This is a genomic window from Streptosporangium roseum DSM 43021 (assembly GCF_000024865.1).
GTDB lineage: Bacteria > Actinomycetota > Actinomycetes > Streptosporangiales > Streptosporangiaceae > Streptosporangium > Streptosporangium roseum.
In genome coordinates this window covers 1,991,614-2,222,299 of record NC_013595.1, presented here as the reverse complement: position 1 = coordinate 2,222,299, position 230,686 = coordinate 1,991,614, and the positions used below count along the sequence as shown (strand labels likewise).

Sequence of the window (230,686 nt, the reverse complement as noted above, 5' to 3'; positions counted from 1 at the left end):
GTCCTCGACACCCCATCGGTCACCGTGACCGCCTACGACGCGATGGGCCAGGTCGTCGAGCAGGAGAAGGACATCACCTTCGCCTGGAGGGGCCCCGCCCACCGGGCCACTCCCACGAGCTGACCACCACCGCGGCGGGTCACCACCGGCGGGTCGAAACGTGACCCGAGTGCGTCAAGCACAGTTGTGCCCTGCGGAGACAGGGGCCCGCGGGGCACAACTGTCCACCAAGGGAGCGGCAGGAAGGGGCCGCACCGGCGCTGGCGTACCGGAGGACATGAGCTGAGCGCACGTCTCTCACCGAAGGCCACTCCTGCGGTCCGGCCGGTGACTACGCCCCGTAGACCGGCTCCGGCTCGGCCGCCTCGCTCAGGAGTTTCGCGACCGCCGCGCCGATCTCGGTGGGCTCCCAGCGGGCGCCCCTGTCCACGCGGGGGCCGTGCCGCCAGCCGTCGGCCAGCGAGACGGCGCCTCCCTCGACCTCGAACACCCGCCCAGTGACGTGGGCGGAGGCGGCCGAGCCGAGCCAGGCCACCAGTGGCGCCACGTTGGCCGGGTCCATGGCGTCGAACCCGCCTTCGGGCCTGGCCATCGTCGCGGCGAAGACCTCCTCGGTCATCCGGGTCCGCGCGGCCGGGGCGATCGCGTTCACCGTGACGCCGTAGCGGCCGAGCTCGGCGGCGGCCACCTGGGTGAGGGCCGCGATGCCCGCCTTGGCCGCGGCGTAGTTGCCCTGTCCGACGCTGCCGAGCAATCCGGCCCCGGAGGAGGTGTTGATCACGCGGGCGTCCACGGGCCCGTCCGCCTTCGCCCGCTCCCGCCAGTGCGCCCCGGCGTGCCGCAGCGGCAGGAAGTGGCCCTTGAGGTGGACCCGGATCACCTCGTCCCACTCCTGCTCGGTCATCGAGACGAGCATCCGGTCACGGACGAACCCGGCGTTGTTCACCAGCACGTCCAGCCGCCCGTAGGCGCTCAGCGCCACCTTGACCAGCCGCTCCGCGCCCTCCCAGTCGGCGACGTCGTCGCTGTTGGCCACCGCCCGGCCTCCCAGGTCGCGGATCTCCTCGACCACCTCCAGCGCGGGCCCGCCGGACCGGCCGTCCCCCCCGGGCCCGGTGCCGAGGTCGTTGACCACGACCTTCGCCCCCTGTTTGGCGAACTCCAGGGCGTGTTCCCGCCCGATGCCGCGCCCGGCCCCGGTCACGATCACCACACGTCCGTCGCAGATACCGCTCATCAAATCTCCTTGGGTGTGGAGACCCCGGGCTTCAGCCCCGGGGAGGGAGTCAAGCAGGTCCCTTTCGCCGTGATCATGCAGAGTTTTCCGGGAGTTCACCCGCCGTGTCCAGACGCGATCTCCCTCCAGGCGGGGATCTCGCCGCCGCCATGCAGGAGGATCTCGGCCCCGGTCACGTAGCCGGGGGCGGCCAGCCACAGGCACGCCCCGGCCACGTCCCCGGGCAGGGCCATCCGGCCCGCGGGGATGGTGGCGCCCATCCGCCTGACACCTTCGGGCCCGCCGTAGTGGCCGGCCGCGCTCTCGGTCTCGGCGAGCCCGACGACCACCGTGTTGACGCGGACGCGCGGCGCCCACTCGGCGGCCAGGCAGGCGGCCAGATGGTGCAGGCCGGCCTTGGCGGCGCCGTAGGCGGAGGTGCCGGGCGAGGGGCGCGTGCCGCTCGAACTGCCGATCATGACGACCGACCCGCCGGCCGCGTCCAGGAGCGGGTGGGCGCGCTGGGCGACCAGCAGCGGGGCGGTCAGGTTGAGTTCGACGATCCGGGCGTGCAGCCGCGGCGAGGTCCCGGCCAGCGGCGCGTACGGCGAGCCGCCCGCGTTGTTGACCACCGTGTCGAGCCGCCCGTGCCGCTCCTCGATCTCCCCGATCATCCGGTCCACCTCCGCCGGGTCCCGCACGTCGGCGGCGACGAACCCGACACCCGCGGGCAGCGCCGACGGCTCCTTGCGCGCGCACACGACCACCTGGGCCCCGGCCGCCAGGAAGGCCCCGGCGATGCCCGCGCCCAGCCCCTTGGTCCCGCCGGTCACCAGCACGACCGACCCGGCGTAGTCGTAGGAGATCCGCATGACGCCTCACCATCTTCCGCCCGGCCCGTCGCGTGCTACCGTACCAAGCAAGCGTTAGGTGCCAACAGTGAGGCGCGATGGGAATCACTCTGCATGGCGGCGGACCGGTCGCCGAGGTGGTCGTGGAGGTGCCCCCGGTCAACGCGTTGACCGTCTCGGGCTGGTTCGAGCTGGCGCGGGCCGTGCGGGAGGCCGGGCACGACCCCGGCACCCGCGCCGTGGTGCTGCGCGCGGAGGGGCGGGGATTCAACGCCGGGGTGGACGTCAAGGAGATGCAGGCCACCCCCGGGCACGCCGCGCTGGTCGGGGCCAACCGGGGGTGCTTCGCGGCGTTCGCGGCGGTGTACGAGTGCGAGGTCCCCGTGATCGCCGCCGTGCACGGGTTCTGCCTGGGGGGCGGCGTCGGGCTGGCGGGCAACGCCGACATCGTCGTGGCCAGCGAGGACGCCTACTTCGGCCTGCCGGAGGTGGACCGCGGCGCGCTGGGCGCGGCCACCCATCTGGCCCGGCTGGTCCCCCAGCACCTGATGCGCGCCATGGTCTACACCTGCCGCAACGTCACCGCCGCCGAGCTGCACGCCTTCGGCTCGGTGCTGGAGGTCGTCCCCCGCGACAAGCTGCGCGACGCCGCCTTCGAGGTCGCCTCCGTGATCGCCGGCAAGGACCCCTACGTCATCCGCCGGGCCAAGGAGTCGCTGAACGGCATCGACCCGATCGACGTCAGGCGCAGCTACCGGTTCGAGCAGGGCTTCACCTTCGAGCTCAACCTGATGGGCGCCGGCGACAGGCACCGCGAGGCGTTCGTCTCCGGGACGGACGGGACACCGGGCGAGGAGGCGCGATGACCGGCAAGGTGATGACGGTCGAGGAGGTCGTCGGATCACTGCGGAGCGGCATGACGGTCGGGATCGGCGGCTGGGGCTCGCGGCGCAAGCCGATGGCCCTGGTCCGGGCGATCTGCCGCTCCGCGCTCGAAGACCTGACGATCGTCTCCTACGGCGGCGCGGACGTCGGGCTGCTGTGCGCCCACGGCAAGGTCCGCAGGGTGATCGCGCCGTTCGTCACGCTCGACTCGATCCCTCTCGAACCGCACTTCCGGATCGCCCGGCAGAGCGCCGCCGTGGACTTCACCGAGTACGACGAGGGCATGTTCATGTTCGGCCTGCTCGCGGCCGCGCACCGGCTGCCGTTCCTGCCGACCCGCGCCGGCCTCGGCTCGGACGTGACGCGGGTCAACCCCGGCCTGCGGACCGTCCGCTCGCCCTACCCCGACGGCGAGGAGCTGATCGCGGTCCCCGCGCTGACCATGGATGTCGCCCTCGTCCACCTGAACCGGGCCGACCGCCGCGGCAACGCCCAGTATCTCGGCCCCGACCCCTACTTCGACGACCTCTACGCCAAGGCGGCCGAGCGCTGCTACGTCTCCTGCGAGCGCCTGGTGGACACCGCCGACCTGCTCAAGGAGGGGCCGGTCCAGTCGCTGCTGATCAGCAGGTCCATGGTGACCGGCGTGGTGGAGACGCCCGGCGGCGCCCACTTCTCCAGCTGCGAGCCCGACTACGACCGCGACGAGACCTTCCAGCGGGCCTACGTGGCCGCGGCCTCCGATCCGGAGGCCTGGAAGGCGTTCCGGAAGCGCTACCTGTCCGGCGACGAGGCCGCCTACCAGGAGGCCGTACGGCGGTCGCGGGAGGACGGGTGAGCGCCGGGCCGCGGCCGCCGCGGCGCCCCGGCGCCACGCCCGCCGCCATGTCCGGCACCGCCGGCACGACATCGGACCCCGGGAGGGACCTGTGACGACGATCACCGCCACGCGCGCCGAGGTGTGCGTCGTCGCATGCGCGGAGGCGTTCCGGGGGGACGGGGAGATCCTCGCCGCGGGCATCGGCGGCGCGATCACCGTGCTGGCCGCCCGGCTGGCCCGGCTCACGTTCGAGCCCGGCCTGATCACCCACGACGGGACGTGCCTGCTGACCGGGGACGTGCCGCCGCTGGGCGAGACGCCCGAGGTGGTCGAGGGCTGGCTGCCGTTCCGGGACCATCTGTGGCTGGTGCTCAACGGCAGGCGGCACGTCATGCTGGGGGCCAGCCAGATCGACCGGTACGGCAACAGCAACATCTCCTGCATCGGCGACTGGGCCCGGCCCCGCTCCCAGCTCCTCGGCGTGCGGGGCGCCCCGGGCAACACCGTGTGCGACCCGACCAGCTACTGGATCCCCCGGCACTCGCCCCGGGTGTTCGTCCCGAAGGTGGACATGGTCAGCGGTGTCGGCCACGACCGCGCGGCCGAGGCGGGGCCGAGCGCCTACCGCCACCACGACCTGCGCCGGGTGGTCACCGACCTGGCGGTCCTGGACTTCGACAGCCCCGACCACTCGATGCGCCTGGCCTCGGTCCACCCGGGAGTCACCGTGGCGGAGGTCGTGGAGAGGACCGGCTTCCCGCTCGCGGTGCCGGACGCGGTGCCCCAGACCCGTCTGCCGACCGCCGAGGAGCTCCACGTCCTGCGCGAGGTCCTCGACCCCGGCTCCCTGCGCGAGCGCGAGGTCCCCGACCCCGGCTCACTCGCCCCTGGTCCCCCCGGCCCCTCGCCGGACCGCCGGGCCCCCGGCTCCGGCGCCGGTACCCGGCACGGCCGTGAGGCCCCGGCATGACCTCCGGCCCACCGGCCGCCTCCTCCGGCGCGGCCGGCGCCTCGGACCCGTCCGGCATCGCACCGCCCACCCTGGCCACCCGGCTCACCGAGCTGGTCGGCTGCAGGTATCCCGTCGTGCAGACCGGGATGGGATACGTGGCCGGGGCGCGGCTGGCCGCGGCCACCTCCGGCGCGGGCGGCCTGGGGATCATCGCGGCGGCCACGATGACGGTCGAGCAGATGACGGGCGCGATCCGCGCGGTCAAGGAGCGGACGGACGCCCCCTTCGGAGTGAACATCCGCTCCGACGCCGACGACGCCCGCGAGCGGATCGACGTCATGATCCGTGAGGGGGTCCGGGTCGCGTCGTTCGCACTGGCCCCCAAGCAGGAGCTCATCGCCCGGCTGAAGGACGCCGGGGTGGTGACGGTCCCTTCGGTCGGCGCGCGCAGGCACGCCGAGAAGGTCGCCGCCTGGGGGGTGGACGCGGTGATCGTGCAGGGCGGCGAGGGCGGCGGGCACACCGGGGCGGTCCCGACCACGGTGCTGCTCCCCCAGGTCGTGGACGCGGTGGACATCCCGGTGATCGCGGCGGGCGGCTTCTTCGACGGGCGCGGACTGGTCGCCGCCCTGTCGTACGGCGCCTGCGGGATCGCGATGGGCACCCGTTTCCTGCTGACCTCGGACTCCACGGTCGGCGACCAGGTGAAGGAGGTCTACCTCGGCATGTCCGAGACCGTGGTCACCACCCGGGTGGACGGCGTCCCGCACCGCGTCCTGCGCACCCCCTTCGTCGACTCCCTCGAACGCTCCCGCATGCGCCTGCTCCGCGCGGTCGCCAACGGAGCCCGGTTCAGGCGGCTGTCGGGCATGTCCTGGGCCGGGATGATACGCGAGGGCCGCCGGATGAGACACGGCCGCGACCTGACCTGGGCCCAGGTCCTGCAGGCCGCCAACACCCCGATGCTGCTCCGTGCCGCCATGGTGGACGGGCGCGCGGATCTCGGCGTCATGGCCTCGGGGCAGGTCGTCGGGCTGATCGACGACCTGCCGAGCTGCGCGGAGCTGATCGGCCGGATCATGTCCGAGGCGCACGCCGTACTGGACCGCCTGCCGCGTCCGTGACCGGGCCGGGTAGCGCCTTTACGAAGTATGTCCGTTTTTGATACGGCGTGCTGGGGTGCGCTCGCGCTGCCGGTGCGGCGCTGTCCGGCGGGCAGGCTCTCGGGCACCGCCTTGCCGGGATCGGCGCCGCGCAGGCCGGCGCCGGGGTCTCCCGCGCGGCCGGTCGGCGCGGGCCGCACGGACGTCAGAGCCGGAGGTCCCCGGCGAGGATCTCGGCGGCGGCCTGGCCGCAGACCTTGGCCGACCCGTGGGTGGCGATGTGGACGGCGCCGAGGTCGGAGCGGCCGGGCAGGCCCATCTCGACCACGACGGTGTCCGGCCGGGCGGCCAGGAGGTGGTTCAGGGCGTCCGTCTGCCAGGGGTGGCGGTGGGCGTCGCGGACGACGAGGACCAGGGGGCGGTCCACCGCGGAGGCGAGCGCGGACTCGATCGCGCCCCCGGTGGCGGTCGAGGCGCTCAGGCGGGTCACCGTGGTGCCGGGGAGGAGCTTGCCGAGCGGCTCTCCGACGCCCCAGGGGGTGTCCTTCTCGATGGCGAGGTTCATCTCCGGGGCGAGCTCGACCACGTGGGGCGGAGCGGGCAGCGGGAGGACCGCCGACGCGGAGCGGCGGGTGATCCGCAGGGCGCGCCGGGCGGCGACCAGGCCGATCGGGACGTCACCGGGGCGGGCGGGCGCGGAGCGGCGGACGTGCCCCGTGGACGCCCCCCACAGGGCCAGCTCACAGACCCGGCGGGCCGCGTCGGCCAGCCGCTCCTCGGGGAGCCACCCCTCGATCACGGCGTCCACGATGGCGTCGCGGACCGCGATGGCGGTGTGCTCGTCGGCGTGCTCGCCGCCCACGCAGATCGCGTCGGCGCCCCCGGCGATGGCCCGCGCCGAGGCGCCGCCGATGCCGTAGGTGCCGGAGACGGCCGCCATCTCGATGCCGTCGGTGACGATGACGCCGTCGAAGCCCAGCTCGACCCGGAGCAGGTCGTGCAGCACCCGGCCGCTGAGCGTGGCGGGCATCGCGGCGTCGAAGGCGGGGACCAGCAGGTGACCGGTCATGACCGTGCGCACGCCCTCGGCGATGGCCGCGCGGAAGGGCCGCAGCGCCACCTCGTGGAGCTCCTCGGCGGTGGCCGCGACCAGCGGGACGCCGTGGTGGGAGTCGACGGAGGTGTCACCGTGGCCGGGGAAGTGCTTGGCGCAGGCGGCGACGCCGGAGGACTGCATGCCCCGGACCCAGGCGGCGGTGTGCCGGGAGACCAGGTCGGGGTCGGCGCCGAAGGAACGCAGGCCGATGACCGGATTGTCCGGGTTGGAGTTGACGTCCGCCGAGGGGGCGAAGTCGAGGTTGACGCCCGCCGCGGCGAGGTCGCGGCCGAGGTCCCTGGCGATCTCCTCGGTGAGGTCGAGGTCGTCGACGACGCCGAGAGCGAAGCTGCCGGGCCGGGTGCTCCCGGCCGCCGCCTCCAGGCGCGTGACCTCCCCCGACTCCTCGTCGATGCCGACGAGGACCTGCGGGTTCTCCGCGCGGAGCGCGGCCGTCAGGTCGGCGACCTGGGACGGGGTCGCGATGTTCCGGGAGAAGAGCACCACCCCGGTCAGACCGCCGGCGAGACGCCGACGGAGCCAGTCGGGCGGGGTCTTGCCCTCGAACCCCGGAAGGATCACCGTGTCCGCCAGACGAAGCAGCTCTGGGCCGCGCTTCATGCACCCTCCTCGCCTGACGGCCGGCCGGCTTCTCCGGCCGAAGACACGCAGACAAACTGTTGTTCCGGCGCCCCCGTGAAAGCGCTCTCAGAGGCTTGGGCGCCAATCTAATAGGAAACTTTCCTAATTGCTAGTGGGCTGACCATGGGGGTTTGACTCCAGGTTTACACATCAGAGTCGTTCATGGAACAGGCGAATCCCGACGAGGCCGGAACCCCGGCCGGGCGCGGCCACCACCCCGCGTGGCGGAACCGGCCGTCATCGCCGGGGTGGGAGCCGCCCGGGACCATGACGCGGACAGGGAGACCTGGGCCGCATTCGCCGCATCACCGATCCGCGTCCGTCCGGGCGTCAGCCGTCGCCTCCGGTCCGCTTCCCGTCGACCGGCCGGGGGGAGGCCCTCGTCACGATGCCGGGACGGCGTCGCTCCGCAGTGCCTTCATCGCGCCGGCCCAGGGGATGAGCTGGTCGAGCATGGCGGTGAGCCTGCCCGCCTGGTGGGAGGCCGGGCGGGCGACGCTGAAGTGCTCGAAGTCGGCGGCCAGCGTCAACGCGACCTGGCTGCTCACGACGGCGATCTGGAGCTCGCCCAGCACCAGGCGCAGGTGCTCGACCGCCCGGGTGCCGCCGACGGAGCCGTAGCCGACGAAACCGGCCGCTTTGTTGGCCCATTCGGCGTGCAGGAAGTCGATGGCGTTCTTGAGCGCGCCGGAGATCGAGCGGTTGTACTCGGGGGTCACGAACACGTAGGCGTCGAAGGAGGCGATCTTCTCGGCCCAGGCCATCGTGTGCGGATGCTCGTACTGTCCCATCGCGGGCGGCATCGGCTCATCCAGGTGCGGCAGGTCGTAGTCCCTGAGGTCCACGATCTCGAATGCGGCGTCGTCGCGCCGGGCGGCGAGGTCGTGGACCCAGCGGGCCACGCCTTCGCCGTTGCGGCCCGGGCGGGTGCTGCCGATGACGATGGCTACTTTGATCATGATTTGACTCTTCTTTCCCGGGAGGGGAGGAACACGGTCCCGGCCAGGCCGAGTGCGGTGAGGACGAGCATCCAGGTCAGGGCGTCGCCGAAGCCGCTCGCCTGGAGGATGGCGGCCATCAGCGCCGTGCCGGTGGCGGCTCCGACGCGCTGAACGACATTGGAGGCGCTGGTGGCGCCGGGGATGGCCGCGGGACTCAGCGTCCGGTAGAGGGCCACGCTGATGGGCAGGCTGGCGACGCCGAACCCGATGCCCCGGACGAACAGCGCCGCGCCCAGCAGCGGCGGATCGACGGTCAGCAGGAACGGGATCGTGCCCACGACGGCGACGGCCAGCCCGGCGACCGCGAGCGGGCGGGGCGGCATGCGGTCGGCGTAGCGGCCGACCAGCAGGGCTGCCAGGCCGAGGCCGATGCTCTGCGGGACGAGCGCGAGCCCGGCGTCGAACGCCGACAACCCGCGGGACTGCTGGAAGTACAGCGGCAGAAGGAACATCGGACCCCAGGTGGTGACGCCGATGACGAACATCATCACCGTCCCGCCCCGGAAGGAGCGGTCGGCGAACAGCCGCAGGTCCAGCAGGCTCGCTCCGGCGCGGCGGAGCGAGCGCACGACGAACACGGCCAGCAGCGCCACCCCCGCCACCGCGATCACCGGCGCCCCGCCTTCGGTCAGGGCGTACAGCAGGGCGACCAGTCCGGCCGGCAGCAGGACCAGCCCGCCGAGGTCGAGTCGCCGGTCGGCGCGTTCCTCTTCGCGGGGGAACCACCTCCAGGTCATGACCATGGAGACCACGACGATCGGCACGTTGACGAAGAAGATCCACCGCCAGCCCCAGCCGTCGATCAGCAGACCGCCCAGGATCGGCCCGGAGATCGGCGCGAGCTGGCCGATGAGCCCGACGACGCCCATCACCCGGCCCAACCGGTCCGGTCCCGCGGCGCGGGCCAGGGTGAGCTGCGTCAACGGCAGGATCATGCCGCCACCCAGTCCCTGCAGCACCCGGAAGCCGACCAGGGAGCCCGCCGACCAGGCGAGGCCGGACAGCACCGACCCGAGCAGGAACAGCCCCAGCGCGGCCAGCCACATCGCGCGGGCACCGAACCGGCCGACCGACCAGCCCACCAGCGGGATCACCGCGGTCATCGCCAGCACGTACGAGGTGGTGACCCACTGGATCGTCGAAATCGGCGCGGCCAGCTCCCGTCCCAGCTCGTCGAGGGCCACCGCGACGATCGTGGTGTCGAGCAGCGCCGCGATCGCGCCGATCAGCAGCGTCGCGGCCAGCGGGACGATGCTTCCCGCCGGCGCCCTCGTCACGGCCGGCGCGCTCATGGGATCAGCAGGGTCTTGCCGGTGGTGGCCCGCGCCTCGATCGCGCGGTGTGCCTCGGCGGCCTCGTGCAGGGGGTAGGTCTGACCGATGGTCGGGCGGAGCCGGCCGGCCGCCGCGAGGGCGAGCGCCTCCTCGGTGAGCGCGCGGACCTCGGCGGCGCTCGGCACCCCGCCGTCGGGGACGGCCCGCACGTGGCCGGCGGGCTCGGTCCAGGAGCCGGAGGCCATGCCGTACACGCTCGCCCTGCCGCCTGGCCGTACGGCCAGCATGCCCTGCGCGCCGACCTCGCCGCCCACGCCGTCGAAGACCAGGTCGACGCCCCCGTTCAACTCGGTGACCTCGCGCTCCCAGCCGGGCCGCGAATAGTCGACGTAGGCGACCGCGCCCAGGGAGAGGACGAGCCCGCCCTTGCCCGCGCCACGCGCGGCGCCGATCACCCTGGCGCCCGAGGCCGCGGCGAGTTGCACCAGCAGGCTGCCCACGCCGCCCCCGGCCGCCTCCACCAGCACCCACTCGCCCGCCTTCACCTCGGCCCGCCGGTGCAGCAGCACGGCAGTACGGCCGTCGGCGAGCAGCGCCACCGCGTCGCGCAACTCCACGCCCGCCGGGACGGGGACGGCGTCCTCGACCCAGGCCACGGCGAGTTCGGCGTAACCGCCGGTGCCGCCGGTCGTCGCCACCACGACCGTGCCCACCAGTGCCGGGTCGACGCCGGGGCCGACGGCGACGACCCGGCCGCCGACGCCGTTGCCCGGGACCCGCGGCAGCAGTGGACGCTGCTTGGCCGCGGGACCGCGCCCGGCCCGCACCTGCGTCTCCACGAAGGTGATCCCGGCGTACTCGACCGCCACCAGCACCTGGCCGGCCTCCGGCACCGGGTCCGCCACCTGCCGGACCTGGAGAACTTCGGGCCCGCCGAACCGGTCCATCGTCACAGCACGCATGTCCGCACCTTCTCTCAAAAGGGAGCGAATTGCTCCGCAATGAAAGCTATACCGGAGCGCTTTGCTCCGCAACTGGTAGGATGCGGGCATGAGTGACGGCAAGTACCGCGGCAAGAGGCAGGCCGAGGCCGAACGCAACGACCACGCGCTGCTCCGGGCCGCCCGGGAGGTGCTCGCCGCCGACGGCGCCCACACCTCGGTGGCGGCGATCGCCGCCCGGGCCGGGGTCGGGATCGGCAGCCTCTACCGCCGCTACCGCACCAAGGAGGAGCTCTTCCAGCGCCTGTCGGAGCTGTCCCTCGACCAGTGGAACGAGGCCGCGGAGGCGGGGCTCGCCCACGAGGACCCATGGGCCGGGCTGGCCGGCTTCGTCACCGCCTGCGTCGAGTTCGGCCAGGGATCCCTGGCCCCGGTCGCGGGGACCATCGACGTCACCCCGGAGATGTGGGCCAAGAGCGCGCGCGGCGACGAGATCCTGGCCGCGATCATCGCCCGAGCCTGCGAAGCGGGGGTCCTGCGGCCGGAGATCACCCCTACGGACGTCTCCCTCCTGATCGAGCAGCTCGGCTCCTCACCGATGCTCGACCAGATCCGCAAGCAGGGCCGCGAGGATCTCGTCGAGGCCGCCGTGGCCGCCCGGCGGCGCCTCATCGCCATCACCCTGGACGGCCTGCGCGCCGTCCACCGCGGACCGCTGCCCGGCCCGCCGCCCGGCGAGCACCTCTTCACCGAACGCTGGAGGCGCGACTCCCCCGCCTGAACGGCATCCGGCGGCGGCCAGGATGCCCCGGAGACTCGGGGACTCGGGGACTCGGGGACTCGGGGACTCGGGGACTCGGGGACCGGAGCGTCGGCGGCCGGTCCGAGCTCACCGCCGCCCGCCCGCGCCGGGCGCCCTCTCAGAGCCGTTCGATGATCGTCACGTTGGCCTGGCCGCCGCCCTCGCACATCGTCTGCAGGCCGTACCTGCCGCCGGTCCGCTCCAGCTCGTGCAGGAGAGAGGTCATCAGCCGGGCGCCGGTCGCGCCGAGCGGGTGGCCGAGGGCGATGGCGCCGCCGTTGGGGTTGACCCTGGCGGGGTCGGCGCCGGTCTCCTTCAGCCAGGCGAGCACGACGGAGGCGAACGCCTCGTTGATCTCGACGGTGTCGATGTCGCCGATCGACATGCCCGTCCTGCGCAGCGCGTGCGCGGTGGCGGGGATGGGGGCGGAGAGCATCATGATCGGGTCGCCCCCGCGGACGGACAGGTGGTGGACGCGGGCGCGCGGGGTCAGGCCGTGGGTCCGGACCGCCTCCTCGGAGGCGATGAGCAGGGCGGCGGCGCCGTCGGAGATCTGGGAGGAGACCGCGGCGGTGAGGCGCCCGCCGTCGACCAGGGTCCTGAGCGCGGCCATCTTCTCCGGCGTGGTGTCGCGGCGGGGGCCCTCATCGGTGGTGACGCCCTCGTAGGGGGCGATCTCGGCGGCGAAACGGCCCTCGTCGATGGCGCGCAGCGCCCGCCGATGGGACTCGTAGGCGAACTCCTCCATGTCGGCCCGCGATATGTCCCACCTGGCGGCGATCATCTCGGCGCCGCGGAACTGCGACACCTCCTGCCCGCCGTACCGGGCCTGCCAGCCCTTGGACCCCGAGAACGGGCCGTCGAAGCCGAGTGCCTGCCCGGCGGTCATGGCGTAGGCGATCGGGATCCTGCTCATGTTCTGCACGCCGCCGGCCACGACCAGGTCGGACGTGCCCGACAGCACGGCCTGGGCGGCGAAGTGGACCGCCTGCTGGGAGGAGCCGCACTGGCGGTCGACCGTGACGCCGGGCACCTCCTGCGGCAGCCCGGCGGCCAGCCAGCAGGTGCGGGCGATGTCGCCGGCCTGCGGGCCGACGGTGTCCACGCAGCCGAACACGACGTCGTCCACGGCCGAGGGGTCCACGCCGGTGCGCCGGACGAGCTCCCCGATGGCGTGGGCGCCCAGGTCCGCCGGATGGGCGTCGGCGAGACCGCCGTTCCTGCGGCCCACGGGGGTCCGGACGGCGCCGACGATGTATGCCTCAGCCATTGCATGTCCCTTCGATATGAGCCCGTCTCAAATGTAGCAAGCGCTTGGTTACATTCAAAGGCGGGGATGAGCTGGCGTGTTCATGTGAACAAGCGATTGCGCAAGGGCTCATAATGAGGGTGTGAACACGCGAAAGAACTCCGGCGGCGCGACCAGCACCCCGGTCAAGCGCCAGGGGACGACGAAGCGCGCGGCCTCATCCGGCCCCGCCTCCGAGCGCCGCGACCACCTCGTCAAGCTCGCCGCCGAGCTTTTCGCCCGCAAGGGCTTTCAGGCCACCACCGTCCGCGAGATCGCGGAGGAGGCGGGCATCCTGTCCGGGAGTCTCTACCACCACTTCGACTCCAAGGAGACGATCGTCGACGAGGTGCTGACCACCTTCCTCGACGATCTCGTCGGCCGATACCGCGCCGCGCTGGAGCAGGAGGGCGAGCCCCGCGCAATCCTTTCAGAGATGGTGCGCATCGGGTTCAGCACCCTCGAACCGCACCGCGCGGCGATCACCGTCATGCAGAACGACTGGAACTACCTGCGTTCCCTGCCCGGCGACCGTTTCGACTACCTGGTCAAGGCCGAGGACGAGGTCGAGCGCATGTGGGTCGAGCAGATCAAGCTCGGCCAGGCCGCCGGCCAGTTCCGCGCCGACGTGGACCCCAAGCTCACCTACCGCATGATCCGTGACACCATCTGGGTCGCGGTCCGCTGGTTCCGTCCGGGCGGCCGCCTCAACACCACCGGCCTCGCCGAGCACTACATCACCGTCCTGTTCGACGGCCTGGCGACCGGTGAGCGGAGCAGCCACAGCGCTTGACGCGCACGGGTGAGCGATGGGCACCGCGAGCACACCCGACGCGGTGAGCGCGGCGGCCGGCGGGAAACGAGGCGTCCGCGGGGCGGACGAGGAGTGGTGAGCGAGCAATGGACACACTGCACGAGGCCGTGCGACGCGCGCTCACCGAGGTGGCCGACGCCGCCAAGGCGCCGGCGATGCGGGCCTACATGAAGTCGGAGATGCCCTTCCTCGGCGTCCAGGCCGGGCCTCGCCGTACGGCGCTGCGGAAGGTCTTCGCCGAGCACCCGATCGACGGCGCGCCCGAGTGGCGCAGGACGGTGCTGTCGCTGTGGCGGGACGCCGAATACCGCGAGGAGCGCTACGCGGCGATCGAGCTGACCGGGCACCGGCTCTACCGGGGTTTCCAGACCCTGTACGCGCTCCCCATGTATGAGGAGATGATCGTCTCCGGGGCCTGGTGGGACTACGTCGACGAGCTCGCCGTCCACCGCGTCGGCGGCCTGCTGTCGGCCTTCCCCGACACCATGCGCCCGCTCATGCTGGAGTGGGCACGGGGCGACGACCTGTGGAAGCGCCGTACGGCCATCCTCTGTCAGAACCGCTTCAGGGCCGCCACCGACACCGGACTGCTCTACGCCTGCATCGAGCCGAGCCTGTCCGACATCGACTTCTTCGCCCGCAAGGCGATCGGCTGGGCCCTGCGCGAGTACGCCAAGACCAATCCCCGGGAGGTCGTCCGCTATGTCGACCACGTGGGCATCACCGGGCTGAGCCGCCGTGAGGCCCTGAGGAACGTGCCGGCCGGATAGCTCCGGACATCGGGCGGCCGCGCGCCCCCCGGGACGGGACTCGCCGGCCTCCCCGGTCGCCGAAGGTCATCGAGGGGCCGCGGAGGCCGGCGGACGGGTGGGGCCGCGCCCGCCCGCCGGGATCCCGCTAGCCGATCGTGTAGGGGTCGCCGTAGACCTTCCAGGACAGCGGGGTGTTCAGGTCGAGGTTGCCCTTGTTGAGGAAGACCCGCTGCGCGGTGTCGACCCGGCTGGTGTCCTCGTGGGCCTCCTCGGCCTTCATCGCAACCTTGCGGGCATCGAGGAAGGCGTGCAGGTACTTCACCTCGTCGCCGCCCTGCGCGGGCGGTTTGGCCTTCTTGAGGGCGTTCCTGCGGATCGAGCTGAAGCTCTCCGGGTCGCCCCCGTCGCCGTGCATGACGATGGCGTCGTAGTAGGCGAACTGCCCCAGGGCGCGCAGGCCGTCCTTCTTGGCCTGCTGGACCGCCGGGTTGAAGTAGACCCGGTCGCGCTCGTCGTTCTGCGCCTGCTGGAAGACCTTGTCCTTGGCCGCGGTGGCCCAGTCCTTGGTGTAGTTCGGGTCCAGGCCCTTGTGGGAGTCGGTGCCGTCGACCTTGCGCAGGGCGGGCAGATACTTGGCGAGCACGTTTCCGGGCTTGCGCTCGGCGTAGAGCTCGACGAGCTCCAGCATGTCCCCTGTGCCCGAGCAGAAGCCGATGATCCCGGCGGTGTAGCCGCGCCCGTCGTCGATGTCCTCGATGTACTTGTACTGCGCCTTCCAGTTCAGGGAGGAGTTCTCCGCGCTGGAGACGAGCTGCATCGCGATGTCCTTCTTGCGCGGGTCGGTGAGGTCGGCGGCGGCGGCCGTCACCGACCCCTGCGAGGGCGCGGAGAGGTGCGGCGCCGGCACGGCCGCGTGTCCGGGGCCCGCGAAGAGGACCAGGGCCGGTGCGGCGGCGACGACCGGGGCGAGGAGGAGCCGCAGGGCCCGGCGGCCGGGGCGCGGATCTGACGAGATGGGCACGTGTCTCTCCAGAGGGGGGACCGGAGGCGAGAAAACCTCGCCCGCTCGTTAGGAAACTTTCCTAACGAACCTAACCGCTGATATGCCCCGCCCGTCAACCCGTTCCCCTCGATCGGGGGCGTTCCCCCGAAGGCGGCCCGAGCCCCGGGCGGCGCGCCGGCAGCCGGGGCACGGCTCCACGTCGCCGGCGCGCACGTCCCCCACAGCGCGGCGAGCACGACTGCGGATCCACGCGGACTTCTCAGATGCCCAGTTCGGCGGCGATGCCGTCGAGGACGTAGGTGAGGCCGCTTTCGAACTGCCACTGCGTGTCGTCCTTGCGGGTGGCGGTACGCAGATAGCGCTGGAAGGTGGGGTAGCGGCCGGTCCGCATGTGCCAGATCATCTGTGGCGCCAGTTCGGAGCGCAGCTCGCCGCCGTCAGACCATCCATGCTCGCGCAGGAGGTTGAGCACGGCGCTTTCGTAGTTCAAGGCGCCGGCGACGTAGGCGTCCACGGCACGGAAGACGCTCATCATCGCGTCGGCGTCCAGGCCGAGGCCGTCCAGGGCCGACAGGGCCTGTTCGGCCACGGCCATCCTGTTGGGCGTGAGCGAGAGCCTGGCCTGCGGGGAGAGCTGAGCCAGCCACAGGTGCCGCAGCATCAGGTCGCGGGTGCCCAGCGCCAGGGCGCGCATGGTCTCGCGCCACCCGAGACCGTCCGGGAGGCGCAGATCGGCATAGACGTGGTCGACCATCAGCTCCAGGACATCGTCCTTGCCGGCCACATAGCGGTAGGGCGCCATGGGGGCGACGCCCAGTTCGGAGGCCAGGCGGCGCATGGTGATGGCCTCCAGGCCCTCGGCGTCGGCGACCGCGGCCGCGGCCGCGGCGATGCGCTGCGGGGAGAGGGTCTGGCGCGGGGTGGGGCTTGGACGCTCCAGGCGCTCCCACAGGGATTCGCGTGGCTTGTCTTCCTCGGTGGCCATGCTGTTCGCTCCTCCGGCTTGCCGTGTGTACAACGTATCAACAGTAGACAGCGTACACATCAATGTGTACGTTGTATCTCGCCAGATACGTTGTACACAAAAGAAGGAACGCGCCCCTCATGAACGACAACCACCTGAAGATCGCGGTCCTCCTGGGCAGCACCCGCGACGGCCGCTTCGGCCTCGCCGTGGCGAACTGGGTCATGGACCACCTCGCCCAGCGCGACGACATGGAAGCCGACCTGATCGACCTGATCGAAACCCCGCTGCCGACGGTCTTCCCCGTCCTCGGTCAGCCGCCCGCCTCCCAGGAGGCCAGAGACCTGCTGGCCGCGGTCTCACCCCGCATGGCGGCGGCCGACGCCTTCGTCATCGTGACCCCCGAGTACAACCACAGCTTCCCCGCCGCGCTGAAGAACGCCATCGACTGGCACGGCACCGAATGGCATGCCAAGCCTGTCGCCTTCGTCTCCTACGGCGCCTTCTCGGCCGGGCTGCGCGCGGTCGAGCACCTGCGTCTGGTGCTGGCCGAACTGCACGCCGTCACCATCCGCGACAGCGTCGGCCTGCAGCACCCATGGGCCCAGTTCGACGGTGACGGCAAGGCCGTGGACCCGGCCGCCGACGCCGCGGCCAAGGTCATGCTGGACAGGCTCGCCTGGTGGGCGCACTCGCTGCGCGAGGCCAGGATCACCCGTCCCTACGCCGCCTGAACCCGCCATGACCCACCACGGACCAGACGGCCGCCGCCTGCCGTACCTCGCGGTGTTCGGCCTGCTGCTCGGCATGTTCCTGGCCATGCTGGACGGCCTGATCGTGGGCACCGCGCTGCCCACGATCGTGGGCGACCTCGGCGGCCTGGACCGCCTGCCATGGGTGGTGACCGCCTACATGCTCGCCGGCGCGGCCACCACCCCCATCTGGGGCAAACTCGGCGACCTGTACGGCCGCAAGGCCACCTTCATCACCGCGATCGCGCTCTTCCAGGTCGGCTCGCTCCTGGCAGGCGTGTCCCAGGACATGAGCCAGCTCATCGCCTTCCGCGCGGTGCAGGGCCTCGGCGCGGGCGGGCTGATGGTCGGCGCGCTGGCCATCATCGGCGTGCTCGTACCGCCACGCCACAGCGGCCGCCTGCAGTCGATGATCGGCGTCATCATGCCGATCGCCTACATCGGCGGCCCTCTCGTGGGCGGCCTGCTCACCGACCACCTGAGCTGGCGCTGGACCTTCTACGTCAACCTGCCCCTCGGCGCCGTCGCCCTCCTGATCATCGCCACCCGCATCCATCTGCCGCCCGCCGAACGTGTCAGAGCCCGCATCGACTACGGCGGGGCGGCCCTGCTCACCACGGCCATCGTGACCCTGACCCTGCTGGCCGGCTGGGGCGGGAGCACCTACTCCTGGGCCTCACCCCAGATCCTCACCCTGACCGCCGTCGGCGTCTTCAGCCTGGCCGGATTCGTGGCCGTCGAACGGCGGACCGCCGAACCGATCATCCCGCCCCGCCTGTTCCACGACCGCAACTTCACCCTCGCCCAGATCCTCAGCTTCCTGGTCGGCGCGGTCATGCTCAGCGTGACCAACTACCTGCCGCAGTACATGCAGTTCGTCCAAGGAGCCTCACCGGCCGCCAGCGGCATGCTGCTGCTGCCCCTGATGTTCGGCATGCTCGGCGCGCAACTGCTCACCGGCCATCTCATCAGCGGCAACGGCCGCTACCGCGTCTACCCGATTCTCGGCGGCGCACTCATGATCGCGGGCGCTCTCGCCCTGCTGCTGCTCGACGTCGACACCGCGCCGGTGACGGCCTCGGCACTCAGCCTGGTCATCGGGGCCGGCATGGGCCTGGTGATGCAGAGCACGACACTGATCACGATGAACAGCGCCGACCCCCGCGACATGGGCGCCGCCAGCGGGACGGTCACCCTGCTGCGCACCATCGGCGGATCCCTGGGCATCGCGCTGCTGGGCAGCTTGTACGCGGTCCGCATGCGGGACGGCCTCAGCGCGCACCTCGGCCCGGCGGCGGCCGACCAGCTGACAGTGGGGGGCGACCTCACACCCGGGCTACTGCCGGGCCTGCCCGCTCAGGCAGGCGCCGCCGTCCGGGAGGCCGTCACCGGCGGCCTGCATGGCGTCCTCATCGGTGCCGCCGTCCTCGCGGTGATCGCCTTCGCGGCCTCCTGGCTCATCCGCGAGGTCCCGCTCCGCGACGGCCCCCCGGTACAGGCCGGCCCCGAGCCCGACACCCACGCCGCCGCGACCAGGTGAACGCCCCGGGCGAGCCGGTGAACGCCCCGCTCGGGGCCCTGGCGGGCTACTTGAGCGCCCCCGCCGTCAGCCCCTTCTGGATCTGGCTCTGGAAGAGCGTGTAGACGATCAGCATCGGGAGGATGGCCATGCTGAGCGCGGCGAACAGGGCCGACCAGTCCGCGTCGTAGCCCGCCGCGGTGGAGATGTCGGCGATGCCCTGCGTGAGCACCCATTTCTCCTTGTCGGAGGTGAGCAGGACCAGCGGGAGCTGGTACTGGTTCCACTGGCCGAGCACGTTGAAGATGGTCACGCTGATGATGCCCGGCTTGGCCATCGGGAGCATGATCTGGAAGAACACCCGGGTGTGCGAGGCGCCGTCCACGAAGGCCGCCTCGGCCACCGCCCCCGGCAGCGTCCTGAAGAAGGCCGCGAGGAAGAACACGGTGAACGGCAGCGAGTAGGCGATGTAGACCAGGATCAGCCCGCCGTGGGTGTTGAGGCCGATGAACGGGCCGATCACCGGGATCGCGCCCATGTTCTGCACGACGAAGAACAGGGGGGTCAGCGCCAGGTAGACCGGGAACGCCAGGCCGGAGACGAACAGCAGGTAGACGGCCCGGTTGCCGCGGAACCGGTAGCGGGCGAGCACGTAGGCGGCCATCGAGCCGAACAGCATCGTGCCGAACGTGCCGCCCGCCACGACGAGGATGCTGTTGATCATGTACTGGCCCACGTGCGCCTGCTCCCAGGCCCGCGCCCAGTTGTCGAAGCGGAGGGAGGCCGGCAGCGACCAGGCGTCGCCGAAGATCTCGTCCTCGCTCTTCACCGACGCCAGGAACGTCCACACGATCGGCACCGCGACCAGGATCGTCCACACCACCAGCGTGACGTGCGTCAGGACCGACAGGGGTCCCAGCCGCCTCCTGCGCTCCTCACGGGCGTAGGCCCGGCTCCGGGGAATCACCGCGTCTGCCACTAGAACTCGATTCGCTCACGCCGCGACAGGCGCAGGGCCAGCGCCGCGAACCCGATGGTGAAGAAGAACAGCACCACGCCCATCGCGGAGGCGTAGCCGAACTTGAAGTACTGGAAGGCGTTGCGGTAGATCTCCGCCGCCATCACGGTCGTGGAGTGGTCGGGCCCGCCGTGCTCGGCCGTCATGACCCACACGATGGCGAAGACGTCGAGCGCGGCGATGCCGAGATAGACCCAGCCGACCTGGATGGTGTCCCAGAGCAGGGGCAGCGTGACCCGCAGGAAGAGCTGCACCCCTCCGGCGCCGTCGATCGCGGCCGCCTCGAACATGTCGCGCGGGATGGAGGAGATGCCCGCCGAGAAGAGCACCACGTAGAAGCCGACCGCCTGCCAGACCAGCACGCCGAGGATCGCCCAGAGCGCGATGCCGGTGTCGGACAGGAAGCCCACCGGCTCGAAGCCGAGGGCGATCAGCGGCGCGTTGAGCATGCCGCTCCGGTCGGGCCGGAAGACCTGCTGGAACAGGACGGCGACCACGGCGACGGCCAGCACCTGGGGGAAGAAGAACACCACCCGGTAGAACCTCGACCCCCAGACGCCCCCTGTGCCGCCCCGCCCGCCCGCGTTGAGCAGGAAGGCGAAGAAGAGCGCGATGCCGATGGTCAGCAGCGGCATCAGGATCAGCAGGATGAGGTTGTGCCCCACCGCCTTCCAGAAGACGTTGTCGTCGAAAAGCCTCTGGAAGTTCTCCAGGCCCACGAGCCGCGGAGTCGCGTTCACCCCGCGCCAGTCGGTGAACGCGATGTAGAAGGCCTGCGCGTAGGGGGCGATCACGTAGATCGCATAGAGCGCCACCGGGATCGCGAGGAACCCGGTGACGAACCGCATCCTGCCGTAGTTCACCGTCGCTACCTCTTGAACTTCTTCACCGAGGAGTCGTTCTTGATCGAGTCAGCCTTCTTCTGCGCCCGTTCGATCCACTGGTCGACGGTCAGCTTGCCGTTCATGAACTGCCCGGTCGCCGCGGCCACCTCGTCGTGCATCTCCACGTACCACTTGCGGAACAGGAACCAGACGGCGTTGTCGCCCGCCGCGGTCAGGGCGGCCGAGGCGCTCTTCAGTCCCGGCTTGAGCGTGCGCCCCTCACCCGCGCCCTTGACGACGGTCAGCGTGGAGACCAGCTCCATGAACTTGCCGGCGCCCTCCTTGGAGAGCATCGCCCGCATGTACTCCAGGCCCGCCTGAGGGTTGGCCGACCTGGCCGGGACGATGTACTCCTCCCCCGGCCGGGCGTGCAGCGTGCCGTACGGCAGGGCGTCGGAGGAGCCGAAGTCCGGCAGCGCGAACATCGCGTAGCCGAAGTCGGCCGGGGTGGAGTCCTTCTGCTCGTTCTCCAGCCAGGAGCCGCAGGGCAGCATGGCGACCTGGCCCTTGTTGTGGGCGGTCTGGGTCTGGACGTGGTCCAGGCCGGCGGTGCCCTGGAGGAGGTATTTGGCCCCGAGCTCGGCGAAGGCGGTCGCGGCCTGCTTGACCGGCTCGGCCTGCCAGGCGCCGTCCTCCAGGTTGTCGATGTTCTTCAGCACGTCCTTGCCGCCGATCTTCGCGGCGAGGGTGAGGATGGTCTCGTAGATGTAGAAGGGGTGCTTGCCCGCGTAGGTGAACGGCGCCATCTTCCCGGACTTCTTGATGGCCTCGCAGAGCTGCAGGAACTCCGCCCACGTCTTGGGCGGCTGCCAGCCCTCGGCCTCGAAGAGCTTCTGGGAGTACCAGATGCCCCAGACGGTGTTGGCGTAGTTGAGGACGTACGGCTTGCCGTCGTAGCTGCCCAGCTCGATCGCGGCCGGGTCGATCGTCTCGCGCACCTTGACGGCGGGGTCGTCCCAGCTCGGCGCGTCGTACAGGGGGGTGAGGTCGGCGAGCTGGCCGTCCTGGACCAGTGCCCCGAAGTCCATCGCGTTGGCGCCGGAGTTGTTGATGAACTCCGGCGGGTTGCCGCCGGCGAAGCGCGGCTGGAGGGTCTTGGCGATCTCCTTGGTCGTGTTGTGCTTGATCTCCAGCTTGGGGAACTTGCCCTTGACCAGCGGCTCGTGGACGTCCTTGGCGTAGGCGTCGCCGAACCCGCCGTCGAAGATCCAGACTTCCAGGGGCTTGCTCTCGGCGAGGCCGAGCGGGTTGGCCGCGCTGGTGGCCCCGGCGGCCGGCGCCGCCGGGGAGGCGCCGCCTCCGCCCGCGGGACTGGCGCACGCGGACAGGACCGGCAGGGCGAGCCCCGCCAGGGCCGCGCTGCGCAGAAGCTCGCGCCGGGACAGATGGGTCATGCTTCCTCCTGCAGGGGGGTGGTCAGGCACCTCGCCGGATCCTTCCGGCGTAGCGGTTCTCAAGAGCCCTGTTGTGCTCGTCGCCGCCGGTGACGTTGACGGAGCGGTAGACCGGCGGGGTCCGGCCGGCCTCGATCAGGCCCCGCACCACCTCGGCCATCATCATCTGGGCCAGCAGTGCCGAGGTGATCGTGGAGACCGCGCCGAACGAGCCGCCGTCCGGGAGCGGCAGGATCGCGTCGCCGTACGGGGCGCCGTTGTCGAGCACCACGTCGGCGAGGTCGAGCAGCTTGCGGCCCGAGGGGTGGCGGGAGGGCATCGCGGTGCTGTGCTGGACGGAGGTCAGGGCGATCAGGCCGTGCCCCCTGGCCTTGACGACGGAGGCCAGCTCCACCACCGAGCCGTTCACCCCGGAGCTGGAGATCAGCACGAACACGTCCTGCGGCTGGACGGGGGCCAGGTCGTAGATCCGCTGAGCGATGCCCGGATCGCGCTCCAGCTCGCCGGGGGCGCCGAGGAGCACCTCCACCGGGGTCCCGCCGTACAGGACGACGTCGCGCAGCGCGAGCCGGTTGGTGGGGACCAGCCCGCCCGCGCGGCCGGCGATCTCCATCGCGATCGCCTCGGAGTGGCCCGAGCCGAAGGCCTGGACCACCCCGTCGTCGAGCAGCGAACCGACCATCAGGCCGGCGGCCTGCCTGACCGCGACCCCCTGCGTCTGGAAGACCCCGTCCACCAGGGCCTTCACCTCATGGACGTAGTCGGCGGCGCCGATATCCACGGTCAACTCCTCTCCACGCGGTGGCTTTCGAGCGCTCGGATCGTCCGCTCGAACGCCTCGTTGGTCTGCTCGTAGGTGCGCTGCGCGACCGCGACGTAGACGGCGTCGAGAACGAAGAGCTGGGAGTGGACGGCCGCCAGGCCGCCCAGCCTGAAGGTGGTCTCCCGGCTCGCGGTGGTCAGCACCAGGTCGGCCAGTTCGGCCAGCGGGGACCGGGCGAAGGAGGTGACGGCGACGGTCAGCGCGCCCCGGTCGCCGGCCTCGGCGAGCGACTCCAGCACCTCGCGGGTCCGTCCCTGGTGGGAGATCCCGATCGCGACGTCGCCCTCGGCCAGCAGCGCCGCGTCGGCGAGCGCCTCGTGGGCGTCGGCGTGGCTCCAGCAGGGCACCCGGATCCTGCGGAGCCGTCCGCCGATCATGCCGGCCGCACCGCCGCTGATGGAGACCCCGAAGATCAGCACCCGCCGGGCCGCGACGATCGCGTCGGCGATCCTGGCGACGGTGGCCACGTCGAGCTGGGCCGCGGTCTCCTGGATGAGGCGGGAGTCGGCGGCGGCCATCACGCCGATCGCCGCGTCGAGCGGGTCGGTCGGGCCGATCTCGTGGCCCACGTTGGCGTCCCAGTTGGCCTGCGTCGCACGGCCGGTCTCGGTGGCCAGCGCGACCCGCAGCCCGGCGTATCCGGCGAAGCCGAACACCCGGCAGAACCGCGTGACGGTGGCGGGCGAGCTGCCGCTCCGCTCGGCGAGCGCGATGATCGTGGATCGGGCCGCTCCGGCCGGGTCGGCCAAGATGGCCTCGCCGACCCGGCGCAGCGCCTCGGGCAGCACGGGTGTCTCGGTCTGAATGCGTCCGAGTGCCCCTACTGCCACAGGCATTCCTTTCACCCGCCCAACGGTTGGGTGAAAATTATTCTTAAGTACGGTCCCAGTCAACCCCCCGGAGACCCGGCATCGCCGCGATCGGACCCGCCCGGCCGTTCCGGACCGCTCAGTCGGGCCGGGCCGTGCCGGGCAGCCGTACCGTGCCGGACAGCCGTACCGGCCACTCGGCCGTACCGGACCGGGCTCGGCCGGGTCGGACCGCTCGGTCGGGCCGGGCCGCTCAGTCCGGCCGGACCAGGAGCGCGGCGCTGCCGTAGCTGCCGCCGAACCCGGTCACCAGCGCCGTCCCGCGGCCCGCCCGGAGCTCCCGTACGGCCTGCGCCACGTTGTTGAGCCCGTGCACGTAGCCCTCGGACAGCAGGCCGCCGTGCGGGTTGACCGTGGCGTGGCGGCGCCGGAGCAGGAACTCCCCCAGCTCGGCCCGCCCGGCCAGGCCGAAGTCCTCCAGCTGCCGGGGCACCAGCCAGGAGTAGGCGTCGTAGAGCAGCGCGACGTCCACGTCCGCCGCCCGCATGCCCGACGCCTCCCACAGCATCGGGGCGACATGGGCGGAGAAGATCGCGCTGACGTCGGGCGAACGGTCCATGGACGAGCAGCCGGGACCGCCTCCCCTGACCACCGCGTGGATGCGGGGGGCCCGCGGCGCGAGCCGCGCGTCACGGACCACCAGCGCGCAGGCGCCGTCGGTCTCCTGGCAGCAGTCCACGGTCCGCAGCGGCGAGCAGACGTACGGCCTGGCGAGGTAGTCCTCCAGGGACAGCGGATCGCGCCGGAGGGCGCGCGGGTTGGCCGCGGCGTTGTCGCGGGACTGGGCGACGACCGCGTGCAGGTGCTCCTCGGTCAGGCCGGTCTCGTGCAGGTAGCGCTGGGCGGCCAGGGCGAACATCGGGATCGGCCCGGCCATGCCGTAGGGGACGGTGAAGCGTTCCTGCGGGCCGGTGGAGACCGTGTTCATGCGCGTGCCGGAGCGGCCGTTCAGCGCCCGGTAGACCAGCACGTTGCGCGCGACGCCCGCGGCGATCAGCATCGCCGCGTCCCCCAGGACGGAGGCCGCCTGGGTGCCGCCGCCGGTGATGTCGTTGTGCCAGCCCAGCCGCTCGATCCGCAGCGCCCTGGCGACCTGGACCACCGGGACGGAGTCGTTCATGTGGTAGCTGAGGACGGCGTCGATCTGCCCGGCCTCCACGCGGGCGTCGGCCAGCGCGGCCCGGGACGCCTCGACCGCGAGCTCCAGCTCGGTCCTGCCGGATCTCCGCGTCAGAGCCGTCATCCCGATGCCGGCGACGGCCGCCCTGCCCCGCATACGACTCCTGAGGAGGTCGGGTCGCTCGCCGGGGCGGGGCGCGATCCGCTCCGGCGAGCGACGTCCGTGGGCCGCGGGACGCCGTGGAGGCGAGCGGCGCTCCCCGCGAGGTTCTCTCCTGCTCACCCCTGGGGGCGTCGTGCGGCGGCCCGGTCGCGTGGACGCGGCGGCGGGCCGGGACGGTCCTCCCCGCCCGATCGCCTTCCGGATCGCGGCCGTCGCCCGTCACGCTAGCCCGCGCCCGCCACTTAGGCAAGCGCTTGCTCGGTATGGGGCGCGGTAGGCTTGACGAAGATCCGCAGTCACGCGTTAGGCGATCATGCTCGATCAACGACTCCGCCCCACCATGCCGTACGCCGCCCTCGTCTTCGACTGCGACGGCACCCTCGTCGACACCGCCTCGGCCAACGAGACCGCGTGGCGGACGGCCCTGGCGGACTGGCAGGTGGAGCTCGACCCGGCGTGGTACCGGGCCCGCACCGGCCTGTCCGCCGACCGCCTGCTGGCCGAGCTGGAGACCGAGACCGGCGCGGAGCTGGACTACCCGGCGGTGCGGGCGGCGGCGCTCGACGCCTACCAGTGGCTGATCCACACCGTCGTCCCGCACCCGCAGGTCGCCGCCGTCGCCGAGGCGCACCAGGACCGGGTGCCGATGGCGGTCGCCTCCGGAGGAACGCGCCAGGCGGTGGAGGAGACCCTGCGCGTCACCGGCCTGCGCCCGCTGTTCGACGCCGTGGTCACCAGGGACGACGTCCGGTACGGCAAGCCGGCCCCCGACGTCTACCTGCTGGCGGCACGGCTCCTGAACGCCGCCCCCCACACCTGCGTCGCCTACGAGGACACCGATGAGGGAGTGGCCGCCGCGCTCGCCGCGGGGATGACGGTCATCGACGTCCGCCCCTCGCTCCGGAGAGAAACACAAGTCGGCGGCGGCACCGGCCGGTGATCGTCTAGCATCTCCGGTAATCGGGGCAGACCGGGGCAGAGGAGAATGCGATGGCGGGGGAACGGGTACCCCAGGAGGTCGATCCCACGACCCCGAGCGTGGCACGCATGTATGACTACTACCTCGGCGGCAAGGACAACTTCATCGCCGACCGCGAGGCCGCCGAGCGGGTGATCGCGATCGTCCCGGCCATCCGCGAGTTCACCCGGGACAACCGCGACTTCCTCATCCGCGTGGTCACCCACCTGGCGGAACAGGGGATCAAGCAGTTCCTCGACATCGGAGCGGGACTGCCGACCCAGCGGAACGTCCACGAGGTGGCCCTGGAGGTCGCGCCCGACGCGCGCATCGTCTACGTCGACAACGACCCCGTCGTCCTCGCCCACGCACGCGCCCTGCTCGCCGACAACCCCGGAACCATCGTGGTCCAGGCGGACCTGCGCGACCCCGGGAGCATCCTCGACCACCCCGAGGTCCGGGCCCACCTCGACTACACCCGGCCCTTCGCGATCCTGCTGCTGGCCATCCTGCATTTCCTCCCGGACGACGAGGAGGCCGCGGAGGTGGTGGGCCGGCTCCGGCGGGCCCTGCCGCCGGGCGGCTACCTCGCCGTCTCCCACGCCGTCGCGGGCACGAGCTCCTCCGAGGCGGTCCGGGAGGCGAAGGCCGGGCAGGTGCGAGCCGCCGACAAGGTCTACTCCGCGACCCCCTCCGGCGGGTTCACCACCCGCCCCCTCCCCCGGATCGCCGCGTACCTCGACGGGCTGGACGTGCTGGAGCCCGGCCTCGTCCCGGTGGACGCCTGGCGCCCCGAGGATCCCGGCACGGAACCCGACTTCACCAAGCCGGGCCTGGCCGGCGTGGTCGCCCGGGTGCCCTGAGGGACCGGCGGGCCGGACGGCCCCGGTGCCGGGACGCGCACCCGGGGACAATTGGCTAGCTGTACTATCCAATAATGCGGATATCCCAGCTCAGCGCCGCTTCGGGCGTCCCCATCCCCACCATCAAGTACTACCTGCGCGAAGGCCTGCTCCCTCCGGGCGAGCAGACCTCCGCCACCCGGGCGGAGTACGGCGCCGGCCATGTCCGCCGGCTGCGGCTGATCCGCGCGCTGCTGGAGGTCGGGCGGCTACCCATCGCGTCCATCCGCAAGGTGATCGCCTCCGTCGACGACGAGAGCCTGGGCATGCACGATGTGCTCGGCACCGCCCACTACGCCCTGGCCCCCGCCGTCGAGGCCCATGACGACGACGAGGAGTGGCGGCGCGCCCGCGCCGAGGGCGACCGCCTGATCACCGACCTCGGCTGGCGGATACATCCCGCCGCCCCCACCCGCGACGAGCTCGCCCAGGCCATCCTCACCCTCGACCGGCTCGGCATGCCCGCCACCGGCGAGGCCCTGCGCCCCTACGCCGCGGCCGCCATCGACCTCGTCGTCGAACACGAGATCGGCACCATCCCCCTCGACGGCCCCCGCGAGGCCGCGGTCGAGGCCCTGGTGGTCGGCACCGTCGTGCACGGCAGGGTCCTCGACATCCTGCGCCGCCTCGCCCAGGAATCCGTCTCGGCCCGCTTCTTCGGCGTCCCCGAGAGCTGACGTCCCGGCGGCGCGGAGGGCGGACGTCCCGGCGGCGCGGAGGGCGGACGGGCAGCTCACAGCCCCGAAAGAGGCATGTGCAAACTTTTCTCGCGGCCCCTGCCTGGAGAAACGGGCTTGAGTAACATCCTGTTCACATTCGGGCAACAGATGCGAAATCGCGACTTGCAACTCTTTGAGAGCAGCAAACCACTCCCTCCTCAAGGACTCCGCCGATGACCTTCAAGGCTGAATACATCTGGATCGACGGCACCGAGCCGACCGCCAAGCTCCGTTCGAAGACCAGGATCCTGGCCGACGGCGCCGAGCTCCCGGTCTGGGGCTTCGACGGGTCCAGCACCAACCAGGCTGACGGCGGCTCCTCCGACCGCGTGCTCAAGCCGGCGTTCACCTGTCCGGACCCGATCCGCGGCGGCAGCAACGTGCTGGTGCTCTGCGAGGTCCTCGACACCGACATGACCCCGCACGCCAGCAACACCCGCGCCGCGCTCGTCGAGGTCGCCGAGAAGTACGCCGACCAGGAGTCGTGGTTCGGCATCGAGCAGGAGTACACCTTCTTCAAGGAGGGCCGCCCGCTCGGCTTCCCGCTCGGCGGCTTCCCCGCCCCGCAGGGCGGCTACTACTGCGGCGTCGGCGCCGACGAGGTCTTCGGCCGCGACGTCGTCGAGAAGCACCTCGACCTCTGCCTTGAGGCCGGCCTGGCGATCTCCGGCATCAACGCCGAGGTCATGCCCGGCCAGTGGGAGTTCCAGGTTGGCCCGGCGGGTCCCGTGGAGGTCTCCGACCACATGTGGATCGCCCGGTGGCTGCTCTACCGCATCGCCGAGGACTTCGACATCGCCGCCACGCTCGACGCCAAGCCGGTGAAGGGCGACTGGAACGGCGCGGGCGCGCACACCAACTTCTCCACCAAGGCGATGCGTGAGGGCTACGACCCGATCATCACCGCCTGCGAGGCTCTGGCCGAGAACGCCGCGGAGCACGTCAAGCACTACGGCGCCGGCATCGAGGAGCGCCTGACCGGTCACCACGAGACCGCTCCGTGGAACAAGTTCAGCTACGGCGTCTCCGACCGCGGCGCCTCGGTCCGCATCCCGTGGCAGGTCGAGGTGGAGAAGAAGGGCTACATCGAGGACCGTCGCCCCAACGCCAACGTCGACCCCTACCTGGTGACCCGCCTCATCGTGGACACCTGCTGCACCGCCCTGGAGAAGGCCGGCCAGGTCTGATCGGACGCGCACCGAGGCCGCGACCACCCTGCCGGGGGTGGCCGCGGCCTCCGGCGTTCTCCCGCAATTGAACAAGCCGATACGTTTCGGCTCGTCTCGCGCGGGTGTGAGGGAAGGCCCCTGGCACGTCCCGCCGCGGCGGGCGGTCGCGCGAGGCGGAGAGCCCGTACGGAAGGTCCGGGGCCCGCCGGCGCCTCGGAGACTCGCACGGGGCGCATGGTCCCGCATGACTCGCCACGGGGCGCGCGGTCCCACATAATGAATCCGATTCGGCTTCTGCGGAAACCCTCAGGAAGGGCATTCATCCCCAGGCCGGCGGGTCCATGGCGGCCATTTCACCGGCGAGCACTCCAGAATGATAAATACAAAGCCGAATCAGGTGCTTTAGGACAACGCAAAACTGCCGCCGCGCGCCGTAGCATGACTGCGATGCGGGACGTAGTAGAGCAGTTGCAGCGCCTGGGCATGTCGGGCTACGAGGCCAAGGCCTATGTCACGCTGGTCGGCTCCGGGCAGCCGCTCAACGGCTACGAGGTGGCCAAGCGTTCCGGCGTGCCGCGCAGCACGGTCTACGAGACGCTGGGCAAGCTGGTGGCCAAGGGCGCGGCCTACGAGGTGCGCGGCGCCGAGGACGCCACCGACTACCTGCCGCTGCCGCCCCGGTCGCTGCTGGAGCGCATGCGCCGGGAGTTCGACGACTCGATCGAGTCGCTGCAGGCCTCGCTGCCCACGATCGTGGCGCCGCCCGAGGCCCACCTGATCCACAACCTCAAGGACGCCGGAGCCCTGCTGGCCCGCGCCGAGGACGTGGTGGCCGCCTCGCACACCGACCTGTTCCTGTCGATCTGGCCGGAGGAGATGAAGCGGCTGTCCCCGCTGGTCCGGCGGGCGGTCGGGCGAGGGGTCGACGCCTCGGTGATGCACTTCGGCCCCGCCGAGGAGGTGGTCGGGCACCTGTACGAGCACCGGTTCTCCACCCCGGATGTGATCATGGAGAACCTGGGCTGCCGCCTCCTGGTCGTCGCGGCCGATCGCCGGGAGGCCCTGATAGGCGGGTTCCTGGGCGGCTCGGCCTGGGGCGTCTACACCGAGGACCCGGCCGTGGTCCTGATGGCGGTGGAATACATCAGGCACGACATCGCCCTGCAGATCATCGCCGACCGGGTCGGGCACGAGTCGCTGCGCGAGTTCTGGACCAGCGATCCGGAGTTCACCCGGCTGCGCGCCGGCCGCGGCCGGCCGGCCGCCCTGCTCCGCGCGGCCGGATGCCCCGCCCCCGAGCTTCCGGCAGGCTGAGCCCTATCGGGGGATGTGACATCCTTCGATAGAGGTTGTCTTATTTCGGGGGAAGGCAGGTCATGGATAAGCCGGTCATCATGACGGTCGACGACGATCCGGGCGTCTCACGTTCCGTGGCGCGCGATCTACGGCGCCGTTACGGCCATTCCTACCGCATCGTCCGGGCCGACACCGCGATCGCGGGAATGGAGAGCGTCCGCCAGCTCCGGCTGCGCGGCGACGACGTCGCGGCGATTCTCGCCGACTACCGGATGCCCCAGATGAACGGCGTGGAGTTCCTGGAGCAGGCGATGGACCTGTATCCCTACGCCCGCCGCGTGCTGCTCACCGCCTACGCCGACACCGACGCGGCGATCCAGGCGATCAACGTGGTGGATCTCGACCACTACATGCTCAAGCCGTGGGACCCGCCGGAGGAGAAGTTCTACCCGGTCCTGGACGCCCTGCTCGACGCCTGGCACCGGGCCGACCGGCGCGAGTCCGACGAGCTGAGGGTGGTGGGAGCCCGCTGGTCGGCCAGGTCCTACAAGATCCGCGACTTCCTGTCCCGCAACCAGGTGCCCTACCACTGGATGCTGGCCGACGACCCCGAGGGTGCGCAGCTCCTGGCCGCCGCCGGCGAGGAGTGCGAGATCAGCCCGGCCAAGCTGCCGCTGGTCATCACCGCAGACGGCACGAAGCTCATCGCCCCGACCACCGCCGAGCTGGCCGCGGCGGTCGGCCTGTCCACCGCCCCGGCCACCGACTTCTACGACCTGATCGTCATCGGCGGCGGCCCCGGCGGGCTCGGCGCGGCGGTCTACGGGGCCTCCGAGGGCCTGCGCACCGTGATGGTCGAGCAGCACGCCTCCGGCGGGCAGGCCGGGCAGAGCTCCCGCATCGAGAACTACCTGGGCTTCCCCGACGGCGTCTCCGGCGCCCAGCTCGCCGACCGGGCCCGCCGCCAGGCGCTGAAGTTCGGCGCCGAGCTGCTCACCGCCCGCACGGTCACCAGCCTGGAGGTCAAGGGCCAGGCCCGGGTGGTCGGCTTCGCCGACGGCAGCAGCATCGCCGCGCACACCGTGATCCTGGCCACCGGGGTCTCCTACCGGCGGCTGGCCGCCCCCGGCCTGGACGACTTCGTGGGCCGGGGCACCTACTACGGCGCGGCCGTGACCGAGGCGCCCGAGTGCAGGGACCACGAGGTCTACATCGTCGGCGCGGCCAACTCCGCGGGGCAGGGCGCGGTCTTCCTGTCCGGCTACGCCAGCAGGGTCCACCTGATCGTCCGGAGCGACGGGCTGGAGAGGTCCATGTCGCACTACCTGATCGAGCAGATCTCCAACATCCCGAACATCGAGGTGCACACCGGGACCGAGGTGGTCGGCGCGGAGGGCGACGACCACCTGGAGCGGCTCACACTCAAGGGCCCGGACGGCGAGCGGACGGTCGACAGCGAGTGGCTGTTCGTCTTCATCGGCGCCGAGCCGTTCACCGACTGGCTCGGCGACACGATCGAGCGCGACGCCAAGGGCTTCGTCCTCACCGGGCCCGACCTGACCTCCGCCGAGAGCCGCCCCCGCAACTGGCCGCTCCGGCGCGAGCCGTACCACCTGGAGACCAACGTGCCCGGAGTCTTCGCCGCCGGGGACGTCCGCGCCGACTCGATCAAACGGGTCGCCTCCGCGGTCGGCGAGGGCGCGATGGCCGTGGCACTCGTCCACCGCTACCTGGAGAAGGCGTGACCGGACGGAGCGAGGGCCCCGGCCCGCGCGGCGCCTGGGCCACGGGCGACGAAGGAGCTCTCATGACCAGCACGGATGTCCTGCGCGGGCTGTTCCTCTTCGAGAAACTCGACGACGAGAAGCTGGAGTGGCTGGCCTCCCACGGCGAGGAGCGGGAGTTCGGCGCCGGCGAGCTGATCGTGCGGCAGGGCGACCCGGCCGAGTGTTTCCTCGTGCTCATCGACGGCGAGATCGTCATGTCCACCGAGACCCCCGCCGGGGTGGTCACCATGACCCCCACCTCCCAGCGCGGGGTCTACGCCGGAGCGACCTCCGCCTACCTGGGCGACCGGGCTCCGGACACCTACTCCCACTCGCTGCGCGCGACCAAGCCCTCGCGGCTCTTCGTGCTCCCGGCCAAGAAGTACGGCCTGATGATCGGCGAGTGGTTCCCGATGGCGGTCCACCTGCTCGACGGGGTGCGTCTCGGCGGGCTCGCCCAGCGGGAGATCATCGACCGGCGGCAGCGGCTGACCGCCCTCGGCACGATCACTGCGGGGCTCACCCACGAGCTCAACAACCCTGCGGCGGCGGCCGTACGGGCCGTGGGCGAGATGCGGGAGAAGGTCCGGTCGGCGCGGCGGCAGCTCGCCTCGCTGGCCGAGGCGGGCATCTCGGCCGGACGGCTGCGCGCGCTGATCGACCTGCAGGAGGGCTGCACGGACAAGGCCGCGAGCCTGCCCGCGCGGTCCCCGCTGGACATCTCCGACGCCGAGGACGAGCTGGGCGACGAGCTGGAGGCGGCCGGGGTGTCGGACGGCTGGGAGCTCGCGCCGGCGCTGGTCGCCGCCGGGTTCAAGGCCGGCGGAGTGGAGAGGGTCCGCGACGCGGTCGGGGAGGAGCACCTGTCCGGGGCGATGCACTGGCTCGCCGAGGCCATCGAGATCAACCAGATGCTGAACGAGGTGACCGACGCGACCGAGCGCATCTCCTCGCTGCTCGCCTCCGCCAAGCAGTACTCCCAGATGGACCGCGCGCCGTACCAGACCATAGACGTCCGGGAGCTGCTGGACAGCACGCTCACCATGTTCCGGGGCAAGATCCCGCCCGGGATCAGCCTGGCCACCGACTACGACCCGGAGCTGCCGCCGATCCCCGGCTACGCCGGAGAGCTCAACCAGGTGTGGACCAACCTGATCCACAACGCGCTGGACGCGATGGCCGGCACCGGCACGCTGACCGTCCGCACCCGCCTGGAACACGACACCACCGCCCTGATCGAGATCTGCGACACCGGCCCCGGCGTCCCCGAGCACCTGCGCGAGCGGATCTTCGAGCCGTTCTTCACCACCAAGTCCGTCGGCGAGGGCACCGGCCTGGGCCTGGACATCTCCTTCCGCATCGTCGCCGGCCGGCACGGCGGCGACCTGCGCGTGGAGTCGGTGCCGGGCGACACCCGCTTCCAGGTACGGCTGCCGCTGGCCGAGCTCCCCAGCCCCTGAGGCTCCCCGCCCCCTGGTGAGCGGGGGACAATCGTCCCCATGCGATTCGGGATCCTGGGCACCACGCGGGTGTGGCGTGACGACGGGAGCGAGGTGGCCACCGGCGGACCGGCCCGGCGGGCGCTGCTGACCCTGCTGCTCGCCCGCCCCGGCGAGGTGGTGACGGCCGACCGCCTCGTCGACGACCTCTACGGCGGGCGTCCGCCGGCCGGGGCGGCGCACGCCCTGCAGTCCCAGGTATCCCGGCTCCGCGGAGACCTGGGGCGGGAGGCCGCGATCGAGCTCCTCCCCGCGGGCTACCGGCTCGCGGTGGATCCGGACGACGTCGACGCCCACCGCTTCGAGCGGCTCTCCGTGGAGGGGCGGCGGTCCCTGGAGGCCGGGGACCCCGGGCAGGCGTCCGCGCTCCTGCGCGCGGCCCTCGGCCTGTGGCGGGGCCCCGCGCTCGCCGACGCCGCGGACGCCGGCTCCGTCCAGGCCCAGGCCCTGCGGCTGGAGGAGCGGAGGGCCGGCGCCCTGGAGGACCGGATCGAGGCGGACCTGCGGCGGGGCGGGCATCGGGCCGTCATACCCGAGCTGCGGGAGCTGGTCGGCCGGCACCCCCTGCGGGAGAGGCTGCACGGCCTCCTCATGCGGGCACTGCGGGCCGACGGCAGGCAGGCCGAGGCCCTCGTCGCCTTCGAGGAGGCACGGCGGCTCCTGGCCGAGGAGCTCGGCGCGGACCCCTCGGCCGAACTCGCCGCGCTCCACCGGACCCTGCTCCGGGGCGAGCCGCCGCCCGCGGCTTCCGCCCCCCATCGGGCCCCGTCACGGGGCGGGCGGCCGTTCGAGACCCCCGCGCCCCACCGGGCCGCGCCCCGGGGCGGGCGGGCGTTCGAGACCCCCGCGCTCCCCGCGCAGCTGACGAGCTTCGTCGGCCGCGCGGAGGACGTGGCCAAGGTCACCGAGCTGCTCGGCACGGCGCGCCTGGTCACCCTGATCGGTCCCGGCGGCGCGGGCAAGACCCGGCTGTCGATCGAGGTCGCCGCCCGCCGGCCCGACGTGTGCCTCGTCGAGCTCGCGCCGCTGCGCGACGGGCCGGAGCCGGCGCCGGCCGTGCTCGGCGCGCTCGGCCTGCGCGAGAGCGGGCTCCTGGCCATGCCGGCCGGGACGACGCCCATCTCCCGGCTGATCGCCGCGCTGGCCGACCGGCCGCCGCTGCTCGTCCTCGACAACTGCGAGCACATCGTGGAGGCGGTCGCGGCGCTGGCCGGACGGTTGCTCGCGGGCTGCCCGGAGCTGCGCATCCTGGCGACGAGCCGGGAACCGCTCGCCATCACCGGCGAGCACCTGTGGCCGGTCCGCCCGCTCGCCCCCGCCCCGGCCGCGCGCCTCTTCGCCGACCGGGCGGCCGCCGTACGGTCGGGCTTCGTCGTGGACGGCGCCGACGCCGAGGTCGTACGGCGGATCTGCCGGGCGCTCGACGGCCTGCCGCTGGCGATCGAGCTCGCGGCGGCGAGAATGCGCACGCACGACCTCGCCGAGCTCGCCTCCCGCCTGGACGACCGGTTCCGCCTGCTGTCGCGGGGCAGCCGTACGGCCGAGGCCAGGCACCAGACGTTGCGCGCGGTCGTGGCGTGGAGCTGGGATCTGCTGTCGGAGGCCGAGCAGACGATGGCCAGGCGCCTGACGGTCTTCTCCGGCGGCGCGACCGCCGAGGCGGCGGCGCGGGTCTGCGGGGGACCCGACGCCGGGGACGTGCTGGACTGGCTCGCCGACAAGTCGCTGCTGGAGGTCGGCGACGGCCGCTACCGCATGCTCGACACGATCCACGCCTTCTGCGCCGAGCGGCTGGACGCGGCCGGGGAGTCCGGCGCGCTGCGGCGCGCGCACGCGGAGCACTTCCTGGCACTGGCCCAGGCCGCGGATCCCCGCCTGCGGCGTTCCGGGCAGCTGGAGTGGCTGGGGATCCTGAGCGCGGACCACGAGAACCTCCTGGCCGCGCTGCGCTGGGCCGTGGAGGCGGGAGAGGTCGAGCTCGCGCTCAGACTGCTCGCCTCGTTGTCGTCATATTTCTGGATGCGCGGCATGCGCACCTCGGCGACGGCGCAGGCGGTCGCGCTCCTGGACATGATCGGTGACAACCCTCCTCCGGACCTCGGCGACGAGTACGTGCTCTGCGCGTTGACGGCGGCGGCCAGCGACGCCGGCCGGGAGGCGTGGGAGCGCCACCGGGCCACGGCCGAGTCGATCGTCGTCGACCCGGACCGGCCACGCCGTCACCCGGTCATCACCCTCCTCTGGCCGATGATCAACGCCGGTGCAGGAGACCCGCGCGCCGCGCTCTCGGTGATCGCTCGCGGGCGGGTCGGGTCCGACCCGTGGGAGAGGGCCGTGGTGCATCTGCTGTGGGGATACCCGCAGCTCGCCGCCGGGGACCTGGCGCAGGCCGAGCACGAGTTCGCCTCGGCCGCCGACGCGTTCCGCTCGCTCGGCGACCGGTGGGGGACGTCGCTGGCTCTGGACGCGCTGGCCGGTCTGGCGGGCCTGTACGGCGACCCCTCGAAGGCGATCGTCCTGATCGACGAGGCCCTCACCCTCACCGAGCAGCTCGGCGCGGTCGAGGACCTCCCCGACCTGCTCTGCAACCGGGGCGACCACCGCGTCCGCATCGCACTGGCCGGGCGGGCCGCGCCGGATGGGCGGGACGGGCCGGACGGGCCGGACGCGGCGGGCACCGGTCTCGCGGAGGCGCGCGCCGACTACGAGCGGGCGGCCGAGATCGCGCGCCACGCGGGCAGCCCCACCTACCTGGCCGGGGCGCTGCGCGGCCTCGGCGACATCGCGCGGTTGGAGGGCGACCCTGCCGGGGCGCGCCGGCTGTACGAGCAGGCGATGGAACGGTTCGAGACGCACTGGGTGAAGAGCGCGGGCAACCGGACGGCCACCCTCTTCGGCCTCGGCAAGGTCGCCGAGGCCGCCGGCGACCTGGACGGGGCCCGTTCCCTGCACCGGCAGGCCGTCGAGGTTGCGACGGCGGCGGGATCGATCGTCGAGAGCGCCCGCGCCGTCGAGGCCCTGGCGGGGCTCGCGCTGCTGGAGGGCGACGCGCCGGCCGCGGCCCTGCTGCTCGGCGCGGCCGCCGGCCTGCGGGGGATCCTCACCGAGGACGATCCCGAGGTCTCCCGGACGGCCGCCGCCACGAGGGCGGCCCTGGGCGCGGGGACGTACGAGGCCGCCCACCGCCGGGCCGCGCGGCTGCCCCAGGAGGACGCGCTCCGCCTGGCCGGTGTGCCCGAGGCCGTCATCCAGGCGTCGCCGATCAACGCCGTCGCCGGCTACCAGGCCCGGAACTCGGGTCCGTGCGACCAGCCGCAAAGTAGCTGTGGGTAACGTCTCCGGTGCGGCACGTACCGGTCACAAGTAGGCGATACCAGGCAGTAATGGCGTGCTCACAAATCATGGTGCTTCCGGATCATCGGTGCGGATCGGGAAGTTGGGGCGTGGGCCGTGCGTCGTGAGTGGGAGCTGGACGAGCTCATCGAGTGCTGGACGCTGGATGAGGACGAACTGGGGCTGCTGAGCAACAAGTCCGGGGCGACGCGGCTGGGGTTTGCGCTGCTGTTGAAGTTCTTCGAGCTGGAGGGGCGGTTCCCTCGGCGCGAGGATGTGCCCAAGGCCGCGGTGGAGTACATGGCCGGGCAGGTGGGGGTGGAGGCGGCGCTGTTGTTCGCCGACTACCAGTGGAGCGGCAGGACGATCGAGTACCACCGCAGCCAGGTCCGCAAGCACCATGGGTTCCGGCAGCCGACAGTGGCCGATGAGGACAAGCAGATCTTCTGGCTGGCGGGTGAGCTGTGTCCGGAGGAGTTGTCGCGGGATCGGCTGCGCGCGGCGCTGCTGACGCGGTTCCGGGCGGAGAAGATCGAGCCGCCGACTCCGGTCCAGGTGGACCGGCTGCTGGGCGCGGCCGTGGCGATGTTCGAGCGGGACTTCACCACCCGCACCGCTCAGCGGCTGGGATCGGCGGCCGGCGCGCGGCTGGACGATTTGATCGCGGCTCCCGAGGTCGAGGCCGACCCTGTCGAGGTGCCGGTGGCCGCGCCGGGACGCAGCTTCTTGCAGGAGCTGAAGGAGGATCCGGGGCCGATCCAGTTGGACACGCTGCTGGCCGAGATCGTCAAGCTGGAACGGGTGCGCGCGATCGGCCTGGGCGAGGGCCTGTTCGAGGGGGTGTCGGAGAAGATCGTGGAGTCCTGGCGGGCGCGGGCGATGCGGATGTACCCCTCCGACTTCGCCGCGGCGGCCGAGCCGGTGCGGTGGACCTTGCTGGCGGCGCTGTGCTGGGTGCGCAAGACCGAGCTGACCGACGGCCTGGTGGAGCTACTGATCCAGCTCGTGCACAAGATCAGCGTGCGGGCCGAACGCAAGGTCGAAAGCGAGATCAGCGCCGAGTTCCGGCGGGTGCACGGCAAGAACGGCATTCTGGTTCGGCTCGCCCAGGCCGCCCTGGACCTGCCCGAGGAGGTCGTGCGCGAGGCGATCTACCCGGTGGTGGGGGCGCGGACGCTGGCAGACATCGTCGCCGAGGCCAAGGCGAACGAGAAGGTGTTCAACTCGCGGGTGCGCACCAAGCTGCGCGGCTCCTACTCGCGCCACTACCGGCGCGGGCTACCTAAGCTGCTGCGCGCGCTGGAGTTCGGCTGCTCCAACACCGCCTTCCGGCCGGTGATGGACGCCCTGGCGCTGCTGGACCGGTACGCCGACTCCGAGGCGGTGCACTACGACCGCAGCGAGACCGTCCCGCTGGAGCACGTGGTGCCCGACGATTGGAAGGACGCGGTCGTCGACCCCGACACCGGCCGCGTGGAGCGCATCCCGTACGAGCTGTGCGTGCTGGTCGCCCTGCACAAGGCGATCCGCCGCCGGGAGATCTGGATCACAGGTGCCAAGACGTGGCGCAACCCCGACGACGACCTGCCCGCCGACTATGAGAACAACCGGGACGTGCACTACGAGGCGTTGTCCAAGCCCCGTGACCCGGCGGCGTTCATCGCCGACCTGCAACGCCGGCACCTGGCCGCCCTGGACCGGCTCAACACCGCGATGGGCTCCGACACCACCGGCGGAGTGAAGCTGACGCGACGCAAAGGCGAGCCGTGGATCTCGGTCCCGCCCCTGAACCGCCGTCCCGAGCCGACGGGCCTGGTGGCGCTGAAGGAGGAGATCTCGCGGCGCTGGGGCGTGATCGATCTGCTGGACGTGCTCAAGGACGTCGACCACGTCACCGGGTTCACCAAGGAGTTCACCTCGGTGGCCTCCCGCACCATCACCCATCCTGACGTGCTGCAACGCCGGCTGCTGCTGTGCCTGTACGGGCTGGGCACCAACGTGGGCATCAAGCGGGTGGCCGACGGCGCGGTCGCGGCCGGGCTGGAGGACAGCGAGGCGGTGCTGCGCCGGATCCGGCGGCTGTTGATCCGCGGATGACGGGCCAGCCATTGGCGGACCCGTCAGCTGAAATGGCTGGACAGATTGTCAGTGATGACGACGATCGGGCCACGCCGGTTGGCGGTGGCGATCCGCATCAGCAGCTGGATCCAGCCGTCGCTGTTGCGCGAGGGCGCGCAGAAGGTGAGCTCGGTGCCGTCGCGGATGCGCAGCGCGCCGTAGACCCAGGTCTTGTCGGTGCCGCGTGAATACTCCAGCCGGTCCTTGATCCGATGCCCGCCGACCGACCAGCCGGGTGCGGGCGGGAAGGTGCGCGGGGTCACCGGTCCCAGCTCGTCGGCGCAGATCACCGTGGTGCCGGGCGGCGGGTGGGTGTAGAGGCCGATGATTTCGGCCCTTTTGGGGTGAACTGCGGATCGGTCGATTCGCTCCAGGAGCGGGTGTGCCGCCAGCGGACCTTCTCTGTGAGTAGGATCCGGCGGACCTGGCTGCGGGCGATGACGATGCCCTGCGCGCGGGCGGCGGCGGTCAGGCTGTCCAGAGTCCACTGCGCGGGACCGCTCTCGTCGTCGGCGACCAGGTCGCCAGCCCCTTCGCGAACCGGTCGTCCGGGCGGGGCCGAGCGCGCCAGGGCGATGACACACCCGCGTTCGATCTCGGTGAGCCGGGGTTTACGGCCCGCCCCGGGCCGATCGCCGAGCCCGGCCAGGCCTTCGGCGTTGAAGCGCTCGATCCGCTCGCGCACGGTCGGCATGTGACAGCCCAGCCTGGCCGCGATGGCGCTGGTGCGCTGCCCCTGCCAGCTGAAGGCGATCATCTGCGCCCGCGTGATCCAGTCGGCCGGGGCATGGCGGGCCCCGGCCAGTTTGCGGATCTGCCGCTCTTCTTCGGCGTCCGCCGGCGGACGCGCGTACAGCAGTTTCGGCATGACAATACCCCTGAGACCATCATCTCCCCAGGTCGGCGGGCAGGGATGTACGGCCGCATTCAGGAACGTCGCATTAGTGGTGGTTCCTGGGAGTTCGGGTGGCGTCGATCGATCGGACGGCGTACCCGAGGTTCACCCGGGCGGTGTCGGTGCGGGAACTGGCGGAGGTGTTCACCCCGTTCCCCTTACTCTCCGGAACGCACGCCGTGGGATGAGGGGGGCTCACTACGTTCCCAGGGGATTGACACCCAGGCCCTCCGCCGACACCGGCAATAAACCGAATGCGCGGAACCGACCGGGTGGTGTTGCATACAGACGTGACCGGCGGACCCTCGCACTTCTCCAGGAGCAGTCGACCGCCCGCGGGTGCTGACGCAACGCCGGCCGCCCACCGGACGAACCCGCGACCGCGTCGCCACCGACGACGCCCGCCGCTTCGACCCCTTCCCGCTGCTGCGCGCCCTCCCGAGCAGGCCGACGCGCTCACGTCCACCCTCGCCGCGGCCGGCTGCCGGCTCAGCGGCGACGGCTGCAGCACGGTGCTGCTTCGGGGTGATCCGGACATGAGCGCTCTCCTTGACCGGCCCCTGACGGCACGGGACGACGACGGCCTCGGGGTCCGCTATGTCCGGCCGCACTGACCTGGTCACGACGCATCAGACGCTCGGCCGGGCCAAGGGCCTGCGCCGCACACATCAACTCCAGCAGGGAGAGGCACTGAACACGTGAAGGACACCGAGATCCTGCGGGCGGTGGCCGCGGCCGTCGACACGGCCGCCGAGTACGGTCTGGGCGCCGACGACGCCGCTGTGCTGCACAACTCGAACCGGATCGCCGTCCGGCTGCGGCCCAGCGGCATGCTCGCCCGGGTCGCGCCCCTCGCGCACCGCCTCGACTTCGAGGTCGAGATCGCCCGGCGCCTCGCCGGGACCGGCAGCTCGGTGGCGGGTCTCGATCCGAGGGCCGAGCCCCGCGTCCATGTCCGCGATGGCTTCGCCGTCACCCTCTGGACCTACTACGAGCCCACCGCCGTACCCGAGAACCACCCACCCGCCGCCTACGCCGACGCCCTGGCCCGGCTGCACGCCGGCCTGCGCCGCATCAACCTCGCCGCACCGCACTTCACCGACCGCGTCGCCGACGCCCTCCGGGTGGTCGAGGACCCCGCCGTCAGCCCGGACCTCGGCGCCGCGGAACGCGCCCTGCTGACCGACACCCTTCATGGAATCAGCCGCGCGATCCTGGACCGCGGCACGAGGCAACAGCTCCTGCACGGCGAACCGCACCCCGGCAACCTGCTCGCCACCGCGGACGGACCGCTCTTCATCGATCTGGAGACCGCCTGCCGCGGACCCGTCGAGTTCGACCTCGCGCATGCTCCGAAGGACGTCGCCGCGCACTACCCGGGCGCCGACTCCGGGCTGCTCGCCGACTGCCGGATCCTCAGCCTCGCCCTCGCGGTCTCCTGGCGTTGGGACCGCGACGACCAACTCCCCGACGGGCGCAGAAGGGGCCGGGAGTGGCTCGCCCAGCTGCAGGCCGACCTCGACCGCCGGGAGCACGCCGCCGGTGACGGCCACTGAGCGGCGCCCCCGCCGAACTGGCCACACTGCGCCGTCTGGTCGACGACGGCGTCTCGGTCACCGAGGCCGCCCGCACCCTCAAGATCGGCCGCTCTACTGCCTACGAGGCGCTGGCCCAGCGCTGAGCAGCGGCTCTGCTGTCCCGCGGCCCGTTTCTGCCGTATTCCGGTGGTGCCCGGAGAATGTGCGCCGCTACTTCCATCCTTCGCCGGAGGCGATCGCCGAGCTCACCAGCCTGCTGGGGCCCGGCGACCGGTTCCGGTGAGCTGCCGGTCAAGACCGGTGAGAACCGTGATCCGCGTGCGGCGTCAGGGTTCATGCACTGTCCGGACATGCTGCGGGTGGTGGCTCCCTGGCCACCGATCAGGTAAGGGCCTACGAGCCGCTGCGGATGTTGGCCTCCGGGGAGGATCGGACCGGATTTTGGCGCTAGAGAGACGATCTTGAGATTGGCTGGTGCTCCTTGTGTGGTCGGCGGGACGCTCGATTCTTTCGGCAACCGCCCGGGAGGGCCTGGGCGTCGTGGGCCGGGACCGGCCGAAGAGCCGCAGCCCGGCCCACGAGCGCCAGCGGCCCGCCAGGAGCGGGCCGCCTTGAAACGGGGTGTCGGGTTGGGTTTGGATTCGAGCCAACTCGAATCGATTGTCCGAACCTCTGTACTGGTGTTCGCTGTCCTTGAGCGGGTCACATCGGACCTGAATCTGGAACCGGCGACAGCGCGGCGCCAGGGACGGAACGTGGCCGGCCATGTCATGCAGAACCTCCGTAACGAGGGAGAAAGCAATGAGACGACATCAATTCCTGACCGGCGTGGCGATCGCAGCCGGTATAGCCACCAGCATCGTCGGCGTACCGTCGAGTGCGGCGGCGAGCGCGCTCGACGGATCGGCGGCGACCGCCGCGGCCGCCGACGCGTCAGCGAAAACCAGTGGACGGCTCACCGCCGTGCGCTGTGGCTTCTACGAGGACAGATACACGGCCTGGTACAACCACTGCACATCCGACGGTTCACGGATCAAGATCCGAGTGGTGCGTAACTACTGGCCCGATAACACCATCTGCGTCGGACCGGGCCACACAGACCTCGGCAGCCCCGGCGTGGTCGTGAACGCCTGGTACACCGGCAAGCTCTGCTGATCCTTCAGAAGAAGCCAGGGCCGCGCTGAAATGTCCGGTCATCACTTCGGCGGCCGCATGGTGGCTCTCCACTCGGGTCCGTGTCGGGGTGCCGGTAAGGCTCGAACCACCAGCCGCCACCTGTGATCGGAAGTGCCGAGTTGCTGGATGGTGACGGCACTTCGGCCCTGTTCGCCGCGTTCCACTCCGTGTACGAGGCAGCCGACGGCTCGAAAGTGCCGCCTCCACGCGATGTCGGCACTTCGGGTGGGCCGCCTGCCCAGTGGGAAGGCAGGGTGCTCACCTGGGCAGACACGGTTGTTTACGGCTGGTGGATCGAGCCTTACCGACACCCCGTGTCACCAGACGCAAAGTAGCTGTGAGTAACCGGGGTGTCGGTAAGGCTTGTGTCATCAGGTACACGGGTTCGTGTTGTACCTGGTCAGAGGCCAGCCATCCGGGGGCGCAGAACCTACAGAGTGGTAGCCCTGTCTGGTCTCCCGAATCACATCCACCCAGTTCAGCGACCCAGGACGCCCGAACGCCATGATTCGGCCACTGCCCCGCCCCGGTTGTCCACAGCCGTAACCACTCCGGCGGCCATCCGCCGTCCGGGCCCTCTGAACAGCGCGGACGCTCTACTTTGCCCCTGGTGACACCGACCCGAGCACCGGGCCCACAAGGCGGCGGATGCAAGAGGCGACGCCACCGATCACGCCAGCGCGCCGTTTTCGGCTGTCTGGTGTCACGCGTCCGGTTCGGAGGCGGTCTCGCGTTCGAATGTGCGGCTGGTGAATCCGTGTCGACGTGCGCCGATGACGATAGCGAGCGCCGGGAGCAGGAGCGCGAGTGTGATCCAGCTCAAGGAGGGGGGTCCCAGCACGTTGAGGGTGATACCGCCGATGATCCCGCCTGCGGCGATCGCGATGTTCCAGCATGTGGTGAGGAGTGCTTGTGCGACGTCGCCCGCTGCGCCTGCGGCGTCAGCGATCGCGGTTTGCAGCAGGGTTGAGGCGCCGCCGAACGCGAGTCCCCACAGGGCTGCACTGGCGTACACGAGGGCGGGGTTGCCAGAGAAGACGCTCAGGATGAGAGCGGCTGTGGCCAGGAGCGCGCAGGCCAGGATCATGAGCATGCGCAGGTGCCGGTCGATGAGTACGCCGGTGAGCCAGATGCTCACGAGCGAGACCAGGCCGAAGGTGAGCAGCACCGAATCGACCTGACCCGCCATGCCGAGCGGGGCCAGGAACGGGGCGATGTAGGTGAAGAGGATGTTGTGTGCGAACACGAACGTCAACGTCACGACGAGGATCGGGGCGACTCCGGGCAGACGGAACGTGTGGGCCAGCGGCAGTCGTGCGCCCTTGGATTGGCCGGGGAAGTTCGGAACGGAGGCGATCACCCATACGATCAGTGCGAGAGTGACCAGCGTGATGATCCCGAACGCGAATCGCCATTCGACGGCCTTGGCGAGGAACGCGGCTGCGGGGACCCCGACGGACAGTGCAACGGTCCCGCCCGCCATCGCGATGGCCATGGCCTTGCCGCGCTGGTGCGCGGGAACCATCCTCCGGGCGTAACCGGCAAGGAGCGCCCAGAGCATGCCGCCGACGATCCCGCCGAGGAACCGCGCGGCCAGGGTGAGCGCGAAACTGTCGGAAAAGGCCGTGACCGTGTTGGCGACCGCGAACCCGGAGATCGCGAACAGCAGCAGGTGCTTGCGTCGCCAGCCGATCGTGGCTCTCGTGAGAGGGACCGCCGCGAGAATCGCCCCGATCGCGAAGACCGTGACGCTCTGCCCCGCAGCCGCCTCGCTCACTCCCAGGTCGCGGCTCATCTGCGACAGCATCCCAGCGGGCATCGTCTCCGTCAGGAGCGTGATGAACCCCGTGGCAGCCAGAGCCAGCAGACCCGCGAGCGGGAACCGTGCGTCAGCGGCGGAAGGGGATGGTGATGTATCCGTTCGTGTCATATCCTTATCATCAATGTGTGACATTGGTGTGAGGGTCAAGTCCGGCTGCATCGCAGCCCAGACACGCAGGGTGTGGGGATGAAGATCGGTGAGCTCTCCCAGCGCACGGACACGCCGGTGCGGATGCTCCGCTACTACGAGGAACAGGGGCTGATCCACTCCGAACGGCTCCCCAACGGGTACCGGAGCTACGAGGACTACGTTGTCGACCGGGTGCGGCAAGTGCGGGGCCTCCTCGAAGTCGGCCTGCCCACCCGGATCATCAAGCAGATCCTTCCCTGCCTGGACAGCTCAAGGGCGATATACCTGCCGTACGTCACCCCAGACATGATTGCGACACTCGAACACGAACGCGACCGCATGGCAGAGAAGATCGAATGCCTCACGAAAAACCACCGAGCCATCAACGACTACCTCGACGCCGTGAGCCACGAAATCCGAGCTTCCTGATGAGACGCCCCAGTACGTCCTGAGCCGCCCCAGTACGTCCTGAGCCGCCCCGGGTTCGTTGGAGACTCGATCGAGAGGATGATCGAGTCATGGCACGGAAGTCCCCCTACTCTCCTGAGTTGCGACAGCGTGCGATCCGTATGGTCCGTGAGGTGCGTCCGCAGTACGACAACGAGATGGCCGCGATCAAGTCGGTGGCCGACAAGCTGGGCATCGGGTCCGCGGCGGCCGTGCTGTACAGCAGAGGAGTACAGCAACAGCCCCTCACGCAGGCTCACGGGATCACACGACCCCACACGCCGCCACCTGGGCGAGAGCACCAAGGCCCAGGATTGCCGGTAGTCCCAGGTGAGCGTCCGCCTTGATCGGTAGCGTTCGGTGTCGTGGGGAAACAGAATAGGCCGTCGAGCACGGCCGAGATGATGATCGAGGAAATGAAGCGCTGGCCCTGGTTGGTGATCGCTCACGTGGGTGAGGACGGCCGCCAGCTCATTTACCCGGCGCGCTCGGAGGACCATGCGCAGCGGATGATCGCCTCGGATCACTTCAAGTTCGACGCCCGGTGCCGCACGCTCTTTGAGATCGTGCCGTCCCGGTGGGCAGCAGCAGATCTCTGACGCGCCCATCAGCGTCCCGCCGTACGGCTAGGCCTAGCCTCCACCGCACCAGACCCCAGAATCAAGACAAGAACCCGCAGGGCAAGACGCGCCCCCTCGCGCCAAGACCCGGAACTCCGCCCGATCCCGGCCAGCGCGGTCGGCCGGTCGGTCATTGCCCACGCGTCGGCGAGCCTCATCGGCCCTGGCCACGGCGAAGAGGGAGGCTGGAGGCCGCGGGGATGCCCGGCCGCAGCGGGCAACGGGATGCAACGGGGGAACTCCAGTGGGAAAGGCCAGCCGTAACCGAAGCAGGCGACAGAACGCCGCGACAAGCAGCCGCCGTCCTGGCGGGCAAGCGCGCCGCCGCGTGGTGGTGGACCTGATGGAGATCGGGCAGCACTCCGGGCTGCTCACCATGCGGATGGGGCAGGCTGAGGAAGACCCGCTGACCCTGATGCTCCCCGCGTCTTACGCGATCGAATTCCTCCCGATGCTGCGAGAAGCCCAACTGGACGCCGAAGAGGAGTACTGGAAGCAGATCATCCCCTGGATCCAGGCCAAACAGTGCGCCGGCACAGGACCCGAGGGCGGTCATGGCCGAACTGCGAGACCGGCTCCTGGCCGAAGACTGGGATGCCGTGATCGCCGCCACCCCCGACGGCGGAAGTGGCCTCTTCCTGCTCTCCTACGCCGGTCACGTCGGGCTGGGCGCCGAGCCCCTCCACACCACCGTTCCAGCCCTGCCATCATCGACCCCGTCCAACTGCACCGGGTCGCGGGCAAACCTGCAAACCGCGCTCGCCCAGGCCATTGATGAGGAACGCCTCCTCAAGCAGCCCGCCAGCCAGCGCCTGGCCCAGGCCCGCCGCTTCCTGGACTCGCGCCCCTGGCCCAGCCCGCCACCCGGGTACGCCGACCCGACCCGCGCCGAAGCCGATGCAGAGATGACACGCCGCTACCGAGACTTCCTCGCCCGCCCTCCGTACCAGCGCCACGGCGACCACGAAATCGTCATCGACAGCCGCACCCGGCAGAACACCTGACTGACGAACTCTCCATGGGCCAATCGGCCCACGAAGACGCCTCCTCCGAGAGATCACTCATCGTGATCTCCGGTCAAGCGGAAATCACGCAGAGCTACTTTGCGCCTGGTCGTACGGACCCGAGTCCCGGGCCTACCAGATGGTCCAGCGCCCCTGAGCGGCCCGTGGAATCCCACGCCCCCTCCCCGTGGCGAGCCCCCGGCTCCCGCGGTGAGGTCTCGGAGGAGGCGCCGGCTCCCCGCGGTGAACACCGGCTCCCGCGGTGAGTGCCGGTGAGCGCCGGTGAGCCGGTGGTGAGGGCCCTCGAACATGCTCGCCGGCATGACCACCACACCGCGGCTCACCGAGCCGAAGAACAAGGACATCCTGATCTCCGGGGCCAGTGTCGCCGGTCCGGCGCTGGCCTACTGGCTGCGCCGCCACGGCTTCAACCCCACGGTGGTGGAGCGGGCGCCCGCGCTGCGCGACGGCGGTTACGCGGTCGACTTCCGCGGCGAGGCGCACCTCACCGTGCTGGAGCGGATGGGCATCCTGGCCGACGTCCGGAGCGCGCGGACGCGCATGGGCGCGATGTCCTACGTCAACAGCGCCGGCAGGAAGCTGGCGAGCCTGCCCGCCGACCTCTTCGCCGGTGACGTCGAGATCCTCCGCGGCGACCTGGCCCGCATCCTCCACGAGGCGACCAGGGAGCACACCGAGTACGTCTTCGACGACTCCATCGCCTCCATGACCGAGGACGCCGACGGCGTGACCGTCACCTTCGAGCGCGGGGCGCCGCGCAGGTTCGACCTGGTGGTGGGGGCCGACGGGCTGCACTCCAACGTGCGCTCGCTCGCGTTCGGGCCGGAGTCGCGGTACGTGAAGGAGCTGGGCCTGTACTGCGCGATCTTCACCACCGCCAACCACCTCGGGCTGGAGTACACCGGGCACGCCTACAGCACCCCCGGCAAGCTCACCTCCGTGTACAGCGCCCGGCACAACACCGAGGCGAAGGCCATGTTCTACTTCGGCTCGCCCCCGCTGAGCTACGACCGCCGCGACGGCGAGCAGCAGAAGAAGATCCTCGCCGAGGCGTTCGCCGGGATCGGCTGGGAGACGCCCCGGCTGCTGAAGAGCATGTGGGACGCGCCGGACTTCTACTTCGACTCGGTCAGCCAGGTCCACCTGGACCGCTGGTCCCGGGGCCGGGCCGTCCTGCTCGGAGACGCCGCCTGCTGCCCCTCGCCCCTGTCGGGCATGGGCACCGGCCTGGCCGTGGTCGGGGCCTACGTGCTGGCCGGGGAACTGGCGGCCGCCGGGGGTGACCACCGCGCGGGCTTCGCCCGCTACGAGGAGGCCATGCGTGACTACGCCACGGGATGCCAGAAGTCGGGCGAGGGCGTGAGCAGGTGGATGGTCCCCGAGAACCGGTTCATGGCCTGGTTCCTCAACCAGAACTACAGGCTGCTGCCGTACCTGCCGTGGAAGGGGCTGATGGCCAAGAGCGTCCGGAAGACGGCGAGCGCCATCGCCCTGAAGTCCTACGGGCTCTGACCCGCCCGCCTCCGGGACCCGGCGGGCACCGGCCTCCCCGCCCCCGCGATCCCGGCGGGCGCAGACCCGGACGTCCTCGCCGTCATGGCGGCGGGGACGTCCGATGGGGCGGGGCGTGCTCTCAGGAGCCGTGGACGCCGTTGACCGTGTCCATCAGGCGGGCCAGCACCCGCCCGCCGGAGACGCGGACGCCGTCGTGCTCCCACTCGTTGGTCACCCAGGTCCGAACGTTGCCGACCGTGCGGGCGGTCCGCATGGACAGGTCCTCGTCGACGTACATGTCGTCGTAGTAGACGGCGGCGGCCACCGGGACCCGGTTGGCCGCCAGCCGTACCGGGTCGTAGAGAGCGGGCCAGTCGGAGGCGGCGGCGAGGATCTCGGCGGCGCCCCTGAACGGGCGCAGGGCGGCGATCTCGTCGAACATCCAGGGGTAGATCATCTCTCCGGTGGGCAGCAGCGGCTCGGCCTCCTCGGCGAACTCCTCGGGCAGCAGCCGGTGCGCCGACCAGGCGGTGGCGCCCCCCTGGGCGTAGATCGACTCGTGCAGGACCGCGTAGAGGGGGTTGCCGACGAAGCCGGTGGCCATCATGACCTCGTACAGGAACAGGTCGGAGAGCCGCTCGCCGTTCCAGGCCTCCTCCAGCACCCAGTGCAGGTATTCCGCGCCGTCGCTCATCCCCAGGCACAGGCCCATGCTCTGCAGGCGGCGCACGGTCAGCACGTCGCCGTCCGGCAGCTCGACCTTCTCGCGGCGCAGGTGGGCGGCGATCGCGTCCAGGCGGGCGGAGTCGTCGGGGTAGCGGGCGAAGTAGCGGTCCGTCTTCTCGCGGACCCTGGGGTAGGTGCGGGAGTAGACGTCGTCGGCGGTGGCGTCGAGCCCGGCCAGGCCTCCGGTCACGTAACAGGCCTTGAGGCCCTCGGGTGCCTGGGAGAGGTAGGTCAGCGTGACGAAGCCGCCGTAGCTCTGGCCGAGGGTCTCCCACGGCCGGTCACCGCAGAGCTCGCGCCGGATCAGCTCGGCGTCGGCCACGATCGCGTCGGCGCGGAAGTGCCGGAGACGGGCGGCGAGCTCGGTGTCGGTCCCGGTCACCGTCCTGGCGGTGAGCGGGGTGCTGCGGCCGGTCCCCCGCTGGTCGAGCAGGAGCACCCGGTGGGTCTTCAGCGCGTGCCCCAGCCAGCCGTCCGCCGCGACCGGTCTCGGCGCCTTGCCGCCGGGACCGCCCTGCAGGAAGAGCAGCCACGGCAGGTCCTGGTCCTGCCTGGCCGGGTCCACCGCCTCGCGGGCGAAGACCTCGATCGCCGGGCCGCCGGGGTCGGCGTGGTCGAGGGGGACGTTGAAGACGTGGTCGGTGAGCGCGACACCGGGCAGAAGGACAGTCACCCGGGGAACGTTACCCGCTGCGCCGCTCCCGGCACCCGGCCGACCCCGGGCAGCGCCACCGGCTCCGCCACCCCGGCATCGAGGCGTTCCTCGATGCCGCCACTCCCGGTATCGGGGGCCTTGCCCGGCTCCGCCGCTCCCGGCATCGAGGCGTTGCCCGGCGGCGTCACCGGCTCCGCCACTCCCGGTACCGGGGGCGTTCCCGGGCGTGGTCGGCGAACACCCGCGCCGCCAGATCCCGTACGGCGGGCACGTGGGCGGCCAGCCCGCCCTGCGGATGCCACACCCGCAGGTGCCGCATCACCAGCGGGTCGCCGCGCAGCGGGCGGATGACCAGACCGGCGCTCTCGGCGAAGGTGGCCCGGCAGGGGGCGATGGCCCGGCCCGAGATGACGATCTCCCTGATGGTCCAGGCGTCCGCGGCCTGGTGCGGCGCGCGCGGGACGAATCCGGCCCGGTGACACGCCGTGCGGAAGCACTCGGGCCAGCCGCCCCCGTCGGACGGCGACAGCACCCATGCCTCCCCGGCCAGGTCCGCCAGGTCGAGCTCGGAACGGCCCGCGAGGGGATGGCCGGCGGCGAGCGCCACGAACACGGGCTCGGCGGCGACCTGCTCCTGGCGGAGCGGCGGGACCGGGCGCAGCTCGTGGCCCACGTAGTCGACGACCACGGCGGCGTCCAGGCGCCGGGCCGCGACCAGGTCGCACAGCAACCGCGGCGCGGCGTCGGCGTAGGAGGTGATCTCCCGGCCGCCGAGCAGGTCGCCGAGCCGGTCGACCAGGCCGACCAGGATCGGCCCGTCGACTCCGCCGAGCCGTACCGGGCCGCCGGCGGGGCGGGCGGCGGCTCCGAGCAGCAGCTCGTCCATTCCGCTCAGCACGGTGCGGGCCCGGGCGAGCACGAAGTCGCCGAGCGGGGTGGGGCGGGCGCCGTGGCGGTCGCGCTCGAAGAGCCTGCCGCCGATGATCCGCTCGATCCGCTGGAGCTGCGCCGAGAGGGCGGGCTGGGTGGTGCCCAGGAGGGTCGCGGCCCGGGTCAGGCTCCCCGTGTCCGATATGGCACACAGGACACGCAGGTGCCGTAGTTCCAGGCTCATCGGACGAGCCTATGCCCCCATCCCGCTTTCCATCACTCGGAGATGATGGATGCCCGCTGAGCTGCTCACACTCCCCCTCCTGCGGTTCCGGCGGGCTGTCTTGTCACCTCCACGTGATCGGGGTGTTACCGCCAGGCATCGAAGATCAGCGCATCTCACGACATTTCCGGAAAGGAAATTCTGTGCGCCGATTCCCCCTGCTGGCCGCGGCGGCCGTGGCCACCGCCTGCGCGACCGCCCTCGCCGCCGCGCCCGCGCTGGCCGCCCCCTCCCCCTCCCCTGCCTCCACGCAGACCGCCACCACGCGGGCCACTCCGGCAGGTCCGACCAGGCCGGTCGAGGTCTTCGCCGAGGACGGCACCATCGCCCGCGCCGAGGTGCCCGCCTCCGCCGGGCCGAGGGCCCGCTCCCTCGCCACCGCCGCCGCGAGGCTCACCCCCGTCGAGGTCAACGGGCCGAGCGCGGACCGGATCGACCTGGTCTTCGTCGGCGACGGCTACACCGAGGCAGAACTCGGCCTCTACGCCGACCAGGTCGCCGCCAAGTGGGCGCTGCTGGCCAACCGGGAGCCCTTCAAGAGCTACCGCGGGCTGTTCAACGTCTGGCGGGTCGACATCCCCTCGCCCGTGTCCGGCGTGAGCGGCGACCCCGCGCGCGACGTGGTCAGGGACACCCCGCTCGGGATGACCTTCTGGTGCGACGGCCTGGAGCGGCTGCTCTGCGTGGACGAGGACCGCGCGAAGGCCTACGCGGCGCTGGCGCCCGGCGTGGACCAGATCGCGGCGATGGCCAACTCCGCCAAGTACGGCGGCGCGGGCTACACCGACGAGGAGATGGCGACCTTCTCCGGCGGCAACGAACGCGCCGGAGAGGTGCTGCCGCACGAGCTCGGCCACTCCCTGGGCGACCTGGCCGACGAGTACGACTACTACGCCTACCCGGGTGACGGCAGCCGCTACGACGGCCCCGAGTTCTCGGAGGTCAACGTCAGCGTCCGCGACGCCGGGCGGATGCGGGCCGAGCGGGCCAAGTGGTGGTACTGGCTCGGCGCGCCCAGCCCCGACGGCGACGTCGTCGGCGCCTACGAGGGCGGGTACTACACCCAGTACGGCGTCTACCGGCCCACCCCCAACTCGCTGATGAAGTCGCTCGGCCGCGAGTTCAACTCGGTCGGCAGGGAGAAGATGATCCAGTCGTTCTACGCGATCGCCCGCCCGATCGACTCCCACACGCCCAACGAGCGGCCGGTGGCGCGCAGGTCGACGCTCTCGGTGACCCTCGCCCCGGTCCCGACGCTGTCGGTCCGCTGGTACCGCGACGGCAGGGAGCACCGGCCCTGGCGGGGCCGTACCTCGGTGGACGTCATCGGCATGGGCAACGGCGGCACCGTCACCGCGGTCGTCACCGACGAGACCGCCGACGTCCGCGACCCCGGCTACCGGGAAGAGTTCCTGACACAGTCCGTCACCTGGACCGTCCGCGGCAACCACTGATACGCTCACCCAAGCGAGCGCTTGGTTTCGTACGGCCAGCCGTACCCGAAGCGCGGAACGGGACAACACGGAGACGACCGCCAGGGGACAGCCGATGAAGTTCTCGACCTTCCACCTCTTCCACCGGTTCGACGGCCAGAGCTTCAAGGACGTCTACGACTACCACCTTGAGCTGGTCGAGCTCGCCGAGGAACTGGGGTTTCACGGGGTGCGGCTGGCCGAGCACCACTTCCGCGACTACGGCGTGGTGCCGAACCTGTTCACGATGCTGTCCCACATGGCCGCGCGCACCGAGAGACTGCGGCTGGGGACCGGCATCGTGGTCCTCCCCCTGCACAACCCGGTCCACGTCGCCGAGGAGGCGGCCATGGTGGACATGCTCTCGGGTGGACGGCTGGAGCTGGGGATCGGCCGCGGCTACCAGAGCTTCGAGTTCGAGGGCTTCGGCATCGACCTGGCCGAGGCCCGCGACCGGTTCAACGAGGCCCTGGAGGTCGTGCTCGGCCTCTGGGGCAACCCGTCCTTCCGGCACGAGGGCAAGTTCTACCGGACCGGCACCGAGGTGGAGCTCGTCCCCCGGCCGGTCCAGGACCCGTTCCCGCCGATCCACGTGGCGGCCGTGTCCCCCGAGACGGTGACCATGTACGCCGAGCGCGGCCTGCCGATCCTGGCCGACCCGGCGGCGCCCTTCCGCAAGGTGGTCAAGGCCGCCGAGACCTGGCGGGAGACCGCGGAGCGGGCCGGGCACGACGTGGCCGCCTCGGAGCTGGTGGTCGCCCGCAGCGTCTACGTCGCCGCGACGGTCGAGCGGGCCCGCGAGGACCAGGCCAGGTTCGAGACGATGTTCGACCGGTCCCGGATCTTCAACGAGAAGAGCTCGCCGATCGACCCCCGGACCGGCAAGGCCGCCCAGGGCTTCGAGTACTACCAGGACCGCTACCTCAAGGGTGGCGCGGTCTCCAACGATTTCCGCTGGGAGCAGCTGGAGGTCATCGGCGACCCCGAGCGGGTGATCGGCCAGATCCGGCTGCTCGAGGACGCCGGCTTCGCCAACCTGCTCTGCGACTTCGGCAGCACGAGGCCGATGCCGCTGGAGGAGATGAAGAAGGTCATGCGGTTCTTCGCCGCCGAGGTCATGCCCGCTTTCAAGTGATCCGTCCCGTACGGCTCGGGCCGGCCGCACGCGGAAGGGCGCGAGCCGTACGCCCCCCAGCAGGAGGCGCGATGATCCACCGGTTGACCCTGTCCGACGTCCTCGCCGAGCACGCCCGCAGCCGCCCCCGGGTGACGGCGGTGGTGGACGGCGAGGTGCGGCTCACCTATCCCGAACTCGACGAGCGGGTCACCCGCCTGGCGGACGCGCTGGCCGCGCGGGGCGTCACGGCCGGCGACCGGGTGTTGTGGCTCGGCCGCAACGGCCATCCGGTGCTGGAGCTGCTGCTCGCCTCCTCCCGGCTCGGCGCGATCTTCTGCCCGGCCAACTGGCGGCAGTCCACCGACGAGCTGTCCTTCGTCGTGGACGACCTCACCCCGAAAGTCGTCGTCTGGGAGCGGTCCGAGGCCGCCGCCCCCCTGAGCGACGACGGCTGGATCCTCGCGGGCGACGGCTACGAGGCCTTCCTGTCGAGCGGCTCCCCCGCCGCCCACCGGGATGACGCCGCGGACGCCCTCCCGGGCGACCCCGCCGGCGCCCGCGCGGAGGTGCCCGGAGGACCCCTCACGGGCGGGCCCCTCACGGGCGGGCCCCTCACGGGTGGGCCCGCGCATCCGGCGGAGCCCGGCGACGACACGCTCCCGGTGCTCGCGCTCTACACCGCCGCCTTCGACGGCCGGCCGAACGCGGCCCTGCTCAGCAGCGCCGCGCTGGTCGCGCACAGCACCGCGCTGCTGGTGGTCCGCCAGATGGAGGACGGCTTCACCTTCCTGAACAACGGCCCGCTGTTCCACGTGGGCACGATGATGTTCTGCCTGGCCACCCTGCAGATCGGCGGGACGAACGTGTTCACCCCGGCGTTCGACGCCGAGGAGGTCTGCCGCCTGATCGACGCGGAGAAGGTCACCCAGGCGTTCCTGTTCGGCCAGATGATCGACGCGGTGACGGACGCGAACAAGGACGGCAAATACGACCTGACATCGCTCCGCTTCGTCTCCCACTCGGCCGAGTGGGACGCGATGACGACGGTGGACGACTCCCCCTGGTGCCGGTCCAAGATGGGCGGCTACGGCCAGACCGAGGTGGGCGGCATGCTGACCTTCCTCGGCCTGGCCCCGGGCGCCGCCGGATTCGCCGGACGGCCGTCGCCACTGGTGCAGGTACGGCTGCTCTCCGCCGACGGGAGCGAGGTGCCGTCCGGGGAGGTGGGCGAGATCTGCGCCCGCGGCAAGTCGCTTTTCTCCGGATATTTCAACAGACCTGAGCTCAATGCGGAGAAGACACGCGGCGGCTGGCACCACACCGGCGATCTCGGCCGCCGCGAGCCCGACGGCACGATCACCTTCATCGGCCCCAGGCTCCGCATGATCAAGTCCGGCAACGAGAACGTCTACCCGGCCGAGGTCGAGCGGGTGCTGAAGACCCACCCCGCGGTCGCCGACGCCGCCGTCATCGGCGTCCCCGACGACCGGTGGCACCAGGCCGTGAAGGCCGTCGTGGTCCTCAAGGGCGAGGCCACGGCCGAGGACGTCGTCGAACACGTCCGCACCCGGCTCGCCTCGTACAAGAAGCCCAGGCACGTCGACTTCGTCGAGGCCATCCCCAGGAAGGGCTTCGCCCCCGACTACGACGCCCTCGACGCCGCCCACGGCGGCGGCGGCTACCCCGGCTCCTGAACCGGCGGCAGCCGTCCCCGGCTCCCGAACCGGGGACGGCTGCTCCGGCCCCTGAACCCGGCGCGGCCGCCCCCGGGCCGCCCCTCCGTACGCCCCCCGGGCCGCCCCTCCCCCTCCGTACGCCCCCCCGGAATCGGCCACCCGCGACCAGCCGCGCTCACCGGCCGGAAACCGCGGCCGTCCCCCGCATACCCCGGCCCCCGGAACGGCCACCGGCGATCAGCCGCGGCCCCGCAGGACCCACCCCGCGCCAAAGACGAACCCGTCGAGGCAGCCTTCGGCGGGACGCGGCTGGGCGGGCGGAAACGATCGAGGGCCGGGATCCAGCCGGATCCGGAGGGCTACGCCTGCCTGCCCATCAGACCAATGGGGCATGCGACTCCGGTGCCTGCCAACGTGATGTGGCCGGTGACGTAGGGAAGTCAGCCGGGTACCAGCGTGAAGGCGGCGACATGCGCGGGCCGGACCACGGAGAAGTCCCTGGCATCCAAGGTGAACACCTCGGTGATGCGAAGACGCTCGGCGACGGCGGCTACCGAGGCGTCAGCCGATCCCAGCGGAAGATCTGAATAACGCTCTACCAGGTCGGCGATGCGGTCGAGATCATCGTCCCTGAGATCAACCAGGTGAAAGACTCCAGACCTCAGCGAGCGCAGGAAGCCGGCCTCCACCTTGGCTCCGCCGATCTTGCCCAGCATGTAGGAGGCCTCGCCGGCCACAAAAGTCGGAACAAGAAGCTCACGTCGTTCTCTACGGAACTGGTTGAACACCTCAACACAGACATCGTGCTTACGGTCATTCCGGATGGCAGCGGCAACAATGGGGCCGGTGTCAACGACGATCACACTTCGCGACCATACCCCTGGTGCAAGATCTCCTCAGCGCGTTCCGCGATATCGTCCTGCTCGGTGGTCACCGACCCGAACCAGGCAGGCGGCCACTCCTGGCCCGACTCTCCCTCACCGGAGTGGACGAGACGCAGGGTATGCGCGCGCACCTCATGAAGCTGGTCCGGCGTCAGCCGGTCAACCAGCCGATGCATGTCCTCGTACTCTTCGGGAGCAGCGGTCATAGCCGAAGTCTACGCCAGCCGACCTGGAAAGCACCGATCTACCAGCACACTTGCGTCGGAACGGCGCGTTCGAAGCCGGTTACCCGAAGAGGGCCGGCCTCGCGGCCTACCTGGACCGCCGGAAGGGCGATGACGAAGTTGTACAGACGGATACCGCTCACGCCCAGAAGCCGGGCACGAGCCGTATCGGTGAAGTCGGCGTCACTTCTCTGTCGACGCCAGGCCCGTCTGGCAGGCGGCCCACTCGGACGGGCCACCTGGCTTGACGTCGGTGCCACCCATACCGCGGTAACCACTACGTGCACATGACACGAGACGCGTCCTCGATCTCGTGTTCAGAGCCGTTCGGGCAAGAGAGTGAACGCGTCCACATGCCGGGGGCGCACGACGGTGAAATGACGGCGATCGAGCGTGGCAACCTCGGTCAGGCCAAGCCGCTCAGCCACCGCGATCACGGAGGCGTCGACAACACCCAGCGGAAGGTCGGCGTATACCTCCACAAGCTCGCTCATCCGGTCAAGATCCTCGGCGGTGACGTCGGCCAGAACCAGCCCAGCACGAAAGGAGCTGAGAAACGCCGCCTCCGCCTTGCTCCCCTGCCGTCTCTCTATGAGCTGGCAGACTTCCGTAACGACCGTCGTGGGAACGAGAAGCGGACCGGGATGGCTCCGCAGAAGCCTGGCACAGGATTCGTGATACCGGTCCCGGATGTTGACCGCTGCAACCAAAGGCCCCGAATCGATGACGATCACAAAGAGTGATTGTCCTCCGAGCGCAAGATCTCTTCAGAGCGTTCCGCGAAATCCGGCTCGGCCTCAAGCGTCCCGATGAACGGCAGGTCACGGACGACGGGCCGCTCGTCGAACTGGTCACGCACAAGGCGAAGCAGAGGGGCCACCTTCTCCTCGGGCAGGCAGTCCACCAGGTGGTGCAGTTCCTCGCGCATCACGCTCATGCATCGAGTGTAACCAGGCGGTGCTCAGCACACGGGGTCTCACCGCGATGCGGGCCGAGCGATGGAACGACACGCATGCGAGGACCGGCGGTGCCGGAGAGCTACTCCTCGGCCGGGACCAGGCCCGCCCGGCAGGTGCCCCACTCGGACGGGTCACGGTGCCTACCGACGTGATGTGGCCGGTCAGCGGAGTTCGTACGCGATCTGCTCACGGATCTCGTCCGGCAGTCCCTTGTACGTGGCCAGTCGTGTCAGAGCCGCACGACTCCCGGGCACGGCCCCGGTGCAGCGGAGTGCCCACACGGCCTTCTCCGCGGCCATCCCCCGCTGCACGTACAGCTCCGCGAGCTCCACGAGCCAGGGCGTGAGCGCCTTTTCGTCATCGACCATGAGGCCGCACCAGTGCAGGGTCTGCTCGGCGATCCAGGCGACGATGCGCCGGGTCCAGATCTCCTCGAAGTCCGCGGTGTCGATGCCCTGGCGGCCGCACTCGGCCTTGGCATCGGCCATGCGCTCGGCGGTGACGTGCCGGGCGTAGGGCATGCGTTCGCGCAGAACGGCCCGGATCCCGGTCCACCCGGGATACTCGTCGTCCTCGCAATCCCAGACGATCGGCTCCTCCGGGGGTTCGGGTGAGGCGAGCATGGCCCGGGGCAGGCATGCTTCGAGCACGGCCTGCGCGTAGGTCAGATTCTTCTCGCTCTCCTCTGTTTCCGGTGGCCAGACGAAGCCTGAGCCCCAGGAGAACGGGTAGGCCCGGACAACGTCCGGCAGCAGCGGTGTTCCGTCCGAACATGCCAAGCTCACCGCTTCCGCCCCATATAAGGCCTCCAGATATAAGGGCGCCAGGGCGCCGAGGCGGAGGCCCCAACACCATCGAACCATTTCCCCATCGAGGAAATGCCTTATCAGCGGGCACACTAGACGACCATGACGCAGACCTTGCCGATCAGTTGGTGGGACAGGGCCTGGCACATCGCCGCGTATGCCGCCCTGATCGCGGCGACTGGTAGCGCGGCCGTCCTGCTTGTCACCGGCAATCTCGATGCGGGGCGGAGCCTGTGGCCTGACCCGAACGACTTCCAGCTGGTCGGGGTGTGGCGCATGGCGGCCGTCCTGGCCCATACCGCCGGTAGCAGTGTGGGGCACGTGTGCGCGATGTTGGCCGGTCTGCTGGCCGCGCACTGGACCAGGCTCGAGGCAGGGCGGACCGGTGTTGTCACGGCACTCGGCGCCGGTGCCGGACTGGGCCTGGTGAACCTGGTGTCGGCGTCGTGGACGGCGGCTCCTCTCCTGCGCGAGCTGGCTTCCTCCCCGGGCCTGATGAACTCCGACGGCATGGTGGTCATCGAGCCGGACCTCCAGCACCATGGCTCAGTCCTTGCCGGAATGGTCGTGGTTTTCGTGGCGATCATGATTGCTGCGGGCCTTGGATTCACGGTGGCTCACGTGAGGCCGCTCAGCAAACTCGTGCTGATCCTGGTATCTCTCGCCCTCATACCCATCGTCCATTTCCTCCTACCTGTCGTACTGGTTTCGCCGCCCCTGTGACCGGGACCGCACCAACCGGTCGAGGCCAAGAGGGGGCGCCGCCGGGACCGCGGTAATCATCGAGGTGCTCAACACCTGCGGCCGGCCGGTCTCATGGACCTCGCCACCTGGCTGGAGCAGGAAGGCAGGAGCGGGTCCGAAGCCCTGACCGTCGGCGGGGCACACGCGGAGGCTACGCAACCGGGCGTCTTCGATGGCGTGCGGACACGGCACCGCCCGCGACCACACTCACTTCCCTCTCCAGCCGGAAAGGTCCAGCCCGTTCCGCGGCGGGAACGTGTCACTGGCTGGTGAAGCGGGTGGGCCGCACGACGAGAACCACCCTGCGCCCGGCGTCGCCGACCGGCGCTTCGTAGTCCAGCCCGTAGCGCTTGGCCAGCACGTCGAAGAAGGCTCCCTCGGGGTCGGGGTCGACCCGCTCGACAGTGCCGCGGACCTCCAGGTAGCGGTACGGCTGGTCCGGGTCGTTGATGGAGATGGCCACGTGAGGGCGAGCGCTCGCGTTGCGCCCCTTCTGCCGGTCGGTCGTGGTGGTGAAGCGCAGGAACTCCCCGTCCCAGATGGCCCACACCGGCGTCACCTGCGGGGTGCCGTCGGGCATCAGGGTCGCCAGGTGCGCGTAGAGGGGGCGGGCCAGCAGGTCGAGGTGGCTCTCTGGAATCACGGTCATGAGGGCACACTATCAAAGCTTTGATAGACATAAATTATTTTATGTGAAGGATGACTTGTAAGCTCCGCTCATGGACATGCCTGCGGAGGAGCGGCTCGGTCTGCCCGTGAAACGCGCCGAGCAGCGGCTCATGGCGGCCAAGCAGGCGGCGGTGAAGACCGCGGGGCTGACCGTGCCGCAATACGCCGCCCTGCTGGTGCTGGCCGACAACCCGGGCATTTCCGCGGCCGCCCTGGCCAGGGAGTGCCTCGTCACTCCGCAGGCGATGACCGTCGTGCTGAAAAACCTGCTGGGGCACGGCCTGATCGAACGCGGCCCGCATCAGTGGCATCGCACGATGCTGGAGACCCACCTCACCGACGCGGGGCGCGAGGCGCTGCGCACCGCGGACGCGGCGGCCGTGGTCATCGAGCGCAGGATCGCCGACGCCTTCACCCCGGACGAACGCGACTCCCTCCGAGATCTGCTCGCCCGCTTCACCCAGGCGATCTAGGACCTGTCGGGGGTTCGGATCACGAGGTTTCGCCAGACCGGCCCGGCCGCGGGCCCGTGGAGACCGCCGGGCCGGGAGCACCCCGACTGGTGATCCAGGTTGCTCCCCTGCCCGGTACGTCATCGACGGACAGGCCGGAAAAGGAGTGACAGGCGATGCGAGTTGACCAGTCGTCACCGGCCGATGCCCGGGGCCAGACGGAGGACGCGGCCCGCCGACTCGCGTCGGCGCTGCGCCGAGCTCTGACCGGGACCGGTGGGCGGGCATCGGGGGACCCGCGGCACCCGGGAGCGGAATTCGACGAGGAGTACGCCCGGTTCATGGAGCACGCGCCCCAGGCGCTGAGCTCGCCGACCGACCGGGCGGCCGATCAAGCAGCCCGCCTCTTCAAGGCGGCCGCCACGCACGCCGCGGCCGAGCAGGGCGCGGGCGACACCGTCCGGCGCATAGCGGACAGGTGAGCGACCATGGGCCTGGAACTACCCGCTGGGCTGGCGTCGCTGCACGGCTTGCTGAGGGATGACGCGCCGTGACCGGATCCCGACGAGGACGAGCGCCTGCTGTCGGCCCGCGCCTACGAGAACGCGGTCAAGCAGGCCGAAGCCGACCGCCGGAACGCCGGGGAGGTGCCACTGACCGTGAGCGAGAGGCAGCGGATCGGGGAACAGGGCGGGCAGGCGGAGATAGCCCGGCGAATGCGCCACTCCCCCTATCCGCAGAAGTACGGCGACGCGTGGGACAGACGCTTCCTCAGGATGCCCATCGAGAAGTTGTACTGAGAGGCGCTCGCGGCCGCAGGTACCACGCTGTGCCCGCCCGCCCGCCGGCCCCGGACTCCGGACCGAAGCCGTAAATCCTATATTATTTTCTATGTTATGTTGATCGCGTGTCCACTACCGACTCGGCCGCAGGAGCGGTACACGCGCCGGCGGCCTCGCACGCATCGCGGGAAAGGGCCGTCACCGTCACCGGTGACGTCGCGCCGGACTCGCTCGGCACGGTACTTCCGCACGAGCATCTCCTGAGCGATTTCCGCACGCCCGGCGATACGGACGAGTCATGGGCGGCGGCGGGGCGCGTACGCCCCGTGACCGCGAGCCGGCTCCGGCTCTACCGCGCACCGCTCACGATGGACCTGCTCGGCGAGGTCGGCATGGGTGCGCCCAACAGGGACAACCGGCTACTCGGCGACGGGGAGCTCTCCGCGGACGAGGCCGCCGCGTTCAAGCTCGCCGGCGGCGACACGCTGGTGGATGTCACGACCATCGGTCTCGGTCGTGATCCGACCGGCCTGCGCCGGATCTCCGAGGTGACCGGCCTCAACATCGTCATGGGCTCGGGGTGGTACCACCCGGCGTGGGTCGAAGGACTCGCCGGCCGCGATGCCGGGAGCCTCACCGAAGAGATCGTCCGGGACCTCACCGAGGGCGTGGACGGGGTGCGTGCGGGCATCATCGGCGAGCTCGCGGCACTCGATCCGGAAGTACCCGCCGAGCGCGCCGTCCTCGTCGCGGCGGCACGGGCGTCGGCGGCCACGGGCGCCCCGATCTCGCTCGGCCGTTCCGGCGACCCTGCCACCCAGCAGCGTGTACTCGACCTGCTCGCCGAAGAGGGCGCGGACCTCACGTGCGTCGCCGTCGGCCACTGCGACGCGCTCTCCCCGCGCCCCGACGAACTCGAACCGCTCCTCGGTCGCGGGGTGTTCGTGCAGTTCGACCAGCTCGGCCGGCTGCCCTCGGTACTGAGCGTGTCCGACGACCAGGACGTCGCCACGGCCGTACTCGAACTCGCCCACCGGGGCCACGCCGAGCGGATCCTCCTGTCCCAGGACGTCTCCACCAAGTCGCAGCTCCTCAGCTACGGCGGTGGCGGCTACGGCTTCATCCTCCGGCAGTTCGTTCCGTACCTGAAGATGCTCGGCGCCGACGATGCCCTCATCGAGTCCGTCACCGTGCGGAACCCGCAGCGACTCCTCACCATCCCGACCCCGAAGGCGGATTCGTGAGCCGCTATCCCTTCGAGATCCCGGACATCGCCGGTAAGGCTCTCACCGTCGCGGGCCCCGTGGACCCGTCGACGCTCGGGGAGACGCTCATGCACGAGCACATCTTCGTCGACCTGAGGCGACCGCCGCGGTTCCGCCGTCCGGGCGAGGATGCCCCCGAGGCCGCCGAGCCGCTCACGCTCGCCAACCTCGCGCGTGCGCGTCACGGAGGCCCGAGCGCCGACAACGACCTGATGGGCGACTTCGACGAGATGCTCTCGGAGGTGCTCGCCTTCGCCCGCACCGGAGGAAGCACGATGGTCGAGGTCTCCCCCATCGGTGTCGGGAGAGATCCCGAGTCGCTCCTGCGGCTTTCCCGTGAGAGCGGGCTCAACATCGTCATGGGCGGAGGCTGGTACACCCCGACCTTCCACCCGGCGGACATGGACGGGCGCGGCGTCGACGAACTCACCGACGTCATCGTCCACGACATCGCGATCGGCGCCGACGGCACCGGCATCCGCTCGGGCATCATCGGCGAGGTCGGCGCGGAGTCGGTGCCGCTGACCGGCAACGAGCTCAAGAGCGTGCGCGCGAGCGGGCGCGCGAGCAGGGTCACGGGCGCTCCCGTCACTTTCCATTTCGGCGGCGTCGGCGAGGAGAAGTTCCGGGTGCTCGACATCCTCGAGGAGGAAGGCGTCGCTCCATCGAACATCGTCATGGGACACGGCATGGACGTCCTCATGGACCCGTCATTCGCCGAACGCCTCCTCGCTCGCGGTGTCTTCGTGGAGTTCGACTTCTTGGCCTCGCCCGGGAGCCCGTGGGGCCACCTCGTCCTCACGAGCGACCACAAGGTCATCCGGGGCATCGCGGACCTGGTCGAACAGGGCTACGCGTCCCAGATCGTGCTCGGCCACGATGTGTGCCAGAAGATCCAGCTCAAGAAGTACGGCGGCAAGGGGTACGACTACATCCCGCGGTACTTCCTGCCCGCCCTGCGCCACCTCGGCGTGAGCGAGGAGGCCATCCACGCGATCATGGTCGAGAATCCGGCGCGGGCGCTCACCTTCGCGCAACCGCGGTAATCAGGATCACACAGCCACCAGGGGAAACCCGGGCCGCCCCGCGCCGCATCGCCGGCAACCGGCTCCTCCGCACCCTCCGCACCCTCTGCGCCTTCCGCGCCTTCCGCGCCCTCCGCGCCCTCCGCACCCTCCGCGCCCGCCACGCTCTCCCCGGCTGACCCGGCCGCCCCGGCGCCGCACCCCCTCCGCGCGCCCGGCGACGGGAGGCCCGCAGCCGGTACGGAGATCTCGGCACCCGGACCCCCTCTTGACGGCCATATTTCTAAGAAGTTAAATCAAGCATCGAAATAAGGCGTTGATTTACAACGAGTCATGAGTCGCGCCCTGCCTGGCTGTTGGACCTTCCACCCCCCGGATCCTGTGTGGAGACAAGCATGAGAGGTCTATCCCGTCCTGCCGCTTTATGGACCGCTTCAGCGGTCGTGGCGGCTCTGATCGCGGTACCGTCCGGTCCCGCCCTCGCGGACACGTTGTTGTCGCAGGGCAAGACCGCGACGGCCTCGTCGTCCGAGAACGCCGGCACCGGCCCTGCCCTGGCGGTCGACGGCGACACCGGCACCCGCTGGTCCAGCGCGAGCACCGACTCCCAGTGGCTCCAGGTGGACCTGGGGGCCTCGGCCGGCATCAGCAAGGTGGTGCTGAACTGGGAGGCCGCCTACGGCAGCGGCTACAAGGTCCAGGCGTCCGAGGACGGAAGCACGTGGACGGACCTGAAGACCGTCACCGGCGGCGACGGCGGTACCGACACGTGGGACGTCACCGGCAGCGGCCGGTACGTCCGGATGCTCGGCGTCACGCGGGCCACCGGTTACGGCTACTCCCTGTGGGAGTTCCAGGTCTTCGGCACCGGCTCGGGCACCGGAGAGCAGTGCGGGACCGCCAACGCCGCGCTGAACAGGCCCTCCGCCGCGTCGTCGGCCGAGAACGGCGGCACCCCCGCGAAGAACGCCTTCGACGGCGACAACGGGACCCGCTGGTCCAGCGCGGCCAGTGACCCGCAGTGGGTCCGGGTGGACCTCGGCTCGGTCCAGGACGTCTGCGGGATCGACCTGAGGTGGGAGGCCGCGTACGGGACCGCCTTCAAGCTCCAGGCGTCGGACGACGGCAACACCTGGAACGACCTGAGGTCCGTCACGGGCGCCACCGGCGGCACGCAGTCGTACGACGTGAGCGGCTCCGGCCGGTACGTACGGATGCTCGGCACCGCGCGGGCCACCGGCTACGGCTACTCCCTGTGGGAGTTCGGCGTGCGCGTCGCCTCGGACGGGCCGCAGCTGCCCGGCGGCGGGGACCTGGGCCCGAACGTCCACGTCTTCGACCCGTCCATGTCCAGCGCCGGCATCCAGAGCCGGCTGGACACGGTCTTCGACCAGCAGGAGTCGGCCCAGTTCGGCACCGGCCGACACGCCTTCCTGTTCAAGCCCGGCTCCTACAACGTGAACGCCGACATCGGCTTCTACACCTCGATCGCCGGCCTGGGGCAGTCGCCGGACGACGTCACCATCAACGGCGGCGTGACCGTCGACGCGGGCTGGTTCAACGGCAACGCGACCCAGAACTTCTGGCGCTCGGCGGAGAACCTGTCGATCCAGCCGACCGGCGGCACCAACCGGTGGGCGGTCTCCCAGGCCGCCCCGTTCCGCCGGATGCACATCAAGGGCGCGCTGAACCTGGCGCCCACCGGCTACGGCTGGGCCAGCGGCGGCTACATCGCCGACAGCAAGGTCGACGGCGCCGTCGGCCCCTACTCGCAGCAGCAGTGGTACACCCGTGACAGTTCGGTCGGCGGCTGGGTCAACGGCGTGTGGAACATGGTGTTCTCCGGAGTGGAGGGCGCCCCCGCCACCTCCTTCGCCGACAAGTCCTACACCACGCTGAACAGCACGCCGATCAGCCGCGAGAAGCCGTACCTCTACGTGGACGGCGCCGGCGCCTACCGGGTGTTCGTCCCGTCCAAGCGGACCGACGCGCGCGGCGCGAGCTGGGCGAACGGCCCCACCCCCGGCAGTTCGATCCCGCTCGGCCAGTTCTACGTCGCCAAGCCGGGCGACTCGGCCGCGACCATCAACGCCGCGCTCGCCCAGGGCCTGAACCTGCTCCTCACCCCGGGCATCTACACCGTCAACCAGGCGATCAACGTGACCCGGCCGAACACCGTGGTCCTGGGGCTCGGACTGGCCACACTGATCCCGGCCAACGGGGTCAGCGCGATCAAGGTGGCCGACGTGGACGGCGTGAAGCTCGCCGGGTTCCTGATCGACGCGGGCACCCAGAAGTCCGACGTGCTCGTGGAGGTCGGCCCGCAGGGATCGAGCGCCGACCACGCCGCCAACCCGACCTCGCTGCAGGACGTGTTCGTCCGGATCGGCGGCGCGTTCGCCGGCAACGCCACCACCAGCGTCGTGGTCAACAGCGACGACGTGATCATCGATCACACCTGGCTGTGGCGCGGCGACCACGGTGCGGGCATCGGCTGGAACGTCAACACCGCCGAGACCGGCCTGGTGGTCAACGGTGACGACGTGCTGGCCACGGGCCTGTTCGTCGAGCACTACCGCAAGTACGACGTGGAATGGTACGGCGAGCGCGGCCGGACGATCTTCTTCCAGAACGAGAAGGCGTACGACCCGCCGAACCAGGCGGCCTACATGAACGGCACCACCAAGGGGTGGGCGGCCTACAAGGTAGGCAACGCGGTCAACGCACATGAGGGCTGGGGCCTCGGCAGCTACGTCTACTTCAACGTCGACCCGACGATCGAGGTGGAGAACGGGTTCGAGGCTCCGGTGAAGCCGGGCGTCAGGTTCCACAGCCTGCTCACCGTGTCCCTCGGCGGCAACGGCCGGGTCAACCACGTGATCAACGGCACGGGTGGCCCCGCCTCCGGCACGGCGACGATCCCGTCGAAGCTCGTCTCCTACCCGTGAGGTCCTGAACCCGCCTGATCGGCGATGATCACAGCGCTCTCCTCGCCGATCAGGCGTTCCACCCGCACACCGCGTGTCAGCCGCCCAGCTCCGCCCAGAAAGCGAGCTTGTGGTCGGCGGCGTAGTCGACGGGCCCGACCGCGCCCGGCTCCAGGGACTGGGTGTGCGGGACCGGGGCCGCCAGGTCGAAGCGTTCCCAGCGGGGCAGGCCGGAGCCGTTGGGGTCGCCGGTGCGGGCGAAGTTGGTCCAGTAGTCGATCATCTGGTCGGCCAGCCCCCGCTGGGCGGGGTCGAGGGAGGCCTTCTCCTCGGTGAACAGGTACGGCAGCTCGCCCGCGTGGAAGGCCCCGAAGGGGAAGTCCGTCTCCAGGGGCAGGAACATCGGGGCCTCGCGGTCGGCGAACTGGTAGGCGTAGACCGGCGCCTTCCTCGCGAGGCTCCGGTTCTGCTCGAAGGTCCCGCGGGCCCACATGCGGTCGGTGATCGCGGCGGCCCAGGCCAGCCCCGGCGAGCCGTACTCGGCGGCCGGGTACTCCGCGCCCACCTTGGCCGCGTCCTCGCCGAACGCGGTGGCCAGCAGCTTGCGGTACAGCTTGGCGGTGATCGGCTTGCCGGCCGCGTCGTACAGCATGCCGGCGAAGAGCCGGTGCTCGTCGCGGGTGCCTCCGGAGATCACCGGCACCCTGTGGGCGCGGCCCGCGCGCAGCTCGTCGGCCGGCGGTCGCGGGAGCGTCTCGCCGCCGTAGGCGTAGGTCTGGAACATGTTCATGATCTGCGGCACCTTGAGGATCCGCTCCACGGGCAGGGCCCGCAGACAGGCGAGATCCTTGCAGCCGAGCTGCGGGGCCACGTACGTCCCCATCCCCTGGATCTCCTCCTCGGTCCGCCAGGAGTAGTACGGGTAGGCGGGGACGCCCTCGCCCATGCTCCCGGCGAGCATGTCCATCATGCCCTCGCCGCTCTGCATGACGGCCCGGTCGAACAGGCCCTTCGCCCCCGGTGAGGTCAGGTGCCCGCTGATGCTCAGGGCGCCCCACGAGACGCCGAACACCGTCACGTTCGCCGGGTCGCCGCCGAACGCGGCGGCGTTGCGGCGCACCCAGCGCATGGCCGCCTGCTGGTCCTGCAGGCCGTACGTGCCCGACCCCTTGAGCCCCGGATAGCCGAACCCTCCGAAGATCCCGAGGCGGTAGTTGATCGTGACGACCACCACGTCCCCCCGGGTGGCGATCCGGCGCACGTCGCTGAGGTCTCCGGACCCCAGCGCGCCGTCGCCGTGGATCCACACCATCACCGGCTTCTTCGTGCCGGGGGTGCGGGGCACGGTCACGTTGAGGAAGAGGCAGTCCTCGTCGGTGCTGGCCGTCTCGGCGTAGTCGCTGCCCACCTGCGGGCACATGCTGCCCGGTCCGGTGGCGTCCCTGGTGCCGGTCCACGCCTTCACCGGCCGGGGCGAGTTCCAGCGGAGGTCGCCCACCGGCGGGGCGGCGTACGGGATCCCCTGGAAGATCCGGTGCTCGCCGGTCACCGTCCCGCGCACGGTTCCCGCGTCGGTCCGGGCGACCCCCTCGTCAACCGCCGGCGGTGCCGGCCTGGCGTTCCACTCCGGCGCGGCGGAGCACGCCGGCAGCAGGAGCGTGGCCGCCAGCGCGGCCCCCATCAGTTTTCTGCTCATGCCCTCCACGGTGTCAAGGCCCCGGCGGCTCCGGCAGATCCATCGATCCAGGCTCGTTCAGGACAAAAGTCCTCTCCGGCGTGCCGTGAGCGCCGCCGTCCCGGGGCCGCTCCGCTCAGACGGTCTTGACGGATCCGCCGTCGACGAGGTGGTCGGTGCCGGTGATGCCGGCGGCGTGGGGGGAGGCGAGGTGGACGACCATGGCGGCCACCTCGGCCGGCTCGACGAAGCGGCCGATGGTCATGCCCGTCCAGGCCGGGAGCTGGGCCAGCACCTGCTCGTGCTCCATCCCCATCGACCTGGCGAGCTCCGCGCCGTACCCGGCCGGGTCCTCCCACATGGCGGTGCGCACCGGGCCGGGCGAGACGGTGTTGACCCGCACCCCTTGGGGGCCGAACTCCTCGGCGAGGGCCTTGCCGAGCGCGGTCAGCGCCGCCTTCGCGGTGGTGTAGGCGACGGGCCCCGCGTGCGGCAGCCGGGCACCGTTGGAGGAGATGTTGACGATGCTCCCCCGGCTCCGCAGGAGGCTGGGCAGCGCCGCCCGGGTGGTGCGGACCGCGCTGAGGAAGTTGAGGTCGAACGCCTGCCGCCACCCCTCGTCGTCGAAGCCGAGGAATCCGCCCAGCTGCCCCTCGCCCCCGTCGCCGCCGCCGACGTTGTTGACGAGCAGGTCGATCTCGCCCAGCTCCGCCAGCGCCTCGGCGACCAGCAGCGCCGGGCCGTCCGGGGTGGACAGGTCCACCGGTACGGCGGTCGCGCCGGTCTCCTTCAGCTCCGGCGAGGCCGTGCGCGCGCCGGCCACCACCCGCATCCCCTCGGCGGCGAGCGCGGCCACGATCGCCAGCCCGATCCCCCGGCTGGCCCCGGTCACCACAGCGGTCTTGCCGGTCAGTCGCATGTCCATGAGGGCTCTTCCCATCAGTTGCATCGATTAAGACGCACTGAACGTACTATCTGCAACATCAATGTTGCAACTAAGAATGAAAAGGCATCTCTGGTGTAGTCTTCGGTCCATGGCAAAAGGGGAAGCGGCGACGGCGGGCGGGGCGGCGGGCCACGGCGGCCGGGCGCGGCGGGCGGACGCCGAGCGGACCGTGCTGACGATCCTGGAGGCGGCCGAACGGGTCCTGAGCAGGAATCCCACCGCGACCATGGAGCAGATCGCCGAGGCCGCCGGCGTCGCCCGCACCACCGTCCACCGCCGGTTCGCCTCCCGGGAGGCGCTCGTCGACGCCATGACGGCCTGGGCCACCCGCCAGTTCGGCGCGGCCGTGGACGCCGCCCACTCCTCGACCGCCCCGCCACTGGTCGTCCTCCACCAGGTGACCGCGAACGTCCTCCGGATAAAGATCGACTGGGGGTTCGCCATGGGCCGGGCCTCGGAAGGGGATCCCGAGGTCGCCCGCGTCCACGCCGCCGTGCTGGACAAGTGCGACCAGATGTTCCACCGCGCGCAGGAGGCCGGTGTCCTGCGCGCCGACGCGGACCTGTCCTGGACCCGGCGCGTCTACTACGCCCTCATCCACGAGGCGGCGCGGAGCGAGGGCGACGCCGACACCCTCGCCGTCCGGGTGCTGGACACCCTGTTCCGGGGCGTCGGCACCGATCGCGTCCGCTGAGCGGCACGCGAGAAACACCCCGGGCGGCGCGCCGGACGGCATGCGGAACGGCGGGGGGCGGTCCCGCCGGGCGCGGTGCCGTCCGGGGCCCGATCCGGCGGGACCCCTGACCCGTCAGAGGATCGCCAGCGGGTTGATGGGGCTGCCGGTGCCCCCCTCGATCCGGAGGGGGGCGGCGACGAAGACGAAGTCCTTGCCCGCCCGGCCCGCGCACGCCGCGCCCAGCTCCTCCAGCCGGAGCATCTCGGCCAGATGGACGCCGTGCCGCCAGAGCAGGATCATGTGGAGGTCGTCCTCCAGGCCCTCGTCGGCGAGCTGGCGGGCGTTGAGGCCGCCGATGGCGGCGTTGTCGGAGGCGACCACGGCGACGTCGCGGGAGGCGAGCCAGCGGCCCGCGCCGGCGGACAGGCCCGGCTGTCCGGACCAGTACTCCTCGGGAGAGCTGTCCCAGACCAGGGGCCAGCCGGTGCGGACGACGGCCACGTCGCCGGGCCGTACGTCGTCGTGGATCTCGCGCAGCAGGCCGGCGGAGATACGGAAGTCCACCGGAAGGTGGTCCAGGCCCAGGTGACGGGGGACGTCGAAGAGGACCGCGCGGGCCACGACGCCTCCGACGGTCTCGATGCCGCACCGGGCCGCGCCGTACGACCTGACCCGGGCGGCGGGGTGGCCGTTGTAGAGCTCCTCCCCCGACCACATGTGGCACAGGGCGTCCATGTGGGTCGTGGTGCCGTGGTGGGTGACGATGACGGCGTCGTCGGCCACGCGGAGGCCGGCCCCGACGGGACGGGTCCCGGCCGCGTAGTCGCCGCCGTCGACCGACATGAAGTGCTGCGGCAGCGGGCGTCCGCGCAGGTGGGGGACTGTCGTGGGGGCGGCGGAGGAGGTGGCTCCCCTGATGGGCATGGCCAGGCTGATCACCTGGCCGGTGGCGGCCGAGGCCAGGGCGGCGAGGACCGTGGCGGGGGTCAGCAGGTTCAGGGTGCCGCGCTGGTCGTCTGGGCCGAAACGGCCCCAGTTGTTAGGCTCGGTGACCAAGCAAGTGCTCACTTTCAAAAGGGACGGGTCATGACGGTGGTTCACGGGCAGTGCGATCCCCGGTTCTCCCGGGTGCGCGAGGTGTTCGGCAGGCACTTCGCCGAGGGTGAGGAGCTGGGGGCGGCGTTCACGGTCTTCCTGGACGGCGAGCCGGTCGTGGACCTGTGGGGAGGGGTCGCCGACCGGCACAGCGGGCGGCCCTGGGAGCGCGGCACCCCGGCGCTGACGTACTCGTGCACCAAGGCGGTCACCGCGACGGCGGCGCTGCTGCTGGCCGAGCGCGGGCTGCTCGACGTCACCGCGCCGGTCGCCGACGTGTGGCCGGAGTTCGCCCGCCACGGCAAGGAGCGGATCACCGTCGAGCACCTGTTCACCCACCAGGCGGGGCTGCCCACGATCGAGACACCGGTCCCGCCGGAGGAGTTCGAGGACCAGGCCGCCATCGCGGACCGGCTGGCCGGGCAGGCGCCGATCTGGGAGCCGGGCACCGCGCACGGCTACCACGCGCTGACGTACGGATTCCTCCTCGGCGAGGTGATCCGCCGGGTCTCGGGCAAGTCCCCGGGCGAGTTCGTGGCCGCCGAGATCGCCGAGCCGCTGGGGCTCGAACTCTGGTTCGGCGCTCCGGAGGAGGTGGCGGCACGGGCGGCGCGGCTGTCCGCCGGGAGACGGCAGGGGCCCGCCGAGGCCGGGGCGGCACCCGCCGGGGCCGCCGCGGACGCCGTCCCGCGGGTGTCCGCGGCGGCCGAGCTGCCGGGGCGGGGCAACCCCGTGGAGGAGATGTCCAGAGCCGTGCTCGACAGGGACAGCCTGATGAACCGGGCCCTGGGCAACCCGCCGATCCACCGGCTGCAGGGGGGCGCCAACCACCCGGTCATCCTGCGCTCGGGCTGGCCGGCGATAGGGGTTGTGGCCACCGCCCGGGGCCTGGCCGGGTTCTACCGCGACCTGGTCGCCGGGCGGATCCTGCGTCCGGAGACGCTGGAGGACGCCCTCCGGAGACGGGTCACCGGCCCGGACAGGGTGCTGATCATCGACAGCTCCTTCGGCCTCGGCTACATGCGCCCCGCCCTGACCTTCCTCACCCCCTCCAAGGGCGCGGAGACCGCGTTCGGCCACACCGGCCTGGGCGGGTTCCTGGGACTCGGCGACGTCGAGCACGGCCTGGGCATGGGTTACACGATGAACAAGATGGCGGACGCGGTCTCGGGCAGCCTCCGCGCCTACCGCCTCGCCGAGGCCGTCTACGGCTCCATCTAGCCTCAATGCATCGTGATGCCGCCGCTGACCGACAGGACCTGGCCCGTGATGTAGGCGGCCCTGTCGGTGCAGAGGTAGGCGACCAGGCCCGCCACGTCCTCGGGGACGCCGAGGCGGCGCAGCGGGACGCTCCGGGCGAGCTTGTCGACCAGTCCCGGCTTCTCGGCGTCCACCCGGCGGAGCATCGGGGTGTCGGTGGGTCCCGGGCAGACCACGTTCGAGGTCACCTGTGCCCGGGCCGCCTCGCGGGCGAGGGTCTTGGCCAGACCGAACAGCCCCGCCTTGGTCGCGGCGTACGCGCCCTCGCCGCCGGACCCGGCCCGCGCGCCGTCGGAGGAGATGAAGACCAGGCGCCCCCAGCCGCGCTCGGTCATCCCGGGCAGCAGGAGCCGGGTGAGGAGCATCGGGCCGCGCAGGTTGACCTGCCACATCAGGTCCCAGGCCGCCGGGTCGCTGCCGACGAACGGCTCGACGACCGACACTCCCGCGTTGTGCACCAGGATGTCCACCGGCCCGGCGTCCCCGCAGAACTCCGTGACGGATCCCGGGTCGGCCAGGTCCACCCGCAGCGCTCTGGCCGGTGCCCTGGGCCCGCTCGGCGCCCCGACCCGCGTGCCCAGCCCCAGCGACTCGCTGTTCAGCTCGTCGGCGAGCGCGGTGGCGCCCTGCCCATCCACGTCGGCCACGACGATCCGGGCGCCGAGCGAGGCGAGGTCGCGGCAGATGGCCGCGCCGATCGCGCCGGCTCCGCCGGTGACCACCGCGGTGCGGCCGTCCAGCCGCAGGCCCTCCATCACCGCCAGACCTCCACGAGGTCGGCGGCGGTCACCCGCGCGGCCAGCAGGCCGACGGTGTTGTCCAGTACGGCCTGCGCGTAGTCGTCGGGGGTCCCGGCCACCGCGTCGGTCACCACCGCCACCCGGTAGCCGAGATTGACGGCCTCCAGGGCGAGGCCGGGGATGCCGAGGTTGAGGGAGAGCCCGACCGCGACGACGGCCGAGACGCCGAGCGAGCGCAGGGTCATGTCCAGTGAGGTTCCGGTGAAGGGGGAGAAACCGTGGTAGCGGCGCGACTCCAGGTCGGCCGGGTCGAGCAGCGCGGGCAGGACCTCGATCGCCCCGGTGCCCTCCAGCATGTGCGCGGGGTCCTTGAGCAGGGCGGTGATGAACGGGCAGTTGCCGGTGTGCGACCCGGCCCGGTCGGCGCGGAAGGCCGCGGTGCAGTGGATCACCGGAATTCCGGCCGCGCGAGCCGCCGCGAGGACCGAGGACGCGTTGGCCACCACGTCCCGCCGCGCGCACACCTCCACCAGATCCGGAAATTTCGCTAGATCGCCGACGACCCCGCGCTGCATCTCCATCACCAGCACCGCGCTGTGCCCCGGTGCGGCCAGTGACCTCAGATCGATCGGCATCCGACCTCCAAACACCCGAGCGCTTGCTTGGTATCGTCAGAGCCTAACACGAGGGCCGGCCGGTACCCCGGGGACGACAGTCGCGTCACTCTCCGGCAAAGTTCGCGAACCGTGACAACCGATGGTGGGGGTGAGACCGTCGAACAAGCGACGGCGCTCGGAGGGGGACTGAATTGGTTCCGGGATACCACGAGGTGCGAGAGCTCGGCGCCGGGGGCAGCGGCCGGGTGGTGCTGGCCACCTACGCCTCCACCGGCGCCTACGTGGCCATCAAGTACCTGAACGCGGCCATGAGGGACGACCCCTGGTTCGTGGCGCGCTTCCGCGAGGAGGCGCGCGTCATGGTGGAGCTGCGCGACCCGAACATCGTCCGGTTCTACGAGTACTACGAGGACGTGCTCGAAGCCGCGATCGTGATGGAGCTGGTGGACGGGGTCGCTCTCAGGAGGATCCTGTCCGGGCACGGCAGCACGAGCCCCGAGGCCGCCCTCGTCGTGCTCAAGGGCTCCCTCACGGGCCTGGCGTCCGCGCACGCCGCCGGGATCGCGCACCGCGACTACAAGCCGGAGAACGTGCTGGTCCAGGCGGACGGCACCAGCAAGCTGGCGGACTTCGGCATCGCCGCCCGGATCGGGGAGCCGGGCACACCCTCCGGCACCCCGTCCTACATGGCGCCCGAGCAGTGGGCCGGGGAGCCGGCCGGCGCGGCGGGCGACGTCTACGCGGCCACGTGCGTGTTCTTCGAGTGCCTCACCGGGCGCAGGCCGTACGAGGCCGACCATCCCGCCGCGCTCATGCGGCGGCACCGGACGGCGCCGATCCCGCTGGAGGCGGTGCCGAGCTCGGTGCGGGGGCTGGTCGCCCGGGGCATGGCCAAGGACCCGGCGGACCGGCCGCCGACGGCACGGGCGTTCGTCGCGGACCTGGAGGTGGCCGCGCTGTCGGCCTACGGGCCGGAGTGGGAGCAGCGCGGGCGGCGGCACCTGGCAGAGCTGGCCACGCTACTGGCACTGACGTTCCCGCTGGCCAAGCCCTCCCCCCGGGTGAGCACCTCGGTCGCGCGGAGCGTGGTCGGCCGGATGGGCGGGATACGCCGCCCCCGGCTGGGCCCGCGGGTCATGGCCGGGGCTGCCGTGATCACCGTCGCGGTCACCGTCGGCCTGGTCGCCGCCAACCGGGCACCCGACCGGCTCTCCGCCGACACGATCTTCACTCCGGCGCCGCGCTCCCCCGAGGCCGGGGACACGCCGGCACCTCCCGGGAGGACCTCCCACGCAAGGACGTCCCCCGGGAAGGACGCCGGATCCCCGCCACCGGAGCCGGTCACCACCCCCGGGCCGTCCCGGCGCGCCGTCACCGGCCGGACCGTGCCGTCCTCGGCGAGCACCGACCGGCCTCCCACCTCGGAGAGCACCGGCCCGCGCCGCCCCACCCCGGCCCCGTCGAGGACTCCCCCGAGGACTGCGGCCCCGTCCCCCACCGGGACCCCGCCGCCCGCGCACGCGGTCAGCGGCCTGGCGATCACCGGGATCACCGCCGGCGGCGCCACGATCGGCCTGCGGGCCTCCACCACGGCGAACGTCGTGCTGACCGTCGGGTTCGCCGAGGGGCGGACCCCCGACCGGCTCACCGAGTCGCCCCCGCGCAGCCTCACCCTCGCCGGGGCCGGCGCCTACTCCCCCGCCGTCCCGCACACCTTCACACCCCCGGCCTGCGGGCAGACCCTCTACCGGCGGGTCACGGTCTCCACCTCGCCCCAGGCGGCCGGCGGCCCGCGCACCCGCACGGCGGAGGTCAGGGGCGACCCGTGCCCGGCCCCCTCGGTCGAGAGCGTGGACATCGTCTCCTTCGACGGCACCACCGTCCGCTTCCGCGTCCGGACCGGCGGCACCTCGGCGGTGACCGTGAAGCTGGGGTCCGCCCAGAAGGTCGTCGGCGGCGAAGGGGGGTTCACCAGCGCCGTCCGGACGCTGGAGCTGTCCGGCCGGACCGACTACGCGCGCGAGGTCGCCGTGGAGTTCGCCGACCTCCCGGCGTGCGGCGAGTACGTCCAGCGGGTGGTGACCGTCGCCACCGTCCCCGGCGGCGACATGCGCTCCCGCGACGTGAGGCTCCCCCTCCCCTCCTGCGAGCCGGATCCGGACCCGGGCCCCTCCGCGCCGGACCGGCCCTCCGAGGACGGGCCGGGCCCGGACGGATCCGCCGAAGGCGGCATCTTGTGAGTCAACCAAGCGTGCGCTAGCTTGGCGATCGATGACCAGTGACACGCTCACCTACTGGGATGCCTGCCGTCGCGGCGAGTTGGTCATTCAACGCTGTACGGCCTGCGCCCGGCGGGTGCACCTGCCCGCCCCCGACTGCCCCCACTGCGGCGGCACCGACCTCCCCTACGAGCCCGTCTCGGGTGAGGGCTCCGTGCACACGTTCACCGTGGTGCACCGCTCGTTCGTGCCCGAGTTCCGGGGGCGGGAGCCGTACGTGCTGGCCTGGATCGACCTGCCCGAGGGGGTGAGGGCGTTCGGCCGGATCGTGGACTGCGCACCGGAGCGGGTGCGGATCGGCATGCCGGTGTGCGTGACTTTCGTCGACGACCTACCTCACTGGAGACCGACATGACCAAGCTCGGCAACATCCTGATCCCCGTGGACGACCTGGACAAGGCGATCGCCCTCTACTCCGGCGCACTCGGCCTGGCGGTGCGGTTCCGCGACGGCGACCGGTTCGCGGCCCTGGACGGAGGGGGCACCACGGTCGCGCTGGTCGCGGCCGGGGAACGGGTGACGGGAGAGGTCACCGCGCCGTCCTACAAGGTAGGCGACGTCGCGGCGGCCCTACGGGAGCTGACCGGGGCGGGCGCGGAGGTGGTGCGCGAGCCCGAGACCGGGCCGCACGAGATCAGAGCCGTCCTCCGTGACCCGTCGGGAAACGTCTTCGTCCTCTACTCCTCCCTCTGACCCCTCCGAGTACTCCTCCCTCTGACCCCTCCGAGCCCCTCTGACCCACCCCTGAGCAGCCCCCTCCGTCCGTCCCTCTGCGTCCTCCACCCCCCTCTGACCGGAGGCCATAATGGCGCGATCCCCCTACGGCAACTACGCCTACGCCATCCTCACCGCCAACGCCCTGCGCACCCCGGACAGGGTCGCGCTGACCTACTGCGGCGAGCGGAGCTTCACCTACTCCGAGCTCGACCGGATCGTCGACAGGCGCGCCCACGCCCTGACGGCGGCCGGGATCGAGCCGCGGCGGCGGGTGGCGGCGCTGCTCAACGAGACGCTGCACGTGGCCGAGGTCTACCTGGCGGCGGCCAAGCTGGGCGCGGTCACCGCGGCGCTCAACCCGTACTGGCCGGTGGACACCCTGCGGGAGGTCGTCGCGCACTCCGGCGCCACCGCCTTCGTCTACGACTCCACCGTCGAGCAGGTCGTGGCGGAGATCCGCCCCCGGCTGCCCGACGTGACCACCTGGATCAAGGTCGGCGGCCCGGGTGAGGACGTCGTGGACCTGGACGCGCTGACCGCCGCCGCCCCGGACGGGGAGTTCGCGCCGGACGGCTCCGGGGACGACCCGCTCGCCCTCTACTACACCTCGGGGACCACCGGGCTGCCCAAGGCCGCGATCCACACGCACGCCTCGTCCCTGGCGACCGCGCGGATCTGGCTGGACGTGCCGCGCGCCGAGGACTCGGTGCTCGGCACCGGGGCGATCATCTGGGGCATCGGCTTCCCCGCCCTGGTCGGGCCGGCGCTGTACGCGGGCATGCGGCTGGTGCTGGAGCAGGACTGGGGACCGGCGAACTTCCTGAGGGTGGTCCCCCGCGAGAGGGTCACCCACGTCTCGCAGATCCCGTCGTTCTACGCGGCCCTGCTCGGCTCCGACGACCACGAGGGGGTGGACCTGTCGTCCCTGCGGGTCATCATGCTGGGCGGCGAGGCGCTCCCCGCGACGCTGCTGGGCAGGATGAGGGAGCGGCTGCCCGGCGCGGGCGTCTACTGCTACTACGGCCAGACCGAGGCTCCCTACACCTGTTTCGGCCGGGTGGACGACGGCAGCACGCCGCTCGGCTCCTCCGGCAGGGCGCGGACCGGCAACGCCGTACGGATCACCGGGCCGTCCGGCGAACGGGTGGTCGGCGAGGTCGGTGAGATCAACCTGGCCGGGCCGCACCGGATGACCGGCTACGACCGGCTCCCCGAGAAGACGGCCGAGGTGCTCCGCGGCGAGTGGTACGTGGGCGGTGACCTGGGTGTCCTCGCCGAGGACGGCAACCTGACCGTGCTCGGCCGCCGCGAGGACGCGATCCTGAAGGGCGGCGCCTGGACGCAGCCCTCGGCGGTCGAGGAGGCCGCGGTGGCGCTGGACGACGTGGCCGAGGCAGGCGCGGTGGGCGTGCCCGAGCACGTCGAGGGCCGGGACGCGGCCGAGCAGAGGATCCTGCTCGCGGTGGTCGCCCGCTCCGGGCACTCGCTCGACCCGTCGAAGCTCGCGATCGCGCTCGCCGAGTCGCTGCCCGAGCACCGGCGGCCCGACCGCATCGTGGTCGCCGACGAGCTCCCCCACTTCCAGGACGCCTCCGGCGGCCCCGGCAAGCTGCTGCGCCGGGAGATCCGGGAGAGGTACCGGCACCTCCTGGAGGAGGCGTGAGCGGGTCCGATCCCCTGGCGACGGCGGGGCCGCCCCCCGAGCACGAGGTCAAGGCGCTGCTGCGGGAGGCCGGCGTGGCGGTGCCGCGCGGCGCCACGGCCGCCTCCGCCGAGGGCGTCGCCGCGGCGGCCGGAGGGCTGACCCCGCCGCTGGTGCTCAAGGCCTTCGGCCCCGGGCTGGTCCACAAGTCGGATTCGGGTGCGGTACGGCTGGCGCTCGCCGGGCCGGCCGAGGCCGCCGGAGCCGCGGCCGAGATGCTCGGCGGGCTCCTCGCCCAGGGCATCACCCCGGACGGGTTCCTGGTCGAGGAGCAGGCCGACCCGGGGGTCGAGCTGATCGTCGGCGTCGTCCGCGACCCGGGCTTCGGTCCCGTCCTGCTCGCCGGGCTCGGCGGCGTCTGGACCGAGGCCCTGCGCGACACGGCGGTGCGCGTGTGCCCGGTCTCCGAGGCCGACGCCCGGCGGATGCTCGCCTCCCTGCGTGGCTCCCGGCTGCTGCGGGGCTACCGCGGCCGTCCGGCCGCGGACATGGACGCCCTGGTGAAGCTGCTGCTGACGATCGGCGGGGCCGGCGGCCTGTGGGAGCGGCTGGAGCTCGGCGAGTTCGAGCTCAACCCGGTGATCGCCACCGGCCGGGGCGCCGTCGCGGTCGACGCCCGCTACATTCCGGGCGGCCCCCGCGAGGAGGCGCCGCGACCGGCCCCGGCGGCGGAGACCGACTTCACGGCGCTGTTCGAGCCCCGGGCCGTGGCCGTGGTGGGGGCCTCCGCCAGCCGGCCGAACTTCGGGAACATGTTCCTGGAGTTCTACCGGGCCACGGGGGTGCCGCTGGTCGCGGTCCACCCGGAGGCGGACGAGATCGACGGCGTGCCCGCCGTGCCGACGCTGGCGGACGCGGACGCCGACTACGCGCTGGTCGCCGTGCCCGCCGGCCGGTGCGCCGAGGTCGTACGGCAGGCGGACGGCATCCCGTTCGTCCAGGTGATGAGCGGCGGGTTCGGGGAGGCCGGCGCGCCCGAGCTGGAGGCCGGGCTGGTCCGGGCGGCGCGGGAGGCGGGGACGCGGCTGCTCGGACCGAACTGCATGGGTGTCTACAGCCCGCGCGGCGGCCAGACGTTCATCGGCGGCGAGCCGGGGCCGCCCGGCCACGTGGCGCTGATCTCGCAGAGCGGCGGGCTCGCCGGGGAGGTCGTCAGGGTCGGCGAGCGGCGCGGGCTGGCGTTCAGCCGGGTGGCCACGGTGGGCAACTCCGCCGACGTGACCCCTGCCGAGCTGCTGCGCTGGCTGGCCACCGACGAGCACACCTCGGTCGTCGGCATGTATCTGGAGGATCCGCGCGGCGGCCGCGCCCTGTTCGAGGCCCTGATGTCGGTGCGCGGCAGGCTCCCGGTCGTCCTGCTGGTCGGCGGCCGGAGCGCCCAGGGACGGCGGGCCGCCGCCTCGCACACCGGCGGCATGGTCGGCGACGACCGCGTCTGGCGGGCCCTGGCCGAGCAGTCCGGCGCCGCCCTGGTCACCGGTCAGGACGACCTGATCGGCGTCCTGTCCTTCTTCCAGTCCCACGCCCGCCGCCTGAGCGCCCTCCGCACCGACCCCGCGGACGGGGACCCGGGCGGGGATCCCGCGCTGCTGGTGATCGGGCCGAGCGGCGGGGCGAGCGTCCTGGCGGCCGACGTGTTCGACGCCGCCGGGCTCTCGCTCGACGCGTTGCCGGAGGAGGCGGAGGACGGGCTGAAGGCGCTCGGGATCGGGGTGGGCAGCTCCCTGGCCAACCCGCTGGAGATCCCGGTGGGGCCGCGTGGCCGCCCCGAGCTGGCCCGGGAGGCCATCGCGGCGATCGTGGCGCGGCGGCCGTACCCGGACGTCGTCGCCCACGTGAACGTGCAGAGCTTCTTCACCTACGGCAGTTCGGCCGAGCCGCTGTACGCCTGCGCCCGCAGCCTCGCCCGCGCCCAGGAGGACCTGCCCGAGGTCAGGATCACGCTGGTCACCAGGAACGGCGAGTGCGCGCCACCCGGGGTCGAGGACGGGGTCCGCGCGATCGCGGCCGGTGCCGGGATCCCCGTCTACCGTTCGATGGAGGCGGCCGCCGTGGCCGTCGCCGCCGCCAAACGTTTCACGCGAGGAGCTTGAGATGGGTCTGCTGGACGGCAAGGTCGCACTGATCACCGGTGGGGCCCGGGGCATGGGCGAGGCCCACGTGCGGCTCTTCCTCGAAGAGGGCGCCCGGGTCGTCTTCGGCGACGTGCTCGACGACGAGGGCAAGGCGCTCGCGGAGGCCACCGGGGCGCTGTTCGTCCATCAGGACGTGACGGAGCCGGAGGACTGGCGGCGGGCGGTGAGCACCACCGTCGAGACGTACGGCAAGCTCGACATCCTGGTCAACAATGCCGGGATACTGAAATTCCGTCGGATCGCCGACATGACGCTGGACGAGTACAGCCGGGTCCTCGACGTGAACCTCAAGGGCACCTGGCTCGGTGTCAAGTCGGTGATCGAGCCGATGAAGGCCGCCGGCCGGGGCTCGATCGTGAACATCTCCTCGGTCGAGGGCTTCATCGGCGCCGAGGGCATGTCCGCCTACGCCGCCTCCAAGTTCGGGGTGCGCGGCGTGACCAAGGCGGCGGCCCGCGAGCTGGCCCGCTTCAAGATCCGGGTGAACTCCGTCCACCCCGGCGCCATCAACACCTCCATGGTGATGGACCCGGAGATCGCCGCCGAGGTGGACGGCGAGGCGTTCCTGAAGTCCATGGTCATCAAGCGCTTCGCCAAGCCGGTCGAGGTCTCCAACGTGGTGGCCTTCCTCGCCTCCGACCGGGCGAGCTACTGCACCGGCAGCGAGTTCACGGTGGACGGCGGCATGCTCACCGGCGCGGGCTACTGAGCCCCGCCGTCGGGCTCCCGCCGGACAGGATCACCCCGGCAACGGGTTCTCCACCCATTGCCGGGGGGTGACGAACAGGCCGGTGGCCTCGACCAGGGGGGTGCCGTCGGGAAGGGCGATCCGCCCCTCGGACCAGGACTTGCGGCCTTCGGAGCGGGTGTATTCGGCGGTCGCCACCAGCGGCTCGCCGTAGGGGACCCGGCGCAGGTAGCGCACGGTCAGGGTGCCGGTCATCCCGGCGACGCCGGCCACCGCGACCGCGTGTCCCAGCATGTGGTCGAGGATCATGGCGCTGATCCCGCCGTGGACCGAGGCGGGTGGTCCCTCGTGCGTGGGGCGGAAGGTCAGCTCGGCACGGGCCGTCCTCTCCGGGGTGGTCTGGACGACCAGCGGGAGGGCGTGCGGGTTGGCCGAGCCGGTGACGGCGTTGCCGGCGTGGCGGGGCACGCCGTCGGGGCCGATCTCGAAGGGCTGGGGGGAGGTCCGCCTGCGGGCGCGCAGGCGCTCGGTGAGAACGCCCAGCTCGGCGGTGACGGCGGCGATCTCGCTCTCCGGGACATCGGTGAGCACGACCGCGTCGACCAGTTCACGGGCCTGCCTGGTCAGTACGGCCAGCGCGGCGAGGAGGGCGTCGGCGTCCTCGGTGGAGGCGAGATCGGTCGTCATGCCCCTACTTTAGAACACGTTCTACCGAATCGCATTCGGCCACCCGGAAGGCCCGCCACGCCGCCGGAGGGTAGATCTTTTTGTTTGACCGGTTTAATGCGTAAAAATCCCGAAAACGCCTCTGACGTCGGCATTTGTCACCCCAGCGAGGCCCCGACCCCTTGGTGTGCGCTTTAGCCTGTCTTGACCTTCCGCTCCATCCGGGTAGCCTCCCTGGTCACGGAAGACAACTGACCAATGGTGCCGCCACACGCGTCCCGATCGTCCCTCCGGATCGGTCCGCGTGAACGCGCCATCGCTCAACCCGTCTCCCGGTAGCCGGGTTGCGAGGGCGGCGCGACCATGCTTCACGGCCACCGGGGGTCCCCCTAAGCTTTCTATGACCCCTGAGATGCAGAAGTTCATCAAGCTGCTGGAGAGCGAACTCGGATACTCCGAGAAGAGCGGCGGTTACACCAAGTTCGGCCACTGGTACGGCGACAACGTCGAGTTCGACGCCGACTACACGGCGGCTCCCTGGTGTGACATGTACCTGTCCTGGGCGGCCAAGAAGCTCGGCTACGAGGACTGGGTCGGCCAGTTCGCCTACACCGTCTACCACGCCGAGTGGTTCAAGGAGCAGGACGCCTGGGGCACCACTCCCAAGCCCGGCGCCATCGTCTTCTTCGACTGGAGCGGCTCGAAGAAGATCGACAACATCGACCACGTGGGGATCGTCACCAAGGTGACGGGCAGGACGATCCACACGATCGAGGGGAACATCGACGGGGGCGTCGCCAAGCGCAAGGAACGCGACACCGGCAAGGTCGTCGGCTACGGGTATCCGGAGAAGATCAAGGCCCGGCTGGACAGGGAGGCCTCCCAGAAGCAGACGGTCGTCACCGCCGACGCCCGGGCGGACAACTCGGTGGCGCTCACCCCCGGGCCCAACCTGCTCGCGATGGTCCCCCCGCCCGACCTCGGCCGGGAGGCCGAGACCCCGGCGGCCACGGCGGAGCCCGGCCCCAAGCACGCCAAGACCGCCGCCAAGTCGCCCGCCAAATCCTCCGCCCGGGAGACGAAGGCCGCCGAGACGGCCCCGCGGACCACCCCGAAGACCAACCCGAAGACCGGCGAGGCCACCCCGAGGACCGGCGCGACCGCCGTCGATCCCCAGATCTCCGCAGGCCGTACCACCACGACCGGCAAGCACGCCAAACCCGCCACCGCGGACACCAACGCGCTCGCGACCACCCCGACCGCGCTCAGCAGCGGCCTCATGCCGCAGACTCCCCAGCTCGGCACGCCCGCCGTGCTCGCGCCGGTCCTGCTCGCCGCGGTCGCGATCATCGCCCACGCCAAGGCCCGGCAGTCGAGGACACGGCTCGCGTTCGCCGCGGGCGACAGCGCGCCCGTCCGCCCGCCCCGCCGGACCCCGGGCCGCCGCCGCGCCCCCGGCCGCCGCCGGATCACCAAGGGCACGCCCGTCCTGGCCGAGGAGCTCCGGATCACCCCGGAGGCCGTCCCCGAGACCACGCTCCCAGCCGCCGCGACGGCCGACTTCCCCTCGGTCACGACCCCGCTCGGCCACGTCAGGGAGAGCGGGCCACTCATCCCCGCCGAGCAGACCGGCCCTCTCATCCCCGCCGAGCAGACCGGGCCTCTCATCCCCGCCGAGCAGACCGGGCCTCTCACACAGGTCGAGCAGACCGGGCCCCTCACCCGCGTCGGGGAGGCCGGACTGGCCGACCTCATCGGGGAGGCCGGACTGGCCAACCTCACCCTCGCCGAGCAGGCGAGCCTGGCCCGCGCCGAGGAGGCCATCCGGGCCAGTCTCGCCCGCGACGCGCAGAGCGGCCTGGACGATCTCTTCCGGCCCGGGGAGAGCCTCCGGCCAGGCCTCACCCACGCCGGCCGGCCCGGCCCGCCCGGCCCGGCCCGCGCCCAGGGAACCGGCCCGGCCAACCGGCGCCACGACGGCCCTCAGGCCCCCTACCAGGGCAGGCGCCGCCTCCGCGAGCGCCCGGTCGTCGAGTCCTCGACCTTCGTCCAGGACGCCCCGCTACGCGGCCGGCGCCATCGCCGGTCCGAGCCCGTGGTCAGCACGACCATCCCGACCGGGCCACTCGCCGCCGAGCCGTCCGACGTCCTGGTCCACAGCGGCTACCGGGGCCGCCGCCGGGCGAGGGTGCCGGCCTGAGGAGGCGGGAGCCCGGCCCGGGAGGGACGAGGATGCCTGCCCTGAGGCAGCGAGAGCGCCCGTCCACGAGGACGGGAGGGCCGGCCCGGGAGGGACGAGGATGCCGATCAGAGGGGGCGGCAGCGCCCGTCCACGCGGGCGCCCGCCCGGGGACGGGCGGCTCCGGACGCAGCCGGCGCCGAGACCGGCCACCGCTGAAGCCGGCCGCCGCTGAGGACAACCGCCGTTAAAGGCAGTCGGCGGCGAAGGCCGCGAGGCCGGCGACGGCGTCGCGGCTGCGGCGCCAGGGACGGACGATCATGCGGTCCACGCCGAGCCCCTCCCAGCGGGAGATCTCGGCAGGACCGGCGAGTTCGTAGGCGTGCGCGGTGACCGAGAAGGGGCGGTCGTCGCGGAGCGCGGCGAGCCTGTCGAGCTGGGGGCGGATCGTGTCCGGGGAGTGCGGCATGCTGATCCAGCCGTCGCAGAGCCGGGCGGCCCGCCGCAGGGCCGCGCCCGACTCGCCTCCGGCCAGGATGGGCAGCCGGTCCTGGACGGGCTTGGGTTCGAAGGCGACTTCGGGAAAACCGTAGAAACGCCCCTCGTGCGCGACGACCGGCTCGGACCAGAGCCGCCGGGTCACCTCGATCGCCTCGTCCAGCCGGGGCCCCCGGGTGCCGAAGTCCACCCCGGCCGCCAGCCACTCCCCCTCGTACCACCCGGCGCCGACCCCGCAGATCGCCCGGCCCCCGGACACCCGGTCCAGGGTGGCGAAGGCCCGCGCGGAGACGAAGGGGTGCCGCAGGGCGTAGAGGTGCACCGCGGTGCCCAGCCGTACCCGTGAGGTCAGCCCGGCCAGCCAGCAGAGGTAGGCGGGGGCGTCGAACAGCGGGGTGGCCGGTGAGATGCCGGGCCTGTCGGTTCCCGGGTAACGCGCCAGCGACAGGTCGGTGGCGAAGACCAGATGCTCGGGCAGCCAGACCGACTCGAACCCGAGCTCGTCCGCCGCGACCGCGACGTCCCGCCAGGCGTCCGGATGGACCAGTCCGAGAGGGACGCCGAACCTCATCGCCGGCCTCCCGCCACCCGGCCCCGGCACACACGGATCACAGCCGTCTCCTCACCCCGGACACCCCGGCGGCCACCCCGCTCGGCCGCCGGCGGCACGCCCCGGCTCCGGCACCCGCGGATCACGGCCATCGCCGCATCTCCGGGGCTCCGAGGATCGCGGTTCTCAACCGTGCGCGGTGCAGGCCCGGGTCGCCGTAGGCGGCCGAGAGCGACCACACCCGGGCCAGCCAGAGGCCCAGATCGAGCTCGCCGGTGTAGCCGATCGCGCCGTGCACCTGGAGGGCGGTCCCGGCGGCCAGCTCGGCGGCCTCGCCCGCCGCGGCCTTGGCCGCGCTGACGTCCCGGTCCACGCTGGGCAGGTCCCGGTCCACGGCCAGAGCCGCGGCGTAGACCAGGGGCGCGGCGAACTCGACCGCGATGGCGACCTCGGCGAGCTGGTGCTTGACCGCCTGGAACGACCCGATCGGCGCGCCGAACTGCCTGCGGGTCCGCGCATAGCCGACGGTCGTGTCCAGCAGGTGCCTGGCCGCCCCGACGAGCTGGGCGGCCACCGCGACCGTCACCGCGCGGACGGCCGGGACGATCCCGGTCCGGAGCCGGGTGGCGTCACCGAACTCCACCCCGAACAGCGGCCTCGTCCGGTCCACCCCGGACTGCGGCGTCAGCCGTGCCGCCTCGGGCCGGACGGCGTACGGCACGCCCTCGCGCTCGACGATCAGCAGGTCGGCCAGGTCGGCGTCGGGCGAGTAGACCTGGTCGCCGATCCGCACGCTCACCCGCAGCGAGCCCGCGGCGAGCTTGCCCAGCGCCGGATCGCCGGCCAGCAGCAGCGGGGCGGCCACGGCGGTCTCGGCCACCGGACCGGGCAGCGCGGCCCGCCCGGTCTCCTCGAACGGGAGGACCGCGTCGACGAGTCCCAGCCCGAGGCCGTCGTGCTCCTGGGGTACCAGCAGCCCGAACAGCCCGATCTCGGCGAGCTGGGACCAGGCGGGGGTCCGTCCGTTCCGTACCGCCTCCGCCGGGCAGTGGGCCGCGAGCACCTGCCGGACGGCCGCCGCGAGGGCGAGCTGGTCGTCGGTGAATGCGAAGTTCATCGGGGCAGCCCCAGGACGCGTTCGGCGATGATGTTCCGCTGGATCTCGTTGGTGCCCGCGTAGATCGGACCGGCGAGGGAGAAAAGGTAGCCGTCCAGCCAGCGGCCCCCCTCCTCGGCGTCGGGGGCCCCGCCGTCCAGCAGGCCGCGTTCGCCGAGCAGCCGGAGGGCGAGGGCGTGCATGCGCACGTCGAGTTCGGACCAGAACACCTTGCCCATGCTGGACGCGGAGCCGATCTCCTCCCCCGCCGCCAGCCTGCGGGCGGTGCCGAAGGTGTGCAGCCGGTAGGACTCGGCGTCCAGCCAGGCCCGGGCCACCTGGTCGGCGAGGACGGGGTCGGCGCCGGTCGAGCGGGCCAGCCGGACCAGCCTGTCGGCCGTCGCGAGGAACCGGCCGGGGCTGCGCAGGGTGAGGCCGCGTTCGGAGGAGGTGGTGGCCATCGCGATCCGCCAGCCCTCACCGGCGGCGCCGAGCACCAGGTCGTCGGGGACGAAGAGGCCGTCGAAGAAGAGTTCGGCGAACCCGTGCTCGCCGTCGAGCTGGGTTATGGGCCGGACGGTGACGCCGGCCAGGGGGAACATGAAGTAGGTCAGCCCCCGGTGCCGGGCCGAGGCGGGGTCGGTGCGGAACAGCCCGAAGCCCCAGTCCGCGTAGGAGGCCCGGGAGCTCCACGTCTTCTGCCCGTGGAGCCGCCAGCCACCCTCGACCCGCTCGGCGCGGGAGGTGAGGGCGGCGAGGTCGCTGCCCGCCTCCGGCTCCGACCATGCCTGGGCCCAGACGTCGTCGGCCCTGGCCATGCCGGGCAGGAACCGTTCCCGCTGCTCGGCCGTACCGTGGGAGAAGAGGGTGGGGGCCAGGAGGAAGATGCCGTTCTGGCTGACCCGGCCGGGGGCGCCCGCCGCCCAGTACTCCTCCTCGAAGATCAGCCACTCGACGAGGCTCGCGCCCCGCCCGCCGTACTCGACGGGCCAGGAGACCACCGACAGCCGTTCCCCGGCGAGCAGGCGCTCCCACTCGCGATGTGCCTCGAATCCGTCCCGGGTGTCCATGGAGGGCAGCGGGACGCCGGGAACGTGCCCGGCCAGCCAGTCGCGCACCTCGGCCCGGAAGTCCTGCTCCGCCCGCGTGAAGTCCAGATCCACCCAACCAAACTAGCGCACGCTTGGGTAGCCGTACAGGGACGGGCCGCACGGGACGGGGCCCGGAGCGGTGGATCCGCTCCGGGCCCCGGTGGGCCGGACAGGCCCGGACGGGCCCTCGCGGGCCCGCGGCGGCGGGTCAGCGCTGGTCGGGCGGGCGCTGCCCCATGTTGCGACGCAGCTGTTCCAGCTCCGCCTCCAGTCCGGCGATCCGGGTGTTCGCCCCGGGGCCGGGCTTCTGCTGCGGCGCCCCGTACGGCGACTGCGGGTGGACCGCCCGGGTGTCCTCGGGTGCGGCCGGGAGCGGATAGGGCGGCCGCTGCGGGTAGGGCTGCTGCTGCGGCACGCCGTACGGCTGGCCGTGCTGGGCCGGGTGGCCGTACTGGCCCTGTCCCGGCGGCAGGTAGCCGGGCTGCGCGCCGTACGGCACGGGCGGGAAGGAGGACGGCGGGACCTTCGACCGCTGCTTGCCTCTGAGCACCGCGCCCAGCGTGCCGAGCACGAACAGGACGAGCAGGCCTCCGCCGCCCCACAGCACCCACGGCAGGATCGACGAGGAGCTCTCGTCCTTGCCGGCGGTGATGGCCTGCTGGGAGTCGGTGATGTACTTGGCGACGTACGGGTGGTTCGGCTGCAGCGCCTGGACCTCACGGAACTTGGGCAGCGCGTCGGAGTAGTGGTTCTTGAAGAACAGGTCGAGCGCCTCGTTGTAGGCCTTCGTCGTCACCGACTCGGCCGACTTGATGTTCTTCTCGTTCAGCTTCTCCCTGACGATGCTGACCGGCAGCACGAAGCTCTCCCCCTCGGTGGAGCCGCCGTCCTGCTGGATCAGGCCACCGACCAGGATGCCGATGACGTTGCCGTCCTTGCTGAACACCGGACCACCCGAGTTGCCCGGGTAGGACGGGGCCTGGGTCTGGATGTACGGCACGCCCTCGGGGGTCTGACGGCTGGCGTTGTAGGGGCCCTCGGTGAAGGCCGGGTCGAGCTTGGACTCGATGTTGAAGATCGAGGTCTGCGTCACCGTGCCGGGGAACCCGCTGATGTAGAGGGTGTCGCCCACCCGCACGTCCGAGTCCTGGCCCAGCGGGACGGTCGGCAGGTTGTTCTGCCCGTTGGCCTTGAGGATCGCGACATCCTTGCCCGGGTAGACCGTCCCCTTGGCCACCAGCTCGATCGGTACCGCCTTGGCGGTCTTGTCGACGCCGCCGCCGGGAAGGCTCTGCAGCAGGGACAGGGAGCTCTGGACGTTGCGGATCTTGATGTTGTCCGCGTTCCAGACCTGGAAGATCTTTGCGGCCGTCCGGACGATCTCGTCGTCGGAGGCGATGTCACCGAGGCTGGCAACCAGGTCGGCGGCGTCCTTCTCGTTGATCTTCGTGAGGGCCTGGGTGGCGAAGGTCTGCGCCAGCTCGCTCTCCTCCTGGCCGACGCAGTGGGCCGCCGTCACCATGTAACCGTCCGGCGTGACCCACCAGCCCGTGCACAGGCCGCCGGCCGTCGCCTCCACGACCCGCTCCGGCGCCCCCGGCGAGAAGTAGCGCCCCGGCTCCTTGGCCATCTGCTGGACGACCCACCGGTAGATGCTGTTCTCGTCCGACGAGATCTTGCCCGACTGGACCGCGGCGACCCCCTGCTGGGTCAGCCCTCTGATCGCCTCCAGGTTCGCCACCGGAGTCGGCACGGCCACGTCGGCCGTGTAGGACACCGAGGTCAGCTGCACGGCCGGATGCGTCCTGGCCGCCAGCCATGTTCCTACTGGAATATCCAGATCTTTCGGCTTTGCCATGGCGACACCAGGCAGGGCCAGCACACCGGCCAGCACCAGGCCGGTCACGGCGGTGAATCGTGCCCACATTTGCGTTCTCTCCCCAAAACTCGCTTCCCGAGGCGAGAGCATGCCGGGGACGACTTGAGGAGGACTTGGAAGCGACTGGGAGTTCAGCGGGAATCTCCGCTGATGTGCTGCGATGCTCCCGGCCGGGAGACGGGGAAAGCTCCGGCCGCCTGTCCGGGCGACGTGACGACAGGCCGGATTTCAGGCGGAGTCACCCGTGGGACTAGATCAACATCCCACCCCTATTCGGGGCACATTTAGCGAATCTACTGCATGCCCGAAAAACCTCGCCGGTTTCGCATGAGCATCTTCATCCCGGAAGAGGGCGGAGCCGTCCTGCGGGATCCCCGGAGGGCCGGGCCCCTGCGATCCGAGAGGACCGCAGGGGCCACAGCACCGGTCAGCACACCGGGGCCGCGCCTGTGCAGCAGGACGCCTGGGCCCCGTAGGTCCCGTAGGAACCCACGGCGCCGAAGAGATTGATCAGACCGACGGGGCCGACAAGCCCGTACGGACCGACAGGGCTCACAGGACCGCTGAAGACGGAACCGGCGGAACCCTGCGGACCGGCAGGACCCTGCGGACCGGCGGGACCGGCAGGACCCCGAGGACCGGCGGGACCCACAGGACCGGCGGGACCCTGCGGACCGGCGGGTCCCTCGGCACCGGGCGGACCGTCCAGCTCATCGGCGACCTCAGGACCGGGGACAGAGGTCGAAGAGGTGAGATTGAGAGGACCCTCAGGACCTTGAGGACCGGCAGGCCCCACAGGACCGGCAGGACCGGCGAGTCCATCGGCTCCGGGCGGACCGTCCAGCCCATCGGCACCCGCGGGCCCCTGAGGGCCGGCAGGCCCCATCAGTCCGTCGGCGCCCGCAGGACCCCGAGAACCGGCAGGACCCATGGGACCGACAGGCCCCATCAGCCCATCGGCACCCGCAGGACCGGCAGGACCCATCAGTCCATTGGCGCCCGCAGGACCGGCAGGACCCATCAGTCCGTCGGCGCCCGCAGGACCCCGAGAACCGGCAGGACCCATGGGACCGACAGGCCCCATCAGCCCATCGGCACCCGCAGGACCCGCAGGACCGGCAGGACCGGCAGGACCGGCAGGACCGATCAGCCCGTTGGCGCCGTCAACTCCGTCGGCACCCGCGGGACCGGGAGGACCGGCGGGGCCCGGAGGACCGGCGGGGCCGGGCGGGCCCGCGGGTCCCCGCTGGCCGTCCCTGCCGTGCTTACCCGTGAAGCCACGGGGACCACGGCAGCCTCTCCGGCATTCGCAGTGGCTACTGCGGCATTCGCAGTGGCTTCTCCAGCATCCGCAGTGGCCCCCGTGCCTGCAGTGGCTTCGCCGGCACTTGGAGGAGTGGTTGCACGCGCCGATAGCGGCCTTCCCGACGGAGTACGTGGAGGAAGCGGGAAGCGGGCCCACACCGCCGGCCCCGGACGGGGAGGCAGTCGTTTCCGCCTGCCCGGTGGTGGCGTCGGCTAGAGCCTGATTGGACGAGGCGAGAAGGACACCGGCCATGGCCGCTACGGCCAGGGCTCCGACACGCTTTCGGGAGATGCGACTTGACGTCCATCTGTTTCTCCAACGAAGCACTTAATTTCCCCTGACGTTCTTGGTATCGGAAGATCCCGATCAGTCACGCCGCGGTGGCGATCAGCCAGAAATTACCGTCGGAGAGCCGGATTCCACCCGTTGATGTAGCCCCAAAAAAGCAAATAAACGCCATGCAAATTAAACCTTCACTACTCCTTAGGCCACTTAGCCCTTTCTGTCGGGATTCAAAGCAGGATCAGGACGTATATGCGCGCTCGGCCTCACCTTCAAGTCGAACAACGGCCCGCCGGGGCCGGGGCACCGCGCCGGACGCTCTGCCACGGCGGCACGGTCCCGGCCCGTCACGCGACGCGCCGGTCCGCCGGCGACCGGTTCACCGGTCACCCTGCTCACCACTGCCCGGCCAGTACCCGGCGGGGCCGTCCGCGCTTCCTCCACCACCGATCAGCAGGCTCCCCGGCGCTCGGAGCGCCGGGGAGCCGAGATCGAGCGGGGTGAGCCGCCCGGAGGCCCGCGGAAAGGGTCTAGAAGGAGAAGACCGGGCCGGTCGCGCGGCGCATCGTGCAGGGGTTGCTGTAGGTGTGCTCGAACCGGATGTACCGGCCGTTCCAGATGCCGGTCGCGGTGGCCCTGACCGGGTCCTGCACCTGGGCGCAGATCCCCCATGGCGCCGGCGCGATCCCGGCGGGGTCGCCATACGCCGGCGTCAGCACGGCACACGCCCCACCCGCGTCAGGATGCGTGCCGGACACCGGAGCACACCCGAGCTGGACGCTCCGTGACGTGTAGCGCGGGTCCCGCAGCTTCTCGACGGTCAGCAGGAGATCTTTCAGCATGTCCTGCACGACCGGGTAGCTGGGGTAGCTCGGATAGCCGGGATACCCGGGGTAGACCGGGTAGGGGCGCGGCGGGATGGGCCACGCCACCGGCCCCGACCCCGGCGGAATGGGCGGGCGGGGGTAGGCCCACGGCGGAAGCGGGATGGGTCGCGGCGGAACGGGCCTCGGCGGGATGGGTTGCGGCGGGATGGGCGGACCCGAGTGGATCCACGGCGGGACCGGAGGTGGAACGGGCCTCGGCGGGACGGGCCTCGGCGGACCCGTCCGGTCCGGCGGCGGGTCCACCTGTGCCTGGGATGGAATCGGCTTGACCATGGACCGATCTGACCCGGAAGGCTGTGGCTGGGCGGCCGCGGACGCGGTGCCGCCGAGAAGGAAGAGCCCGGTGGTGGTCAGACACAAGAGACGTCGCATGAAATCCCCAATAGATGCACATGGTTTGAATGGCCAAAAAGGGAGACTTCCGGCCTTTTCGGGGGAATGACGTGCGCCCTGAACTGTGAAAATGCTATATCGACTCATCGCGGCATGTCTCGCAGCGACTCGCCATGGAACGTTATCAATCCGCCGGTTGCATCCGCAGACATGGTGTAGCGGCAGAGTGGAGCGGAACAGCCGCAAGTGCCATGTATCCGCTACTTTCCTGCTAAATCGGCGAGGATTCGGAGCCGCCTGCCTCTGTCCTCGCGGTCACCCGAGGTAGGCGGCGCGGACCACGGGGTCGTCGCCGATCTCGGCGGGCGGCCCCGAGGCGATGACCTTGCCGAGGTCGAGGACGACGAGGCGGTCGCAGACGTTCATGACGAAGCCCATGTCGTGTTCGACCAGCAGGACCGTGGTGTCCAGCGCCCTGATGATCTCCTCCAGGCGGGCGGCCTGGTCGGCGTCGAGGCCGGAGGTCGGCTCGTCGAGCAGGAGCAGCGAGGGGGTGTCGGCGAGGGCGCGGGCCAGCTCGACGAGACGGCGACGGCCGACGGGGAGGGCCGCCGCGTAGGCGTCGCGCAGCTCGGTCAGCCCGCACAGCGCGAGCACCTCGTCCACGCGTTCCCGGCGTTCCCGCTCCAGCCTCCGGCGGGCCCGTCCGCCGGCCAGGTCGGCCGGAAGGCCCCCGCCCCCTCCCCGCCACTCGATCGCGGCCAGCACGTTGTCGGCCACGGTCAGCCGGCCGAACACCTGGGTGCGCTGGAAGGTACGGCGCAGCCCGTCGCGTGCCCGCCGTACCGCCGGGACGCCCGTGGTGTCGCGGCCCGCCACCGAGACGGAGCCCGAGGTCGGCCGGCGGAGTCCGGAGATCACGTCGAACAGCGTGGTCTTGCCCGCGCCGTTGGGCCCGATCACCCCGCAGACCTGGCCTTCCGGTACCTCGAATGAGACGTCGGTGAGCGCGTGGACGCCCCCGAAGGATACCGACACGGCCTCGACGGCCAACGCTGCGCTCATCGCTCGCCCCTCACCCTCACGAGACCCCCAGGTAGGCGGCGGCGAGCCGGGCGCCGTCCACCTCCGCGCGGGGACCGGTCCAGGTGGCCCGGCCCAGACGCATGAACACGACCGTGTCGGCGAGTCGCAGGGCCGAGGTGGCCTTCTCCTCCACCAGGAGCAGCGCGACACCGCGCGCCCGGAGCTCGGCGAAGACCTCGAACACCTGCTCCGCGACGAGCGGTGCCAGCCCGAGCGATGGCTCGTCGGCGATCAGCACCCGGGGCGGCCTGACCAGCGCCGGAGCGAGCGTGAGCAGCTGCTGCTCGCCGCCCGACAGCGCGCCGGCCGCGATACCCCTGCGACGGGCGAGCTGGGGCATCCGCTCGTAGACGGGACCGGGGTCGGCGAGCCAGGTGCGCAGGTTCTCGTCCACGGTCAGCCCCGGGAACACCCCGCGCCCCTCCGGGGCGAGCAGCACGCCCGCCCCGGCGCGACGGTGCGCGGGCCAGGAGGTGACGTCCACCCCGTCCAGGATCACCCGGCCGGCCGTCACCGGCAGGTCCCCGGCGGCCACCGCGCAGGTCGTCGACTTGCCCGCGCCGTTCGCCCCGAGCAGCGCGACCACCTCGCCCGGCCGGACCGCGAGGTCCACGCCCCGCAGCACCGTGACGTCGCCGTATCCCGCCACCACGTTCTCCAGCCGGAACAGCGCCTCCGGCACGGGCCGGCCCTCCTCCGGGCGGGGATCCGCAGCGGCGGCCGTCACGGGTGCGGCGACCGCCGAGGCCTCGCGCTGGATGGCGGCTGCCCCCTCGCGCCGCTGCCTGCCCGCGCGCCGGCGGTGGCGGCTCTCGGCCATCTGGGCGAGCACGCCGTCCGGATGCCTGGCCAGGATCATGCCGCCGAGGCCGAACAGGATGGCGCCGACGTGGGCCGAGATGTGCCATCCGGACAGCAGTTCGGGGAAGACCGCGGCGATCAACCCGCCGAGCACGGCGCCGCCGATCCGCCGGACGCCCTGCAGGACCACCACTGCCAGCCAGACGAAGCCGGCGAAGGCGGGCAGGTCGGTGGCGGTGACCGAGCCCTTGAAGGTCGCGAACAGCACGCCGCCCAGCCCGGCGATCCCGGATGCCAGCGCGAACAGCATGATCTTGGTGCGGGGGGCCGAGATGCCCGAGGTGGTCGCGGCGGCGGGAGCCGAGCGGACGGCCAGGACGGCCCGGCCGGAGGCCGAGCGTTCCAGGTTGCGCACCAGCAGGCCGACCAGCCCGATCAGGGCCAGCAGCAGCACGACCCGGACCCGGGGGTCGGTGGTGTCGGTGAAGCCCAGACCGATCGCGGGCAGCGGCCAGCCGATCGTGCCGTTGCTGAACGCGTCGATCTGGAACAGCACCTGGTCGGCGAGGAGGGCGAGGGCGAGTGTCGCCAGGGTCAGGATCCGCCCGCCCAGCCGCAGCGCGGGCAGCGCGACGAGCACGCCCACCGCGGTCGCCCCCAGGACGCCGAGCAGGATCGCCACCGGCAACGGCAGCCCGGAGGAGAACGCCCAGCCACAGGTGAGGGCGGCCATCGAGGCGAAGGACGCCTGCGCGAGGTTGACCATGCCGCCGATGCCGGTGACGACCACGAACGAGCAGAAGATCAGCCCGAGGACCAGCCCCTGGGCCACCACGCTCACGTAGAAGTCGTCGGCGGACCGGGTGAGGGTCCACGCGAGCAGGGCCGCCAGGCCGAGCGCCCATGGCAGGCGCCGCCGCCACATCGGCAGGTCGGCCAGGTAATCGGGCGGCGGCGCGTCCTCGGCGGCGGACCCGGCGACCCGCTCCCTGGACCGGTTGAGCAGGATCAGCCCCACGAACAGCAGGATCACCGGGACGGCGGTGCGCAGCCCGGTGACGTCCTCGGCGAAGTCGGCGTATCCGGCGACCAGGTTCTGCACCACGCCGAGCCCGAGGCCGGCCGCGAACGTCCACGGGATCGACCGCAACCGGCCGAACACCGCGGCCGTCGCCGAGACGAACAGCATCACGGTGAACGCCGTGGAGTCCAGGCCCAGGGTGGAGACCGCCAGCACCCCGGCGAGCCCGGCGAGCGCCGAGCCGAGCGTCCAGGCCATGGCCGAGGAGGCGTCGGCGTCGATCCCGCGCAGGGTGGCCAGCCTGCGGCGGTCCACCGAGGCGCGCATCCGCAGGCCGTACGGCGTGTGCCGCATGAAGGCCCACAGCCCCGCGGCGGCCAGCACCGCGAAGGCGAAGGTGATGAGCTGGTCGGAGTCGAGGTGGACGCCGCCGAAGGTGAAGGTGACCGCCGGGTAGGGGCCGAGGCCGTGCGGCAGGGAGGTGGCGTCGGCGCGCGGCAGCCCGAACGGCTCGGCGGTCAGGTCCACGATCCAGAGCCCGAGCGCGGGCAGCGCGATGGTCAGGCCGATGGTCCCGACGATCTGCGCGGTCTCCCCCGCCTGGGCCAGGCCGCGGAACATGGCCCTGTGCAGCACGTATCCGAGCAGCGGCGAGAAGAGGCCCACCGCGACCAGCCCGGCCGCCCAGGCGGGCAGCCCCAGCCCGGCGTTGAGTTCGAAGAACAGCAGCGCGGCCAGGAAGCCGACGGCGCCGTGGGCGAAGTTGAACACGCCCGTGGCCGAGTAGGACAGGGTCAGCCCGGAGGCCATGACCGCGAACACGGCGCCGGTGACGAGGCCGCTGACGATATAACCGAAAAGCTCCGACATAAGGGCCTTCACCCCAAGATTTCGCGCCTGTTCTCTGCCTTCTCGTGGCGAGGGCCCGCGTTCCCGCCCTCCTCCCGCGGGAGCCGACCTGGGCGCCGGGATGTCCTCGCGGACACCCCGGCCGCCCCTGTCCCGCCGCTCACGTGGCCCGCCAGACTCGCGAGCGGCAAGTTCCGGCCGCTATTTCAGCGGGACGTTGTCGAAGCACTTCATGTTCTTGGCGACCTTGAACGCGCCGCCCTCAAGCTTGACCAGGGCGCCGCAGCCGTTGGGTTCGGTGTGGTCCTTGGGGTACTGGATCCTGCCGAATCCGGCGTTCTCGTAGGTGAACGAGCCGTTGGCGGTGGCCAGGAACCTCTCCCTGGTCAGGTCCCTGCCCGTCTGTTCCAGCACCTTGAGGAAGATGTCCGCGGCCCAGTAGCCGATGGCCAGGTGCTGGGTCAGCGCGGTGCCCGGCGCCGCCTTCTCCACGTCCGCCTTGAGCTGGGCGATCTCCGGGGCCTGGGACTCGAAGGGCTCGAACATGGGGGCCGCGATCACGCCTTCGAGTGCCCGGGCGGTGGCCGGGTCCTTGAGGATGGCCGCGTCGTAGCTGGTCGCGTCGGACAGCAGGCCCTTGTATCCGGCCTTCTTCAGCGCGGCGTACAGGCCGGTGTTGAACTTGGTGCCGGCGATGATCGAGACCACCAGGTCCGGGGCCTCGCCGCCGTCCGAGGTCATGATCTTGTTGACGTAGGGCAGCCAGTCCGGCGGCGGGGCGGCGGCGGGCAGCCCGGAGTTGAGGCCCGCCAGCGTGAAGCCCGCCGCCTGGAAGGACTGGGAGATGGTCTTGCCGCCGTACTTGCTGCCGCTGGAGTCGGTCGTCTGGACGTAGACGCTCTTGCCCGCGGACCCGCCGATCAGCTCGGCCATCTGGTTGCCCCACCAGGTCTGCGAGCCCGCGCCCGGCTTGGGGGCGAGGCAGCCGTTGTAGCCGAAGCCGGTCTCCGTACCGCACCACTGCGGGCCCGTCGCCCAGCCGAACCACGGCACGCCCTGCTGCTCCAGGAAGGTCGCGCCGCCGAAGTTGGGCGCGTGTACCGGCACCAGCGCGAAGACCTTGTCCCTCTGGACCAGTTTCTTGGCCGCCGCGTCCCCCTTGGCGGCGTCCTGGTTGTCGTCCTCCGCCCCGGCGAACTCGATCCTGCGGCCGTGCACGCCGCCTGCCTCGTTCGCCCGCTGGAACCGGGCCCTGGCCCCGATCTCGGCGTCCTTGGTCGAGTAGCCGCTCGCGCTGGTCTTGGTGAGCACGCCGCCCACGGTGACCGTCGTACCGGTCACCCCGGCGGCCCCCGCGGCCTCGCCGGGGGCGCCCGTGCCGTTCTTCTGTGCGGCCGCGCAGCCGGCGACGAGCGCCGCCGCGCTCACCAGGCCGATGAGTCGCACTGCCTGCCGTCTCATGGATCACTCCCTGCCGTGCCGCGCGGCTCGCACCCGGCCCATAATTTGGCCTAGCGCTCGCTTGGTTTCGCCAGCGTAGATTTGGCACTTCCGGAGTGTCAATGGAGCACCGCCCGGCAGTTGCGGCGCCGCCGGAAACCAAGCAAATGTTTGCTTATGATCCTGGTCCCGGCTAGCGTGCGGAGCGCACGAGTCCTCGGCGACGGGAGCGGACTGATGTTGATGCGTGCGGCCGTACTCACCGAGTTCGGGGCGGCGCTGGAGATCCGCGAGGTCGACATCGCCGATCCCGGGCCGGGCGAGGTCCGCGTCAGGATCAAGGCGTCCGGGGTGTGCGGCTCGGACATCAAGGCACTGGACGGCAAGAGCCCGGTGGTGCGGCAGCTCCCCTTCGTCCTCGGCCACGAGAGCGCGGGGATCGTGGAGAGCACGGGCGCGGGCGTGACCGGGGTCAGGCCGGGCGACCACGTGATCATCGCGATGAACGGCGCCTGCGGGCGCTGCCGCAACTGCGGTGGCGGCCGGTTCCACCTGTGCGGCGGGCCTGCCCGGACGGCCGCGATCATGGGCACGATGCGCGACGGGACCACCCGGATCAAGGTGGACGGCGCCGACGCCAAGACGATGATCGGCATCGGCTCGTTCGCCGAGTACGCCGTGGTCAACGAGCCGATGTGCGTGAAGATCGACCGGAGGGCGCCGTTCGACACCATGTGCCTGCTGGCCTGCGGGGTGGTCACCGGGGTCGGCGCGGTGCTGAACGTGGCCGGGGTGACGCCGGGCTCCAGCGTGCTGGTGGTCGGCTGCGGAGGTGTCGGGCTGAACGTGGTCCAGGGCGCCGCGCTCGCCGGCGCCACGACCATCATCGGCGCCGACGTGGCCGAGTCCAAGCTGAAGCTGGCCGGGGAGTTCGGCGCCACCCACACCATCCTCTCCACCGACCTGCCCCGGCAGGTGGGCGAGATCGTCCGGGGCGGCGTGGACTACGCCTTCGACGTCACCGGCGTGCCCAGCGTGCTCGGCGACGCCTTCGCCTCCACCCAGCCCGGCGGCACGACCGTGATGGTCGGCAGCCCGCCCCAGGGCCGGCCGCTCACCATCGAGCCCGGCCTGCTGTTCGCCTCCCGGCGCCTGATGGGCACCCAGGGCGGCGACGCCGCCCCGCTCCGCGACCTGCCCATGCTCGCCGAGCAGTACCTGCGCGGCCGTCTCGACCTCGACCGCCTGGTCAGCGAGCGCGTGCCGCTGGAGGACGTCAACGAGGCGATCCGCCACGTCCGCGAGGGCGCGGTGGCCCGCAGCGTGATCGTCTTCGACTGACGGTCAGCCGTGGCCGGCGACGACGAGCTCCTTGCGGGGCTCTCCGGCGGGGGACTCCTCCTCGTGTCCCTCGATGGAGAGGTTGGGCAGGATCCGGTCCAGCCACCCGGGGCACCACCAGTTGAACCTGCCGAGCAGGACCATGGTGGCCGGGACCAGGAAGCCCCGGATGACGGTGGCGTCCACCGCCACGGCCACGGCCAGGCCGACACCGAAGATCTTGACCATGGGATCGGGGTAGGCGATGAACGCGACGAAGACGGCGACCATGATCAGGGCGGCGGAGGTGATGACCCGGCCGGTCGTGCCCAGCCCCTCGGCCACCGCCCTGCGGTTGTCGCCGTGCCTCAGATACGCCTGCCGTACCGCGGTGAGCAGGAAGACCTCGTAGTCCATCGACAGGCCGAACAGCACCGCGAACAGCATCAGCGGGATGTAGCTGTCGATCGGCACCGTGAAGAACAGCGTGGTCAGGTAGGAGTCGTCCGCGCCCACCGGCGGGTCCATGCCGACCAGCCCGCTGCCCAGGCCGAGGGAGAAGACCAGCGAGAGCGCGCCGAACGCGGCACCGAGCGAGACCAGGTTCATCAGCGCGGCCTTGATGGCGACCACCGGCGACCGGAACGCCAGGAGCAGCAGCAACGCGCTGAGCAGCACCACGACGCCGACGACCAGCGGGGTGCGGTCGGCGATCCTGGCGCTCGCGTCGGACATGGCGGCCACCTCGCCGCCCACGTGCACCCGCGCTCCCGGCACCCGGATCGCGCGCATGTCCTCGACCACCTCCAGCGCCCGCGTATCGCTGGGCGCGTACTCGGTGACGGCCTGGACCAGCACGGCGGTGCCGCCCTCGTTCAGCACGGGCTCGCCGACGTGGGCCACCCCCTCGACCGCGCCGGCCTTCTCCTTCAGGAGCCGGAGTACGGCGGGCGCGGGGTCGCGGTCGACGACCTTCTCGTCGAGGGAGGCGACCACGACCAGCGGCCCGTTGATCCCGGGCCCGAATCCGGCCTGCATGAGCTCGTAGGAGCGGCGGGCCGCGGTGTCCCTGTCACCGTAGCCGTCGTCCAGCGGGCCGAGCTTGAGCGCGAGGGCGGGCGCGGTCAGCGCGGCGAGGACGGCGACGCTGAGCACGAGCACGCTCCAGGGCCGCTTCGCGACCCAGGCCCCCAGGGCGCTCCAGCCCGAGGCCTCGTCCGCCGTCTTGCGCCGGCCCATGAAGGGCAGCCGCAGCGCGTTGATCCGGTGCCCGAGCAGGCCGAGCAGGGCGGGGACGAGGGTGATGGAGGTGAGCACCGCGCAGACGACCGAGATGCCGGTGATCCAGCCGAGCGTCTGCAGCAGAGGGAAGCCGCCGAGCAGCAGCGCGCTGAGCGCGATGATCACCGTGCCGCCGGCGAACACCACCGCGCCGCCCGAACTCGCGACCGTCCGGCGCACCGCGTCGTGCACCGGCAGCCCGTCGGCCAGCAGCCTGCGGTACCTGCTGAGCAGGAAGAGCGCGTAGTCGATGCCGACGCCGAGGCCGATCATCGTCGCCATGATGGAGGCCTGCTTGGGGACGTCCACGACGTGGCCGAGCAGGCTGATCACCCCCAGGCCGGTCGCGATGCTGACCAGCGCCGCGAAGATCGGGATCATCGCGGCAACCAGCGTGCCGAAGGCGAACAGCAGCACCAGCAGCGCGCAGACCACGCCGATGATCTCGCTGGTCCCGGTCTTGATCTCCTTGTCCGCCGGGGTGGACGCGTCGGCGGGCACCGCCTCCACGCCGAGCGCACGCACGGGCTCGGCCGCCTCGGAGAGCCGGCGGGTGGTCTCGGCCAGCTTGCCGTTGTCGTGGCCCTTGAGCCTGACCGTGATGAGGCCGATCTCCATGCTGGGCGCCAGGCCGCCGACGCGGTAGGGGCTCTGCACCTCCGCCACGTGCGGGACCCGGCGGATCCCGTCCATCGCCCGGTGGACCGCGCGCACCCGGCGCTGGGAGGTGAGGGGGCCGTCCGGGGAGTAGAGCACGATCTGGACCGTGCCCCCCGGGTCGTAGCCGGGGCCGAAGCCGTCGCGCATCAGGTCGTGGGCCCGCTGCGCGTCCGTACCGGGTATGGTCACGTTGTTGCTCACCGGACCGGCGAACACGACCGACCCCGCGGTCAGCAGCACCGCGGCGGTCACCCACAGTGCCAGCACGATCCTGCCGTGCCTCGCGCACCAGCTTCCCAGCCGTCCCAGCAAGCCAGACATCGGCAATCGCCCCATTAAGTCTGAAATGTGCCTGAAACGCCGTCCTGTACGGGCGTACAGAACCTACGATGAAAGCGTAGGCGCGGACATACCGGAATGCTCTAGACCGTGCGGGAATGAGACGATGACCACACTTGAGCACGGCTACGACACGCGTAGCCGGATTCTTGAGGCCGCCCGCCAGCTCTTCGCCGAGCGCGGCTACGCCGCGACCTCGCTGGCCGACATCGCCTCGGCCGTCGGGCTGACGAAGACCGCCGTCGCCTACCACTTCCATCCGAAGGACCGGCTGGCCGCCGAGCTGATCGCCCCCGCCGCCGAGGACATCGTGGCCCTGTTCGAGACCGGCTTCGACGGCGAGCGCGAGTTCGTCGAGGCGCTGGTGACCTTCACGGTCCGGCACCGGGCCATCGTCCGCCTGATCATGGAGGACATCAGCGGCGCCGACGACGCCCCGCCCGGGTCCCCCGGCGAGGCCATCCGCGCCTTCCGGGACGCGATCTACACCCGCCTGGCCTCGTCGGACCCGGACCCCGGCCGGCGGGTGCGCGCCTGGGCACTCCTGGGCGCCCTGCAGAGCGTCGTGGTCAAGACGATCGACCTTCCGGAGGAGGTCGTCCGGGAGCACCTGCTCACCGCCGCCTCCGCCCTGTACGACCTCTCGGCCTGACCTGTACGGCCTCTCGGCCTGACACCTCGCTCTCAGCCCGACACCCCGGCCTCTTGCCCCGGCACCCGCCCCCTCCCTACAGGCGGCCCCGGCCGCTCAGCCCGACAGCACGTCCCTGGCACGGCCGGGCCCGTCCGTGACCGTCGGGTCCACGGGGACCGTCGTCTCGTCGGGGTCGGGGCCGGGGCCGGGGCCGTTCTGTCCCTCGACACCGACCGTGATCACGACCACGGCGTTCGGCCGGGCACACGGGCCGGACGCCCCTCCCTGCGCCAGCACCACACCGGACCGCGACGGGTCGTCGACGAGCCGGGGGCGCACCCGTACGGCGAAGCCCGCCCCGCTGAGCGCGCTCCGCGCGTCCGCCTCCCGCTGACCGACGACCGAGGGCACCTCGACCCCGCGCCTGGACACGACGAGTGCCACCGCGCTGCCCGAGGAGACGCGCTCGGCCGCGTCGGGGGTGCTGGCGAGGACCCGGCCCGCCGGCTCAGCCGAACACCGCGCGGTGATCCCACCCGGGACCAGCCCCGCCCGGGCGAGAGCCGCCTCGGCCTGCCGCCTGTGAAGACCGGCCAGCACCGGCACGGCGACCCCCGCGGAGAGCTCCAGGTTGACCCTGGTCCCCCTGGCGACCACGGTCCGCGCCTCCGGCCGGCTCCTGAGCACCTGCCCGACCCGGAGGTCGGAGTCGACCGAGGTGATGGCTCCGGCGGCCAGGCCGGCCTCTTCGAGCAGGTTCAGCGCCTCGGAACGGCCCAGCCCGGCGAGCGCCGGCACCGCGACCCCGGTGACGGCCGGAGGCGTCGAGGGATCAGGAGACGGGGCGGAGGTGCTTCTGACGCCCGTGCCCGCCGGGTGCCTGGCCGGGCGGGCCGCCCTGGCCGGCTGCGGGGTGGACTCGACCCGGGCGCCGGGCGTCTCCGCCGCCCTTCCCGCCCCTCCCTGCCGGCCCGGACCGACCGGCTCGTCGTTCCCGCTCAGTGCCGGGACGAGCACCGCGACCAGCACGGCCGCGCTCACCAGCAGCGCCCCCGACACCGCGACCGAGGCCCTGGTCGCCGCCCGCCCCGGGCGGGTCCGCGCCTCGGTGGACTCATCGGGCGCACCGCCGAGGTCGCGGAAGGGCGGTGCGGGCGGGGAGCCGCCGGACGGAACCGGGCCCGCCGAGGTCCATGACAGGGCCCGCCCCGGCCGGGAGGTCCACGACGGACCTCGCCCCGGCCGGGACCGGGACAGGGCCGGCCCCGCCCGGACCTCGGGCACCACCGGCCCCGTGGCCGGCGCCGATCCCGGTTCCGCGGGCCGTACGTCATCGTCTCCGAGCAGTGTGAGCAGCAGTTCCCGGCTGGTGGGGCGGTTCCGGGGGTCCTTCTCCAGGCAGCCGGCGACCAGCTCGCGGAGCCACCCGTCGAGGCGGCCCAGTTCCGGTGGGGCGGTGAGGACGCGGTGCAGCACGGCCGCGATCGAGTCCTGCCCGAACGGCGCCTGGGCGTTGGCGGCGAAGCAGACCGTGGCGCCCCAGGAGAAGACGTCGGCCGCGGCACGGATCTCGGCCCCCTCCACCTGTTCGGGCGCCATGTAGGCCGGCGTGCCCGCGCCGCGCCCGCTCTGCGTGGCTCCCGCGTCCAGGGCCCTGGCCAGGCCGAAGTCGATGACCCTCGGCCCGTCGGGGCCCAGCAGCACGTTCTGCGGCTTGAAGTCGCGGTGCACGATCCCGGCCCGGTGAATGGCCGCGAGCGCGGTGGCCGTGCCGACGGCCAGGCGCTCCAGCGCGCCTCCGCCGCGAGGTCCACCGGCCCTGACCTCGCGGTGGAGCGACGGACCGTCGACGTATTCGCTGACGATGAAGGGGCGGTCACCCGCCAGCCCGGCTTCGATCACCTGGGCGGTGCAGAAGCGGGCGACCTGTTTGGCGAGCTCGACCTCGCGGAGGAAGACCGCCTCGTCCTCCCCGAGCGGGCCGTGCAGCAACTTGATCGCATAGGGCTCGGAGCCGGTCGCGGGGTGCGTTCCGAGATAGACCACCCCCTGACCGCCCTCTCCCAGGCGGCCGACGACCACGTATTCGCCGAGCCTGTCGAGGTCCCCCGTCCTGAGCGGCTGCGCATGCGGCACGCGAGCCTCCCCTCCCCACCACTCTTCCCACTCAAGAAGAGGTATTCCCGGCAGTCAACGGTGGGGAAGCCCTTGGTTCCCCGACCGTGACACTCATGTGATGCCCGGATCAGGGGGAAATCAGGAGGAACGGGTCACCGCGCCCGAGTAGCGGGCCTCCGCCTCGCCCGATCTCGTCACCTGAAAGACCAGCCTGTCGGCACCGTCCCGGGAGAACACCACCGTGCCCGGATAGCACTGCCTGCCCCTGACCTGCTCCAGCCGGTAGGCGGCGCCGGCGCCGGTCGGGGAGAGCCGTGCGGTGCAGTGCAGGTCGGCGCCCCACCTCATGCTCACCGCCTCCTCCGCGAAACGGACCTCCACCGGGAAGACCCGTTCGGCGGTGGCGTGGTCGGCGACCCCGACCCAGGTCCCCTTGTAGGAGAAGTCGTCACGGAGCCAGGCCGCGGCGGCTCCGGCCACCGCGGCCGTGATCGCCACTCCCGCCGCCGCGATCAGGAGCCACCGGCGCCGTCCTCGCGGCGTCCGCACCGCGGGAAGCTCGGCGGTCGAGCCCTCCGGCGCCCGCGGCTCGACGATCGGGTCCCCGGTCACCGGGAGCTCCCCGGTCGAGAAACCGGACGCCGGATCCTCGGTCACCGGAAGCTCCGCCGTCGGGAAACCGGACACGGGATCCTCGGTCACCGGAAGCTCCGCCGTCGGGAAACCGGACGCGGAGACCGGACCGGCCCCCGGCGGGCCGTCCGGCCGGGAGGCGGCGGTGCTGCCGTACAGCCGGCGCAGCACCTCCTCGGCGACCGGCCGGTCTCCGGGCTCGACGGCCAGGCAGGAGACCACGATCTCCCGGAGCGGGCCGTCCAGCGGGCCGAGGTCGGGCCTGCCGTACAGGATCCTGGCCAGCACCTCGTGGTAGGACCCGGCGGAGAAGGCGTGGCGGCCGGTGGCGGCGTAGGCGACGGTGAGCGCCCAGCTGAACATGTCGGCCGGAGGCCCGGCGGACTCGCCCTTGATCTGCTCGGGGGACATGTAGGCCGGGGTGCCGAAGGGGATCTTTCCGGTGGTGATCGTGGCGTCCATCATCCGGGAGATGCCGAAGTCGATCACTCGCGGGCCGTCCATGCCGAGCAGGACGTTGCCCGGCTTGAAGTCGCGGTGGACCACCCCGGCCCGGTGGATGGCGGCCAGCGCGGTGGCCGTGCCGACCGCGATCCGGTCCAGCGAGCCGTCGACGCGCGGCCCCTCGGCCGCGATGTGCTCCTGGAGCGAGACCCCGTCGACGAGCTCGCTCACGATGTAGGGGCGGTCACCGTCGAGGTCGGCGTCGAGCACCTGGGCCGTGCAGAAGGGGGCCACCCGCCGGACGGCCTCGACCTCGCCGACGAGGCGGCGGCGGACCCTCTCGTCGTCCAGCAGCCGCGCGTGCAGCAGCTTCACCGCCACGCGCGGGCGCTCCGGGGACTCGGCGAGGAAGACGACCCCCTGACCTCCCGCGCCGAGACGGTTGATCAGCCGGTAGCGACCGAGTTGCCGGGGGTCCTCCGGCCGGAGCGGAACCGGACGCGACATGGGACCTGACTATAACGATCTCCACGTCACCTCAGAAAACCCGCGTAACCGTCGAGCACCGGGAGCACCTGATCGGCGGGGGCGCCGGGGAGGCTGAACACGACCTCCTCGACGCCCATTCCCGCGTAGTAGTCGAGCTTCTCCTCACTCGGCAGCGTCCCGAACGGGATCACCTTGGCCATCTCGCGCCCCGCCCTCTCGCAGGCCTCGCGCAGGGCGGGGAGCGCCGCCCTGACCCCCTTGCCGCCGATCGGCATCCAGCCGTCGGCGTACTCGGCGATGTGGGCGAAGAGCTTCGGGCCCGCCGCGCCGCCCACGTAGACGGGCGGTCCGGACACCGGCTTGGGCCAGGACCAGGAGGGCTCGAAGCTCACGTGACGGCCCGTGAAACCGGCCTCCTCCTCGCTCCACAGCACCTTCATCGCGAGGATGTGCTCTCGGGCGACGTCGCGGCGGGAGCCGTAGGTGACGTTGTGGTCCTCGATCTCCTCGACGTTCCAGCCGAACCCGACGCCGAGCACCACCCGGCCGCCGGACAGGTGGTCGAGGGTGGCGACAGCCTTGGCGGTCACGATGGGCTCACGCTGGGCGGCGAGCATGATGCCGGTGCCGAGGGTGATCCGGCCGGTCACGGCCGCCGCGTGGGAGAGCGCGACCAACGGGTCGAGCGTGCGGCTGTACTCCTCGGGGAGCACGGCCTGCCCGGCGGCGGGAGCCGTACGGCGCGAGACCGGGATGTGGGTGTGCTCGGGCAGGTAGAGGGAGGCGAACCCGCGCTCCTCCGCGGCCCTGGCCAGTTCCGCGACCGGCATCGACCGGTCGGTGGCGAACATCGTGACACCCAGCCGCATGACAGCCTCCGGTTTCCCCGCACCGACCCCTTGATAAACCAAGCGATTGCTCGGTTACCATTCCTAGGGTAGCTTGCCAGGCGGGCAATCCTCACGGAAGGGCGCTCATGGCGTTCACGGACTTAGGTGACGTGCGGCTGTTCCACACCGACGACGGGGCGGGGGACACGACGCTGCTGCTCGTCCACGGCCTGGGATCGGACTCCCACGAGTGGGTCCACCACATCCCCTCGCTCGCCGAACGGTACCGGGTCATCGCGGTGGACGTGCGCGGACACGGCTACTCCTCCGCGCCGGAGACCGGCAACACCCCCCGGCGGATGGCCGAGGACCTCGCCCTGCTCTGCCTCACACTCGGCGTCGAGTCCTGCGTGGCGATCGGCCACTCGATGGGGGGCCAGATCGTCTCCCACCTGGCCGTGGAACACCCCTCGCTGGTCAGGGCGCTGGTCACGGTCGACCCGGGGTACGGCTTCACCGGTGCGGTGGCGGACTCCTTCCCCGCGCTGATCGAGCGGATGCGCGAGGACCCCGTGGCCGCCGCCCTCCGCAACGACCAGTGGACCTCCACCCGGGCGACCCCGGAATGGCTGCGCGAGTGGCACCGGCGGCGGATCCTCGCCACGCCCCCGCACGTGCTGCTCCAGGCGTTCGAGGCGATGTTCGGCGGACCGGACGCGCTCGGCGTCCGCCCCAACTCCGACGGATACCTGTCACGCCGGACCTGCCCGGTGCTGACCTTCTGGTTCGACCCGGCCCAGGCCGCGTGGGAGGCGGACCTGTTCAAGGACCCGCACTCCAGGGCCGTCACCTGGGAGGGCAGCGGCCACCGGCTGCACGAGGAACGCCCCGGGGAGTTCCTCCTCGTCGTCACGTACTGGCTAAGGAGCCTGGCATGAAGTTCTCGATATTCCTCAACCCGCAGATCCCCGGCTCCGGATACTCCAACGAGGAGAACGCGGTCGCCAAGCGGCCGATCGGGCGGGACGTCGAGTCCTATCAGGCGCTGCTCCACGAGGTCCGCGAGATCGCGATCCACGCCGACCAGATCGGCTTCGACGCGCTGATGATGACCGAGCACCACTTCCACTCCGAGGGCTTCGAGTTCTCGGTGAACCCGCTGATGTTCCTCACCGACCTGGCGGCCAGGACCGAGCGCATCCTGCTGGCCCCGCTGGGCATCGTGCTGCCCGCCTGGGACCCGATCAGGGCGGCCGAGGACGTGGCCCTTCTGGACCAGTTCAGCAAGGGACGGCTCCGCCTGGGCGTGGCCCGCGGCTACCAGAACCGGTGGATGAACGTGCTGGGCCAGCGCTGGCAGGCCTCCGCCGCCCGCTCCGACGGCTCCAAGAGCGACACCCGCAACTTCGACGTCTTCGGCGAGGTCCTGAAGATCATGAAGATGGCGTGGACCCAGGACACGCTGCGCTACAAGTCCGACGTGCTGGACTACGAGGTGCCCGCGCCGTTCGACGGCATCGAGGGCTGGCCCGCGCTGGAGTGGACCCAGAAGTTCGGCGCGCCGGGCGAGGTGGACGACCAGGGCAGGATCCATGCCGTCTCGGTCGGGCCCAAGCCGTACCAGTATCCGTATCCGGAGCTGTGGCAGCCGTTCACCATCTCCGACCGCTCGGTGATCCGGGCCGCGCAGGAGGACATCCTGCCGTGGATGTTCACCCCGAACCCGGACGAGCACGCCGCCAAGGCCAAGCTCTACCAGGAGGAGTCGGCCAAGTGCGGCCGCGACTACAAGCTGGGCGAGCACACCGGCATCCTCAAGATCGTCGGCATGGCCGACACCCGCGAGGAGGCCATCGCCACCTACGGCAAGAGCATGCAGAAGGACTTCGCCGCCTTCTTCGGCCCGTTCGGCTACCTGGAGGTCCTCCGCAAGAAGGAGGACGACAGGCACCAGCCGATCAGCCCGGAGAAGGGCGACTACAAGCGCATGAACGAGGTCGAGATGGCCCTGCTGGGCGGTCCCGACGACGTCAAGCGCGGCATCCAGCGCATGCTCGACCGGATGCCCGACCTGGAGTGGTTCGGCCTGTTCATGCAGGGACAGCAGGGGGTCCTCCCCCTCGACACCGTCAAGCGCAACCTCGAACTCTTCGCCACCAAGGTCATCCCCGAGTTCTCCGACTGACCCCGCCCGCCCCCGGCACCCGGCACCCGGCTCCGGCTTCCCGCGTCCGGTTTCCAGCTTCCCGCCTCCCGCCTCCGGCTTCCGGCTTCCCGCCTCCCGCTTCCGGCTTCCGGCTTCCGGCTTCCGGCTTCCGGCTTCCGGCTTCCGGCTTCCGGCAAGCGTGGGCACGTCCCGACCACTCCGGATATGTCCCCCCGGCTGCGCCGGGGGGACATATCCGGAAATTTCAATATCCGAGAAACTCGGGGAGGATCCGTGCAGTTCTGGCTTGGAGCGTCGTTCGTCGAGACCGACCAGTTCATCGAGCTGGCCAAGGTGTCGGAACGGTGCGGCATCCACACGCTCACGCTGTCGGACCACATCTTCTACGCCGACTTCGACTCCCCCTACCCCTACTCCAGGACGGGCGCGCCCCGCTGGAACGCCGAGACCCACTGGCCCGACGTGTGGGTGACGATCGGCGCGATGGCCGCGGTCACCTCCACGCTGCGCTTCGCCCCGAACGTCTACGTCGCCCCGGCCCGCGACCTGTTCACGGTCGCCAAGCAGGTCTCCACCGCGGCGGTGATCTCCGGGGACCGGGTGACGTTCGGCGTCGGCGTCGGCTGGTGCAAGGAGGAGTTCGTCCAGACCGGCCAGGACTTCCACACCCGGGGCCGCAGGCTGGACGAGATGGTCCCCGCGCTGCGCCGGCTCTGGGCGGGCGGCACGGTCGAGCACCACGGCGCCCACTTCGAGTACGGCCCGCTGTCGATCTCCCCCGTCCCCGCCCGGCCGGTGCCGTTCTTCGTCGGCGGCGACAGCGAGCCGGCGCTCCGCCGCGCGGCACGGCTCGGTGACGGCTGGATGGGCAACCGCGTCTACTCCGAGGAGCAGCTCGACGTGGTCCTCGCCGACCTCCGGCGCTACCTGAAGGAGTACGGCCGGGCCGAGGACGCCCTGGAGATCATCGCCCCTCTCGCGGTCATGCCCGACGCCGGGACCTACCGGCGCTTCGCGGAGAAGGGCGTCACCGGCACCATGGCCGCCCCCTGGTGGCTCGCCACCCCTGAGGAGAAGGCCGAGCACGGCGACAGCCTCGCGCTCAAGGTCGCCACCATCGAGCGTTTCGCCGAAGAGGTCGTCTCCAGGATGTGACCGCGGCCCGGCTGACAGCTCTCACCGGATCCGCTCCCCGGACGGCACCCGATCCCCGCCGCGGTGTCGCGGGCCTGGTACGACGGCCGGCACCGTGCGCCCTCCGGGACCGCGCGACCGGGTAGCCTGGCGGAGTGCTGGAAGAGATCACGGCGACCCGCTACGTGACGCCCCTACGCGAGGGCGGGTCGCTCCCCGGGGTGGTGGAGGCCGACGACCTCGGCACCTACGTCGTGAAGTTCCGCGGGGCCGGGCAGGGCCGCCGGGTGCTCGTCGCGGAGATCATCTCCGCCGAGCTGGCCAGGCGGCTCGGCTTCCGGACCCCCGAGCTGAAGGTCATCGAGGTCGACCCGCAGCTCGGCGCCCGGGAGCCCGACGAGGAGATCCAGGATCTGCTCAAGGCCAGCGAGGGCCACAACCTGGCGGTCGACTTCCTGCCCGGCGCCCTCGGCTTCGAGCCGCTCGCCTGGCCCCCGGACCCCGGTCTCGCCTCCCGGCTGCTCTGGTTCGACGCTCTGATCCACAACGTGGACCGGAGCTGGCGCAACCCGAACCTGCTCCTCTGGCACGGCGACATCTGGCTGATCGACCACGGCGCCGCCCTCTGGTTCCACCACAACTGGCCCACCGCCGACCCGCAGCGCGGCTTCGACGCGGGTGACCACGTGCTGGCGCCGTTCGCCACCCGGATGGCCGAGGCCGACGCCGGGCTCAGCGAGATGATCACCAGGGATTTCCTCGACGGGATCGTGGACGAGGTCCCCGACGAGTGGCTGGAGGACGAGCCCGGGTTCGACGGGGCGCAGGCCGTACGGCAGGCGTATGTCGAGCACCTGCTGGCTCGCGCGCAGGGGCCCCGCGCATGGCTGCCCGACCCCTCGGCCGCCCCCAGGCAGGAGCGGAAGACCGGCTCGGTGGGCGCGTTCTGGAAGGACAGCCGGTGAGAGACGTCTACGAGTACGCCGTCATCCGGGTGGTCCCCCGCGTGGAGCGGGGCGAGCTGATCAACGCCGGGGTGGTGCTCTACTGCCAGCCGCGCGACTACCTGTGCGCGCGGGTGGAGCTGGACGAGACCCGGCTGCACGCGCTCGACGCCCACGCGGACGTCGACGGGGTACGGCACGCACTCGGCGCCTACGAGCTCTCCTGCACGACCGACGCGGGACCGCTGGGCGGGGAGCCGCTCGGCAGCCGGTTCCGCTGGCTGACCGCCCCGCGCAGCACGATCGTGCAGACCGGCCCGGTCCACGCCGGCCTCACCGCCGACCCCGGAGCCGAGCTGGAACGCCTGGTGGCCAGGCTGGTCCGCAGCCTGTGAGCCGGCGCCTCCTCGGAGGCTCCGGCACGCTCCGGACCGGCGCGCCCTAGAAGAGCACCGACATGAAGGTGCCGATCTCTTTGAACCCGGCCTTGTGGTAGGCGGCCCGGGCCGGGGCGTTGTAGTCGTTGACGTACAGCGAGACCACCGGTGCGAAGCAGTCGAGAGCGTGCTTGACCACCGAGGCCATCCCGGCTACCGCGTGCCCCCGGCCGCGCAGGTCGGGATGGACCCAGACGCCCTGGATCTGGCAGGCCAGCGGCGTGACCGCGCCGACCTCGGCCTTGAAGACGACCCGGCCGTGCTCGATCCGCGCGTAGGACCGGCCGATCCGGATCAGCTCGGCCACCCTGGAGCGGTAGAGGGCTCCGCCGTCACCGGCCTCCGGGGAGATGCCCACCTCCTCGGTGAACATCGCCACGCAGGCGGGGAGCAGGATCTCGAACTCCTCCGGCCGCACCCGCCTGACCAGAGGGTCGATCGGGACCGGGGACGGCGTGGTGACCGCCATCACCGGCTGGGCCCGGCGGATCGCACGGGCGGCGCCCCAGTAGGGCTCCAGCCGCTCCCACAGCGGCGCGACGGCGTCCGCGGGGCCGACGATCGAGGAACAACGACGGCCCTGCTTACGGGCGCGGTCAGCGAAGGCGTGCACGGCGTCCGTGCCGGCGTTCACCGGGACCAGGTTCGCCCCGGCATAGCAGAGAGAGGTCAGGCCGCCACGTGGCCCGAATCCCCACATCTGACCACCGAGCCTGGCCGGATTGAGCCCGACGGCACGGACCCTGGAGGCGACGAACACGTTGACGACAGGATCGGCGTCCAAGAGCGCCAGCACCTCGTCACGATCGTTGTCGTCGAGCACGCGCGACGCCGTTGTGCGCAGCATCACGCGCTCAGCCTACGCGACCCCTTCGATTTTGGCAGGAACCAACATAGAGCCAGTCATCTCCACCTACCCATCTACCTACCCAAATCAGCCCTCGCCGCCATACGGGCCGCAGGCGCGGGCTCGGGGTTCCCCTCGCAGCGGACGTCCGGACCGGTCAGGGAGCGCTCGGCCGGACCGGGCAGGCTGCCGTCCTTGAGGTAGGCCGCCAGATGGCGGTCCACGCAGCGGTTGCCGCCGAGCACGACGCCGTGGTTCCCGCCGGGCACGGTCAGCAGCCGGGACCCGCTGAACAGCCTGCGCACCTGCAGGGCCCCCTGGTACGGCGTGGCGGCGTCACGCTCGGACTGGACGAGCATGACCGGCGGCAGCTCCGGGCTGTCCTGGATCTTCACCGGGGTGCCGCCCTTCTCGGGCCAGAACGCGCACGGCGCGTTGTACCAGGCGTTCGGCCAGGTGAGGAAGGGCACCTTGGCGTGCAGCCGCGACATGTCCGTCCGCCACTGGGACCAGCTACGCGGCCATGCGGCGTCGCGGCACTGTATTCCGAGGTAGACGGCGTACCCGTTCTCCGCCTTGGCGTCGTTCTCCGCGTGCCGGCGGTAGGCGGCGAGCATGGGGGCGGTGTCGCCCCTCTTGACGTAGGCGGAGAACGCCTTGGCGAGCTGCGGCCAGATCGCGTCGGAGTAGCCGCCGACGGTGTAGATGTCGTCCAGCTCGCTCGGACCGACCACCCCGCCGGCCGGGCGGGTGCGCAGCCGCTCCCGCATGGCGTACCACGCGAAGGAGACCGCCCTGCCGGTCCCGCCCAGCCTGTAGACGTCGTTGTTGCGGGCGGTCCACTTCAGGAAGTCCTGGTGCCGCCGGTCGAAGGCGGCGTCCTGGGAGAGGTTGGCGTCGTACCAGACCCCTCGGGGGTCGACCACGCTGTCCAGGACGAGCCGCTTGACCCGGTCGGGGAAGAGCGTCGCGTAGACCGCGCCGAGGTAGCTCCCGTAGGAGTAGCCCAGGAAGCTGACCTCGGGCTCGCCCAGCGCCTCTCGGATCGCGTCCATGTCCCTGGCGGAGTTCTCGGTGCTCATGTGGGGCAGCAGCCAGCTCCACCGGTTCCCGCACGCCGTGGCGTACTGCCGGGCCCGGCCGATCAGCACGGCCTCCTCCCGCTCGTTGTGCGGCACGTGGTCGGGGCGCGGCGCGGCGTAGTATTTCGTGGGGTCCACGCAGCGGAGCGCGGGCTCACTCTCCCCCACCCCTCGCGGGTCGAAGCCGATCACGTCGAACCGGTCGGCCAGGTGGTCGGGGAGCTGGGTGGCGACGTATTTGGCCAGGTTGCGGCCGGATGCCCCGGGCCCCCCGGGGTTGACCAGCAGGACGCCCAGGTGGTTGTGGTCCCGCGAGGTCTTCCCCTTGATCCGGTTCAGGGCCAGGCTGATGGTCTGGTACGGGTTGGCGTAGTCGAGAGGCACCCTCAGGTTGGCGCACTCCACCTCGCCCTCCCCGGCTCTGGCCGGAGTGGTGAGCACGTCGTCGAGGACCGCTGTCTTGGGCTTGTCGGAACAGGGCCCCCAGACCAGCTCGTCCCGCTCCCGCGCCACCGCTCCCTGTGGAACCCCGACGGTGACGGCCAGCATCCCGGCGACCGCGACAACCCCGACGACCCTTTTCACAGACTCCCCCTCCTCATAGGCAGAGGCGATGGTCTCCCGGGGGATGGCACGGCCATCGGCGTAACAGCCAGATCCTTACCACTGTGTAGTTAATCGATTGCGCTGTGTAACCAATTCGGGCAAGGCGCCCAGGGCGGCTTCGCCGTCGCGCAGGTGGTGGGGCCGGACGGCCGCCTCTCCGGTGGCGACCGGGAGGCGCGGAGACGTACGGCACCGCTCCGGCGCGCCCGCGCACCGGAGCCGGCACGGAACCCCGGGGGCTCCCGCCCGAACGCGGGACGCCCAGGCGGGTCCTAGCGGACGACGACCTCGGGGCCGGGAGCGTCGTCGTCGAGATCGACCTCCACCCCCATCTCCTCCGCCAGGCGCAGGGCCTCCTCGATGAGGGTCTCCACGATCTGGGACTCGGGGACGGTCTTGATGACCTCTCCCTTGACGAAGATCTGGCCCTTGCCGTTGCCGGAGGCGACGCCGAGGTCGGCCTCGCGGGCCTCGCCGGGACCGTTGACGACGCACCCCATCACCGCGACGCGGAGCGGGACCTTCAGCCCCTCAAGGCCCGCCTGGACCTGCTCGGCCAGGGTGTAGACGTCGACCTGGGCGCGGCCGCAGGACGGGCAGGAGACGATCTCCAGGCCGCGCTCGCGCAGGTTCAGCGACTCCAGGATGCCGATGCCGACCTTGATCTCCTCCACCGGCGGAGCCGACAGCGACACGCGGATGGTGTCGCCGATGCCCTCGGCGAGCAGCGCGCCGAACGCGACGGCGGACTTGATCGTGCCCTGGAAGGCCGGGCCCGCCTCGGTGACGCCGAGGTGAAGCGGGTAGTCGCACTGGGCGGCCAGCTGGCGGTAGGCCTGGACCATCACGACCGGGTCGTTGTGCTTGACCGAGATCTTGATGTCGCGGAAGCCGTGCTCCTCGAAGAGCGAGCACTCCCACAGGGCCGACTCCACCAGCGCCTCGGGCGTCGCCTTGCCGTACTTCTGCAGCAGCCGGGGGTCGAGCGAGCCGGCGTTGACGCCGATCCGGATGGGCACCCCGTGGTCGGAGGCGGCGCGGGCGATCTCGCCGACCTTGTCATCGAACTTCTTGATGTTGCCGGGGTTGACCCGGACGGCCGCGCAGCCCGCCTCGATCGCGGCGAAGACGTACTTCGGCTGGAAGTGGATGTCGGCGATCACCGGGATCTGCGACTTCTTCGCGATGATCGGCAGCGCCTCGGCGTCGTCCTGGGAGGGCACGGCCACCCGGACGATCTGACAGCCCGACGCGGTCAGCGCGGCGATCTGCTGGAGCGTGGCGTTGATGTCGGCGGTGACCGTGGTGGTCATCGACTGGACGGAGACCGGCGCGTCCCCGCCCACCGGGACGGAGCCCACCATGATCTGACGGGATTTGCGTCGCTCGGCGATCGGCCTGGTCCTTACGGAAGGGATACCGAGAGCAACAGAAGTCATTTTCAGCCCTTGAAGTGTCGACGACTTTCCCCAGTCTAGGCAGTCGCGGTGAGCTCCCGAGCCCTCGCCCGTGCCCATCCGTCGGCGTCGAGCACCTCTTCGACGGAATCCGCCCGAGTCACCGTGTGCTCGGAGACCACAGCGGCCACGGTGTCGACGATACCCAGGAAGGGCAGCCGTCCGGCGAGGAACGCCTCGACGCACACCTCATTGGCGGCGTTGTAGACCGCCGGGGCCGTACCGCCCGCGGAGCCGACCTGGCGGGCCAGCGCGACGGCGGGGAAGGCCTCGTCGTCGAGGGGGTCGAAAGTCCAGGTGCTGGACCTGGTCCAGTCGACCGTGGGGGCGGCTCCGGCGACCCGGTCCGGCCAGCCGAGGGCCAGCGCGATGGGCAGCCTCATGTCGGGCGGGCTCGCCTGGGCGATGACCGAGCCGTCCACGAACTCCACCATGGAGTGGACGACCGACTGCGGGTGGACCACGACGGTGATCCTGTCGAAGCCGATGTCGAAGAGCAGGTGGGCCTCGATGACCTCCAGCCCCTTGTTCACGAGTGTGGCGGAGTTCACGGTGATGACCGGGCCCATCGACCAGGTCGGGTGGGCCAGGGCCTGCTCGGGGGTGACGTCTGTGAGCTCGGCTCGCGACCTGCCCCGGAAGGGACCGCCGCTCGCGGTGACGATCAGGCGGCGCACGGCCGACGCGTCGGGGCCGGTGGGGCCCGCGGCCCACAGGCACTGGGCGAGGGCGGCGTGCTCGGAGTCGACCGGGAGGAGCTGCCCCGGCTTGGCCAGGCGTTTCACCAGCGGCCCGCCGATGATCAGCGACTCCTTGTTGGCGAGAGCGAGCACCCTGCCCGCCTCCAGCGCGGCCAGCGTCGAGGTCAGCCCCAGCGCTCCGGTGATGCCGTTGAGCACCGTGTCGGACGGCCAGGCGGCGGCCTCGGCGACCCCCTCCGGCCCGGCGAGCACCCTGGCGGTGACCCCGCGCGCAGCCAGGGCCTCCCGCAGCGCGGGCACCGCCGAGGGGTCGGCGACGGCCACCGCGTCGGGCCGGAACTCGGCCGCCTGGCGGGCCAGCAGGTCGACCCGGCCGCCTCCGGCGGCGAGCGCCGCCACCCGGAACCGGCCGGGGTTGCGGGCGATGACGTCGAGGGACTGGGTCCCGATGGAGCCGGTCGAGCCGAGCAGGACAACGGAGCGGATGGTGTCTGACTGCACCGCCCCATTCTCCCGGCTCCCGTCACCCTGTCGAACCGGCACCGAAATCCGTGATGCCTGAAACACGAGATAAAAGGCTCTATTTAAGTCTGAATTTCACCATATCAATAGTTGTAAATCCCGAGAAATGCGGTCATACAGCGCACTAGCTTCCCGAGTCAGCATCAGGTCTCGGGAGGTACAAATGCGCCGCAGGGCACGCCTGGTCCCCATCATCACCCTCGTCGCGGGCAGCACCCTGCTCCCGGCGGCGGTCGCACACAGCGCCGGCGCGGCAGCGGCCGGCCCGCAGCCGATCGGGAAGGAGGCCGCCGACACCACGACCGAACAGCGCACCGTCCGGCGTTACTGGACGGAGGCGAAGATGGAGACCGCCCAGCCGCTCGACACCCTCGCGCCGAAGAAGGACGCCGTCCGGCTCACCGCGGCGGCGATCGCGGCGCAGGCGGCGGCCGATCCCGTCTCGGTCCCCGCGACCTCACCGGCCGGCGACGGCGTCACGGCCGCCCGGGCGTCCGCCGCCGCACGCGCCTCCACAGGGTCGGCCTGGACCCGCGGGGGGGCGATCACCACGACCGCCGGCCGGGTCTTCTTCACCTACCAGGGCCGCAACGCCTCCTGCTCGGGCAACGCGGTGACCAGCGACAACGGAAGCACCGTGATCACCGCGGGGCACTGCGTGAAGATGGGCGGCGCCTTCCACGGCAACTGGGTGTTCGTCCCGGGCTACGACAGGGGCGACCGGCCGCACGGAACCTGGGTGGCGACCACGCTCTACACCACCCCGCAGTGGAACAACAGCGAGGACATCAACTACGACGTGGCCGCCGCCGTGGTGGCCCCGCTGAACGGCAGGTCGCTGACCGACGTGGTGGGCGGCCAGGGCGTCTCCTTCAACCGGGCCCGGCGGCAGCAGATGCACTCCTTCGGCTACCCGGCCGCCGCCCCCTACGGCGGGTCGAAGCTGGTCTACTGCGCCGGCCGGGCGTTCGACGACTTCCTGATGTCCCGCGACATCGGCCTGAACTGCAACATGACCGGCGGGTCGAGCGGTGGCCCCTGGTTCACCGACTTCGACGAGGGCACCGGCCTGGGCACGCTGAACTCGGTGAACAGCTTCAAGTACGGCTTCGCGGCCGGCTGGATGTTCGGCCCGTACTTCGGGACCGAGGCGCAGGCCGTCTACGAGGCCGCCCAGGGCGCCGGCACCCCTTGAGCTTTACCTAAAGTAGTCACAACAACACACCACGTAGTGCAAAATCGGGTCTCATGACCTCGAGCCTTCCCCTGCTTGCGGGTGCCGCGCTTGTCGCCGTCCTGCTGGGCGCACCCCAGACCGGCGCGACGACCTCGGAGCACAGGCAGCAGGCCGTAAACGCCCCCCGCCCGCAGCCGGCCGCGAAGGTCCGGCCGGCCGCGAAGAGCGCGGTCGCGGCCCCGGCCGGGGGCGACGTCGTCGAGCGCGTGGCCGCCCGCGGCACGTCGGACCGGCGCCACGTGCTCGGCTACTGGACCCCCCGCCGCATGGCGGCCGCCGTCCCGATCGACCCGCTCGGGACGGCGGCGGGGATGTTCGGCAAGCCCGGCGTCCCGCTCCACCAGCGCGGCGCCCGCACCGCCGGGACGCGCTGGAACGCGGGCGGGTCGGTGAGGCGCACCACCGGGCGGGTCTTCCTCACCCTCGGCGGGCTCGACTTCGTGTGCTCGGCGAGCTCGGTCAGGAGCACCAACAAGGATCTCGTGGTGACCGCCGGGCACTGCGTCAAGGACGGCACCGGCGCGTGGGCGGACAACTGGACCTTCGTGCCCGGTTACGACCAGGGACGCCAGCCCTACGGGCAGTTCACCGCCCGGCGCATGTTCGTCGCGGGCCCGTGGTCGCGCAGCGCGGACGACAGCTACGACATCGGCATGGTGGCGCTCAACCACAGGGGCGGCAGGCACCTGCAGGAGGTCGTCGGCGGTCAGGGGATCGCCTTCGGCGCTGCCAGGGGTCGCCAGACCCACGGTTTCGGTTTCCCCGCCGAAGCCCCCTACAACGGCGAGCACCTGGTCTACTGCGCGGGCCCGGTCCGCGCCGACCCGCACGGCCAGACCGACGACCAGGGCATGCGCTGCGACATGACCGCCGGCTCCAGCGGCGGCCCCTGGCTGAGCGGCTTCGACGTCGCCACCGGGCGCGGCACGATCACCTCGGTGAGCAGCTTCAAATACAGCGACGACCACGGCACCATGTACGGGCCCTACTTCGGCGACGTGGCCAGGGAGCTCTACACCACGGCCGAGAGGTCGTGACCACGGTGAGTGCCCAGACCTACACTCGACTCATGAGTGAGAACGCCCACGAGATCCCCATCGACGAACTGGCCGCCCATGCGAGCGAGATCGAGGAGCAGGTCTCGCGTGGCGACACGATCATCCACTTGACCAGGAATGGTCATGCCGTGGCTCACATCATCCCGGATGAGGATGCATGGTTCTGGACTCCGGAGTGGCAGGCCAAGGAGCGTCAGGCCGACGAGGAGATCCGAGCGGGGGCCGGCACCGGCCGCTTCCACTCCATGGAGGAGCTTTTCGCCGACCTCGACGCGGCCAGGGCCGAGGCTGCGGATGAAGTTTGACCGCACTCCCGCCTTCCGCAGGGAAGCCGCTCGGCTGCCCCAGGAGCATCTGGAGCTGTTCAAGGACGTCGTCCGCAACCACCTGCTCCCGGCGTTGAACGCGGGTGCCCACAGAGGTGAGACCCCCTGGCCCAAGCGTTTGCGGATCCACAAGTTGCAGGATCACGACGTCTACTCACTCACGTGGAATTTTGCTTCTCCAGACGGTCGCGCGACTTTCTCGTTCATGGCCGACGACCAAGGTGAACCAGTCCTCATATGGCGACGGATCGGCTCCCACGCGATCTACCACGATCCATGAACGGTACGGCCCGCACCCCGGGGCGACGGGGTGCGGGCCGTACACGATCTCAGGGCCTGCACGATTTCCAGAGAGGACGGGCTGTGCCCGAGCCGTCAGAGGGACAGGCCGGTGAGGACCATGACCTTCTCGTAGGTGAAGTCCGCCATGGCCGAGCGGACGCCCTCGCGGCCGACGCCGGAGTCCTTGACGCCGCCGTAGGGCATCTGGTCGGCACGGTAGGACGGGACGTCTCCGATGATCACACCGCCGACCTCGAGCTCCCGGTTCGCGCGGAAGGCGATGTCCAGGTTGCGGGTGAAGACCCCGGCCTGCAGGCCGTACTTGGAGTCGTTGACCGCGGCGAATGCCTCGTCGACGCCCGGCACGGACTGGACGATCATCACGGGTCCGAAGACCTCCTCGCAGGAGACCTTGGCGTCGTGCGGCACGTCGGCCAGGACGGTCGGCGCGACGGTGGCGCCGTCGCGGGTGCCGCCGGCGAGCAGCCGGGCGCCGGCCGCGACGGCCTCCTTGACCCACTGCTCGACGCGCTCGGCGGCCTCGACGGAGACGAGCGGGCCGACCTGGGTCCTGTCGTCGGTGGGGTCTCCGGTGACCAGGGCCTCGACGGCGGGGACGAGCCTGGCCACGAAGTCCTCGCGCACCGACGCCTCGACGATCACCCGCTGGACCGCGATACAGCTCTGCCCGGCCTGGTAGTTGGAGAACAGCGCCACCCGGGAGGCGGCCCAGTCGAGGTCGGCGTCGGCGAGCACGACGGCGGCGGCGTTGCCGCCGAGTTCGAGGGTGACGTGCTTGCGCGGCACCTGGTCCATGATCGCGTAACCGACGGGCCCGGAGCCGGTGAAGGAGACGACCGGCAGGCGCGGGTCGTCGACCAGACCGGCGGCGCGGTCGTTGGGCACGGGGAGCACGGAGAACATGCCCTCGGGCAGCGTTGTCTCGGCCAGGATCTCGCCGAGCACGAGGGAGGAGATCGGCGTCGCCGGGGCCGGCTTGACGATGATCGGGGCGCCGACCGCGATGGCCGGGGCGACCTTGTGGGCCACCAGGTTGAGCGGGAAGTTGAACGGCGTGATCGCCAGGACCGGGCCGTGCGGGACGCGCGAGACGTAGGCGAGGCGGCCGGCGGAGGCGGCCTCGGTGTCCAGGCGGACGGCCTCGCCGCCGAGGCGGCGGGTCTCCTCGGCGGCGAACCGGAAGGTGGAGATCGCGCGGTTCACCTCGCCGCGGGCCCAGAAGATCGGCTTGCCGTTCTCCTCCATGATCAGGCGGGCGATCTCCTCGGCCCGCTCGGCCAGGCGGCGCGAGACGTGGGCCAGAGCCTCGGCCCGCACGTGGATGGGGAGCGCGGCGGCCTGCTTCTGCACGGCCGCCGCGGCGGCGACGGCCTCTTCGACCTGGTCGGGGGTCGGCACGGAGCAGACGCCGACGACACGGCCGTCATGGGAGTTGGTCACGGTGAGCTCGGCGTCCCCCATGGCGGGGCGGCCGGCGAGCCAGAAGGGGCGCACGTCCATGACTCCGACGGTATGCCACCCGCCCGGAGGTGGCGTTACTCCACTACGCACAAGACACTTGCGCGGGCACGCCGTTACGCATAAAAATATCTCCCGCTCTGCCTGTAACGAAAATGGGGCTGATTATGGATATTTCTTATATGGCGACGGTTTGAAGGATCGCCGCCCTGGCTAAGTCATCGAATGCAACCCCCCGAGAGCGGAAGGGCGTGGCCGCATGACCTCATCGGCGCCGCGCGGACTGCAAGGCGCCTATCTGGTCGGCGAACGGGCCACCCAGGACGAACTCCGCGGCAGGCTGCTCGACGTGGCCAGTCAGCTCCTCGTCACCATCGGTCCCGAAAGCCTGTCGATGCGCCGCATCGCCACCGAGGCCGGGTGCTCGACGACCGTCATCTACACCATGTTCGGCAGCAAGGAAGGCCTGGCCGAGGCGCTTTACCTTGAGGGTTTCGAGCGGTTCCGGCGACGTCTGGAGTCGGTGCCCGCGCGCAGGAACGCGCTGGAGCACCTCACCGCGCTCGGCCCCGCCTACCGGGAGGCCGCGCTGGCCGAACCCGGTTACTACGCCCTGATGTTCGAGCGGGCGATCCCCGGATTCCTGCCGAGCGAGCGGGCCCGGACCCTGGCGCGGGCGGCGCTCAACGTCCTCGACCGGGTGATCGCCGACTGCATCTCGGCCGGATACATCATCCCGACGCAGCCCAGGAAGATCGCCGACGCCCTCTGGGCGGCCGCGCAGGGCGCCATCAGCCTGGAACGCGCCGGGCACCTGCGTGACAGCCGCACCTATGACGCGGTCACCTACGCCACCATCTCCCGTTACCTGGTCGACAGGTCCTGACCGGCCGTTCCGGCGCCCGCCCCCGCGGGGCGGGGCGGCGGCCGCTTCACTCGGTGCGGCCGCTTCACTCGGTGACGGCCAGCGCGACCCAGAGCTCGGCGCGGGCGGCCGGGTCGTCGAGGTCGCGGCCGAGGAGATCGGCGACCCGGCGCATGCGGTAGCGCAGGGTGTGGCGGTGCACGCCGAGCCGCTGCGCCGCCGCGTCCCAGTGGCCGTTGCAGGCCAGGTAGGCGCGGAGGGACTCCAGCAGGTCGGCGCGCGAGCCGTACTCATGCAGGGGGGCGAGCAGCGCCGAGGAGAACGCCGCGGTCATCCCGGGGTCCAGCAGGGACAGCAGGCCCTGGCCCGCGAGGTCGGCGAAGCGCATGACGGGCTCGGCGGCGCGGCGGGCCGAGGCGAGCGCGCGGTCGGCCTGGTCGAGCCCGGCGCGCAGTCCGTCGAGGCCGACCGGGGAGCCGATGCCGACCGGGCCGTGCTCCCGCAGCGTCGAGACCGTGTCCTCGACCCGATCCGCCGCGACGACGACCACCACCCGATCTTCGGCCGCCACCGCGAACTCGTCGCCCGCGGCCTCCAGCACCGCCTCCTGGTCGCCGCCGGCGGCCAGGACCACCAGGGGCCCGCCCGGGAGCCCGTCCCCCAGCAGTTCCAGCGTCTCCCGCGCGGCCCGCACCTGCCCGGCCAGCAGCAGCCGGAGCACCGCCGAACGGACCCGGCGCTCGGCGGCCAGGTGCTCCCTGCCGTGCTCGACGGCGAGCGTCAGCAGGGAACCCGCGGCGTTGACCACGGTGTGCGCGACAGGCGTGAACGGCCGGTCGAGGCCGACCGCGAAGAACCCCCGGACGCGACGGGCGCCCAGCGGTTGCACGATGACGTGCTCCTGCGGCGTGGAGAGTGCCAGGCTCGCGGGCGCGCCCCCGCCCGCGGGCCTGCGCAGGCGCTCCAGTTCGGGGAGGAGGTCGGCGGTGCGGGCCGCGCCCTCTCCGGCGGCGTGCCGTACGGCTCCCGCCTCGTCGAGCAGGGCGGCCCAGCCGCCGAGTTCCCGGGCCAGACCGTCGACCACCGCGCGGGGGCCCTCGGGGCGGAGGGCGGCCCGGGTGAGGCGGCCCTGCGTGGCGAAGGCGCGCCTGATCTCGTCGTACTGCTCGGCGGCGATCAGGTCGCTGACCAGCTTGCCGATCGCGACGAACGGGGTGTCGCGCGGCACCTCGATCAGCGGCAGCCCCGCCCGCGTCGCCGCCTCCACCAGCCCGGCCGGGATCACCTCGTGCCCCAGCCCGACGCCGAACCCGAGCCCGGTGACCCCCTTGCCGACCAGCCGGTCGACGTACGGCCCGGCGTTGCCGGCGTCCAGGCGCATGCCCGTGGTGAGGACCAGCTCGCCGCCCTCCAGGAAGGGGGTCGGGTCCTCCAGCTCGCTGACCGCCACCCAGCGCACCGGCCGGTCGAGCTCGTCCTGTCCCGTGAGCACGCCGAGCTTGAGTGGCAGGCGTCGCACGACGGTGCGGAGTGTCGGCGCCACAACCACCCCCGGGGTTTGTACGTTACGGCCAGAGCGCTATCGGCAATTTTGCCATAGTGCATCATCCGCATACCGGCATGTGCGACATACCGTCGCAGTATGAGCACCGTCACCCAGGGCGGCCCCTCGCTTCCGCAGGAGCGCCGGGTCGTCACCGAGATTCCCGGCCCGAAGTCCCGCGAGATGTTCGCCCGGAAGCAGGCCGCCGTTCCCCAGGGCATCGGCACCACACTGCCGGTCTTCGTGACGCACGCCGGCGGTGGTGTCGTCGTCGACGCCGACGGCAACTCGCTGATCGACTTCGGCTCCGGCATCGCGGTGACCAGCGTCGGCAACGCTGCCCCGCGCGTGGTCGAGCGGGTGCAGAAGCAGGTCGCGGACTTCACCCACACCTGCTTCATGGTCACGCCGTACGAGTCCTACGTCCAGGTCTGCGAGAAGCTCAACGAGCTCACGCCCGGTGACCACGAAAAGCGCACCTTCCTGCTCAACAGCGGAGCCGAGGCCGTGGAGAACGCGGTCAAGGTGGCCCGGCACGCCACGGGGCGCCAGGCGGTCGTCGTGTTCGACCACGGCTACCACGGCCGGACCCTGCTGACGATGTCGCTGACGGCCAAGAACATGCCGTACAAGCACAGGTTCGGCCCGTTCGCCCCCGAGGTCTACCGGGTGCCGCTGGCCTACCCCTTCCGCTGGCCCACCGGCCCGGAGAACTGCGCGGAGGAGGCGGCCGCCCAGGCCATCGACCAGATCACCAAGCAGATCGGCGCGGAGAACGTGGCCGCCGTGGTGATCGAGCCGATCGCCGGCGAGGGCGGCTTCATCGAGCCGGCCAGGGGCTTCCTGCCGAAGATCGTGGAGTTCTGCCGCGAGAACGGCATCGTCTTCATCGCCGACGAGGTCCAGACCGGCTTCTCCCGCACCGGTGACCTGTTCGCCTGCGAGGACGAGGGCATCGTCCCGGACATCATCGTCACCGCCAAGGGCATCGCGGGCGGCCTGCCGCTGGCGGCCGTCACCGGCCGCGCCGAGCTCCTCGACAAGGTTCACGTCGGCGGGCTGGGCGGCACCTACGGCGGCAACCCGATCGCCTGCGAGGCGGCGCTGGGCGTGCTGGAGACCATCGAGGCCGACGACCTGACCGGCAAGGCCCGCCGCATCGGCGAGGTCATGCTTCCCCGGCTGCGCGCCATCGCCGACAAGAACCCGGTGATCGGCGACGTGCGCGGCCGCGGCGCCATGATCGCCATCGAGCTGGTCGTCCCCGGCACCAAGGACCCGCACCCCACCGCGGCGGGCGAGATCGCCAAGAGGTGCCACGCCGAGGGCCTGCTCGTGCTGACCGCGGGCACCTACGGCAACGTCCTGCGCTTCCTGCCGCCGCTGGTCATGCCCGACCACCTGCTGGAAGAGGGCCTGGCGATCCTGGAGAAGATCATCAGCGAGGTCTGACGGTTTAGATCACCCCAAAAGGGGCACCCGGCTTGAGGCCGGGTGCCCCTTTTGCTGCTGTACGACCCCTAGGTAGGAAGTGATTTAACCACTGCTTGACACCCACCAAAGCGATCACGGGTCGCGACGGCGTTATAACGGTTCCGATATGACACTGCGCGATCAAGACGGGAGGCGCGATGAACTGGGGGCCGAACAGAACGGCGCAGAACATGCTGACATTCGATCCTGAGGGTCTGACCCGCACCCAGCGTGAGGGCGACGCCTGCGTGGCCTGCCACAAGAAATGGCCCCGCCCACGGATCAGGATCGGGCGCCTGCCCGACGACGGGGCCCTGTTCGCCTGCCCGGAGTGCGCGGACGCGCTGACCCAGGACCTCCAGGAGAACGTCTACCCCCTCCACCAGCGCGTGGCCTTCTCCTGAGCCCCGCTCCCGGGACCTCACGGGGAGGGTCCCGGACCGGACGGGGTGAGACGGCAGTGCCCTCCCCCGCCGGGGCGGAGAAGGGCACGGAGGGTTCCGGCGGCTACTTGGTGAAGCCGATGGAGGCCCAGCTCTTGTCGGAGTACCCGAAGGAGCCGTAGTTGGCCAGGTTCTTCTTGGTGGCGTAGATGTCGGGGCGCTGGTACATCGGGATCGTGTGGACCAGGTCCCAGATCAGCTTGTCGGCCTGGTTGCCCAGCTCGATCGCCTTGACCGGGTCCATCTCGCCCGCGGCCTGGTCGATCAGCTTGTCCAGCTCGGGGGTGCCGGTGCGCGGGAAGTTGCTGCCGAAGTTCTCGGCGCTGACGGGCGTCTTGTAGATCTGCGGCAGGGCGCCGTTCGGGAACGGCGTGCCCAGCCAGGAGAACGGCACGATGTCGAAGTTGCCGGGGATGATGAAGTCGTCGAAGAACTTGTCGACCGGGACCGGCTCGACGGTGACCTTGATGCCGATCTCCTTCAGCATCGCCTGGGTCAGCTCGCCCTCCTGCTTGGCGGTGGGCAGGGAGGAGGGGACGGTGAAGCGGATCGCGAACTCCTTGCCGTCCTTCTTGCGGTACTCGCCCTCCTGCTTCCAGCCGGCGGCGTCCAGGAGCTGCTTGGCCTTCTCCGGGTTGTACTTGCCCAGCTCACCGGAGTTGTCCACGTAACCCTTGTGGGTGTTCATGTACAGGTGGTTGTTGAGGGTCTGGATCGGCCAGTCCATGTCCTTGAGGTCGGACTGGGCGATCACCTCACGGTTGATGCCGAGCTGGACGGCCTGGCGGACCGACTTGTCCTTGAGGAACTCGCTGGAGCCGTTGACGGTGAAGTGGCGCCAGTTCGGGGCGGCCGCCTTGCGGATGTCGACGTCCGGCACCCCCTTGGCCCGCTTGAGGTCGGAGGCGCTCGCCGGGATCTCGACCGCGTCGATCTCGCCGTTGGCGAAGGCGTTCAGCTTGGCGGTGTCCTCGATGGTCCGGAAGATGACCTTGTCGAGCTTGGCCTTCTGCCCCCACCACTTGTCATCGCGGACGAGGGTGGCGGTCTTGGTGGTCTGGTCGACGGACTCGACCTTGAACGGGCCCGCGGTGATCGGGAGCTTGTCGATCCAGCCCTTGTTGAACGCCTCGGGCGTCTCGTTCGTCGAGGCGGGGTAGAGCGGCGAGAACATGCCCGGCCAGTCCGGGTAGTTCTTGGAGAAGGTCACCACCACGTCCTTGTCGGTGGCGCCCTTCTCCACCGACTCGACCCGGTCGTAGCCGTCGGTCGAGGAGACCTGGTACTTCTTGTTGGAGCCGTTCAGGGCCTTCCACTGGGCCTGGAAGTCCTTGTAGGTCATCGGCGTGCCGTCCGACCACGTGGCCTTTTCGTGGATCTTGTAGGTGACGACCTGCTTGTCCCCGGTGAGCTCCATCTTCCACTCGGTGACGTAGTCGGGGTTGTTGGTGACCTCGGCCTTGTCGTTGGCGATGGCGACGAGCGGGATGATCGGCTCGATCACGTCGTCGGTGCTGGCGTTGGTGCCGTTGACCTGGTTGTAGTTCCACTGGGTCTGCCACAGGCCGAGCGCGAGCTTCAGCGTGCCGCCGTCGGCCACCTGGTCGTAGGCGACGGGGTTGGTCGTGCTTCCGGGAATCGTGGCGGCCTGCTCCTTGGCGGCCTCGCTCGACGCGGCCTTGGGCTTGTCGGCGCCGCCACCGGCGCAGGCGGTGAGGGCCATGGCCAGGAGCGCGGCTCCGCCGATGGCCTTGTAGCCAACCTTCACGTGTTCCTCCAACAGGGGTCGTCAGTGACGCGAGGTCACGACGACCTCGGCCTCTTCGGGGTAGTGGCAGGCGGCGCCGTGATCGACGGCGGACGCGAGCCGTACAACAGAGGGCTCTTCCTCCTCGCACCTGCGTGCATCCTCGGCGCCCAGCAGGGCGCGCTTGGGACAGCGGGTGCGGAAGCGGCAGCCCGACGGGGGGTCGGCCGGGCTGGGCAGGTCGCCTTCGAGCAGGATCCGCTCGCGTGAGCGCTCCAGCTCGGGGTCGGGCAGCGGGATCGCCGACAGCAGCGCCCGCGTGTAGGGGTGGGCGGGCCTGCCGTACACCTCGTCGACCGTGCCGATCTCGGCGATCCTGCCGAGATACATGACGGCGATCCGGTCCGCGAGGTGCCGGACCACCGACAGGTCGTGCGCGACGAACAGATAGGACAGGCCGAGCCTGACCTTCAGGTCCTCCAGCAGGTTGATCACACCCGCCTGGATGGACACGTCGAGTGCCGACACCGGCTCGTCGAGCACGATCAGCCGGGGCTCCAGGGCCAGCGCGCGGGCGATGCCGATGCGCTGGCGCTGTCCGCCGGAGAAGTGCTGCGGGTAGCGCTGGGCGTGGCTGGGGTCCAGGCCCACCAGGCTGAGCAGCTCGGCGATCCTGCCCTTGACGTCCTTGTGACCGTGCGCGCGCAGCGGCTCGGCGAGGATGTCGCCGACCGGCATGCGCGGGTCGAGCGCGGCCATCGGGTCCTGGAAGACGATCTGCAGGTCCCGGCGGAGCGCCTTGCGCTCGGCCTTGGCCAGCGTGGCGCTGTCCTTGCCGAGCACGACGACCGTGCCGCTCTGCGGCGCCTCCAGCTGCATGATCTGCTGGAGGGTGGTGGTCTTGCCGCAGCCCGACTCGCCGACCAGGGCGAGCGTCTCGCCCTCGGCGACGTCGAAGCTGATGCCGTCCACCGCGTGCACGGTGCCGACCCGGCGCTTGAACACCGCGCCCTTCATGAGCGGGTAGTGCCGGATCATGTTCTCGACGCTGAGCACGGTGTCGCGCTCGGCGCGCGGCCGGGGCTCGGCCGTCTCGGCGGGCGCCTCGGGCACCGGGTAGATCGTGGCACCGTCGAGGCCCTTGAGCTCGATCTCGTGCGAGCGGATGCAGGCCGACATCCGGGTGCCGGGGCCGATCCGCTCCAGCTCGGGCTCCGCCTCGTCGCACGCGCTGACCCTCATCGGGCAGCGGGGCGCGAACGGGCAGCCCGGCGGCAGCGCGGCGGGCGAGGGCGGGTTGCCGTCGATCGGGATGAGCCGCGCGGTCGGGCGGTCCATGCGCGGGATCGAGGCGAGCAGGCCCATCGTGTACGGCTGGCGCGGACGGTAGTAGATCTCGTCCACGGTGCCGAGCTCGACCGGCTTGCCGGCGTACATGACCAGCACCCGGTCGGCGATGCCGGCGACGACCCCGAGGTCATGCGTGATCATCACGATGCCGGCGCCGGTCTCCCGCTGCGCGGTCTTGAGCACCTCCAGGACCTGGGCCTGGATGGTGACGTCGAGCGCGGTGGTCGGCTCGTCGCAGATCAGCACGTCGGGGTCGTTGGCGATGGCCATGGCGATCATGGCGCGCTGGCGCATGCCGCCGGAGAACTCGTGCGGGAACGCCTTGGCCCGCACGTCCGGGTGCGGGATGCCGACCAGGTCCAGCAGCTCGACCGCCCGCCTGGCCGCCTTGTCCTTGCCGATCTTCTGGTGGATCCGCACGGCCTCGGCGATCTGGTCGCCGATGGTGTAGACGGGGGTGAAGGCCGACAGCGGGTCCTGGAAGATCATCCCGATGGTCTTGCCGCGGAGCCGGACGAGCTCGTCCTCCGGCATGTCGAGCAGTTCCCGGCCGTGCAGCCGGACCGAGCCGCTGACCTCGGCGCCGGCCGGGAGCAGGCCCATCACCGCCAGCGAGGTCACCGACTTGCCGGAGCCGGACTCGCCGACGATGCCGAGGACCTCGCCCCGGCTGAGCTGGTAGCTCACGCCCCGGACGGCCTTGATGCCGCCGCGGAAGGTGACGTTGAGGTCGTTCACCTCAAGGATGGGCATGTTCCCCTCGCCTGATGGCCCGTCGAACCCGCCGCGCGCACCGTGTCCGCGGGTCGTCTCGCTTCGCTCGTTCACTGGTTGCTCCCCGGGTCGAGCGCGTCACGCAGGCCGTCGCCGACGAGGTTGACGCTGAGGACGAGGAGCACGAGCAGCCCGGCCGGGAACAGGAACAGCCAGGGGTAGCCGGTGACCTGCCCGCTACCCGCCGCGATCAGCGTGCCGAGCGAGACGTCGGGCGGCTGGACGCCGAAGCCGAAGAACGACAGGGACGCCTCGCCGATGATCGCCGCGCTGACGTTGAGCGTGGCGTCGATGATCAGCAGGGAGGAGAGGTTCGGCACGACGTGGCGGAGGATGATCCTCCAGCCGGGGATGCCCATGTAACGGGCGGCCAGGATGTACTCCCGCTCCCGCAGGGAGAGCGTCATGCTCCGCACCACCCGGGAGGTGATCATCCAGGAGAAGGCCGCCAGCAGGACCACGAACCAGAGCCACGAGCCGCCCTTGAGGTTCGGCGAGAGGATGGCGATGATCAGGAAGCTGGGCAGCACGAGCAGCAGGTCCGCGCCCCACATCAGGGCCCTGTCCACCCACCCGCCGAAGTAGCCGGCGGCGGCGCCGACCAGGGCGGCGACGCCGGTGGAGAAGAGGGCGACGAGGAAGCCGATGATGATCGACTTCTGCATGCCGCGCAGGGTGACCGCGTAGACGTCCTGGCCGATCTGGGTGGTGCCCCACCAGTGCTCGGCCGAGGGCGGCTCCAGGAAGGCCAGGAAGTCCTTGTCGGTCCAGTCGTGGGCGCCGGCGAAGGGGCCGACGTAGGCGAGCAGCAGGAGCAGCAGGAGGGCGAAGAGGCCGTAGCGGGCCTGCGCGTTGCGCGCCAGGCGGGCGAGGACGACTTTCGAGCGCATCTAGCTCACCCGGACCCGGGGGTCGAGGGCGGCCACGGCGAGGTCCGACAGCAGGCCCGCGACCAGCACGCAGACGGCGGCGAACAGGCTCACCGCGGCGACCGCGTTGGTGTCGTTCTGCTGGATCGAGTCCACCAGCCAGGCCCCCATTCCGTGCCAGCCGAAGATCTTCTCGGTGAAGATCGCACCGGTCAGCAGCGTGCCGAAGGCGAAGGCGAAGTAGGTCGCGGCCGGGATCAGCGCGGTCCGCAGCGCGTGCTTGAACAGCGCCTTCCTGCGGCTGAGGCCCTTGGCCCTGGCGGTGCGGACGAAGTCCTGGCCCAGCACGTCCAGCATCATGTTGCGCTGGATCCGGCTGTAGAAGGCGATCTGCCCGAGGCAGAGCGAGATCGTCGGCAGGATCAGGTGATTGAGCCGACTGGTGAACTGCTCCCAGCCGCTCAGCCCGGGGGTGTACTCGCCGGTGTACTCCAGCAGCGTGAAGCCCAGGGCGCCGTTGAGCCCGACCGCCGCGATGGTGAGCATCGTCGCGATCACGAAGACCGGGATCGCCATGATGACGAAGGAGGTCACGCCGATCACCCGGTCGCTGATCGTGTACTGCCTGACCGCGGCGTAGGCCCCGACGGCCACCCCGATGCCCGAGCCGACGATCGTGCCGATGAGCAGCAGTCGCAGGCTGACGCCGATGCGCCGGCCCATCTCGCCGTTGACCTCCTTGCCCTCCCAGGTCCTGCCGAGATCGCCTTGGACGACTCCGGAGACCCAGGTGACGTACCGCTCGAAGACCGGCGTCTTGTCGTTGAGGTTGTAGTCGTCCAGCAACCCGTCGACGACCGCCTCCGCCACCGGCGGCTGGCGGCCTTCGTACTTGGCCCTGGGGTTGAGGCTGGTCGCGGCGAGAAAGTAGGCCATGCTCGCGGCGATCGCCACGAGCAGGACATTGCTGATCAGCCGCTTCAGCAGGTAGGAGCCCATCGTCCTCCCCTCGTCTGTCGCCCGGGAGCGCGAGGGGCGGCCGCGGCCATCCACGTGAGCGGATGTCGCTTATCCCCGTTAGCGCACGTTTAATCCCGCTTTGACTTTTTTAGTCTGGGATGAGCGAAACGATACCTGTCGGAGGAGGTCAGGCCGACCGCATGGCATAACGATCGGGAGTCATGGTGTCCGGATCCTGTAACAATGCCGGGACATAAGCCATACAGACCACCGAAACCACGTGAGAGACGTCACATGACCTGGCCCGACACGCCCCGGGGCGACGGCCAGATGATCATGGCCGCCGCCCCGGGGAGGGTGGCGCCGGCCGCGACGGCGGCCGTCGCGGGTGGCGTACGGACTCGGGGACCGGACGCCGAAGGTGAGGCTCGGGCTGAGCCGGGCGGGCAAGGGCCAGGCGGGGGCAGGAGCCAGGCGTGCAAGGGGCCAGGCGGGGGCAGGAGCCAGGCGGGCTGCAGGAGCCGGGTCAGGCGGGCTGCAGGACCTGGCCGGCCTGGTCGCGCATTCCCCACGGCGAGCCGTAGGCGTTGAGCAGATCCAGGAACGGCACCGCGTCGAACGCCTCGGGCCCCAGCACCCCGGTGCCCGACCAGCCGCCGGTGGCCAGCAGTTCCAGGGCGACCACCGGGTGCACGGCGGTCTGCCAGACCACCGCCTGGCAACCGTACTCCCGCATCGACCACTCGTTGTCGACCACGTGGTAGAGGTAGACCTCGCGCGGCTCGCCGTCCTTGCCGACGCCCTTCACCCAGGTGCCGGCGCAGGTCTTGCCGCGCATCCGGTCGCCGAGCGTGGCCGGATCGGGCAAGCTGGCCGCGACGACGTCACGGGGAGAGGTCTCGACACCGCCGACCCGGATCTTGCCCGCGTTGTCCAGGCCGAGCTTGTGCAGGGTCTTGAGGACGTCGATGAACTCCTCGCCGAGGCCGTACTTGAACGTCACCCGCTTGGTGTCGATCCAGCGCGGCACGAGCAGCACCTCCTCGTGCTCGACGTTCACGCACTCGACCGGGCCGATCCCCTCGGGGAAGTCGAAGACCTCCGGCTCGCTGAACGGCTCGGTGGTGTGCCAGCCGCCGTTCTCCCAGATCACCGGCGGGTTGAGGCACTCCTCGATGGTCGTCCAGATCGAGAAGGTCGGCGCGAAGTCGTAGCCCTCGACCACCAGGTTCGACCCGTCGCGGATGCCGATCTCCTCGATGCTCCCGAAGAGGTGCTCGGCCGCGTAGCGCGCGAACACGTCGGCGAGGCCGGGCTCCACCCCCATGCCGACCAGCGCCAGCGTGCCCCTGTCGCGCCAGGCGTCGCCGAGCGCGAACTGCTCGTCGCCCAGCTTCACGCCGGTCAGCTCGTACGGCCTGCGGGGGTGGGGCCGCGACAGTGACATCGCCATGTCGAGGTAGTGCGCCCCGGCGTTGAGCGCCGCCCGGAAAAGGGACATGGTGAAACGGGGATCCACGGCGTTGAAGAGGACGTCACAGCGGTGCTCGGCCAGGGCGGCCTCGACCGCCGCCTGGTCGGAGGCGTCCAGCCCGATGGCACTGAAGCGCGGATCACCGATCTTGGCCACGGCGTCGGCGGCGCGGCTCTGTTTGGAGTCCGCCACCACGATGTGTTCGAAGAAATCTCGGCGCGCGGCGATCGGAACCACAGCGGAGCCGACCCCGCCGGCCCCTACAAGAAGAATTCTCATGACAGGAGCCTACTCGCTGACTGGTCAACCAGTCGATAGCGAGGACATGATTTCACCACTGAATCCATTGCTGATGTTGAAGATCACGACGGAAATCGCGGCGAATCGGAGGGCTGGCAGACATGCCTACAGAAAAGGCGGGGCGCTCCGGGGTCGGGGGATCACCCGGAGCGCCCCTGGCGGGTCACGCCCGGCGGGGGAATGGGCGTGCCGCGGCTCACGTCAAGCTCGGACCACGGAACCCCCGCTCACTTCACAAGGTTCTTCCAGCGTTGCGTCCAGTCGGTGTAGTCAGTGCATTCCCCGCCCCGGCCGCCGCAATCCCTTGTCGGGCGGGTGGCGAAGAAGACACGCCGGACCCAGGCGTCGTCACGGACGCGGTAGACCTCGCACATACGCCGGGCACGTCCCGTGCACGCCTCGGGGTTGGCCGGGGCGAGCCCCGTCCAGGCGGCGGCCGAGCGCTGTGCCTCCGCCGAGCTGGTCCAGTTCAGCCACTTGTAGGCGCAGTTCGGGCTGGCGGGCTTGGCCGCGAGCATCCACGAGTCGACCCACCCGGTCATCGGCGCCCCGTCCAGCGCCTTCATCGGCCGGCCCGCGCGCTGGAAGAGATCCCGGTGGTACGGCAGGGCCTGGGCGAGCCGCACCGAGCCCGCCGCGAGGGCCCGGATCACATCGATGGAGTCCTTCCAGTAGACCCGGTCGGGACCGTCCCGCTCGGCGAGCAGCTTCACGGCCGCGTCGAGCTGGGCGGCGGTGAGCTGGAACGGGTCCTTGACCTCCGGCCCGGGGCCGGTCCGCGCGAGGGCCAGCGCGGCGTCGGCGATGCTCAGCGGGCTGTCCCTGATCGCCACGGGGGAGGTCGTGTAGAGCGCCTCCGGTCCCTGTGGCCTGCCCAGCTCGTAGATGACCTGGTTGACCCCCCAGAGATACGGGATGCCGTAGACCTTGCCCTCCCGCCGTAGGGCGGGCAGCTCGCGCAGCCGCTTGGGGATGTGCTTGTAGGCCTCGATCAGGGCGGTCTCGACCGGCGCGACCCTGCGCTCCGCGATCAGCAGTCCGGCCAGGTCCGGCGGGGGCGAGATGACGTCGTAGGAGTTGCCGAGGAGCTTGGCGGCCATCTCCTCGCCCGTCCTGACCCGGTCGAGCTTCACGACGCGGCACCCCGTGTCCTCCTCGAAGGAGGAGACCCAGTTGGCCCTGGCGCTGGTCCCGCCGTACTCGACGTGGCCCTGGAACGTGAGCACCTGGAGCGTTCCCTCGCCCTTGCCGATGGACGCCGAGGGCTTCGGGCTGGGGCTCGCGCCGGAGCCGGGGCCCCGGGTGGGCGCCGCGGCGGCGGTGGGGGCCGTGCCTGCCGCACCCACCGGCCGGGCGGTGTCCGGGACCGGCGGACGCCCCACCGGCGGGGCGTCGGCGAGCGCCCGCGCCGGCGGACTCCCCGCCGACTGGGCGGCACTCACGGCCCCCACCGGCGGGGCGGTGCTCGCGATCCCCGCCGGGACGGCGACGGCGAGCGCCAGCCCGCTCGCCCCCACCAGCACCCCGAGACGCGTACGGCGGCCCCTGTCCCTGGTCACGAAGTCCTCCCACGATGCCGGTGCCGACCTGACCGGGAGCCTACCGGCCCGCTCCCCGGCCGGCAGCTCGCATGGATCTTTCCTGCCCGCGGTACGGCCATGGTGACCTGCGACGAAACGGCGGAGCCCGGCGAGAGAGGTCGCTCGCCGGGCTCCGCCGCGCGGAGACTACTTGTTGGTCGGGAACCCCAGGTTGACGCCGCCGTGGCTCGGGTCGAGCCAGCGCGACGTGACGACCTTGCCGCGGGTGTAGAAGTGCACGCCCTCGGTCCCGTGGACGTGGGTGTCGCCGAACAGCGAGGCCTTCCAGCCGCCGAAGCTGTAGAAGGCCATCGGCACCGGGATCGGCACGTTGATGCCGATCATGCCGACCTCCACCTCGTTCTGGAAGCGCCGGGCGGCGCCGCCGTCGTTGGTGAAGACCGCGGTGCCGTTGCCGAACTCGCCGCCGTTGATCAGCTCCACCCCCTCCTCGTAGGAGGACACCCGCACGATCGTCAGGACCGGGCCGAAGATCTCCTCCCGGTGGACCCGGGATTCGGCCGGGACGTGGTCGAGGACCGTGGGGCCGAGCCAGAAGCCCGGGGTCTCGGCCGCCGCGGCGCCGCCGAGGATCGGGGTCTGGCGGCCGTCCACGACGAGCTTGGCGCCCTCGGCGACGCCCAGGTCGAGGTAGGAGGCGACCTTGTCGCGGTGGACCTCGGTGACCAGGGGACCCATCTGGGAGGCGGGGTCGTCGCCGGGACCGACGGTCAGCTCGGAGACGCGGGAGACGATCTTGTCGACCAGCTCGTCGCCGACCGGGTCCACCGCCAGCACGACGGAGATCGCCATGCAGCGCTCCCCCGCCGAGCCGAAGCCCGCCGACACCGCGGCGTCGGCGACGAGGTCGAGGTCGGCGTCGGGGAGCACGAGCATGTGGTTCTTGGCGCCGCCCAGCGCCTGGACCCGCTTGCCGTGGGAGGTGCCGGTCTCGTAGACGTACTTGGCGATGGGCGTGGACCCGACGAAGGAGACGGCGCGCACGTCCGGGTGCTCCAGCAGCCGGTCCACCGCCACCTTGTCGCCCTGGACGACGTTGAAGACGCCGTCCGGCAGCCCGGCCTCCTTCCAGAGCGAGGCCATCAGCAGCGAGGCCGACGGGTCCTTCTCCGACGGCTTCAGGATGAAGGCGTTGCCCGCGGCGATCGCGATCGGGAACATCCACATCGGCACCATGGCCGGGAAGTTGAACGGGGTGATGCCGGCGACGACGCCCAGCGGCTGGCGGATCGAGTAGGAGTCGACCCGGGTGGAGACGCCCTCGGAGAAGCCCCCCTTGAGCAGGTGCGGGATGCCGCAGGCGAACTCCACGACCTCCAGGCCGCGGGCCACCTCGCCCAGCGCGTCGGAGTGGACCTTGCCGTGCTCGGCGGAGATGAGCCGGGCGAGCTCGTCACGGTTGGCGTACATCAGCTCGCGGAAGCGGAACAGCACCTGCGCCCGCTTGACCAGCGAGGCGTCCCGCCAGGCCGGGAAGGCCGCCACGGCGGCGGCCACGGCCGCGTCGACCTCGGCCACCGATGCCAGCTGGACCTGCCCGCTGACCTCGCCCGTCGCCGGATCGAAGATCTCGGATGTGCGACCGGTCCCCTCGGCGGGAGCTCCGTTGATCCAGTGGGTGACGTTCTTCACGACGGGACCACCTCGGCGTTGATGACTTCGAGTGCGTTGACGATGATCCCGAGGCCCTCGGCGGCCTCGTCCGGCGTCAGGGTGAGCGGCGGGGCCATGCGGAGCACGTTGCCGTACAGGCCGCCCTTGCCCGCGAGCAGACCGGCCTTCTTGGTCTCCTCCATGAACCGGGCCGCGAGTGCCGGGGAGGGCTCGCCGGTCGCCGGGTCGACGAGCTCGACGGCGAACATCAGGCCCTTCCCGCGGACGTCGCCGACGATCGGCAGGCGCGGCGCGGCCTCGCGGAGCCCGTCGATGATCAGGGCACCGGTCCGGGCGGCGTTCGCCTGCAGGTCGTGGTCGAGGACGTAGTCCAGCGTCGCGTTGGCGGCGGCCATCGAGATCGGGTTGCCGCCGAAGGTCGCGAGACCGACCGCGTGCAGGTTGTCCATCAGGTCGCCGCGGGCCACGACGCCGCCGACCGCGAAGCCGTTGCCCAGCCCCTTGGCGAAGGTCATCATGTCCGGCGTGACGCCGTGGTTCTGGATGCCGAAGAAGGCCGAGCCGGTACGGCCCCAGCCGGTCTGCACCTCGTCGGAGACGAACAGGATGCCCTGCTCGTCCAGGACCTCCTTGTAGGCGGCGAACAGCCCGTCGGGGGCCATGGTGAACCCGCCGACACCCTGGATCGGCTCGGCGATGAGCGCGGCCACGTCGTCGGAGACGGACGTGGAGAGCACGTGGCGCAGGTCGTCGACGCACGCCTTGATGTAGTCGGCGTCCGACAGCCCGCGGAACTGCGTGAGGTGCCGGTCGGCGCCGTGCAGGAAGTGCACGTTCAGCGGCGACAGCGAGTTGTTCTTCCATGCGCGGTTGCTGGTCACGCTGACCGCGCCGAAGGAGCGGCCGTGGTAGCTCTGCCGCATGGCGAGCACCTGGTCGGACTTGCGCGCGTAGGTCGCCAGCAGCAGCGCGGTCTCGTTGGCCTCGGTGCCGGAGTTGGTGAAGAAGACCTTCGCGTCCTTGATACCGGACAGCTTGGCGATCTTCTCGGCGAGCTCGACCTGGCCTCGGAGCAGGTAGACCGTGGAGGTGTGGACGACCCCGGTGGCGAGCTGGCGCTCGACGGCCTCGCGCACCTCGGGCACGTCGTACCCGATCATGTTGGTCAGGATGCCCGCGAAGAAGTCCAGATAGCTCTTCCCCGACGCGTCGACGACCCGGTTGCCCTTGCCGCCGACGATCTCGATGGGCTCGTTGTAATAGAGGGCCAGCCAGTTGGGCATTACCGCCCGGTGGCGTGCGAGAAGGTCCGACATGTATCGAGTATCGCCGCTCGGGACGACCACTCCTACCGTCAACGTGTCGGGAGATAGTCGCCCAAGCCGTCACACTGTAATCTTCGGATCCGTACGGCGCGGCCGACGGCGCATGGGACGCCCTCCGGCCTTCCCGGATCCGCGCGGCGCGGCCGGCGGGGCCGCCCCTCCCGGGCCGGAGGGTCCTGTACGGCTTGCGCCCTGCGACGGGCGGCGCAAGCCGTACAGGACATCGGGCGGAGCACCCCCCAGGTTCCCCACCCGGGCTTCGGGGTCGAGCGGCTCACGGATTCATCGTCACCCAAATTTCCCACTAAAGCAATCTGAAATGCATGAATTTTTGCGAGCCTTTCCATCGGACGTTCCCCGCCCCGTAGGGGGGAGGTGACGTACACCCCGAGCCCGGCCCGGGCGCCCACGCCGCCGAGTACGGTCACTGCGCGCCGGTGGCCGACCGACTTCCGCCGGATCGGCCACCGGCGAGCGGACGCGCAGGCCCGACGGCCCGGCGGACCTCTCAGCTCCCCGTCTCCACCAGGCCCGGCTCCGCGGCCGGGGCCGCCGGGGCCGGGCGCAGCACCATGAACGCCAGCACGGCGGCCGCGAGGGTGAAGCCGACGCCCACCCAGGAGCCGAACGACATGGCCGAGACGAACGCGTCCCGGGCGGTCCGGATCAGCCCCGGATCGCCGAGCAGGATCGCGCCGCCGATCGAGTCCCGCGCGACGGCCGGGGCCCCGGCGGGCATCGAGGAGGTGTAGACCCCCGCCAGCACGCTGCCGAGCACGGCCACGCTGAGCGCCATCCCCACCTGCTGGACGGTGTCGTTGAGCGCCGATCCCACGCCAGCGTGCTCGGACGGCACCGCGCCCATCAGGGTCGCGTAGGCCGCCGGGCCCGCCAGACCGCCGCCGACGCCCATGAGCATCAGACCCGTGATCATCAGGCCGTACCCGGTGTCGGCGGTCATGAAGGCGAGCACGCCGAAGCCGAGTGCCATCACGCCCAGCCCCAGCGCGACCAGCGTGCGGTTGCTGACCTTCTGCCCGAGGGCCGCGCCGACGCCGTTGAAGAGCGCGGCGGCCACGGCGTACGGCAGCAGTGCGAAACCGGCCTGCATGGGACCGTAGCCCAGCACGAACTGCAGATACTGGGTGAGCATCAGCAGCAGCGCGCCGGTGCCGAACGACATCAGCACGATCGAGAACGACGAGCCGCTGAAGTTGCGGTCGCGGAACAGTTCGAGCGGCAGCATCGGCTGCTCGGCCCGCCGCTCCCAGAGCACGAACCCGCCCAGCGCCAGCACGGCCAGCGCGGCGGCCACCAGCACCGGGGAGGAGGTCCAGCCCTTACCGGGCGCCGAGATGACCACGAAGACCAGGGCGCTCATGCCGACGGTGGACAGCAGCACGCCGACCGGGTCGAGCTTGCGGGCCGGGCCGCGCGTCTCGGGCATCAGCAGCACGGCCGCGACGATGGCGACGACGGCGATCGGCACGTTGAGCAGGAAGATCGAGCCCCACCAGTAGTGCTCCAGCAGGAAACCGCCCAGCGTGGGGCCGGCGATCACACCGACCGCGGCCACCGCGCTCCAGGCGGCGATGGCCTTGCGGCGCTCGCTGTCGTCGAAGACGGTGATCAGGATCGACAGGGTGCTCGGCATCAGGATCGAGCCGCCGACGCCCATCAGCGCGCGTGCGGCGACGAGCTGCCAGGGCTCGGTGACCAGCAGCGCGATCAGCGAGGCCCCGCCGAAGAGGACGAGGCCGATGATCAGGAAACGCTTGCGTCCGTAGCGGTCGGACAGGCTGCCCGAGGTGAGCAGCAGACCGGCGAAGACCAGGATGTAGGCGTCGATGATCCACTGGATGTCGGAGGGGCTGGCGCCCAGGTCCGTCATCAAGGCCGGGATGGCCAGGTTCAGCACGGTGTTGTCCACCACGAGGACCAGCAGGCTCAGGCAGAGCACTCCCAGGATCCACCAACGCCGGGGGTCGGGCTCGGCCCGTACAGTGTTCGATTCCACTCGCACAGCGTACGACAGACTCGAACAGTGTGCGAATGGATTTATGCTTATGGAGTGAAACAGCACTTCAGCTCGGTCTGGACCCGCGAGAGCCGCCCCGCCAAGAGCACGGCGCTCAGCCGTGACCAGATCGTGCGCGCGGCCATGGAGCTGCTCGACACCGAAGGCCTCGACGCGCTGAGCATGCGCCGTCTGGGCGCCAGGCTCGGTTCCGGTGCGACCAGCATCTACTGGCACGTGGCCAACAAGGACGAGCTGCTCGAACTGGTCATGGACGAGGTCTTCGGCAAGGTCGCCCTGCCCGACCCCAGCGTGGTCGGCTGGCGGGACGCGGTCTCGATGTTCGCCCACGGCCTGCGCGCGGCGCTCTTCGAACACCCCTGGTCGGTCGCGCTGATCGGCACCAGACCGTCCCTGGGCCCCAACGCGATGGAGATATCGAGCCGGCTGCTGAGGACGTTCTCGCTGGCGGGGTTCGAGGGCATGGCACTGGACTACGCCTCGTCCGCGCTGATGTCCTACGTGCTGGGCGTGACCACACCCGAGATCGCCTGGCGCGCCGCCATGGCCGGCGCCGAGCTGAGCGACGAAGGGCTGATGGCCGGAATGAAGTCCGCGGTGGACAAGGCCGCCGCCGACCATCCCGAGCTGGCGGCACGCTACGCGGAGTACGCCGGCGAGGACCCGGGCACCAGCCGCGAGCTCAACTTCGACTTCGGCCTGACCTGCATCCTCGACGGCCTGCAGGAACGCCTGAGGCAGGCTTCCATGGAGCCCAGGGCCACGAGGCCCGGACCGGCGACCCCCCACGAGGCCAGAAGCTCCGAAGCCTGAAACAGCGGCCTCTCACGGACGGCCCCCTACGGGGACGCCGACACGGCCGTGGTCTCCTCCCCCGCCGGGTCCCCCGGCGAGGCATCGCCACGGACGGGAGTCGCCAGGATGCCCCAGACCGCGCCGGCCAGCACGACCGCACCGCCCGCGAGCTGCGGCCACGACAGGGTCCCGCCCAGCAGCAGCCACGCGGCGAGCACCGCCACGACGGGCTCCAGCATGCTGAGGATCGACGCGCGGACCGGGCCGAGCGTCGTCGCCCCGACGAAGAACAGCGCGATCGCGAGCACGGTCGACACGATCGCCACAGCCGCCGCCCAGCCCCAGCCCGCCGGCGCGAAGCCGAGGTCCAGCCCGCCGAGCGCCAGCCCGAGGAGCGCGAACGACCCCGTGGCGAACATCGTCAGATAGGCCGTGGTGACCGCGGGAGACAGCGAGGCGGACACCCTGCTGCCCAGGACGATGTAGAAGGCGTAGGCCACGGCGGCCCCGACCGCCGCGAGCACGCCGGGAAGGTCGAGGCCCGCGTCGAGCCGGCCCACCACCAGCGTCAGCCCGGCCAGCGACACCAGGATCGGCCCGACGACGCTCCAGCTCATGCGCGTCCGCTCCACCACCGCCGACAGGACCGAGACCAGCCCCGGATACAGGTACAGCAGCAGCACCGCGAGGGCCGGCGCGATGCGCTGGACCGCCGTGAAGTACAGCAGCGACTGGGCCGCGTACATGCCGCCGCCCAGCAGCGCGAGGGTCGCCCACTGCCGCCCCGTCAGCCGACCGAGCCTGCCACGCAGCCCCAGCCAGCCCAGGAACACCGCAGCCGCGATCGCGAACCGTAGCAGCAGGAGCGTCGTCACCGACATCCCCGTGCCGTACGCGTAGAACGCGAAGACGGGCATGAGCCCGAACGCCGCCGCCGAGACCAGCGTCGCCACGACACCGCGTCGCATCACCACCGCCACCTCCGATGGTCATTGTGACCCACGGGCCCGGGGTGTCCTTCCCCGCACCCGGCGGGACGGATGCCCGGGGCCGCCCGGCAGGACGGATGCCCAGGGCCGCCCGGCGAGACTGATGCTCGGGACCGCCCGGCGAGACGGATGCCCAGGGCCGCTCGGCGGGACGCCGGGACCGCCGCCGGGCGCCCGTTCACGCGCGGCGGGGCCCGTTCACAGCCCCATCCACTGCTGGATGCGGGAGAGCAGCTCCTGCGCGTCGACCGGCTTGGTGACGTAGTCACTGGCCCCCGCGGCCAGGGTCTTGTCACGGTCGCCCTGCATCGCCTTGGCGGTCACCGCGATGATCGGCAGGTCGGCGAAGCGCGGCATCTTGCGGATGGCGGCGGTGGCGGCGTAGCCGTCCATCTCCGGCATCATGATGTCCATCAGGACCAGGTCGACGTCCTCGTTGCGCGACAGCACCTCGATGCCCTTGCGGCCGTTCTCCGCGTAGAGCACCTGCATGCCGTGGAGTTCGAGGATGTTGGTCAGCGCGAACACGTTGCGGACGTCGTCGTCGACGACCAGGACCTTGCGGTTCACCAGCATGGTGTCGGCCTCGTTCAGCGCCTGCGGCCGTTCGTCGGGACTGGGCTGGACCAGCGGCAGCACGTGGCCGGGCTCCTGGGCCGACAGGTGCAGGGTGATGCGTTCGCGCAGCTCGTCGAGGCTGGGCAGGAGCTCCAGGGGCTGGGTGTTGGAGCGGCCCTTGAGCAGGTTCTCCTGGGGCCGGGTGAGCGTACGGGTGTGATGGGCGAGGACGGGGAGCTCGCGCAGGACCGGATAGTCGTCGAGCCCCCGGAGGAACTCCGCCGCCCCGTCGTGCCCCATGCCCAGATCGAGCACGACGCAGTGGTAGTCGTCCCTGTTCAGGCTCTCCAGGGCGGTAACCGGATCGTTGGCGGTGGAGACCCAGACCGGCCCGTGCGTCCCGGTCAGGTCGGCGACGACGCTCTCGGCGAGCTGGGAGAGCAGCCCGTTGGGCCGCGACTCCACGACGAGCAGGCGACGGCCCTCCCCGCCTGCCCGCTCGGGCGCCGTACCCGGCCGCGCTGAGGCCTGCGCGGAGGGCCTGACGGCCGCGGATCCGCCGGCCGCCGTGGCCACGGCGCTCGGGGTGATGTCCGCGATCGGCAGGCAGAGGCTGAAGGTGCTGCCCTCGCCCAGGGCGCTGACCGCCCGGATCTCACCATTGAACAGCGCGGCTATCTCGCGGCTGATGGACAGGCCCAGCCCGGTGCCGCCGTACTTGCGGCTGGTGGTGCCGTCGGCCTGCTGGAAGGCGTCGAAGATCTGGGAGAGGTTCTCCTCGGCGATGCCGATGCCGGTGTCCACGACGTGGAAGGCAAGGGTCTCCTGCCCGGGGACCCCCAGCAGCTCCATCCTCCCGGCCCGCTCGATGCGGAGCTGGACCGAACCCGTCTCGGTGAACTTCACCGCGTTGGACAGCAGGTTCCGCAGCACCTGGCGTAGCCGCTGCTCGTCCATGAGCAGTTCGCCGGGGACGTCGGAGGCCACGGTGACGTCGAAGCGCAGGCCCTTCTCCGTGGTCAGCGGGCGGAAGGTCGCCTCGACGTAGTCGAGGAGCTGCCGTAGCGGCAGGGACTCAAGGCTGATGTTCATCTTGCCCGCCTCGATCTTGGACAGATCGAGGATGTCGTTGATCAGCTGGAGCAGGTCGGTGCCGGCCGAGTGGATGACGTTGGCGTACTCCACCTGCTTGGCGGTGAGGTTGCGGGCCGGGTTCTGGGCCAGCAGCTGGGCGAGGATCAGCAGCGAGTTGAGCGGGGTGCGCAGCTCGTGGCTCATGTTGGCCAGGAACTCGCTCTTGTACTTGGAGGCCAGCGCGAGCTGCTTGGCCCGGTCCTCCAGCTCCTGCCTCGCCTGCTCGATCTCGCTGTTCTTCGTCTCGATGTCGCGGTTCTGCCGGGCCAGCAGCTCCGCCTTCTCCTCAAGCTCGGCGTTGGAGCGCTGCAGCTCCTCCTGGCCGACCTGCAGCTCGATCGCGAGCCGCTGCGACTCCGTGAGGAGGGAGTCGGTCCGGGCGTTGGCGACGATCGTGTTGACGTTGACGCCGATGGTCTCCACCAGCTGCTCCAGGAAGGCCCGGTGCACCTGGGTGAAGCGGTTGAGGCTGGCCAGCTCGATCACGCCGAGCACCTGGTCCTCGACGATGATCGGCAGCACGATGAGATTGACCGGACCGGCCGCCCCCAGGCTGGAGGAGATGGTGAGGTATCCGGCGGCGATGTCCTCGACCAGGATGGGGCGCTTGGCCAGCGCGGCCTGTCCCACGAGCGAGTCGCCGAACCCGTAGCAGCGGCCGGTCTCCCGGTGACCGTAACCGCCCACCACCCGCAGCTCCGCGCCCTCCGAGATCTCCTCCGCGAGCAGGAATGTCCCGTACTGGGCCGAGACCAGCGGGGCCAGCTCGTTCATCACCAGCTCGGCCACGATGGCGAGGTCGCGGTGCCCCTGCATCAGGCCGGAGATGCGGGCCAGGTTGGACTTGAGCCAGTCCTGCTCCTGGTTGGCCAGGGTGGTCTCACGCAGGGACTGCACCATGGAGTTGATGTTGTCCTTGAGCTCGGCCACCTCGCCGGAGGCGTCGACCGTGATCGACCGGGTGAGGTCGCCCGAGGTCACCGCGCTGGTCACCTCGGCGATCGCACGGACCTGGCGCGTCAGGTTGCCGGCCAGCTCGTTGACGTTCTCCGTCAGCCGCTTCCAGGTCCCGGAGACCCCCTCGACCTCGGCCTGGCCGCCGAGCCGCCCCTCACTGCCCACTTCGCGGGCGACCCGGGTGACCTCGGCGGCGAAGGACGACAGCTGGTCCACCATCGTGTTGATGGTGGTCTTCAGCTCCAGGATCTCGCCCCGGGCGTCCACGTCGATCTTCTTGGTCAGGTCGCCCTGGGCGACCGCGGTGGTGACCTGGGCGATGTTGCGGACCTGGTTGGTCAGGTTGTTGGCCATCGAGTTGACGTTGTCGGTGAGGTCCTTCCACGTGCCGGCCACGTTGGGCACGCGGGCCTGACCGCCCAGCTCGCCCTCGGTGCCCACTTCCCGGGCGACCCGGGTGACCTCGTCGGCGAACGCGCTCAGCGTGTCGACCATGGTGTTGATGGTCTGCGCGAGCGCGGCGACCTCACCCTTGGCCTCGACAGTGATCTTCTGCGACAGGTCGCCCTTGGCCACCGCCGTGGTGACCTGCGCGATGGAGCGCACCTGGCTGGTCAGGTTGTTGGCCATCGAGTTGACGTTGTCGGTGAGGTCCTTCCACGTGCCGGACACCCCGCGGACGGTGGCCTGGCCGCCGAGGTTGCCCTCGGTGCCGACCTCCCGGGCGACCCGGGTGACCTCGTCGGCGAAGGCCGAGAGCTGGTCGACCATCGTGTTGATGGTCTCCTTCAGCTCCATGATCTCCCCGCGCGCGTCCACCCGGATCTTCTGCGACAGGTCGCCCTTGGCCACCGCCGTGGTGACCTGCGCGATGCTGCGGACCTGGGCCGTGAGGTTGTCGGCCATCACGTTCACCGACTCGGTGAGCGCCTTCCAGGTGCCGGAGACGCCCTTGACGTCGGCCTGGCCGCCCAGCCGGCCGTCGGTGCCCACCTCGCGGGCCACTCTCGTGACCTCGTCGGCGAAGGACGACAGCTGGTCCACCATCGTGTTGAGGGTGTTCTTCAGCTCCAGGATCTCACCCCGGGCCGAGACGGTGATCTTCTGCGACAGGTCGCCGCGGGCGACCGCCGTGGCCACCTGCGAGATGTTCCGCACCTGGTCGGTGAGGTTGCCCGCCATGTAGTTCACCGAGTCGGTGAGGTCGCGCCAGGTGCCGGAGACGCCCTTGACGTCGGCCTGGCCGCCGAGCCGGCCGTCGGTGCCCACCTCGCGGGCGACCCGGGTGACCTCGTCGGCGAAGGACGACAGCTGGTCGACCATCGTGTTGATGGTGTTCTTCAGCTCCAGGATCTCACCCCGGGCGTCCACGGTGATCTTCTGCGACAGGTCGCCCTTGGCCACCGCGGTGGTGACCTGCGCGATGGAGCGGACCTGGTCGGTGAGGTTGCCCGCCATGAAGTTCACCGAGTCGGTGAGGTCGCGCCAGGTGCCGGCGACCCCGGTCACCTCGGCCTGGCCGCCCAGCCGGCCCTCGGTGCCCACCTCGCGGGCCACTCTCGTGACCTCGTCGGCGAAGGACGACAGCTGGTCCACCATCGTGTTGAGGGTGTTCTTCAGCTCCAGGATCTCGCCCCGGACGTCCACGGTGATCTTCTGCGACAGGTCGCCGGTCGCCACCGCGGTCGCGACCTGCGCGATGTCGCGGACCTGGTCGGTGAGGTTGCCCGCCATGGCGTTGACCGAGTCCGTCAGGTCCTTCCACGTGCCGGAGACGCCGGGCACGTCCGCCTGACCGCCCAGCTGCCCCTCGGTGCCCACCTCGCGGGCCACGCGCGTCACCTCGGAGGTGAACAGGGAGAGCTGGTCCACCATGCCGTTGAACACGGTGGCGATCTCCTTGAGCAGCCCGTCGCCGTCGTCGGGCAGGCGCGTGCCGAAGTCGCCGTCACGCACGGCCGTGAGTCCGGCCAGAAGCTGACGGAGATCCAGTTCTTTCACACCGGATGCGGTCGCCGCGGAACCACGTCCTGCAGTGCCAGAAGTCTCAGTCATGTTCACCCGCGCCTCTCGGCCATGAAAAGGTCAAGTAATCCTAAGACAACCGAGGCAGGACATGACCTGCATCTATGCGGGAGAGTTCGGCGCGAGGCGGGAACGGGCCCGCCGGCGGCCGGCGCGAGGCGCACACGGGAGCGGACGGGCGGCCGGGCCCGGAAGCGCCGCGACACCCCGGCGGAGTTCGGAGCGAGGCGCGCGCGTGGGAGCGGCGGAGTCCGCGCCGCAGTACCCCGGCGGAGGTCAGATCGAGGCACACAGAAGCGGACGGACGGCCGAGGCCGGGAGGCGCCGCGGCACCCCGGCAGAGGTCAGATCGAGGCGCGCACAGGAGCCGCGGAGTCCGCACCGGGGGCGGGAGGCACCGCGGCACCCCGGCGGAGGTCAGACCGCGGCGCGCACAGGAGCGGCGGAGTCCACGCCGGGGGCGGAGACCGGGCGGGATCGGGCTCGGGCCACGGCCTTCTGGGCGAGGAGCGCGCCCGCCAGCACCAGGGCGCCGCCGAGCATCTGGGGGGCGCCGAGGGCCTCGCCCAGCAACGCCCATGCGATGACCACGCTGGCGAGCACCTCAAGCGAGGCGACCGTCGCTCCGACCGCTGCGGTCAGGACCCGCACCGCCGCGATGCCGGTGGCATAGGCGACCACGGTCCCGACCACGACCAGCCAGCCGATCGCCACGGGAGCCGGCAGCATCCGGCCGCCCAGCGCGAGGTCGGCGGTGAACAGGTGCCAGGGCAGGCGCCAGGGCGCGGCCAGGGGCGTGAGCACGACGGCCGCGCCGGCCAGCCCCCAGGTGAGCGCGCCGAGTGGATGGATGTCATGGCCCGCCTCCTGACTGAGCAGGAAGTACACGGCGGCGCAGACGGCCGTCCCCAGGCCCAGCACGAGGCCGAGCCCGTCAAGACGGACGCCCCGCCACACCTCGACGACGCAGGCGAGCCCGCCGACCGCCAGCACGGCGCCGACCGCGGCGGCGCGCGGCAGCCGTGCCCGGCGCACCAGCCGCACCCAGGCCAGGACCAGGACCGGCGAGGCGTACTCCAGCAGCACCGCCACCCCCACCGGCAGCCGGGCGATCGTCCCGTAGTAGAAGGCCTGCACCGCGGCGAAGCCGACCAGGCTGTAGGCGGCGACGAAACGCAGCCGGTGCCGGGGGACGACGAGGGCGGACGGCCTGACCAGAGCGGTGGCGACGAGCAGCATGAACGCCGCCCCGGCGAGTCTCGTCCACACCGCCTGCAGAGGCGTCAGCCCCGCGTCGATGAGCGACTTGGCCAGAGGCCCGGAGAAGCCGAAACAGATCGCTGAGACGGCCGCGAGGACCAGACCCTTGCTAACCGGACGGGGCATCTGAATCCCCTCCTCTCATCTCGACACCGCCATACCCATTTTGGTGGTGTTAATCAGAGCCAAAGAGGGAAAATCGCCGTCAACAAAGACGGCATGCACCGAGTCGACCGGACAAGGTGTAAGCCGACCACCGTTCACACTTACAGTCTGATCGGATACTCTCAGTGTGTGCTCCCTACCATCGCCGACGTCCTCGCTCTGGACACCGTCCGCCGAGGCAACCCCCGAGTCGTCGCGGGAGCCGACCGGCTGGACACCCGGGTGCGCTGGGTCCATGTCGGCGAGGTCACCGACATCGCCCACCTGCTGCGCGGTGGAGAGCTGGTGCTCACCACCGGTATCGCGCTCCCCGACGCCCCCGAGAAACTGGCCGACTACGTCGCGGAGCTGGCCGCCGTGGGCGCGTCCGGGCTGATCGTGGAGCTGGGCCGCAAGTTCATCAGGGAACTGCCCCGGTGCGTGATCAACGCCGCCGAGGAACACGGCCTCCCGCTGATCACACTGGCCCGCGAGACCCCCTTCGTGCAGATCACCGAGTCGGTGCACGCCAGGATCATCGACATCCAGCTGGAGGAGCTGCGCGCCTCCGAGCAACTCCACGAGGTCTTCACCGAACTGTCGGTCGAGGGCGCCTCCCCCGCCGAGGTGCTCAGCCAGGTCGCGCGATTGTCGGGGCGGCCGGTGCTGCTGGAGAACCTCGCCCACCAGGTGCTGGCCTGCGAGACGGCCGGTCGCGACACCGGGACGCTGCTGGCGAGCTGGGAGACCCGCTCCCGCGCCGTGGCTCCGGAGGAGCGGACCGCCTACGACTCGGCCTCCGGCTGGCTGGTCACCATGGTCGGCGCACGGGGCCAGGACTGGGGCAGGTTGATCCTGCTCTGCGACGGCGAGCCCGGCCCTCGTGACATCGTGCTCGCCGAACGCGCCGCGACCACCCTCGCCCTCGGCCGCCTGCTGGAACGCCACCAGGAGTCCCTGGAACGCCAGGCCCACGGCACGATCATCACCGGCATCCTGACCCACGCCTACGCCGACCCCGACGAGGCCGCGGCCCGCGCCCGAGCGGTCGGGGTGCCACTGACCGGCCGCAAGCTGATCAGCGTGGTGCTCCGCCTGGCCGAGCAGTCGGAGAACCTCCTGGACGGCCAGGAGCAGATCGCCAGGCTCGGCGAGCTGGCCGACGCGGCCGCCGCCGCCTGCCGTGACGCCCGCCTCCCCGCCCTGGTCGGCGCCCTGGACCAGAACCGCGTCGGCGTCCTGCTCCCGCTGCCCCCGCGCACCTTCGCCGAACCCGCGCTGACCTCGCTCGCCGACCGCCTGCGGGTGGCCTTCGCCACCCCGTTCGTCCTCGCCGCCGGATCGGTGGTCGAATCCCTGCGTGACGTACGGCGGAGCTTCATGGAGGCCGAGCAGGTCGCGGACGTGGCCGTCAGGCAGCCGGACGGCCGGGCCTTCTACCGTCTTCCCGACCTGCGCCTGCGCGGCCTGCTCCACCTGCTGAGAGACGACGCCCGCCTGCAGACCTTCGCCGAACGCGAGCTCGGCTCCCTGCTCGCCCACGACGCCCAGCGCGGTGGCGACCTGACCAGGATCCTCCGGATCTACCTGGACTCCGGCCGCAACAAGGCGGTGGCCGCCCAGAAGGCCCACCTGTCGCGGCCGGCCTTCTACGACCGGCTCCGCAGGCTGGAACGCATCCTCGACACCGACCTGGACGATGTCGAGTCCTGCCTCTCCCTCCACGTCGCCCTCCTGGCGCTGGAGTCCTTCCGGAGAGACAACCCCCGCACCTGAAAGGTCCCCATGCCCGACATCCTCGTCCCCGAGACCGCCGACCTGGCCCGCATGGTCACCGCCGCCGGGATCTTCGCCGTCCCCACCGGCGAGGTACGGCTGTCACCCGACGAGCTGGACCCCGCCCAGATCCTCGCCGGCTCGCCGCAGGTCTCCTCGGCCGAGCTCTGGTCCTCCCCCGACGGCTCGCAGAGCCGGGGCATCTGGGAGATCACGCCGGGCACGGTGATCGACGTCGAACATGACGAGATCTTCGTGGTCCTGTCCGGCCGGGCCACCGTGGAGGTCGACGGCGGCGCCACCGTCGAACTCGTCCCGGGATCGGTCTGCCTGCTCGCCGAGGGCACCAGGACCACCTGGATCGTCCACGAGACCCTGCGCAAGGTGTATCACTGCATGTCCTGACGAGAGTTGCGGCGCAAGCCGTACCGGACCCAGATTCCGTACGGCTTGCGCCCGCCTGAGTGGCGCCCGGCCCTACCCGTCTCGATCGGACGGGAGGTCGACGTGAGTGGTGTCGTCCGCGCAGACGTAGAGATCCCAGCGGCGCGGTCGCACCATGATCACGCCCAGGATGAACCCGAGCACCATGCTTGCGACGATCACAATGAGAATGTTCAGCCCCATGACGGCTGCCTCTCGGAAAGATGTGCCGCTTGAACTGAGGGAATGCGGCCTACTGAACCGTAGCGCCACCTGGCCGGCACCGCAGGGAAACGACGCTGACTAACCCCTATTGACCAGCGCGATTGACCCGATAGAGGCAGTTCCGGGCTACTCGAATTCCGTCGTTTCGCATATGACGGCGTCCGGGTGACAACACTTTCTTGGGATGTTTGGCGTGTTTCGCTCCCCTTGGCTGGAAGATCTCGGCACGATGGTGCACCGAAGTATGGTCACCAACGGGGAGAGAGACATACATGTCGCGACGTATCATCGTCGGGCTTTCAGCCATAGCACTCACCATCACGGCGATTCCCGCACAAGCCGACCGCACCGGCGTGACCTTTCCCACCTCGGCGTTCCCACTCGGCCAGAGCGGGACACCGATCAAGAACCAGCGCAGCGTGGCCCCCGGAGTCGACCTCTTCAGCGTGATGTCCGGCACGTCCACCCAGGGGTGGACCGTGACGGTGCTGATGCCCAACGGGCACGACGACGGCAAGCTGACCACCGCCCAGGCGAAGGCGGAGGAGGTCACGGCGGCGGGATTCACCCCCAGCGTGCAGAAGATCGTGCAGCCCGCCGCCGCGGACGCCCCGGCCGTGGAGCGCTACCTCGTCCGCGTCGGCCTGTGGACGTTCAAGGAGCGCGCCAAGGCCGACAAGGTGGTCAAGGAGCTCAAGGAGTTCGACATCCGGGCCAAGACCGACTACCTCGGTGACGACGGCCTGGAGACCACCGGCCCCTGGGACATGCGCGTGCTCATGGTGGACCCGCGCGCCTTCCGGGGGTCCTTCAAGACCAGCGTCGGGACCAGTGTCGCCAAGCGCGAGACCACCACTTCGATGTCCAAGCTGACCAAGGCCATCGCCGGCGTCAACGGCGGATTCTTCAACATCCACACGCCCAAAGCACTCCAGGGCGACCCGATGGGCATCTCGGTGGTGGGTGGCAGGCTGCTCAGCGAGGCGGTGCCCGGCCGCAGCGGCCTGGTCATCAGCGGTCGCAAGGTCCGGATCACCGAGCTGAAGACGGTGATCACCGCGATCCCCGCCGACGGGGCGAAGACCGAGATCAAGGGCATCAACCGGGCCGCCGGAGCGGACGAGCTCGTGCTCTACACCGAGGAGTTCGGCACCAAGACGGCGGCCGACGGCGGCGCCGAGATCGTGGTCGACGCCCAGGGGAGGATCGTCAAGGCCCGCGCGGCCGGCGGCGTCGTCCCACGCGGCACCTACGTGCTGCACGGCACCGGCATCATGGCGACCTGGCTCCTGGAGCACGCGCAGGAGACCTCCGTCATGAAGCTGGACACCAAGGTCATCGACCTGCGGACGGAACGGGCCGTGCCGCTCACCCCCGAGACGCACATCATGGGTGGCGGCGTCGGGCTCCTCAGGAACGGCCGGGTGCGGATCAGCGCCAAGGCCGACGGGCACGCGTCGGTCGTCATGATGCTCCGCCGCCACCCGCGCACGATGGTCGGCGTCACGAAGTCCGGCGGCCTGATCCTGGCGACGGTGGACGGCCGCAACCCGGGTGTCACCGTGGGTGCCTCCATGGTGGAGGCGGCTCAGCTGATGCGCTGGCTGGGCGCCAAGCAGGCCATCAACTTCGACGGTGGCGGCTCGACCGCGATGGTCGTCGGCCACAAGGTGATCAACCGGCCCTCCGACGGCAGCGAGCGGACCGTGGGCGACGGCCTGTTCATCACCCCCTGATCCTCGATCTTCACCGCCCCGGCAGCGCCCTGACTCCCCAGGAGTCAGGGCGTTTTCCTGGTGGGGGCAGGTCCGGGCAGCCGGGAGCGCCTGAGGAGCAGGGCAGAGGCTGAGGAGCAGGGCACGGACTGAAGAAGCAGGACACGGGCTGAGAAGCAGGACAGGGGCGCAAAAGGGTCCGGAAAGCAGAAAAGGCCACCCCGAAGGGTGGCCTTTTCCAAAAGATTGTCCGGCGGCGACCTACTCTCCCACACCGTCCCCGGTGCAGTACCATCGGCGCTGAAGAGCTTAACTTCCGGGTTCGGAATGTAACCGGGTGTTTCCCCTTCGCCATAACCGCCGTAACTCTATGAAACTGTCAAACACACACGGTGCTTGCTGTTTCAGAATTGCATAGTGGACGCGGGCAAGAACCTTGGTTTCGCGCTGCTCCGGACCCGGCGAAGGGACAGAGCGCTGCAGAAACCAAGCTTATGCTTTGTGGTCAAGTCCTCGGCCTATTAGTACCGGTCAGCTCCACACATTACTGTGCTTCCACCTCCGGCCTATCAACCCAATCGTCTATTGGGGGCCTTACCCACTCACGTGGTGGGAGACCTCATCTCAAGGCGAGCTTCCCGCTTAGATGCTTTCAGCGGTTATCCCTTCCGAACGTAGCCAACCAGCCGTGCTCCTGGCGGAACAACTGGCACACCAGAGGTTCGTCCGTCCCGGTCCTCTCGTACTAGGGACAGCTCCTTTCAAGTCTCCTGCGCGCGCAGCGGATAGGGACCGAACTGTCTCGCGACGTTCTAAACCCAGCTCGCGTACCGCTTTAATGGGCGAACAGCCCAACCCTTGGGACCTACTCCAGCCCCAGGATGCGACGAGCCGACATCGAGGTGCCAAACCATCCCGTCGATATGGACTCTTGGGGAAGATCAGCCTGTTATCCCCGGGGTACCTTTTAGCCGTTGAGCGACGGCGCTTCCACAAGCCACCGCCGGATCACTAGTCCCAGCTTTCGCTCCTGCTCGACCCGTCGGTCTCACAGTCAAGCTCCCTTGTGCACTTACACTCGACACCTGATTGCCAACCAGGCTGAGGGAACCTTTGGGCGCCTCCGTTACTCTTTAGGAGGCAACCGCCCCAGTTAAACTACCCACCAGACACTGTCCCTGATCCGGATCACGGACCGAAGTTAGACGTTCAAAACGACCAGAGTGGTATTTCACCAATGACTCCACCGCCACTAGCGTGACAGCTTCACAGTCTCCCACCTATCCTACACAAGACGTTCCAAACGCCAATGTCAAGCTGTAGTGAAGGTCCCGGGGTCTTTCCGTCCTGCTGCGCGTAACGAGCATCTTTACTCGTAGTGCAATTTCGCCGGGTCTGCGGTTGAGACAGCGGGGAAGTCGTTACGCCATTCGTGCAGGTCGGAACTTACCCGACAAGGAATTTCGCTACCTTAGGATGGTTATAGTTACCACCGCCGTTTACTGGCGCTTAAGTTCTCAGCTTCGCCACATTACTGCAGCTAACCGGTCCCCTTAACGTTCCAGCACCGGGCAGGCGTCAGTCCGTATACATCGTCTTACGACTTCGCACGGACCTGTGTTTTTAGTAAACAGTCGCTTCCCCCTGGCCTCTGCGACCCCCACCAGCTCCGAACGCAAAGGTTCATCACCAGCGAAGGCCCCCCTTCTCCCGAAGTTACGGGGGCAATTTGCCGAGTTCCTTAACCACAGTTCACCCGATCGCCTTGGTATTCTCTACCTGACCACCTGAGTCGGTTTCGGGTACGGGCCGCCACGACACTCACTAGAGGCTTTTCTCGGCAGCATAGGATCACCCACTTCGCCACAATCGGCTCGGCATCACATCTCAGGATACATGAGAGGCGGATTTGCCTACCTCTCTCCCTACATGCTTACCCCAGGACTACCATCGCCTGGGCTGGGCTACCTTCCTGCGTCACCCCATCGCTTACCTACTACCAGATCAGGCCAGGCGTTCACTCTGACGCCGTCCCCGAAGGGACAACCGAGTTAAGGACCCTTAGTATCACTGGATTCAGTATTGGCGCATCGTAGCGGGTACGGGAATATCAACCCGTTGTCCATCGACTACGCCTGTCGGCCTCGCCTTAGGTCCCGACTTACCCTGGGCGGATTAGCCTGGCCCAGGAACCCTTGGTCATCCGGCGCAGAAGTTTCTCACTTCTGATTCGCTACTCATGCCTGCATTCTCACTCGCACGGCCTCCACAACTAGATCACTCTGCTGCTTCGCCGGCCGCACGACGCTCCCCTACCCATCCACACACCTAGACAGACAAGCTGCCAGGTTAATGCGTGAATGCCACGACTTCGGCGGTGTACTTGAGCCCCGCTACATTGTCGGCGCGGAATCACTTGACCAGTGAGCTATTACGCACTCTTTCAAGGATGGCTGCTTCTAAGCCAACCTCCTGGTTGTCACTGCGACTCCACATCCTTTCCCACTTAGCACACGCTTAGGGGCCTTAGTCGGTGGTCTGGGCTGTTTCCCTCTCGACTACGGAGCTTATCCCCCGCAGTCTCACTGCTGCGCTCTCACTTACCGGCATTCGGAGTTTGGCTGACGTCAGTAACCTTGTCGGGCCCATTAGCCATCCAGTGCTCTACCTCCGGCAAGAAACACGCAACGCTGCACCTAAATGCATTTCGGGGAGAACCAGCTATCACGGAGTTTGATTGGCCTTTCACCCCTAAACACAGGTCATCCCCCAGGTTTTCAACCCTGGTGGGTTCGGTCCTCCACGCGGTCTTACCCGCGCTTCAACCTGCCCATGCCTAGATCACTCCGCTTCGGGTCTACAGCATGCGACTCAAACGCCCTATTCAGACTCGCTTTCGCTACGGCTCCCCCACACGGGTTAACCTCGCCACACACCATAACTCGCAGGCTCATTCTTCAAAAGGCACGCAGTCACATCACAGACGCCCGAAGACGTCTACGCTCCTACGGCTTGTAGGCACACGGTTTCAGGTACTATTTCACGACCCCTCACCGGGGCGCTTTTCACCTTTCCCTCACGGTACTTGTTCACTATCGGTCATCAGGGAGTATTTAGGCTTACCAGGTGGTCCTGGCAGATTCACACAGGATTTCTCGGGCCCCGTGCTACTTGGGATCCCCTCAAACAGTCGACAAGATTTCGCCTACCCGGCTCTCACGGTCTACGGCGCAACTTCCCAGAAACTTCGGCTATCCCATCGATTTCTCACTGCTTGGAGAAGCGGCAGCCTCTCCCAGAGGGTCCCACAACCCCGCACACGCAACGCCTGCCGGCTATCACACGCATACGGTTTAGCCTCTTCCGCTTTCGCTCACCACTACTCACGGAATCACTATTTGTTTTCTCTTCCTACGGGTACTGAGATGTTTCACTTCCCCGCGTTACCACCAACCGCCCTATACATTCAGGCGGAGGCAACACCACATGACTGGTGCTAGGTTTCCCCATTCGGACATCCCCGGATCAAAGTCAGGTTGGCGACTCCCCGGGGCTTAACGCAGCCTCCCACGTCCTTCATCGGCTCCTGATGCCAAGGCATCCACCGTGTGCCCTAAAAAACTTGGCCACAAAGATGCTCGCGTCCACTATGCAAATCTCAAACAACAAACAGCGACCGAACCGCACCCGCCACCAGACACCCGGGACAACACCCAGGCCGATGTGACAGAAGGCCGGTCCCGCACGAGGTCAAACAGACAGCAAGCCCGCCTCAGCGGGCCCGCCCGGTCCGTTTCCTCAGGACCCAACAGTGTGTCCAACCAGTCCGACCCTCCGCAGCCGGCGTTCCCACTCCCAGCTCCTCCGAAGAAGAGACAGGCGGTACTAGCGGCCCGGCGAATGCGGTCCGGTTGAGTAGCCAGTGCTCCACTAATGAGCGCGTCACGTGCAGAACGTTCGCCTGCAGACATGACATGGACCACGGACCACCAGGTGGCCGCAGTCGATGCTCCTTAGAAAGGAGGTGATCCAGCCGCACCTTCCGGTACGGCTACCTTGTTACGACTTCGTCCCAATCGCCAGCCCCACCTTCGACCGCTCCCCCCAGACAAGCTGGTTGGGCCACGGGCTTCGGGTGTTGCCGACTTTCGTGACGTGACGGGCGGTGTGTACAAGGCCCGGGAACGTATTCACCGCAGCGTTGCTGATCTGCGATTACTAGCGACTCCGACTTCATGGGGTCGAGTTGCAGACCCCAATCCGAACTGAGACCGGCTTTTTGGGATTCGCTCCACCTCACGGTATCGCAACCCTCTGTACCGGCCATTGTAGCATGTTTGCAGCCCAAGACATAAGGGGCATGATGACTTGACGTCATCCCCACCTTCCTCCGAGTTGACCCCGGCAGTCTCCAATGAGTCCCCACCACCCCCGAAGGAGCGTGCTGGCAACATTGAACAAGGGTTGCGCTCGTTGCGGGACTTAACCCAACATCTCACGACACGAGCTGACGACAGCCATGCACCACCTGTCACCCGATCCGAAGAGGCACCCATCTCTGAGTGTTTCCGGGCGATGTCAAGCCTTGGTAAGGTTCTTCGCGTTGCGTCGAATTAAGCAACATGCTCCGCCGCTTGTGCGGGCCCCCGTCAATTCCTTTGAGTTTTAGCCTTGCGGCCGTACTCCCCAGGCGGGGCGCTTAATGCGTTAGCTACGGCGCGGAAACCGTGGAAGGTCCCCACACCTAGCGCCCAACGTTTACAGCGTGGACTACCAGGGTATCTAATCCTGTTCGCTCCCCACGCTTTCGCTCCTCAGCGTCAGGTAAGGCCCAGAGAACCGCCTTCGCCACCGGTGTTCCTCCTGATATCTGCGCATTTCACCGCTACACCAGGAATTCCGTTCTCCCCTACCTACCTCTAGCCAGCCCGTATCGAATGCAGACCTGGAGTTAAGCCCCAAGCTTTCACACCCGACGTGACAAGCCACCTACGAGCTCTTTACGCCCAATAATTCCGGACAACGCTTGCGCCCTACGTATTACCGCGGCTGCTGGCACGTAGTTAGCCGGCGCTTCTTCTGCAGGTACACGTCAACTTCGTCCCTGCTGAAAGAGGTTTACAACCCGAAGGCCGTCATCCCCCACGCGGCGTCGCTGCGTCAGGCTTTCGCCCATTGCGCAATATTCCCCACTGCTGCCTCCCGTAGGAGTCTGGGCCGTGTCTCAGTCCCAGTGTGGCCGGTCGCCCTCTCAGGCCGGCTACCCGTCGTCGCCTTGGTAGGCCGTTACCCCACCAACAAGCTGATAGGCCGCGAGTCCATCCCCAACCGAAAAAACTTTCCACCACCATCCCATGCGAGAAGTGGTCGTATCCGGTATTAGACCCAGTTTCCCGGGCTTATCCCAGAGTCAGGGGCAGGTTACTCACGTGTTACTCACCCGTTCGCCGCTCGAGTACCCCGAAGGGCCTTTCCGCTCGACTTGCATGTGTTAAGCACGCCGCCAGCGTTCGTCCTGAGCCAGGATCAAACTCTCCAAACAATGTTTGAAAGGTTTTCCCAGCTGAAAGCACCCGATTCGCATCGGATGTATCAACCAAAGGAATCCGTCCCCCACTAAAAATGGGTTGGACGGGGTTGTGCTTCATGCACTGGCTTTTAACACACTGTTGAGTTCTCAAGAAACGGACGCGTTCTCCGTCGCCGTGACCGTGGTCCCGACTTCAGGGCGTTCCATTCCGTGTTCCCATCTTATCAGATCCGCCCGGTTCGTGTCAAACTGTCGCTTTTCGCTTCAGCCGATCCGAACCCGCCGAATCCGTTAGGATGTCGACCGCCCCGTTTCCGGAGCAACCCTTCTAACTTACTCCGACATCCGGTCCTTGTCGAATCGGATCCTGCCGAGACGCACGCGTCCCAGCCGGGGGATGTGATCAGAAGGGGTTCCCGAGGCCTTGGCGATCTCCGCCAACCCCCTCGGGCCTGTGAACTCTATGTACGCCGTCCCATCCCGTCAAATCGATGGCTCCCCCGGCGGTGGACGTGTTTCCGTCCTGATGGGTAGGGACCCGATATGACGGACCAAAGATCGGTACCCCGGGCCCTCATCGTGCTGCTCTGCACCGCGGGTGCCGTGGTCACGCTGGCCGGTATCAGAGAGGTCGGGTCGATCGTCGGGCCCGTGCTGCTGGCTCTCGTACTCGTCCTGGCGGTCTCCCCCGTCAGGACCTGGCTGCAGAGACGCGGCGCCCCCGGGTGGACGCTGGTCGCGGTCCCGCTGGCCCTGGTGCTGCTCCTGCTGTTCGGCATGGTGGCGATCCTGACCGTCGCGGTCGCGGAGACGGCGAACCTCGCCTCGACCTACGGCCCGGAGTTCAACCGGCTCGTCACCGGGCTGCAGAACCTCGCGACGAGGTTCGGCGTCGGCACCGAACAGGTGAACCAGACGATCAAGTCGTTCGACCTGGGCAAGGTCTTCGCCCTCGTCCAGGGATTCGCCAGCGGGCTGCTCGGCCTGTTCTCCAGCCTGGTTCTCATCGTCGTCCTGCTGCTGGCCATGTGCCTGGACGCGCAGCCCTTCTCCCGGGTCCTCGCCGCCGGCGCCGCCTCCCGGCCCCTGCTCGTCCGGGCGCTCGGCGACTTCGCCCACAAGACCCGCCGCTACCTCGTCGTCTCGACCGTCTTCGGCCTCATCTGCTCCGTGCTGGACGTGGCCGCGCTGTGGATGCTCGGCGTGCCGCTGCCCCTGCTCTGGGGCGTGCTGGCACTGATCACCAACTACATCCCGAACCTGGGGTTCATCCTCGGGCTGATCCCGCCCGCCCTGCTCGGCCTGCTCGAAGGCGGCCCCAAGACCATGATCTTCGTGATCGCCTCCTACATAGCGATCAACTTCGTGGTCCAGTCGCTCATCCAGCCCAAGTTCCTCGGCGACGCCGTGGGCCTGTCCACCACCATGACGCTGCTCTCCCTCCTGGTGTGGGCGTTCGTGCTCGGCCCGCTGGGCGCGCTGCTCGCCATCCCTCTCAGCCTGCTGGCCCGCGCGCTGCTGATCGACAGCGATCCCGACGGCCGGTGGGCGGCGGCTCTCATCTCCGGAGAAGTCCCCGACGGCGAGCGACCTTGACCGCTCCGGTGCGGTTGTCCACCTCCAGCTTCGCGTAGATGTGTACGAGGTGGCTCTTCACCGTGGCCTCGCTGATGAACAGCTCGCGGGCGATCTGCCGGTTCGACAGGCCGTCGGCCACCAGCAGGACGATCTCCACCTCCCGCGGGGACAGCGACGCCCGCGGTGAACGCATCCTGGTGACCAGCCTGGCCGCGACCGGCGGAGCGAGGATGGTCTCCCCCCGGGCCACCGCCCGGATGGCGTCGAGCAGGTCGTCGGTGGGGGCGTCCTTCAGCAGGTAGCCCGCCGCCCCGGCCTCGATGGCGGCGAAGATGTCGCCGTCGGTGTCATAGGTGGTCAGCACCAGGACCCGGGGCGGACGCGGCAGGCCACCGATCAGCCGGGTGCTCTCGGCGCCGGACATTCCGGCCCCCAGGCGCAGGTCCATCAGCACGACGTCCGCACCGGGTGCCAGCCGTACCGCTTCCTCGCCGGTGGCGGCCTCGCCGGTCACGGCCATGTCGCCGGCCTGGTCGAAGATCGCGCGCAGGCCCTTGCGGACGACGGGGTGGTCGTCGACGAGCAGCAGGCGGATCACGGCACGGGGAGGGTGACGGCCAGCGCCGTACCGAGGCCGGGGGCGGACTCGACGGTGACGGCGCCGCCGAGTTCGGCGGCGCGGTCGCGGATGAAGCCGAGGCCGTTGCCCGATCGGGTCAGCGGGTCGAAGCCGCGCCCGTCGTCCACGATGTCCATCGCCACCTCGTCCTCCATGTAGGTCAGTGTGAGCGCGGCCCTGGCCGCCTCCGCGTGCCGGGAGACGTTCGCGAGCCCGCCCTGGGCGATCCTCAGCAGCGCGATCTCGGCCCGGCGGGGCAGCGTGTACGGCTCGCCGTCGAGCTGGAAGGCGGCTCCCTCTCGGGAGCAGAGGCGGCGCAGCGCCTCCTCCAGGGAGCCGTCCAGGCCCGGAGGTGTGAGGGCGTGGACGAAGCGGCGGGCCTCGGCGAGGTTGTCCTCGGCCGCGTGCCTCGCCTCCTCCACGTATCCGGACGGGTCCGGCGGGGCGGCGCGGAGCAGCAGGACGATGCTGGACAGTCCCTGGGCGAGGGTGTCGTGGATCTCCCTGGCCAGCCGCTGGCGCTCGGCGAGCACCCCCGCCTCGTGCTGGGTCTCGGCCAGCTCGGCGCGGGTGCGGGTGAGCTCGTCGATGAGGCCCCGGCGGCGCTCGCTCTCCCGGTACAGGGCCGTGTAGCCGGCGACCATGAGGACGGCGGCCATCGCGCCGATGGCGGGGCCGACCACCTGGGCGGGGTTGAGCGCGGGGCCGTGCACGGCGAGCGTGCCGACGGTGACCGCGGTGACGGCGATCACGGCGGGGACGCCGGCGCGCGGCGGCAGCAGGTGCATGCAGAGGAAGAACAGCGGGAACGCCAGCCAGACGAAGTCCGTGGTGAGCGCGCCGAGCGCCGCCCAGACCAGGACGACGGCGGCCAGCCAGACCAGCGCCGCCGTACGGCGCCGGCCGAGGGTGAGGCCGGCCGTGTAGACGGCTCCGAGCAGGGCGCCCCCGGACAGCGCCGCCCATGAGCCGGACACGCGGGTCAGGCCGATCGCGAGCAGCACGTAGAACACGCCGTGCAGGCCGGCCCTGAGCGTCCGCATCGCGGGCACCTCGAATTCCCCTCCCATATGTCCAGGTTAAGAGGGGTGTGAGGGATGCTCGCATCCATCCTTCGGTTGATTCACGGGCCGACCGGAGTCGCGATGCCCCGGATGGGCCGGACCGGAGAGCCTGGCGGAAGTCACCAGGCAACCGACCGGAGATCCACTTGTTCATCGCACTGAGAGACATCCGTTTCGCCAGAGGACGGTTCGCCCTCATGGGGTCCGTCGTGGCGCTCATCACCTTGCTGGTCGTCCTGCTGTCCGGGCTCACCGCCGGGCTCGCCGGGGAGAACATCTCCGCCGTCGAGAACCTGAGAGGCGACCGGATCGCGTTCGGCAGCGAGAAGATCTCCTTCTCCGGCAGCACGGTCACCGCCGCGCAGTGGAAGGGCCTGGGCGGGCAGCCGCTGGGGATCACGCAGACCCGGCTCACCCATGACGGCACGGACCAGGCGGTCGCGGTCTTCGGCTCGGAGTCCCTGGGTCCGGTCCGGCAGGGAGACGGCGAGCTGGCCGTCTCGCCGGACCTCGGCCTGGCCGTCGGGGACACCGCGACGATCGGCGGCCGGCCGTACCGGGTCACCGCGCTCGGCCCGGACGACTCCTACGGGCACACGCCCGTGGTGTGGTCCACGCTCACGGACTGGCAGCGCATCGCGCACGCCGGGGCGGACACCGCGACCGTGGCCGTGCTGAGCGGAGACGCCTCCGGGCCGGTGCCGGGCACCCACCCCGTCACCAAGGAGGAGTCGCTGGCCGGGATCGGCTCCTACACCTCGGAGAACGGCTCGCTGACGATGATGCGGGGACTGCTGTTCGCCATCTCCGCGCTGGTCATCGGGGCGTTCTTCACCGTGTGGACGGTCCAGCGCCAAGGCGACATCGCCATCATGAAGGCCCTCGGCGCGTCGAGCGGCTATCTGATGCGCGACGCCCTGTCCCAGGCGCTGATCGTGCTGGCGGCCGGCGGCGTGATCGGCGGGGCTGCCGGGCTCGGGGCCGGGGCACTCGCCGGACAGGTCATGCCGTTCACGGTGGACGTCTCGACGACGCTCGTGCCGGTGCTGGCGATGATCGCCCTCGGTATGGCGGGGGCCGTGCTCGCCGTCCGCCGCATCACCTCCGTCGACCCGCTGATCGCCCTGGGGAGCGCCCGATGAGCCTGGAACTGACCGACCTGCGCCTGACCTACGCCGACGGCGACAGCACGCTGGTCGCGCTCGACGACGTGTCACTGACCGTCAGGCCCGGCGAACTGGTCGCGGTGGTCGGCCCCTCGGGATCCGGCAAGTCCAGCCTGCTGGCGGTCGCCGGGACCCTGCTGCGGCCCGGCTCCGGCCGGGTTGTCATCGGCGGAACCGACGCCTCGCGGCTCGGTGACAGGGAGCGTACGGCGCTGCGCAGGCAGCGGGTCGGCATCGTCTTCCAGCAGGCCAACCTGATCTCCTCGCTCACGGCGCTCGAACAGTTGCAGGTCATGGACCACATGCGGGGCGGGCGGTCCGGGAAGGCCGCGGACCTGCTGCGGGCGGTGGGGCTGGACGGCAGGGAGAACCGGCGGCCGCACCAGCTCTCCGGGGGTGAGCGGCAGCGGGTCAACATCGCCCGCGCGCTGATGAGCGACCCGGCAGTGCTGCTGGTCGACGAGCCCACCTCCGCGCTGGACCACGCCCGCGGCACGGAGGTGATGCGGCTGCTGGCGGAGCTGACCGGGGAACGCGCCGTGGCGACGCTGCTGGTCACCCACGACGTCGCGCAGATCGGCCACGCGCATCGGGTGACGGAGATGGACGACGGCCGGCTGTCGGAGCGGCAGCCCGGTCTCACCCCGGGGGTCCCCGCGTCGTCGCGGCCGGGGGGACGGTAGCGCACCGGTCGAGCGCCGCCGGGGGCGCAGCCCGGGGGACAGTGGCACGCCGGTCGAGCCTCGCCGGGGGCGCGGCCGGTCGTAATCTGGGGGGATGTATCGCGAGTGGGCCCCGGATCCGGCGATCGCCGGGCGAGTGACCTGCCTCTGGACGTCGACGGCGACCTCGGCGGGGACGAAGCTGGTGCTTCCCGACGGTTCCGTCGATCTGATCTGGGGGCCGGACGGGCCTCGGGTCGCCGGACCCGACACCGGGCCGCAGCCCGTGCGGATGTCCCCCGGTGACCGCTACATCGGGATCCGCTTCCGGCCGGGCGCGGTGGGCGGGGTGTTCGGCGTGCCGGTCGAGGCCCTGCGTGACCTGCGGGTGCCGCTGGCCGAGCTGGGCGTGCTGCCGGAGCTGACGGCCGACACCATGCGGAAGGACCCGGGCGTGCTGCCGGAGCCGGCGGCCGGCACCATGCAGAAGGCCCTGGCCGTACGGCTGCGCGCGACGCCCGCGCCCGACCCGGCCGCGCCGGCGATCGCGGCCGCGCTGGGAGCCGGGAAGAGTGTCGCGGAGGTGGCCTGGGATCTCGGGCTCGGCGAGCGGCAGCTCCACCGGCGGTCGCTGCGGGCCTTCGGGTACGGGCCCAAGGTGCTGCAGCGGGTGATCAGGTTCCAGCGGGCGCTGCGACTGGCCCGGGGCGGGATGGCGCCGGCCGAGGTGGCTGCGGCCAGTGGATACGCCGATCAGGCGCACCTGGCCAACGAGGTCAGGCGACTGGCCGGGGTCCCCCTGGGCCGGCTCGTGGACCGGCCGTGACGGAGACCGCCGGGGTTCGCGGTCCGCGCTCGTCTCATTCGCCTGACCGTGGAGGCGCCGGGGGCAACCGGGTCAGCTCGATGCCGAAGAGGTCGCGGTAGGCGGCGAGCGTCTCGGCGTCGGTGGACAGGCGCTGTTCCCGGCGTCCGCCCTCCGAGGTGTGGATGAGCAGCCTGTCGCTCAGCGTGACGCGTCCTGCATCGGTGAGGAGCGAGCAGACGAGCGACCGGGTGAAGTGCGACCTGGGTGAGGTCTGGTGCCACCAGCAGGTCGGCTCGAAGTCGGCCAGGACGCGTGGCCGCTGTTCGAGGCGGTATTCGAGCACGCCGTCCTTCAGCACGTCGAGGTCGCCGTCGGCGGTCTCGGCGACGCGGAAGACGCCGGCCGGGTCGGGCTGGTCGGCGCGCAGGTCGAGGCGGAGCGGATGGTGGCTGAAGGCGCCGAAGCCGACGTCGACGAGCCACGGGTCGGGGGTGTTCACCCGCAGGGCGAGGTGGTCGAAGGGCGATCCGATGGAGCCGTCGCCGACCGGGCGGGCGGCCAGCAGGGTCACCTGATAGCCCAGCGAGCGCAGCAGCAGGGCGAAGGCGCCGTTGAGTTCGTAGCAGAAGCCGCCCCTGCGCCTGCCGACGACCTTCTCGACCAGGGCCTGGTCGTCGAGCACGACGGGTTCGCCCAGGTGGACGCTAAGGTTCTCGAAGGGGACCGTCAGCAGATGGCGCAGTTGCAGCTCGCGTAGCGACTCCGCGTCCGGGCCGGCGGGGCGGGCGGCACCGATCCGCTTGAGGTATTCGTCCATGCCCCGATTCACTCACACCGCGGCCCGGCCACGCCATCGGGCCCGATCAGCGTGGCCCGGTCGCCATGGACCGGTCGCCATGGACCGGTCGCCATGGACCGGTCGCCGCCGGGCCCGATCAGCGCGGACCGATCAGCGCGGACCAGTCGCGCCGTCGGGACCGGCGCGGGACCGGCGCGGGACCGGCGCGGGACCTACATCGCGACGGCCCCGCCGCTCACCCTGGTGCGCCCGTCGGCCTCGGCGATGGAGACCTTCAGCTCGCTGGGCTGCCCCATGTCGACGCCCTGGATGATCGTGAACTCGTCCGAGCCGGTCCCCAGGGTCCGGAGGTAACCGCCGAAGGCGGCGGCCGCGGCACCGGTGGCCGGGTCTTCGACGACGCCGCCGATCGGGAAGGGGTTGCGGGAGTGGAAGCGTCCGTCGCTCTCCCGCCAGAACAGGTTCACCGTCGTCCAGCCCTCGCGCGTCATGATCGAGCGCAGGCCCTCGAAGTCGTAGTCGAGGTCCGCGAGGCGTTCGCGTGATCCGGCGGCGAGCATGAGGTGATCGTTCCCGCCGAAAGCGACGTGCGGCGGGAACGCCCTGTCCAGGTCGTCGCGGGACCAGCCGAGCACCGCGAGCGTCTCGTCCAGCACCGGCTCGGCGACCGGCGCGGAACGCGTGGGCACGCTGGTGAGCGTGGCGCGCAGCATCTCGCCGTCGATGAAGGTGTCCACGGCGATCTCGCCCGCGTTGGTGTCGAACGCCAGCCGTCCGATCCCGATCCGCTCGGCCAGGGCGACCGAGGTGGCGATCGTGGCGTGGCCGCAGAACGCCACCTCCGCCGAGGGCGCGAAGTAGCGGACGCGGAAGGTGCGGCTCTCGTCGTCACGGCTGGTGACGAAGGCGGTCTCGGAGTAGCCGACCTCCGCGGCGACGGCGAGCATCTCGGCGCCGGAGAGCCCCGAGGCGTCGAGGACGACGCCGGCGGGGTTGCCGCCCTTGGGGTCGTGAGTGAAGGCGGTGTAGCGCAAGATTTCCACGTTGTTCGTCACAGTTCTGAACTTATCCGGCGCGACCTGCCCACGCTCGGAGCCGGTCTCCCTCACGGGAAGCATCCTCGCTCCGGGCCTCGGTCACGGGGAGAAGCATCCTCACTTGGAACTTCTGTCACGGGAAGCACCCTCGCTCTGGGTCTCCCTCACGGGAAATGCCCGCGCTCGGGGCCTCCGTCACGGGGAGGAGGTGAGGTGGAAGACCGGGCCGCGCGGGGTGAAAGGGAGCCGGGCGCCCTCGGGGATCAGGAAGGCGTGCTCGCGGCGGATGCGGAGGACGTCGCAGTAGCCGTCGGTGATCAGCAGGATCGGGCCGTCGGGCGGGAAGTCCTCGGCCCGCTCCAGCAGGTTGACCCCCGGCTGCAGGACGGTGCCACCCCGGCCGCGCACCCGGACCCTGCCGGCGATCTCCTCCACCGGGAGGTATCCGGCGTCGTAGGCGGCGGCGTCGCAGAACACGACCCGCGCCCGGGGCACGTCGCGGGAGACGGCGTAGGAGGCGATGGCGCCCAGGGCCTTGCCGAGAAGCTTGGCGTTCATCGATCCGGAGGTGTCCAGCACGACGCCGAAGGTCGCCTGCCGTACGACCTCCTCGGGCCGGACCCAGCCCGGACGCGGGATGTCCGGGCTGGAGGCCTGGCGGCGGGAGGCGCGGGCGTAGGAGCGGCGCTTCTCCACCACCGGGACGTGCTCCTCGAACCAGCGGGCCAGTGCGGCGTCCCAGGGCAGCGGGGGCTGGTCCAGGGCGCGGATCTCCTGCTCCAGGCCGCTGGGCAGGTGGCCCCGGCCGCTGTTCTGGTGGTAGGCGAGGCCGGTGCACAGGGCGTTGCGGTAGTAGTCGTCCAGGTCGACGTAGCGGCCGGGCGCGCCCGGGTGGGGCAGCGGGCGGTCCAGCACGTCGCCGAGCCCGCGGCCGCGCAGGGTGGCGAGTTTGCGCACGCGGCGCAGGTCGGCGGCGATCCTGTCGTAGACGGCCTCGGCGGAGAGCCCGGCCAACGACGGGTCGAACAGCAGCCCCTCGGGCATCTCGCCGACCGCCATCTCCACCAACCAGCCGTTGATCACGTAGTCGGCGGCGACGTTCCAGAGGTAGGGGTCACGTCCGCCGACCCGGTCGCCGTGCCGCAACGCGGCGTGCAGCATCTCGTGGGCCAGCACGAAGCGCCACTCCCCGGACGCCATCCCCACCAGCGGGTTGACATAGATCTCGGCGGCCTCCGAGCTGACCGCGGCGACCGAGATCTGCCAGTCCCTGGCCAGCTCCGCGTCCGCGACGATCTTCATGCCCGCCGCGAGGGCGCCGAGCAGGGGATAGGAGGAGACGAACCAGCGCAGCGCCAGGTCCCACGGCCCCTCGACGTGTCTGTCGGCGGAACTGCGCGGCCTGCCCGCGAGGCCCAGCGCGGCGGTGGCCGAGTCGGCCACGCCGACGGCGAAGTGACGCTGGAAGTCCTCGTACCTGGCGGTCCTCTCGTCACCGATGAGGAAGTCCGGCGGCCCCACCGGCCTGTACTCGGCGGGCAGGCCGAGACGCCGCCACCGTTCCGAGAGCGTGACCTCGTCCTCGGCCGGGAGGTGCTCCGGCAGCGGGGCCGGGCAGCGGCCGATCTTCAGGGTGCGCAGGAAGCGGTCGACCGCCAGGCAGCAGGCGGCGTGGTAGGCGGGCTCGGGCAAGGCACCGCTGGTCCAGTGGTCGTCCACCCTCTCGATCTTCTCGCCGATGTCCCCGGGCATGGCGGAGCGGGGGTCGGCGTGGCCGAACCCCAGGTGGAGCAGGAGGTGGGCGAAGACCCATGCCCACTCCTCGGCCTCGGCGCGGTGTGCGGGGTGGTGCCGGACCCAGCCGGTGGCGGAGACCGTGGCCCAGGTGCCGGGCGGCAGATCGCCGTCGCGGGCGACGTGGAGGCTGCGGCGGTGGGAGCGGAACAGCGGGTGACCGGTGACCGTCTCCCAGCCCCTGTTCACGGCCTGGCGCCAGGGATCGACCTTGGCCTTCCGCCGTCTCATCAGCTGCGCGCCGCGACGAGCTTGGGCAGGTCGCGGCCCACCTCGACGAGGAACCAGACGGGCAGGGCGGGCGCGCCGTTGGCGTCGTTGGCGATGACGAGCTGGGCGCACTCCAGCGAGATCTCGGCCAGCTCGACCAGCAGGGTCTTGGCCCGGAAGGCGAGGTCGCGGCCCCGGGAGGACGCGCCGCGCTTGTCGGCGGGCAGTTCCTTCATCAGGCGGGCGCGGAAGGTCTCGGACAGGAAGTAGAGCAGGTCGCGGTCCTCGGGACCGCGCGGCCAGGGGACCTCCCCCTTGATCACGGCATCGAGGTCGTAGGCGTGGCGGACGGTCTTGACGTAGGCGCGGAAGGCCGAGGCGTGGGCGGTGGTGAGGGTGCCGAAGGCCAGCATGGCGAGGGTGTCGTCGTCGAGGCCGTCGCCGTAGGAGCGCATGACGTCAGAGAGCATGTGCCAGGCGCGCGGGGAGGAGAACGGCTCCTCGGTCTTGGGCGGGGCGCTCCACAGGTGGTCGGGGCGCTGGATGAGGTATTCGACGATCCACGGGTGGATGGCGTTGTCCGTCGCCCACGTCAGCCAGTCGGTCGCCGAGGCGCGCAGGTGGACGTGGACGAGGCGGTTGACCAGGGCCGAGGCCATCGGCCGGGCCAGGGCGTTGTCGGTGGCCCGGTTTCCGGCGCCGATCACGACCGAGCCCTCGGGGAGCTCGTAGGTGCCGATGCGACGGTCGAGGATGAGCGAGTAGAACGCCTTCTGCACCTCCGGCGCCGAGGCGTTGAGCTCGTCGAGGAACAGGCAGTACGGCTCGTCCCTGGCGATCGACTCGGGCGGGGCGAACCGGCTCCGGCCGTTGATCAGCTCGGGCACGCCGATGAGGTCCTCCGGGGCGAGCTGGGTGCCGAGCAGGGTCACGCACTCCAGGCCGAGGGAGGTGGCGAAGTCACGGACCAGCGAGCTCTTGCCGATGCCCGGCGCCCCCCAGAGGAACACCGGCCGAACGACGGCGACGTGCAGGAGCACGCCCGGCAGCTGGGCGGGGGTCACGGTGACGGTTGCCTGCATGGCCCAAGGGTGGCGTGTCCCCGTCGGGACACGCACCAGGTTTTTCAGGCGGACGCGGGGAGGGGGACGCGCGGCCCGGCGTCCGGCGGCTCGGCGGGGGTCTTGAAGTCGCGACGGCCCCAGGGCATGGCCAGGGCCAGGATCGGCAGGAGGACGATGGAGCACTGGGCCCAGACCGAGTGCAGCGCCCACCAGGTGTTGGTGTCGAACTGGGTCATGTAGAGGTAGCCGTATCCGGCCCAGAGGGAGACGCCGATGATCGCGGGCCAGGCGAAGCGGGTGGGGCGGGCGACCAGGAACGGCATGAACCACAGCAGGTACTGCGCGCCGAGACGGGGCGTGACGACCATGAAGGCGAGCAGCAGGGCCGTGGTGAGGTCCACCGGGTCGGCGCGCCGCCAGAGGAAGGCCACCACCAGCATCGTGACGTAGATCAGTCGCGTGCCGAACGTGGCGATCTCGGGGCTGAGCGTCCAGTCGCCGTCGACCATGATCGCGCTGTAGCCCCATTCCCCGACGATCGGCCGGATGTCCTGGATCACCCGGATGACCTCGGGGATCTGGCTCAGCGAGGTGCCGGCGAAGACGGGCAGCGTGACCAGGAAGAAGACCGGGGCGACGCCGGTGGCGACGAACGCGACGACGCGGGCTCGGAAGGTCGGCAGCAGCAGGAGCATGCCGGGGATCAGCCAGATCGGCCAGCTCTTGGCGCACAGGGCCAAGCCCATCAGCAGGCCGGCGAGCAGCGCGCGGCGGAGGGTCGCCCGCTCGCCGGGCCGGGCCGCGAGCGCCTCGCGCACCACGCCGCCGGGCACCAGGGCGGTGCGCGCCACGCCACCGGGCGCCAGGGCCTGCCGTACGGCGCCGCCGAGGCCGAGGGCCGACACGCGCTGCCGTACCAGGGCGACCGGGTCGATCGTGATGCCCGGACGGTCGGGGTCGCCGGGACCGCGGGCGACCACGAACGCGGCCACGCCGAAGGCCAGCGCGACCGGCTCGACCTGGCCGTGGACCGCGGCGACGAGCATGGCCAGCGGGTTGCAGGCGTACTGGAAGGCGCGCAGCGACGCCTTGGGCCCGCCGGCGAGCTTGCCGACCAGGGGGATCAGCACGATGTCGGCCACCACGGTGACCAGCCGGCCACCGATCTCCCACGGGATGCCCAGCCAGAGCAGCAGGCCGTACACGTAGGGGATGGTCGGCAGGAAGTGCCAGCCTCCCTCGCTGCCGAGCACGGGGTCCTCACGGTTCAGGATCGCCTCGCCGGCGGGCCTGAAGCTCTCCATGAAGTCGACCGGCTGCCAGGTGTCGATCGCCGAGGTGGCCATGATGAGCACCCGGAAGCCGATGCCGACCGCCAGCACCACGAGAAGTGAGGGCCGCCACCCCCTCCACTGCGCGACCAAGGCGAGCACGACACCTGAGACGAGGACGAGCCCCGTGAGAATTGCGTAGTCCATGACAGGTAACAGATTGCCGGAAGCCGTGACCGAGCATGTACCCGGTCGTCAAAACGAGACCAGTCTCTCAGCCTTTATAGCATAGAGTATTTGAATAGTCGCATTTAGTGACATCGGGGGCGGATATGACGAGAACACCGGATGAGGGGCCCAGGTCGTTCGGCGGATGGCTGGCGGCGATGCCACCGCGGGTCTGGATCGCCCTGGTGCTGGCCGCGCTCGGCGTGGTCTTCATCGCGCAGAACCGGGAGCGGGTCCGGATCCAGTGGCTGATGCTCACCGTGACCTCGCCGCTCTGGATCGCGCTGCTGGCCGTCCTGCTGGTCGGCGTGATCATCGGGTTGCTGCTCCGCCGCCGGCCGTCGAAGCGGAGGTGAACGCCCTGCGGGTGTAGAGCAGCGCGGCCAGGGCCGTCGCGGCGAGCAGCACGTAGCCGATCACGTAGGTGCCGGTGGCGGAGTAGACGACCCCCATGACCAGCGGCGGGAAGTAGCCGCCCAGGCCACCGGCCGCGCCCACCAGGCCGGTCACGGTGCCCACCCTGGACGGCTCGACGAGCCGGGCGACCAGGGCGAACACGCCGCCGGTGCCGAGGCCGAGGAAGAGCGCCATCAGCACGAAGCAGGTCCCGGCGGGAATCTCCGGCGGCGGGTTGAAGGCCAGGACCAGCGCCATGACCGTCGTCCCGGCGAACGACGCCAGCAGCACCCTGGCCGGTCCCATCCTGTCGGACAGCACCCCGCCCAGCGGCCGGGCCGCGACGGCGGCGATCGAGAAGCCCGCGTCGCGCAGGCCCGCCCCGGTCTGGCTGAAGCCGTAGACGTTCTGCAGCAGAGTGGGCAGGTAGGTGGAGAAGGCGACGAATCCACCGAAGGCGACGGCGTAGAGGAACGCGCACTGCCAGGTGGCCTTGATCTTCACGGCCTCGCGCATGCGAGGCAGCGCCGGCGCGGTGGACGGCTTCCAGGCGGGCGAGTTCCGGCTGAACAGCAGCATGACGACGGCCATCACCGCCAGGGCGGCGGCCATCAGCAGGTGGGTCTGCATCCGGCCGGCGGACTCGACCAGGCGGGGGGTGAGGAACGCCGACAGGGCCGTGCCGCCCATGCCCGCACCGAAGACGCCGGTGGCGAAGCCGCGGCGCGCGGGCGCGTACCAGGCGTTGACGAAGGGGATGCCCACCGCGAACGAGGTGCCTCCGACGCCGAGCAGGAAGCCCCAGAACAGCAGCCATCCGTAGGACTCCACCCAGCCCACGAAGAGGACGGGCACGATGGTGACGGCGCAGACGATCGCGAACATCAGCCGTCCGCCGAGCCTGTCGGCGAGCATTCCGACCGGTATCCGGCCGAGGGAGCCGACCAGCACCGGGATGGCGACCAGCAGGGAGGTCTGGGTCGGCGACAGGCCGAGCTGCCTGCTGTAGCTCCCCGCGAGCGGGCCGATCAGGTTCCACGCCCAGAAGGTGATCGCGAACGCGGCCGTGGCGAGAGCCAGGTTGACCGTCTGTCCTTTGCGAAGTTCATCCGACATATATACCGCCCAAAGCCATAAATATTAACTCTGTGTGATGAACTAAACACATGGCGTCCGATGCCGAGAATCTACTCCTCAAGACAGGCCGGTTCTTCAGGCGGGTTCCGGCGAACAACGATCCGCGAACGCTGTATCTGGTGGGGGGCCGCGAAGGCGACACCTTCTACCGGGACCGCTGGAGCCACGACAAGGTGGTGCGCTCCACCCACGGGGTGAACTGCACCGGTTCGTGCTCCTGGAAGGTCTACGTCAAGGACGGGATCATCACCTGGGAGACCCAGCAGACCGACTATCCCAGCGTGGGCCCGGACCGTCCCGAGTACGAACCGCGCGGCTGCCCCCGGGGCGCCGCCTTCTCCTGGTACACCTACTCCCCCACCCGGATCCGCTACCCCTACGCGCGCGGGGTGCTGGTGGAGATGTACCGGGCGGCCAGGCGCGGCGGCCTCGATCCGGTCGCCGCCTGGGCGCAGATCACCACGGACCCCGGCATGCGGCGCCGCTACCAGGGCGCCCGGGGCAGGGGCGGGCTGGTCCGGATCACCTGGCCCGAGGCGACCGAGATGATCGCCGCCGCGCACGTGCACACGATCAAGACCTACGGCCCCGACCGGGTCGCCGGCTTCTCCCCCATCCCGGCCATGTCGATCGTCTCCCACGCGGTCGGCTCGCGGTTCGTGTCGCTGATCGGCGGGACCATGCTGTCGTTCTACGACTGGTACGCCGACCTGCCCGTCGCCTCCCCGCAGGTCTTCGGCGACCAGACCGACGTGCCGGAGTCGGCCGACTGGTGGGACGCCGCCTACCTGGTGCTGTGGGGCGCGAACGTCCCGGTCACCCGCACGCCGGACGCGCACTACATGGCCGAGGCCCGCTACCGCGGCCAGAAGGTCGTCGTGGTCTCCCCCGACTACAACGACGCGGCGAAGTTCGCCGACGAGTGGCTCGCGATCCGGCCGGGCACCGACGGCGCGCTGGCCATGGCGATGGGCCACGTGCTGCTGAAGGAGTTCTTCGTCGACCGGCAGGTGCCGTACTTCACCGGCTACGTCAAGCGCTTCACCGACCTGCCGTTCCTGGTACGGCTGCGCGAGCGCGACGGCGTCCACGTGCCGGACAAGTTCCTGACCGCGGCCGACCTGGGCGACACCGGCGAGGGCGCGGAGTGGAAGACGGTCCTGATGGGCGCCGACGGCGAGCCGTCCGTGCCCAACGGCTCGCTCGGCTTCCGCTGGACCGACTCGGGCAAGGGCCGCTGGAACCTCAGGCTGGACGTCGATCCGCTGCTGACCCTGTACGGCGGGCAGGCGGTCGCGGTCGACCTGCCCCGCTTCGACGGCGGAGCGGACGCCGTCCGCCGGGGCGTGCCGGTGCGGCAGGTCGGCGGGCACCTGGTGACCACGGTCTTCGACCTGATGCTCGCCCAGTACGGCGTCGCCAGGGACGGCCTGCCCGGCACGTGGCCGAGCGGCTACGACGACCCGGCCGAGCCGTACACGCCCGCCTGGCAGGAGCCGATCACCTCGGTCCCGGCCGGCAGGGCGGTGCGGATCGCCCGGGAGATGGCGGAGACGGCCGCGAAGACGGAGGGCCGCTTCATGATCGTGCTCGGCGCGGGGACCACCCAGTGGTTCCACGGCGACACGATCTACCGGGCGTTCCTGTCACTGCTGCTGCTCACCGGCTGCCAGGGCGTCAACGGAGGCGGCTGGGCGCACTACGTCGGCCAGGAGAAGTGCCGGCCGCTGACCGGCTGGGCGCAGCTGGCGGGCGGGCTCGACTGGTCCCGGCCGCCGAGGCAGACGCCGGGCACGCCGTACTGGTACCTCCACACCGACCAGTGGCGCTACGACCGGTTCGACGCCGGGGAGCTGTGCTCCCCGCTGGGGCCGGGCAAGTTCAACGGCCTGCACACGGCCGACCTGGTGGCGCGGGCGGTGCGCAACGGCTGGATGCCGATGGCGCCCGCCTTCGACCGCAACCCGCTGGAGCTGGGCGAGGCCGAGGACCCGGTGGAGTTCACCCGCGAGGAGCTGCGGGAGGGCAGGCTGAGGTTCGCCGCCGAGGCCCCGGACGATCCGCGCAACTGGCCGCGGGTGCTCACCGTGTGGCGCTCGAACCTGCTCGGCTCGTCGGCCAAGGGCAACGAGTACTTCCTGCACCACCTGCTGGGCGCCGAGTCCAACCTGCCGGACGCCGACCCGGACGCCCCGCGCGGCAAGCTCGACCTGCTGCTGTCGCTGGACTTCCGGATGACGTCCACGACGCTGTTCTCCGACATCGTGCTGCCGGCCGCGACCTGGTACGAGAAGCACGACCTGTCCTCCACCGACATGCACCCGTTCGTGCACGCCTTCAACCCGGCGATCGACCCGCCCTGGGAGACCAGGACCGACTTCGACGCCTTCCACGCCATCGCGGCCCGTTTCTCGGAACTGGCCGCCGAGCACCTGGGGGTGCGCCGGGACGTGGTGGTCGCCACTCCTCAGCACGACACCCCGGGAGAGACCGCGCAGCCCGGCGGCCGGGAACCCGACGGGCCGGTCGTGCCGAATCTGGTCGTGGTGGAGCGCGACTACGGCGCCGTCGCCGGGAAGATGGCCACGCTCGGGCCGCTCGCCGAGAAGCTGGGGCTGCCGGTCAAGGGGGTGGTGTTCAGGCCCGACGCCGAGGTGAAGTGGCTCGGCCTGCGCAACGGGCTGGCCCGCGACGGGGACACCCGGGGGCGGCCGCTGCTGGACACCGAGGCCAAGGCGTGCGAGGCGGTCCTGGCGCTGTCGGGCGTCAGCAACGGGCGGCTGGCCGTGCAGGGGTTCGCCCAGCTCTCCGAGCGCACCGGGACGGACCTGTCGGGGCTGGCCCACGACGGTCACCGGATCGTGTTCTCCGACACCCAGGCCAGGCCGGTCCACGTGGCCTCCAGCCCGGAGTGGTCGGGCAAGGAGGCGCACGACCGGCGCTACTCGCCCTTCACCATCAACGTCGAGCACGACAAGCCCTGGCACACGCTCACCGGGCGCATGCACTTCTTCCTCGACCACGACTGGATGCACGAGTACGGCGAGGCGCTGCCGGTCTACCGCCCGCCGCTGGACATCGCGGCCCTGTTCGGCGAGGACGGGCAGGTGCAGGGCGGGATCGTCGTCCGCTACCTCACCCCGCACTCCAAGTGGTCGATCCACTCCGAGTACCAGGACAACCTGATCATGCTGTCCCTGTCGCGGGGCGGCCCGACCGTCTGGATGTCGGTCGAGGACGCCTCGGCCATCGGGGTGGCCGACAACGACTGGGTCGAGGCGGTCAACCGCAACGGCGTGGTCGTGGCCAGGGCGATCGTGTCGCACCGGATGCCCGCCGGGACGGTGTACGTCTACCACGCGCAGGACCGGGTGGTGGACGTGCCGCTCTCGGAGCGGACGGGCCGGCGCGGCGGCATCCACAACTCGCTGACCCGGGTGCTGATCAAGCCGACCCACATGATCGGCGCGTACGGGCAGCTCTCGTTCGCGTTCAACTACCTCGGCCCCACCGGGAACCAGCGCGACGAGATCACCGTCATCCGCCGCCGCTCCCAGGAGGTGCGTTACCAGTGACCAGGCGGCGAACGAGGGAGGTGAGCGAGCGGTGACCAGAGTCATGGCCCAGATCGCCATGGTGATGAACCTCGACAAGTGCATCGGCTGCCATACCTGCTCCGTCACCTGCAAGCAGACGTGGACCAACCGGAGCGGCGTGGAGTATGTCTGGTTCAACAACGTCGAGACGCGGCCGGGACTGGGCTACCCGCGCCGCTACCAGGACCAGGAGAAGTGGAAGGGCGGCTGGCAGCTCGACCGGAAGGGGCGGCTGACGCTCAAGTCCGGCGGGCGGCTGCGCAGGCTGCTGAGCATCTTCGCCAACCCGATCATGCCGTCCATCCAGGACTACTACGAGCCCTGGACCTACGACTACGAGAACCTGACCTCGGCGCCGCTGTCGGCGGACACCCCGGTGGCCCCGCCGCGCTCGCTGATCAGCAACGAGCCGATGGCCGTGCGATGGAGCGCGAACTGGGACGACGACCTGGGCGGCGGCCCCGCGCTGGCCGCGCGGGACCCGGTGGTGGAGAAGATCGGCGACCGGGTGCGGCTCGACTTCGAGAACGCCTTCATGTTCTACCTCCCCCGGATCTGCGAGCACTGCATCAACCCGGCGTGCGTCGCCGCGTGCCCCTCCGGGGCGCTGTACAAGCGGTCGGAGGACGGGATCGTCCTGGTGGACCAGGACCGGTGCCGGGGCTGGCGGATGTGCGTCACCGGGTGCCCGTACAAGAAGGTCTACTTCAACCACAAGACCGGCAAGGCCGAGAAGTGCACGTTCTGCTATCCCCGCGTGGAGGTCGGGCTGCCGACGGTCTGCTCGGAGACGTGCGTGGGACGGCTGCGCTATCTCGGGGTGATCCTCTACGACGCCGACCGGGTCACCGAGGCCGCCTCCGTGCCCGACGACCGGGACCTGTACGAGGCGCAGCTCTCGCTGTTCCTCGACCCCCGGGATCCGGAGGTGGCCGAGGCCGCGGCGCGGTCGGGCATCCCCGACGACTGGATGGCGGCGGCCAGGAGATCACCGATCCACGATCTGATCATGAAGTACCGGATCGCGCTGCCGCTGCATCCGGAGTACCGGACGATGCCGATGGTCTGGTACGTGCCGCCGCTGTCCCCCGTGGTCGACGCGCTGGCCGGCAGCGGGCACGACGGTGAGGACGCCGGAAACCTGTTCGGCGCGATCGAGACCCTGCGCATCCCGGTGGAGTATCTGGCCGAGCTCTTCACCGCCGGGGACCCGGCGCCGGTGACGGCCTCGCTGCGGCGGCTGGCCGCGATGCGCGCCCACATGCGCCGGATCAACCTCGGCGAGGAGCCCGACCCGTCGATCGCGGCGCGCGCCGGGCTGACCGGCGACGACATCGACGGCATGTACCGGCTGCTGGCGCTGGCCAGGTACGACGAGCGGTACGTGATCCCGACGGCCTACGCCGCCCAGCCCGGGTCGGTCGAGGAGATCGGCTGCAGCCTCGACTACGACGGCGGCCCCGGCATGACGGGCCCGTTCGGCGAGGCCTCGGGGCAGCCGGTGCCGGTGGCGATCGAGAACTTCCACTCGCTCAGGCAGCGCCAGACGAGCGAGGACGTCACCCACGAACGCGTCAACCTCCTCAACTGGGACGGGAAGGGCGTGCCCAAGGGCATGTTCCCGAAGAAGGAGGACCGGTGAGCGGCCGTCCGCCCGGTCCCGGGACGGACCGCGTGGTGTGGCAGGCCGCCGCGCACCTGCTCGCCTACCCGGAGGAGGCGTTCTGGGTACGGCTGCCGCTGATCCGCGAGGCGGCGGGGGCCCGCTTCGGGCCGTTCCTGGACCACCTCGCGCGGGCGGACCGGGGCGAGCTGGCCGCGCACTACGTGGAGACCTTCGACTTCAGGCGCCGCTGCTGCCTCTACCTGACCTACTACGCCGACGGGGACACGCGGCGGCGGGGCGAGTCGCTGGCCGCGCTGAAGGCCCGCTACCGGGCCGGCGGGTGGGAGCTCTGCGGGGACGAGCTGCCCGACTACCTGCCGGTGGTGCTGGAGTTCGCCGCGCTGGATCCGGAGGGGGCGGCGATCCTGCGGGAGAACCGGGCCGGCCTGGAGCTGCTCCGGCTGGCCCTGCACGAGTGCGCCTCGCCGTACGGGTCGGTGATCAACGCGGTGTGCGCCACGCTGCCGCCGATCAGCGGGGCCGAGCGGGCGCTGGTGACCCGGCTGTCCGGCCAGGGGCCGCCCGCGGAGTCGGTGGGGGTCTACGGGTGAACGGTTCGGGAGAGGGCCGCGGGTGAGCGGGCCGACGGGAGATCCGCGGACGGGCGGGTCCGGGAGAGGGCCGCGGGTGAGCGGGCCAGTGGGGAGCCTCAGGTGAGCTGGTCCGAAATCGCCCTGTGGGTGGTCGCGCCGTACCTGACGGTGGTGATCCTGGTCGGCGGGCTGATCTGGCGCCACCGCTACGACAAGTTCGGCTGGACCACCCGGTCCTCGGAGCTGTACGAGAGCCGGCTGCTGCGGATCGGCAGCCCGCTGTTCCACTTCGGGCTGCTGTTCGTGATCCTCGGCCACCTGTTCGGGCTGGTGATCCCGGAGAGCTGGACCGACGCGATCGGGATGAGCGAGTCGCTGTACCACGTGATCGCGCTGGTCGTGGGGGGTGTCGCCGGGGTGTGCACGCTGGCCGGGATCGCCCTGCTGATCTACCGCCGCCGCACCCGGGGCCCGGTCTTCATGGCGACCACGAGGAACGACAAGATGATGTACGTCGTGCTGGTCGCCGCGATCGTCGCCGGGCTGATGACCACGCTGCTCAGCGCCGCGTTCCAGGCACACGACTACCGCCAGACGGTCTCCCCGTGGTTCCGCGGGATCTTCTTCCTGCAGCCCGACGTCGCGGCCATGATCCGGGCGCCGTGGACCTTCAAGCTGCACACCCTGGTCGGCATGCTGCTGATCGCGCTGTTCCCCTTCACCCGGCTGGTCCACGCCTTCGCCGCCCCGGTGGGCTACCTGTTCCGCCCCTACGTCGTCTACCGCAGCCGCGGCGCGGGCGACCAGGCCGTACGGGCGTCCCGCCCGGGATGGGACCGGTGACCCCGGAGGGCCCCCGGGGCGGAGTCGGCGTCGTCCGGAGTCGTGCGCTCAGCAGCTCAGGTTGCCGCCGGGGGTGGTGCCCAGGATCTGGACGAACCTCTGGTAGGCGTTGATGCGGCTCTGCACCTGCGCCGGGTTCCTGCCGCCGCACTCCAGGCTGCCGTTGATGCTGCGGATCGTCTCGCCGAAGCCATAGCCGTTGACCATGGCGTTGTGCGCGGTCATCGTGCCCGGCCCGTTCTGGCTCATCCAGTACCAGATGCCGGTCTTCCACGCCACCGAGGGATCGGTCTGCACCAGGTTCGGGTTGTTGAGCAGGTTGATGCCGAGCGCGTCGCCGGCCGCCTTGTAGTTGAAGTTCCAGCTCAGCTGGATCGGGCCGCGGCCGTAGTAGGCGGCCTGGCCCGCGGGGCAGCCGTAGGGCTGGCTGAGGTCGCAGTAGTGCGGGTAGTTCGCGGTGTTCTGCTCGACGATGTGGACCAGGCCGCCGGTCTCGTGGTTGACGTTGGCCAGGAAGGCCGCGGCCTCCTGCCGCTTGACGGTGTCGCTGCCCGTCCTCGCGAAGGCAGGGTAGGCGCTCAGGGCCGCGACCAGGCCGTTGTAGGTGTAGAAGGAGTTGCGGCTCGGGAACATCTGGTTGAACTGGGCCTCGCTCACCACGAAGGCTCCGGGGTTCGGCGTCGTCGTGGGCGACGGGGTCGGCGTGGCGGGACCGCAGGCGTACGGCTCCCAGTACCAGGTGCTGATGACCGGGTCGTAGCCCGGGTTGTCGTGCTCGGCCCGGTAGAACTTGCCGTCGGTGTATTTGACGATGTCACCGGTGACATATGACCTTCCGGCCACCCAGTTCGGGTGGTCGCAGCCCGGCCCGGGGGTGGGGGTCGTGCCGCCGCAGGTCCCCTGGTCCGCCCAGACCGCGGCGGTGCCCGGCGTCTCGTTCTGGGTCCACCACTTCGCCGACCAGTTGTGGCCGTTGTGGGAGGCGACGGCGCCGCCGGTGTAGACCGCCCCGGAGCTCCACGGGGTGGCGCAGGCCGCGGCGGAGGCGGAGGACATCGGCGCGACGACCGCCAGCACCCCCGCCACCGCCAGGGCGGCGAGAGCCGCCATGACGCGTTTTCCGAACATCTGATCACTCCTTCGCGCGGCACGGACCGCACGGCATCGACGACGGAACCGGCTGGGGGGAGACCTCGCCGCCGGGAGTCCGTCTCTCCCGGCGGCGAGGGGCTTTCAGCCCAGGCCGTTGAGGTAGGCCCGGTGGTTACGGGAGAACTCGAAGGAGTTGTACTTGTCCCAGTTGATCGACCAGGTCATCAGGCCGCGCAGGTTCGGGTAGACGCCGCGCGGCTTGTACGGCCCGCAGTTGGTCCCCTTCGCCAGGCAGTCGAAGGCCTTCTGGACCTCGGCCACCGTGGTGAAGCCGTTGCCCGCGTAGGCCGCGGCGGGCAGGCCGATGGCGACCTGCTCCGGGCGCAGGGCGGGGAAGACGTTGTTCGGGTTCCCCGCGATCGGGAAGCCCGCCAGCAGCATGTCCGTCATGGCCACGTGGAAGTCGTGGGTGCCCATGGTGTGGTACTGGTTGTCCAGCCCGGTGATCGGCCCGGAGTTGTAGTCCTGGACGTGGAGCAGGGTCAGGTCGTTGCGCATCGCGTGGATGACGGGGAGGTAGGACCCGGCCCGCTGGTCGGCCGAGCCGTTCGCGCCGGGGCCGTAGAACTGGTAGCCGAGCTGGACGAAGAAGGTCTCCGGTGCCATGGTCAGCACGAACTTGGCGCCGTACCTGGCCTTGAGGGTCTTCAGCGCGGAGATCAGGTTGACGATGACCGGGGTGGTCGGGGCGGCGAGGTTGGTGTCGCCCTGGTTGAGGTAGAGCGAGTGGCCCTCGAAGTCGATGTCGAGGCCGTCGAGGCCGTACCTGTCGATGATGGCGCTCACCGACTGGACGAACTTGTCGCGCGCGGCCGCGGTGGTGAGCTGGACCTGGCCGTTCTGGCCGCCGATCGAGATCAGCACCTTCTTGCCGAGCGCCTGCTTGGCCCGGATCCCCGCGATGAAGTCGGCCTCCGGCTCGACGCCGGGGCACTCGGCGACCGGGCACTGCTGGAAGCGGATGTCGCCGGAGGTCACCGAGGTCGGCTCGCCGAAGGCGAGGTTGATGACGTTCCACTCGTTCGGCACGTCGGCCATCCGGATGTAGCCGGAGCCGTTGGCGAAGGAGGCGTGCAGGTAGCCGACCAGCACCCGCTTGGGCAGGCTGCCCGACTGGTCGCCGCCGACCGTGGCGGAGACCGGACCGGACCTGGCCGACTCGCCGGTCGGGTTGACGGCGCTCACCTGGTAGGTGTGCGTGCCCGCGGCGGGGGTGTCGGTGTAGGCGGTGGTGGTCGGCGAGCCCACCTTGACGCCGTCGCGGTAGACGTTGTAGCCGGTCGCGTTCGAGGAGGCGTTCCAGCTCAGCGCCACGTTCGCGCCGCCGACCGTGGCGGTCAGGCCGGTCGGGACGGCCGGGGGCGGCGGGGTGTCGTTGCCGATCACCACCGAGACCTGGTTGGACCTGGGCGACTCGCCCGCCGCGTTGACGGCGCTCACCTGGTAGGTGTAGTTGCCCTGCGGCGGGGTCTCGGTGTAGGTGGTCCCGGTGGCCGTGGCGACCTTGGCGCCGTCGCGGTAGACGTTGTAGCCGGTCGCGCCGGCGGAGGCGGTCCAGTTCAGCACGGCGCTGGTGCGCGTGCTCGCGCTGGTCAGGCCGGCCGGCGCGGCCGGGGGCTGCCCCTGTCCGGCCTCGCCGTCGAGCACGAAGTCGTCGGCCTGGTAGGCGCCCTGGCCGTACCAGCTGTTGACGTAGATCGTCACCGAGGTGGTCGAGGGGCCGGTGGTGAAGGTCCTGGAGAGCTGCGCGTAGGCCGACGGCGAGGAGGTCCACGTGCTCTGGTCGGTCGTGCCGGTGCCGAGCACGCCCAGGAAGACGTAGCCGCCCCGCACCCACGCCGACAGCGAGTAGGACGAGGACGGCTTGACGCTGACGGTCTGCTGGCAGCGCGCGGTGTCACTGCCGGCCGGCGTGGCCTGCAGCGCCTTCGAACCGCCGTGCACCGGCGACGACACCGCCGTGGCACCCGCCGACGCCGAACACGTCCAGCCGGTCAGGTCGCTCTCGAATCCGGGGTTCGTCGCGATGTTGGCGGCGTGGGCGGGCGACGCGGCCAGCATCGTCCCGCTCAGCACCAGTACGGCTGCCGCCGCAAGTTTTCTGAGATTCAATCGATGGTTCATGACCTGCCTCGTGAGGCTGACTGGGGGGTGTCACGGGAGTACGGCCCGCACCCCCGGGGCGGGGACGCGGGCCGTACGGACTAGAAGCCTGCGGTGATCTTGGTGAACTCCCAGTCGGCCTGGGCGATGCCGCTGCAGTTCTCCTGGACGCCGCCGCCGGGGCAGGGGCGGTCACGGTTGACGGACCAGAACGCGAAGCGGGTCAGGCCCTTGGACTTGGCCCAGTCGCGGATCTGGGTCCACTGCGCCGGGGAGGTCAGCTCCTGCTGGTCGGACAGGCCGTTCATGCCGGAGATGCCCATCCGGGCGTAGGCCTGCGCGTCGGTCCAGCCGTTGGCCGACTTCAGCGCGTTCTTCAGGCCCTCGGAGGCGTTGATCGTGTTCTGGTACATGTTGGCGCCGCCGCCGAAGTCGAACGGCATGATCGTGTAGTTGTCGATCGGCACGGCGAGCGCCTTGGCCTGGTTGATCAGGCGGATGCCGGGGGCCGTCGGGCCGCTGGTCGAGGTGCCGAAGGTGACGACGACCTTGACGTTCGGGTTGTTGGCCTTGACGATCTTCAGGCCGTTGAGGATCCGGTCCTGCACGGTGTAGTTCTCGAACTCGTCGGTGTTCTCGATGTCGAAGTCGACCACCGCCGGGCCGACGGCGTTGATGACCTGCTGCACGGCGCCGGCGAAGGCCGCCGGGGTGGAGCAGTTCGGGCCGAGCTTGTTGCCCTGCCAGCCGCCGAAGGAGATCTGCACGTTGCCGCCCGCGGCCTTGATCTGGTTGATGGCCGCCTGGTCGGCGCCGCCGGTCAGCGGGCGCTGGCCGTCCCAGGCCGGGTTGCAGCCGCCGCTGGACAGGATGAACGCCATGGTGAAGGACTTGATCCCGGTGGCGTTCATCACCGTGACCGGGCTGGGCGGGTTGCCCCAGCCGGTGTAGAGGTAGGGCGCGCCGTCCATCTTGCCGCCGGGGTTCGGGCAGCCGGTGGTGGTGCCGGTGACCTGGGTGCTGGAGGCGGACTCGCCGACGGAGTTGTAGGCCCGGACCGTGTAGGTGTGCGCCTCGCACGTGCCCAGGCCGGAGATGGTGGCGGTGGTGCCGGTGACCTGGGCGCGCTGGGTGGTGCCCTCGTAGACGCGGTAGCCGGTCACGGTGCCGGACGACGCGCCCCACGACAGGGAGATGCCGCCGTCGGTCGTACCGGTGACCGACGGGGCGCCGGGCTGGCCGGGCGTGCCGCTGCCGGTGGTGGTGCCGGTGACCGAGCCGCTGACGCCGGAGAGGTTCCCGGCGGCGTCGCGGGCGCGGACGGTGTAGGTGTAGGCGGTCGAGGGGGTCAGCCCGGAGTCGGTGTGGGAGGTGCCGGTGGCGGTGGTCACCAGGGTCGTGCCCCGGTAGACGTTGTAGCCGGTGACGCCGACGTTGTCGGTGGAGGCGTCCCACGCCAGCGAGACGGTCGACGAGCTCGTGCCGGTCACGCGGAGGTTGCCGGGCACGCTGGGCGCCGTGGTGTCACCGCCGCCGGTGGCGACCTTCCACAGGGCGGGGACGTTGGACGGCTCCCAGCCGGGCAGGGAGGTGTGGCCCTGGATGCATTCGTAGTCGACGCCGTTGTAGGTCACCTGTGCACCGGTGGCGTAGGCCGTCCACGCCTGCCACTGGGGGGCGGCGAACACGGCGGCCGCCTGGGGCGCGGCGTTCGCGACGGCGGTGAGCCCGGTGAAGGTCACCGCCAGGGCTGCGAGTACGGCGAAGGCCATGCGACGTAATCTCATGAGCATTCCTAGGGGAGAGTCGCGAGATGCGGCTTGACGGTTCTGGAGAAGTTCCAGTTGTTCGAGGCGTCCCAGTTGATCGACCAGGTCATCGCGCCCCGGATCTCGGGGTAGGCGCGCGGCGGCACGAAGCTGCCGCAGCCGGTCCGGGTGGCCAGGCAGGTCAGCGCCTGGTTGACCAGCGAGGGGGCGACGATCCCGCCGCCGGCCGCGCCGGGCCCGGCGGGCAGGCCGAGCGCCACCTGGTCGGGGCGGAGGCCGTTCTCCAGCTGGATGCAGGCCAGCGCGGTCATGAAGTTGACCGTGCCCTGGGAGTAGGCGGCCATCTGGTCGCAGCCCAGCATCGAGCCGGAGTTGTAGAACTGGGTGTGGACGACCGTGAGGATGTCCTTGATGTTCAGCGCGAGCTTGAAGTACTCCGCGCCGGTGGACTGCATGTCGATGGTCTGCGGGGCCATCGTGATGATGAGGCCGGCGCCCGCCTTGGCGCGCAGCGCCCGCAGCGCCTGGCCCATGTAGGTGGAGTTGAGGCCGTTCTCCAGGTCGATGTCCACACCGTCGAAGCCGTAGCTCTGCATCAGGGCGTAGACGGTGTCGGCGAACTTCGTCGCCGCGGCGGCGCTGGCCACCTGCACCCGGCCGAGCTCGCCGCCGACCGAGAGGATGACCTTCTTGCCGCGCGAGTGGAGCGTCTGCACGTCGGCCTTGAACTGGGCGTCGGTGTAGCCGCCGAGGGAGGCCGACAGGCCGGGGTCGACGCTGAAGACGACCTCACCGGGGGTGGCGGTGGACTCGCCGAAGGCGACCGCGACCAGGTCGTACTCGTTGGGGACCGCCGACAGCTTGAGCTCGACGGCGGGGTTGTCGAAGTTGTGCCAGTAGCCGGTGAGGAAGTGCTTGGGCAGCTGGCTGACGGGGCAGCCGGTGGTGGTGGCGCTGGCCGGGTCGCTCCTCGGACCCTCACCCGCGGAGTTGTAGGCCGCGACCGTGTAGGTGTGCGCCTCGCACACACCCAGCCCGGAGACCGTGGCACCGGTCCCGGTGACCGTCGCCTTCACAGTCGTGCCCTCATAGACCCGGTAGCCGGTCACCGTTCCGCTCGACGCCCCCCACGACAGCGCGACGCTGTTCGCACCGCCCGTCGCCGACACCGCACCGGGCTTGCCGGGCGTCCCGGTGCCGCAGCCGGTGGTGGTGGCGCTCGCCGGGTCGCTCTTCGGACCCTCACCCGCGGAGTTGTAGGCCGCGACCGTGTAGGTGTGCGCCTCGCACACACCCAGCCCGGAGACCGTGGCACCGGTCCCGGTGACCGTCGCCTTCACAGTCGTGCCCTCATAGACCCGGTAGCCGGTCACCGTTCCGCTCGACGCCCCCCACGACAGCGCGACGCTGTTCGCACCGCCCGTCGCCGACACCGCACCGGGCTTGCCGGGCGCGGTCTCACCGCTCCCACCGCCGCAGTCGGCGCCGTTGAGCTTGCAGCCCGCCGGTACGGCGGCCGCCCCGCCGGGGGTGCCGAGGAAACCGAAGCTCACGCTGCCGCCCGCCGGGACGTTGCCGTTCCACCCGACGTTGCTGAAGGTGAAGTGCTGGCCGCTGCGGGCCAGCGTGGCGTCCCAGAAGGACCCAACGCTGATCCCCGCCGGGAGGTCGAACTCGACCTTCCAGCTGGTCAGGGCCGTGGTGGAGTCGTTCTTGATCGTGTACTTGCCCTCGAAGCCGGAACCCCAGTCGCCGACCTTGACGAAGGTGGCGGAGGCCGAGGCGGCCTGGGCGGGGACCGCGACCATCATCGCCGTGACGAGGGCCACCAGGGCGACAAGAGATCGAGCGATGACGCGAAATTTCACGTTAACCTCATGGATTCGGTGGGGGGTGGCCGTACGGCTCACGCCCCCTGGGGGGTGCTCCTCGGGGAGAGCGAGGAGGCGAGGCGCAAGCCGTACGGCGGGTAGGGCGCGTTCCCGGCCCCGCAGGAAGGGCGGGAACGCGCCGTGGATCAGCGCGGGCCGTCGCCCGGCACGGGTGGCGAGGGCGCCGTCACCGGCGGCCCCCAGGGCCTCCGCCCCGAGCGGGTCGCCTGACTTATGGGTTCGGCTCTCCCGCCGACGGGCCCGGGAGCGTCGCGGGTGTGTCGCCGGCCGCCGTCGCCGGTGTGACGGCGGGGCGGGACGGCGCTCGCGTCAGGGCGGTGGCAGAGCCGTTCGCGATCGGATGATCGCCCTCGACCCCCGGTCTCCGGTCAGAGGTCCCGGCGGTGGCCGTGACAGCGGCGGCGTCGGCGCTGCCGGGCAGGGAGGACCCGGGGGGAAAGCTTGCTGAAGCAGTCAGGAACGGTAAAGGCAGGACACGCCGCATGATCGCTCCCATGAGGGGGGAAGCTGGGGGGTGTAGGACGTCCGGACAATCGGACCTTCATGCAATGACGACTGCCGTCGTCGAGTTTCCGCAGCTTGAAATCTGACCGGTCGGCGGCGGGCGGGCCATGCGGACTCCTCTTCGGCATTTCTTTTAGGAAAGTTTCCTAAGAGTTGTCGCGATCGTAGCCTTGACAGACTCTCCCCACAAGGCCCAAAAGCTTCGCATTTCAACGATCCAGCTAGGCACGTTCCAACCTCCGCGCACGGCCGGACACACGAGGTGCCGGGGGCCGGGGCGGAGGTCTCGCCCCGGCCCGCCGCACGAGACCTCCGCCGCGTCAGGCCATGGCCTCGGACAGGGGTTTGCGGACCAGGTCGGGGACCTCGGCGTCGGCGGCCGCGTACCCGATCGGGAACAGGATGTAGGGGCGCTCGTTGGCCGGACGCCCGCAGATGCCGGTCAGGAACGCCATCGGGTTCGGGGTGTGGGTGAGCGTGGACAGGCCCATCGCGTGCAGGGCGGCGATGAAGAAGCCGCAGGCGATGCCGACGCTCTCGTTGACGTAGTAGTGCTTGACCCTGGTGCCGTCGGGGCGCACGCCGTACTTCTCCGCGAAGCAGACCACCAGCCACGGCACCGTTTCGAGGTAGCCCTTGTCGGAGCCGGTCTCCAGGTGGGCCAGGGCCGAACGCCACTCCGGGGTCAGCCGCCCGCCCTCGTAGTTCTGCCGCTCCTCGATCTCGGCCGCCTCCCTGATCCGCCTCCTGGTCTCCGGGTCGCCGATCACGACGAACTTCCACGGCTGCTGGTGAGCCCCCGAGGGCGCGGTGTTCGCCGTCCTGACGGCCAGCTCGACGCACTCGCGCGGCACCGGCTCGTCGCTGAAGAACCGCACGCTCCGGCGCCGGTCCATGTGCTCGTAGAACTCCCGGCCTCGGGTCACCATCTCGGCCTCGGGATAGCGCACGGGCCGGTAGGGGATGAATGGATGGGAATGTTCCCGCGCCACGTTTGCCTCCATAGTTGGCATATATGCAGGCGTAGTCTGAATTGTGGCTATGGGTGGGGCAACACCACGGTCGATCCGCTGTCAGATTGACAGCGCCGGATAAGGCCCGCACTCCGGAGGTGGACAGATTGGCAGCTCGGAGAGACGGACTGGACGAGCTCGACCGCAAGATGCTCCATCTGGTCAGGGAACGTCCGCGCACCGGCCTGCTGGAGATCGCCCGCCTCCTCGGCGTCGCCCGGGGCACCGTCCAGGCCCGCCTGGACCGGATGGTCGCCGACGGCGTGATCACCGACTTCGGCCCCAACCTCTCCCCGCGCGCCCTCGGCTACCCCGTGCAGGCCTTCACCACCCTTGAGGTGGAGCAGATCTCCCGCCCCGACATCTCCACCGCCCTGGCGGCGATCCCCGAAGTCCTCGAAGCCCACATCGTCACCGGCCCCGGCGACGTCTGGTGCCGCATCGCCGGACGCGACCACGAGCACATCCAGCAGGTCATCGACCAGACCCTGGCCATCCCCGGAGTACGGCGGAGCAGCACGGTGATCACCCTGTCCACCGTGGTCCCCCACCGGGTCCAGCCCCTGGCCGACGGCGGGTGAGGCGACCTCCACGGGCGCCCCGGACCCGCCAGGACGGCAGGCGCCTTCCGGGGAGTACCGTGATACGGACCCCGTACCACCCCCTGGAGCACCGCTATGTTCTTCGGCATCACCGATATATGGACCTATGTCATCGGCGCCTTCTTCATCATCCTGCTGCCCGGCCCGAACTCCCTCTACGTGCTTACCACCGCCGCGCAGCGCGGCGTGCGGCAGGGATACCGCGGGGTGGCGGGCGTCTTCCTCGGTGACACCGTCCTGATGGTGCTCGCCGCCGCCGGGGCCGCCTCGCTGCTGCGCTCGTCGCCGGTCCTGTTCAACGTCGTCAAGTACGCCGGAGCGGCCTACCTGGCGTGGATCGGGTTCCAGATGCTGCGGGGGGCCTGGCGCTCCTGGCGGTCGGCCGGGACCGAGGAGGCCGCCGCCGCGCCGGTGACGGCCATGGAGGACCCGTTCCGCAAGGCCCTGGTGATCAGCCTGATGAACCCGAAGGCGATCCTGTTCTTCATCTCGTTCTTCATCCAGTTCGTGGACCCCGCCTACGGCACGCCCGCGCTGCCGTTCCTGATCCTGGGCGCGATCTGCCAGCTTTTCAGCGTGCTGTACCTGTCGGCGCTGATCTTCGGCGGCACCTTCCTGGCCCGCCAGTTCCGGGCGCGCCGCAAGCTGTCGGCCGGGCTCACCTCGGGGGTGGGCGCGCTGTTCATCGGCTTCGGCGCGAGGCTGGCCACCGCGACGCTCGGTTGACCTTGATCGCGAGACCGGCTACCGCGACGCCTGGTTGACCTTGATCGCGACGCTGACGAGCGAGAGGAACAGGTCGGCGTCGGCCTTGCCCTCGATCGTCATGGTCACCCACCCGGCGTCCCTGCCGGGGGTGACCCGCCGGCAGTCGGTGAGCACCCGGGCCCACCGGTCGATCACGGCGGTGGTGAGCAGCAGCTCCGCGGTGTGATCGCCCGGCATGCGGACGATCTCCCGGCCGCCGGACCGGAACCCGAGACCCCTGCGGGTGCGTTTCAGTGCCAGATCGGGCCAGCGGACGAGCTGGGCCGCCACGTTCGCGACACCCTCGGTCGACCGGTCGGACGTGTGCGCGCGCACTGCCATATTCGAATCGTCGCGGACCGGACGCCATCGGGAAAGCATCCGTTTCCGAACCGTTACGGGCCTGCCGTTCTTCCCGGTGGGACGGCGGTTCCCGCGGCCTCCCAGGCGGTCCCTCCTCCCGGACGGCGCCGGGCGGGTCATGCGGTATCGGAAGGTTATAGAGAAGGCATGCATTCGGTTCGGGTACGGTAAGTGGCCCGTGAACGCCGGAATAACCTTCCTGTAAGTACACACGACAAACCCGACATGTCTGGCAATCCGCTGTCGGGGTAGGCGCGGAGCACAGCGCCGGTCATTCCACCGTCCCGTGGAGCATCATGAGCCATGCACCCGTCGTCCTCCCCCGCCTCACCGCCCTGGCCCGTCAGGCGGTTCCGAAGATCCTGGAGGGCGTCGTCGCCCCCCTCGCCGTCTTCTACGCCGCGCTGGCCGTCCTCGGTCTCACGGGCGCGCTGATCGCGGCGGTGAGCTGGGTGTACGCGGGAGTGGGGTGGCGGCTGGTCCGGCGGGTCCCGGTGCCCGGGACGATGATCCTCGCCGCCATCGCGATCACCGTCCGGGCGCTGCTGGGGCTGTGGAGCGGGAGCGCGGTGCTCTACTTCCTCCAGCCCGAGCTGGGCACGATCTGCATCAGCATGGTCTTCCTGGCCTCGGTGCGGCTCAACCGCCCGCTGGTGCAGAAGCTCACCCTCGACTACATCCACCTGCCCACGGCGGTGCTGAAGCACGAGCGGGTCCGCCGGTTCTTCGCCCGGATCACCCTGCTGTGGGCCTTCGTGCTGTTGGCCAACTCCGCGGTGAGCATCTGGCTCCTGCTCCACCAGTCGATCGGCACCTACCTGCTGGTCCGCACCTCGGTCGTCGCCCTGATCAGCGGCCTGGCGGTGGCCGTCTCCGTCTACGCCTTCCGCCGCGTCCTGCGCCGCCTGCACCACGACCCGGCCCCCGCCCCCGCCGCCTCCCCCGCCTAGGGGCGCACCCGCTCGGCCAGGGCGGAGACGCCCGCCGCCGGACGGCGCGGACGACCGCCGGCAGGCCGCCCGGAGCCGGGACCCGCCGAACGGCAACCGCCGGGCGGTAGGGACACGAAGGGGAGGGCAGGGAGGTCTCATGGTCATCGCACAACAACCGAGACGCTGGGCGGGGCTCCCGGTCTTCGCCGTCGCGCTCGTCCTGGTGGCAGTGGTCGGATCGCTGTCGGCGGTCAACGCCGGCGGCGAGTACCTGGCGCTGGAGCGCCCGCCGTGGGCGCCGCCGCAGTGGCTGTTCGGCCCGGCCTGGACGGTGCTCTACATCATGATCGCCATCTCCGGCTGGCTCGCGTGGTCGGCACGGGGCTGGACGCCCGCCCTCGGCGTCTACGCCGCCCAGCTCGTCCTCAACGCGGCCTGGACCCCGCTGTTCTTCGGCGCCGGCCGGTACGGCCTGGCCTTCGCCGAGATCGTCGTGCTCTGGGCGGCGATCGCGGCCACCATCGTCCTGTTCCGGCGGATCAGCCGGGTGGCCGCCTGGCTCCTGGTGCCCTACCTGCTCTGGGTCACCTACGCGGCCTCACTGAACTTCGCCATCTGGCGGCTCAACTGAGTCGAGCAGCCCGGCCTCGTGGGCGAGGATCGCGGCCTGGACCCGGTTCCGCGCCCCGAGCCGGGTGAGGATCGCGCTCACGTGGGCCTTGACGGTCCCCTCCACCAGGTAGAGGCGGCGGGCGATCTGCCCGTTGGACAGCCCCTCCCCCACCAGGGCCAGCACGTCGCGCTCCCGCGGGGTGAGGGCGGCCACCTGCTCCCGGGCGGCCACCACGCGGGTCATCCGTCCGCCGGTGAGCTGGGTGATGACCCGGTGCGCGACCCGCGGCGAGAGGTAGGCGGCGCCCTCGGCGACGGCGTGGATCCCGGCCAGCAGCTCGCGAGGGTCGCCGGACTTGAGCAGGAACCCGCCGGCGCCCTCGCCGAGCGCCCGGGCGATGTAGTCGTCCTCGCCGAAGGTGGTCAGCATCACCACCGCGGTGCCGGGCGCGACCCGGCGCAGCTCGGCGACCGCCGCGAGCCCGTCCATCCGGGGCATCCGGATGTCGAGCAGGACGACGTCGGGGCGGTGGCTCAGGACGAGGTCGATCGCCTCCCGCCCGTCGCCCGCCTCCGCGACCACCTCGATCTCCGGGTCGGCGGCCAGGATGGCCCGCACCCCGGCCCGGATCATGGCCTCGTCGTCGGCCAGCAGCACCCGGATCACGTCGCTCCGTCCTCGCAGGGGAACCGGGCGACGACCTGGAAGCCGCCGCCGTTCGGTCCCGATTCGAACGTACCGCCCGCCAGCCGCACCCGCTCGCGCAGCCCTATCAGCCCCAGCCCGCCGCCCCGGGGCCGGCCGGCCGGCGTCTGGGCCGCCTGGTTGGTCACGGTCACCGTGATCCCGCCGGCGTCCCGGAGGACCTCGACCGTCACCGCGGAGCCGGGGGCGTGCTTGGTGGCGTTGGTCAGCGACTCCTGCACGACCCGGCAGGCCGTACGGTCCCGCAGCGACTCCTGCCCGCGCAGCTCCACCCGGAGGCCCGACTCCCGGGCCCGGTCGACGATCTCGGCGACGCTCTCCTCCGGCGGGGCCAGCGGCGCCCGGTCGTCCTCGCGGAGCACGCCGATGACCCGGCGCAGGCGCTCGGTGGTCCCGGCGGCGGCCTCGCGGAGCTCTCCGGCTGCTTTGCGGTGCCGTTCGGCCAGGTCGGGTGCCATCTCCAGGGCGGCGGCGCGCAGGGCGATGAGCGCGAGGTCGTGGCCGAGGGAGTCGTGCATGTCCTGGGCGATGCGGTTGCGCTCGCGGAGCTGCGCCTGGGCGACGACCAGGCGCTGCTCACGGGCGCGCTGCCCGGCCCGCTGCCCCACCAGCCTGCCGATCAGCCACGGCAGGAGACCGGAGAGCAGGACGCCGGACAGGACGGTGACCCAGAACCGCGTGGTCGCGGCGTCGGGTCGCGGACCCGAGGAGGAGACGAGGGCCAGGGCCGTGCCCGTCCCCAGGATCACGGCGAACGCCAGCGTCGCGGGACGCGGGTCCGCCGCCCGGCGGCCGGCCAGGTAGGAGAACACGACGGTCCCGAGGGTGAGCCCGTTCAGCGGGCCCAGCTTGGTCATGCCGTCGAGCCGCCAGAGCTGGGCGGTGGCCAGGCCCTCGGCGACGTTCCACGACCCCAGTACCAGGACCAGCAGCATGGCGGCCAGCGGAGCCTCGCGGCTCACGAGCACGGCGGCCCCCAGCGCGATCACCCCGGCGGCGGCCACCAGCAGCGCCACCTGGCCGGTGGCCGGCTCCCACCAGAGAGGGACGGCCGGGGCCAGGAACGCCGGCAGGCAGAGCAGGGCCCAGAGCAGCAGGTCACGCCGGACCTCCCGACGGCCCGGCCGCCTCATCCACCTCATCACGACTGTGACGCTACAAGGCCGCCCGGCCGGGCGTCTCCGCCGGAGGTAACAGGCCTCCCCTGACGAAAGTAGGGGGTCGGAAGGGCCGATCGCGCGATGTGGCGGCCCCTGCCCGGTTCCTAGGTTCGACGGGACGGATCCCCTGAGGGCTCTGACGGGCCGGAGCCCTGAGGGCTCTCAGGGGTGGCGTCCGCCGACTTCCGGGTCCTCCCCCGATGCCCGGGGCCCGGCGGATCGTCAGCGTGCTGTCAGAGATCCCCGACACCATAGGAGCGCGGCTGTGACACAGGCCATCCTGGACACCCTGCACGATGTGATGACCTCCCCTTGGATCTACCTGGCGCTGTTCGCGCTGGCGATGCTCGACGGGTTCTTCCCCGTGGTGCCCGCCGAGACGTCCGTCATCACGGCGGGGGTGTTCGCCGCCTCCACCGGCGCGCCGAACCTCGCGCTGGTGATCGTGGTCGCGGCGGTGGGCGCGTTCGCCGGCGACCACATCTCCTACGCCATCGGGCGCGCCACCAACAACCGGCTGCGCGGCGGCAGGCGGAGCGGCAAGGCGTTCGCCTGGGCGGAGAGGGCGCTGGCCGAGCGGGGCGGGCTCGTGCTGGTGGTGGCCCGCTACATCCCCGGCGGCAGGACCGCCTGCACCCTCACCATGGGCGCGGTCGCCTACCCCCGGCGCTCGTTCGCCCTCTTCGACGGGGGCGCGACCGTCGCCTGGGCGCTCTACTCCGCGCTGATCGGCTACGTGGGCGGCGCGGCCTTCGAGAACGACCCGGTCAAGGGCCTGCTGCTCGGTCTCGGCATCGCCCTGTCGATCACCGCGGTGGTCGAGGCGGTCCGGCACGTGCGGCGCCGCCGTACCGCCGGGAAGCGGGCGGCGGTCCTCGTCGGCGCGCGTGACTGACCACCGCACCGCGTGACGCGCAGGTGTGTACGGCACGACCGCGTGACGCGCGGGTGCGTACGGCACGGCGTGACGTGCGGGTGCCGCCGATCAGGGAGGGGTTCCCGGCCGGTCGGGGCCCGCGGGGCGTCCGGGGCTCATCCCCGCCGCCAGATCAGGGTGTGCCATCCGCCGTCCTCGACGGCGGCCAGGATGAGCCGGTCGCCGTCGAAGTTCAGCTCGTGGATCTGGATGGTGCCGGTGACGGCCGGATCGAGCGCCATCTCGACGTCGTGGGCCACCTGGCCGTCACGGGCCTCGTACCGGCCCGAGCAGCAGAAGAACGACGCGAACGCCTCGGCCTGCTCCTGGGGACACGCCTGCCGGGAGCCTGTTCCGCGCAGCGGAGGGCGTCCGGCCCGCGCGACGGTCGCGCTCATGTAGCCGTCGGAGGTGTAGCAGAGCAGGCCCACCGCGTCGCGGCCGAAGGGGTGGGAGATCCGACCGCCCGCGTGGGCGATCCGCCACTCGACCAGCCTCCAGGCTCCGACCAGATCCATGCCCGCGAAACTATGATAATCGAAGCCAGCAGGTCAACAGCCCCGACCTTGATATCAGGGAATTCCCGCCCAAGTCAGGGATAACCCCTATGGCTCCGGCACTGACCGGCACGGGACGCTGCCACTGGCCCACCGCACGACCACCCCCGGACGCCTCCACGAGACGTCCCGGTCATCTCGCCATGTCTGGATCTGCTCTGAGAGGAGTGCGCATGACTGTCGTGGCAGCCGGCCTGGCATTGCTGGGATCGCTGTTCTTCGCACTCGGGGCCGCGCTGCAGCAGTTCGAGGCCGCGGGCGCGGTCCCGGCCACCCTGCGCCGGCTGATCAGGCGTCCTCGCTGGCTGCTCGGCGGTCTCGCCATCGCGGCCGGCACCGCCCTGCACGTCGTTGCGCTGAAGTACGGCCCGCTCACGGTGGTCCAGCCGATGGGCGTGGCCAGCCTCCTGTTCGCCCTGCCCTGCGCCGCCGCCCTGCGGCGCCGCAGGCCGCAGCCCGGCGAACTCGCCGCCGCGGCCGTGATCGCGATCGGGCTCATCGGCCTGGTACTGGTCGTGCCCGAGCACACCGGCGAGCCGCGCCTCGGCACCGGGGGGGCGGTGGCCCTGCTCGCGGGGGCGGCCACCGCCGCCCTGGCGCTCTGGGCCGCCGCCCTGCAGGCGCCCCCGGCCAGGCGGGCCGGTCTGCTGGCGATGGCGGCCGGGGTGCTGTACGGCGCGACCGCCACGCTCACCCGGGTCCTGGTCGACGGGGAGTGGGAGCCGTGGTTCCTGCTCGCCGTCCCGTTGCCCGCCCTGATCGCGCTGGCACTGCTGCAGCGCGCCTACGCCGTCGGCCACTTCGGCGTCGCCTTCGCCGCCCTCCAGGTGGCCGACCCTCTCACCGCCGTCGCCTTCGGGGCCCTCCTGCTCGGCGAGCCCCTGCCGACCGGCGCGGCGAGCACGCTGACCGCGCTGGCGGCGGGCGCGCTGACCGCCGCCGGCACCGTCGCCCTGGCCCGCACCACACCGATGTCCCCCACCCCCCTGCCGGCCGCCCGATGAACGTCGCACCGTCCCCTCCCCAGCGTCTCCCGGCCATCCGATGAACGGAGCCCCCATGGTCATGTCAGCCGCGCCCGCGCTCGCCCCGGCCCCTCTCGCCACCCGGCCACGCCGGGTGCTGATCGGCACCGACACCTACCCGCCCGACGTGAACGGCGCCGCCTACTTCACCCACCGGCTGGCCGGCGGCCTGGCCGAGCGGGGCAACGAGGTCCACGTGGTCTGCGCCTCCGACGAGGGGGCGGCCAGGACCGAGCACGTGAACGGCGTGACCGTGCACCGGCTCCGCTCGGCGCCGGTGCTGGTGCATCCGACCATGCGGATCTCGGTGCCCACCCGGCTGGACCGGCTCATGGCTGCCATCGCCCCGGACGTGGTCCACGTCCAGGGACACTTCGTGGTCGGCCGCGCCGCGATCTCGGCCGCCCGGCGCGTGGGCGTCCCGGTTGTGGCGACCAACCACTTCATGCCGGACAACCTCTTCCAGTTCGCGCACATCCCCGGTCCGCTCCGCGAGCGGGCCGGCGACCTCGCCTGGCGGGACTTCAGGCGCGTCTTCTCCCGGGCGGACCGGGTGACCACGCCGACCCGGATCGCCGCGGGACTGCTCGCCGGGAAGGGTTTCACCCGTTCGGTGGAGCCGGTCTCGTGCGGCATCGACCTCAGCCGGTTCCGGCCGCACACCGGCCCCAAGGCGTGGGCGCGCGAGGCGTTCGGCCTGCCCGACCGCGACACCGTGCTGTTCGTCGGGCGGCTGGACGAGGAGAAGCGGCTGGACGAGCTCGTCCGCGCCCTGCCGTACATCCTCAACGGGACCGACGCGCAGCTCGCGCTGGTCGGGACCGGGGGGCAGCGGGCGGCGCTGGAGAGGCTGGCGGCCCGGATCGGGGTCGGTGACCGGGTGTTCCTCCTCGGGTTCGTCCCCGACGAGGCGCTTCCCCGGGCCTACGCCGCCGCGGACGTCTTCGCCATGCCCGGGGTCGCGGAGCTGCAGAGCATCGCCACCCTGGAGGCCATGGCCACCGGGCTGCCGGTGGTCGCCGCCGACGCGATGGCCCTCCCCCACCTGGTACGGCCCGGCGAGAACGGCCGGCTGTTCCGGCCGGGTGACGTCCAGGGGCTTGCCCGCCACCTCAACGACCTGCTCTGCGCGCCCGGCCTGCGCGGCGTGATGGGCGCGGCGAGCCGTGCGATCGCGCTGACCCATGACCACCAGGCCTCCCTGGCCCGGTTCGAGACGATCTACCAGGAGGTGGCCCGATGAGCGCGGACCCGGTGTGGCGCTGGCCCGGGATGGCGGGGGCGGCGGCCGCCGCGGCCTCGACGGCCTGCGCGCACGTGGCCGCCGCCGGCGCGGTGGACCCGATGAAGAGTCTGACCAGTGACTACGCGCTGCTCGACACCAGCGCCTGGGCCATGGCCGGCGGCACGATCATGCTGGCCATGGGCTCCCTGTGGGTCGCGTACGGCCTGGCGCGGACCGACCCCACGCGCAGCGCCGCGACGCGTGTCCTGTTCGTCGCCGGAGCGCTGGGACTCTTGCTCACCGCGGCCTTCCCCCTCGACGCGGCCCCCGGCGCCGCCTCGGCCGGCGGGGAGATCCACCGCTGGGCGGCGGCGGTGGTCTTCACCGCGCTGCCCTGCGCGGGCTGGATGATGGGCCGCCGGTTCCGGAACCCGGCCCTGTCAGCCGTCAGCGTGCTGGCGACGGGGCTGCTGGTCGCGTTCCTGGCGGCCCGCCCGGGGTCGCTGACCGCGGACCTGATCGGCGGCCCGGACTACTACGGCCTGATCGAACGCCTGCTGCTGCTCAGCGAGACGGCGCTGGTCTTCCTGGCCGCCCGGGGCATGGGCAACCTACCAGAGAGTAATAAAAGAGACATATCCCCGCTTACTGACTCTCCCCTTACCTACGCTAACGTAGGTTACGGTTCCGTAGTGAGTGAGGGAGAGCCTTATGCGAGAGTTCAGTCAGACCGAGCTGCTGCTTGAGCTTGAGCCCGTTGTCGCCGGAGAGCTGGACCGGCACCACAAGGTGGCCAAGGAGTGGTTCCCGCACGAGTACGTCCCGTGGTCCGAGGGCAGGGACTACGACGGCCTCTTCGGCGGTGACGCGTGGGTCGAGACCGACTCGAAGATCCCCGAGGAGGCTCGGGTCTCGCTCATCGTCAACCTGCTGACCGAGGACAACCTCCCCAGCTACCACTACGAGATCGCCACCGCCTTCGGCCGCGACGCCGCCTGGGGCACCTGGGTGCACCGGTGGACCGCCGAGGAGGGCCGGCACGGCACCGCCATCCGCGACTACCTGACGGTCACCCGCGCGGTCGACCCGGTCGCCCTGGAGCGGGCCCGCATGAACCACATGGGAGAGGGCTTCACCAACGCCTACGAGGGCGTGCTCCACTCGCTGGCCTACGTCTCCTTCCAGGAGCTGGCCACCCGCATCTCCCACCGCAACACCGGCAAGGCCTCGCAGGACCCGAACTGCGAGCGCCTGCTCGCCAGGATCGCCGCCGACGAGAACCTGCACATGCTCTTCTACCGCAACCTGCTCGACGCCGCCTTCAAGCTCACCCCGAGCCAGACGATGCGCGCCGTCACCGACGTGGTGACCACCTTCCAGATGCCCGGCACCGGGATCGAGGGCTTCACCCGCAAGGCGATGACCATCGCCAACGCCGGAATCTACGACCTGCGCCTGCACCTCGACGACGTCCTCATGCCGGTGCTGCGCCAGTGGGCCGTCTTCGACATGAAGGACCTCGACCCCGAGGGCGAGAAGGCCCGTGAGGAGCTCGCGGAGTTCCTCGCCCGCCTGGAGGTCTCCGCCTCCCGCTTCGTCGAGCGCCGCGAGGCCCGCCGCGCCCGCCAGGCAGCCCAGGCCTGATCGCTCCTCCGAGGGACCGGCACGTTCGGTCCCTCGCGTCCGTTCCCGCCGTTCTTTCGTCCCGCCGTTCTGCCGCCGGCCGTCTGCGGCATGGCATGACAGCACCCGCCCGGGTCACATCAAGGCGGGAACCTGCTGGGCGAGGACGAAGACTCCCATGGCCAGGACAACCCAGCCGAAGGCGCGACGGAGCCGGTCAGGGTTGACGTGGCCGGTCAGCTGTCCGCCGGCCAGACCGCCGACGACGGCGGCGGCGGTGACGACGGCCGCCAGGCGCCAGTCAATGGTGACGGTCTGCAGATAACCGGCGAGTCCGGCCAGTGACTTCATCGCGATGACCAGCAGGGAGGTGCCGACGGCGGCGGCCATCGGCATGCCGCCGAGCAGGACCAGGGCGGGCACGACCAGGAAGCCGCCACCGGCGCCGACCAGGCCGGTGACAACGCCGACGACGATGCCGTCGATCAGGATCCTGCCGACCGGCAGGTCGGCGCCGGTCTTGGCGGAGACGCGGGAACGCCCTCTGATCATGGCGATGGCGGTGGCCACCGTCATGGCGGCGAAGCCGCCGAGCAGGATGGTCTCCGGCAGATACGGGCCGATCAGTCCGCCGGCGTAGGCGCCTGCCATGCCGGCGGCACCGAAGATCAGGCCGGTGCGCCAGCGGACGCGCCCGGCACGGGCGTGGGAGATGAGGCCGGCGGCGCTGGTGGTGGCGACCACCAGCAGTGACATCGCGATCGCGGCCTTACCCGGCACGTGGGCGATGTACATGAGCATGGGCACCATGAGGATGGAGCCGCCGCCACCGAACAGGCCGAGGGTGACGCCGACCACGGCGGCGGCGAGCACCGTCGCGGTGAGCGTACAGGTGGTGATCATGGCCGGGCCTCGCCGCCGCGCAGCCGGGCGATGACGGCGTCGATGTCGAAGTCCCGGGTGCGGTTGTAGGGCAGTTTGGCCAGGGCCATGCCCATCGCACAGGTGTCGGTGACGGCGGCGAAGGTCAGCCCGGCGCCGACGAACCCGGCGATGAACCGGGCCTGCGGCCACCGGATGCTGGCCAGGACCGAGGTGGCGACGATGCCGCCGGCCACCAGCCGCACCTGGCGCTCCAGCCCCCAGCGCCGGGCCCGGGTCCCGGGAATCGGACATGACGTGGAGGTGGTGGGGGCACCGGCACCGGTCCAGGCGTTCATCCCACCCTCCAGCACCACCACGTCGACCAGGCCTGCGCGGGTCAGCGTGGTGTGCGCCCGGGTGGCCCGGCCACCGGACTGACAGATCAGCAGCATCGTGCCGCCGGCGTCGGCGACGATGCGCCGCAGGTGGGTGTCCACCTGGTCCAGGGGCAGGTTGACCGCGCCGGAGATGTGGGCGGAGGCGAACTCGCCGGGAGTGCGCACATCGACGACGAGCACGCCGGGGTCGGCCGCGATCAGAGCGCGGGCGGCGGGCACGTCGATACTGGTCTTCACACTCATGATCAAGAAAATCCTGTTCTTCGGGAGCGGGTGGAGATGGCCGGATCGGGGTGATGGCCGATCGGCGGGGGCAGGTCAGGCGGCGGCCGGGCGCCGGAGCAGGTCGGTGACGCCGGCGCCGGTCAGCACGACCGGCCGGTAGCCGGCGGCCAGCAGCAGGCCGGCGGCGATGCTCGCGCGGCGGCCGGAGCCGCAGGCGACCAGGACCGGACGGGAGGCGTCCAGCTCGGCGGGGATGCCGTGAGCGACCAGGTCTGCCAGGAAGCGGTGGATCCCGCCGGGCAGCGCGGCAGCGGCGTGTTCGCCGGGCATCCGCACATCCAGCAGCTGGGCGCCGGGCCGGGCCAGCCGGGCGGCGAAGGCGGAAAGGTCCAGCAGCTCGAAGGTCTGGTCGGCGGCCGGCCCGGGGTCGGTGATGACGCCGCGCACGGTGTCGACGCCGATCCGGGCTAGCTGGGTGACGGCCTCGGCGACGTCCTGGCCGGGGTCCGCCACCAGGACCAGGGGCGCCTGGTAGGGCAGCAGCCAGCCCGCCCAGCTACCGAAGTCGGTGCCCAGCTCGATCCCGACCGCCCCGGGAAGCAGGCCGCCGGCCTGCCGGGCGCGCGGGCGGATGTCCACCACGCGGGTGCCCTCGGGCTGGTCGGCCAGATCCTCGACGCCCAGCGCGGGCACGCCCAAGGGCGGCATCGGCGGCACGCCCATGGTGTTGGCCGGCCCCATGTACTCGTAGAACGCCGGGATCGGCATCGGGGCGGCGAGCAGCTCATCGGCGAAGGCCTCGGCGTCGCCGACGGCCAGCAGCGGGTTGCCGGCGAGCTCGTCGGCGATGGTGGAGGTGTAGCGGCCGGCACCGGTGGCGGTGCAGAACGACCCCTCGCCGTGGGTGGGCAGCAGCTCCACCCCGCCGGGCAGGCCGGCCAGGCGGTGCAGCGAGCCGTGCTGCAGCCTGGCGAGGGTGCGGGCCCGCTGCGGGCCCAGCAGGTCCGGACGTCCGGCCGAAGAGACCAGCAGGCTTCCGCCGGAGAACACCGCGACCGGCTCGCCGTCGATGAGCACCAGATAGCTCGTGTGCTCGGGCGTGTGGCCCGGGGTGTGGATCGGGCGGATGCTCAGCCCCCGCCCGCCGGGGATGTCCTCCATGTGGAAGGCGGGGGTGTGCGGGTAGGCCGCGGCGGCCGCGGCGGGAAGCACCAGCTGCGCGCCCGTGGCGAGAGCGGCCTGCTCTCCGCCGGAGACGTAGTCGTTGTGCAGATGGGTCTCCAGCACGAAGCGCAGCTCCACATCCCGCGCGGCGACCTCGGCCATGAAGCGGTCGATGTCGCGCTGGGGGTCGACGAGGATGCCGTGCCCCTCGTGGGTGAGCAGGTAGCTCTGGTCCCCCAGGCCGGGGGTGCGGAACGAGATGATCTCCATCGGGATCCCTTTCAATCGGATAAAAATACCCCGGGGGGTATACAGAGGGCAGAGGTGTGCCCCTCCAGCCCCCGGGCCGGGGGGCAGGCATGGGCTCTATGGCGGCGCCGCCCTCACGGGCGAACCGCGCGGCGCGAGGCCGGCCGGGGCGGCGGGCGCGACGGGAAGGGCCACCGGCCCCCCTCGGCCACTACGGCGATATACCCCGGGGGGTATGCCGGAGGCATGGGTATGCGGAGCCGGGTCGGCGCCACGGGCCCATGCCGTCCGCCGTCCACGGCAGGCCGCAGACCCACCCCTCACGCCAGGGACAGAAAGAGCTTCTCCAGCTCCTCGACACTCATCGGAGCCTCCTCGCCGCGAGCCTGGGCGGCCTGGCAGTGACGCATCCCGCTGGCGACGATCTTGAACCCGGCGCGGTCCAGCGCCTTGGAGACGGCCGCGAGCTGGGTGAGCACCTTCGAGCAGTCCTCGCCGGCCTCGATCATCCCGATCACACCGGCCAGCTGTCCGTGGGCCCGGCGCAGGCGGGTCACCGCGTCGCCGACCATCGACTCGTTCATCTCCATGCCACCAACATACCCGGGGGGGTACCCTGAGACAAACGGCGCCGCCTCGCCGGCGTCTTCGGCCCCTCTCGTCGCGCACCCGCCGGTGGACCCGGGCCTCAGGAGACCGCGACCGCCTGGCGGACCTCGTCCACGCCCGTTTCCTGACGCAACCGGCGCAGGAAGAGCAGCACCAGCAGCGCGGCCAGGCCGGTGGTGACCGGCGGGACCAGGAAGGCCAGGGAAGGGCCGGAGCGGTCCACGAGCTGGCCGGCGACGGCCGCGCCGGTGGCGATGCCCAGGCCGATCGATCCGTTGAGCCAGGTGAACGCCTCGGTCCTGACCTCGGCGGGGATCAGGGTCTCGACCAGGGTGTAGCCGGTGATGACGGCGGGGGCGATGACGAACCCGGCCATGGCCGCCCCGCCGTACAGCAGGGGGATGGATCCGGCGAGCGTCAGGGCGGCGGTCGTCGCGCAGAGCAGGCCGACGGTGGCCGCCAGCCGGACCGGGGCGCCGATCCGCCAGCGGACGACGCCGTAGAGGATGCCTCCGGCGAAGCTGGCACCGGAGAAGGTCGCGTAGATCGGCCCGGCCGCGGCGGCCTGACCCAGCGCGGCGCTGTAGGAGGTGATGCCGACCTGGAGGCTGCCGAAGACGGTGCCGAGCGCGACGAAGGCCACCGCGAGCACGGCCACGCCGCGCAGCCGGAGCACGCCGCCCTGGGAGCGGACCCGGACCGGCATCGGCTCGGGGGCGCCCTTGCGGACCACGGCGAACACCAGCGTCCCCAGCACGACCATGACCAGTGCCGCCAGCAGCGCCCAGACGGGCGAGAACCCGGTCGAGACGGCCACCAGCAGCACCGGGGCGAGAGTGAAGGTCAGCTCGTCGGTGATGGACTCGACGGCGAAGGCGGTGCCCAGCCTCTCCGAGCGGCCCAGCAGGTGCGCCCAGCGGGCCCGGACCATCGAGCCGACCTGCGGCATCGAGGCACCGGCCAGTGCCGAGAAGACCACCAGCGGGACGGCCGGGGCATGCGCCGAGGAGAGCGCCAGCAGGACGCCCAGCGCGGCGGCGTGCAGGACGACCTGCGGGATGAGCACCTTCGGCTGGCCGTACCGGTCGGCGAGCCGACCGGTCTGCGGGCCGACCAGCGCCTGCGCCACGGCGGCCGCCGCGGCGGCGATCCCGGCCACGCCGTACGAGCCCGTGGACCACTGCACGAGCAGGAGGACGCCGAGCTGCAACATGGCGTACGGCAGGCGCGCGAGGAACGCGGGAGCGAGGAAACGCCAGGCGCCGGGGGAGCCGAGCACGGCGAGGTAGGACTTCATCAGTCTCCGTCCGAGTCCAGACGGAGCGCAGCCCGGTCCGGGAGCGCACCGTCATGGTGGGCTTCGACCGGGGTAGATACCGCTCATGGCGGCCGCCGTGCGGTCATTGCATGCATTCGTTCAGAACACAACAATCAGCCATCTTAAGCCACGAATCGGACTCGAAGTGAGCCCGCGCCGCCGCCGGGCCCTCGTCGTCCAAGGTCGGCCGGCGGCTCAGCCCTTCGTGAGGTCGGCCAGCGGAACCGAGGGATCGGCGAGCCTGTCGGGGTCGACCCGCACGCCGGCGCGGATCAGCTCCTGCGCCGGCGCGATGCCCTCGTCCCACTGGTTGACGTGCATTCCCGCCACGACACGGCCGCCGGAGAGCCAGAAGGCGTGAAAGGCCCGCGCCTCCAGGTCCCCGCGGACCACGACGGAGTCGTAGCCGCCCGGCGCGAACCAGCCGGAGAACTCCATGCCGACGTCGTACTGGTCGGTGAAGAAGTAGGGCGGCCGGTCGTAGACGACCTTCTGCCCGAGCATGGACCTGCCGGCGGCCAGTCCCCCGTTGAGCGCGTTGGCCCAGTGCTCGACGCGGATCCGGGTGCCGTACAGGGGGTTGAACGCACTGGCCACGTCACCGGCGGCGTAGACGTCGGGGTCCTCGGTGCGCAGGGACGCGTCGACGACGATCCCGTCGTCGACGGCCAGGCCCGCCCGCTCGGCGAGTTCGGTGCAGGGACGCACGCCGACACCGACGATCACCACGTCAGCCGGGATCTCGCCGCCGTCGCCGGTGGCCACCGCCCGGACGCGCCCGGTGCCGAGGAACCCGGTCACTCCCAGGCCGAGCCGTACGTCGACGCCCTGCCGGCGGTGCACGCCGGCGAAGAAGGCGCCCATCTCGGGGCCGAGCGCCGCCCGCAGCGGCACCGGCTGGGGCTCGACGACGGTCACCTCGCAGCCGTACCCGCGGGCGGCGGCCGCGGTCTCCAGCCCGATCCACCCGGCTCCCACGACGACGACCCTGCCCCCGCCGCCGACGGCCTCGCGCAACCGCTCGGAGTCGCCGAGGCCGCGCAGGTAGTGCACGCCGTCCAGGTCCGCGCCGGGCACGTCGAGGCGGCGCGGGGACGAGCCGGGGGCGAGCAGCAGCTTGGCGTATCCCAGCCGCCGGCCGTCGTCGAGCTCCACCTGGTGCCCGGCCCGGTCGAGGCCGGTCACGCGACACCCGAGCAGGAGCTCCACGGAGTTCTCGGCGTACCAGCCCTCGTCGTGGACGTAGACCTTGGCCTTCTCCTCCTTGCCGAGCAGGTAGCCCTTGGAGAGCGGGGGCCGCTCGTACGGGCGTTCGGCCTCGGCCCCGACCAGCGTGATCCCGCCCGCGAAGCCCTCCTCCCGCAGGGACTGCGCGGCCTTCGCCCCGGCCAGGCCCGCTCCGACGATGACGAACGTCTGCTCGGTAGTCATGGGTCCCTTCCTATCCGATTACCCCGCCGGTTCCAATGAGCGGCTCACGGCCCGCGACCTGACTAGGCTCCCCCGCATGCCTTCTCGCACCCCTGCCGCCGGGCCGCCGCGGCCGAAAGAACCCCGCTCCCCCAGGCTCGCGGCCTCGCTCGCCGCCGTGGAGCACTTCGACCGCGATCTTGAGGATGACGGCGTCTACAAGTCGATGGAGTTCAGAGGCGTCGACCTGTCGTCCCGCGACGCGGACGCGGTCGAGTTCGAGGGCTGCCGGTTCGTCGACACACGCCTGTCGGGTACGGCGATGCGCCGGGGCGGTTTCTCCAACGTGGAACTGGAGCGCTGCGACCTGTCGGGAATGGCGGCCAGGGCGTCGTCGATGCACCGCACCCGCGTGTCCGCCAGCCGGTTGACCGGCATGACCTGGTCCGAGTGCGGGTTCAAGGACGTGACGTTCGACGCCTGTCGCGCCGACCTGACGGGGTTCCGGTTCTCGACCTTCAAGAACGCCGTCTTCCATGACTGCGCCCTCCCGGAGGCGAACTTCCAGAACGCGGACCTGAGAGGGGTCCGGTTCGAGCGCTGCAACCTGACCGGTGCCCAGTTCTCCGGCGCGGAGATGGAAGGGGCCCGGTTCGCCGACTGCGTGCTGCTGGGGATCGGCGGCGTGACCAGCCTCAGGGGCGTGACCATCAGGAGCCGGGACGCCCAGGGGCTGGTCCACAGCCTGGCGAGCGCCATGGGGATCACCATCGAGGAGTAGGACGGCCGGTTCCGGTGGCCCGTCCCGCGCCCCCTCAGGCACGGGGCTCCGTACGGGCCCGTCAAGGTGCGCGGCCAGGCCGCGATCTCCGTTACGGCCCGGAACGCACGGGAAACGCGCGCACACCGGCCGGCAGAAAGCCATCCCATCCTGATGAAATCCCGCTCCGCACAAGTGGGGCTCCGCACAAGTGGGACGGAGCGCCGCGACAGCCCGACAAAAGGCCCGGAATCACACGCGCCCGCGACACGCAAGATTCTCGACCCTCAAAAAGAGGAAACTTTCGTTTACCCCCGCCAAAACCAAATTCTCCACTCCGCGAAAAGGGGTTCTATATATTGCCTACGCCTTCAAGATCGCGCCACGGACGGGAATTTCAACGAGCCCCGCCCGCGGTGCACCATTTCGCATAGGAGCATGCCGCATGCCATTGAAGAGACGATCTGTCCGAGCCATGGTGAGCTGCGCCTTCGCAGCGGCAGCCGTCGTCAGCCTCGGGGCTTCCTCCTCCGCGCAAGCAAGCATCCCGGACATCTCGCCCGCCCCTCGGCTCTCGGTCGCGGAGCCGCCCCCCAAGCCCAAGGCTCGCGCCCTGACGGCCGACGAGATCCGCAAGAAGGGGCTGGCCCAGTACATCGACATGTCCCGCCAGAAGGAAATCGCCCCCACGCTGATCGACGGCTCGCAGGGTAAACTCACCGCGAGCGTTCCCCCTCCCGTCAAGAAACCCGCCAAGGCCAGCAACAGGAGCTACGCGTCAGGCTGCTGGTATCTGGAGACCGAATCCGGTTCCGCCACTTACGCGGGAACCGCTTACCACACATGGTGCGGCGACGGCGTCCAGATCACATACACCTCGGCGAGCTGCAACGGGAGCACGAGCGGGCCCACCCGCAAGTACGAGGGCTGCCAGAACATCCAGGGCTACGGGCTGGGCTGGAACGTCTGGGACGTCACAGACAAATGGCATTTCTGCTCGTCTTATAACCCCTACACCGGCGTGTGCTCCGCACGGATACACCCGTGGCAGAAGAACCGCTACGACGCGAACGGCCAGGTCTGGCTTCTTGGATGGGGCAACTAAGGGCTAGCCTCCCGACCACACGGGCTCCATGCCACGGCGACGGCGCCGGCCTCCCCACGGCCGGCGCCGTCGCCGTCTCCGCACACGTCGGCCGCCGAGGAACCCGCGCCTCCGACCGCGCCTCCCGGACACATGACCGCCGCCCGCGCACCGCCGCACGGCAAGCAGGGCACCGCCGCACGGCAGGCCGGACACCGCCGCACGGCAAGTGGGGCACCGCCGCACGCCGCCGCCCGAGCGGGAGGACGGGTGGGCCTCCGCACTAATTTCATCACTCGTTGACTTTCCAGGTGGCCCGGCTTAACGTTGCAGACACGCATTGGTTGCGGTGATGCAAGGAGACGCGCCGATGTACGGCACCCCACTGATCCTGAAATTTGATGACATCGATGCGGGGATGCTGCCTCTCGTCGGCGGCAAGGCCGCGAACCTCGGCGTGCTCACCGCTGCCGGGCTCCCCGTCCCCCCGGGACTCTGCGTCACCACCGAGGCCTACCGGAGGGTCACCGAGCAGGCAGGGCTGGAGGACGTGCTCGACGCCCTCGCCGTCACGGCCGCCGGGGAGACCCGGGTTCTGAACGAGCTGGCCGGCCGGGCCCGCGAGCTCGTGCTGTCCGCCCCGGTGCCCGCCGACATCGCCGACGCCGTACGGCGGAGCGCGCACGGCCCCGTCGCGGTCCGCTCCTCGGCCACCGCCGAGGACCTGCCGCACGCCAGCTTCGCCGGCCAGCAGGACACCTACCTCAACGTGATCGGCGCCGACGCCGTGCTGGACGCGGTCCGGCGCTGCTGGGCCTCGCTCTGGACCGACCGGGCCGTGGCCTACCGCGCCGCCAACGGCATCGACCACCGGGCCGTGCTGCTGGCCGTCGTGATCCAGGAGATGGTCCAGTCGGAGGTCGCCGGGGTGATGTTCACCGCCAACCCGGTCACCGGACGGCGGCGCGAGGCGGTCATCGACGCGAGTCCGGGCCTCGGCGAGGCCGTGGTGTCCGGCGCGGTCAATCCCGACCACTTCGTGGTGGACACCGCCACCGGGCGGATCACCGCGCGGCGGCTGGGCGACAAGCGGCTGGCCGTACGGTCCCTGCCCGGTGGCGGCGTCGAACACGTCGAGACCGCCGTGGAGGGCGCCTGCGTCACCGACGCCCAGGTCCGGGCGCTGGCCGAGCTGGGCGGCCGGGTCGAGGACCACTACGGCTCCCCGCAGGACACCGAGTGGGCCGTCGACGCCGGCGGCGCCCTCTGGCTGACCCAGGCACGGCCGATCACCACCCTCTTCCCGATCCCCCGGCACCCGCGTCCGGCCGGAGCGGGTCACCCGGAGGACCGGACCACCCGTCTCCGCGCCGGGCACGGAGGGTCGGGCGGCTCCGGCCCGGACGGCGGGGCGCAGGGCGGCGCGCGGATCTACTTCTCCTTCAGCGTGGCCCAGGGCATCTACGCGCCGATCACCCCGATGGGCATGTCGGCCTTCCGGCTGCTGTCGTCGTCGGCCGCCGCCCTGCTGGGCACCCCGGTCACCGACCGGCTGGACGGGGCGCCCCAGTTCGCCGAGGCGGCCAGCCGGATGTTCATCGACGTCACGGGGATCATGCGCAGCCGGGTGGGCCGGATGGGCCTGCCCCGGGTGCTCGACGTGATGGAGGCCAGGTCGGCCACCGTGCTGCGCGGCCTGTCCGACGATCCCCGCTTCAGCGTGACCCAGCGCTCGGTGCGCCCCGCCCTGCGCCGGCTCGTCAGGAACGCGATCCGCTTCCGCATCCCGGCACGCGCCGCGCAGGCCCTCGTGATGCCCGAGAAGGCGCACCGGCGTGCGGAGCGGCTGGGAGTACGGCTCCGGACACAGCCGGCCGCTCCGGCGGGCGCCACCGCCCTCGAACGGCTCGACCACGTCGAACGGATCCTGGGCACCCGTGCCGTCCCCCTGCTGCCGACCGTCCTGCCGGGGCCGCTGGCCGGGTTCGCCATGCTCGGCCTGGCCTACCGCCTCCTCGGCGACCGCGCCCGGCCCGGTGAGCTCCAGACCGTCCTGCGGGGACTGCCGCACAACGTGACCACCGAGATGGACCTGGCGCTGTGGCACCTGGCCACCCGGATCCGCGCCGACCGGGAGGCCGCCTCCCTGCTGCTCGGCACACCGGCCGCCGAGCTGGCGGCCCGCTTCGGCGCCGGGTCGCTGCCCGGCGTGGTGGACCGGGGCCTGAAGGAGTTCCTGTCCGTCTACGGCGTCCGCGCGGTCGCCGAGATCGACCTCGGCGTGCCCCGCTGGTCGGAGGATCCGACGCACGTCATCGGCGTCCTGGCCAACTATCTCCGCCTGGAGGACCCCGCGCTCTCCCCCGACGCCCTGTTCGCCAGGGGCGCCGCGGAGGCCGTTCTCATGATCAAAACCCTGAGCGCCCGCGTGGGGGGCGTCCGGGGCCGGGTCGTCCGCTTCGCCCTGGGCCGGGCCCGGGCCCTGGCTGGCGTGCGCGAGCTGCCCAAGTTCTACATGGTGACCATCCTGGCCGCCATGCGCGCCGAGCTGGTGACCGTCGGCGCCGACCTGACCGCCCGCGGCCTCCTCGACTCGCCCCGGGACATCTTCTTCCTGACCCTGGAAGAGGCCCGCACCGCCCTCACGGCCGCATCCGGGAAAACCACCCCCGAACAGAACGCACCGACCACCCCCGAGGGGAGCACACCGGCCACCCCCGGACAGAGCACACCGACCACCCCCGGGGGAAGAACGCCGACCACCCCCGGAGGGAGAGCGCCGACCGCCCCCGGACAGAGCGCACCGACCACCCCCGGCGACGCGGCGCCGCCGTACCCCGCGGGGCTGCGGGCGCTCGTCTCCGAGCGGCGCGAGGACGCCGCGCGCGAGCGGCGCCGCAGGCACCTGCCGCGTGTCCTGCTGTCGGACGGCACCGAGCCCGAGGCGGTCGCCACGTCGGCCCCGGTGGACGGCGCGCTCACCGGCACACCGGCCTCCGCGGGCAGCGTCACGGGGATCGCCCGGGTGGTCCTCGACCCGGTCGGCGCCCACCTGGAGCCCGGCGAGATCCTGGTCTGCCCTTCCACCGACCCCGGCTGGACCCCGCTGTTCCTCACCGCGGGAGGCCTGGTCATGGAGATGGGCGGCGCCAACTCGCACGGCGCGGTGGTCGCGCGCGAGTACGGCATCCCGGCCGTCGTGGGCGTCGCCCGCGCGACCGAGCACATCGTCACCGGCCAGCGGATCACCCTGGACGGCACCTCCGGCGCGGTGATCACGACCTGAGACCGGGGCCCGGCTCCGTAGCGGGAAACACGGTGAGAGCGTCCCGCCGGGTCGGATCCCGGCTGTAGCGGCCCGCCGGGCGGGCCGCTCCGCGACCGCGTGCGCTGACGGCCCCGATACGGCCGCCCGGCACGCCGGTCACCGGGACCTCCGATCATGAGTACACCGATCGCCAGGGCTCTTGGTCGCCGAGCACACCGGCCACCGGCCACCGGCCAACCCGATCACGAGCACGCCGTTGCCGGAAATCCCGATCGCCGGGCACACCGGCCCCGGAAAACTCCGGTCGCCGAATTGAAACGATAGATATGCGACCTGTTTTACGCCGTTCCGGAAATGCCCGGCAGCAGGTATGCCCGCTCCACACTCCGGCGCTGCTCAGCGAAGGGCCAACCCCCCATTGGGCAAATATGGGCAAACAGGAATCACCATTGACAGCCTTGGCGAGGTAGGCCATTTTATCGGAGGAGGTGCCGACAATTCGCCTCCCGATAATCACCTTGCCGCCCGCCCGGTAAAACGAAACACCAGGTCCGTCGGGATATACGCGATGTTCGGGCGCTTGCCGGTTTCAGTGGTGTCATGGATTTACTGGGAGGAATTCACTCGTCAACGACCCTGGTCTGAAGGTCGGGGCTTGAGGTGTGCCGCACCGCGCACCGATAGCCCCACGTTGACCAGCCCCAGCCATCAGCTCAAGGAGGTGCATTTTGATGGCTACGTTGAACACAAGACAGCAGACCCACCGGCAGGTGCTTCCTCAGTCTGCCGCTCTGGAATCCGTGGGAGCAGACACCCCGCAGGGTCGGGACGAAACGGCTCACGGACACCGCCACACGGCGGTACCTGGTGTTCAACATGGGCGAGGGGAGACCGAGCGGATCGGCACCCGGTCCGCTCGGCGTCACCCTGACCTGGCTTCGGCCGGGGAGGGAGCGGGCAGTTCAGCCCACCCGGTCGTGTTCGTCCTCGACAAGCACGGCCAACCGCTACAGCCCACGAGCCCGGCCTACGCGCGCAAACTCCTGCGCTCAGGCCGGGCTGTGGTGCACCGTCACACCCCGTTCGTCATCCGTCTCAAGGACCGCACCGCCGCCGACTCCACCGTCGAAGGCATGCACGTCGGCATAGACCCCGGCAGCAAGCACACCGGCATTGCCGTGTTCACCGAGCACGGCGGGAGCCGTACCGGCAGGTACGCGCTCCAGCTCGACCACCGAGGCGCAGCGATCCGCGACAAGCTCGCCTCGCGGGCCGCGCTGCGCCGGGGACGTAGGTCCCGGAACCTGCGCTACCGCGCGCCCCGATTCAACAACCGCACCAAACCCAAGGGGTGGCTCGCGCCGTCCCTGAAACACCGTATGGACACCACCATGTCGTGGGCGGACCGCCTGAGGCGCTGGGCACCCGTCAGCGCCGTGCATGTGGAGCGGGTCGCGTTCGACACGCACGCCCTGTCGGCCGGTAGGCCGCTTGAAGGAGCGGCCTACCAGCAGGGCACCCTCGTCGGGTACGAGGTGCGCGAATACCTACTGGCCAAATGGGGCCGGGCGTGCGCGTACTGCGGAATCTCCAGGACGCCGCTGAACATCGACCACATCCATCCGCGCTCCCGAGGTGGCTGCGATCGGATCAGCAACCTGACCGTGGCCTGCATCCCGTGCAACCAGACCAAGAACGCCACCCCCGTGGAGGAGTTCCTCAAAGCCAAGCCCACCCTGCTGGCGAAGATCCTCAAGCAGGCCAAGGCTCCGCTGCGCGACGCCGCCGCCGTCAACGCCACCCGGTGGGCACTGTGGCGGGCGCTGGAGGCGACCGGCCTGCCGGTCGCGACGGCGTCGGGCGCACGCACCAAGTGGAACCGGTCTCGCACCGGCGCCGCCAAGTCGCACGCGTTGGACGCGCTGCACGTCGGCCACCTGGAGACCGTGGCCGGCTGGCCGTCCACGGTCCTGGTGGTCACGGCGACCGGACGCGGTAGCTACGCCCGCACCACGCCCGACCGATACGGGTTCCCCCGCCTCGTCCGGCCACGGATCAAATTGCACCACGGCTTCCAAACCGGCGGCCTGGTCCGGGCGAACGTCCCGGCAGGCAAGAAAGCCGGGGTTCACCTCGGGCGAGTCCTGGTCCGGTCCTCCGGCTCGTTCGACATCACTACCCGGCACGGTCGCGTCGCCGGGATCAGCCACAGGCATGTCCGTCATCTTCAGCGCGCGGACGGCTACGGCTACACGACTCGGAAAGAAGCTGATCGAAATGACTGACCGGCTAGGACACGCTCGGGCCTTGGCGGCCCTCCCGCTCCCGATTCCTTCCCGGCCTGAAGGCCGGGGCACCCTCGGCAGGTTCTGATGAAAAGTTCTCATGCGCGTTTTCATGTGCCCGGCGCGCTCAGGCGCGTCCTGGCCGGCGCCGCCACACTCGCGCTGACGGCCTCGGCCGTGGTCGCCCAGGGCGGCACCGCGGCGGCGGCCCCCGGCACCCCGGGGGTGCCGCAGGCTCCGGCGGTCGTCTTCGCCGAGGACTTCGAGAACGGCCAGGGCGCCACACCCATCCTGATCACCGGCTACACCGGGGCGGCACCCGCCGGCCAGACCTACACCGCCGACCCGGCATGGCTGACCGCCTGCAACGGCTGGATCGCCTCGCAGCGCAACCCGGCCACCGAGCCGGCGAACAGCGGCTGCGGCGGATGGTGGACCTCGGTCAAGCAACTGGCCGGCACACTGGGCCAGTGGGCGGGCGGCAATCCGGCGACCAACCACGCCGTCACCGCCTACACCAGCGCCAACCCCGGCTCGGGCAAGACCCAGCTGGAGGCCGTCAGGCCCGTCAGTATCGGCGCCCCCGACCGCTTCCTGACCTTCTCGGTCGACGCCGCCGAGGTCAACTGCCACGCCAACCACGCCAAGCTCGGCTTCTACCTGCTGGACGGCTCGACGGCGGTGCCCACCTTCACCACCCCGATCGAGCCGTGCGCCCACCCCAGCACGACCATCAACGGGATCGGCGTGGGCACCTACACCAGTGACAGCCCCGTGCTGTTCGGCGGCTCCACGGTGGGGCTCCGGCTGGTCAACTTCCAGGCCAGCGGTTACGGCAACGACGCCGCGTTCGACAACGTGCGGATCCTGGACGTCACGCCCCAGCTCGACGCCGGCTACGGTCCCGCTTCGGTCGAGGTGGGCGCCGAGTCGACGCTGACGTTCACCGTCACCAACACCAGCGAGCTGGCGGTGAAGAAGGGCTGGTCGTTCCGGGAGAAGCTGCCCTCCGGCCTGACCGTCGCGGCCACCGCTCCGGTGACCGACTGCGCGGACGCGACGGTGACGGCGCCGGCGGGCGGCGCGCAGATCGGCGTGACCGGGACGCTGGCCGCCGGCAAGGCGTCCTGCACCGTCAAGGTGGCGGTGACGTCCGCACGGGCCGGCACCTACACCACCTGCGCCGGCGACCTGACCGCCCATGCGGGGATCATCCCGCCGGGATGCGCCGAAGTGAGGTTCGTCCCGCCCGTCCTGGTGTTCGACGCCCACGCGCACGGCGGCCGCGTCACCACCCCGCTGCTCGGCGTCCCGCCGCTCGCGCCGTCCGACATCACCTGCACCAGGACCGCCGGCACCGACGACGCCACGCTGGCCCGCGCCACGCCGGCCGGTCTCGGCACGCTGGGGGTCATCACCACCACGGCCTCGGGCGCGGTCGACGCGGCGGGGCTCCGCACCGCCACGGCCACGGCCACGACGGCCCGTCTCAGCCTGCTCGACGGCCTCGTCACCGCCGACGAGATCACCTCGACGGCGAAGGCCCAGGGCGACGACTCCGGAGACGTGAGCACCACCGGCCGGGTGGAGCTCACCAACCTGAAGGTCAACGGCGTCTCGATCGTCGACCCCAGCGCCGGGCTCACGATCGACATCCCGCTGGTGGCCAAGGTCGTGATCAACGAGCGGGTGGCGATCGCCGGCGGCAACGGCATCGCGGTCAACGCCATCCACATCCGCACCGTGGCAGGCGCCGAGATCGTCATCAGCCACGCCAGGGCCGCGCTGACCGTGCCAGGAAAGCCCTGCCCGACCGCCTGACCGCGCCACCCGCCGGGGCCGGGGCGCGGCGCCCCGTCCCCGGCCCCCACGGGGAGACACCGGTGATCCCCCACAGGGAGACACCGGTGATCGGCGAACGGCGCGCCCACGGGCCGCGGGCCGTCACGGGAGACGCCCACGATCAGGGCGGAATATGCCCTCACGTAGACGGAATCGGCCTGCCTGCGAATCCGTACGGACCCCGGGCGGATCCGAGGGACTCCACGCCGAGGACGTCTGCCAAGGAAAAGGGGCCTATATGTCAACGTTGACATCAGTTGCCCTGGGCGATGAACTCCCCGGGAAGAAACCTCAATGGCCCCGCGCGGTAAAGGGCCGGCGACGCCACCGGAGCGCCTCCCGTCACGTCCGAGAAAGGCGGGCCCATGCCCCACACCCAGGTAGCCGTGCTCGGTGAGTGCGTCGCCGACGCCTTCGCGACCGGGAGCCCGTCGCGGGGCGAGCTCGCCCTGCGCGTCCTCCCCGGCGGGAGTCCCGCGAACACCGCCGTGGCCCTCTCCCGCCTCGGCACCCCCACCCGCTTCCTCGGACGGATCTCCAGAGACTCCTTCGGCGCCCTGTTCCGCGCCCACCTCGGCGCCTCGGGGGTCGACCTGACCGGCTGCGTCACCGCCGACGAGCCCAGCACCCTGGCGGTGGCGACCCTGGACGAGTCGGGGCAGGCCGGCTACACCTTCTACGCGGAGGGCTCCGCCGACTGGCAGTGGAGTACGGCGGAGCTGACCGCCGAGCGGCTCGGCGACGTCTCCTGCCTGCACACCGGCTCCATGGCCCTGGTCGGCGCCCCCGGCGCCGAGCACGTCGAGGAGCTGCTGGCCAGGACCGCCGTCCACGCCACCGTCTCGATCGACCCCAACGTGCGCGCCGCGTTCGTCGACCTGGCCGTCTACCGGGAGCGGATGCCCCTGTGGTGCGCGCTCGCCGACATCGTCAAGCTGAGCGACGACGACCTGGGGCAGATCCACCCCGGCGAGCCCCTCGAAGAGGTCTGCGACGCCTGGCACGCCGCGGGCGCCCGCCTGATCGTGGTGACCCGCGGCCCCCGGGGCGCGACCGTCTCCCTCGACGGCGAGCGGGCGACGGTGCCCGCACCCGCCACGGAGGTCGTGGACACGGTCGGCGCCGGCGACTCCTTCACCGCCGCCTTCCTGCACCGGCTGCACGCCTCCGGCCTGCTCGGCGGGCGGCTCGACTCCGTCGGGCTCGACGAGGCCATGGAGGCGGCGGCCTTCGCCACCCGTGCCGCCGCGCTCACCTGCTCGGTGGCCGGAGCCAACCCGCCGTGGGCGGGCGACCTGAACGGCTGACGGAACCGACCCGCCACAGGCGCACGACCTGGACGGCTGACGGGGCCGGTCCGGCGCGTCCCCGTGCCCTGGCCGGCTGGCGCCGGGAGGCGGGCCGCCGCGGGCAGGTGACGCGGACCGGCCCGGCGCGGGAGGCGCCCCGGCCGGAGAGGTGCCTCGACCGGGCGCCCGTGGGAGAGCATGATGGCCTGATGTCGTACGTTGACGCCTTCGCCCGCAGCATCGCCGATCCCGGAGGGTTCTGGACCGAGGCCGCCGGGGCCGTCACCTGGACCCGGGCGCCGGGCCAGGCGCTGGACGACGGGAATCCGCCGTTCTACCGCTGGTTCCCGGACGGGGAGCTGAACACCTGCTTCAACGCGCTCGACCGGCATGTCGAGGCGGGGCACGGCGACCGGGTCGCGCTGATCCACGACAGTCCCGTCACCGGGACCCGCCGCCGGTACACCTACGCCGAACTGCTCGACGAGGTCGCCCGGTTCGCCGGGGTGCTGCGCTCGCTCGGCGTCGAGAAGGGCGACCGGGTGGTGGTCTACATGCCGATGGTCCCGGAGGCGGTGATCGCCATGCTGGCCTGCGCGCGGCTGGGGGCGGTGCACTCGGTGGTGTTCGGCGGGTTCGCGCCCAAGGAGCTGGCGGTCCGGATCGACGACGCGCGGCCCAGGGTCGTCGTGTCGGCCTCCTGCGGGATCGAACCCGGCCGGGTCGTGCCGTACAAGCCGATGCTGGACGCCGCGCTGGAGCTGGCCGGGCACCGGCCCGCGCACTGCGTGATCCTCCAGCGCGAGCAGGCGCCGGCGGAGCTGGTGCCCGGCAGGGACGTGGACTGGGCGAGCGCGGACGCCGAGCCGGCCGGGTGCGTGCCGGTGCGGGCCACCGACCCGCTCTACATCCTCTACACCAGCGGGACCACCGGCCTGCCGAAGGGCGTCGTGCGTGACAACGGCGGGCACGCGGTGGCGCTGCTGTGGAGCATGACGAACGTCTACGGCATCGGGCCGGGTGAGGTGTTCTGGGCGGCCTCCGACGTCGGCTGGGTGGTCGGCCACTCCTACATCGTGTACGGCCCGCTGCTGCTCGGCGCCACGACCGTGCTCTACGAGGGCAAGCCGGTCGGCACCCCGGACGCGGGCGCCTTCTGGCGGGTGATCGCCGAGTACGGGGTGAACGCGCTGTTCACAGCACCGACCGCGTTCCGGGCGATCAAGAAGGAGGACCCGGAGGCGGCCCTGCTGGGCGACTACGACGTCTCGTCGCTGCGGACGCTGTTCCTCGCCGGAGAGCGGCTGGACCCCGACACCTACCACTGGGCGTCGGACAGGCTCGGCGTCCCGGTGGTCGACCACTGGTGGCAGACCGAGACCGGCTGGCCCGTCGCCGCCAACCTGCGCGGACTGGAGCCCATGCCGATCAAGCCCGGCTCTCCCACCGTGCCCGTCCCCGGCTACGACGTGCGCGTGCTCACGCCCTCGGGCGCCGAGTGCGCCCCCGGCGAGGAGGGCGCGATCTGCATCCGGCTGCCGCTCCCGCCCGGCACGCTCCCCACGCTCTGGCAGGACGACGAGCGCTACGTGAAGTCCTACCTGTCGGCCTTCCCGGGCCACTACCTGACCGGCGACGGCGGCTACGTGGACGAGGACGGCTACCTGTTCGTGATGGGCCGCACCGACGACGTGATCAACGTGGCCGGGCACCGGCTGTCCACCGGGTCCATGGAGGCGGTGCTGGCCGCGCATCCGGCCGTGGCCGAATGCGCGGTGATCGGGGTGGCCGACGAGCTGAAGGGCCAGGTCCCGCGCGGCTTCGTGGTGCTGAAGAGCGGGGTGGAGACCGACCCCGCGGCGCTACGGGCCGAGCTGGTCCAGGCGGTCCGCGATCAGGTGGGCGCCGTGGCGGCGTTCAAGCAGGTGGACGTGGTCCCGGCGCTGCCGAAGACCAGGTCGGGCAAGATCCTCCGCAAGACCATGCGCGGCATCGCCGAGGGCTCCGACGAGCCGGTTCCCTCGACCATCGAGGACGCGACGGTGCTGGACGCCCTCCGCTCGATCGTGACCCCACGCTGATCGCACCGGACACGCCGGCCGCCGGGGGGCGGTTCAGGGGACGGAGTCCTTCTCCTCCGGCGCCCCGCGTCCTCGCCGCTTCCTCCCACCCGGGAGTGCGCGGGCGATCGGCTCCGAACGGCTGGCGATCAGCGGTCCGAGCAGGGCGAGCACGAGCACGTATCCCGCGATGAACGGCGCGAGCCTGGTGTCCAGCCCGGCGGCCAGTGCCATGGTCGCCAGGACGAGGGCGAACTCTCCGCGGGAGAGGACGGTGAGCGAGATGTTGACCGCCTCCATCCTGCCGAAGGAGTTCAGCTTGGCGGCCAGCACGCCGGCCGCGATGTTGAGCAGCACCGTGATCGCCACCGCGATCACGATGGGCCAGGCCACCGAGAGCATGTCGCCCGGCTCGATGGACAGGCCGAACGCGAAGAAGAACAGCGCGGCGAAGGCGTCCCGGAGCGGGTGGACGAGCTGGCGGATGCGCGGCGCCGCCTTGGTCGAGCTCAGAATGAGTCCGATCATGAAGGCTCCGATGGCGTCGGAGACGCCGAGCTCCTCCGCGACACCGGCGGTGAAGATCGCCAGACCGGTGAACATGACCACGAGCAGCTCGTCGTCCCTGGTCGTGACGAGCGTGTTGACCAGCCGCGTCCCCCAGCGGGCCAGCGCGGTCAGCACGATCAGGAAGGCGAACGCCTTGCCGAAGGAGATCGCGGCGGCGGCGAAGGTGTCGGCACCGCTGAGCACCGGCTGCAGCACGGCCAGGTAGAGCGCGAGGAAGACGTCCTCGACCACGATGATGCCGAGGATGAGGCGGCTCTCCGGGTTGCCGAGCCGGCCGAGGTCGACGAGCAGCTTGGTCACGATGGCCGAGGAGGAGATGCCGATGACGCCGGCCAGGACCAGGGCCTCCCTGCTCCCCCAGCCGACGGCGAACCCGAAGGCCAGTCCACCGCCGACGTTGAGCAGGATGTAGAGGACCCCCGCCAGCACCAGCCGCCTGCCTCCCGCGACCAGGTCGTCCAGGGAGAACTCCAGGCCGAGGTAGAACAGCAGGAAGATCAGGCCGAGCGCGGCGATGACCTTCAGGTCCGCCGGGTTGTCGACCAGGGCGAGACCGGGCGTGTGCGGGCCGAAGATGATGCCCGCGAGCATGAACAGGGGGATGGTCGGCAGCCCTATCCGGGTGCCGAGTCTGGCGATGATCCCCGCGGCGAGGAAGGAGCCGCCGAGGGCGATGAGAGCGTCACCCAGTGCCACGATGACCCCTTTCGGGGCAGATTCCGGGCATGGTGAACGCGCATTCGTAGAACATGAAAACCTCCGTCGAGCGATCTGGTGTCAGGGCGTCACAGATCGCCGGACGGAGGCGCCCGGGGTTCGGAGCTGTCGCGTACGGCCCGCACGGCGGGAGCCGTACGGGGGCGTGGGGCCGGGAGCCGTATCCCCTGCCCCTGGCCGGCCACTCCCGTGCACGGCGGGGGCAGGCAGCGGTCCACCTGATGATGGACGGCAGGGGGGAGCATCGCGCCCCCCGCCAGCGTGATCGCGAGTCCAGGCTCGTGATGGCGTCCATCGGGGGCTGGAAGCGGCGCGTGGACGAAGGCGAACAGAGCCAGCAGAAGGGCGGCGACCGTACCGACGACCCTCCGCGACAAACCGGACCCTAACGCTTGATGGAATTGTCCATTACTTTATCATTTGTCCGCAGATGGGATTGGGGTGCCGTATAGGCCCACTGCCAGACCAGCTCAAGCGGCCCCCGCTCGAAACGGCGCAGCCACAGCGTGGACAGCGCCATGAACAGGGCGCAGACACCCGCCCAGGCGGCGACCACCCACCACGGCCGCAGCTCGTCGAACTCCGCGGCCAGCCCCAGCCCCCAGCCGTAGCAGAGCGCCGCGGCGGCCAGGTTCTGGAAGACGTAGCAGCTCAGCGCGGTGCGTCCGACGTTGGTCAGGCCCCGCCGCAGCAGGCCGGGAGCACCGGCCATCCGATGCACGAGCGTCGTGACCAGGGCGAGCAGGCCCAGCGCCACCAGCGGGGGCAGCAGGTAGCGGTCGACCAGGAACCAGGTCTCCCCGGCGAAGGAGGTCAGCAGGTTGAGCGGGGCGCCCACGCCGAACCCGATGACCATGAGCTTCCGGCGGAGGGCGGCGCCCCGCCCGGACTCCTCGAACACCCCGGCGCGCATCAGCCGCGAGCCCAGCAGGAACAGCACGATCCCCATCGGGACGATGAACACGGCCTCGATCCGGTAGACGCCGACCAGCTCGATCCGGGCGGCGACCTGGTCGAGGTAGGAGCCCTCGGAGAACAGCGTGGACGGCGCCGCGGCCGGCGGGGCCATGCCGGCCCGGCCGTAGGCCAGGGCGAGGGTGACCAGTCCGACCAGCACCGCGAACACCGAGCCCACGGTGATCATCCAGGCCCTGACCGCCCGGTCGCTCCGGCCGATCAGGTACGCCACGATGATCGAGGTCAGCGCGTAGCCCATGAGCACGTCGAACTCGAAGATCAGCACATAGTGGATCAGTCCTTCGAGGAACAGCAGTCCCGCCCGCCACAGGTACCAGCCGGGCCAGGGCGCGCCCCGGCGCGCGGCCGAGCGGTACTGCAGCTCCAGCCCGACCCCGAACAGCAGGGTGAGCAGGGCCAGGAACTTGCCGTTGGCCAGGAAGCGGAGGAAGGTCTCCACGGTCCCGGTCCGGCCCAGCGCGTCCAGCAGGCCCTCGGGGCCGGCGGGACTGGTGAAGATCCAGATGTTGGTGCCCAGCGTGCCCATGATGGCGACACCTCTGAGCACGTCCAGCACGTCGATACGTCGCGTCGTCACACCTCAACGATGTCCGGCCCCGGGCCGCCGGACATCGTCACGCGGACCCATCCGGGGCGTACATCGATGGATGTAGGGCACTCGGACTTCAGGCGGCGGTCCCGGCGGGGGACGGCACCCGCCCGCCCCGGCCATCGGCGGCAGAGGGTCCCGCCCGCCTCACGCCTCCCGCAGGATCCGCCGGTGGAGCCGCGCCGCCGCCTCCCGGTCCAGGCCGAACGCCTCCTTCGCCGCCAGCCAGGCCGCCGCCGCGGCACCGTCGCCGGCCAGGGCCGTCGGCGCGCCGAGCCCGTCCCGTACGGCGGAGCACACCGGCCCCTCGCTGGTCAGCACGCTCCCGGCCAGCACGATGGGGGTGTCCTCCCCCTCCTGGCGCACCTCGGCCACCGTCGCGCAGAGCAGCCCGGCCGCCGTCGCCACGATCTTCAGCGCGTCGGGGTCGCCCGCGGCGGCGGCCCGGCTCACCAGCGGCGCCAGCCTCGCCAGCTCCAGCGGGGAGTGTCCCTGGGCGTGGACCACGAGCCGGATGGCCTCCGCCCTGCCGTCCACGGGCGGCCATCCGGCCGCGCGACCATCGCGGCCATCCCGACCGTCCTGGACGTCCCGACCGTCGCGGACGTCGTGGCCATCCCGACTGTCCTGGACACCGCGGCCGTCAGGGCCGTCACGGCCGTCGCTGTCGCGGATCTCCTCGGCGACCAGGCGCGTCAGCAGGCCGTCGCTCTCGCCCCGGCTCAGACCCCGGACGGCCGCGCGGGCCGCCTCCCGCCCCAGCCAGAAACCCGATCCCTGGTCCCCGAGCAGCCAGCCGAGCCCGTCGGAGACCGCCACCGGCTCGCCGTCCTCGATGCGGGCGGCGATGGCGCCGGTCCCCGCGATGAGCACGGTGCCGCGCGGCTCCGCCGTACCGGCGGCGAAGGCGACGCCGAGATCGCCCGTCACGGCAGGGACGCAGCGCAGCCCGGCGGAGGCCCACATCCGGTCGAAGACGGCCCGGTCGAGCGCCCCGACCCCGGCCATCCCGACGACCGCCCCCACCACCTCCGCCGGGTCCACCCCGAGGAGGGCGGGCTCCAGCGCTTGCCGGATGTTGGCGGCGGCCGTGCCGGTGCCGTGGGCCGCCGGATTGCCGCCGGGAGCCCTGCCGTACCCGATCCGCCGCCCCGAGGCGTCGAGCAGGAGCGCGCGCGAGGAGGTGCCGCCGACGTCCAGTCCGAGAACGTACATCGTCACAGGTGCTCGCCGAAGAACGCCGCCGTGGCCTCGACGGCCTGGGTGACGTGGGGCTCGGTGTCGTAGAGGTCGATGTGGAGCCGGGCGTCCAGCCAGACGATCTTCTTGGGGCCGTCCATCCGCTTGTACGCCTCCTCGGCGCCCTCCGGGGAGCAGAACCGGTCTACCACGCCGTGCACGATCAGGCCGGGTTTGGGGGACAGGAAGTCCGCTCCGGTCATGTTGTCCACGGTGATCAGCTCTCGGACGGAGGCCCTGGTGACCTCGTTGCGCCAGTGTGCCGAGGCGCCGCGCTCGGTGCCGTAGTAGGCGAACGGCTCGTCGCCCGGCATCGCGGCCTCCCCCTCGGCTGCCACGGCGGGCAGATACGCGACCTCGCCGCCCCGGTCCTGACGCTCCAGCGCCTCGGTGAAGGAGGCCAGCGCGTCCTGGTAGCCGCCGGGCGACATGCCGGCCCGCATGCCGTAGGGGTTGTTGTAGGCCCCGGCGATGCCGGCGAAGGCCTTCACCCGGGGGTCGAACGCGGCGAACCTGAGCGCGTAGCCGGCGCCCAGGCAGATGCCGACCGCGCCGATCCTGCCGCCGTCGGCCTCGGGCCGGGAGCGGAGCAGCGAGACCGCGGCCCGCAGGTCGTGCAGCTTGCCCTGCGCGTCCTCGTGGCAGCGCGGCGTCCCGCCCGACTCGCCCCAGTTGCGATGGTCGAAGGCCAGCGTCACGTATCCCGCCTCGGCGAGCCTGGCCGCGTACAGCCCGGTGACCTGGTCCCGCGTGCCGGTGAACGGCCCGGTGAGGACCAGCGCCGGATGCGGGCCCGCCGTGGCCGGCACCCGCAGGTCGCCGACGAGCCTGACCCCGTCGACGTCGAACTCGACTCTCTCGATCACGCCCCCCAGTCTGTACGGCTCCCGCCCCGGAAGCGAGCGGGGCCGGGCATCGTGGCTCCCGGCTCCCGCCTGGCCGGCGGGGGCCGGGAGCACCGCCTACGAGTCGAACCCGAGGCCCATCCGGTCCAGGGTGCGCAGCCAGAGGTTGCGGCGGCCCTGGTGGAGGTCGGCCTGGGCGATCGACCAGCGGGTCATCTGGATCCCGGCCGAGCGGACCGGCTCGGGCGGGAAGGGGAGCGGCTTCTCCTTGACCATCCGGAGCTCGGTCCGCTCGGTCCGCTCGCCGTTGAGCAGGTCGAGCATGACGTTCGCCCCGAAGCGGGTCGCGCCGACGCCCATGCCGGTGTAGCCGACGGCGTAGGCGAGGCGCCCGCCGTGCGACTGGCCGTAGAAGGCGCTGAACCGGCTGCAGGTGTCGATGATCCCGCCCCACCTGTGGGTGAAGCGGAGCTCGGAGAGCTGCGGGAACGTCGTGGAGAAGTGTTCCGCCAGCTTGACGAAGGTCTCGTCGCGCTGTTCGTACTCCGGCTTGATCTTGCCACCGTTGTAGTAGACCGCGTCGTAGCCGCCCCAGAGGATGCGGTTGTCGGCGGTCAGCCGGTAGTAGTGGAACTGGTTGGCCGAGTCTCCGACACCCTGCCGGTTGTGCCAGCCGACGGAGGCCATCTGGGCGGCGGAGAGCGGCTCGGTCATCAGCGCGTAGTCGTAGACCGGCACCAGGAAGTGCTTCAGCCGCCGCAGCAGCGGCTGGAACACGCCGGTGCCGAGGGCGACCTTGGCCGCTTTGACGGTGCCGTGCGGGGTGAGCAGTTCCATGCCCGTCCCGATGTCCTTCATGTTCCTGACCGGCGTGCGCTCGTAGATGCGCACGCCCATGGAGAGGCAGGCCTGCCGGAGCCCCCATGCCAGCCGGGCGGGATCGACCATGGCGCAGCCGTCGCGTTCCCAGTGTCCACCGATGTAGGTGGGCGAGTTCACCTCCGCCCGGACCTGGTCCTGGTCGAGGGCGTCGAAGCGGATTCCCAGCTCGCGGGCGACCTCCACGCTCTCGCGCATCTCCTCAAGCTGCCAGGGCTCGGTGGCCACGTGCAGCTCGCCGGTGCGTTCGTAGCCGCAGTCGATGTCGTACTTGGCGACGGTCTCGCCGATCTCGTCGAGGTTGGCGACACCCAGGCGCTCGAGTGTGGAGATCTCCTCGGGCCAGCGTTCCAGCCCGTTGGCGATCCCGTGGGTGAGCGTCGCCATCGCGAAGCCGCCGTTGCGGCCGGATGCCGCCCAGCCGATCCTGCGTCCCTCAAGCAGGACCACGTCGAGCGACGGGTCTCGTTCCTTGGCCATCAGGGCGGTCCACAGCCCCGAGAAGCCTCCGCCGACCACCGCCAGATCGGCGGTCGTGTTTCCGAAGAGCCGCGGTCGCGGCTCGGGTTTCGCCGGACTGTCGAGCCAGTACGGCTTGCGCTCCGCATCAGCAAGAGCCTTCAGCGGATCCACAAATCTCACTTCCCTACGGTGAGTCAAATTATTTTTGTGTGTGTATCGCGTGGTCGTGAGGACCACACGCGGGTTCCCCCCGCCTGAATCCGATCTCGCCTCCCTGTTCTCTGCCGAGGATCTGGATACACCGAAGCCCCGTGCCACCCGGTGATGGCACGGGGCTTGACGGCAGCTAGGTGCGGCGGCGCGAGAGCACCGTGTTGAACACGGCGATCGCGACACCTACCGCGAATATAAGCGTTCCCAGGATGTTGACCTGCGGCGGCACCCCGATACGGGTGGCGCCCCAGATCCACAGCGGGAAGGTCTGGGTGGAACCGCTGGTGAACTGGGTGATCACGAAGTCGTCGATGGAGAGCGCGAAGGCCAGCAGCGCGCCCGCGACGACGCCGGGCAGGATCATCGGGAACGTCACCCGCCAGAACGTGATCCACGTGGACGCGCCCAGGTCGCGGGCCGCCTCCTCGATCGAGGGGTCCAGCCCGATCACCCGGGCCCGCACAGTGATGGCCACGAACGACAGGGAGAACAGCACGTGGGCGATGACCACGGTCGCGAAACCGGTCTGCACGCCGCTGCTGATGAACAGCGACAGCAGCGAGGCGCCCATGACCAGCTCCGGCGAGGCGATCGCGGCGAACATCACCAGGTTGGTCGCGCCCTGGCCGCGGAACCGGTAGCGGCCCAGGGCCAGGCCCATGAGCGTGCCGAGCAGCGTCGTGATCACCGTGGCGAGCACCGCGATCTGGATGGAGTTGAGCACCGCCTCGGTCAGGTCGGGGTAGTCGCCCAGCCGTCCCCACCACTTGAGGGTGAAGCCCTGCCAGGTCACGTTCGACTTGCTCTGGGTGTCGTTGAAGCCGAAGACGACCATGACCGCGATCGGCAGGAAGAGCCAGGCGATGATCAGCCAGACGTAGCCCTTGAGCAGCCGGTCGCCGAGCCGGGACCTGCCCCGCACCCGCTTGGCGGGCCCGGTCGCCCGCTGTGTTGTCACCGTGCTCATCGGGCCGCCGCCTCCAGCACGTTCTCGGTGCCGAGCGCCTTGGCGTAGGCGAAGATGCCGACCAGCATCGCCGCCATCAGCGTGAACGACAGCGCGGCGGCGGTCGGGTAGTCGTTGTTGACGAGATACTCGGTCTGGATGATGTTGCCGATCATCGTGTTCTCCGGGCCACCGAGGATGCCGGCGTTGACGTAGTCGGCCGTCATCGGGACGAACGTCATCAGCACCCCGGCGAACACGCCCGGCAGCGAGAGCGGCAGCACGACCTTGGTGAACGCCTCGCGCCTGGCCGCGTACAGGTCCTGGGCGGCCTCGACCACCCGGGGGTCCACCCGCTCCAGGGCCACGTAGATCGGCAGGATCATGAACGGCAGGTAGTTGTAGACCAGGCCGCCGATCACCGCCACCGTCGTCTGCAGCACGTGGAAGTCACCGGGCACCAGGCCCATCGACTTCAGCGGGGACAGCAGCATGCCGTCGTCGGCCAGCAGGAACTTCCACGACACCGTGCGCAGCACGAACGAGACGAAGAACGGCAGCAGCACCAGCAGCAGGTAGGTGGACTTGCGGGGGCCGCCCTTGAAGGCGATCCAGTAGGCCATCGGGTAGGCCAGCGCGACGGAGACGACCGTCGCGGCCAGGCCGTAGCCGGCCGACCGCAGGAACTGCGTCTGGTACTGGACCAGGGCGTCGCCGTACACCGAGAAGTTGAACGTCTGGACGAACCCGTTCACCACGTCGCCCTCCTGGGTGGAGACCGAGGCCATGAAGACCATCGGCACCACCAGGAAGATCGCCAGCCAGAGTCCGCCCGGCAGGATGAGCAGGTAGGGGGCGAGGCGTTTCATCTCCGGTCAGCCCTGGGTGACGGGTTGGAAGATGGACTCGAAGACCTTCTCCTCGGCCGTGGTCAGCGTCTTGTAGGAGCGCAGCTTGGCCATGTCGGCCTCGGAGGGGAAGATCAGCGGGCTCTTGGCGATCTGCTCCAGCGAGGCCTTGTCGTCGCCCTTGGCCTGGGCGGCGTCGGCGAGGATCAGATCCTTGGTGGCGGGCACCGGGGTGATGTAGTTGATGTACTCGACCAGCATCGTGGCGATCTTGGGCTGGTAGACGTAGTCCATCAGCATCAGGGCGTCCAGCGGGTTCTGCGCGGTCTTGGGGATGCACATGTTGTCGGTCCAGATCGTGCCGCCCTCCTCGGGCACCACGAACTTGAGGTCCTTGCCCTCGGCGACCTGCTGGAAGATGTCACCCGACCAGGCCATGGTGATCCACACGTCGCCCCGGACGAGGGCGTCGACGTAGTCGTTCTCGTAGTACTTGCGCACCAGCCCCGCGTCGCGCTGCGCCTTGAGCTTCTCCCCGGCCTTCCGCCAGTCGGCCTCGGTCGACTTGTCGGGGTCGATGCCCAGGGAGAACATGCCGAAGTTGGCCACCTCCTGGGTGTCGAGCATCATGCCGACCTTGCCCTTGTACTTGGGGTTCCAGAGGTCCTGGATGCTCGTGACCTCGTCCACGTACTTGGGGTTGTAGGCGATGCCGGTCAGGCCGACGGTCCACGGGATCGTGTGGGTGTTGTTCGGGTCCCAGGTCGGGTTCTTGACCTTCTGGGCCGCGTTGGCCGCGAAGTTCGGCAGCTTGGAGTGGTCCAGCGGGACCAGGTAGCCCAGGGCGATTGCCTTGCTGAGCTGCAGGCCGTTCGTCAGGACCATCAGGTCGTAGCCGATGTCGTTGTTGGCGGCGAGCAGCGGCTGGACCTTGCCGAAGAACGTGGTGTTGTCCTGGATGGCTTCCTGGTAGGTCACCTTGATGCCGGTGTCGGCGGTGAACATCTCCAGGGACGGATACCTCTTGCCGTCCTTGTCGATGTAGAGCGGCCAGTTGGCGAAGCGCAGGATGTCGTTCTTCTTCTGGGAGGCCCAGAAGTCGGCGACGGCGTCCACCTTGGGCGGCTCCACCTTCTTGCCCTGGACGCCGCAGCCGGCGAGGGCCAGGCCCGCCGCGGACAGCCCGGCCAGGCGGAAGGCGTCACGACGGGTGATCGAGCGGCTCTGCGTCATACCCCGCAGGAAGGCCGGGTCATGTGAGTGGTGCATGGCGGTACTCAACTTCCGATCGCGTACGAGTGGCGCGGCTGCCACGACAACCAGACGGCGTCACCGCGTTCTGCCGTACTCGTGCTGTCAAGCGCGTTCTGCTGGAACACGGTGACCTCGGCACCATCTGCCAGGCTCACCGCGTAACTGTTGTAAAGGCCCAAGTAGACCACTTCGGACACGATGCCCGGCACGACGCTGAGGTCGCCCGCCGGCTCCTCCGTGGAGATGGTGATCTTCTCGGGGCGCACGGTGACCGCGACCGGATCGGCGACCTGGAAACCGTCCCCCGCCACCAGGACCCGGCCCTCCTGCCCCAGCCTCAGTACGGCGGAGCCGGAGACGATCCGGTCCACGGTGCCGCTGAGGAGGTTGGAGGTGCCGATGAAGCCCGCCACGAACGCGGTGGACGGGCTCTCGTAGATCTCGCGGGGCGAGGCGAGCTGCTCGACCAGGCCGTCGTTCATGACGGCGATGCGGTCGCTCATGGTGAGCGCCTCGCTCTGGTCGTGCGTGACGTAGACGAACGTGATGCCGACCTCGCGCTGGATCCGCTTGAGCTCGATCTGCATGGCCTGGCGGAGCTTGAGGTCCAGGGCGCCCAGGGGCTCGTCCAGCAGGAGCGCGCGGGGCTTGTTGACGAGGGCGCGGGCCAGGGCGACCCGCTGCTGCTGGCCGCCGGACATCTCCCGGGGGCGGCGCTTCTCGCGGCCGGTGAGGGCCACGATCTCCAGCATCTCGCCGACGCGCCGCTTGATCTCGGCCTCGCCGATCTTCTTGCGCCTGAGGCCGAAGGCGACGTTCTCCCAGACGTTCATGTGCGGGAACAGCGCGTAGGACTGGAACACCATGTTCACGTCGCGCTTGTTGGGAGGGACGTTGGTCACGTCCTGGCCGTGCAGCCGCACCGTGCCGCGCGACGGATCCTCGAACCCGGCGATCATGCGCATCGTGGTGGTCTTGCCGCATCCGGAGGGCCCGAGGAGCGAGAAGAACTCGCCCTCGGTGATCGTCAGGGTCACTCCCTTTACCGCCTGGACGACTTCTCCGTGGGCGAGGTACTCCTTGACGACTCCGTCGAGCTCGATGGCGGGCACCTGGGCGGAGGTGGAGGCGGCGGCGGCCGCCTCCGTACCCGCCTGGATATCGGTCATACCAGGCTTATTCCCTCTGTTCGCGGCTATTCGCCGATGTAGTGCATTACATGCTTAACGCGGAGGTAATCGTGCAACCCGAAGACGGAAAGGTCCTTGCCGTATCCGGAGTGCTTGAAGCCACCGTGAGGCATCTCTGAGACAAACGGGATATGAGTGTTGACCCATACGACGCCAAAGTCGAGACGCTTCGACATCCGCATGGCCCGGCCGTGGTCGGAGGTCCACACCGAGCTCGACAGGCCGTACCTGACGCCGTTGGCCTTGGCCACCGCGTCGGCCTCGTCGGAGAAGGTCTGGACGGTGATGACGGGCCCGAAGACCTCGTTCTGCACCATCTCGTCGTCCTGCTGGAGGCCGTCGACGATGGTGGGAGCGAAGAAGTAGCCCTTGTCGCCGACCTGGTGACCGCCGGTCAGGACCTTGGCGTGGCCGGGGACCCGGTCGAAGAAGGCCGCGACGCGGGCGAGCTGGCCGGCGTTGTTGAGCGGGCCGTAGAGGGCGTCCTCGTTGGACAGGTCGCCGGTCACGGTGCCCGCGGCCGCCTCGGTGAGCGCGGCCACGAACTCGTCGTGGACGTCCTCGTGGACCAGCACGCGGCAGGCCGCGGTGCAGTCCTGGCCGCCGTTGTAGAGACCGGCCGTGGCGATGGCCTCGGCGGCGGCCTTGAGGTCCTTGACGTCGTCGAAGACGACGACGGGGGCCTTGCCGCCGAGCTCCAGGTGGACCCGCTTGAGGTCCTCGGCCGCGGACTTGGCCACGGCCATGCCCGCACCGACCGAACCGGTGATCGCGACCATCTGCGCGGTCGGGTGGCCGACGACGAGGGCGCCGGTCTCGCGGTCGCCGACGACGACGTTGAAGACGCCCTTCGGCAGGATCTCCCCGAGGATCTCGGCCAGCTTGACCGTGGAGACCGGGGTGGTGTCGGAGGGCTTGAGCACGATGGTGTTGCCCGCGGCGAGCGCGGGGGCGATCTTCCAGACCGCCATCATCATCGGGTAGTTCCAGGGCGTGACCTGGCCCACGACGCCGATCGGCTCGTGCCGGATGACGGAGGTGTGGTCGGCGAGGAACTCGCCCGACGTCGGGCCCTCCAGGGTGCGCGCCGCGCCCGCGAAGAAGCGGAAGTGGTCGGCGGCCACCGGAGTCTCGTCCTCGGCCATGCGGGCACGCGGCTTGCCGGTGTTGAGGCACTCGGCCTCGTTCAGCTCCTCGGCGCGGGCGTCGACGGCGTCGGCCACCTTGAGCAGCAGGTTGGCCCGCTCACCCGGGGTGAGCTGACTCCACGACTCGAAGGCGGCGGCTGCGGCGGCGTAGGCTTCGTCGACGTCCTCCGGACCGGAGATCGGCGCCTGAAGGTAGGCCTCTCCGGTGCAGGGGTCGATGACATCGGAGAATCGGCCGCTCTTGGCGTCCACGAACTCACCATTGATGTAGTTGCGCAGACGGGTGGGCTCATGGTTCTCAACCGGGGTGGTCAACGTTGACCTCCTTGCACAGTGGGGCCGAGTTGTCGCGACTCTTACAGAGTAGGTGCCACGCGACAAGGGATTTCGTTGTGAAGATACCAAATTGCTACGAATTCGCTTGACAGAGGCTCAAGAACTGACACCATGTCGCATCGGAGCCGCAACATGACGGCAACAGCCCCGCAACATGACGCCAGGGAGCGCGGATGACGACGCCGCCCAAGGTACGCCGCGAAAACGACGCCAGGCCAGGTCCCGTCGTCCTCGACGAGATCTCCAAGCAGATCGTCGAACAGTTGCAGGGCGACGGGCGCAAGCCGTACGCCGCCATCGGGAAGGCCGTGGGCCTGTCCGAGGCGGCGGTCCGCCAGCGGGTCCAGCGCCTGCTCGACGCGGGAGTCATGCAGATCGTCGCGGTCACCGACCCGCTGACCCTGGGATTCCCCCGCCAGGCCATGATCGGCATCAAGTGCGAGGGCGACCTGGAGATCGTGGCCGACGAGCTGTCGGCCATCGCGGAGATCGACTACGTCGTCCTGACCGCCGGATCCCTCGACATCATGGTCGAGGTCGTCTGCGAGAGCGACCAGCACCTCCTGGAGATCCTCGGCAAGATCCGCGCCATCCCCACCGTGCGCGCGACGGAGACCTTCGTCTACCTCAAGCTCCACAAGCAGACCTACTCCTGGGGCACTCGCTAGCCTCCGCGCGCGACGGCCTCACACCCTCTCCGCCGCCAGGGGCTCGGCCAAGAGACCGGTGATGGCCGGGATCTCGGCGTCGGAGGCGCGGACCAGGCGCGGCCCGGCCGGGCCGTAGACCCCGCGAGGCTCGGGGAAGGACGCCAGCAGCGCCAGGTAGAGCACGGCCGCGATCGCCAGGCCCAGCGGGAGGGAGATGTCGACGCCGCCGGCGAGGCCGCCGAGCGGGCCGACGAACTGGCCGGGGATGTTGACGAAAAGGATGGCCACGACCGCGGCGAGGAGCCAGGCGGTCATGCCGCGCCAGTTCCAGCCATGGGTGAACCAGTAGCGCCCGCCGCGCTGGCGGCGGTTGAAGACCTGCAGGGCCTCCGGGTCGTACCAGCCCCGGCGGGTCACGTAGCCGAGCATCATGATCACCATCCAGGGAGCGGTGCAGGTGATGATCAGGGTGGCGAAGGTGGAGATGCTCTGGGTCAGGTTGAGCGCGAACCGGCCGAGGAAGATGAAGCCGATCGACAGCACGCCGATGAGCACCGTCGCCTGCACCCGGGTGAAGCGCGGGAAGACGCTGGAGAAGTCCAGGCCGGTGCCGTACAGCGCGGTGGTGCCGGTCGACATGCCGCCGATCAGGGCGATCAGGCAGACCGGCAGGAAGTACCAGCCGGGTGAGACCGCCAGCAGGCCGCCGACGTAGTTGGGGGCGGCCGGGTCGACGTACTCGGCGGCCTTGGTCGCGATGATCGAGGCGGTGGCCAGGCCGAAGAAGAACGGCAGGATCGTGGCCAGCTGGGCCAGGAAGGCCGCGCCCATCACCCGGGTGCGGGGCGTCGCCGCGGGGATGTAGCGCGACCAGTCGCCGAGGAAGGCGCCGAAGGAGATCGGGTTGGAGAGCACGATCAGGGCGGCGCCGATGAACGACGGCCAGAACGCCGGATCGGCCGTGGAGGCGAACACCCCCGGGTAGGAGGGGTCGAAGTCGCCGGCGAAGGCGAAGGCGCCGAGCACGAACAGCACCGAGGCGGCCACCACCGCGACCTTGTTGACCAGCAGCATGAAGCGGAAGCCGTACACGCAGACGGCCAGGACCAGCCCGGCGAACAGCGCGTACGCCAGGCCGTAGGAGAAACCGGACTCCGGCAGGCCGACCAGCCGGTGCGCGCCGCCGACCAGGGCGTCGCCGGAGGACCAGACCGAGATCGAGAAGAACGCGATCGCGGTCAGCAGGGACAGGAACGAGCCGACCACACGGCCGTGCACGCCCAGGTGCGCCGAGGAGGAGACGGCATTGTTGGTGCCGTTCACCGGGCCGAAGACGGCCAGCGGCGCGAGGATCAGCGAGCCGACCACCAGGCCCAGCAGGGTCGCCGAGAGCCCCTGCCAGAAGGAGAGGCCGAACAGGATGGGGAACGCGCCGAGCACGCACGTGGCGAAGGTGTTCGCGCCGCCGAACGCCAGGCGGAACAGGTCGAGCGGGCGGGCGGTGCGGTCGGCGTCCGGGATGCGCTCGACGCCGTACTGCTCGATCTCGGTGATGGAGGGGGGCTGGCTCATGGGGTCTTCTCCAGGGAGGGCGCGGACAGGGCCAGCAGGCTGACGAGGTCGTAGGCGACGTGGGAGGCGGCGACCGAGGTGATCTCGGCGTGGTCGTAGGCGGGGGCGACCTCGACCACGTCGGCCCCGACCAGGTTGGCCCCGGCCAGGCCGCGCAGGATCTCCAGCAGCTCGCGGCTGGTCAGGCCGCCCGCCTCCGGGGTGCCGGTGCCGGGGGCGTGCGCGGGGTCGAGCACGTCGATGTCGATGGACAGGTACAGCGGGCGGCCGCCGATCCGCTGCCTGAGCGCGTCCACGACCTCGTCCACACCCCGGCGCATCACGTCGGCCGAGGTCACGACGCCGAAGCCCAGGCGCCTGTCGTCTTCGAGGTCCTTCTTGCCGTACAGCGGGCCGCGCGTGCCGACGTGACTGAGCGCCTCGGTGTCGAGAATGCCCTCCTCGACGGCCCGGCGGAACGGCGTGCCGTGGGTGTACTCGGCGCCGAAGTAGGTGTCCCAGGTGTCGAGGTGGGCGTCGAAGTGGAGCAGCGCCACCGGACCGTGCCTCCTGGCGAGGGAGCGGAGCAGGGGCAGCGCGATCGTGTGGTCGCCGCCGATCGTCACCAGCCGAGCCCCGGTGTCCTGGAGCTCGCCCGCGGCGTGCTCGATCGTCTCGACCGCCTCGCCGATGTCGAACGGGTTGCAGGCGATGTCGCCGGCGTCGGCCACCTGCAGCGCGGCGAACGGCGAGACGTCCAGGCCCGGGTGGTACGGCCGGAGCAGGCGGCTGGCCTCGCGGACGGCCGAGGGGCCGAAACGGGCGCCGGGCCGGTAGGAGACCCCGCTGTCGAAGGGCACTCCGACCACGGCCACGTCGCAGCGGCCGACCTCGTCCAGACGCGGCAGCCGCGCGAAGGTGGCCGGGCCCGCGAAACGCGGGATGCGGGAGGAGTCGACGGGCCCCCGGGTCTCGGTCATGCGGCGCGGTCCTTTCGCGAAATACCTGGTCAGAGAGATGTTTGGGTCAGTCTGCGATGTTTCGCCCACTCTATGCAACTGTGTGGTCAACGAAGAGCTACGGTGTTTCTTGTGGCTGAACACAAACTCACCGTCGAGGACCTGACCCGGTTCCCCGCCCTGCAACTGCGTGTCATGGCCGGTGAGGCCGGGCTGACGCGGTCGGTCTCCTGGGCGCACGTCAGCGAGCTCGACGACCCCACCCCCTGGCTGCTCGGTGCCGAGGTCATCATGACGACGGGCATCGCGATCCCCCGCTCCGCCGCGCGGCAGCGGGCCTACCTCGAACGGCTCGACGACGCCGGGGTGTCCGGGCTGGCCCTGTCCGCGCAGCTCCACGTGCCGCCGCTGCACGAGGCGTTCTTCGCCGCGGCCGAGGAGCGGAGCATGCCGGTGCTCGAAGTGCCGCTGGCGGTGCCGTTCATCGCCATCGCCCAGGAGGTGGCGGCCGCCGTGCAGGAGGACGCCCGGCAGCGGCTCGGCGCGCAGCTCCAGGTCTTCGGCGCGCTGCGCTGGCTGGCCTCGGAGGACCTGGACACCGCGACGCTGTTCCGCAGGCTGGAGCGGCTGTCCGGCTACGAGGTGTACCTGTGCACGCCGCAGGGGCGCCCGCTGCTGCCCGGCGTCCCGGCGCCCGATCCCGGGGTGCTTCCGGCGTCGGCGGACGCTCCCCCGACGATCCCCGGCGGTTTCGCGCTGCCGGTGCCGGCGCCGGGCGGCCCCGCGGGGTTCCTGGTCGCCTTCGAGAGGGAGGGCGCGCGGCCCGCCGGGCTGGCGGTGGTGCAGCACATCGCCACCGTCGCCGCGCTGCGGGTGGCGATGGTCCGCCACGAGCGCGAGACGCTGCGGCGCGAGGGCGCCGAGATCCTCGCCGAGCTCCTGCAGGACGTGCTCGACCCGGCCACGGCCCGGCGACGGCTGATCCGGCTGGGGCTCCCCGCCGAGGAGCTCGTCCTGCTGACGGTCCGCGGAGTGCCCGACGACGCGCTGCTCCGCGCCCTCGACGACCACCCCTGCCTCCTGCTCCGCCAGGGCGACGACCGCCACGTGCTCGGCTCGGCGGAGCTGGGTACGGCCGTCGCCGCCCTGCCCGCCGCCGCGGCCGGGATGAGCAGGCCGTTCCCGGCCGGGACGTCGCTGCGGGTGGCCCAGCGGGAGGCGGCGTGGGCGGCGTCCCGGGCCGCCGAGTCCGGCCAGCCGCTGATCCGCTACGGCGACGACACCACCGGAAGGTGGCTGCCGGAGGACCCATCGGTGCTGGCCTCGCTGGTGGAGCACGTGCTCGGCGAGGTGCTCCGCTACGACGCGGCCCACGACTCCCGGCTGCTGACCTCGGTCCGCACGTGGATGGAGCGGGACCGGCGCACCGAGGACGCGGCGGCGGCGCTGCACGTACACCCCAACACGCTGGCCTACCGGCTGCGCAGGTTCACCGCGCTGACCGGCCGCGACCTGTCGTCCACCGGGGCGTTCGCCGAGGTCTGGCTGGCGGTCCGGGCCGCCGGGCAGCTCGGCCTGACCGACTGAGGCACCCGCCCGGCCGTCCTGGCGTCACCCGGACCGGAGTCGCGGCGATGCGACGGCCCGGAGCCGGCGCGATGCGACGGCCCGGAGCCGGCGTGATGCGACGGACCGGCGCAGCGTGATGGGACGGACCGGCGTCGCGGCGATGGGACGGCCCGGCGCCGGCGTGACGGAACGGCCCGGAGTCGAAGCGATGCGACGGCCCGGAGTGGACGTGACGGAACGGCCCGGAGTCATGGCGATGCGACGGCCCGGCGCCACCGGAATGCCACGGCGCGGTCCGGCGTCACCGGCCGAGGTGCGCCTCCAGGACACCGGCGAGGTCGGTGAGGAACTCGTCCACCTCGCTGACGGCGTAGCCGGGCTTGAGTATCACCGTGGCGAACCTGGCGGCGCGCACGTCGCCGGGCGTGAGGGGCTGGTCGGTCGTGCCGCGCAGGGTGGCGACGACCCGGTCGAGGAAGGCGTCCACCTGGTCCTCGTTGTAGCCCATGCCCAGCCGTCCCGCCCGGAAGGCGGCCCGCTCCACCCTGGCCGTGTGCTCCTCGGACGTCACATGCTCCTCGAACGCCGCGGGCGCCTCCTCGGCCGCGGGCGGGAAGTCACCGGCCCGCGCCCCCTCACCGGCGGACCAAGGATCGGCTGGGGACCGAGGATCGGCAGCGGACGGGAGACCACCGGCGGGCACATAAGACCCATCCGCCCATCCGGCCTGC

General features: G+C 71.0%; 189 protein-coding genes and 3 rRNA genes (2 of these 192 running past the window's edge). 89 read left to right on the top strand and 103 right to left on the bottom strand.

Annotated features, from left to right (window positions below; translation table 11 throughout):
- Positions 1-123, top strand: the final stretch of a protein-coding gene (locus tag SROS_RS09990; RefSeq protein ID WP_012888798.1) for a hypothetical protein. 762 nt of this gene lie to the left of the window's left edge; the window shows 123 of its 885 coding nt (coding positions 763-885); its start codon lies beyond the left edge, outside the window; the stop codon is at positions 121-123.
- A 208-nt stretch (positions 124-331) separates the two neighbouring features.
- Here the strand turns inward: SROS_RS09990 and SROS_RS09985 are convergent, their stop codons facing one another.
- Positions 332-1,237 (bottom strand): SDR family oxidoreductase, encoded by a 906-nt coding sequence (locus tag SROS_RS09985; RefSeq protein ID WP_012888797.1) that lies wholly within the window; start codon positions 1,235-1,237, stop codon positions 332-334.
- A 95-nt stretch (positions 1,238-1,332) separates the two neighbouring features.
- Positions 1,333-2,088 carry an SDR family oxidoreductase gene (locus tag SROS_RS09980; protein WP_012888796.1) on the bottom strand — a complete coding sequence of 252 codons (756 nt, stop codon included), beginning with the start codon at positions 2,086-2,088 and terminating at the stop codon, positions 1,333-1,335.
- 77 nt (positions 2,089-2,165) lie between these two features.
- On the opposite strand from SROS_RS09980, the gene SROS_RS09975 reads away from it, so the two are divergent.
- From SROS_RS09975 to SROS_RS09960, 4 genes are all read left to right on the top strand, one after another.
- On the top strand, positions 2,166-2,933 hold the full coding sequence (locus tag SROS_RS09975) for an enoyl-CoA hydratase family protein (protein WP_012888795.1): 768 nt from the start codon (positions 2,166-2,168) through the stop codon (positions 2,931-2,933).
- Complete coding sequence (locus tag SROS_RS09970; protein WP_012888794.1) at positions 2,930-3,790, top strand: CoA transferase subunit A; 861 nt, start codon at positions 2,930-2,932, stop codon at positions 3,788-3,790. Before SROS_RS09975 ends, SROS_RS09970 begins: the two co-directional genes overlap by 4 nt.
- Positions 3,791-3,881: 91 nt before the next feature.
- Positions 3,882-4,742, top strand: a complete 861-nt coding sequence (locus SROS_RS09965) for a CoA-transferase subunit beta (protein WP_012888793.1) — start codon at positions 3,882-3,884, stop codon at positions 4,740-4,742.
- The gene (locus tag SROS_RS09960) at positions 4,739-5,848 is read left to right on the top strand and encodes an NAD(P)H-dependent flavin oxidoreductase (RefSeq protein ID WP_012888792.1); all 1,110 of its coding nucleotides are present in this window, start codon (positions 4,739-4,741) and stop codon (positions 5,846-5,848) included. The genes SROS_RS09965 and SROS_RS09960 overlap by 4 nt, the downstream gene beginning before the upstream one ends.
- 184 nt (positions 5,849-6,032) lie before the next feature.
- Here SROS_RS09960 and SROS_RS09955 read toward each other — a convergent pair whose 3' ends face one another.
- The 4 genes from SROS_RS09955 to SROS_RS09940 all read right to left on the bottom strand — a co-directional run bounded on the left by SROS_RS09955 (position 6,033) and on the right by SROS_RS09940 (position 10,802).
- On the bottom strand, positions 6,033-7,544 hold the full coding sequence (locus SROS_RS09955) for a glycoside hydrolase family 3 protein (RefSeq protein WP_012888791.1): 1,512 nt from the start codon (positions 7,542-7,544) through the stop codon (positions 6,033-6,035).
- Between the two features lie 404 nt (positions 7,545-7,948).
- A complete protein-coding gene (locus SROS_RS09950) occupies positions 7,949-8,524 on the bottom strand; it encodes an NADPH-dependent FMN reductase (protein WP_012888790.1) in 576 nt (191 codons plus the stop codon).
- A complete protein-coding gene (locus SROS_RS09945; protein ID WP_012888789.1) occupies positions 8,521-9,858 on the bottom strand; it encodes a DHA2 family efflux MFS transporter permease subunit in 1,338 nt (445 codons plus the stop codon). The genes SROS_RS09950 and SROS_RS09945 overlap by 4 nt, the downstream gene beginning before the upstream one ends.
- Positions 9,855-10,802, bottom strand: coding sequence for a zinc-binding dehydrogenase (locus SROS_RS09940; protein WP_012888788.1), 948 nt, complete (start codon positions 10,800-10,802; stop codon positions 9,855-9,857). The genes SROS_RS09945 and SROS_RS09940 overlap by 4 nt, the downstream gene beginning before the upstream one ends.
- A gap of 88 nt (positions 10,803-10,890) precedes the next feature.
- Between SROS_RS09940 and SROS_RS09935 the strand changes: the two genes are divergently transcribed.
- Positions 10,891-11,562, top strand: coding sequence for a TetR/AcrR family transcriptional regulator (locus tag SROS_RS09935; RefSeq protein ID WP_012888787.1), 672 nt, complete (start codon positions 10,891-10,893; stop codon positions 11,560-11,562).
- Positions 11,563-11,701: 139 nt separating this feature from the next.
- Here SROS_RS09935 and SROS_RS09930 read toward each other — a convergent pair whose 3' ends face one another.
- Complete coding sequence (locus SROS_RS09930; protein ID WP_012888786.1) at positions 11,702-12,853, bottom strand: acetyl-CoA C-acetyltransferase; 1,152 nt, start codon at positions 12,851-12,853, stop codon at positions 11,702-11,704.
- Between the two features lie 121 nt (positions 12,854-12,974).
- Between SROS_RS09930 and SROS_RS09925 the strand changes: the two genes are divergently transcribed.
- A complete protein-coding gene (locus SROS_RS09925) occupies positions 12,975-13,664 on the top strand; it encodes a TetR/AcrR family transcriptional regulator (protein ID WP_012888785.1) in 690 nt (229 codons plus the stop codon).
- 107 nt (positions 13,665-13,771) lie between these two features.
- Entirely contained in the window at positions 13,772-14,455 is a 684-nt protein-coding gene (locus SROS_RS09920; RefSeq protein ID WP_012888784.1) for a DNA alkylation repair protein, read from the top strand.
- Positions 14,456-14,582: 127 nt separating this feature from the next.
- Here SROS_RS09920 and SROS_RS09915 read toward each other — a convergent pair whose 3' ends face one another.
- Positions 14,583-15,458 carry a chitosanase gene (locus SROS_RS09915; protein WP_012888783.1) on the bottom strand — a complete coding sequence of 292 codons (876 nt, stop codon included), beginning with the start codon at positions 15,456-15,458 and terminating at the stop codon, positions 14,583-14,585.
- A 241-nt stretch (positions 15,459-15,699) separates the two neighbouring features.
- Positions 15,700-16,425 (bottom strand): TetR/AcrR family transcriptional regulator C-terminal domain-containing protein, encoded by a 726-nt coding sequence (locus tag SROS_RS09910; protein WP_012888782.1) that lies wholly within the window; start codon positions 16,423-16,425, stop codon positions 15,700-15,702.
- A 119-nt stretch (positions 16,426-16,544) separates the two neighbouring features.
- On the opposite strand from SROS_RS09910, the gene SROS_RS09905 reads away from it, so the two are divergent.
- Together SROS_RS09905 and SROS_RS09900 are read left to right on the top strand one after the other, a co-directional pair.
- Positions 16,545-17,138 (top strand): NADPH-dependent FMN reductase, encoded by a 594-nt coding sequence (locus tag SROS_RS09905; RefSeq protein WP_012888781.1) that lies wholly within the window; start codon positions 16,545-16,547, stop codon positions 17,136-17,138.
- A 7-nt stretch (positions 17,139-17,145) separates the two neighbouring features.
- Positions 17,146-18,696 carry an MDR family MFS transporter gene (locus SROS_RS09900; RefSeq protein ID WP_012888780.1) on the top strand — a complete coding sequence of 517 codons (1,551 nt, stop codon included), beginning with the start codon at positions 17,146-17,148 and terminating at the stop codon, positions 18,694-18,696.
- A gap of 46 nt (positions 18,697-18,742) precedes the next feature.
- Here SROS_RS09900 and SROS_RS09895 read toward each other — a convergent pair whose 3' ends face one another.
- The 6 genes from SROS_RS09895 to SROS_RS09870 all read right to left on the bottom strand — a co-directional run bounded on the left by SROS_RS09895 (position 18,743) and on the right by SROS_RS09870 (position 24,939).
- Positions 18,743-19,654 carry a carbohydrate ABC transporter permease gene (locus SROS_RS09895; protein WP_012888779.1) on the bottom strand — a complete coding sequence of 304 codons (912 nt, stop codon included), beginning with the start codon at positions 19,652-19,654 and terminating at the stop codon, positions 18,743-18,745.
- Positions 19,654-20,556, bottom strand: a complete 903-nt coding sequence (locus SROS_RS09890; RefSeq protein WP_012888778.1) for a carbohydrate ABC transporter permease — start codon at positions 20,554-20,556, stop codon at positions 19,654-19,656. Before SROS_RS09890 ends, SROS_RS09895 begins: the two co-directional genes overlap by 1 nt.
- Before the next feature lie 5 nt (positions 20,557-20,561).
- Positions 20,562-21,971, bottom strand: coding sequence for an N-acetylglucosamine/diacetylchitobiose ABC transporter substrate-binding protein (gene ngcE / locus SROS_RS09885; protein WP_052316907.1), 1,410 nt, complete (start codon positions 21,969-21,971; stop codon positions 20,562-20,564).
- 22 nt (positions 21,972-21,993) lie between these two features.
- Positions 21,994-22,752, bottom strand: coding sequence for a sugar isomerase domain-containing protein (locus SROS_RS09880; protein ID WP_012888776.1), 759 nt, complete (start codon positions 22,750-22,752; stop codon positions 21,994-21,996).
- Positions 22,753-22,754: 2 nt separating this feature from the next.
- Positions 22,755-23,630 carry a MurR/RpiR family transcriptional regulator gene (locus tag SROS_RS09875; RefSeq protein ID WP_012888775.1) on the bottom strand — a complete coding sequence of 292 codons (876 nt, stop codon included), beginning with the start codon at positions 23,628-23,630 and terminating at the stop codon, positions 22,755-22,757.
- A gap of 226 nt (positions 23,631-23,856) precedes the next feature.
- Positions 23,857-24,939: a thiolase C-terminal domain-containing protein gene (locus SROS_RS09870; RefSeq protein WP_012888774.1), complete on the bottom strand. Its 1,083-nt coding sequence runs from the start codon at positions 24,937-24,939 to the stop codon at positions 23,857-23,859.
- A 319-nt stretch (positions 24,940-25,258) separates the two neighbouring features.
- On the opposite strand from SROS_RS09870, the gene SROS_RS09865 reads away from it, so the two are divergent.
- The 9 genes from SROS_RS09865 (at position 25,259) to SROS_RS09825 (ending at position 38,684) form a co-directional block, all read left to right on the top strand.
- On the top strand, positions 25,259-25,885 hold the full coding sequence (locus tag SROS_RS09865; protein WP_012888773.1) for an HAD family hydrolase: 627 nt from the start codon (positions 25,259-25,261) through the stop codon (positions 25,883-25,885).
- A gap of 50 nt (positions 25,886-25,935) precedes the next feature.
- Positions 25,936-26,766, top strand: coding sequence for an SAM-dependent methyltransferase (locus SROS_RS09860; protein WP_012888772.1), 831 nt, complete (start codon positions 25,936-25,938; stop codon positions 26,764-26,766).
- A 74-nt stretch (positions 26,767-26,840) separates the two neighbouring features.
- Positions 26,841-27,482: a MerR family transcriptional regulator gene (locus SROS_RS09855; RefSeq protein ID WP_012888771.1), complete on the top strand. Its 642-nt coding sequence runs from the start codon at positions 26,841-26,843 to the stop codon at positions 27,480-27,482.
- Positions 27,483-27,697: 215 nt separating this feature from the next.
- Positions 27,698-28,711, top strand: a complete 1,014-nt coding sequence (gene glnII / locus SROS_RS09850; RefSeq protein WP_012888770.1) for a glutamine synthetase — start codon at positions 27,698-27,700, stop codon at positions 28,709-28,711.
- A 429-nt stretch (positions 28,712-29,140) separates the two neighbouring features.
- Positions 29,141-30,007, top strand: coding sequence for a TrmB family transcriptional regulator (locus tag SROS_RS09845; protein ID WP_012888769.1), 867 nt, complete (start codon positions 29,141-29,143; stop codon positions 30,005-30,007).
- Positions 30,008-30,069: 62 nt separating this feature from the next.
- Positions 30,070-31,734 (top strand): NAD(P)/FAD-dependent oxidoreductase, encoded by a 1,665-nt coding sequence (locus tag SROS_RS09840; RefSeq protein WP_012888768.1) that lies wholly within the window; start codon positions 30,070-30,072, stop codon positions 31,732-31,734.
- A 62-nt stretch (positions 31,735-31,796) separates the two neighbouring features.
- A complete protein-coding gene (locus SROS_RS09835; protein ID WP_012888767.1) occupies positions 31,797-33,215 on the top strand; it encodes an ATP-binding protein in 1,419 nt (472 codons plus the stop codon).
- A 39-nt stretch (positions 33,216-33,254) separates the two neighbouring features.
- A complete protein-coding gene (locus SROS_RS09830; RefSeq protein ID WP_012888766.1) occupies positions 33,255-36,587 on the top strand; it encodes an AfsR/SARP family transcriptional regulator in 3,333 nt (1,110 codons plus the stop codon).
- A gap of 117 nt (positions 36,588-36,704) precedes the next feature.
- On the top strand, positions 36,705-38,684 hold the full coding sequence (locus SROS_RS09825; RefSeq protein WP_012888765.1) for a DUF4158 domain-containing protein: 1,980 nt from the start codon (positions 36,705-36,707) through the stop codon (positions 38,682-38,684).
- Positions 38,685-38,707: 23 nt separating this feature from the next.
- Here the strand turns inward: SROS_RS09825 and SROS_RS09820 are convergent, their stop codons facing one another.
- Both SROS_RS09820 and SROS_RS09815 read right to left on the bottom strand, forming a co-directional pair.
- Positions 38,708-38,995 carry a transposase gene (locus SROS_RS09820; RefSeq protein ID WP_012888764.1) on the bottom strand — a complete coding sequence of 96 codons (288 nt, stop codon included), beginning with the start codon at positions 38,993-38,995 and terminating at the stop codon, positions 38,708-38,710.
- Positions 38,992-39,573, bottom strand: a complete 582-nt coding sequence (locus SROS_RS09815; protein WP_012888763.1) for a helix-turn-helix domain-containing protein — start codon at positions 39,571-39,573, stop codon at positions 38,992-38,994. Before SROS_RS09815 ends, SROS_RS09820 begins: the two co-directional genes overlap by 4 nt.
- Before the next feature lie 725 nt (positions 39,574-40,298).
- Here SROS_RS09815 and SROS_RS09810 point away from each other — a divergent pair.
- The 3 genes from SROS_RS09810 (at position 40,299) to SROS_RS09805 (ending at position 42,293) form a co-directional block, all read left to right on the top strand.
- Complete coding sequence (locus SROS_RS09810) at positions 40,299-41,156, top strand: phosphotransferase (protein ID WP_012888761.1); 858 nt, start codon at positions 40,299-40,301, stop codon at positions 41,154-41,156.
- Entirely contained in the window at positions 41,153-41,281 is a 129-nt protein-coding gene (locus SROS_RS54385) for a hypothetical protein (RefSeq protein WP_362968922.1), read from the top strand. The genes SROS_RS09810 and SROS_RS54385 overlap by 4 nt, the downstream gene beginning before the upstream one ends.
- A 658-nt stretch (positions 41,282-41,939) precedes the next feature.
- Entirely contained in the window at positions 41,940-42,293 is a 354-nt protein-coding gene (locus SROS_RS09805) for a DUF6355 family natural product biosynthesis protein (RefSeq protein ID WP_012888760.1), read from the top strand.
- Positions 42,294-43,017: 724 nt separating this feature from the next.
- On the opposite strand, the gene SROS_RS09800 is transcribed toward SROS_RS09805, so the two are convergent.
- Complete coding sequence (locus tag SROS_RS09800; RefSeq protein WP_043651704.1) at positions 43,018-44,244, bottom strand: MFS transporter; 1,227 nt, start codon at positions 44,242-44,244, stop codon at positions 43,018-43,020.
- Positions 44,245-44,322: 78 nt separating this feature from the next.
- On the opposite strand from SROS_RS09800, the gene SROS_RS09795 reads away from it, so the two are divergent.
- The 4 genes from SROS_RS09795 (at position 44,323) to SROS_RS09780 (ending at position 47,869) form a co-directional block, all read left to right on the top strand.
- A complete protein-coding gene (locus tag SROS_RS09795) occupies positions 44,323-44,694 on the top strand; it encodes a MerR family transcriptional regulator (protein WP_012888758.1) in 372 nt (123 codons plus the stop codon).
- Positions 44,695-45,113: 419 nt separating this feature from the next.
- Positions 45,114-45,311: a hypothetical protein gene (locus SROS_RS09790; RefSeq protein WP_012888757.1), complete on the top strand. Its 198-nt coding sequence runs from the start codon at positions 45,114-45,116 to the stop codon at positions 45,309-45,311.
- Positions 45,312-45,886: 575 nt separating this feature from the next.
- Positions 45,887-46,336, top strand: a complete 450-nt coding sequence (locus tag SROS_RS09785; protein ID WP_012888756.1) for a hypothetical protein — start codon at positions 45,887-45,889, stop codon at positions 46,334-46,336.
- Positions 46,337-46,657: 321 nt separating this feature from the next.
- Entirely contained in the window at positions 46,658-47,869 is a 1,212-nt protein-coding gene (locus SROS_RS09780) for an FAD-dependent monooxygenase (protein WP_148269005.1), read from the top strand.
- 121 nt (positions 47,870-47,990) lie between these two features.
- Here SROS_RS09780 and SROS_RS09775 read toward each other — a convergent pair whose 3' ends face one another.
- The 3 genes from SROS_RS09775 to SROS_RS09765 are packed head-to-tail and all read right to left on the bottom strand — an operon-like array spanning position 47,991 to position 50,346.
- The gene (locus tag SROS_RS09775) at positions 47,991-49,250 is read right to left on the bottom strand and encodes an alpha/beta fold hydrolase (protein WP_012888754.1); all 1,260 of its coding nucleotides are present in this window, start codon (positions 49,248-49,250) and stop codon (positions 47,991-47,993) included.
- Positions 49,247-49,432, bottom strand: coding sequence for a hypothetical protein (locus SROS_RS09770; RefSeq protein ID WP_043651700.1), 186 nt, complete (start codon positions 49,430-49,432; stop codon positions 49,247-49,249). The genes SROS_RS09775 and SROS_RS09770 overlap by 4 nt, the downstream gene beginning before the upstream one ends.
- Entirely contained in the window at positions 49,417-50,346 is a 930-nt protein-coding gene (locus SROS_RS09765) for a LysR family transcriptional regulator (RefSeq protein ID WP_012888752.1), read from the bottom strand. Before SROS_RS09765 ends, SROS_RS09770 begins: the two co-directional genes overlap by 16 nt.
- 182 nt (positions 50,347-50,528) lie before the next feature.
- Here SROS_RS09765 and SROS_RS09760 point away from each other — a divergent pair, with 182 nt between their 5' ends.
- The 3 genes from SROS_RS09760 to SROS_RS09750 all read left to right on the top strand — a co-directional run bounded on the left by SROS_RS09760 (position 50,529) and on the right by SROS_RS09750 (position 54,668).
- Positions 50,529-51,839, top strand: a complete 1,311-nt coding sequence (locus SROS_RS09760) for a M64 family metallopeptidase (protein WP_012888751.1) — start codon at positions 50,529-50,531, stop codon at positions 51,837-51,839.
- A 94-nt stretch (positions 51,840-51,933) separates the two neighbouring features.
- Entirely contained in the window at positions 51,934-52,992 is a 1,059-nt protein-coding gene (locus SROS_RS09755; RefSeq protein WP_012888750.1) for an LLM class flavin-dependent oxidoreductase, read from the top strand.
- Between the two features lie 71 nt (positions 52,993-53,063).
- Complete coding sequence (locus SROS_RS09750; protein ID WP_012888749.1) at positions 53,064-54,668, top strand: AMP-binding protein; 1,605 nt, start codon at positions 53,064-53,066, stop codon at positions 54,666-54,668.
- A 422-nt stretch (positions 54,669-55,090) separates the two neighbouring features.
- Here SROS_RS09750 and SROS_RS09745 read toward each other — a convergent pair whose 3' ends face one another.
- The 5 genes from SROS_RS09745 to SROS_RS09725 form a co-directional block, all read right to left on the bottom strand.
- Entirely contained in the window at positions 55,091-55,513 is a 423-nt protein-coding gene (locus SROS_RS09745; protein ID WP_012888748.1) for a type II toxin-antitoxin system VapC family toxin, read from the bottom strand.
- Positions 55,510-55,740, bottom strand: a complete 231-nt coding sequence (locus SROS_RS09740; RefSeq protein ID WP_012888747.1) for a hypothetical protein — start codon at positions 55,738-55,740, stop codon at positions 55,510-55,512. Before SROS_RS09740 ends, SROS_RS09745 begins: the two co-directional genes overlap by 4 nt.
- Before the next feature lie 335 nt (positions 55,741-56,075).
- Positions 56,076-56,492, bottom strand: coding sequence for a type II toxin-antitoxin system VapC family toxin (locus SROS_RS09735; RefSeq protein ID WP_012888746.1), 417 nt, complete (start codon positions 56,490-56,492; stop codon positions 56,076-56,078).
- The gene (locus SROS_RS09730) at positions 56,489-56,695 is read right to left on the bottom strand and encodes a hypothetical protein (RefSeq protein ID WP_012888745.1); all 207 of its coding nucleotides are present in this window, start codon (positions 56,693-56,695) and stop codon (positions 56,489-56,491) included. The genes SROS_RS09735 and SROS_RS09730 overlap by 4 nt, the downstream gene beginning before the upstream one ends.
- A 183-nt stretch (positions 56,696-56,878) precedes the next feature.
- On the bottom strand, positions 56,879-57,502 hold the full coding sequence (locus tag SROS_RS09725; protein ID WP_043651692.1) for a hypothetical protein: 624 nt from the start codon (positions 57,500-57,502) through the stop codon (positions 56,879-56,881).
- Positions 57,503-57,625: 123 nt separating this feature from the next.
- Here SROS_RS09725 and SROS_RS09720 point away from each other — a divergent pair, with 123 nt between their 5' ends.
- A complete protein-coding gene (locus SROS_RS09720; RefSeq protein WP_012888743.1) occupies positions 57,626-58,246 on the top strand; it encodes a hypothetical protein in 621 nt (206 codons plus the stop codon).
- Positions 58,247-58,526: 280 nt separating this feature from the next.
- On the opposite strand, the gene SROS_RS09715 is transcribed toward SROS_RS09720, so the two are convergent.
- The gene (locus tag SROS_RS09715; RefSeq protein WP_012888742.1) at positions 58,527-58,916 is read right to left on the bottom strand and encodes a PPOX class F420-dependent oxidoreductase; all 390 of its coding nucleotides are present in this window, start codon (positions 58,914-58,916) and stop codon (positions 58,527-58,529) included.
- Between the two features lie 70 nt (positions 58,917-58,986).
- Here SROS_RS09715 and SROS_RS09710 point away from each other — a divergent pair, with 70 nt between their 5' ends.
- The 6 genes from SROS_RS09710 (at position 58,987) to SROS_RS09690 (ending at position 65,408) form a co-directional block, all read left to right on the top strand.
- Positions 58,987-59,409 carry a MarR family winged helix-turn-helix transcriptional regulator gene (locus SROS_RS09710; RefSeq protein ID WP_012888741.1) on the top strand — a complete coding sequence of 141 codons (423 nt, stop codon included), beginning with the start codon at positions 58,987-58,989 and terminating at the stop codon, positions 59,407-59,409.
- A gap of 155 nt (positions 59,410-59,564) precedes the next feature.
- Positions 59,565-59,870, top strand: a complete 306-nt coding sequence (locus SROS_RS09705) for a hypothetical protein (RefSeq protein ID WP_012888740.1) — start codon at positions 59,565-59,567, stop codon at positions 59,868-59,870.
- A gap of 177 nt (positions 59,871-60,047) precedes the next feature.
- A complete protein-coding gene (locus SROS_RS50855) occupies positions 60,048-60,188 on the top strand; it encodes a hypothetical protein (protein WP_012888739.1) in 141 nt (46 codons plus the stop codon).
- A gap of 107 nt (positions 60,189-60,295) precedes the next feature.
- Positions 60,296-61,414 (top strand): phosphotriesterase family protein, encoded by a 1,119-nt coding sequence (locus SROS_RS09700; RefSeq protein ID WP_012888738.1) that lies wholly within the window; start codon positions 60,296-60,298, stop codon positions 61,412-61,414.
- Entirely contained in the window at positions 61,411-62,481 is a 1,071-nt protein-coding gene (locus SROS_RS09695; RefSeq protein ID WP_012888737.1) for a phosphotriesterase family protein, read from the top strand. The genes SROS_RS09700 and SROS_RS09695 overlap by 4 nt, the downstream gene beginning before the upstream one ends.
- A 422-nt stretch (positions 62,482-62,903) precedes the next feature.
- The gene (locus SROS_RS09690; protein WP_245564596.1) at positions 62,904-65,408 is read left to right on the top strand and encodes a discoidin domain-containing protein; all 2,505 of its coding nucleotides are present in this window, start codon (positions 62,904-62,906) and stop codon (positions 65,406-65,408) included.
- Positions 65,409-65,484: 76 nt separating this feature from the next.
- On the opposite strand, the gene SROS_RS09685 is transcribed toward SROS_RS09690, so the two are convergent.
- Positions 65,485-67,083 (bottom strand): carboxylesterase/lipase family protein, encoded by a 1,599-nt coding sequence (locus SROS_RS09685; RefSeq protein ID WP_218919826.1) that lies wholly within the window; start codon positions 67,081-67,083, stop codon positions 65,485-65,487.
- Positions 67,084-67,198: 115 nt separating this feature from the next.
- On the bottom strand, positions 67,199-67,987 hold the full coding sequence (locus SROS_RS09680; RefSeq protein ID WP_012888734.1) for an SDR family NAD(P)-dependent oxidoreductase: 789 nt from the start codon (positions 67,985-67,987) through the stop codon (positions 67,199-67,201).
- Between the two features lie 109 nt (positions 67,988-68,096).
- On the opposite strand from SROS_RS09680, the gene SROS_RS09675 reads away from it, so the two are divergent.
- The gene (locus tag SROS_RS09675; RefSeq protein ID WP_012888733.1) at positions 68,097-68,702 is read left to right on the top strand and encodes a TetR/AcrR family transcriptional regulator; all 606 of its coding nucleotides are present in this window, start codon (positions 68,097-68,099) and stop codon (positions 68,700-68,702) included.
- Positions 68,703-68,816: 114 nt separating this feature from the next.
- Here SROS_RS09675 and SROS_RS09670 read toward each other — a convergent pair whose 3' ends face one another.
- Positions 68,817-69,740 carry a cyclase family protein gene (locus SROS_RS09670; protein WP_012888732.1) on the bottom strand — a complete coding sequence of 308 codons (924 nt, stop codon included), beginning with the start codon at positions 69,738-69,740 and terminating at the stop codon, positions 68,817-68,819.
- 30 nt (positions 69,741-69,770) lie between these two features.
- Here SROS_RS09670 and SROS_RS09665 point away from each other — a divergent pair, with 30 nt between their 5' ends.
- On the top strand, positions 69,771-71,000 hold the full coding sequence (locus SROS_RS09665) for a serine hydrolase domain-containing protein (protein ID WP_012888731.1): 1,230 nt from the start codon (positions 69,771-69,773) through the stop codon (positions 70,998-71,000).
- 2 nt (positions 71,001-71,002) lie between these two features.
- Here SROS_RS09665 and SROS_RS09660 read toward each other — a convergent pair whose 3' ends face one another.
- The gene (locus SROS_RS09660; protein WP_012888730.1) at positions 71,003-71,794 is read right to left on the bottom strand and encodes an SDR family NAD(P)-dependent oxidoreductase; all 792 of its coding nucleotides are present in this window, start codon (positions 71,792-71,794) and stop codon (positions 71,003-71,005) included.
- On the bottom strand, positions 71,794-72,414 hold the full coding sequence (locus SROS_RS09655) for a cysteine hydrolase family protein (RefSeq protein WP_012888729.1): 621 nt from the start codon (positions 72,412-72,414) through the stop codon (positions 71,794-71,796). Before SROS_RS09655 ends, SROS_RS09660 begins: the two co-directional genes overlap by 1 nt.
- Before the next feature lie 173 nt (positions 72,415-72,587).
- Here SROS_RS09655 and SROS_RS09650 point away from each other — a divergent pair, with 173 nt between their 5' ends.
- The 6 genes from SROS_RS09650 (at position 72,588) to SROS_RS09625 (ending at position 79,938) form a co-directional block, all read left to right on the top strand.
- Positions 72,588-74,636, top strand: a complete 2,049-nt coding sequence (locus tag SROS_RS09650; protein WP_012888728.1) for a serine/threonine-protein kinase — start codon at positions 72,588-72,590, stop codon at positions 74,634-74,636.
- Positions 74,637-74,667: 31 nt separating this feature from the next.
- Positions 74,668-75,030 (top strand): Zn-ribbon domain-containing OB-fold protein, encoded by a 363-nt coding sequence (locus SROS_RS09645; protein ID WP_012888727.1) that lies wholly within the window; start codon positions 74,668-74,670, stop codon positions 75,028-75,030.
- Complete coding sequence (locus SROS_RS09640; RefSeq protein ID WP_012888726.1) at positions 75,027-75,368, top strand: VOC family protein; 342 nt, start codon at positions 75,027-75,029, stop codon at positions 75,366-75,368. The genes SROS_RS09645 and SROS_RS09640 overlap by 4 nt, the downstream gene beginning before the upstream one ends.
- A gap of 112 nt (positions 75,369-75,480) precedes the next feature.
- Complete coding sequence (locus tag SROS_RS09635) at positions 75,481-77,055, top strand: class I adenylate-forming enzyme family protein (RefSeq protein WP_012888725.1); 1,575 nt, start codon at positions 75,481-75,483, stop codon at positions 77,053-77,055.
- The gene (locus SROS_RS09630; protein WP_012888724.1) at positions 77,052-79,187 is read left to right on the top strand and encodes an acetate--CoA ligase family protein; all 2,136 of its coding nucleotides are present in this window, start codon (positions 77,052-77,054) and stop codon (positions 79,185-79,187) included. The genes SROS_RS09635 and SROS_RS09630 overlap by 4 nt, the downstream gene beginning before the upstream one ends.
- A gap of 1 nt (position 79,188) precedes the next feature.
- On the top strand, positions 79,189-79,938 hold the full coding sequence (locus SROS_RS09625) for a glucose 1-dehydrogenase (protein WP_012888723.1): 750 nt from the start codon (positions 79,189-79,191) through the stop codon (positions 79,936-79,938).
- A 30-nt stretch (positions 79,939-79,968) separates the two neighbouring features.
- Here SROS_RS09625 and SROS_RS09620 read toward each other — a convergent pair whose 3' ends face one another.
- On the bottom strand, positions 79,969-80,604 hold the full coding sequence (locus SROS_RS09620; protein ID WP_012888722.1) for a PaaI family thioesterase: 636 nt from the start codon (positions 80,602-80,604) through the stop codon (positions 79,969-79,971).
- 391 nt (positions 80,605-80,995) lie between these two features.
- Between SROS_RS09620 and SROS_RS52790 the strand changes: the two genes are divergently transcribed.
- On the top strand, positions 80,996-82,783 hold the full coding sequence (locus SROS_RS52790) for a CHAP domain-containing protein (RefSeq protein ID WP_052316905.1): 1,788 nt from the start codon (positions 80,996-80,998) through the stop codon (positions 82,781-82,783).
- Between the two features lie 226 nt (positions 82,784-83,009).
- Here SROS_RS52790 and SROS_RS09610 read toward each other — a convergent pair whose 3' ends face one another.
- From SROS_RS09610 to SROS_RS09565, 8 genes are all read right to left on the bottom strand, one after another.
- Positions 83,010-83,831, bottom strand: coding sequence for a TIGR03619 family F420-dependent LLM class oxidoreductase (locus tag SROS_RS09610; protein WP_012888720.1), 822 nt, complete (start codon positions 83,829-83,831; stop codon positions 83,010-83,012).
- Positions 83,832-83,952: 121 nt separating this feature from the next.
- A complete protein-coding gene (locus SROS_RS09605) occupies positions 83,953-84,927 on the bottom strand; it encodes an acyl-CoA dehydrogenase family protein (protein ID WP_012888719.1) in 975 nt (324 codons plus the stop codon).
- Positions 84,924-86,069, bottom strand: a complete 1,146-nt coding sequence (locus SROS_RS09600; protein WP_012888718.1) for an acyl-CoA dehydrogenase family protein — start codon at positions 86,067-86,069, stop codon at positions 84,924-84,926. The genes SROS_RS09605 and SROS_RS09600 overlap by 4 nt, the downstream gene beginning before the upstream one ends.
- Positions 86,070-86,205: 136 nt before the next feature.
- Entirely contained in the window at positions 86,206-87,924 is a 1,719-nt protein-coding gene (locus SROS_RS09595; protein WP_012888717.1) for a S1 family peptidase, read from the bottom strand.
- Between the two features lie 2,070 nt (positions 87,925-89,994).
- Positions 89,995-90,396 carry an SSI family serine proteinase inhibitor gene (locus tag SROS_RS09585; RefSeq protein WP_012888715.1) on the bottom strand — a complete coding sequence of 134 codons (402 nt, stop codon included), beginning with the start codon at positions 90,394-90,396 and terminating at the stop codon, positions 89,995-89,997.
- 603 nt (positions 90,397-90,999) lie between these two features.
- Entirely contained in the window at positions 91,000-91,749 is a 750-nt protein-coding gene (locus SROS_RS09575) for an ABC transporter ATP-binding protein (RefSeq protein WP_012888714.1), read from the bottom strand.
- Positions 91,750-91,765: 16 nt separating this feature from the next.
- Positions 91,766-94,462, bottom strand: coding sequence for an ABC transporter permease subunit (locus SROS_RS09570; RefSeq protein ID WP_012888713.1), 2,697 nt, complete (start codon positions 94,460-94,462; stop codon positions 91,766-91,768).
- A 180-nt stretch (positions 94,463-94,642) separates the two neighbouring features.
- Positions 94,643-95,902 carry an ABC transporter substrate-binding protein gene (locus SROS_RS09565; RefSeq protein WP_012888712.1) on the bottom strand — a complete coding sequence of 420 codons (1,260 nt, stop codon included), beginning with the start codon at positions 95,900-95,902 and terminating at the stop codon, positions 94,643-94,645.
- A 216-nt stretch (positions 95,903-96,118) separates the two neighbouring features.
- Here SROS_RS09565 and SROS_RS09560 point away from each other — a divergent pair, with 216 nt between their 5' ends.
- Positions 96,119-97,222 carry an alcohol dehydrogenase catalytic domain-containing protein gene (locus SROS_RS09560; RefSeq protein ID WP_012888711.1) on the top strand — a complete coding sequence of 368 codons (1,104 nt, stop codon included), beginning with the start codon at positions 96,119-96,121 and terminating at the stop codon, positions 97,220-97,222.
- Between the two features lie 3 nt (positions 97,223-97,225).
- Here the strand turns inward: SROS_RS09560 and SROS_RS09555 are convergent, their stop codons facing one another.
- Positions 97,226-99,463 (bottom strand): MMPL family transporter, encoded by a 2,238-nt coding sequence (locus tag SROS_RS09555; RefSeq protein ID WP_043651682.1) that lies wholly within the window; start codon positions 99,461-99,463, stop codon positions 97,226-97,228.
- A gap of 124 nt (positions 99,464-99,587) precedes the next feature.
- Here SROS_RS09555 and SROS_RS09550 point away from each other — a divergent pair, with 124 nt between their 5' ends.
- Positions 99,588-100,133 carry a TetR/AcrR family transcriptional regulator gene (locus tag SROS_RS09550; RefSeq protein WP_012888709.1) on the top strand — a complete coding sequence of 182 codons (546 nt, stop codon included), beginning with the start codon at positions 99,588-99,590 and terminating at the stop codon, positions 100,131-100,133.
- 96 nt (positions 100,134-100,229) lie between these two features.
- Here SROS_RS09550 and SROS_RS45825 read toward each other — a convergent pair whose 3' ends face one another.
- The 3 genes from SROS_RS45825 to SROS_RS09535 all read right to left on the bottom strand — a co-directional run bounded on the left by SROS_RS45825 (position 100,230) and on the right by SROS_RS09535 (position 104,668).
- Positions 100,230-102,251 carry a serine/threonine-protein kinase gene (locus SROS_RS45825; protein WP_012888708.1) on the bottom strand — a complete coding sequence of 674 codons (2,022 nt, stop codon included), beginning with the start codon at positions 102,249-102,251 and terminating at the stop codon, positions 100,230-100,232.
- A 120-nt stretch (positions 102,252-102,371) separates the two neighbouring features.
- A complete protein-coding gene (locus SROS_RS45820; protein ID WP_012888707.1) occupies positions 102,372-103,817 on the bottom strand; it encodes a serine/threonine-protein kinase in 1,446 nt (481 codons plus the stop codon).
- 26 nt (positions 103,818-103,843) lie between these two features.
- Positions 103,844-104,668 carry an LLM class F420-dependent oxidoreductase gene (locus SROS_RS09535; protein WP_012888706.1) on the bottom strand — a complete coding sequence of 275 codons (825 nt, stop codon included), beginning with the start codon at positions 104,666-104,668 and terminating at the stop codon, positions 103,844-103,846.
- 107 nt (positions 104,669-104,775) lie between these two features.
- On the opposite strand from SROS_RS09535, the gene SROS_RS09530 reads away from it, so the two are divergent.
- From SROS_RS09530 to SROS_RS09510, 5 genes are all read left to right on the top strand, one after another.
- A complete protein-coding gene (locus SROS_RS09530) occupies positions 104,776-105,567 on the top strand; it encodes an alpha/beta fold hydrolase (protein WP_012888705.1) in 792 nt (263 codons plus the stop codon).
- Positions 105,564-106,814 carry an LLM class flavin-dependent oxidoreductase gene (locus SROS_RS09525; RefSeq protein ID WP_012888704.1) on the top strand — a complete coding sequence of 417 codons (1,251 nt, stop codon included), beginning with the start codon at positions 105,564-105,566 and terminating at the stop codon, positions 106,812-106,814. The genes SROS_RS09530 and SROS_RS09525 overlap by 4 nt, the downstream gene beginning before the upstream one ends.
- Positions 106,815-107,069: 255 nt before the next feature.
- Positions 107,070-107,951: a TIGR03619 family F420-dependent LLM class oxidoreductase gene (locus SROS_RS09520; protein WP_012888703.1), complete on the top strand. Its 882-nt coding sequence runs from the start codon at positions 107,070-107,072 to the stop codon at positions 107,949-107,951.
- Between the two features lie 134 nt (positions 107,952-108,085).
- Positions 108,086-108,895: a HipA family kinase gene (locus SROS_RS09515; RefSeq protein WP_012888702.1), complete on the top strand. Its 810-nt coding sequence runs from the start codon at positions 108,086-108,088 to the stop codon at positions 108,893-108,895.
- The gene (locus SROS_RS09510; RefSeq protein WP_012888701.1) at positions 108,892-109,269 is read left to right on the top strand and encodes a DUF3037 domain-containing protein; all 378 of its coding nucleotides are present in this window, start codon (positions 108,892-108,894) and stop codon (positions 109,267-109,269) included. The genes SROS_RS09515 and SROS_RS09510 overlap by 4 nt, the downstream gene beginning before the upstream one ends.
- Positions 109,270-109,315: 46 nt before the next feature.
- Here the strand turns inward: SROS_RS09510 and SROS_RS09505 are convergent, their stop codons facing one another.
- The 4 genes from SROS_RS09505 to dxr all read right to left on the bottom strand — a co-directional run bounded on the left by SROS_RS09505 (position 109,316) and on the right by dxr (position 114,505).
- Positions 109,316-110,158, bottom strand: a complete 843-nt coding sequence (locus tag SROS_RS09505; RefSeq protein ID WP_012888700.1) for a GNAT family N-acetyltransferase — start codon at positions 110,156-110,158, stop codon at positions 109,316-109,318.
- 74 nt (positions 110,159-110,232) lie between these two features.
- A complete protein-coding gene (locus tag SROS_RS09500) occupies positions 110,233-111,825 on the bottom strand; it encodes an alpha/beta hydrolase (RefSeq protein ID WP_012888699.1) in 1,593 nt (530 codons plus the stop codon).
- Between the two features lie 293 nt (positions 111,826-112,118).
- Entirely contained in the window at positions 112,119-113,285 is a 1,167-nt protein-coding gene (gene ispG / locus SROS_RS09495; RefSeq protein ID WP_012888698.1) for a flavodoxin-dependent (E)-4-hydroxy-3-methylbut-2-enyl-diphosphate synthase, read from the bottom strand.
- 35 nt (positions 113,286-113,320) lie between these two features.
- Positions 113,321-114,505 carry a 1-deoxy-D-xylulose-5-phosphate reductoisomerase gene (gene dxr, locus SROS_RS09490; protein ID WP_012888697.1) on the bottom strand — a complete coding sequence of 395 codons (1,185 nt, stop codon included), beginning with the start codon at positions 114,503-114,505 and terminating at the stop codon, positions 113,321-113,323.
- 184 nt (positions 114,506-114,689) lie between these two features.
- On the opposite strand from dxr, the gene SROS_RS09485 reads away from it, so the two are divergent.
- Genes SROS_RS09485 through SROS_RS09475 form a run of 3 tightly spaced genes read left to right on the top strand, consistent with a single transcriptional unit; the run spans position 114,690 to position 117,126 of the window.
- Positions 114,690-115,721 (top strand): trypsin-like serine peptidase, encoded by a 1,032-nt coding sequence (locus SROS_RS09485; RefSeq protein ID WP_012888696.1) that lies wholly within the window; start codon positions 114,690-114,692, stop codon positions 115,719-115,721.
- A gap of 53 nt (positions 115,722-115,774) precedes the next feature.
- Complete coding sequence (locus SROS_RS09480) at positions 115,775-116,800, top strand: trypsin-like serine peptidase (protein ID WP_012888695.1); 1,026 nt, start codon at positions 115,775-115,777, stop codon at positions 116,798-116,800.
- A gap of 32 nt (positions 116,801-116,832) precedes the next feature.
- A complete protein-coding gene (locus SROS_RS09475; protein ID WP_043655132.1) occupies positions 116,833-117,126 on the top strand; it encodes a type II toxin-antitoxin system Phd/YefM family antitoxin in 294 nt (97 codons plus the stop codon).
- Positions 117,127-117,522: 396 nt separating this feature from the next.
- Here the strand turns inward: SROS_RS09475 and SROS_RS09470 are convergent, their stop codons facing one another.
- Positions 117,523-118,950 (bottom strand): aldehyde dehydrogenase family protein, encoded by a 1,428-nt coding sequence (locus tag SROS_RS09470; protein ID WP_043651676.1) that lies wholly within the window; start codon positions 118,948-118,950, stop codon positions 117,523-117,525.
- 217 nt (positions 118,951-119,167) lie between these two features.
- Here SROS_RS09470 and SROS_RS09465 point away from each other — a divergent pair, with 217 nt between their 5' ends.
- On the top strand, positions 119,168-119,794 hold the full coding sequence (locus SROS_RS09465) for a TetR/AcrR family transcriptional regulator (protein WP_012888691.1): 627 nt from the start codon (positions 119,168-119,170) through the stop codon (positions 119,792-119,794).
- 64 nt (positions 119,795-119,858) lie between these two features.
- On the opposite strand, the gene SROS_RS09460 is transcribed toward SROS_RS09465, so the two are convergent.
- Positions 119,859-121,292, bottom strand: coding sequence for a PucR family transcriptional regulator (locus tag SROS_RS09460; protein WP_245564595.1), 1,434 nt, complete (start codon positions 121,290-121,292; stop codon positions 119,859-119,861).
- Between the two features lie 123 nt (positions 121,293-121,415).
- On the opposite strand from SROS_RS09460, the gene gabT reads away from it, so the two are divergent.
- Together gabT and SROS_RS09450 are read left to right on the top strand one after the other, a co-directional pair.
- On the top strand, positions 121,416-122,768 hold the full coding sequence (gene gabT, locus SROS_RS09455) for a 4-aminobutyrate--2-oxoglutarate transaminase (RefSeq protein WP_012888689.1): 1,353 nt from the start codon (positions 121,416-121,418) through the stop codon (positions 122,766-122,768).
- Between the two features lie 212 nt (positions 122,769-122,980).
- Positions 122,981-123,193 (top strand): hypothetical protein, encoded by a 213-nt coding sequence (locus SROS_RS09450; protein WP_174435249.1) that lies wholly within the window; start codon positions 122,981-122,983, stop codon positions 123,191-123,193.
- Between the two features lie 103 nt (positions 123,194-123,296).
- On the opposite strand, the gene SROS_RS09445 is transcribed toward SROS_RS09450, so the two are convergent.
- The 9 genes from SROS_RS09445 to SROS_RS09405 form a co-directional block, all read right to left on the bottom strand.
- Entirely contained in the window at positions 123,297-125,000 is a 1,704-nt protein-coding gene (locus SROS_RS09445) for an ABC transporter family substrate-binding protein (RefSeq protein ID WP_012888687.1), read from the bottom strand.
- 21 nt (positions 125,001-125,021) lie between these two features.
- The gene (locus SROS_RS09440) at positions 125,022-127,082 is read right to left on the bottom strand and encodes an ABC transporter ATP-binding protein (protein WP_012888686.1); all 2,061 of its coding nucleotides are present in this window, start codon (positions 127,080-127,082) and stop codon (positions 125,022-125,024) included.
- 71 nt (positions 127,083-127,153) lie between these two features.
- Entirely contained in the window at positions 127,154-127,993 is an 840-nt protein-coding gene (locus SROS_RS09435; protein ID WP_012888685.1) for an ABC transporter permease, read from the bottom strand.
- A complete protein-coding gene (locus SROS_RS09430) occupies positions 127,994-128,971 on the bottom strand; it encodes an ABC transporter permease (protein ID WP_012888684.1) in 978 nt (325 codons plus the stop codon).
- 487 nt (positions 128,972-129,458) lie between these two features.
- Positions 129,459-130,685 carry a saccharopine dehydrogenase family protein gene (locus SROS_RS09425; RefSeq protein ID WP_012888683.1) on the bottom strand — a complete coding sequence of 409 codons (1,227 nt, stop codon included), beginning with the start codon at positions 130,683-130,685 and terminating at the stop codon, positions 129,459-129,461.
- Between the two features lie 248 nt (positions 130,686-130,933).
- The gene (locus tag SROS_RS09420; RefSeq protein WP_012888682.1) at positions 130,934-132,265 is read right to left on the bottom strand and encodes a type 2 periplasmic-binding domain-containing protein; all 1,332 of its coding nucleotides are present in this window, start codon (positions 132,263-132,265) and stop codon (positions 130,934-130,936) included.
- 168 nt (positions 132,266-132,433) lie between these two features.
- Positions 132,434-133,939 (bottom strand): CoA-acylating methylmalonate-semialdehyde dehydrogenase, encoded by a 1,506-nt coding sequence (locus SROS_RS09415; protein WP_012888681.1) that lies wholly within the window; start codon positions 133,937-133,939, stop codon positions 132,434-132,436.
- Positions 133,936-135,237 (bottom strand): aspartate aminotransferase family protein, encoded by a 1,302-nt coding sequence (locus SROS_RS09410; RefSeq protein WP_012888680.1) that lies wholly within the window; start codon positions 135,235-135,237, stop codon positions 133,936-133,938. The genes SROS_RS09415 and SROS_RS09410 overlap by 4 nt, the downstream gene beginning before the upstream one ends.
- 517 nt (positions 135,238-135,754) lie before the next feature.
- Positions 135,755-137,263, bottom strand: coding sequence for an MFS transporter (locus SROS_RS09405; RefSeq protein WP_012888679.1), 1,509 nt, complete (start codon positions 137,261-137,263; stop codon positions 135,755-135,757).
- A gap of 54 nt (positions 137,264-137,317) precedes the next feature.
- Between SROS_RS09405 and SROS_RS09400 the strand changes: the two genes are divergently transcribed.
- A complete protein-coding gene (locus SROS_RS09400) occupies positions 137,318-138,097 on the top strand; it encodes a TetR/AcrR family transcriptional regulator C-terminal domain-containing protein (RefSeq protein WP_148269003.1) in 780 nt (259 codons plus the stop codon).
- Positions 138,098-138,123: 26 nt separating this feature from the next.
- Here SROS_RS09400 and SROS_RS09395 read toward each other — a convergent pair whose 3' ends face one another.
- From SROS_RS09395 to SROS_RS09385, 3 genes are all read right to left on the bottom strand, one after another.
- A complete protein-coding gene (locus tag SROS_RS09395) occupies positions 138,124-139,047 on the bottom strand; it encodes a DMT family transporter (protein ID WP_012888677.1) in 924 nt (307 codons plus the stop codon).
- 219 nt (positions 139,048-139,266) lie between these two features.
- Entirely contained in the window at positions 139,267-143,772 is a 4,506-nt protein-coding gene (locus tag SROS_RS09390; protein WP_043655126.1) for a hybrid sensor histidine kinase/response regulator, read from the bottom strand.
- A gap of 387 nt (positions 143,773-144,159) precedes the next feature.
- Positions 144,160-145,128: an EamA family transporter gene (locus tag SROS_RS09385; protein ID WP_012888675.1), complete on the bottom strand. Its 969-nt coding sequence runs from the start codon at positions 145,126-145,128 to the stop codon at positions 144,160-144,162.
- Between the two features lie 168 nt (positions 145,129-145,296).
- On the opposite strand from SROS_RS09385, the gene SROS_RS09380 reads away from it, so the two are divergent.
- Both SROS_RS09380 and SROS_RS09375 read left to right on the top strand, forming a co-directional pair.
- Positions 145,297-146,922: a PucR family transcriptional regulator gene (locus tag SROS_RS09380; RefSeq protein WP_043651670.1), complete on the top strand. Its 1,626-nt coding sequence runs from the start codon at positions 145,297-145,299 to the stop codon at positions 146,920-146,922.
- 9 nt (positions 146,923-146,931) lie between these two features.
- Positions 146,932-147,327: a cupin domain-containing protein gene (locus SROS_RS09375; protein WP_012888673.1), complete on the top strand. Its 396-nt coding sequence runs from the start codon at positions 146,932-146,934 to the stop codon at positions 147,325-147,327.
- A gap of 72 nt (positions 147,328-147,399) precedes the next feature.
- Here the strand turns inward: SROS_RS09375 and SROS_RS53820 are convergent, their stop codons facing one another.
- Entirely contained in the window at positions 147,400-147,528 is a 129-nt protein-coding gene (locus tag SROS_RS53820) for a hypothetical protein (RefSeq protein ID WP_281048008.1), read from the bottom strand.
- Positions 147,529-147,842: 314 nt separating this feature from the next.
- Here SROS_RS53820 and SROS_RS09370 point away from each other — a divergent pair, with 314 nt between their 5' ends.
- Positions 147,843-149,306, top strand: coding sequence for a phosphodiester glycosidase family protein (locus SROS_RS09370; protein ID WP_012888671.1), 1,464 nt, complete (start codon positions 147,843-147,845; stop codon positions 149,304-149,306).
- A 227-nt stretch (positions 149,307-149,533) separates the two neighbouring features.
- On the opposite strand, the gene rrf is transcribed toward SROS_RS09370, so the two are convergent.
- The 3 genes from rrf to SROS_RS09355 all read right to left on the bottom strand — a co-directional run bounded on the left by rrf (position 149,534) and on the right by SROS_RS09355 (position 154,827).
- Positions 149,534-149,650 (bottom strand): 5S ribosomal RNA (rrf, locus tag SROS_RS09365).
- Between the two features lie 136 nt (positions 149,651-149,786).
- Positions 149,787-152,913: ribosomal RNA gene (locus SROS_RS09360) — 23S ribosomal RNA — on the bottom strand.
- Positions 152,914-153,302: 389 nt separating this feature from the next.
- Positions 153,303-154,827: ribosomal RNA gene (locus tag SROS_RS09355) — 16S ribosomal RNA — on the bottom strand.
- The 16S, 23S and 5S rRNA genes sit together here, the layout of an rRNA operon.
- A 531-nt stretch (positions 154,828-155,358) precedes the next feature.
- Here SROS_RS09355 and SROS_RS09350 point away from each other — a divergent pair.
- Positions 155,359-156,411 (top strand): AI-2E family transporter, encoded by a 1,053-nt coding sequence (locus tag SROS_RS09350; protein WP_012888670.1) that lies wholly within the window; start codon positions 155,359-155,361, stop codon positions 156,409-156,411.
- Here SROS_RS09350 and SROS_RS52085 read toward each other — a convergent pair.
- Positions 156,374-156,991 carry a response regulator gene (locus SROS_RS52085; protein ID WP_012888669.1) on the bottom strand — a complete coding sequence of 206 codons (618 nt, stop codon included), beginning with the start codon at positions 156,989-156,991 and terminating at the stop codon, positions 156,374-156,376. The two genes, SROS_RS09350 and SROS_RS52085, sit on opposite strands and share 38 nt — an antisense overlap.
- Positions 156,988-158,082 carry a sensor histidine kinase gene (locus SROS_RS52080; RefSeq protein ID WP_012888668.1) on the bottom strand — a complete coding sequence of 365 codons (1,095 nt, stop codon included), beginning with the start codon at positions 158,080-158,082 and terminating at the stop codon, positions 156,988-156,990. The genes SROS_RS52085 and SROS_RS52080 overlap by 4 nt, the downstream gene beginning before the upstream one ends.
- Before the next feature lie 140 nt (positions 158,083-158,222).
- Between SROS_RS52080 and SROS_RS09335 the strand changes: the two genes are divergently transcribed.
- From SROS_RS09335 to SROS_RS09325, 3 genes are all read left to right on the top strand, one after another.
- Positions 158,223-159,218, top strand: coding sequence for an ABC transporter permease (locus SROS_RS09335; RefSeq protein ID WP_012888667.1), 996 nt, complete (start codon positions 158,223-158,225; stop codon positions 159,216-159,218).
- Positions 159,215-159,925 carry an ABC transporter ATP-binding protein gene (locus SROS_RS09330; protein WP_012888666.1) on the top strand — a complete coding sequence of 237 codons (711 nt, stop codon included), beginning with the start codon at positions 159,215-159,217 and terminating at the stop codon, positions 159,923-159,925. The genes SROS_RS09335 and SROS_RS09330 overlap by 4 nt, the downstream gene beginning before the upstream one ends.
- A 94-nt stretch (positions 159,926-160,019) precedes the next feature.
- Positions 160,020-160,730 (top strand): DUF6597 domain-containing transcriptional factor, encoded by a 711-nt coding sequence (locus tag SROS_RS09325; protein WP_012888665.1) that lies wholly within the window; start codon positions 160,020-160,022, stop codon positions 160,728-160,730.
- Positions 160,731-160,764: 34 nt separating this feature from the next.
- Here SROS_RS09325 and SROS_RS09320 read toward each other — a convergent pair whose 3' ends face one another.
- From SROS_RS09320 to SROS_RS09300, 5 genes are all read right to left on the bottom strand, one after another.
- A complete protein-coding gene (locus SROS_RS09320) occupies positions 160,765-161,529 on the bottom strand; it encodes an arylamine N-acetyltransferase family protein (RefSeq protein WP_012888664.1) in 765 nt (254 codons plus the stop codon).
- Positions 161,530-161,723: 194 nt separating this feature from the next.
- Positions 161,724-162,566, bottom strand: coding sequence for a PhzF family phenazine biosynthesis protein (locus SROS_RS09315; protein WP_043655122.1), 843 nt, complete (start codon positions 162,564-162,566; stop codon positions 161,724-161,726).
- Positions 162,567-162,743: 177 nt separating this feature from the next.
- Entirely contained in the window at positions 162,744-164,573 is a 1,830-nt protein-coding gene (locus SROS_RS53815; protein ID WP_012888662.1) for a vWA domain-containing protein, read from the bottom strand.
- Positions 164,573-165,634, bottom strand: a complete 1,062-nt coding sequence (locus SROS_RS09305; protein ID WP_012888661.1) for an ATP-binding protein — start codon at positions 165,632-165,634, stop codon at positions 164,573-164,575. Before SROS_RS09305 ends, SROS_RS53815 begins: the two co-directional genes overlap by 1 nt.
- A gap of 44 nt (positions 165,635-165,678) precedes the next feature.
- Positions 165,679-167,094 (bottom strand): hypothetical protein, encoded by a 1,416-nt coding sequence (locus tag SROS_RS09300; RefSeq protein WP_012888660.1) that lies wholly within the window; start codon positions 167,092-167,094, stop codon positions 165,679-165,681.
- A gap of 125 nt (positions 167,095-167,219) precedes the next feature.
- Here SROS_RS09300 and SROS_RS09295 point away from each other — a divergent pair, with 125 nt between their 5' ends.
- Positions 167,220-167,471, top strand: a complete 252-nt coding sequence (locus tag SROS_RS09295; RefSeq protein WP_012888659.1) for a lipopolysaccharide assembly protein LapA domain-containing protein — start codon at positions 167,220-167,222, stop codon at positions 167,469-167,471.
- Here the strand turns inward: SROS_RS09295 and SROS_RS09290 are convergent.
- Positions 167,428-168,627: an MFS transporter gene (locus SROS_RS09290; protein WP_012888658.1), complete on the bottom strand. Its 1,200-nt coding sequence runs from the start codon at positions 168,625-168,627 to the stop codon at positions 167,428-167,430. The two genes, SROS_RS09295 and SROS_RS09290, sit on opposite strands and share 44 nt — an antisense overlap.
- A gap of 50 nt (positions 168,628-168,677) precedes the next feature.
- Here SROS_RS09290 and SROS_RS09285 point away from each other — a divergent pair, with 50 nt between their 5' ends.
- From SROS_RS09285 to narI, 4 genes are all read left to right on the top strand, one after another.
- Complete coding sequence (locus SROS_RS09285) at positions 168,678-172,223, top strand: nitrate reductase subunit alpha (RefSeq protein ID WP_012888657.1); 3,546 nt, start codon at positions 168,678-168,680, stop codon at positions 172,221-172,223.
- Positions 172,224-172,266: 43 nt separating this feature from the next.
- Positions 172,267-173,886 carry a nitrate reductase subunit beta gene (gene narH / locus SROS_RS09280; RefSeq protein ID WP_081453073.1) on the top strand — a complete coding sequence of 540 codons (1,620 nt, stop codon included), beginning with the start codon at positions 172,267-172,269 and terminating at the stop codon, positions 173,884-173,886.
- Complete coding sequence (gene narJ / locus SROS_RS09275; RefSeq protein ID WP_012888655.1) at positions 173,883-174,461, top strand: nitrate reductase molybdenum cofactor assembly chaperone; 579 nt, start codon at positions 173,883-173,885, stop codon at positions 174,459-174,461. The genes narH and narJ overlap by 4 nt, the downstream gene beginning before the upstream one ends.
- A gap of 102 nt (positions 174,462-174,563) precedes the next feature.
- Positions 174,564-175,286: a respiratory nitrate reductase subunit gamma gene (gene narI / locus SROS_RS09270; RefSeq protein WP_012888654.1), complete on the top strand. Its 723-nt coding sequence runs from the start codon at positions 174,564-174,566 to the stop codon at positions 175,284-175,286.
- A 48-nt stretch (positions 175,287-175,334) separates the two neighbouring features.
- On the opposite strand, the gene SROS_RS09265 is transcribed toward narI, so the two are convergent.
- The 5 genes from SROS_RS09265 to SROS_RS09245 form a co-directional block, all read right to left on the bottom strand.
- A complete protein-coding gene (locus tag SROS_RS09265; RefSeq protein WP_012888653.1) occupies positions 175,335-176,414 on the bottom strand; it encodes a glycoside hydrolase family 19 protein in 1,080 nt (359 codons plus the stop codon).
- A 105-nt stretch (positions 176,415-176,519) separates the two neighbouring features.
- Positions 176,520-178,562 carry a carbohydrate binding domain-containing protein gene (locus SROS_RS09260; protein ID WP_012888652.1) on the bottom strand — a complete coding sequence of 681 codons (2,043 nt, stop codon included), beginning with the start codon at positions 178,560-178,562 and terminating at the stop codon, positions 176,520-176,522.
- 80 nt (positions 178,563-178,642) lie between these two features.
- On the bottom strand, positions 178,643-180,328 hold the full coding sequence (locus SROS_RS52780) for a fibronectin type III domain-containing protein (protein ID WP_012888651.1): 1,686 nt from the start codon (positions 180,326-180,328) through the stop codon (positions 178,643-178,645).
- A gap of 8 nt (positions 180,329-180,336) precedes the next feature.
- A complete protein-coding gene (locus SROS_RS47280) occupies positions 180,337-182,178 on the bottom strand; it encodes a cellulose binding domain-containing protein (RefSeq protein WP_012888650.1) in 1,842 nt (613 codons plus the stop codon).
- Between the two features lie 848 nt (positions 182,179-183,026).
- A complete protein-coding gene (locus tag SROS_RS09245) occupies positions 183,027-183,698 on the bottom strand; it encodes a nitroreductase family protein (protein ID WP_012888649.1) in 672 nt (223 codons plus the stop codon).
- Between the two features lie 128 nt (positions 183,699-183,826).
- On the opposite strand from SROS_RS09245, the gene SROS_RS09240 reads away from it, so the two are divergent.
- The gene (locus SROS_RS09240) at positions 183,827-184,300 is read left to right on the top strand and encodes an Lrp/AsnC family transcriptional regulator (protein WP_012888648.1); all 474 of its coding nucleotides are present in this window, start codon (positions 183,827-183,829) and stop codon (positions 184,298-184,300) included.
- A 96-nt stretch (positions 184,301-184,396) separates the two neighbouring features.
- Complete coding sequence (gene leuE, locus SROS_RS09235) at positions 184,397-185,047, top strand: leucine efflux protein LeuE (RefSeq protein ID WP_012888647.1); 651 nt, start codon at positions 184,397-184,399, stop codon at positions 185,045-185,047.
- Positions 185,048-185,065: 18 nt separating this feature from the next.
- Here the strand turns inward: leuE and SROS_RS09230 are convergent, their stop codons facing one another.
- Positions 185,066-185,410: a luciferase domain-containing protein gene (locus SROS_RS09230; protein WP_148269002.1), complete on the bottom strand. Its 345-nt coding sequence runs from the start codon at positions 185,408-185,410 to the stop codon at positions 185,066-185,068.
- Between the two features lie 317 nt (positions 185,411-185,727).
- On the opposite strand from SROS_RS09230, the gene SROS_RS09225 reads away from it, so the two are divergent.
- Both SROS_RS09225 and SROS_RS09220 read left to right on the top strand, forming a co-directional pair.
- Positions 185,728-186,381 (top strand): VC0807 family protein, encoded by a 654-nt coding sequence (locus SROS_RS09225; RefSeq protein WP_012888645.1) that lies wholly within the window; start codon positions 185,728-185,730, stop codon positions 186,379-186,381.
- 139 nt (positions 186,382-186,520) lie between these two features.
- The gene (locus SROS_RS09220) at positions 186,521-186,994 is read left to right on the top strand and encodes a TspO/MBR family protein (RefSeq protein WP_012888644.1); all 474 of its coding nucleotides are present in this window, start codon (positions 186,521-186,523) and stop codon (positions 186,992-186,994) included.
- On the opposite strand, the gene SROS_RS09215 is transcribed toward SROS_RS09220, so the two are convergent.
- Positions 186,962-187,642: a response regulator gene (locus SROS_RS09215; RefSeq protein ID WP_012888643.1), complete on the bottom strand. Its 681-nt coding sequence runs from the start codon at positions 187,640-187,642 to the stop codon at positions 186,962-186,964. The two genes, SROS_RS09220 and SROS_RS09215, sit on opposite strands and share 33 nt — an antisense overlap.
- Positions 187,639-188,823 carry a sensor histidine kinase gene (locus SROS_RS09210; protein WP_245564723.1) on the bottom strand — a complete coding sequence of 395 codons (1,185 nt, stop codon included), beginning with the start codon at positions 188,821-188,823 and terminating at the stop codon, positions 187,639-187,641. The genes SROS_RS09215 and SROS_RS09210 overlap by 4 nt, the downstream gene beginning before the upstream one ends.
- A gap of 283 nt (positions 188,824-189,106) precedes the next feature.
- Here SROS_RS09210 and SROS_RS09205 point away from each other — a divergent pair, with 283 nt between their 5' ends.
- On the top strand, positions 189,107-189,736 hold the full coding sequence (locus SROS_RS09205) for a DedA family protein (protein WP_012888641.1): 630 nt from the start codon (positions 189,107-189,109) through the stop codon (positions 189,734-189,736).
- Between the two features lie 137 nt (positions 189,737-189,873).
- On the opposite strand, the gene SROS_RS09200 is transcribed toward SROS_RS09205, so the two are convergent.
- On the bottom strand, positions 189,874-190,275 hold the full coding sequence (locus SROS_RS09200) for a lipocalin-like domain-containing protein (protein ID WP_012888640.1): 402 nt from the start codon (positions 190,273-190,275) through the stop codon (positions 189,874-189,876).
- A 212-nt stretch (positions 190,276-190,487) separates the two neighbouring features.
- Here SROS_RS09200 and SROS_RS09195 point away from each other — a divergent pair, with 212 nt between their 5' ends.
- From SROS_RS09195 to SROS_RS09180, 4 genes are read left to right on the top strand one after another with little or no spacing between them, the layout of a single operon-like run.
- Positions 190,488-191,318, top strand: coding sequence for a DMT family transporter (locus SROS_RS09195; RefSeq protein WP_012888639.1), 831 nt, complete (start codon positions 190,488-190,490; stop codon positions 191,316-191,318).
- Between the two features lie 55 nt (positions 191,319-191,373).
- On the top strand, positions 191,374-192,582 hold the full coding sequence (locus SROS_RS09190) for a glycosyltransferase (protein WP_012888638.1): 1,209 nt from the start codon (positions 191,374-191,376) through the stop codon (positions 192,580-192,582).
- Positions 192,579-193,310 (top strand): DUF998 domain-containing protein, encoded by a 732-nt coding sequence (locus SROS_RS45815; protein WP_012888637.1) that lies wholly within the window; start codon positions 192,579-192,581, stop codon positions 193,308-193,310. The genes SROS_RS09190 and SROS_RS45815 overlap by 4 nt, the downstream gene beginning before the upstream one ends.
- Positions 193,276-194,208, top strand: a complete 933-nt coding sequence (locus SROS_RS09180) for an acyl-ACP desaturase (protein ID WP_012888636.1) — start codon at positions 193,276-193,278, stop codon at positions 194,206-194,208. Before SROS_RS45815 ends, SROS_RS09180 begins: the two co-directional genes overlap by 35 nt.
- Before the next feature lie 114 nt (positions 194,209-194,322).
- Here SROS_RS09180 and SROS_RS09175 read toward each other — a convergent pair whose 3' ends face one another.
- The 6 genes from SROS_RS09175 to SROS_RS09150 all read right to left on the bottom strand — a co-directional run bounded on the left by SROS_RS09175 (position 194,323) and on the right by SROS_RS09150 (position 200,445).
- Positions 194,323-195,090, bottom strand: coding sequence for a sulfite exporter TauE/SafE family protein (locus SROS_RS09175; protein ID WP_012888635.1), 768 nt, complete (start codon positions 195,088-195,090; stop codon positions 194,323-194,325).
- Complete coding sequence (locus SROS_RS09170; RefSeq protein ID WP_012888634.1) at positions 195,087-195,692, bottom strand: rhodanese-like domain-containing protein; 606 nt, start codon at positions 195,690-195,692, stop codon at positions 195,087-195,089. Before SROS_RS09170 ends, SROS_RS09175 begins: the two co-directional genes overlap by 4 nt.
- Positions 195,693-195,767: 75 nt before the next feature.
- On the bottom strand, positions 195,768-197,108 hold the full coding sequence (locus SROS_RS09165; protein ID WP_012888633.1) for an MBL fold metallo-hydrolase: 1,341 nt from the start codon (positions 197,106-197,108) through the stop codon (positions 195,768-195,770).
- Positions 197,109-197,407: 299 nt separating this feature from the next.
- On the bottom strand, positions 197,408-197,677 hold the full coding sequence (locus SROS_RS09160) for a metal-sensitive transcriptional regulator (protein WP_043651653.1): 270 nt from the start codon (positions 197,675-197,677) through the stop codon (positions 197,408-197,410).
- A gap of 98 nt (positions 197,678-197,775) precedes the next feature.
- Positions 197,776-198,993 (bottom strand): MFS transporter, encoded by a 1,218-nt coding sequence (locus SROS_RS09155; RefSeq protein ID WP_012888631.1) that lies wholly within the window; start codon positions 198,991-198,993, stop codon positions 197,776-197,778.
- Positions 198,994-199,209: 216 nt separating this feature from the next.
- The gene (locus SROS_RS09150; protein ID WP_012888630.1) at positions 199,210-200,445 is read right to left on the bottom strand and encodes an NAD(P)/FAD-dependent oxidoreductase; all 1,236 of its coding nucleotides are present in this window, start codon (positions 200,443-200,445) and stop codon (positions 199,210-199,212) included.
- Positions 200,446-200,521: 76 nt separating this feature from the next.
- Here SROS_RS09150 and SROS_RS09145 point away from each other — a divergent pair, with 76 nt between their 5' ends.
- From SROS_RS09145 to SROS_RS09115, 7 genes are all read left to right on the top strand, one after another.
- Complete coding sequence (locus SROS_RS09145) at positions 200,522-201,205, top strand: pentapeptide repeat-containing protein (RefSeq protein WP_012888629.1); 684 nt, start codon at positions 200,522-200,524, stop codon at positions 201,203-201,205.
- 430 nt (positions 201,206-201,635) lie between these two features.
- On the top strand, positions 201,636-202,289 hold the full coding sequence (locus SROS_RS09140; RefSeq protein WP_148269001.1) for a hypothetical protein: 654 nt from the start codon (positions 201,636-201,638) through the stop codon (positions 202,287-202,289).
- A gap of 349 nt (positions 202,290-202,638) precedes the next feature.
- On the top strand, positions 202,639-205,554 hold the full coding sequence (locus SROS_RS52775) for a PEP/pyruvate-binding domain-containing protein (protein ID WP_012888627.1): 2,916 nt from the start codon (positions 202,639-202,641) through the stop codon (positions 205,552-205,554).
- A gap of 959 nt (positions 205,555-206,513) precedes the next feature.
- Entirely contained in the window at positions 206,514-207,821 is a 1,308-nt protein-coding gene (gene iscB, locus SROS_RS09130) for an RNA-guided endonuclease IscB (protein WP_012888626.1), read from the top strand.
- Between the two features lie 87 nt (positions 207,822-207,908).
- The gene (locus SROS_RS09125; RefSeq protein WP_012888625.1) at positions 207,909-209,642 is read left to right on the top strand and encodes a choice-of-anchor P family protein; all 1,734 of its coding nucleotides are present in this window, start codon (positions 207,909-207,911) and stop codon (positions 209,640-209,642) included.
- Between the two features lie 386 nt (positions 209,643-210,028).
- Positions 210,029-210,970 carry a carbohydrate kinase family protein gene (locus tag SROS_RS09120; RefSeq protein WP_012888624.1) on the top strand — a complete coding sequence of 314 codons (942 nt, stop codon included), beginning with the start codon at positions 210,029-210,031 and terminating at the stop codon, positions 210,968-210,970.
- Positions 210,971-211,161: 191 nt separating this feature from the next.
- Complete coding sequence (locus tag SROS_RS09115) at positions 211,162-213,033, top strand: propionyl-CoA synthetase (protein ID WP_043651644.1); 1,872 nt, start codon at positions 211,162-211,164, stop codon at positions 213,031-213,033.
- A gap of 33 nt (positions 213,034-213,066) precedes the next feature.
- Here SROS_RS09115 and SROS_RS09110 read toward each other — a convergent pair whose 3' ends face one another.
- From SROS_RS09110 to SROS_RS09065, 10 genes are all read right to left on the bottom strand, one after another.
- The gene (locus SROS_RS09110; RefSeq protein ID WP_012888622.1) at positions 213,067-214,278 is read right to left on the bottom strand and encodes a cation:proton antiporter; all 1,212 of its coding nucleotides are present in this window, start codon (positions 214,276-214,278) and stop codon (positions 213,067-213,069) included.
- A gap of 406 nt (positions 214,279-214,684) precedes the next feature.
- Entirely contained in the window at positions 214,685-215,854 is a 1,170-nt protein-coding gene (locus SROS_RS09105; RefSeq protein WP_012888621.1) for a DUF418 domain-containing protein, read from the bottom strand.
- A 159-nt stretch (positions 215,855-216,013) separates the two neighbouring features.
- Positions 216,014-217,081, bottom strand: coding sequence for an N-acetylglucosamine kinase (locus SROS_RS09100; protein WP_012888620.1), 1,068 nt, complete (start codon positions 217,079-217,081; stop codon positions 216,014-216,016).
- Between the two features lie 2 nt (positions 217,082-217,083).
- A complete protein-coding gene (locus tag SROS_RS09095) occupies positions 217,084-217,971 on the bottom strand; it encodes an alpha/beta hydrolase (protein ID WP_043651641.1) in 888 nt (295 codons plus the stop codon).
- Between the two features lie 96 nt (positions 217,972-218,067).
- Complete coding sequence (locus SROS_RS09090) at positions 218,068-219,462, bottom strand: NAD(P)/FAD-dependent oxidoreductase (protein ID WP_012888618.1); 1,395 nt, start codon at positions 219,460-219,462, stop codon at positions 218,068-218,070.
- A 175-nt stretch (positions 219,463-219,637) separates the two neighbouring features.
- Entirely contained in the window at positions 219,638-220,471 is an 834-nt protein-coding gene (locus SROS_RS09085; RefSeq protein ID WP_012888617.1) for an ABC transporter permease, read from the bottom strand.
- Positions 220,468-221,319, bottom strand: a complete 852-nt coding sequence (locus SROS_RS09080; protein WP_012888616.1) for an ABC transporter permease — start codon at positions 221,317-221,319, stop codon at positions 220,468-220,470. Before SROS_RS09080 ends, SROS_RS09085 begins: the two co-directional genes overlap by 4 nt.
- Positions 221,320-221,325: 6 nt before the next feature.
- Positions 221,326-222,567, bottom strand: coding sequence for an ABC transporter substrate-binding protein (locus SROS_RS09075; protein ID WP_012888615.1), 1,242 nt, complete (start codon positions 222,565-222,567; stop codon positions 221,326-221,328).
- Positions 222,568-222,575: 8 nt separating this feature from the next.
- Positions 222,576-223,721: an ABC transporter ATP-binding protein gene (locus SROS_RS09070; protein WP_012888614.1), complete on the bottom strand. Its 1,146-nt coding sequence runs from the start codon at positions 223,719-223,721 to the stop codon at positions 222,576-222,578.
- Between the two features lie 26 nt (positions 223,722-223,747).
- A complete protein-coding gene (locus SROS_RS09065) occupies positions 223,748-225,205 on the bottom strand; it encodes a gamma-aminobutyraldehyde dehydrogenase (protein WP_012888613.1) in 1,458 nt (485 codons plus the stop codon).
- A 194-nt stretch (positions 225,206-225,399) separates the two neighbouring features.
- Between SROS_RS09065 and SROS_RS09060 the strand changes: the two genes are divergently transcribed.
- Entirely contained in the window at positions 225,400-225,894 is a 495-nt protein-coding gene (locus SROS_RS09060; protein ID WP_012888612.1) for an Lrp/AsnC family transcriptional regulator, read from the top strand.
- 18 nt (positions 225,895-225,912) lie between these two features.
- On the opposite strand, the gene SROS_RS09055 is transcribed toward SROS_RS09060, so the two are convergent.
- Together SROS_RS09055 and speB are read right to left on the bottom strand one after the other, a co-directional pair.
- Positions 225,913-227,448 carry a purine-cytosine permease family protein gene (locus tag SROS_RS09055; protein ID WP_012888611.1) on the bottom strand — a complete coding sequence of 512 codons (1,536 nt, stop codon included), beginning with the start codon at positions 227,446-227,448 and terminating at the stop codon, positions 225,913-225,915.
- Entirely contained in the window at positions 227,445-228,407 is a 963-nt protein-coding gene (gene speB, locus SROS_RS09050; protein WP_012888610.1) for an agmatinase, read from the bottom strand. The genes SROS_RS09055 and speB overlap by 4 nt, the downstream gene beginning before the upstream one ends.
- A 111-nt stretch (positions 228,408-228,518) precedes the next feature.
- Here speB and SROS_RS09045 point away from each other — a divergent pair, with 111 nt between their 5' ends.
- A complete protein-coding gene (locus SROS_RS09045; protein WP_245564594.1) occupies positions 228,519-229,973 on the top strand; it encodes a PucR family transcriptional regulator in 1,455 nt (484 codons plus the stop codon).
- A gap of 283 nt (positions 229,974-230,256) precedes the next feature.
- On the opposite strand, the gene SROS_RS09040 is transcribed toward SROS_RS09045, so the two are convergent.
- Positions 230,257-230,686, bottom strand: partial view of a DivIVA domain-containing protein gene (locus SROS_RS09040; protein ID WP_012888608.1) — the 3' end only. 728 nt of this gene lie beyond the right edge of the window; 430 of the gene's 1,158 nt are visible here — the last part of the coding sequence; its start codon lies beyond the right edge, outside the window — the gene reads right to left on this strand; it ends in the stop codon at positions 230,257-230,259.

What these genes read in the sequence shown, in the direction of transcription:
- SROS_RS09985 (WP_012888797.1), bottom strand. Translation starts at nt 1,237, where the DNA reads ATGAGCGGTATCTGCGACGGACGTGTGGTGATCGTGACCGGGGCCGGG.
- SROS_RS09980 (WP_012888796.1), bottom strand. Translation starts at nt 2,088, where the DNA reads ATGCGGATCTCCTACGACTACGCCGGGTCGGTCGTGCTGGTGACCGGC.
- SROS_RS09975 (WP_012888795.1), top strand. Translation starts at nt 2,166, where the DNA reads ATGGGAATCACTCTGCATGGCGGCGGACCGGTCGCCGAGGTGGTCGTG.
- SROS_RS09970 (WP_012888794.1), top strand. Translation starts at nt 2,930, where the DNA reads ATGACCGGCAAGGTGATGACGGTCGAGGAGGTCGTCGGATCACTGCGG.
- SROS_RS09960 (WP_012888792.1), top strand. Translation starts at nt 4,739, where the DNA reads ATGACCTCCGGCCCACCGGCCGCCTCCTCCGGCGCGGCCGGCGCCTCG.
- SROS_RS09955 (WP_012888791.1), bottom strand. Translation starts at nt 7,544, where the DNA reads ATGAAGCGCGGCCCAGAGCTGCTTCGTCTGGCGGACACGGTGATCCTT.
- SROS_RS09950 (WP_012888790.1), bottom strand. Translation starts at nt 8,524, where the DNA reads ATGATCAAAGTAGCCATCGTCATCGGCAGCACCCGCCCGGGCCGCAAC.
- SROS_RS09945 (WP_012888789.1), bottom strand. Translation starts at nt 9,858, where the DNA reads ATGAGCGCGCCGGCCGTGACGAGGGCGCCGGCGGGAAGCATCGTCCCG.
- SROS_RS09940 (WP_012888788.1), bottom strand. Translation starts at nt 10,802, where the DNA reads ATGCGTGCTGTGACGATGGACCGGTTCGGCGGGCCCGAAGTTCTCCAG.
- SROS_RS09935 (WP_012888787.1), top strand. Translation starts at nt 10,891, where the DNA reads ATGAGTGACGGCAAGTACCGCGGCAAGAGGCAGGCCGAGGCCGAACGC.
- SROS_RS09930 (WP_012888786.1), bottom strand. Translation starts at nt 12,853, where the DNA reads ATGGCTGAGGCATACATCGTCGGCGCCGTCCGGACCCCCGTGGGCCGC.
- SROS_RS09920 (WP_012888784.1), top strand. Translation starts at nt 13,772, where the DNA reads ATGGACACACTGCACGAGGCCGTGCGACGCGCGCTCACCGAGGTGGCC.
- SROS_RS09910 (WP_012888782.1), bottom strand. Translation starts at nt 16,425, where the DNA reads ATGGCCACCGAGGAAGACAAGCCACGCGAATCCCTGTGGGAGCGCCTG.
- SROS_RS09905 (WP_012888781.1), top strand. Translation starts at nt 16,545, where the DNA reads ATGAACGACAACCACCTGAAGATCGCGGTCCTCCTGGGCAGCACCCGC.
- SROS_RS09900 (WP_012888780.1), top strand. Translation starts at nt 17,146, where the DNA reads ATGACCCACCACGGACCAGACGGCCGCCGCCTGCCGTACCTCGCGGTG.
- ngcE (WP_052316907.1), bottom strand. Translation starts at nt 21,971, where the DNA reads ATGACCCATCTGTCCCGGCGCGAGCTTCTGCGCAGCGCGGCCCTGGCG.
- SROS_RS09875 (WP_012888775.1), bottom strand. Translation starts at nt 23,630, where the DNA reads ATGCCTGTGGCAGTAGGGGCACTCGGACGCATTCAGACCGAGACACCC.
- SROS_RS09870 (WP_012888774.1), bottom strand. Translation starts at nt 24,939, where the DNA reads ATGCGGGGCAGGGCGGCCGTCGCCGGCATCGGGATGACGGCTCTGACG.
- SROS_RS09865 (WP_012888773.1), top strand. Translation starts at nt 25,259, where the DNA reads ATGCTCGATCAACGACTCCGCCCCACCATGCCGTACGCCGCCCTCGTC.
- SROS_RS09860 (WP_012888772.1), top strand. Translation starts at nt 25,936, where the DNA reads ATGGCGGGGGAACGGGTACCCCAGGAGGTCGATCCCACGACCCCGAGC.
- SROS_RS09855 (WP_012888771.1), top strand. Translation starts at nt 26,841, where the DNA reads ATGCGGATATCCCAGCTCAGCGCCGCTTCGGGCGTCCCCATCCCCACC.
- glnII (WP_012888770.1), top strand. Translation starts at nt 27,698, where the DNA reads ATGACCTTCAAGGCTGAATACATCTGGATCGACGGCACCGAGCCGACC.
- SROS_RS09845 (WP_012888769.1), top strand. Translation starts at nt 29,141, where the DNA reads ATGCGGGACGTAGTAGAGCAGTTGCAGCGCCTGGGCATGTCGGGCTAC.
- SROS_RS09840 (WP_012888768.1), top strand. Translation starts at nt 30,070, where the DNA reads ATGGATAAGCCGGTCATCATGACGGTCGACGACGATCCGGGCGTCTCA.
- SROS_RS09835 (WP_012888767.1), top strand. Translation starts at nt 31,797, where the DNA reads ATGACCAGCACGGATGTCCTGCGCGGGCTGTTCCTCTTCGAGAAACTC.
- SROS_RS09830 (WP_012888766.1), top strand. Translation starts at nt 33,255, where the DNA reads ATGCGATTCGGGATCCTGGGCACCACGCGGGTGTGGCGTGACGACGGG.
- SROS_RS09815 (WP_012888763.1), bottom strand. Translation starts at nt 39,573, where the DNA reads ATGCCGAAACTGCTGTACGCGCGTCCGCCGGCGGACGCCGAAGAAGAG.
- SROS_RS09805 (WP_012888760.1), top strand. Translation starts at nt 41,940, where the DNA reads ATGAGACGACATCAATTCCTGACCGGCGTGGCGATCGCAGCCGGTATA.
- SROS_RS09800 (WP_043651704.1), bottom strand. Translation starts at nt 44,244, where the DNA reads ATGACACGAACGGATACATCACCATCCCCTTCCGCCGCTGACGCACGG.
- SROS_RS09795 (WP_012888758.1), top strand. Translation starts at nt 44,323, where the DNA reads ATGAAGATCGGTGAGCTCTCCCAGCGCACGGACACGCCGGTGCGGATG.
- SROS_RS09790 (WP_012888757.1), top strand. Translation starts at nt 45,114, where the DNA reads ATGATGATCGAGGAAATGAAGCGCTGGCCCTGGTTGGTGATCGCTCAC.
- SROS_RS09785 (WP_012888756.1), top strand. Translation starts at nt 45,887, where the DNA reads ATGGCCGAACTGCGAGACCGGCTCCTGGCCGAAGACTGGGATGCCGTG.
- SROS_RS09780 (WP_148269005.1), top strand. Translation starts at nt 46,658, where the DNA reads ATGACCACCACACCGCGGCTCACCGAGCCGAAGAACAAGGACATCCTG.
- SROS_RS09765 (WP_012888752.1), bottom strand. Translation starts at nt 50,346, where the DNA reads ATGAGCCTGGAACTACGGCACCTGCGTGTCCTGTGTGCCATATCGGAC.
- SROS_RS09755 (WP_012888750.1), top strand. Translation starts at nt 51,934, where the DNA reads ATGAAGTTCTCGACCTTCCACCTCTTCCACCGGTTCGACGGCCAGAGC.
- SROS_RS09750 (WP_012888749.1), top strand. Translation starts at nt 53,064, where the DNA reads ATGATCCACCGGTTGACCCTGTCCGACGTCCTCGCCGAGCACGCCCGC.
- SROS_RS09740 (WP_012888747.1), bottom strand. Translation starts at nt 55,740, where the DNA reads ATGACCGCTGCTCCCGAAGAGTACGAGGACATGCATCGGCTGGTTGAC.
- SROS_RS09730 (WP_012888745.1), bottom strand. Translation starts at nt 56,695, where the DNA reads ATGAGCGTGATGCGCGAGGAACTGCACCACCTGGTGGACTGCCTGCCC.
- SROS_RS09720 (WP_012888743.1), top strand. Translation starts at nt 57,626, where the DNA reads ATGACGCAGACCTTGCCGATCAGTTGGTGGGACAGGGCCTGGCACATC.
- SROS_RS09715 (WP_012888742.1), bottom strand. Translation starts at nt 58,916, where the DNA reads ATGACCGTGATTCCAGAGAGCCACCTCGACCTGCTGGCCCGCCCCCTC.
- SROS_RS09710 (WP_012888741.1), top strand. Translation starts at nt 58,987, where the DNA reads ATGGACATGCCTGCGGAGGAGCGGCTCGGTCTGCCCGTGAAACGCGCC.
- SROS_RS09705 (WP_012888740.1), top strand. Translation starts at nt 59,565, where the DNA reads ATGCGAGTTGACCAGTCGTCACCGGCCGATGCCCGGGGCCAGACGGAG.
- SROS_RS09685 (WP_218919826.1), bottom strand. Translation starts at nt 67,083, where the DNA reads ATGAGCAGAAAACTGATGGGGGCCGCGCTGGCGGCCACGCTCCTGCTG.
- SROS_RS09680 (WP_012888734.1), bottom strand. Translation starts at nt 67,987, where the DNA reads ATGGACATGCGACTGACCGGCAAGACCGCTGTGGTGACCGGGGCCAGC.
- SROS_RS09675 (WP_012888733.1), top strand. Translation starts at nt 68,097, where the DNA reads ATGGCAAAAGGGGAAGCGGCGACGGCGGGCGGGGCGGCGGGCCACGGC.
- SROS_RS09665 (WP_012888731.1), top strand. Translation starts at nt 69,771, where the DNA reads ATGACGGTGGTTCACGGGCAGTGCGATCCCCGGTTCTCCCGGGTGCGC.
- SROS_RS09660 (WP_012888730.1), bottom strand. Translation starts at nt 71,794, where the DNA reads ATGGAGGGCCTGCGGCTGGACGGCCGCACCGCGGTGGTCACCGGCGGA.
- SROS_RS09655 (WP_012888729.1), bottom strand. Translation starts at nt 72,414, where the DNA reads ATGCCGATCGATCTGAGGTCACTGGCCGCACCGGGGCACAGCGCGGTG.
- SROS_RS09645 (WP_012888727.1), top strand. Translation starts at nt 74,668, where the DNA reads ATGACCAGTGACACGCTCACCTACTGGGATGCCTGCCGTCGCGGCGAG.
- SROS_RS09640 (WP_012888726.1), top strand. Translation starts at nt 75,027, where the DNA reads ATGACCAAGCTCGGCAACATCCTGATCCCCGTGGACGACCTGGACAAG.
- SROS_RS09635 (WP_012888725.1), top strand. Translation starts at nt 75,481, where the DNA reads ATGGCGCGATCCCCCTACGGCAACTACGCCTACGCCATCCTCACCGCC.
- SROS_RS09625 (WP_012888723.1), top strand. Translation starts at nt 79,189, where the DNA reads ATGGGTCTGCTGGACGGCAAGGTCGCACTGATCACCGGTGGGGCCCGG.
- SROS_RS09620 (WP_012888722.1), bottom strand. Translation starts at nt 80,604, where the DNA reads ATGACGACCGATCTCGCCTCCACCGAGGACGCCGACGCCCTCCTCGCC.
- SROS_RS52790 (WP_052316905.1), top strand. Translation starts at nt 80,996, where the DNA reads ATGCAGAAGTTCATCAAGCTGCTGGAGAGCGAACTCGGATACTCCGAG.
- SROS_RS09610 (WP_012888720.1), bottom strand. Translation starts at nt 83,831, where the DNA reads ATGAGGTTCGGCGTCCCTCTCGGACTGGTCCATCCGGACGCCTGGCGG.
- SROS_RS09605 (WP_012888719.1), bottom strand. Translation starts at nt 84,927, where the DNA reads ATGAACTTCGCATTCACCGACGACCAGCTCGCCCTCGCGGCGGCCGTC.
- SROS_RS09595 (WP_012888717.1), bottom strand. Translation starts at nt 87,924, where the DNA reads ATGTGGGCACGATTCACCGCCGTGACCGGCCTGGTGCTGGCCGGTGTG.
- SROS_RS09575 (WP_012888714.1), bottom strand. Translation starts at nt 91,749, where the DNA reads ATGAGCGCAGCGTTGGCCGTCGAGGCCGTGTCGGTATCCTTCGGGGGC.
- SROS_RS09570 (WP_012888713.1), bottom strand. Translation starts at nt 94,462, where the DNA reads ATGTCGGAGCTTTTCGGTTATATCGTCAGCGGCCTCGTCACCGGCGCC.
- SROS_RS09565 (WP_012888712.1), bottom strand. Translation starts at nt 95,902, where the DNA reads ATGAGACGGCAGGCAGTGCGACTCATCGGCCTGGTGAGCGCGGCGGCG.
- SROS_RS09560 (WP_012888711.1), top strand. Translation starts at nt 96,119, where the DNA reads ATGTTGATGCGTGCGGCCGTACTCACCGAGTTCGGGGCGGCGCTGGAG.
- SROS_RS09555 (WP_043651682.1), bottom strand. Translation starts at nt 99,463, where the DNA reads ATGTCTGGCTTGCTGGGACGGCTGGGAAGCTGGTGCGCGAGGCACGGC.
- SROS_RS09550 (WP_012888709.1), top strand. Translation starts at nt 99,588, where the DNA reads ATGACCACACTTGAGCACGGCTACGACACGCGTAGCCGGATTCTTGAG.
- SROS_RS45820 (WP_012888707.1), bottom strand. Translation starts at nt 103,817, where the DNA reads ATGTCGCGTCCGGTTCCGCTCCGGCCGGAGGACCCCCGGCAACTCGGT.
- SROS_RS09535 (WP_012888706.1), bottom strand. Translation starts at nt 104,668, where the DNA reads ATGCGGCTGGGTGTCACGATGTTCGCCACCGACCGGTCGATGCCGGTC.
- SROS_RS09530 (WP_012888705.1), top strand. Translation starts at nt 104,776, where the DNA reads ATGGCGTTCACGGACTTAGGTGACGTGCGGCTGTTCCACACCGACGAC.
- SROS_RS09525 (WP_012888704.1), top strand. Translation starts at nt 105,564, where the DNA reads ATGAAGTTCTCGATATTCCTCAACCCGCAGATCCCCGGCTCCGGATAC.
- SROS_RS09505 (WP_012888700.1), bottom strand. Translation starts at nt 110,158, where the DNA reads ATGCTGCGCACAACGGCGTCGCGCGTGCTCGACGACAACGATCGTGAC.
- ispG (WP_012888698.1), bottom strand. Translation starts at nt 113,285, where the DNA reads ATGACTTCTGTTGCTCTCGGTATCCCTTCCGTAAGGACCAGGCCGATC.
- SROS_RS09485 (WP_012888696.1), top strand. Translation starts at nt 114,690, where the DNA reads ATGCGCCGCAGGGCACGCCTGGTCCCCATCATCACCCTCGTCGCGGGC.
- SROS_RS09480 (WP_012888695.1), top strand. Translation starts at nt 115,775, where the DNA reads ATGACCTCGAGCCTTCCCCTGCTTGCGGGTGCCGCGCTTGTCGCCGTC.
- SROS_RS09475 (WP_043655132.1), top strand. Translation starts at nt 116,833, where the DNA reads ATGAGTGAGAACGCCCACGAGATCCCCATCGACGAACTGGCCGCCCAT.
- SROS_RS09470 (WP_043651676.1), bottom strand. Translation starts at nt 118,950, where the DNA reads ATGGACGTGCGCCCCTTCTGGCTCGCCGGCCGCCCCGCCATGGGGGAC.
- SROS_RS09465 (WP_012888691.1), top strand. Translation starts at nt 119,168, where the DNA reads ATGACCTCATCGGCGCCGCGCGGACTGCAAGGCGCCTATCTGGTCGGC.
- gabT (WP_012888689.1), top strand. Translation starts at nt 121,416, where the DNA reads ATGAGCACCGTCACCCAGGGCGGCCCCTCGCTTCCGCAGGAGCGCCGG.
- SROS_RS09450 (WP_174435249.1), top strand. Translation starts at nt 122,981, where the DNA reads ATGCTGACATTCGATCCTGAGGGTCTGACCCGCACCCAGCGTGAGGGC.
- SROS_RS09440 (WP_012888686.1), bottom strand. Translation starts at nt 127,082, where the DNA reads ATGCCCATCCTTGAGGTGAACGACCTCAACGTCACCTTCCGCGGCGGC.
- SROS_RS09435 (WP_012888685.1), bottom strand. Translation starts at nt 127,993, where the DNA reads ATGCGCTCGAAAGTCGTCCTCGCCCGCCTGGCGCGCAACGCGCAGGCC.
- SROS_RS09430 (WP_012888684.1), bottom strand. Translation starts at nt 128,971, where the DNA reads ATGGGCTCCTACCTGCTGAAGCGGCTGATCAGCAATGTCCTGCTCGTG.
- SROS_RS09425 (WP_012888683.1), bottom strand. Translation starts at nt 130,685, where the DNA reads ATGAGAATTCTTCTTGTAGGGGCCGGCGGGGTCGGCTCCGCTGTGGTT.
- SROS_RS09410 (WP_012888680.1), bottom strand. Translation starts at nt 135,237, where the DNA reads ATGTCGGACCTTCTCGCACGCCACCGGGCGGTAATGCCCAACTGGCTG.
- SROS_RS09395 (WP_012888677.1), bottom strand. Translation starts at nt 139,047, where the DNA reads ATGCGACGCGGTGTCGTGGCGACGCTGGTCTCGGCGGCGGCGTTCGGG.
- SROS_RS09390 (WP_043655126.1), bottom strand. Translation starts at nt 143,772, where the DNA reads ATGACTGAGACTTCTGGCACTGCAGGACGTGGTTCCGCGGCGACCGCA.
- SROS_RS09385 (WP_012888675.1), bottom strand. Translation starts at nt 145,128, where the DNA reads ATGCCCCGTCCGGTTAGCAAGGGTCTGGTCCTCGCGGCCGTCTCAGCG.
- SROS_RS09375 (WP_012888673.1), top strand. Translation starts at nt 146,932, where the DNA reads ATGCCCGACATCCTCGTCCCCGAGACCGCCGACCTGGCCCGCATGGTC.
- SROS_RS09370 (WP_012888671.1), top strand. Translation starts at nt 147,843, where the DNA reads ATGTCGCGACGTATCATCGTCGGGCTTTCAGCCATAGCACTCACCATC.
- SROS_RS09350 (WP_012888670.1), top strand. Translation starts at nt 155,359, where the DNA reads ATGACGGACCAAAGATCGGTACCCCGGGCCCTCATCGTGCTGCTCTGC.
- SROS_RS52080 (WP_012888668.1), bottom strand. Translation starts at nt 158,082, where the DNA reads ATGGGAGGGGAATTCGAGGTGCCCGCGATGCGGACGCTCAGGGCCGGC.
- SROS_RS09330 (WP_012888666.1), top strand. Translation starts at nt 159,215, where the DNA reads ATGAGCCTGGAACTGACCGACCTGCGCCTGACCTACGCCGACGGCGAC.
- SROS_RS09325 (WP_012888665.1), top strand. Translation starts at nt 160,020, where the DNA reads ATGTATCGCGAGTGGGCCCCGGATCCGGCGATCGCCGGGCGAGTGACC.
- SROS_RS09320 (WP_012888664.1), bottom strand. Translation starts at nt 161,529, where the DNA reads ATGGACGAATACCTCAAGCGGATCGGTGCCGCCCGCCCCGCCGGCCCG.
- SROS_RS53815 (WP_012888662.1), bottom strand. Translation starts at nt 164,573, where the DNA reads ATGAGACGGCGGAAGGCCAAGGTCGATCCCTGGCGCCAGGCCGTGAAC.
- SROS_RS09305 (WP_012888661.1), bottom strand. Translation starts at nt 165,634, where the DNA reads ATGCAGGCAACCGTCACCGTGACCCCCGCCCAGCTGCCGGGCGTGCTC.
- SROS_RS09300 (WP_012888660.1), bottom strand. Translation starts at nt 167,094, where the DNA reads ATGGACTACGCAATTCTCACGGGGCTCGTCCTCGTCTCAGGTGTCGTG.
- SROS_RS09295 (WP_012888659.1), top strand. Translation starts at nt 167,220, where the DNA reads ATGACGAGAACACCGGATGAGGGGCCCAGGTCGTTCGGCGGATGGCTG.
- SROS_RS09290 (WP_012888658.1), bottom strand. Translation starts at nt 168,627, where the DNA reads ATGTCGGATGAACTTCGCAAAGGACAGACGGTCAACCTGGCTCTCGCC.
- SROS_RS09285 (WP_012888657.1), top strand. Translation starts at nt 168,678, where the DNA reads ATGGCGTCCGATGCCGAGAATCTACTCCTCAAGACAGGCCGGTTCTTC.
- narH (WP_081453073.1), top strand. Translation starts at nt 172,267, where the DNA reads ATGGCCCAGATCGCCATGGTGATGAACCTCGACAAGTGCATCGGCTGC.
- SROS_RS09265 (WP_012888653.1), bottom strand. Translation starts at nt 176,414, where the DNA reads ATGTTCGGAAAACGCGTCATGGCGGCTCTCGCCGCCCTGGCGGTGGCG.
- SROS_RS09260 (WP_012888652.1), bottom strand. Translation starts at nt 178,562, where the DNA reads ATGAACCATCGATTGAATCTCAGAAAACTTGCGGCGGCAGCCGTACTG.
- SROS_RS52780 (WP_012888651.1), bottom strand. Translation starts at nt 180,328, where the DNA reads ATGAGATTACGTCGCATGGCCTTCGCCGTACTCGCAGCCCTGGCGGTG.
- leuE (WP_012888647.1), top strand. Translation starts at nt 184,397, where the DNA reads ATGTTCTTCGGCATCACCGATATATGGACCTATGTCATCGGCGCCTTC.
- SROS_RS09230 (WP_148269002.1), bottom strand. Translation starts at nt 185,410, where the DNA reads ATGGCAGTGCGCGCGCACACGTCCGACCGGTCGACCGAGGGTGTCGCG.
- SROS_RS09225 (WP_012888645.1), top strand. Translation starts at nt 185,728, where the DNA reads ATGAGCCATGCACCCGTCGTCCTCCCCCGCCTCACCGCCCTGGCCCGT.
- SROS_RS09220 (WP_012888644.1), top strand. Translation starts at nt 186,521, where the DNA reads ATGGTCATCGCACAACAACCGAGACGCTGGGCGGGGCTCCCGGTCTTC.
- SROS_RS09210 (WP_245564723.1), bottom strand. Translation starts at nt 188,823, where the DNA reads ATGAGGTGGATGAGGCGGCCGGGCCGTCGGGAGGTCCGGCGTGACCTG.
- SROS_RS09200 (WP_012888640.1), bottom strand. Translation starts at nt 190,275, where the DNA reads ATGGATCTGGTCGGAGCCTGGAGGCTGGTCGAGTGGCGGATCGCCCAC.
- SROS_RS09195 (WP_012888639.1), top strand. Translation starts at nt 190,488, where the DNA reads ATGACTGTCGTGGCAGCCGGCCTGGCATTGCTGGGATCGCTGTTCTTC.
- SROS_RS09190 (WP_012888638.1), top strand. Translation starts at nt 191,374, where the DNA reads ATGGTCATGTCAGCCGCGCCCGCGCTCGCCCCGGCCCCTCTCGCCACC.
- SROS_RS45815 (WP_012888637.1), top strand. Translation starts at nt 192,579, where the DNA reads ATGAGCGCGGACCCGGTGTGGCGCTGGCCCGGGATGGCGGGGGCGGCG.
- SROS_RS09180 (WP_012888636.1), top strand. Translation starts at nt 193,276, where the DNA reads ATGCGAGAGTTCAGTCAGACCGAGCTGCTGCTTGAGCTTGAGCCCGTT.
- SROS_RS09175 (WP_012888635.1), bottom strand. Translation starts at nt 195,090, where the DNA reads ATGATCACCACCTGTACGCTCACCGCGACGGTGCTCGCCGCCGCCGTG.
- SROS_RS09170 (WP_012888634.1), bottom strand. Translation starts at nt 195,692, where the DNA reads ATGAGTGTGAAGACCAGTATCGACGTGCCCGCCGCCCGCGCTCTGATC.
- SROS_RS09165 (WP_012888633.1), bottom strand. Translation starts at nt 197,108, where the DNA reads ATGGAGATCATCTCGTTCCGCACCCCCGGCCTGGGGGACCAGAGCTAC.
- SROS_RS09160 (WP_043651653.1), bottom strand. Translation starts at nt 197,677, where the DNA reads ATGGAGATGAACGAGTCGATGGTCGGCGACGCGGTGACCCGCCTGCGC.
- SROS_RS09155 (WP_012888631.1), bottom strand. Translation starts at nt 198,993, where the DNA reads ATGAAGTCCTACCTCGCCGTGCTCGGCTCCCCCGGCGCCTGGCGTTTC.
- SROS_RS09150 (WP_012888630.1), bottom strand. Translation starts at nt 200,445, where the DNA reads ATGACTACCGAGCAGACGTTCGTCATCGTCGGAGCGGGCCTGGCCGGG.
- SROS_RS09145 (WP_012888629.1), top strand. Translation starts at nt 200,522, where the DNA reads ATGCCTTCTCGCACCCCTGCCGCCGGGCCGCCGCGGCCGAAAGAACCC.
- SROS_RS52775 (WP_012888627.1), top strand. Translation starts at nt 202,639, where the DNA reads ATGTACGGCACCCCACTGATCCTGAAATTTGATGACATCGATGCGGGG.
- SROS_RS09125 (WP_012888625.1), top strand. Translation starts at nt 207,909, where the DNA reads ATGAAAAGTTCTCATGCGCGTTTTCATGTGCCCGGCGCGCTCAGGCGC.
- SROS_RS09120 (WP_012888624.1), top strand. Translation starts at nt 210,029, where the DNA reads ATGCCCCACACCCAGGTAGCCGTGCTCGGTGAGTGCGTCGCCGACGCC.
- SROS_RS09115 (WP_043651644.1), top strand. Translation starts at nt 211,162, where the DNA reads ATGTCGTACGTTGACGCCTTCGCCCGCAGCATCGCCGATCCCGGAGGG.
- SROS_RS09100 (WP_012888620.1), bottom strand. Translation starts at nt 217,081, where the DNA reads ATGTACGTTCTCGGACTGGACGTCGGCGGCACCTCCTCGCGCGCGCTC.
- SROS_RS09085 (WP_012888617.1), bottom strand. Translation starts at nt 220,471, where the DNA reads ATGAGCACGGTGACAACACAGCGGGCGACCGGGCCCGCCAAGCGGGTG.
- SROS_RS09080 (WP_012888616.1), bottom strand. Translation starts at nt 221,319, where the DNA reads ATGAAACGCCTCGCCCCCTACCTGCTCATCCTGCCGGGCGGACTCTGG.
- SROS_RS09075 (WP_012888615.1), bottom strand. Translation starts at nt 222,567, where the DNA reads ATGCACCACTCACATGACCCGGCCTTCCTGCGGGGTATGACGCAGAGC.
- SROS_RS09070 (WP_012888614.1), bottom strand. Translation starts at nt 223,721, where the DNA reads ATGACCGATATCCAGGCGGGTACGGAGGCGGCCGCCGCCGCCTCCACC.
- SROS_RS09060 (WP_012888612.1), top strand. Translation starts at nt 225,400, where the DNA reads ATGACGACGCCGCCCAAGGTACGCCGCGAAAACGACGCCAGGCCAGGT.
- SROS_RS09055 (WP_012888611.1), bottom strand. Translation starts at nt 227,448, where the DNA reads ATGAGCCAGCCCCCCTCCATCACCGAGATCGAGCAGTACGGCGTCGAG.
- speB (WP_012888610.1), bottom strand. Translation starts at nt 228,407, where the DNA reads ATGACCGAGACCCGGGGGCCCGTCGACTCCTCCCGCATCCCGCGTTTC.